Raw genomic sequence first — 230,686 nt, 5'->3', positions numbered from 1 at the left:
ACCGTGCTCGCGCGATCGCCGGAGGCGCCGCTCTCGCTGCTCGACGAGCACCGGGCGGAGTTCCCGCAGGGCCGGCTCGCGGCGGAGCGGGAGCTCATCGCGATCGACGCGCTGCTGCGCCGCGGGGACGCCGATCGCGCGCGCGCCCGCGCCGAGGCGTTCCTCGCGCAGTTCCGGTCGAGCCCCCACGCCGGGCGGGTACGCCGCCTGGCCAGCGCCGCGCCGTGACACGATCGCGACGCCGTCGCGCGGCGCCGCGGGGAGCCTGATGGATATCGAGGAGGGCCCGCAGCGCCAAGGCAGCGGGCCCGGGCAGCCGGGCTCAGGCCTGCGCCGGCGGGCGCCTCAGCTCGCCGGCGTCCGATCCGACTCGGGCGGCGACATCCCGTCGACGACGACCGGATCGCTCTGCTCGACGAGGTGCGGCTTGCCCCAGGTGTCGATGAAATGCCCTGACCGCTTCGCCTTGGTCTCCAGGTAAAATCGATTGTGCTCGTTCGGCGGGATCACGTGCGGAATGCGCCCGGCCACGGACACCCCGTATTGCTTCAGCTGCTGCACCTTGTTCGGGTTGTTCGTGATGAGCTCGACCGATTTCACGTCGAGGCTGTGCAGCATGTGCGCCGCGACCGCGTAATCGCGCTCATCGTCCCGGAAGCCGAGCGCCAGGTTCGCCTCGACCGTGTCGAGCCCCTGGTCCTGCAGGGCATACGCGCGGATCTTGTTGATGAGCCCGATCCCGCGGCCCTCCTGGCGCAGGTAGAGCAGGATCCCCCGATCCATGCTCTTGATCTTCTTCAACCCCTCGAGGAGCTGATCGCGGCAGTCGCAGCGCAGCGAGCCCATGACGTCGCCGGTCAGGCACTCGGAGTGCAGCCTCGTCGGCACGTTCGAGGCGCCGACGACATCGCCGTGCACCATCGCGATGTGCTCCTTGGCGTCGCGGTTGTTCCAGAACGCGACGATGCGGAAGTGGCCGACGCGGGTCGGCAGCTCGGCGACGCCGACCACCCGCACACACACGTTCACCTCGCCGTACCCATCGCAGTCGTGCTCCTTGTCGCGCGCGACGAGCTCCAGCAGCGGGTTCATCGAATCGGTCATGGTCCTGTCTCCAGCGAGCGGGCGCATGCGAGCTCGGCAGCGCCCGCGCCGCCGACGGCGACCAGATCCTCTCTACCGGAGCTCGTCATGGGTTCAGGCGCGCACTTCTTACCAGAACACCACCCGCGGGCAACGTTTCGCCGCCGGGCGCCGCCGCCGAGCCGACCACCCGAGTGCCCTCAGGGCCGCGCGCTCGATGCGAGCTCCAGCTCGGGCCACAAGGCGCCTGTCTCCGCGCGGCGCGCTCTGCAACCGCGCGGCGCGCTCTGCAACGTGGCAGTCGCCGCGGCGGGCGCAGCGCGGGAGTCCCCGCGATGACGAGCCGCGCGGCCGCGCGCTGAGCACCTCGCCGGTCCCTCCTCTGGCCGGGCGAGTCCGCGGCGCTCGGGGAGCGCGGCGAGCGCGCCGAGCGCAGCGCTCGAAGCCTGGTGCTGGCGGTGGGATCGGGCTCGCGCCCTGGTGGCGTCACCCTCCATGCTGGCGAGGGCGCTCGCCGCTACGCGGTGCCGGCGCGGCGGCGGTGCCGACGCGGGCGCGGCGGCGATGGCCGGCCGCTCAGGTGGCCGCGGCCGGCCACCCAGGCGCCGGCGGCCGGCCGCTCAGGCGTCGGCCGGCTGCCGCGTGTAGACCGGGGCGGCCGCGTTCATCTGGGGCAGCGGGGCCGACGACCACCCCGCGCGCAGCACGCGCAGGAGCAGGCGCGGGTTCATGAGCGCCTCGGGCCCGTCGAGCATGTGCATCGCGCGCACGAAGCGCACGTAGACGTCGCGATCGACCTGCGTTGCGCGGTGCAGCATACCGGTGTACCAGCGCATCAACGGCTGGAGGAGCGGCCGCTGGCCCTCGGTCTCGGGGTAGGCGAGGTCCTCCCCCGTGGACATCTGCCACGGCAGGTCGACCGCCTTGGCCGCAGCCGCGTGGTAGCGGCGGGCGAGCCCGTCGATCGCGCCCTGGCCCGCGCGGCGGCGCTGCTCGACGAGCGCGGCGTCGAGCGCGAGCGCCTGGAGGCAGGCCGACGTCATCCCCTGCCCGTAGACGGGGTTGAAGCTCGCCAGCGCGTCCCCCAGCACGGCGAACCCCTCGGGCATCCGCTCCATGCGCTCGTAGTGCCGCCGGAGGTGCGCCGGGAACTTGTAGGTGGCGATCCCCGTCACCGGCTCGGCGTCGAGCAGCGCCCGGTACATCGCGTCGTTCGGCAGGCCCCGGGCGAACTCGAGGAAGCCCTCCGTGTCGGCGGGCGGGTGATCGCCGAAGAGGCCCGCGAGCACCGCCATCCAGCGCCCGCCCTCGATCGGCACGATACAGCCGAACCGCCGGCTGTCGGACGGAGAGCCGAGGACGTACAGCGAGGTCCACGGGACCTGCGCCATGTCGCGCGGCTGGTACTGCCGGCTGGCGTACCCGACGCGCACCTTGATCGCCGACTCGTCGGGCCGCGCGTACCCGAGCTCCTCGAGCCACGCCGGCGCGCGCGAGCCGCGCCCGCTGGCGTCCACCACGAGCTCCGCCTGCAGCTCCTCGACCTGAGCGGGCGCGTCGCGCCGCCGGACCACGACGCCGGTGACCCGGGCGCGATCGGGCGAGGCCGAGAGCTCGACCACGTCGCGCCGGTCCAGGCGCCGCACCTGGCTCAGGGCGAAGGTGCGGCGGCGCACGTGCGCCTCGAGCAGCGGCCGCGTCATGCACACGGTCTGCACCCCCGTCGCGCAGCGCGGCTTCCACGCGCCGAGGTGGTGCCAGGCGAGGCCGAGCCCGAAGTCGTACGCGATCGCCCCGTCCTGGATCAGACCCTCGGTGAAGCCGGGGAAGAGGTCGTTCAGGATGCGCTCGCCCCGGGCGAGCAGCCCGTGGACCTGGCGCGCCTGCGGCACGCCCTGGCGGGCGTCACAGAGGTCGTCGGGGATGCCGTCTCGCTCGACGACGATGACCTCGTCGAAGTGATCGGCGAGCACGCGGGCCGCGACCAGGCCCGCGATGCTCCCGCCGATCACCACGGCCCTGCGGCCGCCGAACCGGTGACTGGAACGGAGGTTCTGCTGGGTGGAACGGTTCATGGTGTCTCGGCGATTGCAATACTCGGGCCGTTCCTGACGAAGGCAAGGCCGATGCATCACGCGCCGTCCTGCCAGGGCGGGACGACGCGCCGCGCCGGTCGCAAGCAGCGCGCGGTTGCGCGCCCTCCCGGTCGCGCAAGCGCGCAATCGCCGGACGCTCTCCGTCGCGATGAAAAGGCCATCGGGGCCGTGCGCTTCGTCGTCATTGAACACGATCGAACAGGGGACTCGGCATCGGCCGGATCCGAGCGGTCCTGCCTGGAAATCCCCGTCTGGCCGCAGGCGGCGACATCGCGGCGCGCGGGAGAGCAGCTCCCATGATGGATTCGGCCGAGCTCCTCCGGGATGGACTGAACGAGCTCGGGCCATCCGGGAACTCACGACCAGGAAGACAGGTCTGCTCCGCTCGCGCTGAGCGTGTGGACGTGCGCGGGCGCAGCCTGTGCGTGCCGCGCGCGTCTCGCGCTGAGCACGACCAGAAAGACAGAAGGAGCCACGTCATGCGCACTCACGCCCTCATCGCTCTGCTCGGCGCCCCGTTGCTCGCCGGGTGCTCCTCCGGAGAATCCGGCGCTCAGACGCCGGACACCGCCCATCTCGAGCCTCCTGCGCCCGGGGCTGGCGTCCAGTACCGCATGGTGTCGACGGTCGCGCCCGGGCAGGAGATCGAGCGGTGCAAGCTCATCGTCGCTCCCCCCGAGGGGCTCACCGTCCGCGCCGACGAGGTCCGGTTCTCGGCCGGGAGCCATCATGTCGTCCTCTACAAGACGGCCTACAAGCAGATCCCGGCCGAGACGCGCGAGGGCGTCCGTGTGGACGCGGCCGAGGTCCACGATTGCAACAGCGGCGCCACGGCGGCGTGGGAGATCACTGGCGTTGTCGCCGGCTCACAGTCGTTCGGCGGCGACTCCTTCCTCGGCGATCTGCCGGACGGGGTGGCCCTCAAGGTGGAACCCGGCACGGTGCTCGTGATGAACACCCACTATCTCAACGCCTCGCCGGAGCCGCTCGTCGCGGACGCGCGCGTGAACCTCTACACCATGCCGCCCGAGCAGGTGGAGCAGGAGGCGGGCATGCTGTTCCACTACAACCCCTTCATCCGGGTGCCCGCGAACGGGGCGGCCTCGGCGCGCATGAGGTGCCGCATCGACGAGGACATCTCGATCGTGCGGGTTCAGTCCCACATGCACCGGCGCGGCGTGGGGTTCGCCGCCCACCGCGTCCGCGGCGACGGCGCGATGGAGGAGATCTACGCCAACGAGGCCTGGGAGGAGGTGCCCGCGAAGGTCTTCCCGTCTCCGCTCGAGGTCAAGGCGGGCGAGGCGCTCGACTTCCGTTGCGATTACGCGAACGCGGAGTCGCGCGACGTCGTGCAGGGCCTGACCACGCGCGACGAGATGTGCATGCTCATCGGCCCCTACTTCCCGCGCAGCCCCGAGATCGACAACTGCACCGACGCGCAGGGGCTCCCCGCCGAGACGTGGATCGGCTCCGGCGCCGCGACGTGCGCGGAGACGCTCGCGTGCGCCTCCGCGGCGGCGAGCGAGGCCGCGCTGTACGGCTGCGTCGTGAACAGCTGCGCGGGCGCGGCGGCGCAGGTCTCAGCTGCCCTGCGCTGCCAGATCTTCACCGCGGGCCAGGGCGCCTGCGCGGACGCTTGCGCCGGGGACGCCGACCGCTGCGCCGCGTGCGTGGACGAGGCTTGCGCCGCGGACGTCACGGCATGCCAGGCGGCCGCTTGCGACTGACACCCGCGCGCGAGCGGAGCCGCTGGTCGAGCCGCGAGCCGCTCTACCAGCGGCGCGGGTGCGGGCGGAAGTCCGCGAAGCCGTCGGTGTAGTAATAGGGCACGAGCGCGCTGCCGGGCGGCGAGATGCTGTCGATGCGCTTGAGATCTTCCGGCGTGAGCTTCACGTCGACGGCGCCGAGCTGCTCGTCGAGCTGCGCCACGCTGCGCGGCCCGAGGACCGGGCTCGTGACGGCGGGCATGTGCAGCAGCCAGGCCAGCGCGAGCTGCGTCATCGAGCAGCCCTTCTCCTTCGCCAGCGCGGCGAGGCCGTCCAGCGCCTCGAAAGCGGCGGGCGTGAAGTGCTTGTCGCCCCAGGCGTTCCCCGGCTGCAGGCGCCCGCCTTCCACGACGTTCCCGCGCGTGTACTTGCCCGTCAGCAGGCCGCCCGCGAGCGGCGACCACGGCATGATCCCGAGGTCGTACGTCTGCGCCAGGGGGATCAGCTCGCGCTCGACGCTGCGCTCCAGCAGGTGATACGGCGGCTGCTCCGCCACGAAGCGGTTCAGGCGCAGGCGATCCGACACCCACAGCGCCTCGAGGACCGACCACGCGGCGAACGTGCTGCACGCGATGTACTGGACCTTGCCCTGGTGGATCAGGTCGTCCAGCGCGCGCAGCGTCTCGTCGATGGGCACGTCCGACTGCGGGCGGTGGATGTAGTAGAGATCGATCGTGTCGGTCTTCAGCCGCCGGAGCGACTCGTGCGCCTGCTCCATGAGGTGGCGCCGGTGATTGCCCGAGGCGTTGGGGTCCCCGTCGCGCATCTTGACGTTGACCTTGGTCGCCAGCACGACGCCCTTTCGCTTGCCGTCGCGGTCGAGGGCGCGCCCGACGATCTCCTCGCTGAGCCCGCGCCCGTAGACGTTGGCGGTATCGATGAAGTTGATGCCTGCGTCCAGCGCGCGATCCACGACGCGCAGCGCGTCGTCCTCCGGCGTCTTGCCGCCGAACTCCATCGAGCCCAGGCAGAGCGCGCTCACCTGCACGCCCGTGCGTCCTAACGTCCTGTAGTTCATGGACAAGTCTCCTCGCGTACTCTCGTGTGTCGTGTGGGGTTTCGCGGAGGCGACCCGGCGGGCGCCCCTCGCGTGGTGCGGGTCTCTAGCTCCCGCGTCGTTCCCTGTCCCGCGACCACCGCGCCTCCAGGCAATGTCTCAAGCGCAGACGCCGTGGTGCGATCGGCCGCGCAGAGCGCTACCGGGGAACAGCCAAAGAGTCAAGGAGAGGTCGCCGTCGAGCGTCTCGCAGCGTCTCGCTGGCTGCGGAGGACCCTTCTCAGGTCGTCGCGTTGTTGAACGCCGGACTTCGGGAGAAGATCCAGGCCAGCCCGACGATCGCTCCGCCCCCGAGGAAGAGACCGGAGAGCGTGTGCTCGGCTGCGAAGCCGCTCGCCGCATACGAGACCGGGCCCAGGCCGTTCGCGGACAGCACCAGGATGGACATCACGCGGCCGAGCATCGCTTCGGGGACGCGCGCCTGGAGCCAGCTGAGCCCTTGTACGTTCAGATAGCCGAGCGCGACGCCAGCGCTGAACACGGTCACGAAGACCAGGGCGAGCAACTGCGGGAACATCGTCGCGACGCCGAGGAGCGCCATGCCGGCCGCGAGCCCCCCCGTGGTCCACCGGGTCACGGGGCCAGGGCGGCCCGGGCGCGGGAGCAGCGCCGCGGCCAGCATGCCCGCGAGCGATCCCGCCGCGAACGTGCCCATGACCGCCCCCAGCATCGTCGAGCCAGCCCCGAGCCCTCCGCGCACGAGCGCGGGCAAGCCTACCGCGATCGGCCCGAGGACCCCGAGGTTGATAGCGGCGACGATCACGAGCACCGTGCGCAGCACCGGGTCGGCGACCACGGCGCGCGCCACGTCCCGGGTGGCCATCGGCGGCTTGGCGGGCTGCGCCGCGCCTGGCGCGGCCTGAGACGCAGAGTGGGACCTGAGCAATCGGCTCATCCAGAACAAGGTCGTAACAACGACCACGAACGACAGCGTGTCGATGGCGAACGCCCCGGCGATCCCGACGGCAGAGACGACGACGCCGGCGACCGCGGGCCCGATGATGCCCGCGAACGCGGAGGTCCCCTGGACCGCCGCGTTCGCGGCCGGCAGGTGCTCCTCCGCGACGAGGCGCGGCGTGATGCTCATGTACGCCGGGAACGCGAGCGCGTCCGCTGACCCGAACGCGACGCCGAGCACGAAAAGGTGCCAGATCTCGGTCTGGTCCGTGATGACGAGCGCGGTCAGGACCGCGACGATGACCGCGCGGGCAACGTTGCTCACCAGCAGCACGGTCTGCGGGCTCCATCGATCCACGACCACGCCGCCGACCGGCATGAGCGCGGCCCGCGGGATGGCCGCCGCCATCAGCACGTTGCCGAGCGCGGACGGCGACCCGGTGAGCTCCAGCGTCATCCAGGGCAAGGCCAGCAGGTAGAACTGGTCGCCGAGCACGGAGATCGCCTCGCCCGCCCAGAAAATACGAAAGATTCGGTTCGCGAGGAGCTGCTTGATACCGTTCATGTCACCGTGGTTCCGTGGAGGGCGGGGCTGGAATGGCGAGCGTTCACGCTCATGTCATCACGACGCGCTGCTGGTCCGCCCGGGTCGGGCCCCGGGCGGCGCCGCCGATGACGCCGTGGATGCGGTCCACGGCCTCCTTCAGCCCGTCTTCCGCCCGGACGCGCCGCCCTAGCTCCGCCGCGCGCGTCCGCATCTCCGCGTCGTGCGCGAGGCGGTCGAACGCTCCGGCGAGGCGCGTGGCGGTGAGGTCGCGGAGGCGGAGCGGCGCCGGGGCCACCCCGAGCTCGGACACGCGCTTGCCCCAGAAGGGCTGATCGAAATTGTACGGGATCACGAGCGAGGGGACGCCAGCCCGGAGCACGGCCCCGGTCGTCCCCGCTCCCCCGTGGTGCACGACGCCTGCGGCCCGCGGGAACAACCAGTCGTGCGGCGCCTGGTCGAGCGCGTAGACGGAGTCAGGCAGCTCGACCCCTTGACCCAGATCGCCCCACCCGCCGAGGAGGACGGCGCGCTGACCTGCCTGGCGCAACCCGCCGAGGAGGAGGGTGAGGAGCCGCCTGGGATCGGCGTTCGTCATGCTGCCGAACCCGATACATAGCGGCGGCGGCCCTGCCTCCAGGAACCGCGACAAGGAGGCCGGAGGCGTCCACGCCGGGGCAGCGTCGAGGAACAGGAAGCCGGTGACGTGGAACTGCGCCGGCCAGTCGTCCGGCTTCGGCACCACCGAGGGGCTGTACGCGTGCAGCGTCGTCGGCTCGCCGGCGGGGCGCACGCCGAGGTAGGGCAGGGGGGCGAGGCCCAGCTCGCGCCGGAGCGCCTGGACCCCCTCGCGCCCGATCGACCAGATCGCGAGCGCCATGGCTTCGCCCAGGGCGCGGTTCACCCACGCGCCCCCGTCGAACGTCGACCCCATGAGCGGCGGAGGGAAAGCCGACGACGGCGCCATGGGCTGGAGCGCCACCGAGACCGCCGGGATTCGGAGCGCCTCGGCCACGGTGCTGCCCGCCGCAAGGCCGCTCTTGTAGACGAGCGCGTCGACTCCTTGGGAGATGCGGAGGGCGTCTCGGCTGATCCTGGCCTGACGCTCGCGAAGCCGCGCGAGCGGCGCCCCCCGGAACGCTGAGAGGATACTGCCTGACTGTACGATCTTCTTGGTCTCGGACTCCTGCATCAACGACCGGCTGTCAGGGCCCATGGCCTGGAACTCCACGCCGTGCTCCGCTGCGAGCGACGAGAAGTTCGGCGGCGCCCCGAGGAACACGGAGTGACCGGCGCGCCGGAGCGCCTGCGCGAGCGCGAGGAAGGGCTGGATGTCTCCACGGGAGCCGATGGTCAGGACGGCGATGCGCATTGGGTCTCGTTTTCGGTGCTGGCGAGGTGGGGCACTGTCCGGTGCATGAGGCTCACGCGCTCTTCGAGAGGGCCCGGCGGACCGCCTGGATCGCGCCTCGCGGCGTCTCGCGGAGGAAGAAATGGTCCCCCAGGAACGTCTGCGTCTGGAAGGCGCCGCGCGTCAGCGCGCGCCAGCCGGCGAGGTCCTCGTCGGGCACGTAGTCCGTGTTACCGCGGAACGCCGAGATGGGGCACGACAGGGCTTCCTCCTCGACATACTCGTACTCCTCGCAGAGCCGGGTGTCGGCCTCCAGCGTGGGCACGAGGAGCTCGAGCAGCTCCCCCTTCATCTCCGCGGGGACAGCCAGGGCGCCGGTGAGCCGCTTCGTCGCCTCGTGCCTCACGGTGCCGGCCCGATCCTCGCGGCGCTGCAGGTGCGGCGCGCAGTAGCTCGCGACGAAGAGGTGCGCCGGCATGGGCAGGCCGCGGCGCCGCAGCTCCCGGGTCAGCTCGAAGCCGATCAGCGCGCCCATGCTGTGGCCGAAGATCGCGTAGCGCCGATCCAAATACACCGTCAGCGCATCGGCGAGGCGGGCGACGAGGGGGCGGATGCTCGGCACGGCCGGCTCGCGAATCCGGCTCTCCCGGCCGGGCAGCTGCACCGGGCACACCTCGGCGAGCGGCGCCAGCTCCGCGCTCCAGGGATGGAACAAGGACGCGCCGCCGCCCGCGTGGGACAGGCAGAAGAGCCGGAACGGCGCCTCCGGACGGGGGACATGAAAGGCGAGCCAGGCCTCCTCCGCCGCCGTCACGACGTCACCTCTGCAGGGCCGGCCGCGCGGCCAGCATTGCTGAGCCCGGTTGCTTTCAACAGAAGATCCCACTGTCTGTTCATCGCCGCCCATCCTCTCGATCCGGGACGCCGGCCGCGCGCGCCGCCTCGCCGGAGATACCCGCCCGCGTGAGGCTCATGGCACGGGACCAGGGGGCCTCTCTCGCACCGGTGCACCTTGAGGGCGTCGCTGTCCAGGCGCGCTACCGCAAGGCCGGTCGCCGAATCTAGCACACTCTCATCGCCCTTCATCTCGCCGATGTCAACCAGAGTCGTGAGCAAGAAGTCGACGGTGGGCATGGAACGCCTTGCGGAACCCTTGTGGAGCCGCGTGACGGCTCGGTGAATGGTCAGGCTCGATGATCCATGGCGCATCTTACCTCTTTGCAAGACTTCTCGTCTCGTGTTAAGGGTACACACTACGCTGGCGGGCGCACATCGCCTGGGTCCAGGATGAACGCCGAGGGGCGGGAATGTACGCGGTATCGCCGGCGTAGGGGTCTTCGGCCTGTTAACAACGATTAACACGCCGGAAACACAAGGCAGTTTATTGTTCGAATAGGTTCTCCTCTTATCCGCGCCAAGCGAAGCGGGGCGGCGTCCCCCGTCTACGGACCGCGTGCGCTCTGAGCGCCGGTGCCGTTGCGGGTGTGCTGCGATATTTCGCTGTGCTCGTTCACCATGGACCTTGAAATGGATCGCGACATCTCGAAGTGCGCAACCCTGCCGGATCTTTTGAGGTTTCAGGCCGAGAGGCGGGGGGATGAGCTGCTCTATCGCTACCTGAGCACCGGAGATCCGGACGGGCCCGCAGAGGAGTGGACCTTCGCGGACTTCGAGCGTCGCTCCCGGGGTGTCGGCGCCCTGCTCCAGGAGGCCGGCGCCGCCGGGGAGCGGGCGTTGCTCGTCTATCCGCCTGGCCTCGAGTTCATCGAGGGATTCATGGGATGCCTGTGCGCGGGGGCGATCGCCGTCCCCACCTATCCGCCGGATCCCACGCGCCTGGAGAGGACGCTGCCCAGGCTGCGCGCGATCGCTCAGGACTCCGGTGCAAAATTCGTCCTCACCACGACATCGATCCTGGCCATGGCCGAGGCGATCCTGCCGTCAGCGCCTGAGCTCGCTGCGCTTCGCTGGGTGGCCACCGACGCCCCATCGCCCGAGCTCGCCGCGGCCTTCCGCGCGCCGCAGCTCGCCGCCGATGCGCTCGCATTTTTACAGTACACCTCCGGATCGACGGGTGATCCGCGGGGCGTGATGATCACGCACGCGAACGTGCTCCACAATGAGCGGGCGATCGCGCGCGCCTTCCGGCACGACACGAGCTCGCGCGGGGTCGGGTGGCTGCCCGTGTTCCATGACATGGGGCTCATCGGCAACGTCCTTCAGCCGCTCTATACGGGCTTCTCCTGCACGCTGATGTCGCCGCTCGCCTTCCTGCAGCAGCCGCTCCGGTGGCTGAAGGCCGTCTCCCGCTTCCGGGCGACGACGAGCGGCGGGCCGAACTTCGCCTACGAGCTGTGCGTGCGCAAGGTGCGCCCGGAGGACCGGGCGGGCCTCGATCTGAGCTCCTGGGACGTGGCGTTCAACGGGGCAGAGCCGATCCGGAGCGCCACCCTCGATCGGTTCGCCGAGGCGTTCGCGCCTTGCGGCTTCCAGCGAGAGTCGTTCTATCCCTGCTACGGTCTCGCCGAGTCCACGCTCATCGTCTCGGGAGCAGAGTCGCGGCGCGCTCCGGTCACTCGCGCCGTCTCGGCGGCTGCGCTCGGCGCCGGCGACGCGCAGGATGCGCGCGAGGGCGGCGATGCGGCGCGCTCTCTGGTCTCCTCGGGCCAGCCAGCGCTCGATCAGCGCATCCTCGTGGTGGACCCTGGCACCGGCGCGCCGCTGCCCGCCGGCAAGGTCGGCGAGATCTGGACCGCCAGCCCCAGCGTGGCGCTCGGCTACTGGGGTCGCGCCGAGGAGACGGCGCGGGCCTTCGGCGCGCGGCTGCCGAGCGGCGAAGGCCCGTTACTGCGCACAGGCGACCTCGGCTTCGTGCTCGATGGAGAGCTGTTCATCACCGGGCGGTCCAAGGACGTCATCATTCTCCGGGGCCGCAACCACTATCCCCAGGACATCGAGCAGACCGTCGAGGCGACGCACCCGGCCGTGCGGCCCGGCTGCGTCGCGGCGTTCGCGCTGGAGGTCGACGGCGCCGAGCGGCTCGGCGTGGCGGCGGAGATCGACCCGGCGCGCGCGGGCGGGGATCCTGGCGCCGTGGGGCGCGCGATCCAGCAGGCGATCGCGGCCGAGCACGGGCTGCCGGTCCACGTCCTGGCGTTGCTCCCTCCCCAGGGGATCCCGAAGACCTCGAGCGGAAAGATCCAGCGCCGCGCGACGCAGCAGGCGCTCTCCTCGGGGGCGCTGCCGGTGCTGCTGCGCCTGGAGGGCGCGGCCGAGCTCGCGGACGGCGAGGGCGCCGAGGCGGGCGGCGGGTTCGCCGTCAAGGACGCGCTCGAGGTCGCGCCCGCGGCCGAGCGCGGCGCGCTGATCCTGACGCTGCTCCGCCACGAGCTCGCGCGGGAGCTCCAGCAGGATCCGGCGCGCATCGACGCCGAGCGCGCCCCGGCGGAGCTCGGGCTCGACTCGCTGGGGATGCTCGCCGCAGAGGGGCGGATCGAGGGAGCGCTGGGCATCGCGCTGCCGCCCATGCTCCTCTGGCGCCACCGGACGCTCGCCGCGGCGGCAGAGGAGCTGCTGGCCGCGTGGGAGGCCCGCGAGGCCGGCGCGGCGCCGGGCGCTCCGGCGGCAGACGCGCCCGCCGCGCCGGGGGTGTCCTCCGGGCAGGCGCGGCTCTGGTTCCTCGACCGGCTGATGCCCGAGAACGCGGCGTACCACGTGCACGCCGGGCTGCGCATGCGCGGCCCCCTCGACACGGCGGCGCTCGAGCGGAGTCTCTCCGCGGTGGTCGAGCGCCACGCCGTCCTGCGGACCTCGTTCGTCGCGGGGGACGACGGGGCTCCGCGCGCCGAGGTGGCGCCGCCGGCGCCTGTCGCGCTGGCGATCGTCGATCTCCGGAGCCAGCCGGCGGAGGCGCTGCGGGCGCTGTCGCACGCCGAGGGGACCCGGCCGTTCGACCTCGCGGCGGGCCCGCTCTTCCGGGCGACGCTGGCGCGCGTCGCGGACGACGAGCACGAGCTGCTCCTCACCGTGCACCACACGGTGACGGACGGCTGGTCGATGGGCATCCTGACCCGGGAGCTCGCGGCCCTCTACGCGCACCACGTGCAGGCGCGCCAGGGCGAGGCCCCGCGGCTGCCGCCGGCGCCGCGGTACGACGACTACGTACGATACACCCGCGCTCGCGGCGGAGAGCTCGACGCGCAGCGCGCGTTCTGGAGGGGCCGGCTCTCGGGCTTGCCGCGGCTCGATCTACCCATCGCCCGCACCCCGTCGGGGCCGCCTTCGTCGCGGGGGGCCACGATCCGCGCGACGCTGCCCGCGGAGCTCGTGGAGGGCGTACGGCGGGTCGCGCGCGAGCGCGGGACCACGCTGTTCGCCGCGATGCTCGGGGCCTTCGGCGCGCTGCTGCACCGCTACAGCGGCCAGAGCGATCTCGGCATCGGCACCGTCGTCGCCAACCGCGGGCGCAGGGAGCACCAGAGCCTGGTCGGCTTCCTGACCAACACCCTCGTGATCCGCCTGGATCTCGCGAGGGATCCCTCCTTCCTGGAGCTCATCGAGCGCAGCCGGCGCACGGTCAGCGACGCGCTCGCCCACGCCGAGCTCCCCTTCGACGAGGTGGTGCGGGCGTCCCGGGCGGCCACCGACGTGGATCACAACCCGCTCTTCCAGGTGGCCTTCATGATGGAGAGCCTGCCGCCGCTCGACCTCAGCGTGCCGGGGATGAGCTGGGAGACCCACCTCGACGTGCCCGACGGCTCGCTCGAGGACACGGCGAAGTTCGACCTCGCCCTCATGATGGTCGAGTCCCAAGGCGGCGCGACGCTGGCCTTCCAGTACAGCGTCGATCGGTTCGACGCGGCGTCGATCCAGCGGCTCGTCGCGCACTTCGAGGTGCTGCTGCGCGGGCTGGTCAGCGAGCCCGCGCGCCGGATCTCGGCGCTCCCGCTGCTCACCGCCGAGGAGCGGCGGCAGATCCTCCGCGAGTGGAACGCGACGGCCCTCGATTTCCCGCGCGACGCCTGCATTCACCGCCTGTTCGAGGCGCAGGTCGAGCGGACGCCGGGCGCGACGGCGGTGACCTTCGGCGACGTCTCGCTGAGCTACGCGGAGCTCGACGCGCGGGCCAGCCGGCTGGCCGCGCGGCTCCTCGCGTCCGGGGTGGGGCGCGAGGCCCGGGTAGGGCTCTACGCGGAGCGCTCCGTGGAGCTCGCGGTGGGCCTGCTGGGCATCCTCAAGGCGGGGGCGGCCTACGTGCCGCTCGATCCGGCCTACCCTGCGGACCGGATCGCCTACGTCCTGACGGACGCCAGCGTCGCCGCGCTGGTCACGCAGGAGCACCTCGCCGCGGACCTGCCGGACCAGGGCTGCCCGGTCCTGTGCCTGGACGGGCCCGACGCGGCCGACGAGGGCGGCGCGGCGGCTGCGGCGCCGTCGATCGAGGTCGACCCGCGCTCGCTCGCGTACGTCATCTACACCTCGGGATCCACCGGGCGCCCCAAGGGCGTCATGCTGAGCCACCTCGGCGTGGTGAGCTTCTTCGCGTCGATGGACGAGCGCGTCGGCGCGCAGCCGGCGGGGGTCTTCCTGGCGCTCACCAGCGTGTCCTTCGACATCTCCGTGCTGGAGCTGCTCTGGACGGTGACGCGCGGGTTCCACGTCGTCATTCACCCCGAGCAGCGGACCGCGGCGCTGCGCGCAGGCGGCCGAACGCGCGCCGCCGACTTCAGCCTCTTCTACTTCGCCGACGACGAGGAGCGCGGCGGCGGGGATCGCTTCCGGCTCCTGCTCGAGGGGGCGCGGTTCGCGGACGAGAACGGCTTCGCCGCTGTCTGGACCCCGGAGCGCCACTTCCACGCCTTCGGCGGCCTCTACCCGAACCCGTCGGTCACCGGCGCGGCCGTCGCGGCGGTCACGCGCCGCGTCGGGATCCGCGCGGGCAGCGTGGTGCTCCCGCTCCATCACCCCGTCCGCGTCGCGGAGGAGTGGTCGCTCGTCGACAACCTCTCCGGCGGCCGCGTGGGCGTCTCCTTCGCGACCGGGTGGCACGCCGACGACTTCGCCCTCGCGCCCGAGCGGTACGAGGGGCGACGCGAGACCATGATGGAGGGCCTGGAGCTCATCCGGCGCTTCTGGCGCGGAGAGCCGGTGAGCCTGAAGAACGGGGCTGGACAGCTCAAGGAGTTCCGGTTGCGGCCGCGCCCGGTGCAGCGCGAGCTGCCCTTCTGGCTCACGGCCGCGGGCAACCCGGAGACGTTCCGGGTGGCCGGCGAGATCGGGGCCAACGTGCTCACCCACCTGCTCGGCCAGAGCCTCGAGGAGCTGCGCGAGAAGATCGCCCTGTACCGGGAAGCCCGCCGCGGCGCCGGACACGAGGGGTCGGGGCACGTGACCCTCATGCTCCACACCTTCGTGGATCGGGACATGGAGGTCGTGCGCGAGAAGGCGGCGGAGCCCTTCCGGCGCTACCTGAAGAGCTCTCTCGACCTCATGCGCGGCTTCGGGCGCGCCGTGGGCATCAACATCGACGCGAGCACGTTCAGCGAGGCCGATCTCGACGCCCTCGTGAGCCGGGCCCACGAGCGCTTCTTCGCGCAGAGCGGCCTCTTCGGGACGCCGCGATCCTGCGAGGAGATGGTCGGTCGCATCGAGGAGCTCGGCGTCGACGAGATCGCTTGCCTCATCGACTTCGGCGTCGATACGGACTCGGCGCTCGCCGGGCTGCGGTACGTCGACGCCCTGCGGCGACGCGCGCAGCGGCGCCCGCCGGCGTCGGTGCAGGTGCCGGCGCAGATCGCGGCGCACGGCGTGACGCACGTGCAGTGCACGCCGTCGTTCGCGCAGGCGCTCCTCCTCGATCCGGACGCCGAGGGGGCCCTGTCCTCCCTCCGCGCGCTGCTCGTCGGGGGCGAGGCGTTGCCCACGCCGCTCGCGGCGCGCCTCACCGCGGCGGCGCCAGGCCGGGTGATCAACATGTACGGTCCGACCGAGACCACCATCTGGTCCGCGACGCGCCGGGTGCAGTCCGAGGAGCAGGGCGCGGTGGTGAGCATCGGCACGCCGATCGGGAACACGTCGCTCTACGTGCTCGACGCCCGGCTGGAGCCGGTCCCGATCGGGGTCCCGGGAGAGCTGTACATCGGCGGCGTCGGCCTGGCCCGCGGCTACCACGCCAGGCCGGAGCTCACGGCCGAGCGCTTCCTCCCCGATCCCTTCGCCGCCGACGGGGCGCGGATGTACCGCACCGGGGATCTGGCGCGCTACCGCCCGGACGGCTCAATCGAGTTCCTGGGCCGGTCCGATCAGCAGATCAAGCTGCGCGGCTTCCGGATCGAGCTCGGCGAGATCGAGGCGAGGCTCGCCGAGCACCCGGACGTCCGTGAGGTCGCCGTCGCCGTGCGCGAGGAGCGGCCCGGAGATCAGCGGCTGGTCGCGTACGTCGTGCCGCGCGGCGCCGCCGCGCCGGACGCGGAGGAACTCCAGCGCTTCGCGCGGCAGCGGCTGCCCGAGTACATGGTCCCCGCGGCCGTGGTCCGCCTCCAGGCGATGCCGATGACCCCGAACGGCAAGCTCGATCGCAAGGCGCTTCCGGCGCTCGGGGCCGAGCCGGCGCGGCCGCGGCAGGCCTTCACGGCCGCGCGCAACGACATGGAGCGCCAGATCGCCGCGATCTGGACGAGCGTGCTCGGCGTGCCGGAGGTGGGCATCCACGACAACTTCTTCGACCTCGGCGGCCACTCGCTGCTGCTCGCGCAGGTGCACGCGCGCGTCCGGGCGAGCCTCCGGTCCGATCTACCGCTGATGAGGCTCATCGAGCACCCGACGGTCGCCTCGCTGGCGCGCCACCTGAGCGAGGAGCCCGCGGCGGCCGCCGCGACGGTGGCCCGGTCGGCGCAGGACCGCGCGCGGCAGCAGGTGGAGGCGCTCCGGCGCCAGCGGGCGCGGGAGCCGAAGCGCTGAGCGACCGCTGGCGCTCTCCTCTCGGGCGCCAGCGCGAAGGGTTCACGCAGAGAGACAACAGCGGACAGCAAAGAGCATCCATCCATGAGCGAGGATCATCTGCACTCCCCCGATACGTCGTCCGATTCCCCCGACGACTCCTTCGACATCGCGGTCGTCGGGATGTCCTGCCGGCTCCCTGGAGCCCAGAGCGTCGAGGACTTCTGGCGCGTCCTGCGCGAAGGGGTGGAGTGCATCCGCCCCTTCAGCGACGACGAGCTCCTGTCCCGCGGCGTCTCGCGGGAGGCGTTGAGCGCCGAGGGCTTCGTCAAGGCGGGCGCCGTGCTCGACGACGTCGACCGATTCGACGCCGCGTTCTTCGGCTACTCGCCCCGCGAGGCCGAGCTCATGGACCCCCAGCACCGGCTGTTCCTGGAGTGCGCCTGGGAGGCCCTGGAGCGCGCGGCCTGCGTGCCGGACGCCGGACGCACGGTGGGCGTGTTCGCGGGGGCCGGGCTGAGCACGTACCTGCTCTACAACCTGGCGTCGCGCCCGGACCTGTTCGACGCGGACGACAGCTTCCAGATCATGATCGGGAACGACAAGGACTTCCTGGCCACCAGGCTGTCCTATCTCCTGGATCTGCGGGGGCCGAGCGTCACGGTGCAGACGGGGTGCTCGACCTCGCTGGTGGCCGTCCACCTCGCCTGCCAGGGCTTGCTCGGCTACCAGTGCGACGTCGCGATCGCCGGCGGCGCCGCGGTGCAGGTGCCGCAGCGCACCGGCTACCGCTACCAGCCCGAGGGCATCGCCTCGCCGGACGGGCACTGCCGGCCCTTCGACGCCGACGCGGGCGGCACGATCTTCGGCAGCGGCGTCGGCGTCGTGGTCCTGAAGCGGCTCTCGGACGCGCTCGCGGACGGCGATCACATCCACGCCGTCATCAAGGGGAGCGCGATCAACAACGACGGTTCGGCCAAGCTCGGCTACACGGCGCCCAGCGTCGAAGGGCAGGTGGAGGTCATCACCCGGGCGCAGTCGATCTCCGGCGTGTCGCCGGAAAGCATCGGGCTCATCGAGGCGCACGGCACCGCGACCGCGCTCGGCGATCCGGTGGAGGTCGAGGCGCTGACGCGCGTGTTCCGGGGGGCGACGGGCGACGCGAAGTTCTGCGCGCTCGGCTCGGTGAAGTCGAACATCGGCCACCTCGACGCCGCCGCCGGCGTGGCCGGCCTGATGAAGGGCGTGCTCGCGATCGAGCACGGGGAGCTGCCGCCCACGCTGCACTTCCAGCGGCCGAACCCGCGGTTCGAATGGCAGGAGAGCCCGTTCTTCGTCAACGCCGCGCTGCAGCCCTGGGCGCGCGCCGGGGGGCGTCGCCGCGCTGGCGTGAGCTCCTTCGGGATCGGCGGCACCAACGCGCACGTGATCCTCGAGGAGGCCCCGCCGCGGTCGCCGTCGGGGCCCTCGCGACCCCACCAGCTGCTCGTGCTGTCGGCGAAGACGACCGCCGCCCTGGACCGGGCGACGGCCGATCTGGCCCGCCACCTGGAGCAGCACCCGGAGCTGCCGATCGCCGACGTGGCCTACACGCTCCAGGTCGGGCGCCGGGCGCTCCCGCACCGGCGAGCGGTCGTTTGCTCGGACGCGGCGGACGCGGCGCGCGCCCTCGCCGAGCTGCCACCGCAGCGCTCGGCCTCGGGCGACGCCCGAAGCCGCCAGGTGGTGTTCATGTTCCCCGGCGGCGGCGCCCAGCACCCGGGTATGGGCGCGTGGCTCTACGAGCACGAGCCGACCTTCCGCCAGCACATCGACGCGTGCGGTGACATCCTGGCGCCCCGCCTCGGCGTCCACCTGCGGGACGTCATCTATTCGACCGCGTCTCGCGCCGCGGGCGGCGCCCAGGAAGCCCGCCTGACGCGCACCGGCGTCGCCCTGCCCGCGCTGTTCGCCGTCGAGTACGCCCTCGCCCGGCTCTGGATGGACTGGGGCGTGGAGCCCACCGCCATGATCGGGCACAGCATGGGCGAGTATGCCGCTGCCTGCCTGGCCGGCGTCTTCTCGCTGGAGGACGCGCTGGCCCTCGTGGCCGAGCGCGGCCGCCTGTTCGAGGGCGTGCCGAAGGGCGCGATGCTGAGCGTGGAGCTGCCGGAGCCCGAGCTGCGGAAGCTCTGCAGCGATCGGCTGTCGATCGCCGCGGTCAACGGGCCGGAGCAGGGCGTGATGTCCGGCGACGAGGCCGCGATCGAGGAGCTCGCGGCGGCGCTCGAGCAGCGCGGCGTCGAGGTCCGGCGCGTCCACATCGACGTCGCCGCCCACTCGCACCTCATCGAGGGCATCATGCCGGCGTTCGCCGCGTTCCTCCGCACGCTGCGGCTCGGAGCGCCCGAGCGCCCGTTCGTGTCCAGCGTGACGGGCACGTGGATCACCGAGAGCGACGCGACGAGCGTCGACTACTGGGTGAGGCACCTGCGCCAGACGGTGCGCTTCGGCGACGGGGTGCGGACGCTCCTCGAGGAGCCCGGTCGCGTCCTGCTCGAGGTGGGCCCGGGCCGGGTCCTGAGCTCGCTGGCGCGGCTCCAGGCCGCGCCCGACAGCGGCGCGGTGATGCTCACGTCGATGCGCTCCCCGGTCGAGGAGCGCCCGGACACCGAGGTGCTGCTGACGACGTTCGGGCGGCTCTGGGCGCTGGGGGTGAAGGTCGATTTCGCCCGCGCGTCGGCGCACGAGCAGCGGCGGCGCGTCCCGCTGCCGACCTACCCGTGGGAGCGCCGCCGCTTCTGGATCGATCCCCGCCCCGCCGGCGCGAGCCGGCCTGAGCTCGCCCCCGCGGAGCGGCGCGAGCTCGCGGACTGGTTCTACCTGCCCTCGTGGCGGCGCGCTCCGTCGCCGGCCCCGGCGACCCCCGCGGGGGCGCGCTGGCTGGTCTTCGTCGATCCCGGCGGGGTGGGGCCTCAGGTCGCGGCCCGGCTCGCCGCGAGGGGCCACGACGTGACGACGGTCGCGCCCGGGACGGCGCTGCGCCAGGTCGACGGCAAAACCTACGAGCTCGACCCCGAGCGGGAGGACGCCTACGCGTCGCTGCTCGCCGAGCTGGAGCGCGCGGGGCGGCGCCCCGACCGGATCGTCTACACCTGGGGCCTGCTGGAACCGCCGGCCGGCGCCGACCCTGTCGAGCACGCGCGGCGGCTCGGGCTGGACGCCCTGATCGCGCTCGGCAAGGCCCTCGGCGCCTCCTCCGAGGCGCGGCCCCTCCACCTCGCGGTGGTCGGGAGCGGTATCGAGGCCGTATCGGAGGGCGAGGTGGTGCGGCCCGAGCGGACGCTGGCCCTCGGCCCCTGCCGGGTGCTGCCGCTGGAGCAGCCGGGCGTCACGTGCGCGCTGATCGACATCGCGGGCACGGCGCTGAGCGAGCTCACGCTGGACCGGCTCGCGGCCGAGGTGGAGGGGCCCGCGCAGAGCGCGGTGGTGGCGCTCCGCGGCGCCCGGCGGCTGGTGCAGGCGTTCGATCCGGCGCGGCTCGACCCGCCGGCGTCGCCGGTGCTGAGGCCCCGCGGGACGTACCTCATCACCGGCGGCCTCGGTGGCATCGGCCTCGTCATGGCCGAGCACCTGGCGCGGCGGGCGCAGGCGCGCCTCGCGCTCGTCGGGCGCGCCGAGCTGCCCGAGCGCGAGGCGTGGCCTGCCTGGCTCGCCGACCACCCGGAGGACGACGTCACCTCGGCCCGGATCCGCCGCGTGCAGGCGATCGAGGCGCTCGGCGCGGAGGTGCTGGTGCTGGGCGCCGACGTGGCGGATCCCGAGCAGGTCGGGCGCGCGCTCGGGCAGGTCCAGGAGCGCTTCGGCGCGCTCCACGGCGTGATCCACGCGGCCGGCGTCCCCGCCGGGGGCCTCATCCAGGCCAAGGACCGCGACGCCGTTGCGCAGGTGCTGAGGCCGAAGGTGCAGGGGACGCTCGTCCTCGATCGGCTCCTCGCCGGCACGCCGCTCGACTTCTTCGTCCTCTGCTCGTCCCGGACCGCGGCCACGGGCGACCTGGGCCAGGTCGACCACGTCGCCGCGAACGCCTTCCAGGAGGCGTTCGCGGAGCGGTGCGCCCAGGAGGGCCGCGCCAACGTGATCGCGCTCGCGTGGGACACGTGGGCCGAGGTCGGGCAGGCCGTCACCACCGCCGTCTCCGGGGCGCTGGAGGGGATGCGCGCGCAGCTGCTCGCGCACGCGATCAGGCCGGCCGAGGGGCCGGAGGTGCTGGAGCGGGCCCTCTCGCGCCCCGCGGCGCGGATCGTGGTGTCCACGCGCTCGATCGAGGCGGCGGCCGAGGAGAGCCGGCGCGTCGCGCGGGAGCTGATGACGGCGCTGGGCGTGACGGACGAGCCCGCGACGGGCGCGGCCCCGCGCCCGCTGCCGGCGCCGGGGGACGCGGAGCACATCATGGCGAGGATCTGGGAGCGCGTGCTCCGCGTCGAGCGGGTGGGCCCGCACGACAGCTTCTTCGATCTGGGCGGCAACTCCGTGCTGGGCTTGCGCCTCATCGCGGAGATCAAGCGCGAGCTCGGCCTGTCCCTGCCGGCGGTCAGCCTCTTCGAGAACCCCACCGTGACCGCGCTCGCGCGGCGCGTCGCCGGAGGGCACGACCCCGACGACGCCCACGACGATCGTCGGAGCCGGGGCGCACGCCGCCGCGAGCGCCACCAACGCAAGCAAGACGCGAAGTAGGAGTCGCCTTCCATGAGCCACGCCAATGGCAACGAGATCGCCATCATCGGGATCGCAGGTCGTTTCCCCGGTGCCGAGAGCCTCGAGGAGCTCTGGCAGAACCTGTGCGATGGCGTCGAATCCATCGAGACGTTCACCGAGGAAGAGCTCGCTGCGCGCGGCGTGGCCGAGCACCAGCGCCGCGATCCGCGCTTCGTGAAGGCGGCGGCGTCGCTGCGCGACCCGGCCACGTTCGACGCCGGCTTCTTCGGCTACACGCCGCGGGAAGCGGAGCTCATCGACCCGCAGCAGCGCGTCTTCCTGGAGTGCGCCTGGGAGGCGCTCGAGGACGCCGGCCACGCCCCCGCCGACCAGGACCTCCTGGTGGGCGTCTTCGGCGGCGCCGCGCTGAGCTCGTACCTCGTCTTCAACATCCTCTCCAACCCAGCGCTGCTCGCCACGCTCGATCCGCTGCAGGTCAACCTCGGCAACGCCAACTCCTTCCTGACCACGCGCGCCTCGTACAAGCTCGACCTCAAGGGCCCGAGCTTCCTCGTGGAGAGCGCCTGCTCGACCTCGCTCGTGGCCATCCACGTCGCCTGCCAGAGCCTGCTCAACCACGAGTGCGATCTGGCGCTCTCGGGCGGCGTCTCCATCAACCTGGGCGTGCAGCACGGCTACCGTTACATCGAGGGGAGCATCCTCTCCCCCGACGGCCGGTGCCGCCCCTTCGACGCGAACGCCAGCGGCATCGTCTTCGGCAGCGGCGCCGGCGTCCTGGCGCTGCGGCGGCTCGAGGACGCGATCGCCGACGGCGACCCCATCTACGCGGTCATCCGCGGCTCCGCGGTCAACAACGACGGGGCGCTCCGGGCGGGATACACCGCGCCGGGCGTGGACGGGCAGGCTCAGGTGATCACCGAGGCGCTGGCCAACGCCGACATCCCCGCCGAGACCATCGGGTACGTGGAGACGCACGGCACGGGCACGGCGCTCGGCGATCCGATCGAGATCCAGGCGCTCACCCGCGCGTACCGCGAGCAGACGCAGGCGAAGGGCTTCTGCGCCATCGGCTCGCTCAAGGCGAACATCGGCCACCTGGACGCGGCCTCGGGCGCGGCGGGCCTCATCAAGGCGACCCTCGCGCTGCATCGCCGCCTGCTCCCGCCCAGCATCAACTGCGAGACCCCGAACCCCACGATCCCGTGGGAGTCCTCGCCGTTCCGTGTCTGCACCTCCCTCACGCCGTGGGAGGCCGGCGCGCAGCCGCGGCGCGCGGGCGTGAGCTCGTTCGGGATGGGCGGCACGAACGCGCACGTGATCCTGGAAGAGCCGCCGGCGCGCCTGTCGGAGCCGCCGGCGCGGGACCGGCAGGTCCTCGTGCTGTCCGCGAAGAGCCCGTCGGCGCTCGACGCCATGACAGCGCGCCTCTCGCGCCACCTCCGGAGGCACCCCGACACGAACGTCGCCGACCTGGCCCACACGCTGCAGGTCGGCAGGCAGCGCTTTCCTCACCGCCGCGCGCTCGTTTGCGACGGCAAGGACGCGGCCAGCGCGGCGGCGGCGCTCGAGGAAGCCGCCGGCCGGGCCTTCACCGGCCACGAGCAGCGCGCCGGCCGCCCCGTGGTGTTCATGTTCCCCGGCCAGGGCGCGCAGCACGTGCAGATGGGGGCGCGGCTCTACGCCAACGAGCCGGTGTTTCGCCGATACGTCGACGAGGGCGCCGCCATCCTCCGGCCCCTGATGAAGCAGGATCCGCGGGAGCTGCTCTACCCCGGGACGGAGCCGACCGAGGTCGCGCGCGCCGCCGTCGATCGCACCGAGCTCGCGCAGCCCCTCCTGTTCCTGATCGAGCACGCGCTCGCCCAGATGTGGATGTCCTGGGGCGTCACGCCCGCGGCGATGATCGGCCACAGCGTGGGCGAGTACGTGGCCGCGTGCCTGGCCGGGGTGCTGTCGCTGAGCGACGCGCTCGCCCTCGTCGTGGCCCGCGGCCGGCTGATGCAGTCGCTGCCGCCGGGCGCGATGCTCTCGGTGAACCTGCCCGAGGCCGAGCTGTCGCGCCTCGTCGAGCACCCGCTCGGGATCGCGGCGGTGAACGCGCCGTCGCTCTGCGTGGCCTCGGGCCCGGTGGAGGCCATCGCCGACCTGGAGCGCCGCCTCGGCGCGATGGGCGTCGGCGCGCGCCGCCTCCGGACCTCGCACGCCTACCACTCGCCGCTGCTCGAGCCCATCGTCGGGCCGTTCGCCGAGCAGTTGAAGCGGGTCCGCCTGAGCGCGCCGCGGCTGCCCTTCATCTCCAACGTGACCGGCACGTGGATCACCGCGCAGGAGGCGCAGGACCCGGCGTACTGGGTGCGCCACCTGTGCAAGACCGTCCGCTTCGCCGCCGGGATCGAGGTGCTCGCCGAGCGGCCGGACCGGGTGCTGCTCGAGGTGGGGCCGGGTCGTTCGCTGGTGACCATCGCGCGCCAGCAGAAGACCTTCGCTGGCGACGGCGGCGCGCTGCACTCGCTCCCGCACCCCACGGACGCGGCCGCGGACGACGTCCACCTGTTCGAGACGCTGGGCCGCGCGTGGATCGCCGGCGTCGACGTCGACTGGCGGGCCCTGCACGCGGGGGCGCGCCGGCTGCGGCTCTCCCTGCCGACGTACCCCTTCGAGCGCCGGCGCTACTGGATCGAGCCGGGGACGCTCGCGCAGGGCGGGCTCATCCCCGCCGCGCCTGCTGACGCCGCGGCGGAGCCGCTCGCCGACGCGACCCCGTCGCCCGCAGGCGCGGCGGTCCAGTCGCACCCCCGCCCGCGGCTCCGCACGGCGCTCGTCCCGCCGCGCACCGACGATGAGCGCACCATCGCGCGCATCTGGCAGGAGGTCCTCGGCATCGACGAGGTCGGCGTGGACGACAACTTCTTCGAGCTGGGGGGCCACTCGCTGCTCGCCACGGCGGTGATCGGCAGGCTGCGCGAGAGCTTCCACCTCGAGGTGCCCCTGCAGATGCTCTTCGAGGCGCAGACGGTGGCCACGATGGCCGCGGTGGTCGTGGCTCTCCAGGGGAGCGCGGGCGGCGATGATCCGCAGGTCAGGGCGCTCCTGGAGAAGCTGGCGGAGCTCGCCGAGGGAGATCCAACGGACGTATGACGCGGCAGCAGGGTGGAGTTTTCGCTCGGCCGTCAGCGCAACGCACGGCCATCCAGAGGGAATCGCATGGATAACGCAAACGGGTTGTTGAGGGTGCTCCTCGTCGCGATGGAGTACACGCCCAAGGTGAGCGGCGGCGTCGGGACCTACGTCTTCGAGCTCGCCAACGGGCTCGCGCGCGCCGGTTGCGCTGTGACGGTGCTCGCCTACACGCCGGGCGAGCCTGCCGTGCTGCACCAGCAGAACCTGGAGGTGCACCTCATCGCGCCCCGCAAGGAGACGTTCAACAGCGCCTCCGGGGCCTCCCTGGTCCAGGGGATCCTGACCTTCAACGACGACCTGGTCCGGTACGCGAAGGAGCACCTCGCCTCGTGGCGCCCGGACATCGTCCACTTCCACCAGTGGCACACCCGCGACGCCGGCCGCCGCATCGCCGCGGAGCTCGGCGTCCCTGTCGTCGGGACCAGCCACCACCTCTCCGAGCCGACGGAGCGCTGGTGGGGTCAGGCCCCCGATCCGGAGATCGTGGAGCAGGAGAAGCGCTTCTACGACGGGAGCACCCACGTGATCACGGTGAGCGAGTCGATGCGATCGCTCATCCGCGAGACGTTCGGCCTGCCGGCGCAGAAGATCGACATGATCCACTGCGCCCTGAACCTGGATCCCTTCTTCACCCCCGCCTATCCCGAGGCGACGTTCGCGGAGCTGCGCCGCACCGTGGCCGAGCCCGACGAGGCGGTGGTGCTCTACACGGGCCGGATCCACCCGCAGAAGGGCATCCCGGCGGTCTTCGCCGCGGCCGAGCGCGTGCTCGCCGAGCGCTCGCGCGTCGTCTACCTGCTGGCGGGCGGCACGGACTCGCGCGAGTCGACCCGGATGATCCAGGAGCTCTCGGCGCGCTACGCGTCGCTCGGATCGCGGGTGAAGCAGCTCGGCAAGCTGCCGCGCAAGCAGCTGCGGTTCCTGCATCGGATCGCAGACATGGCGCTGGTGCCCTCGCTCTACGAGCCCTTCGGCTTCACGGCCATCGAGGCGATGGCGTCGGGGGTGCCGGTGATCGCGGCCAGCGCCGGCGGGCTCTCGGAGATCGTGCAGGACGGCGAGTCCGGTTTGCTCGTTCCCGTGCGGCAGACGGCGACCGACGTGAGGGAGGTCGACGTGGAGCGCCTCGCCGCCGCGCAGCTCAAGCTGCTCGCGGATCCGGCGCTCGCCAGGCGGCTCGGCCAGGCGGGGCAGCGGCGCGTGGCCGAGCTGTTCCAGCTGCCCCGGATGATCCAGGGTAACCTCCAGGTCTTCTGGCGGCTCCTCGGCCGGAGCGCCGCGCCGCTCTCCAGCGGGCGCGCGACGGCCTGACATCGCGGGGGGCGGCGCGGCCGAGGCCACCTCCGCCGGCGCGTGAGATCACGATTGAAAGGACATGCTCGATGAAGTTTCTTGTGTTTCTCAATGAGAAGGCGAGTCGCCCGGAGACGGACTGGGCGGCTCTCAACCGGTCGATCAGGGAGCACGTCTCGCGGATGCTCGAGGATGGGACGCTCGACTGCGCGCACTACGTGCTGCCCAACCGGGGTGTCTGCATCATGAACGCGAGCTCGCATGAGGTGCTGCTGAGCCAGCTTCGCTCCTGGCCCGCGTACTCTCATCACAACTTCGAGATCTACCCGCTCTGCAACATCTTCCAGGCGATCGACGACAACTTCGGTCGTGTCCCGCCGCCCGCGGGAACTGCGGCAGGGCAGCAGGGCGGGTCGACGTGATCCTGGCGCTTCGCCGCGGCGCATGTCCCGGCCGCGTCGACGCCAGATAGAGCTCGACGCCCTACCTACGTACCCGCCGACGCTACCTGGTGCGGCATCCGCAAGCCGCCGGCGCCTGGGGCGCCGGCCGCCTCTGACAGGTCGTGACGAGGGTGGCCAGGACGGCCATGAGGATCGCGACGCGCAACCGCATCGGCGACATCCTTGTTCCCGGAGCCGGGCGGCGTCAATTCCTCTCCTCCTCCGCTCGCGCGCGCTCTCTCTTCTGCTCGCCTCGCCGGGCCTGGCGGCCTCAGCCGAGCGGCAGCTCGAGCGACACCTCGTCGAGCCCGACCCCGAGGAAGCGGCGCGGGCGCACCGTGACGGCCACCTGCGCGCCGCCCTCGCCGCGGCCCGCCTTCACCGAGAGCTCGATGCTGGCCGGCGCCGCGTTCTCGAACAGCGTCCACAGCGCCCCCTCGACGACCGGCTGGACCTCCGCCGGGTCGCTGTCCGGCGGCAGCTTCGCGCAGAGCGCGCGGAGGAACTGAACGACGCGCGCGACGAAGAGCTGATCGACCAGCGAGACCCGCTCGAGGCGCTCCCCCGGCTCGGCGGTGGGGCTGTCGTACGTGAGCTTCTCCGGCGGAACGTAGGCCGTCGGCGCGGTGAGGACGTAGACCGCGTCGCTGTTCGGGGCCGACGCGAGCAGGAGCACGCCGCTCTTCGCGAGATCGCGCTGGGTGTCCGTCGACACGAACGCCTCGGTCGGGATCGCGACGCCCTCGTCGCCCTCATAGGCGCCCTTCACCTCGTGGACCGGCAGGTCCCCGAGCACGCCGCCGCCCTTCGCGCCCGCGATGCGGCAGGGCCACGCCGTCTCGCGGAAGCTCCCCGCGATCAGCGCGCCGACGAGGTACGCCGGCGAGATCCAGACGCGGCCGCCCTCGTCGGCCGGCTGCTCGACGATCGCCGCCTCCCGGATGCGCGAGGTCGACCTGTCGTACGGCATGCGGCCGAGCGCGCGGTTCATGGCGATCGCGACCCAGCGCATGCAATGCCGCGCCGCGGCGGAGCGCCAGGGCGCGCGGTGCGGCGCCCGGAACAGCGCGGACTTGTTGTCGAGCCGCTCGACGCCGCCGAGGTCGTCGACCCCGAGCAGCCCCGCGGCGCCGTTCACCACGGCGGGGAGCGCGTGCGCCTCGGCGACGCGCGCGATCTCCTCGAGCCGCGCGAGCGAGGCGGCGGTGCCGTCGATCGCGACGTCCACGATCGCGACCGACGCCGGCGGCTCGGTGCTCGCCGTCTGCGCGAGCACCCGCGCGAGCGCGCCCGCCGCCTCGTCCGGCCGCGCGCTGACGACCTCGATCCGGACGCCCTCCGCCGCCTTCACGCGGTCCACGAGCAGGCTCAGCCCCCGCCACGCCTCCTCGAGGCGCCGCACCTCCGGGTGCTGCAGGATCGCGCCGAGCTGCGCGCCGATCGCGCGCTCGAGCTGCGCGATCGCCTCGGCGGGGCGGGCGGGCTGCCCCGCGCGCGGGCGAGCGCTCGCCGCCACCGTCGCGATGAGCGCCGAGAACCGCCCGCCCTCCGCGGGCTGCGCGGGCTCCTCGGCGAGGCCGCCCGGCGCCGCCGCGCCGGCGTCCCCGCCGCCGCCCCCGCCGAGGTCGACCATCGAGAGTAGCGCGTCGACGTCGGCGCCCGCCCCGGGCGCCGGCGCAGCGGAGCGCGCTGCCGCGGGCGTCGGCGCGCCGGCGCGCGAGGAGCCTTCGGCGCGTGAGGCGCCCTCGCGCTCCGGGAGCAGCCCGAGGATGTCGCGCACGAGCGAGGCGCCGCCCCACAGCCGATCGAGCTCGGCGCGCGCCTGATCGAGCGTGGACGAGCCGTCGCGCAGCCGGTCGAGCACGCGCCGGCCGTCGAGCAGCGAGCGCAGGAGCGGCACCTCGGCGCAGAGCGCGTCGGGCCGGAAGCTCTTCAGGCTGGTGGGCGACAGGTCGACGCGCGCCGTCCGGCCGCCCGCGAGCACGCTCGGCACGTCGACCGCGATCCGCGGCCGGAGCATCGTGAAGAGGTTATCGAACCGGCTCGGGTCGACCCGGCTCGCGCCCGCCGGCGGGCTGGCCCCGGCGTTGTGCGGATCGCGGGGGACGAGATCGGCGACGACGAGCACGCGCAGCGGGAGCAGCGGCCCTCGCTCCGCGACGCCCCCGTCCTCGCCCACGTGGAAGCCGAACTGCTCGCCCAGAACGCCCTTGATCGTTTCCGCCATGGCCCGCGCAGCATAGGCGTCACCTCTCGGCGCGAGAAGCGCTAAGCTCCGCGCGCATGAAGACGGAAGGCGGTTCGCCCTTGAACTTGAACCCTGAACCCCACGCCGCCAGCGATCGCAGGCGCCTGCGCGGCGGCGCCCCGATCCAGATCGGGCTCCTCGGCTGCGGGACGGTCGGCGGCGGCGTCCTCCGCCTGCTCGCCGAGAACTCCGGCTACCTCGCGGAGCGCGCCGGCGTGCCCCTCGTGGTCAAGCGCGTGGTCGTGCGCGATCTCGAGAAGGAGCGCGTCTCGGCCCTGGATCGCACCCTGCTCACCACGAGCGCGGAGGAGGTGGTCGACGACCCCTCGATCGACCTCGTCGTCGAGGTGATGGGCGGCGAGACGCCCGCGCGCGCCCTGATCGAGCGCGCCATCGACCGCGGCAAGGGCGTGGTCACCGCGAACAAGCTGCTGCTCGCGGCCCACGGCCCCGCGCTCCTCGCGCGGGCCGCGGCGCGCCAGGTCGACCTCGCGTTCGAGGGGGCGGTCGGCGGCGGCATCCCGATCATCCGCACGCTCCGCGACGCGTTCGCGAGCGACTGGGTCGAGCGCGTCACCGCGATCCTGAACGGCACCTGCAACTACATCCTCACGCGCATGCGCGACACGGGCGCGTCGTTCGACGCCGCGCTGCGCGAGGCGCAGGATCTCGGCTACGCCGAGAAGCCCGATCCGTCGCTCGACGTCGACGGCCACGACGCCGCGCACAAGCTCATCGTGCTCGCGATGCTCGCCTTCGGGGCGCAGGTCGACAGCAAGGACGTCCACACGTCCGGCATCCGCACCATCGAGGAGGCCGACCACCGCTACGCCGATCGCTTCGGCTACACCATCAAGCACCTCGCGATCGGCCGCGATCTCGGTGGCTCCATCGAGCTGCGCGTGCACCCCACGCTGATCCCGAAGCAGAGCGTGCTCGCCAACGTCTCCGGCGTCCTCAACGCCGTGCTCCTCGAGGGGCGCGCCGTCGGTCCGTCGCTCGTCTACGGCCGCGGCGCCGGCGACCTGCCGACAGCGGTCAGCGTCGTCTCCGACGTCCTCGACGTCGCGCGCTCGATCGCCTCGGGCGTCGCCGGCATGCAGGGCCGCGGCATGTCGATCAAGCCTCGCCCGGTACGCCCGCTCAGCGAGACCGTCTCCCGGTACTACCTGCGCTTCGCGGTCGAGGACCGCCCGGGCGTCATGGGCCGCCTGGCCGGGGCGCTGGGCGACGCGGGGGTCAGCATCGAGCAGATCGTGCAGCAGGGCCCGACCAAGGGCGCGGCGCCGGCTGGCGGCACGGCGGCCCGCGAGCCCGCGGTCGACGTGGTGCTCATCACGCACGACGCGCCGGAGGGGCTCGTCCGGAGCGCGCTCGACGCGATCGCGCGCGAGCATTTCCTGCGCGAGCCGCCGCACCTGTTCCGCATCGAGGAGCCGTGACGTCCCACGGCGACGCGCCGCTCGGCGTGTTCGACTCGGGGCTCGGCGGCCTCACGGTCGTCCGCGCGCTGCGCAGGCGCTGTCCCGCGGAGGACATTGTCTACCTCGGCGACACGGCGCGCGTCCCGTACGGCACCCGGTCTCCCGAGACGGTGGTCCGCTACGCGCTCGGCTGCGCGCGCGTGCTGATCGAGCGCCGGGTGAAGGCGATCGTCGTCGCGTGCAACACGGTGAGCGCCGTCGCGCTCGACATGCTCCGGGTCGAGCTCGACCTGCCGGTCCTCGGGGTCATTCTTCCCGGCGCGCGAGCCGCCGTGGCCGCCTCGCGCGGCGCGACGATCGGCGTGCTCGGGACGGCCGGGACCATCGCGTCCGGCGCCTATCCCCGGGCCGTCGCTTCGCTCAGCACGCGCACCGAGGTCGCCGGCCAGGCGGCCCCGCTGCTCGTCTCGCTGGCGGAGGAGGGCTGGGTCGACGGCGAGGTCCCGCGCCTCGTCGCGCGGCGGTACCTGGAGCCGCTCATCGGCGCGGGAGCCCGCTCCATCGTGCTCGGTTGCACGCACTTCCCGCTCCTTCGCGCCGCGATCGAGGCCGAGACGGCGGCGCTCGCCGGCGGCCCCCTGCCGATCGTCGACAGCGCGTCGGCGACCGCGGACGAGGTGGCGTCGTTCCTGGCCGAGCGCGGGCTCGCGACGTCGCGGAGCGCGCCGGGCAACCTGGCGCTGCTCGTCACCGATCTGCCGAAGAGCTTCGCCGCGGTGGCGTCCCGGTTCCTGGGCGAGCAGGTCGTCGGAGGGGACGGCGGCAGCCGATCCTCGACCCACGTCGGAGGGGACGGCGGCAGCCGATCCCCGACCCACGTTGAGGACGGTGCGGGGCGGCCCCCGATCCAGGCCGAAGCGGGCGGCGCCGGCCGATCTCTGGCGCAGGGCGTCGACGTGGAGCAGATCGACCTGTAATACGCAGCAAGCTTGGCCCGGAGCTCCGGGCGCAGAGGAGGTTTTGCAGACGATGACGCAGCTCAGGTGGCTTTCGGCCGGCGAGTCGCACGGGCCGGAGCTCGTGGCGACCGTCGAGGGTATTCCGGCGGGCATGCCGCTCCTCGCGGAGGACATCGACGAGGATCTGGCGCGGCGCCAGCGCGGCTACGGGCGCGGCGGGCGGATGAAGATCGAGACCGATCGCGTCCGCCTCGTCGCCGGCGTGCGCGGCGGCGAGACGCTCGGCGGCCCCATCGCCATGGTGATCGAGAACCGCGATCACGCGAGCTGGGCCGGGCGGATGGGCCCCGAGCCGTTCCCCGAGCCGCCCGAGGCGCTGACCCGCCCGCGGCCCGGCCACGCGGATCTCGCCGGCGGCCTCAAGTACGCCCGGCGGGACCTGCGCGACGTGCTCGAGCGGGCGAGCGCGCGCGAGACAGCGGCGCGGGTCGCCGTGGGCGGCGTCTGCCGCAAGCTCCTCCGGTCGGTCGGCGTCGAGGTCTTCGCCCACGTGCTCTCGATCGGGCCGGTGCAGTCGCCGATCTCCGCGGCCTCGGGCGGGGGCGACCTCCCGCTCACCGAGCTCCGCGAGCGCGCCCGCGCCTCCGACCTCGCGTGCGTGGACGCCACGGCCGCGCAGGCGATGCGCGACGCCATCCGCGAGGCCGCGCACCGGGGCGACACGCTCGGCGGCGTCTTCGAGGTGATCGCCACCGGCCTGCCGCCCGGGCTCGGGAGCCACGTGCAGTGGGACCGCAAGCTCGACGGCCGGCTCGCGCAGGCGCTGATGAGCATCCAGGCGATCAAGGGCGTCGAGATCGGCATCGGCTTCGAGGCCGCGCGCATCTCGGGCTCCGAGGTGCACGACCCCATCGGCTATGATCAGGCGTCGAGCGCGTTCACCCGCCCGTCGAACCGCGCCGGCGGCCTCGAGGGCGGCATCACGAACGGCATGCCCCTCATCTGCCGGGCCGCCATGAAGCCGATCGCCACCCTGAAGCGCGCGCTCCCCTCGGTCGACGTGCGCACCAAGGAGCAGTTCGACGCGGCCTTCGAGCGGAGCGACGTCTGCGCCGTCGCGGCCGCCTCGGTCGTCGGCGAGGCCATGGTGTCGATCACGCTCGCCGCGGCCCTGCTCGAGAAGTTCGGCAGCGACAGCCTCACCGAGCTCTCGCGCAACGTCGACACCTACCTCCAGCAGGTCCGCTCGTACTGAACGCCATGGACTTCCCCTCCGACGCACCTCCGCTCCTGCTCACCGGCTTCATGGGGGCCGGAAAGACCACCGCCGGCCGCATCGCGGCCGCGCGCGCAGGCCTCCCGTTCCTCGACCTCGACAGCGTCATCACGGCGGAGGCCGGCGAGAGCGTCCCGTCGCTCTTCGCCTCGCGCGGCGAGGCCGGCTTCCGCGCGCTGGAGGCGGCGACCCTGCGCCGGCTCCTCGCCACGCGCGGCCCGCGCGTCATCGCCCTCGGCGGCGGCGCCCTGGTCGACCCGGCGCTGCGCGGCGAGGCGCTCGAGCGCGGCTGCGTCGTCGCGCTCAGCGCGAGCCCGCGCACGATCGCCGCGCGCACGCCGAGCGGCACGCGCCCGCTCCTCGACGGCGCGCCGGATCGGGAGGCGCGCATCCGCGAGCTCCTGGCCGCGCGCGCGCCCGTGTACGCCGAGGCGCACGCGCGCGTCGTGACGGACGGCGTCGCGCCCGAGGAGGTCGCCGCGCGGGTCCTCCGCGCCTACGCAGATCGCCCGCTCTTCGTGCCGCTCGGCGACAAGAGCTACGCCGTGCGCGTCGCCTTCGACGCGGCGGCGTCCGCGGCGGACGCCGTCGCGGCGCTCGCGCCGTCGTCCGTCTTCGTTGTCACGGACGAGAACGTGAGCCGCCTCTGGGGCGCGCCGCTGCTCGACGCCCTCGCGGCGCAGGGCAAGCCGGCCGCGGCGGTCACGGTCCTCCGGCCCGGCGAGGAGCACAAACGGCTCTCGGCCGTCGAGGCTGCGCTCACGGCGATGCTCGACGCGGGCGCCGACCGCGACGCGGTGGTGCTCGCGCACGGCGGGGGCGTGGTGACCGACATCGGCGGCTTCGCTGCCTCCACGCTCCTCCGCGGCGTCCGCTGGGTCGCCGCGCCGACGACGCTCCTCTCGATGGTCGACGCCTCGGTCGGCGGCAAGACCGGGGTCGACCTCGGCCCCGCGAAGAACGCCGTCGGCACCTTCCACCAGCCGTCCGCAGTCGTCGCGAGCCCGGCGGCGCTCGCGACCGAGACCGACCGCGCCTTCCGCAGCGGGCTCGCCGAGGTGGTGAAGACGGCCTGCATCGGCGAGCCGGAGCTGCACACGCTGCTGGAGCGCGAGGCCGACCGCGTCCTCGCGCGCGACCCCGGCCTGCTCGCCGAGATCATCCGCCGCTCGATCGCGGTGAAGGCGGCCATCGTCGTCCGCGACGAGCGCGAGTCGGGCGACCGCGCCCTCCTCAACTTCGGCCACACGCTCGGGCACGCCCTCGAGGCGGAGGGCGGGTTCGTCCGGCTGGCCCACGGCGAGGCGGTGGCGCTCGGCATGGTGGCGATGCTCCGCGTCGGCTGCTCGCTCGGCGTGACCGACCGCGCGGCGGCCGATCGGGTCATCCGCCTGCTCGCCCGGCTCGGGCTGCCGACCCGCATCGAGGACGAGCCGGTCTCCGCCGCGCTGCGCTTCCTGTCGCTCGACAAGAAGCGCCGCGGCTCCACGGTCCGGACGGTGCTGATGCGCGACATCGGCAGCACGTTCGTGGAGCCGATGCAGCTCGATCGCCTCGCTTCGCTGCTCGAGCGCGCGGCGGCCGGCGCGGCCTGAGCGCTCGGCCTCCTTCAGCAAAGTGAGCTGATTCACGCCCGGCGCTCCCTGGCGCGGCGGGCGTGCTGGGAGCGCCCGTCGCGCCAGGGAGCGCCCGTCGCGCCAGGGAGCGCCCGCCTGGCGGCGTCCGGTCGCGGGCCGAGTCGGTCTCTGCGTCATCCATCCGGGTCACTGGAGCGGCTCGAAGAGATATCGAGTGGCCCGGCGTGGCCGGCTCTCATGACATCGCGCCTGTGCCCGAGACAGCGCTGCTTGGCGAGGAGCCGTGGGTTGCGCGCGCCGAGCGGTCTCGTTGCCGCGGCCTCCACTGAGGGCCCAGGTTGCGGTGACAGTGAAGAAAATTGATGGGGCTCCAATGTTCCTGGAAAAATTGACCCACCAACGGCCCCCGTCGTTCGCTTCGCGCTATCCTTTGCCGGCGCATGGTGACCGCGACAAAAAAGAGAGTTCTGGTGGTGGAGGACGAGGAGGACACGGCGGCGATGATCGCCCGGTTCCTCAGCGACGAGTTCGACACCGTTGTCGCGACGAACGGGGTCGACGGTTTGGCGTTGGCGCAGCAGGAGCCGCGGCCGGATCTCGTGATCGTGGACATCATGATGCCGAAGCTCGACGGGGTGAGCATGACGAAGCGACTCCGCGAGAACGAGCCGACGCGCCGGGTACCGGTCATTTTCCTTACCGCCAAGTCGGATCCGATGGACGTCATCGCCGGCATCCAGGCTGGCGCGCGCCACTACATCACGAAGCCCTTCGTGCTCGACGACCTGAGAAAGAAGGTCCGCAAAGCCGTCTACGGCCGCTGAGCGGGGCTCACCCGCTTCGGATACGGGCCCACCTCGACGTTTTCGGTGCTCGGCGTACTGGAGTACGCCTCCGCGCCGAAAACGCCGATCTGGGCCCGTCTCCTGTGCGGGTGAGCCCCGCTCTGCAGCGCTGGAGGTCAAAGAGAGGAGAGGGGCTCGGGATAGAAAGGCTGCTTGACCGCCGCTTTGGAGCGGGAGACACGAGGCCTGTTTCGGCGAGACCTCGGCCTGAATTCAGCGGCGATCGTGCGCTGAATGGCGGTCAGCCCTGGAAGAGTCGAGGACGCCTGAGAAGGGGAAGAGGCGCTCGCGGTACTCCCCGGCGTCTGTGAGGGGACTCGTTCTGCGCCCGAAGGCTCGATGGGTCGAGTCGAGGCGGGCGGACGCGGCTGATTGGATGCCTGGGGCGCGCCGCGCCGGGGTGGGTCAGCTGCCGCGGCTCGGGACGCTGCAGGCCTTGAGCGCGCGCTCGAACAGCTCGAGCGAACGGCCGACGCTCGAGTGCACCCGGCGGATCTCCTCGGCAGAGGTGGTCGCGAGCTTCACGATCTCGAGCGCCTCGCGCGGGTGAGCGTCATCGTAATTCGCATGCGCGGCCAGCCACGTCAGCGACTTGCTCCCCTCACCGTAGAGCTTGGTGAAGGCCGGCAGCACCACGCGGGACCACTCGCCGGTGATCCCCTCGATCGCGTAGTTGACCGCGCCCACCGCCTCCGCGAGCGAGCCGCGGTAAGACACCGACCAGAGCCACTCGAAGAGCGAGGCGACCTCCGTGCTCGGACGGTGGCTCGTGATCTCCGACGCGCTGATGCCATGCCCCGCCGCCCAGTCGAGGTACCAGCGCACGTGCAGCGCCTCGACCCGGATGTTGCCGATGAGCCAGTCGCGCACCAGAAAGTCGCGCGGCGTCTGGCCATACGTCGTCTTGGCCAGGCTCAGCCCCATGTACTTCGGGAACGCCTCGACGACGCAAAAGAACTCCCGGATGAGCAGGCTCCACGTCTCGTGGTCGACCGGCTCCGTCATCGTCCGCGCGATCGGCGGCGTGTAGACCGCAGCCTTCCACTGGTCGGCCAGGGACTCGATCATGTCCTCGACCCAGACCGGGTGCGGCGTCGCCTTGAGGCTGTCCTTGACTTCCTTGTGCCGCTGCGAGCGAGGTGACAGCATGAATTTACCTGGAAGGTTGCTGAATCAGTCTCCCTCGTGCCTGCCCGCCGGTCTATGCTCCACCGAAACCCCCTCAGGCTGACCGGCCAGCGGCCATCAGGAGACAAGGCGCGGCGTGGGCACGATGCTGACCCTCAGACGCTGAGGACGAAAGAGCCAGCACGATGACCTCGCGATAAGAGGCTTCGTGTACATGTGTCCCGCCTGCACCTAGTTTGGATCAGAGCGCAGGAAAAAGTCAATAGGCAAACGAGGGCGCCGACAGGTCGTCGGGGCGCCTGGTCACGGATGGTTACGGAGCGGCCCGGTGTCGCTCAGGTAGTTCCCGAGTCGTTTACCCGCTTACCAGACGACCTCGGAGAGGCACTCGGTCGCGCCCCGGAACCGGCACCGCTGGTGGGTCACCTTGGGGGTCGACGCGCCGCACAGGAGCAGCGCCTGCTCCACCCAACCGCAGACGCCATCTCCGCAGTTCATCGCCGAGGGCCCCTCGTCGTCCCCGGTCGGCCCCGTGATGGTCAGCACCCACTCCCGCGGCTTCACCATCCGCGGGAAGACCTTTCCGGCGTCGAAATAGCGCGACCAGAACATCCCGGTGCGGGCGACGATCGTGTCGGGCATCGCGATCGACAGCGCGAATTTCAATACCGTATTGAGATCGCGGTCCGCGACGTAGCGGGCAAAACGCTTGATCTCGGCGGCCTGGTCGCTCGCGGTTCGCACGTGGGTTCGCAACGCCCGGTTCCAGACGCCGATCGGATACCAGCTGCTCGCGAGGATCGGCTGATAGAGTACGTCCCGGTCTGACTTGGGCAGCGAGGTCACCAGCCGCTCCCATGCCCCGGCGTCGCGGTTCGTCGTGACGAACGACCGGAGGTTGACCAGCAACGTTCCTTTGCACTTGCCGGCGGGGATCGAGGATTTGAGCTTCGTGTCGTGCGTCTTCATCGCGGCGAACCTACGGCGGGAAGGCCCTGACGAAGCCGGGCCCGATCGCGGGCGCGGCGCGTGCGGTCTCGGACGGGAAGCCCTGCCCGGGAGCACATCGTCGAGGCGACTCCAGGAGTCGTGGTTGTACCTTGCAGGGGAGCGTGAGTTCGCCTCGATGGCAAGAGATGATTACGCCGGAGCAGGCGCGCGACACGGGGCACCGCAGCCTTCGACAAGGCCTCCCTGGGCGGCCAGCGTCGTCCAGCGTTGTCCAGCTCTCGTTCTGACCCGACGGTCACACGCCAGGATGCGGGCATCCGCGCGGACAGACGTGTAGGTGTAACCCGTATCACGCACATCCGCGCCGGAACGGGCGCTCTGCCCGCCCGACCGCGCCGGGTACGGCGCCGGCGGCGCTTGCCGGCGGCCCCGCGCCTCGCCGGCGGCGCTTGCCGGCAGCCCGCGCCTCGCAGTTGCCGCCCTGCGCGAACCTCGGTACCCCTACGCCATGAGCGAACCCACCACGGGCCGGCCCGCCGCCGGCCACGCGGAGCCCGAACTGCCGCACATCGACGTCGCCGAGCGGGGGGCGCCGCGCGACGGGCGGCCGCAGGTCCTCGACCGCCGGCTGTTCATGCAGCTGCTCGTCTTCCGCTGCCCCAGCGCCGGCGACCCGGCCGAGCTGACCCGCGCCGTCGGCCAGGCCCTCGAGGCCCAGCGCGTCGGCGCGGTCGTCTACGAGGACCTCGGCGACCCGCGGGGGATCGCGGTGCTCACCTGGGCGGAGGATCCAGCCGTCTTCGTCCAGACCGTCCGGCCGGCGCTCAACCGCGGCGACCTCCGGGCGCTGGAGCTCCGCCCCGACTTCACGATGCTGGGGCGCACCTACTCGACCGGCTACGAGCAGGACCTGGAGTACTGGATGCTCCGGCGCCCGGCCGAGACCGTCCTCAACCCCGCCTGGCCGTGGGCAGTGTGGTACCCGCTCCGCCGCAGCGGCGCGTTCGCCAAGCTCGAAGGGCGCGAGCAGGGGAGCATCCTGCGCGAGCACGGCACCATCGGCCGGGCGTACGGCGCGCAGGATCTCGCCCACGACATCCGCCTCGCGTGCCACGGGCTCGACGCCCGCGACAACGAGTTCGTGATCGGGCTCGTCGGCAAGGAGCTCCACCCGCTCTCGCACATCGTGCAGTCGATGCGGAAGACCCGCCAGACCTCGGAGTTCATCAGCCAGATGGGCCCGTTCTTCGTCGGCAGGGCCGCCTTCCGCACCTCCGCCGGCTGAACGGGCCCTTCAGCCGATGCCGGCGAGGCCCGAGAACGCCCTGGCGAGCGCGTCGAGGCGCGCCGCCGCGCGAGCCTCGACGCCGCCCAGCGGCTCGTCCGGGGCGACCTCCTCGCGCACGTCGAAGTAGAACTTGATCTTCGGCTCGGTGCCGCTCGGGCGCGCGATGATCCGGCTGCCGCCGTCGAGCTCGTACACGAGCACGTTGCTCGGCGGCAGGACGAGCGACTCGGTCCCGCCGTCGCTCGAGGTGCGCGTGCGCGCCTCGAAGTCGCGCCACGCCGCCACGGGGACGCCGCCGACCTCGGCCGGCGGGCTCTTCCTCAGCGCGGCCATGATGGCCGCGATCCTCCCGACGCCGTCGACCCCGCGCAGGGTGTAGGAGCGCTGCCCGCTCATGTAGAGGCCGTACCTGCGGGTGAGCGCCTCGAGCTCGTCGAGCAGGGTCTTGCCCTCGGCCTTGCGCACCGCCGCGAGCTCGGCGAGCACCGCCGCGGCGCTGATGCCGTCCTTGTCGCGCACGACCGGGCCGATGGTGTAGCCGAGCGCCTCCTCGAAGCCGAACACGAAGCGGGCGCCGGTCGATCGCTCGATGTCCATCGCCCGGTTGGCGATCCACTTGAACCCCGTCAGGGTCTCCTCGTAGTGCACCCCGAGCGCCGCGGCGATCGCGCCGAGCATCGGGGTCGAGACGCACGAGGCGAGCACGAGGCGGCGCTCGTTCGCCCCGCCGCCGCCCTGGCCCTCGGTGAGCAGGTAGTGGCCGAGGAGCACGCCGACCTGGTTGCCCGTGAGCTGCGCGTACTCGCCGTCCGGGCGCCGCACCGCGACGGCGAGCCGGTCGACGTCCGGATCGTTGGCGAGGACGAGGTCGGCGCCCTCCTTCCTCGCGAGGGCGAACGCCAGGTCCATGGCGCCCTTCTCCTCGGGGTTCGGGAACGCGACCGTGGGGAACGCGCCGTCCGGCTCGGCCTGCTCGGGCACGCTCGTCACGCGCGCGAAGCCGGCCTGCGCGAGCGCCGTGCGGACGAGGCGGTTGCCCACGCCGTGCAGCGGCGTGTACACGATGCGCAGGCCGCGATCGCCGTCGCCCCGCACCCCGAGGCCGCGGATCGCGCGGAGGTAGCTCTGCTCGAGCTCCTCGGGGAAATCGCGCACGAGGCCCCGCTGCCTCGCCTCGTCGAAGGGCACGCGGGGGACCTGGTCCGCCGGCGGCGAGGCGTCGATCGCCGTCGCGATCCCCGTGTCGTGCGGTGGGATGATCTGCGCGGCGTTGTCCCAGTAGACCTTGTAACCGTTGTACTCGGGCGGGTTGTGGCTCGCCGTCACCATCACGCCCGCGGCCGCGCCGAGGTGGGCGACCGCGAAGGCGGCGACCGGGGTGGGGCAGGGGGCGGGCGCGAGGTAGCTCGGGATGCCCGCGGCGGCGAGCGCGCAGGCGGCGTCCTCCGCGAACTCGCGGCTCATCCGGCGGCCGTCGTAGCCGACGACGACGCCGGCGCTCCGCGCCTTCTCGCCGAGCGCGGCGAGGAGATAGCGGGCGAGGCCCGCTGTCGTGCGGAGGATGACCGCGCGGTTCATCCGGCTCTCGCCGGCGCCGAGCACGCCGCGGATGCCGGCCGTGCCGAACTCGAGGGGACCGGCGAAGCGCTCGGCGAGCTCGGCGCGGACGCCCTCCTCGCCCGCCCTGGCCGCCTCGATGAGCTGGCGCAGCTCGCTCTGGGTCTCCGGATCGGGGTCGTGGGCAAGCCAGCGTTCGGCGGGCTCGAGGACGAAGTCGTGGCTCACGACATCCTTTTTAGTTCAAGCCGGCCGCCGTGTGCAGCGGGCGCACGCGCGATTCAGCGCGGCGCGGAGGCAGCCTCGCGCGCGGCGTCCGCGCCGTCGGTCAGCGTCCCGCGCGCCCCGCGCGCCGCGCGCCCGCGCTCGGGCTATCCCTGACGCCGCGGGCGGAACTAACTGGCCTTCTTGCCGGCGGCGAGCGCCTCGGCGAAGCGCGTGTCGTACTGCCCGCTCCGGAAGTCGCCGTCCGCCAGGATCTGGCGGAGGAACGCGAGGTTCGTCGCGGCGGGGCCGGCAGGGCCGGTCAGCTCGATGGTCGTCTCGGCGAGCGCCCGGTCGAGGCGGGCGATCGCTTCGTCGCGCGTCGGGCCATGGGCGACGATCTTGGCGAGCAGCGGGTCGTAGAACGGCGTCACCTCGAGCCCCTCGGCGACGCCGGTCTCGATCCGCAGGTCGTCGCCCGCCGCGGGCCAGCGGAGCGCGGTGATGCGGCCCGGCTGCGGGGCGAACTTCTTCGCCGGATCCTCCGCGTAGAGGCGCGCCTCGATGGAGTGGCCGCGGTACGTGTGGTCGCGGACCTCCGGCGCGAGCGGCTCGCCCGACGCGATGCGGATCTGGTGCTCGACAAGGTCGAGCCCGGTGCACATCTCGGTGACGCAGTGCTCGACCTGGAGCCGCGCGTTGACCTCGAGGAAGAAGAGCTCGCCGCTCTCCGCCGCGACGAACTCGACGGTGCCGGCGCCGACGTAGCCGGCGCCGGTCACGACGCGCAGGGCGCTCTCGTGCAGCGTCTTCCGGCGAGCGTCGCCCGCTTCCCCCTGGAAGAACGCGGCGGGCGACGGGCTCTCCTCGATGATCTTCTGGTGCCGGCGCTGCGCGCTGCACTCGCGCTCGCCGATCGCGACGGCGCCGCCCTGGCCGTCGCAGAGCACCTGCACCTCGATGTGGCGCGGGCGCTCGATGTACCGCTCCATGTAGACGCGCGGGTCGCCGAAGGCGGAGCGGCCGCGGTCGGAGCACGCGGTGAGGGCGCGCGCGAGCTTGACCGGGTCGGTGACGACCTGCATGCCGATGCCGCCGCCGCCGCCCGCGGCCTTGACGAGCAGCGGGAAGCCGATGCTCTCGGCGGCGCGCTGGGCGGCCTCCATGTCGGTAGGGTCGACCGGGCCGCCCGTGCCCGGCGGCGGGAAGACGTCGGCCGCGCGCGCGTGGTCGCGCGCGCGGATCTTGTCGCCGAAGGCGTGGAGCACCGCGGGCGGGGGGCCGATGAACGTGATGCCCGCGTCGAGGACGGCCTCGGCGAAGGCCTGGTTCTCGCTCAGCAGCCCGTACCCCGGGTGGATGCCGTCCGCGCCCGTCGCGCGGGCCGCCTCGACGATCGCGTGGATGACGAGGTAGCTGTCCCGGACCGGCGGCGGTCCGATGCGCACGGCCTCGTCGGCCATCGCGACGTGCGGCGCGCTCGCGTCCGCGTCGGAGTACACGGCGACCGTGGCGATCCCGAGCCGTTTGCAGGTCCGGAGGACGCGGCAGGCGATCTCTCCACGGTTGGCGACGAGGATCTTTTTCAACACGGCCGACAGCTACGCCCCCGCGCGGCGAGGCGTCAAGGCGCTCGCGGCGGGCGGCGCGGCCCGCGTGCTCGCCGGGAAGGCGCCGCCGGACGGCCTTGCGCCCGTGCCCGCTCGCCCAGCCCGCTGAGCCTGGTGCCAGCGCCCGCTCGCCCAGCCCGCTGAGCCTGGCGCCGCGCGGTCAGCCCAGCGCGCGCCGCACCTTCGGCTTGGCCCCGAGCAGCACGAGCTGCCCGCACGCCGCCGAGACGTCGTCGCCGCGCCGGCGCCGCACGAAGCACGAGTACCCCGCCTGGGTGAGCACCTCCTGGAACGCCGCCACGCGCTCCAGGCCGGGCGGACCCAGCGACGAGGCCTCGATCGGGTTCATCGGGATGAGGTTGATCTTCACCGGGAGCCCGCGCAGGAGCTTCGCCAGCCGGCGCGCCTCGGTCGGATCGTCGTTCTGCCCGGCGACGAGCGTGTACTCGATGGTGATCCGCCGGCGACGCGGCAGCGGGTAGGCGCGCAGCGCCGCGAGCAGCTCCTCGAGCGGGTACTTGCGGTTGATGGGCATCAGCGCCGAGCGCGTCTCGTCGTCCGCGGCGTGCAGCGAGATCGCCAGCGCGATCTGCCCGCCGAAATCCGCGCCTAGCCGCGCGATCTCCGGGACGAGGCCCGACGTGGACACCGTGACCCGCCGCGTCGAGAGGTTGATCCCCTCCGGGTGCGTGAGCAGCCGCAGGGAGCGCGCGGTCGCCTCGTAGTTGTGGAGCGGCTCGCCCATCCCCATGTAAACGACGTTGCGGAGCTCCTCGCCCTCCTCGAGCATCGCCCGCCCGAGGAGCACCTGGCCCGCGATCTCCTCGGCCCCGAGGTGGCGCTTGAGCCCCGCCACGCCGCTCGCGCAGAAGCCGCACCCCATGGCGCAGCCGACCTGCGTGGAGATGCACTGGGTGACGCGGACGCGCGGCGCCGCGCCCGCGTCGGCGGCGTCGTCCTCGTCCTCGTCGTCGCTCGCCGCCGCGTCGGCGTCGAGCTGCGCCTGCGAGCCGGGGCCCGACACCGACGGCAGCAGGACGGTCTCGATGGTCGCGCCGTCGTGGAGGCGCAGGAGCAGCTTGCGCGTGCCGTCCTCGGAGCGGTGGACCCGCTCGGGCGTCAGCACCTCGCCGAGCCCCTCCGCGGCGAGGTGCTCGCGCAGCCGCGCCGGAAGGTTCGTCATGGCCGCCGGATCGAGGACGCCGCGGCGGTGGATCCAGTGGAACACCTGCTTCGCCGTGAACGACCGCTCTCCGCGGGAAGCCAGCGAGGCCGACCATTCCTCGGGCAGGCGGGCGACAGGGTGAAGCGGGGTGGAGCGCACCCCCGTCGTGGTAATGCGCGCCGACCCGAGCGGCAAGGGAGCAGGAGCGCGGGCGGCCGTGCGCGCTCTCCTGGTCCGAGGCCTGGTCCGAGGCCTGGTCCGAGGCCGAGGCCGAGAGGCGTCAGCCGCTCTGGGTCTCGACGTGCGCCGTCGCGATCTGCCCGTCGCGCTCGCGGCGCGCCCGCGCCCGGCTCGAGGCGTCGAGCACCTCGCGGGTGTAGCGCTCGAACGCTTCGGCCCGGTGCATCGCCGTGTGCTCGGCGAAGACGCGCTGGCGCGCCCGCTGGCCGATCGTGAGGCGCTTGTCCTCCTTCATCTCCCGGAGCTTCCGGAGCACGTCCTCGGGGGAGCGGACGAGGAGGATCTCCTCGTTGGGCTGGAAGAACGTCTCGATCCCGGGCCATGTGTCGCTCAGGACCGGGGTCCCGCACGCGGCCGCCTCGAACAGGCGCGCGCTCGGCGACCACCCGGACTCGACCATCGCCCGGCGGGTCAGGTTCAGCGTGAAGCGCTGGGCGTTGTAGAAGATGCGGTGCTCGTCCGGCGGCAGGTGCTCCGTCCGCGAGACGTTCTCGGGCCAGGCGAGCGACGACGGGTACTGCGCGCCCGCCACCGCGAAGCGCCCGCGGCGCATGCGCCGCGCCGGCTCGAGCAGGAGCCGCTCGACCGACGCCTGCCGGTCGTCGCTGTACGTGCCCAGATAGCCGAGGTCCCAGCGCATCGGCGCCGGCTGGGGATGGTAGACGTCGGTGTCGGCCGCGCAGTAGAGCGCCCGCGCCCGCACGGCGCCGTGACCCCGCTCCAGCCGCTCCAGCGTCGGGCCCCCCGTCGCCGACAGGTAGAGGTCGTACCGCGGGATCAGCGCCGGCGTGAGGTACGCGTGATCCCCGTGCGCCAGCCGCCCCAGCGTGACCGGCGTGTCGAGATCGTAGAACGCGGCCTTGCCGCGGGCCTCCTCCGTGATCCACGCCCCGACGGTCGCCCCTTCAGGGACGAAGGAGCCGACGATCACGAGATCTGCTTCGCGCACCGCGCGTGAGAACCGATCGCGCAGCTCGGCAATGCTCGAGTACTGCTCGGTCTTGCCGTAGGGCGGGTTGGGCAGGTCGCGGTGCTGATCATAGATGGAGAGGCTCCGCTCCAGGAAGAGCACGTGGTGGCCGCGCGACGCGAGCGCCCGGAGGAGCGCTCTGTACGTCGTGGCGTGGCCGTTGCCCCACGAAGACGTGATGGAGAGTCCCAGGAAGACATAGCGGTAGGTAGATGTCGTCATAACGTGGTGGCGGCAAGGGGTGAGAGATCCCGGAAGACGTGCCGGCCCGGAATGAGCCGGTCCCGAGGTACACCGCGGCGTCGCTCGGAGGCCGAGACGGGCCTCGCGTCGCGCGAGAGGCGCGCGGGTAGGCAGGGGAGCAGCACGTCGCTCCGGTTGCCCTGGCGCCGCGCAAGAGGGCGCGACGACGAGCCAACGAACCCCGGATTAACATGCGTGCTCACGCTCTGCAATCCTGTGAGATGCGGTTTCTGGACTGAAGATGCGTGTTCCTCGTCAGGACACCAGTCGATAAGGCCCGGACTGATCTCGTGATGACGACGGACGCAGAATCGTAAGGTGATCTGGGACAGGGCGGCTCGATCGGGCAAAGCACCCCTGGGCGCCCGCCACCGCGCGGCAGAGCAAACGGCCTGTGCTGCGTCGAATGACGGAGCGTGGATGAGAAAAACAGGTTCGCTGTCGTAATGACTCACCGTGGCTGCCGGTAGAACGGAGTCGATACGGGGGAGCCCGCCCCGGAACGCCGGGGCAATGCCCGTGAAACACCGCCGGAGCCGGGCTCGTCCGGCGCGCGGGAGCGGGTGGCGGCACGCAAGCACCGCGCGCGACGCCGCCTCACGCAAGGCCGCGTCGCGCGCGGGACCCGGAGCGACTCCGGCGTTGCTTCAGGCCCGCCGACGGCGCCGCGGCCTCAGGCGGAGCGGCGGTGGCCGGGGTCGAGCAGGAGGACGGGGAAGTGGGGGCAAAAGCCCAGTGATCTCCCCACCTTCACCAGCGGAGCCGCCGGAGAGGGCGGCTCTCGACGGAGCCGTCTCCGGTCTGACGGAGAATCCAGGCGAGCAAAGCGGAAGGCGGTGAGCGAGAGAGCGGGCGGCGGCATCGCGCTGCATTCCTCTTCGCGACTGCCGATTGCCGCGGATCGGGCGCCTCGGGGTGTCCAGCCTTCAGCGGCAGTGCGCCGCGCAAGAGCTGCCGCGGCGTTCAGGAGGCGGAGCGCAGCGCCCGCCAGCCGTCGATCACCTCGGCGATGTTCGCGAAGCGGCGGTCCGGGCTGTGGGCCAGACCCCGGTTCACGAACACCTCGACCTGTCGATCGACCGGCGGGGGCATCAGGTTGCCGAGGCGGCGTGGCGCCGTCCTCGTCTTGAGGTCGGCGAGCATCATCAGGTTGCGGGCGGCGTAGGGGAGCTCACCGGTGAGCGCCTGGAAGACCACCGTCATGGCCGCATAGATGTCGGCCCGGTGATCTACCGCCTTGCCCTTCATGAGCTGCTCCGGGGGCGCGTACCTCGGGTCGCCGAGACAGCGGCCCGCCACGGTCAGCTCCTCGTCGCAGAGCGCGGGCGGGAGCTTGCACGAGCCGAGGTCGAGCAACGTGAGCCGCTCGCCGTCAGGGCCCCGGTCGATGAGCGCGTTGGCGGCGCTGATGTCGCGGTGGATGAGGCCAATCTCGTGGAGCTCCGCGATCGCCAGCCAGAGCTGCTCGACCAGCGGGTGCAGTTCGCCGAACGGGATCGCCCCTTGCCGGGCGATGCGGTCGCCGAGGAGCTCGCCCTCGCGCAGCTCGAACACGATGAAGGGGCCGTGCTTCGGGTCCGCGCCGCCGCCGATCGACGGCAGCGTGTGCGGGCCTTGCAGCCGCTCGCACGCCGCGGCCTCGCGCCGGAAGCGCGCCTCGGCCTCCGCGGTGGTCATGCGCTCGGGCGCGCCGAGCACGCTCCCCGTGTCCACGCGCGCCGGAGGCTCGCCGAGCACCTTCACCGCGACGCGGCGGCCGGTGCTCGCGTCCTCGGCGCTGAACACTTCGCCGAGGCCTTCGCGGCGGAGATGACGCACCACGCGGTAGCGCTGGAGCAGGACGGTTCCGGGCACGATTGACAAGAGCGGCCTCCTTCGCTTGACAAAAAGGGGTCCAGCGCGTTCCTGTCGCCTCCCCCCAGTCCCCAGACAAGCTCATTTATCACGCGGGCGCGACAGCGGAAGCGCCGCGCGCCGGGCGACGCGAAGAAGAGGCTCGCTCCTACACCTGCCACTTCGCATCGCCCGCCTGCTCCACGCTCGAGGTCGTCTGGACGAAATGCGACGCAGCGAACCGCGGCGAGCCGGGTGAGGCGAGCGCTGCCGGCCCGGCGAGGCCCGCCGCGGCAGGCGGCGCCCAGCGTCGCGGAGGCCGCCGCCGCGGTCGCTCGCACAGGCAGCGTGAGGGCCGCTCGAGCCCGCGGAGGAGCCGCCGGCGCGCTCCGAAGGACAGCCGGCGAATGCCGTCGCGGCGTCCGCGGCCGGGGGCGGACGCCGCGACGGGCGCGGAGATCGGGCTGCGGCGAGCCCTTCGACGCTCTGGAGTTGCCCAGGGACGCGCTCTTTGGTGACGATGCAAACTGAAGCGCGGTAATCGGCGGTGATTGCATGAGGGACGCGGAGGCCTCGCCGCGCCCGGTCCGGTGACACGCCTGCTACCCCGAACCGCTGGCCATCCACATGAACTTCGCGTAGCTCCCACACAGGACGGACGGCGGTCTGCGGGGAGCAGCGGCAGGGGCAATGCGCGCGGGAAACGTCATCGACGGCCGGTTCGAGATCGTGGAGCTCGCGGGCGCCGGCGGGATGGGCCACGTCTTCCGCGCCTACGACCTCAAGACCGGCGATACCGTCGCCCTCAAGGTCCTCCAGAACGCCGCCTCCCAGGACTCGAGCCGCCTCGCGCGCGAGGCGCAGGCGCTCGCCAGCCTGCGGGTGCCGGGGGTGGTGCGTTACATCGCGCACGGCTCCACGGACACCGGCCACCCCTACCTCGCCATGGAGTGGCTCACCGGCGAGACCCTCTCCCAGCGCCTCGCCCGGCAGGCGTTCACCCTGGACGAGAGCATCAAGCTCGCCCGGCGCGTCGCGACCACCCTCGGGTCCGTGCACCGGCTCGGCGTCGTCCACCGCGACCTGAAGCCGAGCAACCTGCTGCTCGTCGACGGCACCATCGACCGCATCACGCTCATCGACTTCGGCGTGGTCCGGATGTCCGGCCTCGACCAGCAGCTCACGATGCCGGGCGCCATCCTCGGCACCCCCGGCTACATGGCCCCGGAGCAGGCCCGCGGCGAGGCGCAGGTCGACGCGCGCGCCGACGTCTTCGCGCTCGGCTGCCTGCTCTACAAGTGCGTCTCCGGGCGCGCGCCCTTCCGCGGCGCGCGCGGGCTCGCCGTGCTCGTCAAGGTGCTCATCGAGGAGCCGCCGTCGCTCCGGTGGCTCCGCGACGACGTGTCCGAGGCGCTCGACGATCTGGTCATGCGGATGCTGTCGAAGTCGCCCGAGGGGCGGCCCAGCGACGGCAACGCAGTCGCGGCCGAGCTCGCCGCGCTCATGGACCCCGCGGCGCTCTCCGTCCGCCCGCCGGCCCCGTCCATCCGTCCGCCGGAGCTCACGACCGGCGAGCGCAAGGTGATGTGCCTCGTCCTCGCGCGCAACGGGCTCGCCCTCGCCGCGTCCGAGCCGGCCCTCCCCGAGGTCGACGAGCAGGAGCGCGCGCAGGCGCTCGCGGCCACGGCGGCGCGCTACAGGGGCCAGCTCGAGCTCGTCGAGGCGCGGCTGCCGCTGGTCGTGCTCTCCGGCGCCGGCGCGACGACCGACCTCGCGGCCCGGGCGGCCCGCTGCGCGCTCGCCGTGCAGGCGCTCCTCGGCGGCGCGCCGGTCGCGGTCGTCACCGGCAGGGCGGAGATCGCCTCGCGCATGCCGATCGGCGACCTCATCGACCGCGTGGTCCAGCTGCTGCCCGAGAGCCGATCGCCTTCCCGCGCGGCGGCGATCCGCATCGACGAGGTGACGGCGGGGCTGCTCGGGCCGCGGTTCGAGATCGCCGCCGACGAGGCCGGCCGCTGGCTCCTCGGCGCGCGCGAGGAGCCGGAGTCGGCGCCCCAGCTGCTCGGCAAGGCGACGTCGTGCGTCGGGCGCGAGCGCGAGCTGTCGCTCATCCGCGACGAGCTCGCCCGCTGCGTCGAGGAGTCGACCCCGAGTGTCGTGCTCGTGACGGGCCCGGCGGGCATCGGCAAGTCGCGGCTCCGCCACGAGCTCATCCGCGGCGTCCGGGAGGAGGGCGCGCCGGTCGAGGTGTGGCTCGGGCAAGTGGACCCGATGAGCGCCGGCTCGGCGTTCGGGCTGCTCGCGCACGCGCTCCGGCGGGCGATCGGCCTCTCGGACGCCGACTCGATCGAGGAGCGGCGGCGCAAGGTGCGGGCGCGGGTCGAGCGGCACGCGGCGCTCGACGCGGCGCGGGTGGCGACGTTCCTCGGCGAGCTCGTCGGCGCGCCGTTCCCGGACGACGATGTCCAGCTCCGGGCGGCGCGGCGGAACCCGATGCTCATGGGCGACCAGCTGCGCCTCGCCTGGGAGGACTTCCTCCGCGCCGAGTGCGCGGTGCAGCCGGTCCTGCTCGTGCTGGAGGACCTGCACTGGGGCGACCTGCCCACGGTCACGATGGTCGACGGCGCGCTCCGGAACCTGAAGGACCGGCCGTTCATGGTGATGGCGCTCGGCCGGCCCGAGGTGCACGAGCTCTTCCCGAAGCTGTGGGACGAGCGGCGCGGGCACAAGCTCCGGCTCGCCGGGCTCTCGCGCCGGTCGAGCGAGCGGCTCGTGCGCCAGGTGCTCGGCGACCGCGAGAGCCCGGAGCTCGTGGCGACGCTGGTGGAGCGCGCGGACGGCAACGCCTTCTACCTGGAGGAGCAGATCCGCGCGGCGGCGGCCGGCAAGGGGGCGGACCTGCCCGAGACGGTGCTGGCGATGGTGCAGGCGGAGCTCGACGCGCTCGACGGCGGGGCGCGCCGGGTCCTGCGCGCCGGGGCGATCTTCGGCGAGACCTTCTCGCGGAGCGGGGTCGCCGCGCTGGTCGGCCGGGCGGAGGTCGAGCCGCTGCTCGCCGAGCTCGAGGCGCGGGAGCTCATCGTGCGGCGCGCCGCGGAGGGCGCCTCGGACGCGGTCGAGTACCGGTTCCGGCACGCGCTCGTGCGCGAGGCGGCGTACGGGATGCTGACCGATCACGACCGCCGGCTCGGCCACCGGCTCGCGGGCGAGTGGCTCGAGCGGATGGGCGCGGCGGACCCGATGGCGCTCGCCGAGCACTTCGAGCGCGGCGGCGAGTCGGCGCGGGCGGCGACGTGGACGCTGCGCGCGGCCGAGCAGGCGCTGCTCGGGAGCGACCTCGGCGCGGCGATCGAGCGCGTGGAGCGCGGCATCGCGCGCGGCGCCCCGAAGGCGACGGCGGGGGCGCTGCGGCTCTGCCAGGCGGAGGCGCACCTCTGGCGCGGCGAGTTCGCGCTGGCGGAGCGGCGGGGGATGGAGGCCCTGGAGCGGCTCTCGCCCGGGTCGGCGCCGTGGTTCTCGGCGCTCACGCACATGATCCTCGCGGCCTCGAAGCGCAACAACCACGATCAGGTCGAGCGCCTGCTGCGCGTCGCGCAGAGCACCGAGGCGCGGCGGTCGGCGCGCCCCGCGCGCAGCGTGTGCCTGTGCGCGGGCGCCGGGCGCCTCGTCTTCGGCGGGCGCTACCAGCTCGCGGACGAGCTGCTCGACGCGATCGAGCAGGACGCCGAGGAGACCGAGCAGGAGGTCGAGGTGCTGGCGCGGCTCCACGAGGCGCGCGCGTACCGGGCGCTGGCGGCCGGCGATCCCGGGGCCTGCCTCTCGGGCTTCGAGGCGGCGCTCGCGGCGTTCGAGCAGGCCGGCGACCGGCGCAACGCCTGCTGGACGCGGAACAACCTGGGGTCGTGCTACGCGGAGCTCGGCGACTTCGAGGGCGCGGAGGCGGCGCTGCGCGCGTCGCTCGCGGACGCGGAGCGGATGGGGCTGTCGGACGCGCGGCTCGGGGCGCTGCTCAACCTGGGTCCGGTGCTCGCGCAGCGGGGCCTCGTCGAGGAGGCGCGGCAGACGGAGGAGGAGGCGATCGCGACCTCCCAGGGCCTGGGCGACGCGCGCCGGGAGGGCGCGGCGCGGACGTGCCTCGCGCGGATCCTGCTCCTGTCGGGCGACCTCGGGGGCGCCGAGCGCGAGGCGCGCGAGGCGGTCGCGATCCTGTACGGCGCCCCGCCGCTCCGCGCCTTCGCGTACGCCGTCCTCGGGCGGGCGCTGCTCGACGCGGGGCAGGCGGTGGACGCGCTGGCGGCGACGACCGAGGCGTACTGCCTGCTCGACTCGGTGGGCGCCGAGGCGGGCGAGTCGCTGGTGCGCCTCACGCACGCCGAGGCGCTCTCCGCGTGCGGCCACCGGCGGGAGGCCACGCTGGCGATCGCCTCGGCGCGGGAGAGCCTGCTCGACCGGGCGAGGAGGATCAGCGATCCGGTGTGGCGCGGGAAGTTCCTCGGCAACGTGCCGGACAACGTGGCGACGCTCGAGCTCGAGCGAAGGTGGCTGGCGGGATAGCGATGGGAGGGGCGGGCGCTCGCCTGCGCGATCAGAGGAACTCGCAGAAGTACCCGGCGGGCTGCGCGACCTTGACGTCGAAGCCGCTCTTGCCCGCCACCTCGAACGACGTCCCCGCCGGGTACACGCGCCACTCCGGGGAGCCGTCGAAGCGAATCGCGAGCTCGCCGGCAACGACCGTCATCCGCTCCGGCGCGTCGGTCGAGAAATGGAACTCGCCCGTGTCGATGACACCCATCGTCTGCCGGCGCCCGTGGCGCTCGAAGCCGAGGCTCTGGACGTTGCCGTTGAAGTAGCTGTTGTGCTTGAGCATGGCGCTCTCGTACCGCGTGTCGCTCCGAGAGGCCAGCCCGGATGCGCGGCGCCCGTGCGCTGGCGAGATAGCGGCAGGTCATCGGCGGTCGATGCGCATCAGGCCCTCTGTGGGATCAGGCCTTCTGTGGGATCAGGCCCTCTGTGGGCATCAGGGCATCACTTCGGATTTTCTGGAGCAGCGCTCGAGTGCCGCGGTGTCGCCCTGCAATGGTTCGAGGGCGTCCACGGTCTTCGAGACGCTGCTGCCCGTCACGGCGGCGGTCTCCGGGTGCGGAACGCGGATCGCCGCGGCGACTCAACCCCGAGGCTGTCCGGAGCCTCCGGGCTGAACCGGATCTCGACCCCGAGGCGACCTGCATCCGCCGCGCGGCCCCGTGGTATTCTCGGCCGGATGTCGCACGGCAAGCCGTTGCCGCCCTCGCCCGACGAGACCCGCGCGCTCGTGTCCCGCTCCAGGGAGCTCGTCTTCCGGCGTTTCCGGCTCAAGGTCGTCGAGGGCCCGGAGCGCGGCCTCACGCAGGTCTCGGACGAGCCCGAGCTCGTGATCGGCACCGCGCCGGGCACGCACCTCACGCTCACCGACCCCACCGTCTCGCGCCACCACTGCGCGATCGCCGCGACGGCCGAGGGGTTCCTGCTCCGCGACCTCGACAGCACGAACGGCACGACGATGGCCGGGTACCGCGTCCGCTCCGCGTACCTCAAGGCCGGCACCACCCTCGGCGTCGGCGAGACCACGCTGCGCTTCGACCACCTCGACGAGGAGGTGCGCCAGCCGCTCAGCGACGAGGAGCGCTACGGCCGCGCCCTCGGGCAGAGCCCCCCCATGCGCCGCCTCTTCGCCCTCATGCCGAAGATCGCCGGGAGCGGCTCCACCGTGCTCATCGAGGGCGAGACCGGCACCGGCAAGGGCCTCGTCGCCGAGGCCATCCACCAGGGCAGCCCGCGCGCGGGCGGGCCCTTCGTCGTGGTCGACTGCTCCGCCATCCCGCCGAACCTCATCGAAGCCGAGCTCTTCGGGCACGTGAAGGGCGCGTTCACCGGCGCGGTCGCGTCGCGCCCGGGCGCGTTCGAGGCGGCGCGCGGCGGCACCGTCTTCCTCGACGAGATCGGCGAGCTGCCGCTCGATATGCAGCCCAAGCTGCTCCGCGCGCTCGAGGAGCGCGTCGTCAAGCGTGTCGGCAGCCTCGATCCGGTGGCGCTCGACATGCGCGTCGTCGCCGCGACCCACCGGGACCTCCGCAAGGAGGTCAACCGCGGCCGCTTCCGGGCCGACCTCTTCTACCGCCTCAACGTGGTCCGGGTCCGCATCCCGCCCCTGCGCGAGCGGCTCGAGGACATCCCGCTGCTCGTCGCCCACTTCTACGAGCAGCTCGTCGAGGGCGGCGACCCGACCCCGCCCGCCGAGTTCCTCGAGGCGCTCTCGCAGCAGGACTGGCCCGGCAACGTGCGCGAGCTGCGGGCCGCCGTGGAGCGCGCGGTGCTCCTCGGCGACGCGGCGCCGTGGCGCGACGGCGCCGACGAGGACGAGCGCGCGCCGGACAGCGCCGCGCCGCCCCCGGCGGAGGACGCCTTCGACCCGGCGCTCTCCTTCCGCGCCGCCAAGGAGAAGGCCACGTCGCGCTGGGAGCGCGCGTATCTCCGGGGGCTGCTCCGCGCCCACGGCGGCAACCTCTCGGCCGCCGCGCGCGCCGCGCGCATGGACCGGAGCCACCTCCACGAGCTGCTCCGCCGCCACGACCTGCCGGCGCGCGAGGACTGACGCCGCCCGGCAGCCCTCGTGCGCCGTAGGCGCGCGCCAACACCTGTGGGCCCGCACCTACAGGGCGGCGGCGCGCCGCGCGGCCAGCGCTGCGGATCCGCGAGGCCGGCCGCTCGGCACGGGCGCTGCAAAGGCCAAAGACTGCAAAGAGAGCTGCAAGCAAGCGGCGCGAGAGCGGCGCGAGAGCGGCGCGAGAGCGGCGCGAGAGCGGCGCGAGAGCGGCGCGAGAGCGGCAAAAGAACGCCGCGCAAGGGAATCACCACACCATGGCAAAGCAAGGTATCCACCTGGTCCTCCTGGCCCTCCTCGGACCGAGCCCCGCTGCGCTCGGCTGCGCATCGGCGGCAGACGACGCCCCCGACGCGCTCGCGGAGTCGGCCCAGGCCGTCCTCAGCTACGGCTCGCCTGACGGCTCGACCGGCGCGGAGCCGCTCCCGCCGGCCCTCGATGTCACGAGCGCCGTGGACCGACGTCTGATCTCGACGAACGGGCTCCCGTGGCTCTTCATCGACGAAAACGAGATCCTCGACGCGCTCCGGTCGGCGCCCCTTACCGAGCTCGGCGGGATCTCCGCCGAGGACCTGGAGGCCGCCGATCGCAGAGGCAGCTTGCTCCGCAAGATCCTCACGTACACGGCGTACTGCGCCCTGGATCAAGGCGAGACGGTGACGATGCGCGGGGAGGACGGGAAGGTCAGGGCCGCCTTCGACGGTGGCCTCGGCCTGGCCCGGGACTGGTCTGAACAGCCGCTCAACAAGGAGTCCGACCAGCGCTGGGTGAGCGCGTGCTTGCTCGCCCACGCCAACAGCCGGGGCAAACCGCACCTCGTCTCGCTCCGCGGGGAGGGCCTCCCGGTCAAGCTCGAGGAGGCGACCTACACCGCGCAGGAGGCGGCTTACTTCGGCAACCTGTTCGTCGGTGTCAGGCCGGAGATCTTCGCGTGCGCCGGGTCATCGAGCAGCGCGGAGCTGCAGCGCGGCGGGCGGAGCTGCGGCGTGACCGACGACTGCAACTTCACGCGTCTCGGGTCGTGCAGCGATCGCTGCGACACGGTCGAGGGCGCGAACGACCAGAGCCAGGTCACGTACACCAACTGCCCCGGTGGGTCGCAGCGCTACGCGGAGGTGATCACCGTCTATGACAAGCCCCCCGCCGACGACCAGTTCATCCGCACGACGTTCCGCGACGCGACCGGCGTGCGCGACCCGGCCGACATGGACATGTGCATGGGCAAGGCGGCCTGCGACTTCGGCGACCCCCTGGTCGGCCTCAGCGAGGTGCCCGAAGGGCAGGTCGGCGTCGCGCTGTGCGCGCGCCGCGCGGCAGGCAAGCTCCCGCACAGCTTCGCGGAGACGCTGTCCGCGGAGGGGGGCGTCGATCAGCGCCGCGCGCAGCGCCTCGGCGACTGGGCCCCGGAGTACATCAAGCTCGAGTGTGGAACTGGCCAGTACGTGTCCGCGGTGGTCAACGACGCCGAGCTGTGCGGTGGGCACGACCAAGTGCGGTGGATCGAGTGCGCGCGCGGCGCGGACCGCGGCGGCCAGTGCTCCGTCCGCGTCGTCGACGACGGCGAAGACCGCGGCGCGTCCGGCTCGGGTGAATGGGACTTCGGCAAATACAAGGGCGAGTGCGCCAGCGGCGAGGTCGTGGTCGGCGTGAGCGTCTCCCCGGAGAATGGCGCGCCCCACTCGCTGCTCTGCTGCACGTCGGGCGGGGTGTCCGGCGAGGGGCGCGAGTTCGCCCTCGGTACCCCCGAGGCGCCCGCCCCGTATGCGCCGTCGATCCGACTGATTCCGGGCGACTGATCCCGGGTGACTGATCCCGGGCGACCACTCTTCCCCAGCTAATCTCGGGCGACCGCCGCTCGACAGCTGAGCACTGGCGACCGCCGCTCGACAGCTGATCTCGGGCGACAGCTCCTCGACAGCTGAGCTCCGACAACCGATCTCGGACCCGCGCCGATGCCCGGCGCAGGCCGACCCCCGTTTGCAGCCGGGCGCGCGGCGTCGCGACAGCGATCCGCGCCTCGGTCGATGAGACACACACACACGATTCGAGGATGAAGAACATGTCATCAACGTGGACCCAGACGAATCCGCCGCTCCTCCTGATCGCCGCCGTCGCCGCCGCGGCCGGCTGCGGGGAAGCCCCGCTCGACGACGCCGGCGCGATCGATGCCCCCCTCGGCGAGGCGTCCGGCGCGCTCGCGGCCGGGTGCGAGGCCGGGCCGGCCGAGCCGGCCGGCACGAAGATCGGCGTCGTCACCGGGCAGATCTACCGCGCGTACGGCGACGGCCGGCCCGCGTGGACCCTCGGTCAGACCTCGGTGATCAACGACATCCGCGCCCGGCTCGGCGCCGGCTGGGTGCGCATCGAGATCCGGCCGACCTGCTCGGGCGCCGTGCACGACGGCTGCGAGCCTGCGGGCACGTACGAGGCGCTCATCCCCGCGCTCAAGGGGTGCGGCCTGCGGGTGCTCGGCCTGCTCGACAGGCCGAGCGAGAGCGTCGGGAACCCCGACCCGCGCGCGAGCGAGGAGGCCGTCGACGCGTGGATCCAGGGCGCGTACCTGCCGAGGGTCACCGAGATCGTGAACGCCTACGGCCTCGACGCCCTCGAGGTGATGAACGAGCCCAACAACGACAAGCTCTCGCCGTCGTCGTTCGCGCTCGTGGTCAAGCGGACTTACGAGCACGTGAGGAACGTGATGGGGCGCGCCTCGCCGGCGATCATCAGCGGCGGGATCCTGAACCTCTACACGGGCGAGAATTATTATGCCCCCTTGGCGCGATCCCGGGCATTCACCGATTACCGGAACGCCTACGGCAGGTGGCCGCTCGACGGCTTCGGGATCCACCCCTATCAGAACCATACCTGGACTGGGCACATCGGCGACCTGCGCGGCTTCCTCCTCGGCGAGATGGCCAACGTGCGCAGCGTGCTCGGCGAGCTCCGCGACGTCCCGTTCTGGGTCACGGAGTTCGGCTGGCAGAACACCTGCGATTGCGCAGGAGACGCCCTCGAAGACGGCTACTGCGGCTGCCCGCAGGAGAGCGGGGCGTGCGGCGATCAGGTCGCGCGCTACATGACGTCGGCGTTCAGCGCCTTCCGCGACCCCTCGGCGAACGTCGCCGCCGCGTTCTGGTACGATTACCGCGACGACGAGGCGGATCGCGCTTCTGACGGCGCGTCGTGCCGGTCGCCTGTCGGAGAGCGCTTCGGGCTGCGGAGGCGCCAGCCCGAGGGCTACGAGGCGAAGCCCGCGTGGTCCGCCTTCCAGCGCATCGCCGGCGGCAGCGGCGGCCCGACCGCGCCGCCGGCGGCGGGGGAGCCGACCGGCGTCGGGATCTTCCGCGCGCCGGGCACCTGGGTGCTCGACCGCAACCGCAACGGGTGGGACGGCGACGCCGGGATCCGGTTCTCCGCCGCCGGCGACACGCCGGTCGTGGGTGACTGGAACGGCGACGGCCGCTCCGAGCCCGGCGTGTTCCGCAACGCGGACGGCATGTGGCTCCTCGATGTCGACGGCAACGGGTGGTCACCCGGCGCCGACCGGCAGCTGCAGTTCGGGCTGAGCGGCGACGTGCCCGTCGTCGGCGACTGGACGGGCACGGGGCAGACGCGCGTGGGGATCTTCCGGGCCGGCGCCTGGATCCTCGATCTCGACGGGGACGGGTACGACCCCTCCGACCGCGTCGTTCACTGGGGCGCGCCGGGGGACACGCCGGTCGTGGGGAGCTGGGACGGCAGCGGGCAGACGCGCGAGGGCGTCGTCCGGGTGCTGCCCGACGGCATGATGTACTGGTACCTCGACATGAACGGCAACGGGCAAGACGGCGCCGATCGAGCCCTCCAGTTCGGCTTGCGCGGCGACGTGCCCCTCGTGGGCGACTGGAACGGCACCGGGCAGACGCGCGTCGGCGTCTTCCGGAACGGGGAGTTCTTCCTCGACCTCAACGGCAATGGATACGACGGCGAGCTGCCCCTCCGGCTCGGTCAGGCAGGGGACAAGCCCGTGGTGGGGCGCTGGAGCGGGACCGCCCGGAGCCTCGTCGGCGCGTGGCGGCCGTCGACGGGGATGTGGTTCCTCGACATGAACGGCAACGGGTGGGACGGCGCCGACCGCGCGCTCCAGTTCGGGCTGACCGGCGACGTCCCCGTCACCGGCGCATGGTGATCGCAGGGGAGGCGGGCGCGTCGAGCCGCGCCACCGCCCCGGCGGGCGCCGCCTCGAGCCCGAGCCCGTCGAGCAGCGCGGCTGTCGCGTAGAGGCCGGCCGGGACGCCCTCCGGGAGCCACGCCGCCACGTCGAGCAGCGGGCCTCCCTCCGGCGCGCCCCCGGCGAAGCGCGCCGGGGCCGCGTGCAGGCACAGCGCGACGTGCACGCGGGGATCGCGCGCGGGCCGCGCCTCGAGCGCCTTGATGAGGGCGCGCGCCGCGTCGACCGCGGCCCGCCGCGCGGCGCGCTCGCCGCCGGGGAGCCCGCTCGGGTCGAGGACGTAGAGGGCGGCGTGGCCGGCCTCGACGGCGGCGCGGAAGCCGTGCTCGCCGAGCCGCGCCAGGGCGGCGGGCAGGATCGTCTCCAGGTCGTCGAGCAGCCCCGGGTCCGCGTCCTCCAGCGCCGCCGCGTCGGCGCGCGCCTCGATGTGGAGGGCGACCGCGAGCCGCTCGGCGCCGGGCGGGAGGCCCGCGCGGCCCGCCGCGCCCCGGAGGTCTTCGAGCAGCGCCGCCGCGCTCTGCTGGCGCCGGCCCGGGTCCTTGCTGAGCGCCCGCAGCAGCACCTCGTCGACCGCGGGATCGACCGGCGCGCGCGCGCTCGGGCGCGGCGGGCGGGCGTGGAGGTGCAGCTGCGGGAGCAGCGACGACGTCGCCGGGAAGGGCGGCTCGCCGGTGAGCAGGGCGTAGAGGAGCGCGCCGAGCGCGTACACGTCGGCGCGCTGGTCCGTCGGGAGGCCGCGGATCTGCTCGGGCGCCATGAACGCCGGCGTCCCGATCATCTGCCGCGAGCCGGTGAGCGCCGGCCCCGACTCGTCGAGCAGCTTGGCCACGCCGAAGTCGAGGAGCACGACGCGCCGCGCGCCGCCGCCTCCCGCGAGGAAGACGTTCGAGGGCTTGATGTCGCGGTGCACGATCGCCTGCGCGTGCGCCGCCGAGAGCGCGGCCGCGAGCGGCTCGAGGATCGAGAGCGTCTCGTCGAGCGACAGTCGCCCGGCCGACGCGAGGTGCGCCCGGAGGTCGCTGCCGTCGAGCAGCTCCATCGCGAAGTAAGGGCTCCCGTCCGGGAGCTCGCCGACGTCGTGGACGGCGACGACGTTGGGGTGCCGGATGCGCGCGATGGCGCGCACCTCGCGCTCGAAGCGGAGCGCCGCCTCGCGGCTCGTGGCGAGATCGGCGTGGAGCACCTTGAGCGCGCGCGCGGCGCCGCCCCCGTCCGCGGAGACCACGCGGTACACCGCGCCAGCGCCGCCCTGGCCGAGCAGCGACGCGATGACGTAGCCGCCGACCCGATCCCCCGGCGAGAGCGCGCGCCTGTCGTCGTCGGAGGAGCGCCCCTGCGCCACGACCGTGGTCACCGGCACAGGCACGATGCCTTCACACTTCACAAGAGGCACATCGTAGCATGCAGGCGCCGGCCGGTGGCGCGCCGCGCCGGAGTCGCGCTCCGATTCAGCGTCGCGGATCGCCCCCGCGGCCGCGGCCGCGGTCGCGACCGCGCGACCGTCGAACGAGAGGTCCTTTGCCTCGCTGCCCCCGCTGCCACATCCGGGTCTCCGCCTCGCGCCCGTGTCCCCGCGACGGCTACACGGCGCCCCCCGTGGAGACGGGGAGCGGCGCGCCCCCGGACGTCCATGGCTTCGCCGTGGGCGGTGAGCTCGGCCGCGGCGGGTTCTCCGTGGTCTGGGAGGCCACGCGCCGCGATGACGGCGCCGCGGTGGCCATCAAGGTCGCGCGCGCCAGCACGGAGCTCGCGCGGGCACGCTTCGCGCGGGAAGCGACGGCGATGTCGCGCGCTGGCGCGCCGCCCGCGCCCGCGCTCCACGCGCGCGGGCAGCTCGACGACGGGCGCCCCTACCTCGCGATGGAGCGGGTGCGGGCGCCGACGCTCGCCGCATGGATCGAGGCCCGCGCCGCGCGCGTGGGCGCGGCCGGCGCGGCCGACCCCGAGGGCGCGCTCGCCGTCGCCGGGGCGGTGCTCGAGGCGCTCGGCGCCGTCCACGCGCGCGGCGTCGTGCACCGCGATCTCACGCCCGACAACGTGGCGATCGACGCGAGCGAGCCCGCCGCGCGCGCGACGCTGCTCGACTTCGGCCGGGCCTGCGCGACGGGCGACGGCGCGGTCCGGCCGCCGGGCGAGGTCGTCGATGGCGCGCGCGCGGCGTGGGCCGGCCCCGAGCAGACCCGCGCGGGCGTCGCGCTGGGGACGCCCGAGTACATGGCGCCCGAGCAGATCCGCGGCGAGGCGGCGGACGACGCGCGGACCGACCTCTACGCCTTCGGCGTGATCCTCCACGAGCTCTTCGCGCTGAGGCCGCCCTTCGTCGGCGACCGCAGCGCGATCGAGCACGGCCACCTCCACCTGCGACCGCCGCGCCTGCCGGAGGAGGCGGGCGCTCCCGACGCGGTGCAGGCGCTCGTCCTCGCCTGCATGGCGAAGGACCCCGCCGATCGCCCGCCGAGCGCCGACGCGCTCCGGCGCGCACTGGAAGACGCGCGCCGCCTCGCGCCGGCCGCGATCGGCGCGGCGCCCCCGCTGGCCGCGGCGCCCCCGCCGGCCGCGGCGCTCATCGCGGAGGGCCGCCGGTTGATGGCCCTCGTCGCCGTCGAGACCGCGGCCGACGCCGCGCAGGTGAGCGCCACCGTCGCGCGGCGCGCGGGCTTCGTGGCGCGGCGCCGGGGCCGGCGCTTCGTCGCGGTGTTCTCGGGCGCCGACGTCGAGGCGCCGCTCGCGGCCGCGCTCGCCGCCGCCGAGGACCTTACCCGCGGCGGGGACGCGCGCGCCGCGGTCCACCTCGCCCCGCTCCGCAGCCGCCCGCGCAGCGACGGCCCGCCCGCCGTCTACGGCGCGGCCGTGGAGCAGCCCGAGACCTGGATCCCCGGGGACGCGGGGCCTCTCGTGGCGCTGACCGAGGCGGCCGCCCGCGCGCTCCCGGCGGCGCGCGCCCGCGCGGGCGCCGGCGCCGCGACGGACCTCCTGCGGGCGCGCGCCGGACCGCCGCTCGTCGGCCGCGACGACGTCCTCGACGCGCTCGCCGGCAGCGCGGGCGCCTGCTTCGCGCGCGGCGCGCCGGGGCTGTTCACGCTCCTCGGCGAGCCCGGCCTCGGCAAGTCCCGCCTCGCCGCGGAGGCGGCCGCGCTGGTGCGGCGGCTGCGGCCCGACGCGGCGGTGATCTCCGCCGCGGCGGAGCCGCCGGCGGCCGGGGATCCGGCGCGGCTGCTGCAGGACCTCCTGCGCCAGGCGCTCGCCGGAGCGCCGTCGGGCGACGAGCACGGCGCGCGCGCGCTCGCTTCCGCGCTGCGCGCCCGCGCGCGCGGCTCGCCGGTCGCCGTCGTCCTCGACGACGCGCACTGGGCGCCCGACGGCCTCCTCGACGCGCTCGAGGTCGCGACCCTCGACGGCGAGCGCGGGCCCCTCTGGGTGCTCGTCGCCGCGGATCCGCGGCTCGCCGCGGCGCGCCGGGGGTTCGGCGCGCGCGCCGCCCGGAGCGAGGCGCTCACCCTGGTCCCGCTCGACGCGGACGCCGGCGCCCGCCTGGCCGCGGCGCTCCTCGCGCCCGCCGAGTACCCGCCCGCGGCCGCGCTCGAGCGGCTCCACGGCTGGGCCGGCGGCAACCCCGCGGCGCTCGTGGAGCTCGCCGCCGCGCTCAAGGAGGCGGGCATGGTGCGCCGGCGCGCGCGGACGGGCAGCTTCTATCTCGCCACCGCGGCGCTCGATCGCATCCCGCCTTCCCCCGCGTGGCAGTGGCTCGCCACCCGCCAGCTCGATCTCCTGCCGCGGGAGATCTCGGCCTGCGCCCGGCTGTGCGCGGTCCTCGGCGTCACCTTCAGCGCCGCGGAGGTCGAGCGCGTCCAGCGCGCGCTCGAGCGGAGCGGCGGCGCGACAACGCCCGTCGACGCGCGCGCCGGCCTGCGCGCGCTGCAGGGCCACGGCCTGCTCGAGCAGCGCGCGCCCGACCGGTTCGCCTTCCGGAGCGCCGCGCTCCGCGACGCGCTGTACGGGATGCTCGACCCGTCGCACCGGGACCGGGTCCACCTGGCGGCGCTCGAGGTGTGGCGGAGCGCGGCGGATCCGGGCGCCGACGCGCTGGAGCGCCTCGCCTCGCACGCCGCGGCGGTGGGCGCGCGCGCGGAGGCCGCGGCGGCGTCGATCCGGCTCGCCGAGGCCGCGCTCGCGGCGCACGAGCACGTGGCCGCCGACGCCCACGCAACGCGCGCGATCGAGGTGCTTGGAGAGGTGCTTGGAGAGGTGCTCGGAGAGGTGGCTGGAGAGGCGGCTGGAGAGGGGCTCGCAGGCGCGCCTGGAGAGGCCCCCGGAGCGGTCGACGCCGCGGCCAGGGCGCGCGCGCTCACGCTGCGGGGCGCGGCGCGCTACCGGATCTCGCGCACGCGCGAGGCGCTCGAGGACCTCGCCGCGGCGGTCGCGGTCGCGCGCGCGTCGGGCGCGGACGCGCTGCTCTGCGAGGCCCTGCTCGAGGAGGCCGCGGCGCTCGACTGGGACAACGACTTCGTTGGCTCGGCGGCGCGCGTCGAGGAGGCGGGGCCGATCGTCGCGCGGCTCTGCGATCGCCGGCTCTCGCGCCGCCTCGTCGTGGCCGAGGGGCGCTGCGCGTGGCGCCACGCGCGCGTCGCGGAGGCGGTCGAGAAGCTCGGCCGCGGCGCGGCGCTGGCCGAGGCGGACGGCGACTACGAGGCGCGCGTCGTCGCGCTCCTCCTGCTCGCCTGCGCGCTGGTGGTGGCGGGTCGGCTCGAGGAGGCCGAGTCCCGCTTCGACGAGGTGATCGCGCTCGCGGCCGGGGCGGGGGACGGCGTGCACCTCTGCGCGGCGTACGGCAACCGGCTCTTCCTGTGGACCGTGAGGAAGTCGCTCGACCGCGCGATCGACGACCTCCGGCGCGCGGTCGACCTGGCCCGCGAGGTGGGCAACCCGTGGCCCGAGCGCGCGGCGACCGGCAACCTCGCCGAGCTGCTCTTCTGGAACGGGAGCGACGACGAGGCGCTCGGGCTCGCCCGCCGCGGCCGCGCGCTCGAGGAGCGCTTCATGGAGCGCCCGGTCCACGAGCTCTCGCTCGTGCTCGCCCGGCTCCACGCCGCGCGCGGCGAGGACGCCGAGGCGGCGGCGAGGGTCGCGTGGATCCGCGCGAGCTGCCCGCCCGGCCCGTCGGCGCCGAGCGCGCAGGCCTTGCTCGACGCGGTGGGCCTCGCGATCGACGCGGCCGGCGGCGCGAGCTGGGAGGAGACGCTCGCGCGCTCGCGCGACCTGCTCCCGATCGAGCGGCTGGAGGCGCTCTACTTCCTGGCGCGCGCCGCGCGGCGCGCCGGCCGTGAGGCCGAGGCGCGCGCGGCCTTCGCCGAGGCCCGCCCGCTGCTCCCCGAGGGCCCCTCGTTCGCCCGGCGCTTCGCCGCGCTGGGCTTTGACCGGTGAGCCGGTCAGGCGCGGGCGTGCGCTCAGCGCGCGGGCGCGCGCTCAGTACGGGCCCTGGTTGTTCGAGCTCCAGAGCCCGCAGAGCGCGGCGCTCTTCGCGATGTTGCGGCGGCCGCCCGAGCCCGCGTTCTGCTCGACCACCGCCACGGTGCCGTCGCCGTTGTCCCGATCGATCACGGCGACGTGGCCGAACTGGTTGCCGGGCGTCGCGGGGAGGACGATCAGATCGCCGTGCCACACAGCGGTGGTGTTCAGGTTGAACGTGTGGACGCCGGAAGGGTGGTTATCGCACATCTGGTAGGCGGAGCCGACGCCGCTCCAGATGTTCGGGTGCCCGAAGCGAACGGCGTAGTAGCGCTGCGCGTATTCGACGCACTGGTACCTCTCGCCGTAGGCCCCGGGCGACAGGCACGAGCTTCCCGTGCCCTCGAACGACCCGTTCGAGTACGACGTCGTGTTGCCCGGGAACCAGGGATCGGGGTCGGCCTGCGCCACGCCGCACGCCGCGACCCCTTGCTCCGCGTCGCCGAGCGGCTCGTCGAGGGGCGCGTCGGCGCCGTCGGGGGCCTCGCCCGCGCCAAGGCAGCCTGTCGCCGTGGCGATCGCCACGCAGAGGGCCGCGCCGCGGAGCACGTGGATAGCATCGAAGCTCGAAGGATGGATCATGAGTTCTCCTTGTGGAATTCAGCGGTCGATTGCGTGATTGGCAATCACCGGGCCAGCCCTCGGGCCGCGCTCGCCGCAGCGGCGGCAGGCCGGGATCGGCGCGCTTCGCTTGGAAGATCGGAGGCCGATCCCGGCGAGGCGGCGTCCCCGGGGCGGTCCGCGGGCTGTTGGCCCGCGCCTACGGCTGTTGGCCCGCGCCTACAGCAGCGTCGAGAGGGGCCGTATCCGAAGACCGGGCGAGCTTCTTGGGATGATGGTTGGAGGGCGCGGGGGCCCGGCGCGGCTGCGGTCGCGCCGGGCAGCGGGCAGCGGGAGGGCTATCGGCGCAGCTCGCTCACGGCGCCGTCCTCGCCCCCGCTCGGGTCACCCGGCGCGGCTCCGCTCGGCTCGGTGGCGGGGCTCTCCGGGGCGTCCTCCAGCGGAGCCTGCCCGGGCTTGCCGCTCGCGTAGCGCTTGCCGGCGCGGCCCGAGGCCCTGAGCACGGGCCCGCGGATGATCTCGACGTCGCGCGCCGGGGCGCGGGACACCTCGAGGTTGGAGAGCACGAGCGACACGATCTTGAACCACTGGCTGCGGGCGGCCTGGATCGTGGTCTTGCTGACGGGCGTGGTGATCTCGGTCGCCTCGAGCTCCGTGCGGGCGCGCTCGAGCGCCTGGAGCTCCCGGCCCTTGGCGAGCCAGCGCTTCACGACGTCGAGCAGCGACGCCTTGCCGCGGGCGGGGATGGACTTGAGGAAGTCGGCGAGCGCGGGCTCCTCCTCGAGGAGGCGGGCGACGCGCGTCGTGTTGCCCGCCTCGGCGAGCGGCGAGGCATTGAGGATGGCGAGGCCGTTCGGGAAGAGCTTCTTCTGGACGACATCGCACTGCGCGGCGCCGGCGGTATCGGCCGGGTCCTCGGCGAGGCAGAGCTCGCGGCGCGCGTCGATTCCGTACGACACGGCCCGGGCGAGGTGGTCATGGAACCGGTCGACCTTGTTGCTCTCGTCGATGAGCGCGCGCAGCTTCGACGACGCGCCGCCGACGCTCGGCTGGACCGCGAGCACCGCCTCGTGGGCCTCCAGGACCCGGGGGTGGAGCGCGGCGAGCTCGGGGATCGACAGGAACAGCCTGCGCTGCTTCGGATCCTCGACCCACGGGGAGAGGAGCGCGACCATCTCATCGAGATTCAGATGCTTCAGCATTGAAGAACACCTCCTGAGTGGGGTGATGCAAGCGATGCCTGGAGAGGTATTGCGGGAGAGCGGGTAAGGGAAGTCCTGTTTTGTTTTGCGTCAAGCGCGGTCCTGCGCGGGTTTCGTGCGGTGCCGGCGCATGAGTTGAACTCTTGCAGGTGCATTGGAGCGTCCATGAGCGGCGGAGCGGGCATCGAAGGGGGGAGGGGAGAGGTCGCGACGTGCTCGAACGGTCTTGGAAGGGGGGCGGGTCGATCCGGGATCGAGACGGACGGCCCCGGAAGGCGGCGCGGAGAGGTCGCGACCTGGCGGAGCGGCCTCGAAGGGGGGTCGGGTCGATCCGGGATCGGGACGGACGGCCCCGGGAGGCGGCGCGGAGAGGTCGCGACCTGGCGGAGCGGCCTCGAAAGGGGGTTGGGTCGATCCGAGATCGAGACGGACGGCCTCGGGAGGCGGTGCGGAGAGGTCGTGACCTGGCGGAGCGGCCTCGAAGGGGGGTCGGGTCGATCCGAGATCGAGTCGGACGGCCTCGAAGGGGGGTCGGGTCGATCCGAGATCGAGACGGATGGCGTGAAACTGGGATCAGGAGCGGCTGTGGGCCGTGGTGCTGGCGTCTTCCCCCTCTGGCGCGGGCGGCTGAGACGGGCCGACCTCAGCGCTGGCGTTCTCCTGGAAGGCTGCTTCCGAGAAGACGGGTACGAGGCGATCCTCGAGCTCGCTCAGGAATGCGGCGAGGCCATTGTCCTTTCCTCGCTGGCGCAGATGGCCGAGAGGTGGGTCCGTCCAGCACCGCGCCTCACGCTCGTCCTCGCCTCCGGTGAGGCGCTCGAGAACGCGCTTCGGGCTCTTCTTCGCTTTCTTGTTGGATGCGTCGAGCTCCTGCGATCTGGCCGTGGGGTCAAAGCCGAGCTCCTTCCGGAGATCGCCGAGCGAAGCCGTCTCTTGCTTGGTACCCGGGATGAACCCGGCGAGCACCCAGCACTCTCGCATCGGGTGGGCGACGCCGAGGATCACCTCGAAGGGCCAGGCGGAGTCGCGTCGCGCCTGCTCCAGCCCTTGGCGGCGCTCAGCTTCCTTCCCATCGCTGTCGCGCACCAGAAGGACGGCCCGGGGCTGCGGATCCCGTGCGACAAAACAACGGAGCGCGAGCACGGCCGTACGGGCATCCTCGATCGCCGGCTCCCTTCCGAAGTGCCCGTGTCTGCGCGGAACCGGGTATCGATGGACATCACTCCACATCACGCAGGACGCGCTGGGCTCGACACCACGATAGATTCGAGCCTGCCGGAGCTTGCCCTCGAACGCGGGAAACGCGTCTACCAGGATCCGATCGGCGAGACCAGGCACCGTCCTCGCGTCCCCTGGCCCTTCGACCACCATCCCGAGGAGATGAGGGGCCACGCTCAGCCTTGCCCCTGGGAGGCGAGCGCCTGCTGCGCGACCCAGTCCTCGCCGACGAAGCTCCAGAGCTCACCCGATCGCGTCGTGCTCTTCCAGCGGTCGTAATCGGGGTGGTCGGTGAGCCGGGCGCAGGCGGTGGAGCCGTCGGGCAGGAGCGCTGTGAGGAGCACGTCCTGCGCATCGAAATGGTCCAGCAGGTAGGGCGAATGGCTGGTGGCGACGACCTGGAGCTCGGGCGTCATCTCCAGGATCTTTCGTATCTGCGCGACCAGCTCCTCCTGGGCGCGCGGGTGCAGCGCCTTGTCGATGTCGTCGAGGAGCAGCAGTCGCGGTCTGGGATCCATCCAGAGCGCGGTGAGCAGGCCGATCACGAGCAGCGTGCCCTCGCTCGCGAGCGGCGCCGGGACGTCCGGAGCGCCCTTGAAATCGAGCACGAGCTGCTGGCCCCAGTAGAAGCGATCCACGTAGTGCCGGATCGCTTCGTCGCCGTCGATGCTGATATCTTGGTGTTCCTGCCTCTGGACCTTGGCGCGACGGGTGCGGATACGCTCGAGCGTCGGAATGACCCGGCGCGCAGCCTCCTGGATCGACTGGAACGCCTCGGGAGTGCGCGCTGCGGCGTCTGCCAGCACCGAAGCCAGGCCGCTGCCGTCAGTGTCGAGGCGAGGCGTCTCTTCCTCGCTGTACGACGGCGCCGCGAGCGTCTCGATGTCCAGCCGGAGCTTGCGCGCGGAGCCGAGCTCTCTGGCGAGCTCCGCCATCTCGCGTCGACTGTGCGCCCGCAAGAGATCTCTTTTGGCTAGAGGTGGTGGCGGCTTCGGTCGCCGGTCGGTCGGCCTGACGATCAGCTGCGCTCCCTCCTTGGTCTCGGCGGTCTCCTCGACGGCATCACCCCAGTGCCGAGTGACGGTCCCGGCCCAGCTCGAGTTGCCGTTCGCATCGTCTTTGCAGTCGACGATGATCCCGACCTCCGCGTTCACGTCACGGAAGCTTCCGGTTGCCACGAGCCGTATAGGCCCGGTGGTGCCGCGGCTCTTCAGGTTCTCAGGGGCAAATACCCCGCGCATCAGACCTGCAAGCGGCCACCGCGTCGTCTGCGCGAGGTAGTGCAGACCGTCGACGATGCTGGTCTTCCCGGAGCCGTTCGGCCCGACGATCACCGTAAAACGCCCGAGGTGAGCGTCGACTCTGCGCAGGGATTTGAAGTTGGTGAAGGAGACCTGCTGGATCATGGTGTCGCCGCCCGCCGCGCGCCGCGCGGCCGAGCCCCCGCCGGCTATATAGCCCAGCGCGGGCAGGCGGGACGAGCAAGCGTCCCCCGGCACGCCGAACGCGCCCGCCGGCGCTCCGGATGAAGGCCCGCTCAGCCCCTCGCTGCCGGCAGCCGCAGGGCGACCTCGAGCCCGCCGCCCTCGGCGTTCCTCGCCTCGACCTCGCCGCCGTGGATCAGCACCGCCCGCTGGGTGATCGCCAGCCCGATCCCCGTGCCGCCCGCGCCGCGCGCCCGGTGGTCGTCGACCCGGTAGAACGGCTTCCAGATGTCCACGAGCGCCCCCTCCGGCACGCCCGGCCCGCGGTCGCGGACGCGCACCTCGGCGAGGCCGCCGGCGCACTCGAGATCGACCCGGACCGCGGTGCCAGGCTCGGTGAAGCGCACCGCGTTGCGCACGACGTTCTCGATGGCCCGCCGGAGCAGCTCCCCGTTGCCGTCCAGCGCGCACGCGTCGCGCGCCCCCAGCTCGACCGAGCAGCCCTGCTGCTCGGCCTCGAACGCGGCGTCCTCGACCAGCTGCTCCACCAGCGCCGTCAGATCCACCCGCTCGGTGCGCTCCATGCCCCGGCCCGACTCGAGCCGGCTCAGCGTGAGCAGCTCGCCGATCATCCCGTTGAGCCGCTCCGTCTCGCGCTCGATCCGGTCGAACGCCGGCTCCACGTCCGGCGGCGAGCGGCGGCGGACGAGCTCCAGCGCGATGTTGAGCCGCGCGAGCGGCGACCGGAGCTCGTGCGAGACGTCGCGGAGCAGCCGGCGCTGCGTCTCGAGCAGCTCCGCGATGCGCTCGGCCATCCGGTCCATGTCGCGCCCGAGCGCCAGCGTCTCGCCGTCGGCGCCCGCGAGCTGCCGCGAGACGCGGACCGAGAGGTCGCCCGAGGCCATCCGCTGCGTGGCGCCGCGCAGGATGCGGATCGGACGGGAGAGGTACCGCGCGAGGAGCACCGCGACGAGCCCGGTCACGCCGACGATCGCGAGCAGCCGCTGCGGCAAGGTCTCGGGCATGAGGAAGAACACCCACGGCGACCGCACCGGGCCCGTCGCGACCGCGGCGAAGGAGGGATCGCGGCGCAGGACGACGGCGACGAGCTCCCGCTCGCCTACCTCGACGGCGATGCCGTCGCCCGAGCGCCTCGCCCTCTCCTCGACGCCCGCCGCGCCCTCGATGGGCTCGCCGCTCACGAGCGCGCCGGAGCGGTAGACGGCGACGCGCTGGTCGCGCGGGTCGAGCGGCGCGAGGCTCCGCTCGCAGCCGGCGAGCCCGTCCCGCGCGCAGGCGAGCGCGCTCTCGGCCCGGAGCTCGACGGAGCGCGTGCTCAGGCGGCGGCGCAGCGCGCTCGGCTCCGCGGAGAACGCCCAGCCGTGGATCACCGCGAACAGGCCGACGAGGAGCGCCATCGCGAGCCACAGGGAGACAAGGAGGCGCAGGAAGAGGCTCTTCACGGGCGCTCCCGGGCCAGGATGTAGCCGGCGTTGCGGACCGTCTTGATGCGCTCGCCGCCGTCCGGCCCGGGCCCGAGCTTGCGGCGGAGGTTCGAGACGTGCATGTCGATGCCGCGGTCGTACGCCGCGAGCCGGCGGCCGAGGACGCGCCGCGCGAGGTCCTCGCGCGAGACGACCGTCCCCGCCTGCCGGACCAGGACCTCGAGCAGGTCGTACTCGGCCGTCGTGAGCTTGACGTCCTCGCCGCCGACGCGGACGCGCCGCGCCGCCGGCGCCACCTCGAGGTCGTCGACCGTGAGCACCTGCGGCGCCTCCGCGGCGCGCGCCGTCAGCGCCGCGTCCACGTCGCCCGCGTGCGACGCGCGCCGGTGGAGCGCGCGCACGCGGGCGACGAGCTCGCGCGGGTTGAACGGCTTCGGCAGGTAGTCGTCGGCCCCCATCTCGAGGCCGACGATGCGGTCGACGTCCTCGCCCCGCGCGGTGAGCATCAGGACAGGGACCCGCGAGCTCTGCCGGAGCCGCGTGAGGACCTCGAAGCCGTTGAGCCCGGGCAACATCACGTCGAGCACAACGAGCGTGAACTGCTTCTCCCGAGCGCGCGCGAGGCCAGAGATCGCGTCGCGCGCGCTCTCGACCGCATAGCCCTCCTGACCGAGCAGCTCGGCCAGGAGCTCGCAGAGCTCGGCGTCGTCGTCGATGACCAGGATCTGGGGCGGATCGGCCATGAAGGGGACTGTAGCGCCGCCGGCGCGGCGCCGTGTAAGGCCTGGTCAAAAGGCTCTTGACGAATCTTTACACGAACCGGACACCTCTTGAGACACTGCCCTCTAGCTTGCGGTGCATGACGCTCACTCGCTCCGTTCCCTTGCCGTGGCTGTCGGCCCTCGCGGTCATCGCCACGTGCACGCTGAGCAGCGCGGCGCGCGCCGAGACGCTCACCGCCGAGGAGGCGGTCGGCCGCGCAGCCTCCCAGAACCCGACCCTCCGCGCGGCCCTGCTCGAGGCCACCGCCGCGCGGCAGGCCGTGGCCGCCGAGCAAGGCGCCCGCAGGCCCACGCTCTCGGCCTCGGTGACCGGACAGTACACGGAGGCCTTCGCCCGCGGAGACGCAGGGCTCTCCCGCTCGGGCAGCACGACCGTCGCGTCGAACGTGGCGCTGCGGTACACGACCGATATCGGGACGGGCCTCGAGGTGGGCGCGTCGGCGGACACGTCGTGGCGCTCGCTCGCGGGCCGGACCACCGGGCCGAGCTACAGCGCCGAGGCGTACGTCTCCGCGCGGCAGCCGCTGCTCCGCGGGGCCGGGACCGACGCGGTCCTCGCGCCGATCGCGCAGGCCCAGGCGTCGGCGGTCGCCGCCGAGCTGGACCGGGAGCTCGCGGCCAGCCAGACAGCGCTCGACGTGCTCGGGGCGTACTGGGAGCTCTGGTACGCGGAGCAGGCGATCGGCGTGCAGGAGCAGGCGCTCGCGGCCGCGCAGCGGCTGCTCGCCGACGCGAGGGCGCGCGCCGAGACCCTCGGCACCGGCACGCGGGTGGACGTGCTGCAGTTCTCGACCGCGGCCGCGTCGATCGCGGACGCGCTCTCGCAGGCCCGCGCGACGCGCGCGTCCCGCGCCATCGCGCTCGGGCGCGCGCTCGGCATGGACCCCGCGCGGGCGGAGTCGATCGCCGCGACCGGCGCGCCGCCGTCGCTCGGGGCCCTGCCGCCGTCCGCCGCGCTCGTGCGCGCGGCCAGCGAGCGGTCGCGGGAGCTCGCGGCCCTGCGCGCCGACCTCGACGCGACGCGCGCGCGGGTGGGCGCCGCCGAGGACGCGGACCAGGTCCGGCTCGACGTGTTCGCGACCGCCTCCGTGGGCACGCTGTGGGAGAACGACGCGCTGGCGGGGCTCGCGCTGCCGGGCGGGCGGCCCGCGTTCAGCGTGCTGGGCGGGCTCGACGTCGAGCTGCCGTTCGGCGGCGGCCGGGCGTCCGCCGACGCGGCCCGCTCGCGCACCCAGCTCGCGGCCGCGGAGGCCCGGTACCAGGCGCGCGCCGAGGCGATCGCGGCCGAGATCAGCGCGCTGCGGGTGAGCCTCGAGGCCGCCGCCGATCAGGTCGCGCTCGCCGCGGAGACGGCGCGCACGGCCGGCGAGCTCGCGGAGGCGGAGCGGCAGCGGCTCCAGCTCGGGATCGCGACGTCCTCGGACGTGGTGCAGGCGGAGCAGACGCTGCGGGAGGCGGAGCTCCGCAGGCTGCGCGCCGCGGTGACCGAGCTCACGTCGCGCTTCCAGCTCGAGCACGCCACGGGCGCGCTCCTCGATCGCTTCGCTTCGGTGCTCTCCAGGAGGTCGTCATGAACAGGAACAAGAAGCGCTACCTGATGTCCGGCGTGGCCGCGGCGGCCGTGGCGAGCTTCGCGATCGGCGGGTACGCCTGGTACAAGGAGCCCGCGAAGACCCCGGCCGGCCCCACCGTCGAGATCCGGCGCGGGAGCCTGACCGAGACCGCCGCGGCGTCCGGCAAGATCGAGCCCGACGTCCAGGTCGAGGTGAAGTCGCGCGCCCCGGGGCAGGTCATCGAGGTGCTCGTGAAGGAGGGCGACACGGTCGAGGCCGGGCAGCTGCTCGTCCGCCTCGACCCGACGGACGCGGAGCGCGACCTCGCCGAGGCGCGCGTGGCGCGCGACCGGGTGAAGGCCGAGCTCGCCGCGGCGCAGGCGTCGGTCGCGGTCGCCGAGCTCGAGCGCAAGAACAGCCAGACGACCCAGGAGGTCGCCGAGAAGAGCGCCGAGATGGGCCTCGGGTCGACCGACGCCGCCCGCACGGCGGCGCACTCGACGAAGGTCGCGGGCGCGAACATCACGCTGCGGCGGGCGCAGCTGAGCTCGTCCCAGGCGCAGCTCAAGGCGGCCGAGCTCGCGGTGCAGGACGCGGAGACGCGCCTCAAGGAGACGCAGATCTACGCGCCGATCGCCGGCACGGTGCTCGACGTGGCGGTGGAGAAGGGGACGCTCGTCTCGTCGGCGCTCACCAACGTGAGCGGCGGGAGCGCCGTGATGACGCTCGCCGACCTGTCGAACCTGCGCATCGTCGGCGCGATCGACGAGGCCCAGATCGGCCGCGTCGCCCCGGGGCAGCGGGTCGAGATCCGCGTCGATGCCTACGGGGACCGGGTGTTCCAGGGCGTCGTCGACCGCGTGAGCCCGCTCGGCAAGGAGGTGTCGAGCGTCGTGACCTTCGACGTCGAGATCGTCGTCAACGACAAGGAGGCGTCGCTGCTCCGGTCGGGGATGAGCGCGGACGTGGAGATCGTGACCGCGGAGCAGAAGGACGTGCTGCTCGTGCCGCTCCTCGCCGTGCAGTCGGCGGGCAAGCGGCGGTTCGTGCGGCTCGCGAGCGGCGAGGAGCGGCCGATCCAGACCGGGGCCACGGACGGCTCGCAGATGGTCGTGACCGAGGGCCTGAGCGAGGGCGACGACGTCCTCGCGAGCGCGCCCGTCGCGAGCGCGCCGGGCGGCCCGCAGGGGCAGGGGCAGGGGCAGCGCCAGGGCGGCGGCCAGAACCCGATGCGCGGGATGGGCATGGGCATGGGCGCTCGCCCGGGGGGAGGCCGCTGAGATGGACGTCCCCGTCTTCGTCAGCGGCCTGTCCAAGGTCTACCACGCCGATCGCGAGGACCTCGCGGTGCGGGCGGTCGACCGGATCGGCTTCGAGGTGCGCCGCGGCGAGTCGGTCGCGATCATCGGGCCGTCGGGGTGCGGGAAGTCGAGCCTGCTGAACATCCTCGGGTGCCTCGACCGGCCGACGGAGGGCACGTACCGGCTCGGGGGGCGCGACGTGGCGGAGCTCGACGACGACGAGCTCGCGGCGCTCAGGAACCGCCACATCGGGTTCGTGTTCCAGAGCTTCAACCTGCTGCCGCGGATGACGGCGGCGGAGAACGTCGAGCTCCCGCTGCTCTACGGGGCGGTCAAGGACAGCCGCGCCCTCGCGGAGAGCGCGCTCGCGCGCGTGGGGCTCGCCGCGCGGGCGAAGCACCTGCCGTCCGAGCTCTCCGGCGGGCAGCGGCAGCGCGTCGCGATCGCGCGGGCGATCGTGACGCGGCCGTCGATGCTGCTGTGCGACGAGCCGACGGGCGCGCTCGACAGCCGGACGGGGCGCGACGTGCTGGAGCTCCTGCTGTCGCTGAACGCGGACGGGACGACGCTCGTCATGGTGACCCACGACCTCGGCGTGGCGCGGTCGCTCGCGCGCGCCATCCACATGAAGGACGGCCGCATCGTGGCCGACGGCCCGGCGAGCGCCGTGGTGGCGGCGTTCCACGCGAGCGAGATGGAGGCGACATGCTGATCAAGGAGACCGCGAAGAGCGCGTGGCGCTCGCTCGCCTCGAACCGCCTGCGCACGCTCCTCACGATGCTGGGCATGATCATCGGGACGGCCGCGGTGGTCGCGGTGCTCGGGATCGGGGAGGGCGCGCGCAGCAGCGTCGAGGGGCGGATCCGGTCGCTCGGCGCCAACCTGCTCATGGTGCGCCCGGGGTCGGCGTCGACGAGCGGGGTCCGCTCCGGCACGGTCAAGACGCTGACCGAGGACGACGCGGAGGCGCTGAAGGGGCTCGACGGGGTGGCCGCTGTCGCGCCGGAGCGGAGCGGCAGCGCGCAGCTCCGGTACATGGCGAGCAACCTGAACGCGTCCGTGACCGGGATCACGCCGGCGTATCTGGAGGTCCGCTCGCTCTCGATGGGGAGCGGCGTCCCGTTCTCGGACCTCGACCAGCAGCAGCGCGCGCGCGTGGTGATCCTCGGGGCGAACGTCGCGCGGCAGCTCTATCCGGGGGGATCGCCGCTCGGCACGCGGCTCCAGATCAACGGGAGCGCGTTCCGGGTGGTCGGGGTGCTCGCGGAGAAGGGCTCTGGGATGGGCTCGCCGGACGACGGGGTGTTCGTGCCGCTGTCGACGCACCGGTCGGTGCTCTTCGGGCAGGACCACCTGTCGACGATCTCGCTGCAGCTCGCGAGCGAGGACCGGTCGGACACGGTGATCGCGCAGCTCGAGCAGCTGCTCCGCCTGCGCCACCGGCTGCGCGCGGATCAGCCGAGCGATTTCGAGGTGCGGTCGCAGGCGGAGATGCTGGCGACGATGGGGCAGATCACGGGCACCTTCACGACGCTGCTCGGCAGCGTGGCGGCGGTGTCGCTGATCGTCGGCGGCATCGGGATCATGAACATCATGCTGGTCTCCGTCCGGGAGCGCACCCGCGAGATCGGCGTGCGCATGGCGGTGGGGGCGCGCCGCCGGGACATCATGCGGCAGTTCCTCGTGGAGGCGGTGGTGGTGTCGCTCGCGGGCGGCGTGGCCGGCGTGGGCCTCGGGTACGGGGCGGCGGTGCTGCTGTCGCGCTTCGGGGAGTGGGCGACCATCGTGCCGCCGTACGCCGTCGGGCTGGCGCTCGGGGTGTCGATCCTCATCGGGATCACGTTCGGCGTGGGGCCGGCGCGTCGCGCGGCGCGGCTCGACCCGGTGGAGGCGCTGCGGTTCGAGTGAGCCGCTGCGTGGGGGGGCGGCCGGGTCAGGCTGGCCGGGTGGCGGCGAGGGCGGCGAGCAGCGAGGGGTTGTGGTGGAGCGTCTCCACGGCGTGGTGGAGGGACTTCTCGGCGTAGTAAACCGTTTCCACGTCGAGGCTTTCGGCCAGCTGGCGATTGTGTTGGCCCTTGAAGCAGACCTCACTCTTGGGCTTCAGGACCTCATCCAGCGCGCCGCGGTCGTTGGTCCAATGCTGGAACAGGGAGACATGCTTTCCCCGGCACGCCGGGTTTTCCTCGCAGAACCGAGCCCCGGCGCGCGTGTTCTGGAAGAGCCATGCCTCGATGCTGTAGTACGGTACGAGGAGAAGGAGCTGCGATAGGGCCAGGTTGCCGGCCATAGGGTACCGCGCTGGGGGCGCCGATGCTCGACGAACTGGCGCACGTCGGTCTCGATGAAGCTGCGGAATTTCGCGACGTTCTCGCTCGCCTCGCGCTCCGACCAGGGGCGGTCTCCGTCGATGTGGTAGAGCACGAAGGCGCGGTCGCTCTCGAGGAGCTTCGTGGCGATGTACCCGATCAGGTCGAGGCGAGCACGGTAGTCCCTCGGCTCCCGGCTCTTCCAGAGATTGCCGCGGAGCGCCTTGCGCACGCCCTCTCCCTCCGGCGGCTCGAAGCGGACACGTTGCCAGTCGTAGCTGCCGTCGACGAGGCGGAGGACATTCTTCGCGAGCGCGACGAGCGTGTCGTGCGCGCTTTCGGCTGAATCCTCGCTGAGCACCAGGATCGAGCAGCTGGCGACGCTCACCAGAGCCCCCGCGTCCGCAGGATCTCGCCGACGTGCTCGATGCCGACCTGGTAGGCGCGGTAGAACATGTCGGCCTCGTCGTCGGTCATGTTGCGCCAGATCATCCGCTCGCGGTCGCCGTCGGCCTGGTTGCGGCAGAGGATGAAGCTCTCCTTGACCTGTTCGGCGGACTCGAAGGACAGGTAATCGAGCAGGAGCGGGTTCTGGCTGGTGAGGAACGCCTGCCGGTCGCCGATGGCCGTCATGCACTCCTCGATCCACGCGTGGTGGAGCCCGTTCACCAGCTCGTCGGCGATCACGAAGCTGGGGTTCGCGTCGAGGTAGTAGAGGAAGGCGAGCAGGCGCTTCTGACCGTAGCTCAGGTGCTGGTCCTGGAAGATCGAGCCGTCGCGGCGGGTGAACCAGAACTTGAGGTTGCCGAACTCGAAGTGTTCTATTAGCTTGCGCCTTACATCGTTTTCGAGCGCTTCGAATTCTGTACTCTTATCGACTAAATCAATCTTTATGGTGGCCGAGCGCAGCCCTAGCAGTTGCACCAATCCGGAGAGGAAGGCGAGTTGCTCATCGTTCATGGAGTAGTCGGTGGCTCCATCGATCAACCCGAGCTTCATGGCGTCTAGGATTCCCTTTGATACGACTCCCTGGCCAGAGCTAACAATGGATGGTGAACCGGGTCGTGCTCTGTCTTTGATGAATCGATCGAGGTGTATGCGTGGTCGCAGATCGTCCTTGGAGACGTCGACTTCGTCTTCTCTTGCTGTGAGCGCACGGAACATGTCCAGCGATTCGTCGAATCGGTAGGCGTTCCGGAGATCTGTGACGATATTAACCGGAGTGCTCTCCTCGCGTATCGCGGTTCCGAGGAGGATGATCCCGTTCAGGAGTCCTCGTCCGCCTTTGACAAAGCGCAGCGACAATTCATGGTCAAGGTCCGCGTCGTGGATGATAAGCTGATCGTCCGAGCGGCGGATCGACGCTGTCGTCTGACGATCCGATATGCTCAGAGTAAATTCAAAGTTCGGCACCTCGGGGATGGCATAGGCACCCTCAAGACCCGCGCCGGCCATTGGTGGCAGACGAAAGAGCTCGGCCGGCTCGGTTTCGGGCTCCCGGCTCGAGATCGTCCCGGTCAGCGACCCCTGAGGGAATGTCAGATCGAGCTCGATCGAGAACGGATCGCCCGGGTCCGTCAGGTTCGTCCTGAGGACCTTCGAGATCAGCGAGAGGAGCGTCGTCTTGCCGGCGCCGTTCGGACCGAGCAAGACGTTGCGGCGGTCGCTAAAGATGAGCTCGCATGGCTCCACGTTGCGGTAGCGGTGGATCTTGAGGCGCTTCAGCTTGACCACGGTGTGGCAGCCTAGTTCCGCCCGCCTGAAGTTCTGCCGCGGTTCGTGGACCAGGACGCCGGCCGGTAGGTCCAGTGAAAGGGCTGGTCGGTCTGGTTATGCCAGAGCATGTAGGCGTAGAGCGCCTCACGAAGCTCGTCCTTGGAAACGAAGGAACCACGAGCAAGAACGCGCGCGTGCAGGATCGAGAAGGCGCACTCGATCTGGTTCAGCCACGAGGCGTGCTTGGGCGTGAAGTGGCGCTTCCACCGAGGGTGTTCGTCGAACCAGTCGAGCACGTCGTCCGTGTCATGCGCGGACAGGTTGTCGCAGATAATGTGGCCGTCGCCTTCGGGGTAGCAGGCATCGACGACGTTGAGCAGGTCCACGAACGTCAGGCTGTTGTGGTCTTCGGAGACGAAGCCGAACAGCTTGCCCCGACGGACGTCGAACGCGCCCATCAAGGTCAGCGTGCCGTGGCGGATGTACTCGAACTCCCGACGCACCGGCTGCCCTGGTCGCATCGGCAGATCGGCGTAACGGCGTTCGAGGGCTTGCATGCCGGTCTTTTCATCGAGGCAGATGATGTGCTCATCGGTCGGCGTGTCGTAGTAGACGTGCAGCACGTCGTCGCGCTTGTCGCGGAACTCGTCGTCCTGCGACGTTAGCCACATTTTTTGCCGGTGGGGCTGCAGGGCCGCCCGGCGCAAGATGCGCCGGACCGACGACTCGCTCGCCTCGATCCCGTTGCGCAGCACCTGCGCGCTCAGCAGAGCGCAGGACCATTGCGTGACGGGAACCCCCGCGTCCTTTGGTGGACGACAGGCCTCGGCTTCTACCCGCGCACAGTCGGCGGCCGAGAGAGAGAGGGCGGACGCCCTGACCGCGGGGCATCCGCAAGCTTGCTCTCCGGAGCCGGACCGCGAAACCGCGCACGCCAGCGCTGAACGGTCCGGGGATGGACGCCGAGAATCTTGGCGACATCGCCCGGCGTTACGCCGTCGGCCATCAGCAGCAACGCCTCGCCCCGCCGCACGATGCGCTTTTCCGTCTTGTCCGGACGCAGGGCCGCCTCCACCGTCGTGCGCTGGTCTTCCGACAGCGCGAGCGGCACGGTGCGCGGCCCCGGGTGCGATCGGCCTGCCCAGGGTGCGGGATTGATCATGCTCCCGGGCTAGCGGAGCCCGGCATCTACGGCCAAATTTCTGGCGGCCGGAACTAGTCCCCGGCACCGCCGGCGGGCAACGAGAACGCCTCCTTCTCGGTTCACTCGGCACGCCACGGGGGCGGCGCGCCTGCTCGTTCTGGACTGCTCGTTCCAGAATGCGCGCCGGAGCACCATCCCGCAGCGGCGCTCCGGTTCTTCCCTACCGACGCTGGGACACGGCCGTAGGCCCTGCGATCGCCGAGCTTTTCAGTGCGAGGTCGCCGCGGGCTCGCTATCCTGTCCTGGGCATGGCGGTCTTGCTGCAGAACGAGCACCTGACGGTCACCTACGAGCAGGAGCTCTCGACCGTCCGGAGCACCCGCTCTGAGCTCCCGTATCCGTCGCCCGACGAGTTCATCCGGGTCCACACCGAGGCGCTCCAGGTCTACGAGTCGCTCGATCGCGGGCGGCTCGGCCACCTCATCGACCTCCGCCGGCCCCCCATGAACAACGACCCGACGTTCGAGGCCGCGACGATGCGCACCCGCAGCATGCTCGTCCAGGAGTTCGCCGCCGTCGCCATCGTGGTGCGCACCGCCGTCGGCGCCTTGCAGGTGAACCGGCTCCTGCGTGAGGAGAACAACGACAACGTCCTGGTGTTCCACGACGAGGATGTCGCGGTGGGATATCTCCACGAGGAGCTCGGGAAGCGGTTGAGCCGCCCCAGCCCGGTGCCGGACCTCGGCTCCAGGAGCTCCCGTCCCTCGATCCGACACGCCAGGCTGCGCTGAGCCGGCATACCGTGACGACCGCAGGACCACGTCGCCTCCCCGCGCGGGGGCGACTGCCACGCAGCTTCTCGTGGGGGTGCGCTTCCTCTAGATTCAGGGGATGCGCGACGGTGGCACCCCGTGCCCGCTCTGTGGCCTCGCTATCGACGCGGAGGGGCGCTGTTACCCTGGCTGCCCGGGGCCGCTCGCCGCCGTGCGCTGCGGCGGCTGCTATCAGCTGAACCCGCACGACGCGGAGCGGTGCGCCGGCTGCGAGCACGAGCTCGGCCTGGAGCCGATCGCGGAGCCCGACGCGCTCCGCTGCCTGGAGTGCGACGAGCCCATGTCCGCGTTCCGCGCCCCGACAGGCCTGCTGCGCGACTGCGGCCGATGCGGCGGCCAGCTCGTCGAGCACGCGCTGCTGCGCGACCTGCTCGAGCGCCGCGAGAGCTACGGCAAGAGCGCGCCGAGGCCGCCGCGGCGCCCCGAGCACGTCGACGTCCGCGTGCGCTACGTCCGCTGTCCGGCCTGCGGCCAGCGGATGAACCGCAAGAACTTCGCCGGAAAGAGCGGAATCATCGTCGACATCTGCAGAGAGCACGGCACCTGGCTCGACCGGGGCGAGCTCCCGCAGCTCCTCCTGTTCGCCGAGTCCGGGGGCGCCGCGAGCGCGCGGCTGCGGCAGGCCGAGGACGCGGAGCGCGCGCGGCGGCAGGCGGAGCTCGCCAGGGACGCGGCGAGGCGGAAGAGCGCCGTCGTGGTCGCCTCGCCCTGGGAAGCCCGGCGGGCCGCGGTGGAAGACCTGCTCGAGCTGCTGTGGGAGATCACCCGCTGAGCTAGTGCCCGCTGAGCTGGTGCCCGCTGAGCTGGTGCCCGCTGAGCTGGTGCCCGCTGAGCTGGTGATCGCGCGCCCGGCGATGGGCGACAGGCAACGGGCGACAGGCGACAGACAGCAGATGAGATGACCGCGGGCGCGGAGCGCCGCCGCCGGATTACAACTCTTCGCCGGTTCATAACACTACTTCACAAGCGAGGTCTCACAAGACACCATGTTGCGGTCAATGCGTGCAGCGTGGCTGCAGAAGGCGCGAAATTCGATGAAAGTCTTGCCCTTCGATTCATGTGTGCTTTCTCTACTCCCATGATGACTTCTCGGACCCGCTTTGCCTTGTTCAGTAAACGACTCCTCCTGTCCGCCGCGCCCGTCCTCGTCGCCGCGTGCGGCTCGGAAGATCTCGCCGGCTCCGAACGGCCGGATCAGCAAGCGTCCGCCGTCGCGGCGGCGGTGAGCCTCTCGCCGACGAGCGACGTCGCGCTGAGCCAGATCTGGGGCGGCGGCGGCACGGCGCCCATCTACGCGCTGGTCGACGACGGCACCTCGTTCGCCGCGAGCGACGGCGGCAGCACGTTCGCGCGGAGCGCGCCCGGGGCCGCGACAGCGTCGCTGACGCTCGGCTACCCGAGCGCCCCGGCGGGCGGCGCGAGCCAGGTCGTCGTCAACTACCAGGCCTGGGCCATCAACAGCGGCGCCGGGACCGTCCGTGTCGCGCTCTACGACGGCGATACCCTGATCGGCACCGGCCCGGCGCGCGCCCTCTCCGCGAGCCGACAGAACCTGAGCGACACGTTCAGCGGCCTGTCGGTGGTCAATGGCGACCGGCTCCGGACCGAGCTCGTCTTCCAGAACACCGCAGGGCAAGGCTCGCTCGTCGCCTCGGTCGTCTGGATCGACGTCGCGCCCGCGGACGACGGCGCGCCCACCGGAGGCGAGCCCGTCGTGTCGGACAAGCTCGTTCCAAGGGACGGCGCCTGGTGGGGCGCTTACACCCCGGCGGGGGCCGCGGGCTGGAACTGGAAGCTCGCGATGGAGAGATTCGAGGAGAAGGTCGGCCGCAAGGTCGACATCGTGTACCGCTACCACGACTGGGGCACCACCGATAACGGTGTCTTCCCCGACGTGCACGAGACAGCGCAGATGAACGAAGGGCGCATCCTCCACCTGTCGTGGGAGACGCGCCGTTACTCCGCGGGCCAGGACGTCACGTGGACGGCGATCGCGAACGGCTCGCAGGACGCCGTCATCGACGCCGCTGCGCAGCGCGCGAAGAACGCGCCAGGCAAGTTCATGATCTCCTTCGACCACGAGATGGACAACACCGCGGTTCACGGCTCGGACGGCCCGGACGCCGACTACGTCGCTGCGTACCGGCGCATCATCGACCGGTTCCGCGCGGCGGGCGTGACCAACGTCGTGTGGGTCTGGACGCCGATGGGCTGGAGCGGCACGCGCAGCCGGCTCCCGGGCCTCTACCCGGGAGACAGCTACATCGACTGGCTCGGGTACGATCCGTACAATTTCTACGTGTGCAACAACGGGGGGTGGAAGGACCCGGCGACGACGTTCGCGAGCCACTACGACTGGATGCACGAGCCGGCGCAGATGGCCTGGCACGGCTCGAAGCCGTACATCCTGAGCGAGTTCTCCAGCCACGAGGACCCGGCTGACCCGAACCGCAAGGGCGCGTGGATGCGCGGCGTCGTCGACGCCCTGAAGCGGTTCCCCGACATCAAGGCGGTGCAGGTGTTCAACTCGAACGCGACCCTCAAGAGCCCCTGCAACCTCGTCGTCGACTCGAGCAGCCAGTCCGTGGCGGGCTACGCGGCGGCCGGGAGCGACCCGTACGTGAACCAGCCGCACGACTGAAGCCGCGTGCAGGGGGGCCCGGGCCGTCGTATGACGTGCCGCCACGAATGACGTCCCTCGACCAGCGCCTGTCGGCCCTCGAGCTCTCCATCCTGCCGACGTGGGTCTACGACCACGATCTCTACCGCTTCCCGTGGGCCAACGCGAAGGCCCTCCAGTTCTGGCGCGCGACGGATCGCGCCGAGCTGCTCTCCCGCGACCTCTCGGACCTGTCGCCGGCCGTCCGGGCGCGGCTCGACGGCTACGTCCGCGTCCTCGCGGAGGGCGGCACGGTCGTGGAGGACTGGACGCTCTACCCGCGCGGGAAGCCCGCCACCGTGACGCTCCACGGCCAGGCGATCCGCCTCGACGACGGGCGGCTCGCCATCCTGTTCCAGGCGCTCCCGAAGGGGGCCGGCGTCGACGCCTCCATGGTCCGCGGCGTGGAGGCGGTCCGCCACTCGTCGGTGCTGGTCAGCCTCGTCGACCGGGAGGGAACGGTGCTCTTCCACAACCCCGCGGCCCTGCGCGCCTTCGGCGACGCGCCGCGGATCGACGCGGCCTTCCCGGACGAGGGCGCGGGCGCGGCGGTCCGCGGCGCGATCGACGCCGACGCGCCCTGGTCAGGGGAGGTGCAGGTCCTCACGGCGGACGGCGAGCGGTGGCACCAGGTCGAGGCGCGCCGCACGACCGATCCAGTGACCGGCGCGCCCGCGGTGCTCGTCCAGCAGCTCGACGTCACGGCGCAGCGGCGCGCCGAGGGGCAGATCGAGGAGCAGGGCCGGCTCATCGACGAGCTGAACCGCTCGCTCGCCCTCGTCGAGGAGCAGAGGCGGCAGATCCTCAAGCTCTCGGCGCCGATCCTCGACGTCGGCCGGGGCACGCTCGCCGTGCCGCTGATCGGGCGCCTCGACGCGGAGCGCGGCGGCGAGCTCGGCGAGCGGCTCCTGCCCGCGATCGTCGCGCAGCGGGCGTCGCACGTGGTGCTCGACGTGACCGGCGCGGACGCGCTCGATCCGGACGGCGCCGCCGCCCTGGAGCAGCTCGCGCGCGCGATCCAGCTCCTCGGCTCCCGGCCCATCCTCACCGGCGTCCGCCCGGAGGTCGCCCGCGCGCTCGTCGACGTCGACCTCGGCGAGGACCTGGTCGTCCTGCGCAGCCTGGGCCGCGGCCTGGAGGTCAGCCGGAGGCGGGCCGCAGGGCGGCGGCGCGCCTGAGGCGCGCGAGGCTGCCGGCTGCTCAGCGCTGGCGCATCCAATCGTTCATGGGGGCTCGACCGCGCGCCGCCGCGTCCTGCTGCACACCCCGCAGGGATCCATTCCGAAACATCCGTCCGTCATGACGGATGAATGTTTCGGGAAGCAATCGGGGAATATCTTGAAAATTCCCCTTGATAGGTCCGTCTCTGTAATGCAGTATCCGTTATGGCGGACGGATGGTGTGGTCTGCCTTTCGTTTTCGTCGCTCAGGACGGAAGACGGAGTACCCACTCCGGCTGAAGACCGCTCTAGATCTCGCGCCTTCCGCGCGATCGAGCGCTGCGCAGCGATCTGAATCGACATCGTCTCCCCCGCGCGCGCAGCGGTCGCGCGGGGCGATGGCATCGGTCGAACGCGGGCCCCGCAGGCGGCCTGCGCCTGTCGACGACTCCCGGGCGCGCGTGCCCCCGGAGCTTCGTTCCGACGACCGGCCAGCGCTTTCCCTGTTCCCTGCGAGGGCCCGCGCCCGCGCAGGAAGGCACCGCCGACATCCTCACGTTGGAGTCCGAGCCATGCGACGTCTGCTTCGTCGAAAAGTCACGACGGCTGTGGTTGCGTTGCTGGCGTTCTTCGGAACGCTGGTTGTATGGGACCAGTATTTCAACTTCCTCAAGGCGGACGAGCTCCCTGACTCGGCGTCCGTGACCAGCCTCGAGGTGATGGCGCAGCGCTACAGGGAGCAGATCCAGCCCATCGTGAAGGCCAAGTGCTTCGCCTGCCACAGCGCGACCGAGGAGCGGCCCTTCTTCTATCACATCCCCCTCGTGAGCCACGTCGCGCAGCCCTACGTCGACGAGAAGATCCAGCGGGCGCGGGTGAACTTCGACGTGGCGAACGACTTCCCTCACCGCCGCCGCAGCTCGGCGCTGGAGTTCATCTTCAAGATCCAGCACGCGGTCGAGGCCAACGCCATGCCGCCGCTCCCCTACAAGACGCTTCACCTCGGCCACGCGCTCAGCGGCGCCGAGCGGGAGCTCATCCTGCGCTGGGCGGCCGAGAGCTCGGTCGCCCTCGAGCGCTCGGGGACACAGGAGGTCCGCCCCACCATCGCCAACATCCCGTCGGAGGAGCTGCCGCACGTCATCGCCAAGGGGATCATCGCCGCCTGCCCGACGGCGGCGCCGGACGACGAGAAGGCGCGCGACCTCTGCGCCGAGCGGCTGAAGGGCTTCGACGTCCTGCGGGACGCGATGAAGGAGCCCTTCCTCTGGTCCCGGCAGAAATACGAGGGAGACTTCGGCTTCGAGCACACGAGCGCGACCTTCATGAACCCGCTCGTCTGGCGCACGGTCTACCTGTCGATCTTCTCGTTCGAGAGCGATTACCGCGTCGAGAAGATCGGCGGGCTCACGGTCATCCACCTCCCTTACCACTTCCGCAACAAGCTCGACCCCGGCGCGTTCCCCTATCCGTTCTGGCACCAGCCGAAGAAGTGGGACGCGTACCAGACGACGGTGGAGCTCTTGCTGGTCATGAAGCAAGACCGGGTGATCGGCGCGCTGCGATCGGCCGAGAGCGACGAGAGCCGGCCGCGGGTCCACAGGGAATGGGACCACCAGTTCATGTGGCGCGGCGAGGACGGCCGGGAGGAGCCGCGCTACACGCTCTACGAGAACCTCTTCTCGAAGGAGAACCCGCACGTGAAGGACCTCGACCGGTCCTACAGGAAGATGTCGGAGGCGTTCCGGAAGCACAACTGCCTCGCCTGCCATGATCCCGAGAACTCCGCCGGCATGCGCATCCTCGAGCTCTTCAGCTTCCCGAACCAGGCGCTCGCGGGGCGCAACCGGATCCTGCGGATCTTGCAGGCGAGCGAGATGCCGCCGCTCGGCGGCATCAAGGACGAGGCCCACCGGGCGGAGCTCCTCGCCCTGGCGAAGGACTTTCAGCAGCACGCGAACGACGCGCTGCGCTTCGAGAACGAGAACTACGTCATCCAGGACGAGGTCGAGGTGAAATAGGCGGGCTGCTGTGACTCCTTGGTGATCGTGGACCGTGCTCCTGGCTCGCCCTCACTCGGCGCCGGCGCCGGCCAGGAGCGGTGACGTCACGGGCGGAGGGAAGGTCGCGCGCGGAGGGGGGCGCGTCGACGGGCCGTCGCCGGAAGCGAAGATCGCCTCGAGCAGCGCGCCGGTGAGGCGACCGACCTCCGGGACCTCCCTCGCGCGCGGCCGCGGCAGGTCCACCGCGACGCTCTCCACGATGCGCCCCTCGTCGAAGACGAGCACGCGGTCCCCGAGCAGGACCGCCTCCTGGACGTCGTGCGTCACCAGGATGGCCGTGAAGCCGTGCTGGGTCCACAGCGACTCGACGAGGCGCTGCGCGCCGATCCGGGTGAGGGCGTCGAGCGCGCCGAACGGCTCGTCGAGGAGCAGGACCTTGGGGTCGTGCACGAGCGCGCGCGCGAGGGCGACCCGCTGGCGCTGGCCGCCCGAGAGCACGCCGGGGTAGTCGTCCTGCCGGTCGAGGAGGCCGACCCGGGCGAGGACGTCGCGCGCGCGCTCGCGGCGGTCCTTCGGCAGGCCGATGCAGACGTTCTGGAGGACGGTGCGCCACGGCATCAGCCGGGGCTCCTGGAAGACGACGCGCACCGCCGAGCCGCCCGCGATGCCCTCCGGCGTCAGGATGCGCGCCGCGCCGCCCGTGGGCTGCTCGAGGCCGCAGAGGATGCGGAGCAGGGTGCTCTTGCCGGACCCGCTCCGCCCGACGACGGTCAGGAGCTCGCCAGGGCGGACGTCGAGCTCGATGCCCGAGAGGACGAGCTTCTCGTCGAAGCGCTTCTCGAGCCCCTGGAGCTGGACCCGTGCGCCTCTGCGATGAGTGTGCGGCACGCTCATGTTCACCTCGCATCCATTCGCTGCAGTCGAGGTTGCCAGGGCAGCAGCTGGCGCTCCGCCCACCGCGCCAGGGAGTCGGCCAGCTTGCCGAGGATCGCCCAGAGCACGATCGTGAGCACGAGGAGGTCCATCTGCATGAACTCCCGCGCGTTCATCGCGACGTAGCCGAGGCCCTGGGACGCGCCGATCGTCTCGGCGACGATCAGCACGAGCCACGCGAGCCCGAGCGCGAAGCGGAGGCCCACAAGGATGGACGGGAGCGCGCCGGGGAGGATGACCTCGCGGTAGAGCGCGAGCCCCCGGACGTCGTAGACGCGCGCCATCTCGATGATGTGCGGGTCGACGCTGCGCACGCCGTGGAAGGTGTTCAGGTAGACGGGGAAGAGCACCGTCACCGCCACGATGAAGAGCTTGGCCGTCTCGCCCAGCCCGAACCACAGGATGACGAGCGGCACGAGCGCCAGCGCGGGGATGGCGCGGAGCATCTGGATGGGCCCGTCGACGACGAGCTGGAGCGCGCGCGAGAGCCCTGTCGCCAGGCCCAGCACGAGTCCAATCGCGGCGCCGATCACGAGGCCGCCGAGCGCGCGCAGCGCGCTGACGCCGAGGTGCGCCGGCAGGTCGCCGCTCCTCGTGGCGTGGACCGCGGCCAGCACCACCTCCGAGGGCGACGGGAGCAGGCTCTTCGGGATGACGTGCAGCCGGGACAGGGCCTCCCAGATCACGACGAGCGCGATCGGGGCGACCCAGGGGGCGAGGCTCCGGCCGACCGCGCGCCGGTCGACCACGCCGCCGCCGGTCGCGCCGGTCGCGCCCGGCGCGCCGCTGGCCGTCATCGGACGCCCCCGTACACGGCCGCCGACAGGAACGCGTCCTCCACGCGGACGTCACGCGGGATGATCGCGAGGCGGTGGAGCGTGTCGGCGATGTCCTGCTGCTTCTTCAGGATCTCGGGGGTGATCGGCAGCAGGCCGAAGGAGCGCCGGCGCTCGGAGGTGAGGAACGCCTCGTAGGCGACGCCCGACGACCTCGCGAGGATCTGCGAGGTCTCCTCCGTGTGCTCGCGCTCCCACTGGCTCAGGGTCTGGTACTCCTCGAGCACCGTCCGCAGGAGCTCCGGCTGCTCCTCGGCGAACTCCCGCCGGACGACGTAGAAGAGGTGGTTGTCGACGAGCCCCTCGCCGCTCTGGAGGACGCGCGCGCCGGCGAGCTCCGCCGCGGCGAGGAACGGGTCCCAGATCACCCAGGCGTCGACCTTGCCGCTCTCGAAAGCGCTCCGCGCGTCCGCGGGCGCGAGGAACGAGACCTGGATATCGTCCAGCGTCAGCCTGGCGGCCTCGAGGGCCCGGATCAGCAGGTAATGCACGTTGGAGCCGCGGTTGACGGCGACGCGCTTGCCCTTCAGGCCCGCGACGCTGGTGAGCGGCGAGTCCTTCGGCACGAGGATCGCCTCGGCCTTCGGGGCCGGAGGGTCGGTGGCGACGTAGACGAACGGCACGCCGCCCGCCTGCGCGAAGACCGGGGGCGTCTCGCCGACATGGCCGATGTCCACGGCGCCGGCCCGCATGGCCTCCAGCAGCGGAGGCCCGGCGTGGAACTCGATCCACTCGGCGCTGGCGCCCCTGGCCTCGAGCGCCTTCTTCAGGTTGTCGGCGCGGTCCTTGAGGAGATAGGGGGTGCCGATCTTCTGGTAGCCGAGCCGGACGACCACCGCCTCGCGCCTGTCCGGCGCCTGCGCCTGCGCCGGAGCGCCCGCGTCGCCCGCGGTCGCGGCGCCTGGCTCACCGCCGGGGCGATCGCAGCCGAACAGGACGCACGCCAGCGCGGCGCATCCCAGCAGCCCGGAGCGGATCGTCGTGAAGGGGGTGTGCCTGATCATGGGGGGTTCTTCCGAGGCCTTCCGGCTCGCCAGGGGCGGGTTGGGTCGATTCCAGGTACACAGGATCCGGCGAGGAAATCGGACCTGGATGTAATTGCAACTTCAAAGCAGCCGCCGTGCCAGGCAGGAGCCCTGACTTTTCGCGCTGTTGCAGCGATCTTTCGCTGATCGAGCCCGGGGAGCGGTGCTGCTCCAGCAGCACGCGATCAGCAAGGAGTGCTGATGGGGCAGCAGTATTGCGCTCTGGGTGAATTTGTTGACCCACGGAGCACGCCGCCTCGACACCGCGCGGCGTCGCATCGGCGAGGCCATGGGGGCGGTGGGCGGTGGGCGCCGCGCGGCGGCGCTGCGGGCCCTGCCGGCGCGCTCCGGCGCGCTCCGGGGCCGCTCGCTTTTCTGGTGCCAGGCAGGACAGCCTCTGCGATAAGGCGCCGCCATGACGGTGGAAATTCGAGGAAAGTGGGCGCTGGTCACCGGCGCGAGCCGGGGGATCGGGAAGCAGGTCGCGCGCGGCCTCGCGGGGCTCGGCTGCAACATCGTCCTGCACAGCCGCGACGCGGCGCACACGCGGGAGCTCGAAGGGGAGCTCGCCGGCAAGGGCGTCCGGGTGAGCGCCGTCTCGGGCGAGCTGTCGGATCAGGCGGCGGTCGATCGCATCCTGGACGCCGCCCTCGCCGCGTCGGGCGGGATCGACATCCTGTACAACAACGCCGCGATCATGACCCCGTTCCGCGCTTCGTACATCGAGACGCCGGCGGAGGACTTCCGGCTGAGCTTCGAGGTGAACGTGATCAGCCCGATCCGGATCACCTACCGGCTGCTCCCGATCATGCTGAAGCGCGGCTGGGGGCGCATCGTCCAGGTGACCTCCGGGATCCAGGACCAGCCCGAGCTGATGGCGTACGCCGCGTCGAAGGCCGCGCTCGACAAGTTCGTGCGCGACACGGTCCCGTCGCTGCGCGGCACCGGCGTGCTGATGAACCTCCTCGACCCGGGCTGGCTGCGGACCGATCTCGGCGGGCCGAAGGCGCCGAACGACGTCGAGTCCGTCCTGCCGGGCGCGCTCGTGCCGGCCCTCGTCGACGGCGAGGTCCACGGGGTGTTCTTCCGCGCGCAGGACCACGCGCGCCCCGCCGCGCGCTGAAGCGCTCCCGCGTCGCGCGCCGTCGGACGTCGGCCTTCGGACGGCGCGCGGTCGGTGATCAGGCCCGCGCGGACCCGAACGACTTCGACCGATCCAACCTCATCGTCTACCTGCCTGTGGCGGGCCCTGGCGGATCGATGCCTGTTCGCTCGGGGGGGCCCGCAGCATGGCTGTGCCTGTACCGGGGGATGCTGGCGTATTGTATCGCGCCGGCGGTGTGTGTGTTGCTAAGGTACCGGGAGGTGAACGAGAGCTCGAACGTGGGGACGGCGACGAGACGGCGCGCGGTGGGGGGTGCAGGGCGAGCTTCCCCGGCGCGCGCGGCGGTGGCCGGCGCGCGTCCAGCGCGGTGGGCGGCGCTGCTCTCCGTGCTGGCCTGCGCCTGCTCGCTGCAGGGGTTGTCCCCTGGGTGGGACGCGTCGTCCTCCGGGGGAGAAGCGGGCGTGTCGAGCGGGGCTGGCGCGACGGGCGGGGAAGGCGGGAGCATCCGCGAGAGCATCGAGATCGAGGCCGAGAACGAGGAGCTGTGCATCCTCTACGGCGGGTTCATCCGGGTGGAGGACGCGAACGCGAGGGGCGGTTACTATGTGGCCGTCCCCGAGGAGCTGGATTGCAACACGGACCAGGTCGACTGCCTGTTCCAGATCACGAAGGCCGGCACCTACCAGATCACGGCCAGGGTGGCCGAGGGGCCCCTGGAGGGCGAGGACAACTCGTGGTGGATCCGCGTGGATTACGAGCCGGAGGAGGGATACCGGTACGACATGGCCGGCTCCGAGTTCCACGTCGATATCGTCAGCGACACGTCGGACTCGAAGCCGAAGCCGCTCACCTTCGATCTCGCTCCCGGGGAGCACAGCGTCTCGTTCGGCTGCCGCGAGGACGGGGCCAAGCTCGACTGGGTCGGGCTCGTGCGACTCGGTCCTTGAGCGTCGCCGCCAGCGGCGTCGGTGAGCCGTGTGACACCGCGCGCTCGGCGTCACAGGGGTCGAGTGACCGACGGCCGACGGCGCCGCGACCGTTCGTGTCCACAGTGTCAACCCGAGGTTGACGGCCTCGTCCACGGCGCCCGCGCGCGGCCCGGCGGAGAGCGCGCGCAGCGGGCATCTCCGCGGGGAAATGCCGTGAGAGCGCGCGAACACGGCGGCCTCGCTCCGCCGTGATCTGGTGGCATGTGCGTTGCTGTGAAGCTTCGCTGACGGCCCGTGCGCAGTCCGGCTTCTCCATCCGCGCCGCGCGAGCTGCTTGGCTCATCACGGAAAGGTAACTTGCTCATGAAGTGCGAATCTCGAGTCGCTCTGGCCGCGCTGATCGCGGTCAGCATCTCGTCGGTCGGCTGCGGGTCGGAAGGGTCGGATCCGGGCGAAGACGACGGGGGTCAGCCGACGAGCAGCGCCAGCGTCAGCTCCAGCAGCGGCGCCGGCTCCAGCGGCAGCGGCGCGACCAGCGGCAGCTCCAGCAGCAGCACCGGCGGTATCGGCAGCGGCAGCGGCAGCGGCGCCGGCGGCAGCGGCGAGGGCGGCGCCGCCAGCGGCACCGGCGGCAGCGGCGAGGGCGGCGCCGCCAGCGGCACCGGCGGCAGCGGTGAGGGTGGCGGCGCCACCGGCACCGGCGGCGGCAGCTCCGGCCCCGTCGACTTCAGGCTCTACGGCTATGCCACGACCGGCGACGGCACCACCGGCGGCAAGGGCGGAGAGGTCGTCTCCGTGAGCTCGCTCGACGCCCTGAAGACGGAGGCGGCGAGGTCCGGCGCCCTGATCATCCAGGTCACCGGCAAGATCCGCGGCAGCGGCGACGACGTGGACGTCGCCTCCGACAAGACCATCGTGGGCGTCGGGTCGAGCGGGGAGATCGAGGGCGTCGGGCTCAACCTGCGGAGGTCGTCCAACATCATCCTCCGCAACCTGAAGATCCACCACGTGCTGGCCAGCAGCGGCAACGGCGACGGCATCCACATGGACGAGAGCCACAACATCTGGATCGACCACTGCGAGCTCTGGGCCGACTCTCCCGCCGTGAACTCCGACAAGGACAAGTACGACGGCCTCATCGACGCGACCCACGAGTCCTCGGACATCACGATCTCGTGGACCTACCTGCACGATCACTGGAAGGGCATGCTGGTCGGCTCGTCGGACAGCGACGACAGCGATCGCCGCATCACCTTCCATCACAACCACATCAACAACGTGAACTCTCGCCTGCCGAGCTACCGCGGCGGCAATGGCCACGTGTTCAACAACTACTTCGAGAACGTCGCCACGTCGGGGGTGAACTCGCGGGTCGGCGCCTGCCTGCGGGTCGAGGGCAACCACTTCTTCAAGGTCAAGAACCCCATCACCACGCTGGACAGCGCGGCCGGCGGCACGGACCGCAAGGACAACGTGTTCGAGGAGACCACCGGGACGCAGGCCTCCGGCGCGGACTGCGCCTGGAGCGCGCCGTACGAGTATCCGCTCGACAGCTCGGCCGCGGTCAAGGCCGTCGTCCTGGAGCACGCCGGCGTCGGCAAGACCGATCCTCTCGAGAACCTGCCCTGAGCGCGCGCCGGCGCGCCCGCTGCGCGCCGGCGCGAACGCCCGGAGCACGTCGCTGACGGACACCTCGGACAACCCTCACCTGGCGGGATCCCGTGCTGATATCGAACGCGTACAGCCTGTCGCTCCTCTTCGTGGAAGAGCTGCGCGCCGAGAGCGCACGGGTCACGGGAGAGCCCCGCCGCCGCCCGCACGAAGGGGCGGCGGCAGAGATCAGGACTCGGGCTCGTTCCCCCAGGTATTGAAGTCGTGCACCTGCCCGGGGGCGGGCTTCTCGCCCTTCGTGAACGCGTCGAGCAGGACGTCCTGAAGGGGCTCTTCCGCCGCGCGCCGGTAGGCCCCGGCGCGCTCCGACCAGGCGATCTGGCGGCGGAAGGTCTCGACCAGCGGGACGGTGGTCCGGAAGCCGAGGTCGCGCGCGGCCTTGCTGTTGTCGAAGGTCGACCCGTATTGGTAGATGAACTTGACGCCGACCATGCGGCGAGGGGCGACGTCATAGAGCCAGTCGGTCGGGATCGAGACGACGGGGGACTTGCCGCCGGCGGCCTCCTGCAGCGCGGCGAAGATGCCGCCCCACGTGGTGTGCTCGTCGCTCGTGAGGTGATAGGCTTGCCCGTAGGCCTTCTCGTTGCCGAGGGCGTTGACGAACCCCCGGGCCACGTCGGAGACGTGCGCGATGGCCCACGGCGTCGCGCCGTCGTCGTGGACGACGAGCGGGAGGCCGCGGCGGGCCCGGTCGGCCATCGAGTCGTCGAAGTAGAGCGAGCCGAGCGCCGTGTGCCCCTCGCCCGTCGTGAACGACGGCCGCAGGATCGTCGTCTTCAGCCCGTTCTGTCCGTTCGCCGCGAGCAGCGCCGACTCGATGCGCGACTTGTTCTGGCCGTACTTCGTCACGGGGCGGTGCGGCTCGTCGTCGCGCGCCGGCGAGCGCGTGAGGGGACCGCCGTAGACGCACACCGTCGAGCAGACGACGAGGTGGTCCGCGCGGCCCGAGAACGCCCTGAGCAGCGATCCGGCGTTCTCCGGGGCGAAGGCGACCATGTCGATCACGGCGTCGAACGTGCGCTGCTGCATCTCGCGCTCGAACTCGTCGTACTTCCAGCGATCACCGACGATGACGTCGACGTCCCCCTCGAACCGCCGCGCCGTCACCCCCCGGTTGAAGAGCGTGACGCGATCGCCCCGCGCGAGGAGCTGCTCCACGATGGCAGTCGAGATGAGCCCGGTCCCGCCGATGATCAGAACTCTCATGAAAGCACCTCGGTCGATGGCCCTTGTCCAGGGCAGGCCCACGCAGGGAAGAGCGGACGGCTTCATGTCCGGAGGGGCTCCGGGATGTCAAGTTGGAACGGGCGCGCGCCGCCGGCCGCGAGCGCCGCGAGCGCCGCAGACGGGGCGCCGCGAGCGCCGCAGACGGGGCGCCGCGAGCGCCGCAGACGGGGCGCCGCGAGCGCCGCAGACGGGGCGCCGCGAGCGCCGCAGACGGGGCGCCGCGGCGGCGCGCGGCAGGCGCGCCCCGATCGGGGCGCGCGGCGGGCGTGGCAGGGGGCAGGTGGACGAGGCGCGGCGGCGGGCGCGCCCGGAAGGACGCTGTCGCGCGTTAGCGGCTCGACGACCTCTGCCTCGCGGGGGCCTCGTCGAGCCAGAGGATGGCGGTCACGCCGCGGGGGTAATAGCGGCTGCCGACGGGCACGCCGCGCTGCATCTGGTCGGAGTAGGCCCAGTAGCCGGACCCCTCGATCTGCCAGCGGACGTGGGCCTCCTCGTGGCGATCGGGGTCGGGGAGATCGACCCTCAGGATCGCGCGCGCGACGTGCTGGCAGAGCGCGATCTTGCTCGCCCAGGAGTTGTCGCTGCTGCTCGAGAGCTTCCAGCCCCCCTCGGGGAAGAGGCACAGGCCGGGCTTGAGCACCGCGTTGAAGTGGCGGCGGAGCACCCGGACGAGCTCGCCGTGCTCGCCCTCCGCGGCGTTGCCGTCGAGCAAGCCCATCACGTGCGGGTACAGGAGCCCCTCGATCGCGGGGACGATCGCGCTCTTCGAGCCGCTGCCGTCGAGCAGGGCGGGGATGTAGCCCAGCTGCTCGTCGAAGCCCGCCGCGATGGCGCGCGCGCTCTTCTGGCTCGCTGCCCTGGACTCCGCGGCGCGCGGGGCGTCGCCGCTGCGCTCGAGGAGGTGGGCGAGAATCACGTACGACGCCCACGTCTTGCCGGCCAGGTAGAGGTTGCCGCGCGCGCGCCCGAGGGAGTGGTCGAGCGAGTCGTAGGTCGTGATCTCGGCGCCGGTCCCGCAGCGGCTGCTGTCGAGCGCCATCACGCCGGTGCGCGCGCCGGGCTCGGGCGCGTCGCGGCGGAGCAGGCTGTCGAGCAGCTCGGGGAACAGGGCCCGGTGGCGCTCGAGGAAGGCCTTGTCGCCGGTGCGCGCGACGTACACGCCGGCGCAGCAGATCCAGTTCGTGAGCTGCTCGTACGTCATGTGGCTGAAGCAGCTGGCGTCGAGGTTCGGGCGCTCGTAGCTGGAGACGCCGGCGGGCGAGAAGTGGTTGCCGACGCCCATGTCGTGGGTGAACGCCACGCCGCCGGGCAGGAGCTCGCCGGGCGCGCCGGGGCGCTTCACCTTGTCGCGGTAGCTGTAGCGGGCGACGTAGAGGTCGAGGACGTCGCGCACGGCCCAGGCCGCGTACCGCAGCTCGAAGAAGAGGTGATCGATCGTGAGATCGAAGGTGTTCATCATCTCGTACTCGCCCTCGTTCACGACCCACAGCGGCGCGGGCGGCGAGGCGTCGTCGAGCGCGGTGTCCAGCCACTCGGTCGACCCGAAATAGCCGTGCGTCGCCTGGGCGAGCAGCCACTTCTGGTCGCGGGTGAGCGCGGAGCGCGAGAGCTCCTCGTCCCGCTGCGCCGCCTCGCGGACGAGCGCTTCGCGGTGCTCGAGGGCGTAGGCGAGGACGTCCTCGAGCTTCTTGAAGTGGCGGGTGTAGCCGTAGCGCGCCTCGATGCCGGTCGTGATCGCGCCGGCGTCGTGGAAGCCGAGCGCGATCCAGAGCTCGCGCTTCTCGCCGGCGGGGACCTCGACGACGAGGCCGCCGGTCTTGCCGAGGCGGTTCAGCCGGTCGGCGCTGCCGTCGAACGCGTTCTCGGGCGCGAAGGCCTGGAAGGCGCGGACGCCGGGCTCGGGGAGGGCGGCGAAGCCCCACTGCCGGGCGTGGGCGACGCCGGCGAGGCGGCCGTCGGTCGTCGACTCGAGGTCGCGCAGGCTCGACGCGTCGAGCGCGAAGAGGCCCTTGATGGGCTCGGCGCCGCCGGTGTTGTCGAGCTCGAGGCGCGCGATGAGCGCCGGACAGGACCGCCGGGCGACCTCGGCGGGCGCCGCCGTGCGCGGGTCGGGGATCGGGCCGAACGGCGAGAAGATGGCGAGCGTGAGCTTGCCGGCGCGGATCGTGTCGCTGGCCCAGCCGAGCTCGCGGCGGATGTCCTGCTCGCCGAAGACGCGGCGCATGCTCGTGTCGCGCACCAGGGTGACGCCGAACGGGACCTCCGGGCCGATCTCTGACGAGAAGTAGGGGAGGAGGCTGAGCACCCCGTCGCCCTCGCGGTAGCCGATGTAGAGGTTCGAGTTCCCCGGGCGGCCCACCTGCGAGGCGAAGCCGCCCCGGCGGTCGAAGCTGCCGAGCGTGAAGGAGGCAAAGGCGCCCACCGGCGCGTGCTGGACATTGTAGTTGGAGGAGGAGCTCACGGCGGCAACATACCGTAATCGCGGCGCGAAGCGCTCCCGAGGACGGCATGGGGCGCCAACAAAAATGGGCGTCTGCGCGAAGAGGCTCCCCGGGGCCGGCGCGACCCGGCGGCGGCGGTGGCGGGCGGTGACGGCGGGAGAGGGGGCCCAGCGGCAGCGGCTGCCGGGGCGAGGGCGCGCGGGGCCGCCGGGGAGGGGGGCACCAGGGTAGCGGCCGCCGGGCCGAGAGCAGACCGGCGAGCGGCGCGAGGCCTTCCTTGCCGCGGCCGAACATGCTTCCTCCTGGGGTCTTGTCCCGTGGAAAAGACCTCATCCGGAAAGCTCACGACCCCGAGCCCAGCTTGAGAATCCCCGAGTGTAACCAGAACATGCGGTTGTGCTCCGGGACGGCGTCAACACGAAGGGCCGCGGGTCACCGTTCATCGGGTGTGCGCGATCTCGATCACCCTTTCCGTGTCTCGCTCCGGCGTCGCGCGCAGCTCGGCGCGGCGCGCCCGAGCGCGTCGCCGCGGCCCGGGCCTTTGCCGGAGCGCCGCGCGCTGTGGCTGCGCCGTGGGTACACCGCGCATGTGCCGCGCGTGAGTCGCATGTGAGTCGCGCGTGAGCCGGGTATGTCGAGCGCCGACGGTGTGGTCCGCGCGGCGCCGCTGCGCTCTCTCCCAGCGCACACCATGGCGCCCAGCGATCCCGTCGTGGAGTGATGTATAAGGTCTTAACAGGCCCTGCCGGGCCGGCGATGTCCCTCCCGGCTGGGCGCTGCTCGCTCGGACAGCACGAAACCCGGGGAAGAACTTGTCATGTTGACCTTCGCGACCCTTTGTGCTCAGAGCCGCGCGCTCTCACGGATGGCCTTCGATCGAAGGTTCCCTCACGCCTGGCTGCTCCGGGAGCTAGGCCCCGACGACCAGCCCCCGCCGTCGTTCAAGACCGTCTTCGCCGGCACCTCGCCCGGAGCGAGCAACCAACCGGCGCTGTGCCGTCATCGGATCTCGTCGGGGATGACCGTCGCTTCCCACGGCTGCGAGCTCCTGGCGGTGACGAAGCGCCCGGAGAGCCCCTGGCAGGATCGCATCCTCATCGGGCGCGCGCTGAACAGCGATATCGTGCTGCGCGATCAGTCCGTCTCGAAGGTCCACGCGCACATCTCGGTCCTTGTCGCGGACACCCCGATGCTCCACGCGAGGAAGAGCACCAACGGCACGTTCCTGAACGACCGGCTCCTCTCGCCGGCAGGGGACGGCGTGCCCCTCCGCAGCGGCGACATCCTCCAGTTCGGCAACGTCGTCTGCGAGTTCATCCACAACGCCGATCTGTACCGGCTCGTCACCCGCTGACACGGGCGCTCCCCGCGGGATAGCTCGCCACCCGCGCGAGCTCGCCCGCCGCGCCCGGCCGCCGGCCGCCGCGATCAGCTCCGCGCCGGGTGGGGCGCGCGGAACAGCACCTCCACCGGGCCCGCGTGCGTCTCCACCACGTAGCTCGCCTCGACCGGCGCGCCGCCGCGGAACGCCCTCGCGATCTCCTTGCGCCGCTTCATCAGCTCGACGAGGCCGAGCGCGAGCGCCTCGGAGGCGGTGAGCTCCTTGGGCGTCGGCTTGCGGCCGATGAGGTCCTCATCGACCATCGCGAGCATGGGATACGCGTCCGGCCCGGCCAGCTCCCAGCGCTGCTCGTCGACCTCGGCGCGCAGCGCGGGGTGCAGGTCGCCCGCGCGGTCGAAGCTCAGCGAGAAGAAGCTCGCCGGCAGCGAGGCGGGCGGCGCGTCCGGGAGCTTGGCTGTCTCGGCGAGGTAGAGCTCGAACCCCTGCGCGCTCTCGAAGAGGAGCACGCCGTGGCTCTGGCCGGCCTGCCCGACGACGCACAGCGCGAGGTCGCGCGCGCCGAGCGACGGGATCGACAGCGCCATGATGTCCGCGTCGCTGGGCACCGCCTTCCAGGGCGTCGCGCGGTAGAGCGCGGCCGCCGCGCGGAAGAACGACGCCATCGCCGGCGCCTCGATGCCGCCCCCGAGGAAGCTCGGCGTCAGCCGGCCGTCCCGCGCGCCGAGGTGCTCCTCCAGGTCCTCGGCCACGACGTCGATCTCCGGCGTCGGCGCGACGCGGACGTCGATCTCCGGGCCGAGCCGCGCGCGCAGGGCGTCCGCGAGCGCGGGCGAGGCCACGCGCACGCGCTGGGGCAGGCGCGGCTCGCCCTCGAGCGGATCGCTGGCGGCCGCCTCGAAGCTGTCGACGGCGCCCGGCACGACATCGCCGGGGCGCAGCGCGGCGCAGCTCAGGACGAAGCCGCGCTCGGTCATCCAGACGACCGCCTCGGGGCGGTACGCCTCGTCGCCCTCGTGAACGAACGCGCGCAGGGAGAAGAAGCCGCCGATCCACGCCTCGTCCCGGCGGGGCAGGGAGGGCGCGCCCTTCTTCGCGCTCTTCTTGGCGCTCTTCTTCGCGCTGACCTTGGAACGCTTCTTCTTCGGGGCTGGTACGGAGGACATCAGGGCACCTGTTCGCGGGAGCGCTCCAGCCGGTACGCTCGATGGCCCGGGAGCGAGGGGGCGAGACCGGAAGCGGGAAGCGGACGCGCAACGCTAGCGCAAAGGCCGCGTGCGTCGAAGCGGAACGCCGGTGCGATGGCGACGCGCGCCGCGCGCCGCGCGCGTGGCCGCCGCGGAGGGGCGATGTCCCTGGCAGCCGGGCGTGTCAGGCGGGCCGGGCGTGCTCCGCGGGGCCCGGCTGCGGGGCGGTGAGCGTGTCCGCGGGCGGCTCGTCGGACGCCTTCACGAAGGGCAGGGGCGGCGGGGCGGCGCTCGGCGTGCGGGCGCTCCGCTCGCGCCGCTGGAGCGACGGCGCGATGAGCTCGGCGTCGCCCTCGTCCCAGCGCAGGTAGGTCACCGCGCGCCGCGTCTGCTCGTACGCGCGCACGAACAGCGCGACGGCGCGCGCGCGGCGGTCGGCCGCGTCGGAGACCGCCGCGTCCGGGCCGTGCTCGCGCACGCCGAGCGCCGCGAGGAGCTTCGGCCCGAGCTCGCCGGCGCGCCTCACCTCGTCCTCGGTGGCCTCCGTCCTGCCCGCGATCTCCGGCCAGTTGTGGTTGAACAGCGCCGACAGCGCGACGAGGTCGTTCGCGCTGTCGACGTGGCCCTCGCCGGCGCGGATGTCGTCGACCGCGTCGCGGTCGAGCAGCCCGCGCCGGGCGAGATCGTCGGCGTCCACGAGGAGCTTCGCGCGCAGCGCGAGCGCCTCGTCGAGCAGGGGCTTCACCGCGTGCCCCGCGCCCGACTCGGGCAGGGCGATGAGGTGCGCGTACCACGCCGCGAGCGCGTACAGCTCCAGCTTGTCGAGCAGCGCGATCTTGTGCTCGGGCAGCTGCTTGACGATGGCCGGGCGCAGCGCCGCGAGGCCCGGGAGCGCGCCGAGCACGAGCGCGACGGCGCGCGGGAGGTCGATGTTGATCGGCGCGAGGGCGGCCGCGCTCAGCTCGCTCAGCTCCGGCGCGATCCGGTTGAACGCGGCGGCCGCCCGGGGGGGCGCCGCGGGCTTCCTGGGCGAAGTCTTCCTGGGTGGGGCGATGGACTTGAGCATGAGGGCACGACCTCTCTTCCCGGTTCCCCCGTGGCCGCGGCGAGCGACGCGCGCCGAGGATAAATGGGAGTCGCCGGACAGCAAACGGTCCTCGCGCGCTACATTGAGGTGCTGATGTGGGTGGTGGCCCAATTTGCCCCGGAGTGATTCACATGAAGGCGGGAAGGCAGGAAGATCATTGATCTTTTCTTCCCGCCTTCCCGCCTTCATGTTCAAATCCGGCCACCACCCTGATGTGGGTGCGCGCGGCGCGCGCTCCGCCGCCGTCGGCCCGCTCGCACGGCGCGGGGAGCCCGGAGCGCCTTTCGCCTGGCGCTCGTCACGGTGCCCTGTTAATCGGTCGTCGCGGTCCAGCGCAGGGACCTCGATCAGGTGCTGCTCGCCGACCGTCCAGGGGACTCGATGCCTGAAGAGATCAGCAGAAGGTCCCGCCGCTCATCGGGCAGCGCGGGGCTCGCGGCGTGGAGGGGCCTCGGCCGCGCCGCGTTCGGGCTCGTCCTGGCGCTGGTCGCGTCGGCGCCGGCGACGACGGCCTGGGCCGAGCCGACGATCGCGGAGCGCGCGCGGGCCGACGCGCTGCGCCGCGAGGCGCAGGAGCTCCTGGCGGCCGGCCGTCCCGAGGCGGCCTGTCCGAAGCTCGAGGAGAGCGACCGGCTGAGCCCGTCGGCCGCGACGAAGCTCGAGCTCGCGAGGTGCCGCGAGGGCACCGGGCGCCTCGCGAGCGCGTGGGCGCTCTACGCCGAGGTCGGCGCCGCGGGAGAGGCGGGCGTCGACGCGAAGCAGGGGGCGGAGGCGCGCGAGCGCGCGGCGGCGCTGGAGCAGCGGCTCCCGCGGCTCGCGATCGTCCTGTCCGGCGAGGTGAAGGCGCTGCCGGGGCTCGAGGTGAGGCTCGACGGCGTGGAGGCGCGGGCCGTCGGCGAGGCCCGCCCCATCGAGCCGGGGAAGCACAAGGTGACCGCGACCGCGCCCGGCAGGGAGGCGTTCACGCGCGAGGTGGAGGTGAGCCAGCCACGGCAGCTCGCCGAGGTCCACGTCACGGCGCTCGAGCCCACCGCGGCGGCGCCCAACCCCGCGCCTGCCGCCGGCGACATCGCGTGGCGCAGGCCGGACCCTCCTGGCGTGAGGCCCGATCCGATCCACCGGAAATTGATGTGGGTGACGGGCGGGCTCACGCTGGCGGGCATCGCGCTCGGCAGCACGTTCGGGGGCCTCGCGCTCTCCACGTGGAGCAAGGTCGACGACGCCGCCAGGACGGCGTGCAGCGATCCGGCGCGTTACCGGGACTGCGCTCAGCCGGTGCCCGACCTTTCCCGCAGGGCGGCGTCGTACGCGACAGTGTCCGATTTCTGCTTCATCGCCGCGGGCGCGGCGCTCGCCGGCACGGCGGTGCTGTGGTGGACGCTGCCCCCGGACGGCCCGCGCGCGGGCGCTCGCGTGCAGATCGTTCCCGGCGTCCTCGGCGGCGCCGTCGTCGGGGTGTTCTGATGACGATGAGCCTCCAACGGCGCGGCCAGCGCTGGCTGGCGAGCGCGCTTGTCGTGGCGAGCGCGGCGAGCGCCGCGGGCTGCGCGGAGATCGCGGGCATCCAGCTCATCAACGAGGAGGATGGCGCCGGCGGCGGCACGACGACCAGCGCGCCCGGCTACACGTGCCAGTGGGCGATGCCCTTCGGCGACGCCGACACGACGCTCGGCGGGATCGCGGCTGACCGGGACGGCACCTTGTGGCTCGCGGGCGGCTTCAAGGGGGACCTCTCCGTCGCGGGCGGCGCGGTGCTCCGGGCGGGGGGCACGGGCCAGGACGTGTTCGTGGCGCACCTCGAGCACGACGGGAACCACCTCTGGAGCGAGCGCTTCGGGAACGCGGAGAACGACGCCGCGACGCACGCCCATCAGGCGACCTCGATCGCCCTCGGCGACGACAGCGTCTACGTGGCGGGCGACTTCACTGGCACGCTGGCGTTCGGCGCGGACTGCGGGCTGCCCGAGGGCGGGGGGGACCGCGAAGCGTTCGTGGCGCGGCTCGACAAGGCCGATCCTGGCGGGGTCGCGGCGTGCGTGACGCACGGGTCGAGCGGCCCTGACGAGGCGGAGGCGGTCGCCGTCATGGGCGACCGCGTCGTCCTCCTGACGTCGCTCAAGGACGGGGCGGACATGGGGTTCTCCAGCTACGAAGGACAGACCCTCTCGGACCCGTGCAGCGGCGTCTTCTCGGGCCTCGCGGGGGCGCGCTACCGCCCCCGCGCGCTCCGCATCTCGTCCGGCGACGTCTTCGTGGCCTCCGAGTTCGAGGGCCGGGTGAACCTCGGCTTTCCCGGCGCCGAGCGCGCGCTGCCGCCCGGCGGCGAGGCCGCGGAGGGCGTCGACGCCTTCCTCGCCTCGTTCCCGGCTGACTGGATCTGCGATCCATCGAGCCCCGGGGGCGCGGGCCTCTGGTTCCGGCACTACTCCGCTCTCCCGGGGGATCAGCGCACCAGCGCCGTCGCGGTGCACGAGGCCGGCGTCGTGCTGGCCGGCTCGTTCACGGGAGAGATCGACCTCGCCGGCGAGCCCGACGCCGGGCTCGTCTCCACCGAGGAGGACGGCTTCGTCGCGTACCTCGACCGGCGCGGCGTCTCCAGCTGGGCCAAGCAGCTCGGGGGCAGCATGGCCCAGTCAGCGCAGCTGGTCGGGATCGACGAGTCCGAGAAGATCGTCCTGGCCGGGCAATTCCAGCGGCAGATGAAGACCGATGACGCCGAGGTCAGCGGCGATGCCGGCGAGGGCGACATCTTCCTCGCGCGGCTCAGCGCCACGAACGGCGACGTCGAGTGGGTCGGCGCGAGCGGTGGCCCTGAGCTCCAGCAGATCCAGGCGCTCGCCGTCTCCGGGACGGACGTCTTCCTCGCGGGCACCTCGGCCGCCGACTTCACGCTCCTGAACTGCGACGTCGAGGCCGCGGGCGGTCAGCTGTTCGTGGCGAAGCTCTCGGCCTCCTCGCGCTGAGGGCCGGCCGGCGCGGGCGGGCAGCGGCGCTCGCCGCCGCGCGGCGTGCGCGAGAGGAGCGCCCGCGCGCAGGGCGCGATGACCTGCGCGAGCGCGCGCTCCCGGATCTCGCGCCGCTGCTGCGCCGAGAGCACGCCGAAGCCGAGCAGCGGGCCGCCGGGGCCTTCCTCGCCCGGGGCGGCGGGCTCCCGGCGCGCGGCGGCGAGCTCCTCGATCACGGCGCTCCCGAGGGAGGGGTCGCGCTCGACGGCCCAGGCGGCGAACCGGAAGGCGAGCTCGGCGTGCCGCGTCTCGTCCTCGGCGATCTTCTCGAGCGCGCGCCGGATCGCTGGATCGGCCGCGTGGAGGGCGGCTTCTGCCGCCTCGATCGCGGCGACTGTCTCGCCGATGCACCCCTCGCGGAGGGTCGTCACCAGGATCTCCCGGGCGCCTTCGCCGCGGAGGGCGCCGTCGATGGCGAGGGGCCCTGGGCCGACGCCGCGCCCGGCGAAGGCGCTCGCCAGCTCGAAGCACATGCGCGCGTGCTCGGCCTCGTCGCCCATGGCCGCCTGCGCCGCGAAGACGAGCTCCGGCGGCGCGCCGAGCGAGAGCAGCTGCAGCGCGAAGCGCGCGAACGCGGCGATCGACGCGTGCTCGAGGAGGGCGGCGCGGGTCCAGTGCGCGGCGAGCGCCGCCTGCTGCTCGGCCGAGAGCTCCTCGCGGCGGGGCGGCGCCCCCGGCGCGGCGGCGCGCCAGTCGTCGCGTGCGGCGGGCTCGGCGGTGCGCGCGGCGCCGTCCACGAGGAACGGCCGGCCGAGCACGCAGATCTGCTCCGTGCAGGTGTGGCGCCCGGCCGCGAGCGAGCACTGCCAGTTCCCGGTGCAGTCAGCGTCGCTGGCGCACTCGTCCTCCGGCGTCTGGCAGGCGAAGCCGGTCCCGCCGCAACCGGGGTTGAGGACGTAGCTGGAGCAGAGCAGCGGGCCGCAGTCGTCGTCGCTGGTGCACTGCGCGAGCACGCACTCCCCGACCGGGTCGCCGCAGAGGCAGATCTGCCCTGCGCCGCAGTCGGCGTCGGTGGTGCACCCGTAATGGCAGAAGCACCCTGGCAGGATCTCTCCTCCCGAGGCGGGGTTGCAGTAGCCGTGCGGGTGCTCGGTGCAGTCGGCGTCGGTGGTGCAGCTCCCGGCGGCGCCGCTCGGCTCCGAGCACGCCTTCTCGCGCGGGAGCGCGCTGGGACAGTCGACGACCGCCGTGCGGTGCATCCAGCCGCCGGCGCAGCGCACGTACCCGGTGTCGCGGCCCGCGACGACGATGCGCTCGGGATCCTCGCATTCGAAAGGAAACCCATCCGGCGGCGCGCTTCCGGTGCTCCCGCCGGAGCCTTCGGCCGCGCTTCCGCCCGGGCCTGCCGTCGAGCTCCCGCCCGGGCCGTCGGCCGCGCCTCCGCCGGAGCCTTCGGCCGCGCTTCCGCCGGAGCCGCCGCCGGTGACGCCGCCATCGCAGCCCAGGGCCGGCGCGAGCGCCAGCACCGAGAGCAACCTTGCACCCCAGGAGTCGATCGAGACGAGCAAGCGCATGGCGTTTCCCTCTTGCGAGGATCGTACCCGGGTTCGGCGCCGCCGTCGCCGAAGTTGCGAGCACGCCGGGCACGCGGGGCGCATGTTCGGGGCGAGGCCGGTCCATCGCTGCGCCGACCGCCGGCGGCGGCGAGGGCGGCAGTGGCGGCGAAGGCGGCAGTGGCGGCGAAGGCGGCAGTGGCGGCGAAGGCGGCAGTGGCGGCGAAGGCGGCAGTGGCGGCGAAGGCGGCAGTGGCGGCGAAGGCGGCAGTGGCGGCGGCGCTGGCGAAGGCGGCGCTGGCGGCGGGAGCGTGGAGCTGACCTGGGCGCGGGGGTACGGTGGCCCCGGCGATGAGCGAGGGGCGGCCATCGCCAGCGACGCCGCGGGGGATCTCGACGTCACGGGCGCCTTCGAGGGGACCGTCGACTTCCGGTTCATCGGCCCCGAGTCCGCGACCTTGGCCGACAGCGGAGCCACGGTGCTCGCGGTCGCGGTCGACGCGGCGGACGAGATCCTCGTGGGGCCGGACCGCTCGCCCACGCAGGTGGGTTCGACGCCTTCGTGGCGACGTTCAACCCCTGGATCGGCCGACACGGCGGGCTGAGCCGAGGATCACGGCGTCCGAGCGCCAGCCGCCGAGGAGGACGGGCCGAGACGCCGGCGCCGGCGGAGCTCGCCGCCCAGCGGCGCGCCGCGCCGGCCGCCGCGGACGTGCAAGGTCGCGCGCGTGGCTATGGAACTACACAGAAAAATGCCGTAAAAGGGCCTGAGTAGGCTGGCCCTTCGATTTTCTGTTTACGTCCATAGCGGATAGAGTATCGAGGCGCCTCGCTGCTCGTATCTCCCTGCAACCCGCCGGGGGCAGGCACGACGCCGCGGCAACACTGGAGCGCACTGAATGAGGTTCCGTTCCTCGCTCTCTGCGAGCGAGCCCGAATCGAGTCACCCCGTTCTCATCGACTCCCCGGAGGGGCAGGCAGGCGAGCGCGCTCCGGCGCGCCGCGCGCGGGCCACGGCGGGGCATGCTGCGCCCGGCGCGACCGAGCTCTACTTCCGTGCGCTCGCCGGCAGCCAGCCGTTGACGCGCGAGGGCGAGGTCGCGCTCGGTCGCCGCATCGAGGCCGGCGCGCTCGCGTGCTTTGAAGCCTGGGTCCGCTCGCCCATCGCCCTGCGCGAGCTCGCCTGGACGGCGGAGGACGTCGAGCTCGGGGCGCTCAGCATCCGGGACCTCCTGTGCGAGACCGACGCGGCCGACGTCGAGGCGGACGTCTGCTTGAAGCGGCTCGCTGGGCTGCTCGAGCTCGCGCGCTCGCTCTTCGCCCGGCAGGGCGCCGATGACGGCGCGGAGATCGCCCTGGCGGGCCTCGCCGCGGGCCTCGCCGAGCTGCGGCTCGATCCGGCCTTCGAGGAGCGCATCGAGCGGAGCCTGCGCACGGCGGCGGCCGAAGCGAAGGGCGCGGAGCGCGCGCCGATCGAGGCGACGCTCGCGGCGATCGCCCGGGGGCGGCGCGCCGTCGCCCGGGCCAAGTCGGAGCTCGTCCAGGCGAACCTCCGCCTCGCGGTCGCCATCGCGCGGGAGCACCAGCGCTTCGGCGTCCCGCTGCTCGACCTCGTGCAGGAGGGGAACCTCGGCCTGATCCGCGCGGCCGACAAGTTCGAGTACCGCCGCGGCCACCGCTTCGGCACCTACGCCGCGTGGTGGATCAAGCAGGCCATCAAGCGGGCGATCCTCAACCAGGGCAAGGCCGTCCGCATGCCGGTCCACCTCACCGCGATCCGGAGCCAGGTGGTGCGCGCCCGGCGGGACCTGGTGCAGGAGCGCGGGCGCGAGCCCTCGGTCGAGGACATCGCGGAGCGCAGCGGCCTCACCGTGGAGAAGGTGCGCATGATCGGCGAGCTCGCGCTCGATCCGCTCAGCCTCGACGCCCCCATCGGCGAGGAAGGCGACACGCGGTACGGCGATCTGCTGGCCGGCGACGAGCCCACGCCTGCCGACATGCTGGCCCGGCGCCGCCTGATCGAGCAGACGCGCGAGCTCCTCGACTCGCTCCAGCCGCGCGAGCGCGAGCTCCTGCGGCGCCGCTTCGGCCTCGACGGCAACGAGGACGAGACGCTCGAGGAGATCGGCCAGTCCTTCTCGCTGACGCGCGAGCGCATCCGCCAGATCGAGGCGAAGCTGCTCGAGAAGCTCCGGACGCGGTCGCGGCAGCGCGAGCTCGGGTCGTACCTCGAAGGGTGACGGCGCGCCCCGGGGGCCGCGAGGCCCTCGCGCCCGCTGCGGGCCGGGAGGCCCTCGTGCCCGCTGCGGGCCGCGTGGCCCTGGAGCCCGCTGCGCACCGCGCGGCCCAGGCTCGAGCGGGTATGACGCGGCGCGTTGATGCCGTTCAGTAAACCGCCCACCCCGCGACGGCGCTCGCGCGCAGCGCGTCGTCGCCCGCGCACCACACGTCGCCGCGGGGGGTGAGCGCCACGGCGCGAGGCGTGGCGGCGACGATCGCCGCGGCAGCGAGGCCAGCAGGGTGACGGGCGAGGGGACGGGCGTGCACCGAGAGCAGGTGGCGCACCGTGGCCCCTCGCTTGACAGCCCTGGAAGGCGCGCTACGTTGACCAGGTGACGTTTGACCAATTTAGAATTTCGGTCAAACGTCTTGGACGACAAGCGACGGAGCGTGGTCTTGACGGACGGAGAGATCTCGAAGCAGCGGCAGCGGGCCGAGCGGATCCTGGATGCGGCGGCGGAGCTGGTGCTCCGCTGGGGGTACAAGCGCGTGACCATCGATGAGGTCGCCAAGCGGGCCGGCATCGGCAAGGGCACCATCTACCTGCACTGGAAGACGCGCGAGGCGCTCTTCCTCGCGGTGCTCGCGCGCGACTCCGTGAAGATGTTCGACAGGTTCATCGAGGCGATGCGCGAGGATCCGGCGGAGCTCCTGCTGCACCGCGTGCTGCGGAGGACGCTCCTCGTGCAGAAGGATCTCCCGCTGCTTCAAGCGATGTTAACGCGGGACACGGAGGTGCTCGGCAGCCTCGTGGCCGACAGCACGGCGCGGCCGCTCCAGGGCCAGAAGCTCGCTTCCTTCCGCGAGTACATCGCGCTCCTGCGGTCGCACGGCCTGCTGCGCACCGACATGGCAGCAGACGATCAGCTGTATGCGATCAACACCCTCATGTTCGGGTTCCACCTGCTCGATCCGCTGCTGGTGGCCGAGGAGCGGCGGTCCCTGGACGCGCGGGTCGAGATCCTCGCCGCGATGGCGCGCAGCGCCTTCGAGCCTGCCGAGACCCCCGATCCCGGGGCCCTGCGCGCGCTCGCGCCCCGGATCATCGACGAGTTCGCGCGGCTACGCGCTTATTACGTGCAGTTCACACAAGGAAATTCCACCTCAACGCGGGAGAGCCCCGAGGAGTGATCCGATATGAGCACGACCGACGTCATCGCGCATCCGAACCAGCCCACGCTGGACCCCTTCCTGGCCTGGCTACGCCAGGCGCGGGAGTCCTGTCCTGTCGTGTATGACGAGGCGCAGCGCACCTGGCAGCTCTTCGGCCACGCGGACGTCCTCCGCGTCCTGTCCGATCCGGCGACGTTCTCCTCGGACATGTCGAAGTTCATCCCGCCGCAGGCCGACTTCGAGCTGTTCTCCAGGGGCAACTTCGTCCGGATGGACCCGCCGAAGCACCGGAAGCTCCGCGATCTCGTCAGCCAGGTGTTCACGCCGCGCGTCGTCTCCGGGCTCGCGCCGCGGATCGCGGCGATCACGAGCGAGCTGCTCGACAGCGTCGGCGACGCCGGGCGCTTCGATCTGGTCGGCGACCTGGCCTATCCGCTGCCGGTGATCGTCATCGCCGAGCTGCTCGGCATCCCGGTCGCGGACAGGGAGTCCTTCCGGAGGTGGGCCGACGCGCTGCTGTCGAGGAACGGTGAGGAGGCGCGCACCCTGCCGGACCAGGCCGCCATGGACCGCATGGGCTCGATCCTGCGCGAGATGAACGAGTACCTGCTCGCGCACATCAAGCAGCGCCGCGCCCGGCCCACCGACGATCTGATCAGCAAGCTCACGCGCGCGGAGGTCGACGGGCACACCCTCGACGACGAGGAGATCGTCGGGTTCGTCGGCCTGCTGCTGATCGCCGGACACATCACGACGACAGCGCTGCTCGGCAACGCGACCCTCTGCCTCGACGAGCACCCCGACGCCGCGGCCGAGCTCCGGGCCGACCCGGCGCAGATCCCCGCGGCGATCGAGGAGGTGCTCCGCTACCGCCCGCCGTTCCCCCGGCTCGTCCGGCGGACCACGGCCGAGGTGGAGCTCGGCGGCAAGCAGATCCCCGCGGATCAGGTGCTCATCCTCTGGCTCCTCTCGGCCAACCGGGACGCCGCGCACTTCGAGGATCCGGACCGGTTCGATATCCACCGCAAGCCCAACCAGCACCTGAGCTTCGGGTACAGCATCCATTTCTGCCTCGGCGCCCCGCTGGCCAGGCTCGAGGCGAAGATCGCGCTGGAGATCCTGCTCGAGCGGTACCGGACGATCGCGGTGGCCCGCGACGCAGCGAGCGAGTTCTTCAGCCCATGGTCCATGATCAGCGCCAAGCGGCTCCCCGTGGACGTCCAGATCGCCGGGCGCAGGGCGCCCTCCATCACGGCAGCATGAACCTCTCCCGCGTGGATTGACCATCTCACGTCCCTCGTCGCGCGCCCGCGCAGGACTCCCTCTCTGGCGGGGCGCGCTGGAGGAGGTCGACGAGCCGAGACCACAGGTCGCACGTATCCCTTACATACGTCCTGTGCGGCGCTCGCGTGGATGGCGGCGCGGGGCGATCGAGGGCGGTGTTAGGCTCGAGCTCCGCGTTTCCGTCCGGAAACGATGGATGGAGGAGGGCCAGAGATGAAGATTTCGGACTACGCCGAGTGCGACGCGACGGGTCTGGCGCAGCTGATCGCGGCGCGCGAGGTGTCGGCGGCGGAGGTGCAGCGGGCGGCGCGCGCGGCCATCGAGCAGGTCAACCCCGCGCTGAACGCCCTGGTCGGCGACCTCTTCGACGAGCCGCTCGCCTGCGACGCCGACGGCCCTTTCCGGGGCGTGCCGTTCGCGATCAAGGACCTGGCCATCCACGCCGAGGGCGTGCCCACGCGCCTCGGGAGCCGTCTCACCGGGCGAGGGATCCCCTTTCCGCACGACACGGAGCTGATGGCCCGCTTCAGGCGGGCGGGGCTCGCGGTGCTGGGGCGCACGGCGACCCCGGAGTTCGGCTTCAACGCCTCGACGGAATCGGTCGCCAACGGCCCGACCCGCAACCCGTGGGACGTGACCCGGACGCCGGGCGGATCGAGCGGCGGCTCGGCGGCGCTCGTCGCGGCGCGCGCGCTGCCGGCGGCCCACGCGAGCGACGGGGGAGGCTCGATCCGCATCCCAGCGGGCTGGTGCGGGCTTGTCGGGCTCAAGCCGACGCGAGGCCGCACCGCGCCCGGGCCGGACTTCGACGAGATGCTCGGCGGCCTGGCGATCGAGTTCGCCGTGACGCGCACGGTGCGCGACGCCGCGGCGCTGCTCGACGCGGTGCACGGCGCGGGCGTGGGGGACAAATACGAGATCAGGCCCCCGGGCCGGCCCTATGTCGAGGAGGTCGGCGCGCCGCCAGGCCGCCTGCGCGTCGCCGTCACGGCGCGGTCCTGGTCGGGATCCGCCGTGGATCCCGAGCACGCGCAGGCGGTCCTGGCCGTGGGCCGGGAGCTCGCGTCGCTGGGCCACGTCGTCGAGGAGGCCAGCCCCTCGGTGGACTGGGAGCCGTTCGTGAAGGCCCAGCTCGCGATCTGGACGTGCTTCTTGGCCAGCGGCGCGCTGGGGCTCTCGGCGGCGCTCGGCGTCCCGCTGGGCCCGGAGGTGCTCGAAGCGACGACGCTGGCCTGCGTCGAGTACAGCCAGCGGCTGACAGCGCTCGATCTCCACGCCGCCCACCACGTCTGCAACACGATCCGCCGCGCGGTCGCCGGCTTCTTCCAGCGTCACGACGTGCTGATCACGCCGACCGTCGCTGCGCCCCCTCCGCCGCTCGGAACCCTCGACGCGAACGACGCGAGCCTCGGCGCGGAGGGCTGGATCGACAAGCTCTTCGACACCATCCCTTTCACGCCCCTCTTCAACCTCACCGGACAACCGGCGATCAGCCTCCCGCTCGCCGAGACGAGCGCGGGCCTGCCGATCGGCGTCCAGCTCGTCGGTCGCTACGGCGCCGAGGACACGCTGTTCCGGCTGGCGGCGCAGCTCGAGCAGGCATTACCGTGGCGGGCGCGCCGCCCGGAGGCGGTGATCGCCAGGCACGCGGGCGACTGACCAGGAGGGGAGGCGCGCATGCCGAGCAAGACGAAGGAACAGCCAGAGTCCGCGCTGCCGAAGGGGATCGGGAAGCCAGCGACACGGGCGCTCGCGTCGGTCGGGATCTCGCGCCTGGACCAGGTCGCGCGGCTGAGCGAGGCCCAGCTCCTGGCCCTCCATGGCGTGGGTCCGAAGGCTGTCGGCGTCATCAAAGCTGCCCTGGAAGCGCAGGGGAAATCCCTCGCCAGGGACAGGTAGCCCTCGCCGCGCAGGCGCTCGTCAGGGCTCCGCGGCGAGGGCGAGAGGAGGCGCTCGTGCAGGGCGGGGGAGCGGCTGAGGAGCAGCCGCCCGCCGGCACCAGGCCCCTGGCGGGCGGCTCGCGCGGCCCGCGCGCCCGCCTCCGCGTGTCTGCGCGAGCGCCCGCGCGCCGCCCTCGCTACCTGCGCGCGTCGCGGAGCCGCGCCGCCTGCGTCGTCAGGTAGTTCTGCTCCGGGATGCTCGTCGTGCGGCTGGCCGCTCTTCTGTAGTGCTCGATCGCGGCCTCGTGATCGCCGGCGCGCTCCAGGAGGTGCGCGCGGACCGCGTCGAGGCGGTAGTGGCCCGCGAGCCGCGCGTCGGCGTCGAGCGCCGTCAGCAGCGCGAGCCCCGCGCGCGGGCCGTGCACCATGGCCGTCGCGATCGCGTGGCTGAGCGCGACCATCGGGTTGTCGGACATCCGCATCAGCACGCCGTAGAGCGCCAGGATCTGCGGCCAGTCCGTGTCGTCGGCGCGCGCCGCCTCGTCGTGCACCGCCGCGATCGCGGCCTGCAGCTGGTACGGGCCGACGGAGCCCCGCGACAGCGCCGCGGAGACGAGCGCGACGCCCTCGGCGATGGCGCCTTGATCCCACCGGCCCCGATCCTGCTCGTCGAGCGGGATGAGCTCGCCCGCAGGCCCGGTGCGCGCCGCGCGCCGCGCGTCGGTCAGCAGCATCAACGCCAGCAGGCCCGCGACCTCGCCGTCGTCCGGGAGGAGCGCGCGCACCGTCCGCGTCAGGCGGATCGCCTCGCTCGACAGGTCGCTGCGGTGCAGCTCCGGGCCGGAGCTCGTCGTGTAGCCCTCGTTGAAGATCAGGTAGAGCACGTGCAGCACGGCGCCGAGCCGCTGCGCCTGCTCCTCGGGCGTGGGCACCTGGAACGGCACGCCGGAGGCCTTGATGCTCTGCTTGGCGCGGCTGATCCGCTGCGCCATGGTCGCCTCCGGGACCATGAACGCCCGGGCGATCTCGGCCGTGGTCAGGCCCCCGACGGCGCGCAGCGTGAGCGCGATCGCGGACGACGGCGAGAGGGCGGGGTGGCAGCACATGAAGAGCAGGGCGAGCGTGTCGTCCTGCTCGGGGGTCTCGTCGCTGTCGGGGGCGAGCGCGAGCTGCTGCTCGGGCGGCACGAGGCTGACGACGAACGCCTCGCGGCGGCGGCGGGCCGCCTCGCTCCGGACGTTGTCGGTGATGCGCCGCGACGCCACCTGGATGAGCCACGCGCGCGGCTCGTCCGGCACGCCGTCGCGCGGCCACTGCGTGGCCGCGGCGAGCAGCGCTTCCTGGACCGCGTCCTCCGAGGCGGTGAAGTCGCGGAACCGCCGGAGGACGGCGCCGAGCACCTGCGGCGCGAGGTCGCGCAGCAGGCGCTCGGTCCGGGCGTCGCGCGGCGGCGAGGTCACGGCAGGTCTTTGGGCGGCCCGCTCATCACCTCTCGCACCTCGATCCCCAGGTGGAGCGGCGCGCCGCCGGGGCCGGGCGCGGCGGACGCCTCCGCGGCGATCTCGTAGGCGCGCGCGGGGCTGTCGACCTCCACGATCCAGTACCCGGCGAGGAACTCCTTGGTCTCCGGGAACACGCCGTCGGTGATCGGCTTGCCGTCGTGGCCGGCGCGCACGAGCCTGGCCTGGTCCGGCCCCGCGAGGCCCTCGGCTCCCACCAGCTCGCCCGAGTCGCTGAGCTTCTTGTGGAAGCTCTTCATGAAGGCGATATGGGCGTGGAGGTCCTTCTGCGGCCAACTGGCGACCTGGTACGGCCCCCCGTGCGGGGTGTTCATCATCAGCATGTACTTCATGGTCGGCTCCCTCTCATCCATCGGACGGCGCGCCCCGGGCGCGGGGCGCTTTCATGGGCAGGTCGGAGCCGCGGGCGGGGTCTCGACATCCCGGGCGACGATAGCGAAAAAAATCGACGGCCGGCACCCAGGGCGCGGTGGGGGAACGTGGGGCTGTGGTCGAGCCGGCGGGAGACGGGGACGAGAGACGGAGTATCCGTCCCAGCTGAGGACCGCTCTAGAACGAGACGAAGTCCTGATCGCCCGCGGCGTGCGGCGCGCGCCCGTTGCTCGGTGCGCCGCCGCTCGGGCGGCCCCGCTGCGGCGGCTTCCATAGCCCCTTACCGCCGTGGCGGTCCGGTAGACGCCCCGCCCCCGGAGGCCTGTGGCCGAGGTCGCCGTCGCCCTCCTGCGAGAGCCGGAACGACGCCATGACCTCCTGGAGCTGCTCCGCCTGCGCCGAGAGCTCGGCTGCCGTGCTGGCGAGCTCCTCGGCGATCGCCGCGTTGCGCTGCGTGGACTGCTCGATCAGCTCCACCGCCCCGCTGATCTGGGCGACGCCGTTCGACTGCTCCTTGGACGCCGCGGCGACGCCCTGCACCAGCTCCGCGGTCTCCCGGATCGACGGGACGAGCTCCGCGATGAGCTGTCCCGAGCGCTCCGCGACCGTGATGCTCGACGCGGCGAACGAGCCGATCTCCTTCGCCGCGTCCCGGCTCCGCTCGGCCAGCCGCCGCACCTCCGTGGCGACCACGGCGAAGCCCTTGCCGTGCTCGCCCGCGCGAGCCGCCTCGATCGCGGCGTTCAAGGCGAGCAGGTTCGTCTGGTACGCGATCTCCTCGATGATCACGATCCGCTGGGTGATCGCCTTCATCGCCTCGACCGTCTCCCGGACCGCCTGACCGCTGTGCTCCGCGTCCCTCGTCCTCCGGTGCGCCGTCTCCTCGACCTGCTTGCAGTTGGCGGCGTTCTTCGCGATCGTGCCGCTCAGCTGCTGCAGGCTGGCCGTCGTCTCCTCCACGGACGCCGCCTGCTCGCTGGTGCCCTGCGACAGGCTCTGCGCCGTCGCCGAGAGCTGCACCGAAACCGAGGAGACCGAGACCGCGCCGCTCCGGACCTCGCCGATGAGGCCGGCCAGGCGCTCCGACATGGCCTTCACGGCGCCGAGCATCTGGCCGAACTCGTCGGCGCTCTTCACCGTGACGTCGCCCGTGAAGTCGCCCCCGGCGATGCGCTGGTGGATCGACACAGCCTGGGTGAGCGGCACCAGGACCATCCTGCTGAAGACGAAGGCGAGCACGAGGGCGACGACGAGCGCGAGCAGACCTCCTATCTGCAGCGTCGCGTACATCGTCGTGACGAGCGCGTTCGTCGCCGCCTGCCGCTGGTCGAGGAGGGCGAGCTCCTCGTCGTCGATCTCCTTGAGCGACGCGCGCATCTGGTCCATGAGGATCTTCCCGCGCCCCCGCCTGACCTCGTCGAAGGCGCGATCCACCGGCGTCTTCGCGTCGTCCGCGATGCGGCGGAGCTGGATGATCGGCTCCAGCACGGAGGAGACCCACTCGTTGTAGTCCTTCGCGATCGTCTCGAGGCGCACCTGCTGGCGTGGGTTGTCCCTGGTGAGCTCCCGGGCACGACTCAGGCTCTTCTCGAACCGGTCGCGCCCGCTGCGGTACGGCTCCAGGAACGACTCCACCCCGGTGATGACGAAGCCACGCTCCCCTGTCTCGGCGTTGAGCAGCGATTTCATGATCTCGCTCGTCGCGAGCATCACGTCGTACGTGTGCTGGTCCCATGAGCGGGCCTCGTCGAGCTCCGCGAACCTCTTGTAGGCCGTGCCCGCCAGTCCGAGGACGATGACGACCATGGCGGCGAAGCCGAGGTAGAGCTTCCGGCCTACTCCGATATGCGCAAGCATGATGCATGCTCCGGGCTAGATGTGTTGCGGCTTCCTTCGAGCCCCCCCGGGGGCTGGAGCCGATAAACGGACGGCGCGACGCATCGCACGCGGTGGTCCGTCCCGTGGAGGCCCTCGGCGTGTCCGAGGAACAGGTACCCTGAAGGCGCGAGGCTGGCGATGAGCCTCGCCACGATCGACGCCCTCGTCGCGGCGTCGAAGTAGATAAGGACGTTCCGGCAGAAGATGAGATCGAACAGACCGAATCGCCTGGGCGCCGCGTCGAGCAGGTTGAAGCGCCGGAAGGTGATGAGCCTGCGCAGCTCCGGCCGGGCCTTCATGAGGCCCTCGCTCGCGCCCGTCCCGCGGAGCATGTAGGTGCGCAGGCGCTCCTCCGGGATCTCCGAGGCCCGCTCGATCGGCCACACCGCGCGTTGCGCCTGGTCGAGCGCGCGGACGGACAGGTCCGTCGCGAGGATGCAGATCCCCGTAGCGCCCACAGGCGCATCGCCTGCCCATGACGGCGCCTGTCCCGCCGCGGCGCCGCGATCTGTGGAGGGCAGGCTGTCGAGCAACGTCATCGCGATCGAGTACGGCTCTTCCCCGGTCGAGCAGGCTGCGCTCCAGGCGCGCAGCGGGCGGCGGCCGCGCGCGAAGGGCGCTCCTCCATGGCCCGCGCTCGCGTGCCACGCCGGGAGGATCTCGCGCTCGAGGAGCTCGAACTGCTCGCGTTCCCGGAAGAAATGGGTCTCGTTCGTGCAGATGCAGTCGAGCATGTGCACGAGCTCTCCCTCGCCGCCCGCCGCCGTCACACGGCGGTAGTACTCGCCGAAGCTGCGGAGCCCGAGCGCGCGGAGCCGAGGCCCGAGGCGGCAGAGCAGGAGCGGCTTTTTCTGCGGGCCCAGCGCGATGCCCGAGAGGCGCTTGACGAGCCGCTGGAACAGCGCGAACTCCTCGTCGCTCAGCGTGCGCGGGCTCAGCTCGGCGGTCGAGATCATGGCCTGTCCCCTTCGCCGGCCGGCGCCCCGTGGCTGCCCGGGAGCGCCGGCGGGGCGCCGGGCGCGGAGGGGCCGAGCGTCGTCGAGGCCAGGAGCTCCGCCGGCGAGAGCATGCGGTCGATGTCGAGCAGCAGCACGAGCTTCTGGTCCACCTTCGCCAGCCCGAGCAGCCGATCCGCGCGCACCTGCGTGCCGAAGGCCGGCGCGGGCTCGATCTCGTCCTCGGCGAGCGTGAGCACATCGCCCACGCCGTCGATGAGCAGGCCGAGGCGGGTGTTCTCGCCGTCGAGCTCGATCTCGACGATGAGGATGCAGGTCCACCGGCTCACCCTCGTCGGCGGCAGCCCGAGCTGGACCGCGAGATCGATGACCGGCACGACGCGGCCCCGGAGGTTCATGACGCCGACGATGCACGCCGGCATCGTCGGCACCCGCGAGGTGCGGCTGTGCTCGACGATCTCCCGCGCCCGGAGGATGTTCACCGCGTACTCGTCCCCCGCGATGACGAAGGAGACGTATTGCGACACGGGGATCGACGCGTCGGAGATCATGAATCCTCCATGGAGAGAGGGGAAACGGGCGCCTGCGTGCCGGGGCGCCAGATCATCCCGGGACGCCTCCGGCCGATGGCGCTGCCTCGCGCTCGTCGAGGGCGTCGACCGGGACCACGTCGCCGAGGACGCCGCCGAGCAGCGCGTCGACGTCGAGGATCATCGCCACGCCGCCGTCGCCGAGGATGGTCGAGCCGGAGATGCCCGGAACGCGTCGAAAGAGCTGGCCGAGCGGCTTGACCACCGTGCGCCCCTCGCCCTCGAGGAGGTCGACCACGAGGCCGGCCTCGGCGCCGTCGTGCGTGACGATGACGACGCGCTCCTCCGGCGGGGGAGATCCGCCGAGCCCGAAGAGCGCCCGGAGGCGGACGCACGGCAGCGCGCGTCCGCGCCGGACCATGAGCCCCTGGGCGCCATCGTGCGCGAGCGTGCCGCGGGGCAGATCGCAGCACGCGACGACCGCGCGGAGCGGGATCACGTACCGCTCGTCGTCGATCCCGACGGAGAGCCCTTCGATGGTGGCCAGGGTGAGCGGGAGCTGGATCAGCAGCGACGTGCCGTGCCCTTCGCGGCTCCGGATCCGGATCGTGCCCTGGATCGACTCCACGCAGCGCCGCACGACGTCCATGCCCATGCCGCGCCCCGCCAGGTGGGACGACTCCGCCTCCGTGGAGAACCCGGGCTCGAACACGAGGCTGAAGAGCTCGTGATCCGTGAGCGTGTCGGGCGCAGCGTGCCTCCCCAGCGCGCGGACCCGGGCGGCGATGCGCCCGCGGTTCATGCCGGCGCCGTCGTCGGAGATCCGGAGCGCGATGCCGCCCCGCTCGTGCGCGGCGTGCAGGGTGATCGTGCCGCAGGGGTCCTTGCCCGCGGCGCGCCGCGCCTCGGGCGCCTCGATGCCGTGACAGATGGCGTTGCGCAGGAGGTGCGTGAGGGCGTCCCGGAACCGCTCGACCACGGCCGTGTCCACCTCGACGTCGCCGTGCACGACGACCAGGCGCGCCTGCCTGCCGTGCGCGTGGGCGAGATCGCGCACCGTGCGCTCGTAGTACCGGAACCAGGGGCCGACCGGCACCATGCGCGCGGCGCGCACCGCCTCCTCCAGCTCCTTGCAGAGCCGGTCTTGCTCCTCCATCTCGTCGCGCAGCGCAGCGCCGGCCTCTCCGCGCACCCCGCGGAGCGTCCGCACGATCCTGTTCCGCCCGAGGGTGAGCTCTCCGATGAGATCCGCCATCCGATCCAGCTTCTCGGTGGTGACACGGATGCTCTTGATGCTGGCCGCTCCCTCGGCGTCGTCATCGGTCGCGCGGCGCGCGCTCGTCGCCCACGCGCCCTGCGGCGGCTCTGGACCTCCGCGCCGCGCCTCCTGGAGACGCGCGATGACCGCCTTATGGGAGGAGCTGCGCTCGACCTGTCCGCGCTCGACCTCGGCGACGAGCCGGCGGGCTGCGTCTACCATCTCGAGCAGCAGCGAGACCACGGGCGTCGTCAGGGGGAGATCGCCGCCGCAGAGCGCCTCGATGACGTCCTCCGCGGCGTGCCCGAGATCGCTCAGGCCACCGAGCCCTACCGAGCCGGCGCTTCCCTTGAGCGTATGGGTGGCGCGGAAGACGCGCAGGAGGACCTCGTGAGCGTTGCGGCCGGTCTCGAGCTGCAACAGCGCGCGCTCGATCTCGTCGAGGATCTCGTGCGCCTCTGGCAGGAACGTCTGGAGTAGCTCGTCGCGATCGCTGTCCATGCGGCTCACAGAAACTGGATCGAGATGCCGCCGTCGCTCGTCCGGAAGACGATCTTGCGCCCCCGGTTTCCTCCCGTGTCCAGCTGGGCGATCCGTATTCCCTCCGCGCGCAGGAACGCAAGCCCGGCATTGACGTTCTGCGCGCCGAGGTGGGTGCCGCGCTCCCGGAACGCGGAGATGAGGCAGGCGCCCCCGACCACGCGCGCTTGCAGCGCCCGGCTGGAGGCCCCGAGCTCCACGAGCCGCTCGACCAGGCGCTGGCACGCGATATCGGCGAAGCGGACTGAGGCCATCGCCGGGCCGGGGCACGTCGGAAGCACGTAATGGTTCATCCCGCCGACGCCGGTGGTGGCGTCCCAGAGGCAGATCGCCACGCAGGATCCAACGATGGTGGTCACAGAGGTCGGCTCGGACGAGACGAACAGCTGGCCCGGCATGACGTGATGGGCCAGCTCCGGCAGCGAGCGCCAGCTGGGCGGTGCGATAGACAAAGACGGTGTCGTGGGTTCGGACGGCCTGGCCGTGTCCTCGCGCTCGGCGTCGCCGGGAGGCGCGCGATGTGCGTCCTCGGATGCCCTGACCGCGGAGTCAGTCGCCAAGGCAGTTCCTGACCTTCTCCAGGAGCTCCATCGTGTCGATGGGCTTCGTGACGAAATCGGAGCAGCCGCACCGGAACCCCTGCTCCATGTGCGCCACATCGCTCCGGCTGGTGACGAGCAGGATCGGCGTGGTGCGCGTCGCGTCCTTCGCGCGCAGCTCCCGGCACGCGTCGAACCCGTTCATGTGCGGCATGACCACATCGAGGAGAATGAGATCGGGCCGCTGCTCCACGGCCACGGCGACGCCCTCGCTGCCGTCGTTCGCCGTGATGAGGTCGTAGTGCTCGCGCAGCGCCATCTGCTCGATGCGCAGGATGGTCTGAGAATCGTCGACCAGCAGTATCTTCTTCCGAGACACCGTTGCACCCCCCGATCCGTTCAGCGGACATGGTCGAGCCCATGCCAGCGCGCGTGGCCGGCGAGACTCCCCCGCATCCACCTACCTACAGCGCGTCTCCCCCTGGACAGAACCACCCTACCACGAGAGTCGGCCGCATCTTCAATAGAAATTTGCGACACGCACACATCTGGTCCGTGCCGGGCGCGATGATTCGCCGGAGCTCCTGGAGGTGGAAGGCAGGTGGACGGGAGGCAAGGTAGTGGAGAGGCAGACAGCAGGGGAGCACGTCAGCAGAGAAGCAACGGATGTGCGCCGCAACACACGACAAGCCTGAAGGAGGACGCTCTGTGTTCTCTGTGCCTCTTGGCTCAGATGCCGATTCGCTATTTGACGCTGTCAATCTACTGCGTAGCCTCTCTGGCGGCTTCGTGCCTCGGGGCGGGGTGGCCCGGCGAGAAAGCCCGCGCGGATCGCGCCCACGTGAACCTCAGGGAGAGCGCACGCTCGCGGGAGCCGCGTTCGCCTCGGCGCCCTGTGGAGGATCCGCGCGCCAGGGGCGCTCCGTCGCCGCGACATCGCGGCGCAGCGGCTGACCACCCTTCGAGAAGACCATGGCGCCGTCGTCCACCGGGCCGAGCTTCATGGCGAGCAGATCGAGCACGTAGTTCTGGCGGAAGTACCACGGCGCCTTCGAGCCCTGCTTGGGCAGGTGGTCCACCGAGCGCTGCACGTAGCCCGACGTCAGGCCGAGCAGCGGCCGGGCCTCGAGGAGGGGCTCGTCAGGGCGCGGCACGCACTGCCGGTAGCCGTGGCGATCCATGTGGCTCAGCAGCCGGCAGACGTACGTCGACGCCAGCTCCGCGCGGAGCGTCCACGAGGCGTTGGTGTAGCCGAGGCAGAGCGCGAAGTTGGGGACGCCGCCCAGCATGAGCCCCTTGTAGATGAACGTCCGGCCGGCATCGACGGCGTCGCCGTCGACGGAGATGCGGATACCGCCGCAGAGCAGGAGCTGGAGGCCCGTCGCCGTCACGATGATGTCCGCCTGGAGCTCCTCGCCCGACTCGAGCAGGATACCGTCCTTCGTGAAGGTCCGGATCCTGTCGGTGACGACCGAGGCGCGCCCCTCCTTCACCGCGCGGAAGAGATCGGCGTCGGGCACGAGGCAGAGGCGCTGATCCCAGGGGTCGTAGCGCGGGTTGAAGTGCGTATCGATGTCGAACTCCGGCGGCAGGTGCCGGGCGACGCCGCTGCGGAGCATCCGCCTCGCCAGCCCCGGCGCGCGCTGACAGAGCTGGTACATGAGCAGGCTGAGCCCGACGTTCTTCCAGCGGGCGACGCGGTGGGCGATCCGCTCCGGCAGGCGCTCGCGGATCGCGTTCGCGATCGGGTCCTCGGCAGGGAGCGAGGCGATGTACGACGGGGAGCGCTGGAGCATCGTCACGTGCGCCGCGTCGGCGGCGAGCGCGGGCACCAGCGTCACGGCCGTGGCGCCGCTGCCGATGATGACGACGCGCTTGCCGCGGTAATCGAGATCCTGCGGCCATGCCTGAGGGTGAATCACCTGTCCCTGGAAGCCCTCGCGGCCCGGGAAGCTGGGTGTGTAGCCGCTCTCGTAGCTGTAGTAGCCGCTGCAGACATAGAGGAAGCTGCATGAGAAGCGGACGCGCTCCTCGCCCGCGCCGACGTCCACCTCGACGGTCCAGCGCGCGTGCTCGGAGGACCACGCCACGGATCGGACCCGGTGATTGAACCGGATATGGCGATCGATGCCGTATTCCCGGGCGGTGTCGCGCACGTACTCGCGGATCGACGTCCCGTCGGCGATCGCCTTGGCCTCCTTCCAGGGGCGGAAGGAGTAGCCGAGCGTGAACATGTCGGAGTCGGAGCGGATGCCGGGGTAGCGGAACAGGTCCCATGTCCCGCCGATGGCGCCGCGCGCCTCGAGGATCGCGTAGCGCTTGCCGGGACAGCGCGCCTGGAGGTGGTAGCCGGCCGCGATGCCGGAGAGGCCGGCGCCGATGATCAGGACGTCGAAGTGCTCGATGGACATGCTGGGCTCCTCGGGGCGAGCGGCGTGGCGCTCCACGGGCGGAGGATAGCGTGGCCGGCCTCCCGCGCCCGGCGATCCGGACGCCCTGGGAGCGGCGGCCGCCGGCGCCGGGGCCGTCGGGAGCCGCTGGAGGCGGCGCGCTGTGGCGTCGCCTGTTCGGTCCGGCCGGCGCAGCTTCGATCAGGTAACCTCCGCGCGTGGCGAGCAGCGACAGGAGCCGGGCCGAGTACCAGAAGCGGGTCAACCGCGTGATCGACCACATCCAGGCCCACCGCGCGGAGGAGCTGTCCCTCGAGACGCTGGCGGCGGTGGCGGCTTTCTCGCCGTTCCACTTCCATCGCGTGTTCAAGTCGATGACCGGCGAGAACCTCCGCGAGTTCATCCAGCGGACGCGCCTCGAGAACGCCGCCAGCCACCTGACGCTGCGGCCGCGCGCCGACATCCTCGAGATCGCGCTCGAGAACGGCTTCAGCTCGGCGAGCGCCTTCGCGCGCGCGTTCAAGGAGCGCTTCGGCATGAGCGCGTCGGCCTGGCGCGGCGGCGGGGCCGCGGAGGCGCGCAAGGCGCGGAAAGCGGAGAGCAAGCCGGGTGAAGTCGTGCGCAAGCCGGGCAAAGCAGCGGCGCGCGCGGAAGATCATGATGGCTCCTCGTCGGGCGCTGACGCCCGGAACAACGAGGAGATGATCATGAACGTGACAGTGAAGACGCTGCCGAGCTACCACGTGGCCTATATCCGGAATGTCGGCCCCTACGGCGCGGGAGGGGGCGTCCGCGAGAGCTGGCAGCGCCTCGCGCGCTGGGCGGCCGCGCGCGATCTGTGGACCGCGGACCGCCTCTGCCTCGGCATCGCGCACGACAACCCCCACGTGACCGAGCCGGCGAAGTGCCGCCACGACGCAGCCATCGTGATCCCGGACGGCTTCAAGACCGACGGCGACGTCAACGTGACCGACGTCGCCGGCGGCAAGTACGCCGCGGGCGTGTTCGTCGGCCGCGCGAGCGAGATCGGCGCCGCCTGGGACCAGCTCTTCGGGCGGTGGCTCCCGGAGAGCGGTTATCAGCCCGACCACCGGCCCTGCTTCGAGCTTTACCGCGGCGAGTTCCAAGATCCCGAGAGCAACACCTTCCGGTGCGAGATCTACTTGCCGGTGCGGCCGCTCTAGCCCAGCAGGCCCGACCGCCAGGGTTCCGGCGCTCAGACCTCCAGCGCGCTCTCGATCACCCGGTGCACGAGGCCGTATTCCTTGGCCTCGCGCGCGGTCATCCACAGGTTGCGCTCGGTCTCCTGCGCGATCTTCGCGGGATCCTGGCCGGTCGCCTCGGCGAAGATGCGGTTGAGCCGCGCGCGCACGGCCATGATCTGGGCCGCCTCGATCTCGATCTCCGACGCGGGGCCGCGCACGCCGCCGAGCGGCTGGTGCAGGAGGAAGCGCGTGTTCGGGAGCGCGAACCGGTTCTCCCTCCGCGCGGCCACGTAGATGAGGGCGCCCGCGCTGGCGACCCAGCCGGAGCCGATCATCTTGACCTCGGGCCGGATGAAGCGAATCACGTCGTGGATCGTGTCCCCCGACTCGACGTGCCCTCCCGGCGAGTGGATGAGGACCCGGATCGGCTCCTCGCTCTCGCTCGCGAGCGCGAGGAGCTGCGCCGTCGTCGTCTGCGCCAGCTCGCTCGTGATCTCCCCGAAGATCAGGACCGTCCGGCTCCGGAGGAGCCTGGCGCGGATCTCCTCGGGCAACGCGCGGGGGAGCGGCTGCTCCTCGCTGGGGGGCGCCTCGAAACGCATCATGTGCCCGAGATTGCGGCCGCTCCCGCCCGCGCGCCATGACCGGGAAGCGCGGAGTCATGCCCGCGCGTCTCGACCGGCGAACGAGCGCTGGACGAACGGCCTCGGCCCGGGCAACCATTCGCCATGGCGGACGAGATGGAGCGGCAGCTTCCTCGCGGAACGGCGGTGTCGCGGCGTCATGGGGCGCCGCCCTGGGGCGTGGACGCGGGCGAGCCGCCGAGCCTCCACGTGGTCGTGCAAGGCTCGTTTCACCTCGCGCAGGACGGGACGCGGTTCCTGGAGCTCGAGCCCGGCGACGTCGTGCTCCTCGGGGCCGGCCCGCGCGGCGCCGCGCCCCGCGAGCACAGCCTCCGCTGCGTCGCGCCGCCGCCCGGCGCCGCCTCCGCGCCGGGGGAGCTGCTCTCGGCCACCTACGCCGCCGCGCCCGACGGCGCGCTCGCCGCCCTCGCGCCGGTGGTGCACCTGCCCGCCGGCGAGGTGCGGCGCGCGCAGGGGCTCTCGGCCGTCGTGAGCCTGCTGCGCGCCGCGCTCGCGGAGCCGTCCGCGGAGCAGGAGCGGCTGGCGCGCTCGCTCCTCGAGCCGCTGCTCGCCTACACGCTGCACTGCCACGGGGGCGCGGGCGATCGCCGCGCCGGGCGCGCCGCGCGCGCGCCCGTAGCGTCGATCGATCGGCGCGTCGGGCGCGCCCTTCAGCTCATCCAGGAGAAGCCGGCGGCGCGGTGGACCATCGAGGCGCTCGCCAGGGCGGCGGGCCTGTCCCGCGCGGCGTTCGCGCGGCGCTTCCTCGCCGAGCTCGGCGTCCCGCCGCTCCGCTACGTCGCGGAGCTCCGCATGCAGCGCGCGGCCGAGCTGCTCGCCGAGGGCGACCGCTCGCTGGCCTCGATCGCGGCCGAGGTCGGGTACGACTCGGAGTTCGCCTTCAGCCGCGCGTTCAAGCGACACACCGGGGAGGCGCCGGGCGCGTTCCGCCGGCGCAGCCGCTCCGAGGGCGCCCCGCTCCGCGTGCCGCCCATCCGCGCCGCGGCGTGAGCGCCTCCCGCGGCTGCTCGGGCGGCTCAGGCGCTCGAGTTGTCCCAGGTCCGATACGGCGCCTCGCGGCGCTCACGATCACTGGACGGCTCCGAGCTGGCGCATCAGCCCGAGCTCGTCGGTCACGCGCCAGTGCTCGACGATCTTTCCTCCCCGGAACAGCTCGATGTTGACCTGCTCCACGCTCACGTGGCGATGGGTCGCGGCGACGCCGAAGAGCGGCCCGTCCTGCGTCCCCTCCATCCTGACACGCACCGCGACGCGATCGCCTTCCGCGATGAGGTCCTCGACCGTGAAGCGGAGGTCCGGGAACGCGACGCGGAAGGCCGCCACGATGGGCTTCAGGCCGCCGGGCCCCGGGGGCGGGTCCGGCGTGCTCGGTGTGTGGTTGACGTAGCCAGGGGCGAGCAGCTCGTCGAGGACATCGAGGTGCCCGCGGCTCCATGCCTCGTCGAAGTAGCGGCGCACGACCGTCGCGTTGTGCTGCTCGTCCGTCGAACGACCGTTTGACGACGGGCTGCGCGGCTCGGGCGGCGCACAGCCAGCGACGGTCGCGAGGGCCAAGGCGAGGATTCGCCGCGATGAGCGAGAGAGTCGATGTGCGGGTCGAGCCATGTCCGGGACTCTGGCCCGCAGTGGATCCGCCAACAAGCGCGCTCGCGTGAACGAATCGTTCATCATGGCGAACAGGCGATCCGCGTCTACACAGAGATCGCCAGGTCGCGGAGCAGCACTGGCAGCCTGCGAAGCAGCGGCCGCCCGCGCGGCGCCGTGATGGCCTGCGTCCCGGAGCGCTCCGCGCTCGGCCTCGCCGAGGGGGACGCCGCCCGGCTCTGGGGCCGCGGCCAGCGCGGCGAGGCGCTCCCTCGCGAGATCGTCGCGCTGTACTCGTGGCGCTCGGTGATGCTGTCCGGGGCGATCTCTCCTCGGGGTGCGACGCCCTCGGACGTCAGCATGGGACCGGCGCCGCGCAAGCTCGCAGTGGCAGCCGCGCGGGCGTGGATCTGCTTGGCGAACGGCCGGAGCTCCGCGGAGCGGCCGCTCCGCGGAGGAGGAACAGGAAGAACCGTTGGTCCGCCAGGGCATTGTACAGACAATGAAAAATCATGGCGGAAGAGGAACGGAGCGCCGCTTCGACAGCGCCCTCGCTCGTGAAAGCCGGCGGTGGACCTCGCAGAAGCGGGCGCGGTTCGCCTTGTTTCCGTCATTAACGAGACGTTTCTGGACGTCTGCGCGCGTTGACGCGCGCGGCGACGCCGGGCTACGACCCCGGTATGGGATTGACCAAGGACGCCGTCTTCTTCGATGCCCTCTCCGAGCACGCGCAGAAGAGCGTCGCCGCGAGCAAGCTCCTCCTGGACATCCTCGATCGGCCCGAGGAAGCCCCGGCCATCGCGAAGCGGATCAAGGACATCGAGCACGAGGGGGACCGGATCACGCACCGCTGCCTGGCCGCGCTGCACAAGACCTGGATCACCCCCCTCGATCGGGAGGAGATCCACGCGCTGATCACGCGGCTCGACGACGTGCTCGACTGCATCGAGGCCGCCAGCGAGCGCATCGTCCTCTTCGAGATCCAGAGCGTGATGCCGGAGGCGCGCCCCCTCGCGGAGGCGGTGGTGGCCGCTTGCGACACCATGAGCTCGGCGACGAGCTCGCTCCGCGACGTGAAGGACGGCGCCCGGCTGCTCGAGCTCTGCGTCGAGATCAACCGCCACGAGAACGCCGCGGACGCGCACTACCGCGCGGCCCTGGCGGCGCTCTTCAAGCAGGGCAGCGATCCGCTGCTGGTGCTGAAATGGCGCGACATCTACGACCAGCTCGAGAACGCCACCGACCGCTGCGAGGACGTCGCCAACATCATCGAGGGCGTGGTGCTCGAGCACGCATGACGACCTACGTCATCGCCATCATCGTCGTGGCGCTGGTGTTCGACTTCATCAACGGCTTCCACGACGCCGCCAACTCCATCGCGACCGTCGTCTCGACGCGGGTGCTCTCCCCGCGCAGCGCGGTGGCGTGGGCCGCGCTCTTCAACTTCATCGCGTTCGCCCTGTTCGAGCCGACGGTGGCCCGCAACATCGCCAAGGGCGTCGAGCCGGCCTTCATCACGCCCAACGTGATCCTCGGCGGCCTCGCCGGCGCGATCCTCTGGAACCTGCTCACCTGGTGGTGGGGGCTGCCCTCGTCGTCCTCGCACGCGCTGATGGGCGGCTTCGCGGGCGCGGCCGTGCTCAGCGCCGGCCGCGTCTCGGTGCTCGACGCGAAGATCTACGGGATGACCGCGGCGTTCATCGTCGTCTCGCCGCTCGTGGGCTCCGTGATCGGGTTCGCGCTGATGAGCGCCATCCGGCGGCTCGGGCGGGCCTGGACGCCCGGGAAGGTGGACGTCGGGTTCCGGCGGCTGCAGCTGCTCTCGGCGGCGGCCTACTCGCTCGGGCACGGCGGCAACGACGCGCAGAAGACCATTGGCATCATCACCGCGCTGCTCGTCTCGGCCGGCGTCCAGCCGGGCGGCGCGAAGTTGAAGCCCATGCTCTGGGTGGTATTGATGTGCCACGCCGCCATGGGGCTGGGCACGCTGTCGGGCGGGTGGCGGATCGTGCGGACGATGGGGATGAAGATCACCAAGCTGAAGCCCGTGGGCGGCTTCGCCGCGGAGTCCGCGGGCGCGGCCACGCTCTTCGGCGCGACCGCGCTGGGCGTCCCGGTGAGCACCACGCACACCATCACGGGCGCGATCGTGGGCGTCGGCGCGGTGGGCGGCCGGCTGTCGGCCGTGCGCTGGGGCGTGGCCGGCCGCATCGTCTGGGCGTGGATCTTCACGATCCCGGCCTCGGCGCTGCTCTCCGCCCTCGCCTACGCTGCAGCCCGCGCGGTGACCGGAGCGCCCTGAGCGAGGCCGCGGGAGCGGGCCGCAGCAGGGGTACCGTCGCTACGATCAGCGCCGCGCCGCGCCGCCGCCAGCGGCCGCCTGGTCTTTCCCCGCTGCGATCCCCGCGAAGGCGGCCGCGAAGCGGCGCCGGAGATCGGCGTCGTCGATCAGCTTGTCGCGCAGCGCTCGCGACAGCTCGACATGGTAGAACGGCGCGCCGAGCTGGCGAGACCAGCGCGCCTGCACGTTCGTGGCGCCGCCGAGCTTGCTGATATCGGCGGGGTAGGCGAGGACCTTCCCGTCGCTGACGACCGCCCGCAGCGGCGCGAGCAGCCGCTCCAGGTCGGCGCCGGCCCCCACGGCGCTGGCGATGGCGGCGGCGTCCGCCGCGGAGCTGTCCTGGAAGCCGTGCAGCTGGACGGTCGGGATGCCGGGGAAGCTCTGGAGCAGCGCGCGGTGCGCCGACAGGAAGAACGACCGCTCGGCGTGCGCCACGTCCGCGAAGGCGAGCGACGCCGCCAGCCGCTCGCGGGCGACGCGCTCGTCTCGCCGAGCGCCGCCGCCAGCGCCGTGGCCGCCGCCGCCAGCGCCGTGGCCGCCGCCGCCAGCGCCGTGGCCGCCGCCGCCAGCGCCGTGGCCGCCGCCGCCAGCCTCCTGGGATCGCCTGCCCGCCGCCCGAGCGCCGCCGTCATCGCCCTGGGCGTTGCCGCCCGTGATCTTCCCCTCCGTGGCCTTACCGCCCGCGCCCTCGCCCCCGCCGCCCCCGCCGCCCCCGCCTTCCGACCCCTCGTCGTCCCCGACGGCGTCGCCCGGTTTGGGGAGCCCGCCGTACCGGTGCGACGTGTTGACGATCAGCGCCCGCGCCCGCTGCGCCTGGAAGACGGCCAGCGCGATCGGCAGCGTCCCCCGATCGAAGAAGGTGTGCGGCGCCTCGACGACCAGCGGCGCCGCCGGCCCCGCGCGCAGCACGACCACGGCGGCGCCGCGCCGGCGCGGCCCGTCGTCGGACAGCACCCACAGGTCGCGCCCGGGGACCGGCCGCAGGGCGAACCCCGGCGGCGCGGCCGGCGGCGGCTGTCCGTTCTGCGCGGCGAGCCCCGCCGCCGCGACCCACGCGACGTACGGCACGTCCTCCGCGTCGTCCGGCGGCTCCGCGATGAGGTGCCGCCCGCCCTTCCGCAGCGGGGCGATCTGCTCGTCGAGCGCTCCCTGCTCGCCGTCGTCTTCGTCGCGCTGCGCCTCGATCACGGGCCCCGCCGCGGAGTGCCCCGCGCCTGACGCCGCGCCCGGCGTGCTGCCGACGATGCTCCGACACACCCCCTGGGAGCACCCGGCGATCGTGAACAGCACCACATAGCCTGCGCTCTTCATGGGGCGCCCTCGCCGCCGGACTCCGACCACCCCTTCACTTTTCGCACGCCACGGCCCCTGGATCCAGGGCGACGCTCCGCCACCGGACCCGGCCCTCGCGCGGCGACCCCGCTCCTCAGCCGGGACGGTTTGCGCTAGTAGCTCTGCATGCCTCGTCCCTTCGAGCCCGTGGAGGCGCCGCCGCTCGCAGAGCAGGCGGGCCGCACGTTCCCGCGCCTTGTCGAGCTGATGCAGCGGCTCCTCGCGCCCGACGGGTGCCCGTGGGACCGCGAGCAGAGCTTCGCGACGCTCCGGCGCTACGTGCTCGAGGAGGCCTGCGAGGTCATCGACGCGATCGACGGCGGCGATCGCAAGGAGCTGTGCGCCGAGCTCGGCGACCTCCTGCTCCAGGTCGTCTTCCAGGCCGAGCTCGCCCGGGCCGAGGGGGCGTTCGGCCCCGACGACGTCGTCGCGGCGATCTGCGAGAAGCTCGTGCGGCGCCACCCCCACGTGTTCGCGGACGAGAGCGCCGAGAACGCCGACGAGGTGCTCCAGAACTGGGAGCGCATCAAGGCGGCGGAGCGGGCCCGGCAGGGCAAGGACCGCGGGGTGCTCGGCGGCGTTCCCCGCAGCCTGCCGGCGCTGACGCGGGCGCAGCGGGTGGGCGAGAAGGTCGCGCGCGTGGGCTTCGACTGGCCGGACGCGCGGGGCTCGCGCGCGAAGGTGGAGGAGGAGCTCGGCGAGCTCGATCGGGCCTTCGAGAGCGGCGACGCCGCCGCGATCGAGGAGGAGCTCGGCGACGTGCTCTTCGCGCTCGGGAACCTGGCGCGCCACGCCAACGTCGACGCGGAGGGCGCGCTGCGCCGGACGATCGACAAGTTCACCCGGCGCTTCGAGCACGTCGAGCGGCGGGTCGTCGAGCGGCACGGGGGCTGGCCGGCCAGGGCGTCGGACGACACGCTGACCCTGGAGGAGCTCGACGGCTACTGGGACGAGGCCAAGCGCGGCGAGCAGCGGACCTGAGGCGGCGCGGCGGGCGGGGGCGCTCCGTCGAGCGGCGCCCCGGCGCGCGGCGCTCGCGCGGCGGGAGCGGACGCGCGCCGCGCGTAGCTCAGAGCAGGTAGCGCTCCCCCGAATCGGGCAGCACCGTCACGACCGTCCCGTGCACCTTGCGCGCGACCTCCACGGCCGCGTGGACGTTGGCGCCGGAGCTCGGCCCGACGAGGAGCCCCTCCTCGCGGGCGAGCCGCCGCACCATGCGGGACGCGCCCGCCTCGGTCACCGTGAGGATCTCGTCGATGAGCGAGCGCTCGAGGATGGCCGGCACGAACCCGGGGCCGAGGCCCTGGATGCCGTGGGACCCGGGTCCTCGCCCCGAGAGCACGGCGCTCTTCGTCGGCTCGACGGCGCAGATGCGGACCGCGCTGCCCAGCTGCTCCCGGAGCACGCGCCCGCAGCCGGTCAGCGTGCCGCCGGTGCCCACGCCGGCGACGAAGGCCGCGATGTCGCCGCCGGTCTGCGCGAGGATCTCGAGGCCGGTGGCGCGCGCATGGGCGCCGGGGTTCGCCGGGTTCTTGAATTGCTGGCTCATCCAGGCGCCGGGCGTCGCCTCGCAGATCTCGATCGCGCGGTCGACGGCGCCGGCCATGCCCTGGCCCTCGGGGGTGAGGACGATCTCGGCGCCGTACGCGCGGAGGATGTGCCGGCGCTCGACGCTCATGTCCTCGGGCATGACCACGACGCAGCGGTAACCGCGCACGGCGGCGATCATCGCGAGGCTGATCCCGGTGTTGCCGCTCGTCGCCTCGACGATGGTCGACCCCTTCCTGAGCGTCCCTTCGCGCTCGGCGCAGAGCACCATGCCGAGCGCCGCCCGGTCCTTGACGCTGCCGCCCGGGTTCATCGACTCGAGCTTCCCGTACACGACGCCGCCCCCCTCGGGCGAGAGCCGGGCGAGGCGGACGAGCGGCGTCCCGCCGATGAGCGACAGCGCGTCGGGCACGACCGGGCCGACGCGCACGGGGGCGGCGGGCGAGGGAGCCGAGCACGGGTCTGACGAGTCGCACGAGTCGCGCGACTCGCGCGAGCCGCGCGAACCGGACGCGTCGGGCGGGCTCGGCGGGCCGCCCGGAGCTCGAAGGGACGACATCCTGCCAGTGTACACGCGAACAGGGCGTCCTCTAGGGCGCCAGGGTCTAGATCGAGATCTCCGACAGCACCCCGTAATGATCCGAGGCGACGACGCCGTCCTCGATGTCCTGGAGGACGACCCTCGACGAGAGCGGCTTGCCCCGCCCCTGCTTGTCCGGGCCGCGGACGAAGATGTAGTCGATGCGGCGAGGGTACTCGTTCGTGACGGCCGCGAACGGGTTGCGCACGGGATCGAACGTGAACCCGGGGCCCTCACCGGTCTGATCGAACGTGTCGGCGAAGTACACGCTCTTCTGGTTCAGGGCGTGCAGCCCCTTCATGAACCGGATCTCCGTGGCCTCGGGCTGCGCGTTGAAGTCGCCGACGACGATGGGCGGGAGGCCGTCCATGGGCGCCTCGCGCATCACGATCTCGGCCACGGCCGCGACCTGCGCCTCGCGCACGGCGCCGTGGTGGAACTTCCAGTTCAGGTGCGTGACGAAGAAAGGGATCACGCCGCGCGGCGACGCGAGCTCGGCGAACAGGATCGCGCGCTCCTCGTCGGTCTCGCCCGTGGGCAAGGGAAACGCCTGGCTGCGCGCGATCGGCCAGCGCGACAGCACGGCGTTGCCGAAGAGCACGCCGCCGCCGAGGTCGTGCGCCGAGCCGAAGGCGACCTCGTAGCCGAGCCCCTCGGCGATGCCGTCGGCCAGCGACCGGCCTTCGTACGACATCACCTCCTGGAGCCCGACCACGTCGGGCGCGAGCTCGCGGACGCCCTTGCGGATGAGGTCGAGGCGCGCCTCCCACGGGTCGTGGCGGTTCCATATGTTCAGGGTGAGCACCCGCAGGGAATTGCGGGCAGCGATGCCAGAACCTTCATGCGCGGAGCCGCCGGCCCCGGAGCCTGCTCGAGGACGTTCCATGCCGACGGGCTACGCCAGCTGCGCGTCCGAATCCAGCCGTGATACGAAGGTCCCGGCGCAAGCCGCCACCCTTCCGGCGCGGAAGGGCGACCTTGACCGGGAGAACCCTGAATGATCGCGTGTGCTCCTCGAGGGGGGCGGCCTGGATCGGCCTCCTCCCGACCCCGAACATCCCTCCGTCTGGCGAAGGGCCTCCTGCTGCTCGCGCTGCTCGCCGGCTGCGAGAGCAAGATGGAGCCCAAGGAGTGCGACAAGCTCCGCGGCGACGCCTTCGAGATGGTGAACAAGGCGCAGCACTGCAACACGGACACCGACTGCCGCCAGAGCGAGTGGCCGGGCTGCGCGAAGCCCGTCAGCAACGCGACCTTCGACCAGATCAAGCCCATCGCGGAGAGCTACAAGACGGGCAAGTGCGAGGAGCCCAAGGTCGACTGCAAGAGCCCGCCGCAGTCCTACTGCAAGCAGGGGCTCTGCGTGCACCGCGAGCTCGGCACCACGGAGGGGTCGGGCAACACGCCCACCGATCAGATCCAGATCCAGTGACCCGGCGCGCCGCGGCCGCGCCGAGCGCCGCGCCGCGCCGCCCGGCCGGCGCGGCGCGCGCCGCGCTGCCCGGCCGCGCGCCGCGCGCCGCGCTGCCCGGCCGCGGGTAGTGGTCTCATTTGCCCAGAGAGAGTTCACATGAAGGCGGGAAGGCGGGAAGATCATTGAGCTTTTCTTCCCGCCCTCCCGCCTTCATGTTCAAATCCGACCACCACCCGGCCGCGCGGGCCTGAGGCGCGCGCCGCCGAGCGCAAACCGGCGCGCCGCCGCGGTACGCGCTTGACGCGCGAACCCGCAGAGGCCACGCACGCCGCCGTGAGCGAAGGCTTCTATCGCGGCAAGCGCGTCGTGGTGACCGGCGCCGGCGGGTTCATCGGCAGCCACCTCGTCGAGGCGCTGGTCCGGGAAGGCGCGCGCGTGCGGGCGCTCGTCCGGTACACCTCGGGCTCGCGGCGCGGGCACCTCGACCGGCTCCCCGAGGACGTCCTCGCGGACGTGGAGGTCGTCCCCGGCAACGTGGAGGACGCGGGCGCGGTCCGGTCGCTCGTGCGCGGCGCCGACGTCGTCTTCCACCTCGCGGCCCTCATCGGCATCCCGTACTCGTACGTGGCCCCGCAGCAGTACGTGGCGACGAACGTGCAGGGCACGCTGAACGTCCTCGAGGCGGCGCGCGAGCACGGCGCGCGCGTGGTCCACACCTCGACGAGCGAGACCTACGGCACCGCGCGCTACACGCCCATCGACGAGGCCCACCCCCTCACCGGCCAGTCCCCGTACTCGGCCACGAAGATCGGCGCCGACAAGCTCGCCGAGAGCTACCACCTCTCTTTCGGGCTCGAGGTCGCGACGATCAGGCCGTTCAACACCTACGGCCCGCGGCAGTCGTCGCGCGCGATCATCCCGAGCGTGATGCAGCAGCTCGCCGCTGGCGGCGCCGCGCTCCGCATCGGGAGCACCGCGCCGGTGCGGGATCTCAACTTCGTGACCGACACCGTCGCGGGGTTCCTCCTCGTCGGCTCGAGCGCGCGGGCCGTGGGGCAGACGCTCAACGTGGGGAGCGGGCGCGCCATCTCGATCGGCGACCTCGTCCGGCTCATCTTCGAGGTGACGGGCAAGCGCGCGGAGCTCGTGACGGACGAGGCCCGGGTGCGGCCCGACGCGAGCGAGGTCATGGTGCTGCTCGCCGACTTCCGCCGCGCCGCCGAGCTCGTCGGCTACGCGCCGCGCGTGTCGCTCGAGGAGGGGCTCGCGCGCACGTACGCCTATGTCGAGCGCCACCTCGCCGACTACCGGCCGCGCGAGTACGCGATCTGAACACGACGCGGCGCGCGCGGGCGCCCCGCCCGCCGCCGCCGGCTGGATGGAAGGCCATGTGGAAGATACCTCTCAGCGATCTCTCGTTCGGGCCTGAAGAAGCGGAGGCCGCGCGGCAGGTCGTCGCGTCGGGCTGGCTGACCATGGGGGAGCGCACGGCGCAGTTCGAGCAGAAGCTCGGCGAGGCGCTCGGCACCCCGCGGGTGCTCGCCGTGACGAACTGCACCGCCGCGCTGCACCTCGCGTACACGGCGCTCTCCGTGGGCCCCGGCGACGAGGTCATCTGCCCGAGCCTCACCTTCGTGGCGACCGCCAACGCCGCGCTCCTCTGCGGGGCCGACGTGGTGCTCGCCGACGTCGTGGGCGAGGGCGACCTCGGGGTCGACCCGGCCGACATCGCCCGCAAGATCACGCCGAGGACGAGGGCGATCGCGGTCGTCCACTACGCCGGCTACCCCTGCGACATGGACGCGATCTCCGCGATCGCGGCCGAGCGGGGGATCGCGGTGGTCGAGGACGCGGCGCACGCGCCGCTCGCGACCTACCGGGGCAAGGCGCTCGGGACGCTCGGGGACGTCGGCTGCCTGAGCTTCTTCTCGAACAAGAACCTCGCCGTGGGCGAGGGGGGCGCCGTGATCGCGAGGGACGACGCGCTCCACGCGCGCATGCGGCTCCTCCGCGCGCACGGGATGACGACGCTCACCCTCGACCGGCACAAGGGGCACGCGTTCACGTACGACGTCGTGGACGCGGGCATGAACTACCGCATCGACGAGATCCGCAGCGCCATCGGGCTCGTGCAGCTCGGCCGGCTCGCGGCGGGCAACGCGCGGCGGCGGGCGCTCGCGGCGCGCTACCACGAGCGCCTCGCCGCGGTGCGCGGCGTCGGGCTCCCGTACCGCGACTTCTACGCGCGCGGGGTGGGGGAGAGCTCGCACCACATCATGCCGGTGCTCCTGCCCGAGGGCGCCTCGCGCGAGGCCGTGATGGAGGCCATGAAGGCGCGCGGCGTCCAGACGAGCGTGCACTACATCCCGATCCACCGCTTCTCGCACCACGGCGCCTCGAACCGGGTGCGCAAGGAGGGGCTCGCGCGGACGGACGCGATCGCGGGGCGCGAGCTCACGCTCCCGCTCCACCCGCGCATGCAGGACGCCGACGTCGACGCCGTCTGCGAGGCGCTCGCCGCGTCAGTCCGGTAGGTACCGCTGCCGGTTCTTCTCGAACTCGTCCTGCGCCTCGGCGAAGTCGTCGCTCCTGCCGATGTCGAGCCAGTGGCCCCGGAAGGGGAAGGTGGCCACCTGCTCGCCGGCGTCGAGCAGCGCGTGCATGAGGTTGTCGAACCCGAACGGCCTGCCCTCCGGGATGAAGCGCAGCACGCTGCGGCTCATCGCGTAGATGCCCATGCTCACCCAGAACGTGTACGTCGGCTTCTCGCGGAAGCCGACGACGCGCCCCTCGGGGCCGAGGTCGAGCACGCCCAGGTCGATCTTCGAGGCGCGCTCGCACACGGCGACGGTGAGCGGCGCGCCGGCCGACTCGCCCGTGCGGTGGAGCGCCGCGAAGTCGAGGTCGCTGAGGATGTCGCCGTTCATCACGAGGAAGCGCTCCGGCAGGTCGCGCTCGATGACCCGGAGCGGGCCCACGGTCCCGAGCGGCGTCTCCTCGCGCTGGTAGGAGATGCGCAGCCCGTACCGGCCCCCGTCGCCGACGACGGCCTCGATGAGGGCGGCCTGGTGGCCCACGCACATCACCACGTCGGTGACCCCGGCGCGCGCCAGCTGCCGGAGCAGGATCTCGACGATCGTGTGATCGCCGATCGGCATCAGCGGCTTCGGGATAAGGGCGGTGTAGGGGCGGAGCCGGGAGCCTTTGCCGCCGGCGAGGACGACTGCCTTCATGCGGTGACGTATACCCACGCGCCGCTCGATCGGGGGACCATTCCGCAGAATTTCTCGCGCATCCGGCCCGGCCCGCCCTCTCCGATTGACTCTCTTCCGGCTGCTCTTTAGTACTCGGAGAGCGTCCCGCGGCAGGCCAGCCCCTGCGCGGAGCAATTCACCCTTCAGGCGACTTGGGCAGCAATCATGACGATGGTACCCCCGACCCGTACCCCCGCCAGGAAGCGCCGGAAGCTCGGTTATCGAGGCAGCGGCACCTTTGCCATGTGCAGCCCCGGCCCGCTCCCGGGCGGTCCGCTCTTCCGGCAGCTCTGCACGCTCGCCGATCGCTTCGCCGCGTGCCAGGACGACCCGGCCGCGGCGCAGATCGGGAGCGTGCTCTCGCTGCTCGCGCTCTACGCGACGAAGACGAACGACCGGGATTTCCGGTTGCCGCTGGGCTCCTTCCTCATGGACCTCGCCCTCGACGACGAGGCGCGCGCGCGGGCTCGAGCGCCCGGCGCCGCGCCCATCCCGTACGGGCGCCCGCTCCTCGCTCGCTGACCGGGGCTGCGATGAGCGCGCGAGAACTACCGACGCGCCCCGCGGGGCGCAGCAAGCTGACGGCATCGGCCTCGGTCGTGCTGATCGTGAGCGCGAGCGAGCAGCTCGCCGAGCGCTGCCGCCGGCTGGTCTTCGTCGAGGGCGCCGACCTGCTCGCCTGCGACCTCGTGTCCCTGCGCGGGAGCGCCGCCTGGCTCAACCCGCTGGCCATCGTGATGACCCAGGACGTGCGGGCGTTCGACCCGGAGGGGTTCATGGAGCTGTCGCGGCGCATCGGCGCCGAGCTCGTGGTGCTCCCGTCCGAGAGCGTCTCGGACACGCAGCTCACCGCGATGATCACGGCGGCGCTGGACATCGCGCAGCGCCGCCGGACCGACTGAGGGCGCCGGCGCCGGCCTCGTGACGGGGCCGCGCGCGGCGAGGCGGCGCACGGGCGGGACGGCGCCGTCAGTCGCGCGGCGGGAGGACGTCGCCGGACTGGCTCGCCAGCAGGCATCCCTCGTCGAGGCCGAGCTTGCACGCCTTTGTGAACAGCTCGACCGCCTTGCGGCCGTCGCGCTCCACGCCCTCGCCCTGCGCGTGCAGGTGCCCGAGCTCGACGCAGGCGGGGGCGTTGCCGCGCTCGCAGACGCGCCGGAACAGCGCGGCCGCGCGCCCGGGATCGGCGCTCGCGCCCTGGCCGTGGAGGTAAGCCCTGCCAGCCGCGAGGCAGCCGAGGTTCGCGCCCCCGTGGCACGCGCGCGCGTGAAAGTAGAGCGCCGCCTCGTCCGCCCCGCCCGCGCCCTCCGCCGCGTCCGCGCGCGCGAGCCGGTCGTGGTACGCGTCGCCGAGCCGCAGGCAGCCGCGCGCGCTCCCCTCGGCGCACGCGTCCTTGAACAGCCCCGTCGCCCGGTCCACGTCCCTCGAGACGATCGTGCCGCCCAGGTACATCGATCCCAGCGTCACGCAGTCCTCCGTCTGGTGCTCGGCGCAGCCGTTCGTGCAGCCGACGAGGTCGCTCCCCTCGCAAGGCAGCCGCAGCGGCGGCGGGGCTGCTTCGGCCGTGGGCGCGGCGCGCGGCGCCGCCGCGGGGGCAGGCTGGACAGGCGCCGCGGCGTGGCGCGGCGTTGTCGCGGCCGCGCCGCCGCAGCCACAGAGGAAGAGCGCGGCGAGGAGCGCCTGGGCGAGTTCGCGCACGTGCATGCCCGAACTCATGACACACCGGCCGCGCTCTCCCAATGCCGCCCCCGGAGGCGTCTGCCCTGGGCGCCCGGCGGCGCTCCGGGGCTGGTCCCGCGTCGGGCGTCGGTGTAGACGCATCCGATGCCCCTCATGAGCCCTCCTCCGCTGAAGACGCTTGATGAGCCGAACCTCGAGGCGCTCGTCGAGCTGATGTTCCTCGCGGCCTTCGCTGACGGCGAGTTCAGCCAGGAGGAGAAGGTCCATTTCGCCCGGAGCGTCGAGTCGCTCACGGACCGCCGGATCCCCCAGAGCACCATGGACGAGCTCATCCATACGGTCGTGACGCAGCTCCAGCAGGAGGGCCGCGCCGCCCGGCTCGCGTCGCTCAAGGAGCGGCTGCCGAGCCCGCAGGCCCGGAAGGTCGCCTTCTCCCTGGCCGCCCAGGTCGTCGTCGCCGACGGTATCGTCAGGACCAGCGAGCGCGAGCTCTTGCTCGACGTCGCGGCGGCGCTCGAGATCGAGCAGACCGAGGCCGCGGACGTGGTGCGGAGGCTCGCCGCCACGTGAGCGTCCGTCCGCCCTCGGCGCGCCGCGCCCGGCGCGCGCCGGGGGGCCTCCCCGCGGGGGACGCGCGCCGCGGGCGTCGGCGAGCGGCGCGAGCGCCGCGGGGTGAACGGGCGCTGTCGTTTTCGGTTACGATGGCGTCGCCGTGACCTGGTCCTCCACTGGCACGTTCCTGATCCCGTTTCCGGTTCCGGGCTCAGCGCTGACCTCCACCCGGGGCACCTACGTCATCGGAGCGCTCATCGGCGACGGCCAGTACGGCTCGGTCTACGAGTGCAGCGGGCCGTTCGACCAGGTGTACGCCCTGAAGATGCTGCGGCCGGCGAACAAGCCCTACCAGGTCGTCAAGGAGGAGTGGTCGCGCGAGATGCTCCGCCTGGAGAGCTTCCGCCACCCGAACATCGTCTACATCCACGACGCCTTCGAGGTGAACTACCTCTTCTACCTCGCGCTCGAGCGGTGCGACACGAGCCTCCGGGCGCTGCTCGGCACCCCGTTCCAGCCGCCGCTGCTCGTCGAGCTCGCGCGCCAGCTGCTGATGACGCTGCAGTACCTGCACGACAACGGCGTCGTGCACGCCGACCTGCACGCGGGCAACGTGCTCATCTCGCAGCTCGACCACAAGCCGATCGTCAAGCTCACCGACTTCGGCGTGGCCCACCAGCTCGACGGCGTGACCCGCTGGTTCCGCCCGCAGGTCGCGAACCCGAAGATCCTCGTGCCGGAGCTCGTGACCGCGGGCTACACGACGACGCAGAGCGACCTCTACCAGCTCGGGCTGCTCATGTACCAGATGCACACGGGCCAGCCGGCGATCGACGTGAACGCCTCGTACGAGGAGATCACGCGGCAGATCGCCGAGGGCACGCCGCGGCAGAAGGCCGAGGCGCTCGGCACGCCGCTGAGCCAGGTGATCGCCAAGCTGCTGCGCCGCCGCGATGCCTACCGGTACTTCTCCGCGCGCGACGTCTGGGACGACCTGCGGCAGCTCCGCTGGGCGTAGCGCGATCTCCGCATTCTCTGCTGCATCCGGCGCGCCTTCCGGGCTACACCTCGCGCATGGTCGCCTCCGCTACGCCGCGCGTCGTCTCGCTCACGCCGGCGGTCTTCCACCTGCCGGACGCGGTGAACCAGGTCTCGCGCACCTACGGGGAGAGCCCGATCGTCCCGCGCGGGCCCCGGCTCCGGCCGCTGCTCGACCGGGCCCGGCACGGCATCGTCGAGGCCCTCGGCGCGCCCGGCTACGAGGCCATCCTGCTCACCGGCTCGGGCTCGACGTCCATGGCCGCCGTGCTCGGCTCCTGCCTGCGGCGCGACGAGCGGCTCCTCGTCGTCCGCAACGGCGCCTATGGCGACCGGATCTTCGAGTACGCCGGGACGCTCGGCCAGCCGGTGGTCGACATGTGCCTGCCCTACGGCGAGCGCCCGGACCTCGCGAGGATCGAGGCCATCCTCGCCGCGGACGAGGCCGACGCCGTGGCCATCGTCCACGGGGGCACGTCGACGTGCACGCTGAACCCCGTGCCCGAGGTCGGCGCGCTCGCCCGCAAGTACGGCAAGAAGCTCCTCGTCGACGGCATCAGCGCGCTCTTCGTGGAGCCGATGGCGCTCGAGGGCTCCGGCATCGCCGCGGTGATGGGCTCCTGCAACAAGGGCCTCCACAGCCACCCGAACCTGACCGTCGCCCTGGTCCGCAAGGACCTGCTCGCCGAGATGGAGCGGATCCCCGCCCGCGTCCCCAGCCTGGAGCTCTACAAGACCTGGCGCGCGCAGCAGGGCGGCGCGCACCCCTACACGATCGATCCGATGAGCCTGTGCCAGGTGATCGCGGCGCTCGACCACCTCGCCGCCACGGGCGGCGTCGCCGGGCGCCACGCCGTGTACCAGGCGCGCTGCGCGATCCTGCGGCCGGGCTACGAGCGGCTCGGGTTCGCGATCGCGCGCTGGGAGAACATGCCGCTCCAGTCGATCGGGACGGCGCTGCACATCCCCGCCGGCAGGACGTACGACGAGATGGCGAGCCGGCTCGCCAGCGAGCCGGTCGACGGCCACGTGTTCGAGATCTACGCGGCCCAGGGGAAGCTCTCGAGCCAGCTGTTCCGGATCTTCCACATGGGCGAGTACCCGCTCGAGGTCTACGAGATCTTCCTCAGGGCGCTCGCGCGCGTCGTCTGAGCGCGGCGCCTGCGGCTCACCCGCTGCGTTCGGCGCTCGCGCGGGTCGTCTGAGCGCGGGACCTGCGGCTCACTTCGCCTCCTTGGGCGCTTCCTTCTTCTCGGCCGGCGCGGCGGCAGGCTTGTCGCCCTTGGCCTCGGCCGGCTTGGCCGCCGGCTTCGCCGCCTTGTCGGACGCGGGCGCGGTCTTTCCGGCCTTGTCGTCCGCGCCCTTGGCCGCGTCCTTCGTCTCGTCGCCGACGCCGAGCAGCTCGATGTCGAAGACGAGCGTCGCCTTGCCCGGGATCTTCGGCGGGCTGCCCGCCTCGCCATAGGCGAGGCGCGACGGGATCGTGAGCTTGCGCTTGCCGCCCACCTTCATCCCGACCACGCCCTCGTCCCAGCCCTTGATGACCTCCGTGTTGCCGAGGGTGAAAACGAACGGCTCCCGGCCGACGGACGAGTCGAACTCGGCGTTGTTCTTGAGCAGGCGCCCCGTGTAGTGGACGCGGACCTTGTCGCCGTCCTTCGCCTCCGGGCCGGTGCCCACGACGAGGTCTTCCTTGACGAGGTCGGCCGGCTCCGGCTCGGCGGGCTTCACCGCCGGGATGGCGCTGCCCGGCGGCAGGTCGGGCTCGGGGACCTTGTCCTCACAGCCCGCGACCGGGCCGAGGACGACAGCAGCGCAGGAGAGGGCGAGGACGATCTGGAGAGGCTTCATGGCGCCACGTCTTACGCACCCGGCGCGGAGCGATCAACGGTCACCCGCCGCTCCCCGGCCCCCCTCCGTCCCCCTCCGGCCCCGCCGGGTCCCCCCGGCCGGGTTTCCGTTGCAGCGCTCCGGCCCGCGCGGTTAGGGTGCCGCCACCTTGGCTCGCGCGTTCTCCGTCGCCGCCCTGGCGATCGCCGAGGGCGGCGCCAATGCCGTCGGCGCGGTGCGCTTCACCTGCGCCGAGACGGAGCTCGAGGTCGAGCTGGTGCGCGTCGCCGGCTACGCCGAGGGGTTCGCCCTGGGCGCCGTGGCGGCGCCGGTCCGCTTCGGGGTGCCCTACACCGCGATCCGCGGCCTCTTCCGGCGCGGCAAGGCGCTGTGCGTCGCCCTCGATCCATCCGCGTGCTCGCCGCACAACTGCTTCGTCCTGGCGCGCTTCGAGGGCGACCTCCCCGGCGTCCCCGGCGTCACCTCGCCGGCGGCGATGGAGGCGATGGAGAGCGCATACCGCGCGCGCCTCCGCGCCCGCATGGCGAGCTGGATCGCGCCGGCGCCGCTCGGCGTGCTCGCGGCCGCCTTGTCGCCCGACTACCTCGCGAGCGGCCCCCTCGGGACCGCGTCGCTCGCGGTCCTCGTCGCGCTCGCGACCTGGCTCGCGCTGCGCTTCACCGCGCGGCTCGCGACCTGGGGCGGGCCGCCCTCGGACCGCCTGCGCGACGCGCTCGTGGCCGAGATGTCGCGCCACATGGGCTTCGCTTCCGAACGGCTCGCGGCCCCGGCCCCCGGCCAGGCGGCGGCGCCCGTCTTCGCGCCCCGGCCGACGCCGCTCGCCGCGCCGCCGGGGCGCGGGCGCGAGCGCGGCGGCGAGGAGGGGTTCGAGGCGCTCCCGCTGCGGGCCCGCGTCGTCGTGCCCGCGGCGCTCGCCGTGGTCGGCATCGTGGCGACGATGGCGTTCGTGCAGCGGTTCGCGGCGCCCCGCGAGCTGCCTCCGGGCGAGCGGCAGGCGGCGCGCGGCGTCGGGCAGGCGGCGCGCGGCGCCGCCGCCGCGCTCCTCGCGGGCGAGGCGCAGGAGCGCGCCGAGCCGTCGTTCCCGCACTGCCTGTGCGACCGCGCCGACTCGCCGCTCTGGCGGGGCGGGGTGCCGATCCTCAGCGTGCTCGGGTCGACCGGGCCGGACGACGGCGCGGGGGTGATCGCGCCGATCCTGAAGCGGGAGAGGGCGGACGACGAGGACGGCGAGGCCCGCGACGAGCGAGAGGAGGCCGGCGAGGCGGGCGACGAGGCGGGCGACGCCGGCGCGGCGCCGGGCGACGCCGGCCCGGACGGGGGCGGGCGGCCGCCGCGGCCGGCGCGCGGGCGCTACGATTTCGAGCTCGCGGTCGTCAACAACAGCGGCGCTCCGGTCAGCGATTTCCGCGTGCTGCTCACGTTCGCGCGGCGCGATCGCCAGGGCGAGCGCGCCGGGATCACCGAGCGCGGCCTGTTCTGGGAGGGCGCGCTCGGCCCGGGGCGCGCGGTGAAGTGGCACGTCGAGGCGCCCGGCACGGAGGTGAAGATCGAGCCGGGCGTGACGGGCATGCTCGACGGCGAGACCGGAGTGGCGTCTCCCGACGCGTTCTTCGAGCTGACGCGCGCGCGCTACCGCGTCGTGCGCATCCACGCGGCGATGATGCTCGCGTGGCTGCGCGACCCGCGCGCCCGCGACGCGCTCGTCGCCCTCCTGCCCGCCGCGTCCGCCGAGGAGGCGAAGCTCGAGCGGATCCGGCGCGCGACGGCGGACGTCATCCCGTGCTCGGTCGCGGTGGAGGACGGGCAGCTGCGCGCGTGCCTCTTCAACGGCGGCGTGGCCCCTGTGCGCGGCGTCACGCTGCGCGAGGTCGCGGCGGGGGAGGGCCAGACGCCGCGCGCCTGGCCCGTCGCGGCGCCCCTGCCGATCCACGAGGGGGTGGAGGTGCGGCTGCCCCTGGAGGGGGGCGCGGCCCCCGAGGAGCTCGAGGTGGTGCCGCAGGGCCGATGAGACGATGATGAGGGGATGAAGAGGGGCTCCCGGGCCGCGCTCGCGCTGGTCACCACGCCCGCCGCCGCGCTGGCGCTGCTCGCCGGGGTCCCCGAGGCCGCCGCGTGGGCGCCGCTCGACCTCGAGGTCGTCCCCCGCTGGCCCGAGCTGCCGGTCCGCTACCACATCAGCCGGGGCTCGATCCCGGCGCCGCTCGCGGGGTTCGCGGCTGCCGGCATCGAGGCGGGGTTCGCGGCCTGGTCGAGCCCCGCGTGCACGGCGTGGGAGACCGAGCTCCTCGGCGACACGGACGCCAGCTACGACGCCGGCGACGGCAGGAACGTGTTCCTCTGGATCAGCGACGGCTGGCCCGACGCGCTCGGCGCCGTCGACTCGGTCATCGCGATCACGATGCCCGTCTGGGATCGCGACGGCGTCATCGCGGACGCCGACATGGTGTTCAACAACGTGGGCTTTTGCTGGAACGACAGCGGCGAGGGCGACTGCATCGACGTGGCGTCGATCGCCACCCATGAGGAAGGGCACTTCCTTGGCCTCGGCCACACGAACGTGCGCGGCGCGACGATGCTGGGGTTCTATCCGGGCGGCACGTCGGCGCGCACGCTCGAGGAAGACGATATCGAAGGGGTCTGCGCGCTTTACCCGATCGGCGGGACGGCTGTCGCGAGCTCGGGCGCGACGGCCGGCGCGGGCGGTGCGGCCGGCGCGGGCGGGGTGGGCGGCGCGGCCGGCGCGGGCGGGGTGGGCGGTGCGGCCGGCGCGGGCGGCGGCGCGCCGGGGATCGGGGACAAGCCGACGCGCGGTGGCGTGGATGATGCCGAGGGCGACGCCGGCTGCTCCTGCTCGACCGGCGGCGGGCGGCCGGGCGCGCGGGGGGCGCTGCTGCTCGCCGCGCTCGGCGCGCTGCTGTCGCGCCGGTGCCAGCGCCAGCGTGCGGGCCAGAGCGTGCGCGAGCGGCAGCGGGCCGTTCAGGCCAGGTGCGCGCGGTCCCGGCTCGTCGTGGACGGTGGGGTGGTGGCCCAATTTGCCCCGGAGTGATTCACATGAAGGCGGGAAGATCATTGATCTTTTCTTCCCGCCTTCCCGCCTTCATGTTCAAATCCGGCCACCACCGACGGTGGAGCCGCTCCAGCCCGGGACAGAGCGGTCCCCGCGTGGCCGTGCGGACGGGGCCGCTTTACAACCCAGCGCAGCCGGGGCAAACGTGCCGCCATGCCCGAGCCGAGCACCGCAGCGTTCGACGCGGGGGTCGCGAGCGCCCTCCGCTCTCTTGGGGCCGACGGCTCCGCTCCCGCCCTCGATCCGCTCGGCGACCCGGCCGGGGCGGCGCGCGCTCTCTCGGCGGCGGGCGGCGCGCCGCTGCTCCTCCGCGTCGCGCCGGAGCTCGGCGCGCCGCAGCGCGACAAGGAAGCGGCCTTCGGCCCGGCGCCGCGCGACCCCGTCTGGCTCCGCGTCGAGCGCGGCGCGAGCGCCGTCCAGCTCGCGCCCCTGCGGCTCGCGGGCGCCGGTCCGGCGCGCGGCGCGGGCGGGGCAGGGGAGGCGGCGCCCGAGGCGCGCGACGCCGTGCGCGTCGAGGTGATCGCGGCGCAGCGCCCGTGCTGCGGCGCCGCCTCGTGCACGCGCGAGCGCACCTACGTCGCCGCCTGGCTCGCGCTCGCGGCGCCCGCATCCTCGGCCGGGCGCAGCGCGGCGGAGCAGCGCCTGCTCGTCGCCGAGGCGCAGGATCTCGAGGCCGCGCGGGCGGAGGCGCTCGTCGAGGCGGTGGCGGCGCCGCTCGCTGTGGCGCTGCGCGTGCCGCTCGAGACGGCGCGGGGTACCGAGCCGCCGGACGCCATCGCGCCGCGGCCCCTCCCGGAGCCCGCGCCGGAGCCGGCGCCCGCGCTCTCGGCCGTCGCGCTCTCGCGGTTCGCGATCCGGAGCGAGGGCGAGCTCCTCGTCGTGCGGGACCACGCGAGCCAGGGCCCGCGCGGGTCCGCGACCCGCAACGCGCTCATCGGCGGCTTGCTGCTGCTCGCCGCGCTCGCCCTGTGGATCCAGGTCATGCGCAGCGTCGCCGCCGGCGACAGCGGCATCGCGATCGGCGTCGGCAGCGGCGCCGCGCTGCTCTCGCTCGCGGGCTACGCGTTCCTCGGCGTCGCCCGGTTCTCGTCGCGGTACGCGGCGCGCTCCGCCCCTGTCGCGTCGTTCGGGCCGGGCCGCTTCGTCGTCGCCCCCTGGGTGAGCCGCACCGGCGCGATCGATCTGCGCCCCGAGGGCAGGCTCGGGGCCGCCATCTCCGCCGGGGAGGTCCACGGCGTCCAGGTGCAGCCCCGCGGCGACCGCTTCGCCGTCGAGATCGACACCGACCACGGCCCCATCGACGCCCTCCTCACCGGCCGCGAGGACGTCGCGCGCTACTGGCGCGACGCCATGGACCGCGCCGTCGCCTCGGTGCGCCACCCCGGCGGCCCCTCGGCCCGGCAGCGCCTCCGGGCGCGCTCCCAGACGCAGCAGGCCGCCGCGGCGGGCTGAGCCATCCGCCGCGAAGGCTCCTGCCGGCGCGCCTGCGGCGCACCCGGGCCCGCCGGCGCAACCTCATCCCGACGTCGCTCCAGGCCAGCGCGGGCGGGCGCCCCCGCTACTCCTGTCGGCCCACCGCCGCCCGCGCGCTCCGGCGAGATCGCCCCCGGGGCGAAAAAAGATGTCCGCCGCGGCGCCCCTCGAACGTCGCAGGGGCGAAGTTCCTGGCAAGGAGACGTCGACGCTTCCGGGAACCTGAGCTCCCTCGTCTACCAGGACAGGTCGCGGTGGGACCAGCAGCTCCTCGCCGAGGGCGGGCGGCTCCTCGACCTCTCGGCCACGGGGCCGGAGCTGACCGAATACCACGTCGAGGCCGCGATCGCGTCCGTTCATGCGAGCGCGCCCCGCGCGGAGGACACGCGCTGGGGGACGATCGTGTCGCTCTACGACACCCTGATGACGATCCGTCCTTCCCCGGTCGTCGCCCTGAACCGCGCCATCGCCGTCGCGCAGCACGAGGGCCCCGAGCGCGGCCTCGAGGAGATCGCCGCCATCGAGGGGCGCGATCGCCTCGCCGCCTACCCTTTCTATTTCGCCGCGCTCGGCGAGCTCGAGCTCCGCCGCGGGCAGCGCGATGCCGCGGCCCAGCACTTCCGGGCGGCCCTGGCGCTCGCGCGCAACGCGATGGAGCGCCGGTTCTTCGAGCAGCGCCTCGAGGCGTGCGGCGAGGCGGCTCCTTGACCCGGTCCGCGGTGTAGAGAAGGTGCCGAGAGCGCGCGTCGACGCGCTCGTCGCGCCGGGAGCAGCAGCCCACTTTTCGAGCCAGGCCCGGGAAAGGTGATGAAGGAATGGGTCGCGGTGCAAGGCGCCGAGGAGGACTGGCTCGCTCTCGCCCGAGAGGAGCTTGCCTTCGTCAAGGCGACCGCCCGGTGACGACGCCCCTCTGCTAGCGCCGCGTGGCCGAGGGAGCCGGTGGAGGAGGCCCCCCTGCCCGCGGCATCAGCCCCTCCATGAGCAGCCCGCTGATGAGCCCCGCGAGCTTCGCTGCCTCCACCGGCTTGTCGAACCGTCCGAGCTGTCCCTGCGTCAGGAGCACGGCGAGCCCGTGCATGCTCGACCACAGCACGAGGGCCAGCTGCATCGGATCGCCCCCGCGCAGGATCCCCGCGGCCTGCGCTTCCGCGAGGGAGTCCATCGTCGCGCGATGGCCCTCGGCGCGCGCCCGCAGGAGTTCCGGGGCGCTCTCCTTCACCGTGTCATAAGGCGCGTACATCACGCGGAAGGCCGCCGGGCGCTCGACCGCGAAGACGACGTACGCCTCCGCGATCGCGCGGAGCCGCGCGATCGGGTCCGCCCCGGCTGCCGCCACGCGCGGCGCCAGGAGCTCCCCGAAGGCGCGGAAGCCCTCGACCGCGACGGCCGCCAGGAGCTCTTCCTTCGTCTCGAAGTGACGGTACGGAGCGCGGGGGCTGACCCCGAGCTCGCGGCCCAGCGCGCGTAAAGAGAGGTCCTCCGCCCGCTGGTGCTCGAGCGCGCGCAGCGCAGCATCGATGAGCGCCTGCCGGAGGTCGCCATGATGGTAGGTGCCAGATTTCTTCCTCCTCACGCTGGACATTTCGCTCCTCGAGTATACAGTGAATACATGTCGAATCTGGACATGCCCCCAAACCCGCCGACGAACACGGCCGCGCCCCCGAAAACGCCCCCAGATAAGCCGACAAACACCCCCCCAGACACGTCGACGAACACGGTGCCTTTTCACCTGGCCGGCGCCTTCGCGCCCGTGCGCGAGGAGCGGACCCACGTCGATCTCGACGTCGCCGGCGAGATCCCGGCGGATCTCCGCGGCACGTACGTACGCAACGGGCCGAATCCCCGGACCGGCTGGTCGCCCGCGTGGTTCGCCGCGGAGGGGATGCTCCACGGCGTGCGCCTGGAGGACGGCCGCGCGCGCTGGTACCGGAACCGCTGGATCGCTGGCGCCTACGCCAACACGAGCGTTGTCCGGCACGCCGGGCGCATCCTCGCGCTCGTCGAGGTGCAGCGGCCGGTCGAGGTGACCGCCGAGCTCGAGACCGTGGGGCCCCACGACTTCGGCGGAGCGCTCGGCAACGCGATGACGGCTCACCCGAAGATCTGCCCCCGCACCGGCGAGCTCCTCTTCTTCTCCCAGGCGCCCTCGCGTCCGCATCTCACGTACTATCGCGCAGACGCCGCCGGCCGCGTCGTCCATCGCGCGGCGCTCGACGTCCCCGCGATGACCTTCATGCACGATTTCGCGATCACCGCGCGGTACGTCGTCTTCCTCGTCCTCCCGGTGCTGCTCGGGGACGTGCGCTCCGCGGTGCCGCTCCGGTGGGACGACGGCTTCCCCGCCCGCATCGGCGTCCTGCCCCGCGACGGCGGCGGCGACGACATGCGATGGTTCGACGTGGCGCCGTGCACGATCAGCCACACAGTAAACGCCTTCGAGGAGGGCGGCACCGTCGTGCTCGACGCGGTGCGCGCGCCGCGGATCATGGCGCCGCACGCCCTCCACCGGTTCACGCTCGACCTCCGCAGCGGCCGCGCCGCGGAGACGGAGCTGGATCCGCGGTTCCTCGACTTCCCGCGCGTGCACCCGGCGGTCGTCGGCGCCCGCCATCGCCGCGCGTACACGACCGAGCTCTGCGACTTCGGCCCCGACGGCAGCTTCTCGCGGACCGTCGCGCGCCAGCACGATCTCGAGACGGGCGCCGCCGTCGCGCACGATTTCGGGGACGACGCGATGCCCGGCGAGTGCGTCGTCGCGCCGCGGCCGGGGAGCGACGCCGAGGACGACGCCTGGGTGATCCTGTTCGTCCACCGCCGCGACGGCTCCGCGACAGAGCTCGTCATCCTCGACGCGTCCAGGTTCGCGTCGCCGCCCGTCGCCCGCGTCCGCCTGCCGTGCCGCGTCCCGTTCGGCCTCCACGGCGAGTGGCTCCCCGACGCGGCGGCCTGACGCGACGCGGGGGCGGCGCGACGCCTCCGCCTGAGCGGCGCCGGGAGCCCCGTCACGGCCCTTGTTCTGGTCGTCTCAGGAGGGCTGCGTGCGCGACGTGCCGCGGTAGGTGATCTGGCCGCCTGTCTTCGACAGCGCGTAGGCGAACCCGAGCTCCAGGGTCGAGCGGGTGACGACGCCCCCGACGTCCGCGCCCTGCTCCACCATCAGCCGCGCCGCCGCCGGCGTGACGCCGACGAGCACGACCTCGGCGCCGAGCAGCCGCGCCGCCCGCGCCGCCCGCAGGAGGTGCTCCGTCGAGGCGGCGTCGACGACCGCCATCCCCGTGACATCGACCAGCACCACGCGGGCGTGACGCTCGGTGATGTCCTGCAGCATCGACTCGATGAACCGGCCGGCCCGCTGCGCATCCATCGTCCCGATGACCGGCATCACCAGGATGCTCCGCGCGATGGGCACGACCGGGCTGGAGAGCTCGCGGATCGTGTCGAGCAGCGACTCCTGGTGCCGGTTCGCCTGCTCGAGCTCGTGGGTCCGCTCCGTGATCCGGTGGACGAGCTGCGCGTTCTCGAGCGCCACGGCCATCGTGTCGGCGACGCGCTCGAGCAGCGCGAGCTCCTCGAGCGAGCACGCCTCGCGGCGCCCGCTCTCCAGGACGAGGACGCCCAGGGGGATCCCGCTCGCGAGGAGCGGGACGCCGACCAGGGTGCTCACCCCCCTCCTGCGCGCCTCGGCGACGTCGGGCGCGCCATCGAGCTCGCTCGAGCGCGCGTCGACGATGATCGATCCGGCGTTGCTCAGCACCTGTCCGACCAGCGACCCCGGGTCGAGGGGGGCGCGCTCGTCGCGGAAGCCCTCCTCCCCCGCGTTCAGGCCGGCGACGAGGATCTCGATCGGGCGGCTGGCCTGGGTGAGCCGGCGCCTCCGCTTCGTCGCCTTGCGGCTCGCGTCCAGGGTCAGGTAATCGGAGAGCGCGATGGACCAGGGCGTGCGCTCGAGGGTCACCGTATCGACGCCGGTGTCGATGAAGCGCAGCGCGGACGCTCCCCCGGGCCCCGCCCGCGTGGGCAGCCCGGCCAGGGCCGCCTCGACGCCCTGGAGCGCCATGTCGCAGAGCACCTGCACCGCGCGATATCCCCACTCGTGCTCGCGCTGGACGATGGCCGCGTGAATGGTGCCCTCCCGGAGCATCGCGACCGTGTCCGTGAGGAGGTCGAACGTGACGATCTTGAGCCTCCCCGCCTGCCCCAGCTCCCTCGCGGCCGCTGCCCACAGCGGGCCGTTCGCCGCGCACACGCCGAGGGCGCCGGCGATACCTTCTCTCTCGACGGCCTCCCGGACGAGCCGCAGGCCGGCCGCCTCGTCGTAGTGATCCTCGGTCGGCGGCAGCACGTCGAGGGACGTGCCGGAGAGCGCCGCGCGGAACGCCGCGATGCGTTCCATGGCATTGACGCTGCGGAGCGAGAACGTCTGCACACCGACCTTGCCCCCCTCCGGGAGCAGCCGCGCCATCAGCTGCCCGGCGAGCCGCCCGGCCGCCGCGTTGTCGATGCCGATGTAGGCCGTCGCGCTGCTGCCGTCGACGGGCGGCGTGTCGAGCGCGATGACCGGAATCCCGGCCGCCGTCGCGCGCCGGATCGCCGGCTCGATGACCTCGGGGTTGATCGGCGAAACGGCGATGCCGTGCACGCCCCGGTCGATGGCCTCCTCGAGGAACTCGCGCTGGGCGATGTCGCCGCTGCTGTCGCTGGCGATGGTGGCGATGCGGACGTCCACGTGGACGCCGAGGTTGCGCCCCGCGACGAGGGCCCCGTCGCGGATGTTGTTCCAGAACGCCACCGGCGGCCGCTGCGGGGCGCGGTAGATGCGCGTCTCGCGGCCGGCGGCGCCGCCGTGCGAGGAGGAGCCGCCGCCGGGAGCGTCGCCCAGCAGGACGAGGTGCACGGAGCTCCACTGCGGCCGGATCTGCACGCTCTTGATGCCCTTCGAGATCAGCTCCACGAGCTCGTGCGGGCTGGTCCGCGCGGACACGGCGTTCAGCACCGCCTCGAGCACGCGCGTCTCCTGGGCCGCCTCGGCCTTCTCGTTGTAGAGGTCACGCCGCTCCAGCGCCGCCCCGGCGCTGTCCGCCAGCGAGACCAGCCGCGCCCAGCGCTCGTCCAGAGGCGCCTTCCCGTCCGGCTGCTCGACGGCGAGCACGCCGACCACCTGTCCCTGCACGCGCACCGGCGCGAGGACCATGACCGCTCCGGCGGGCGCGAGGTGCAGCGCCGGCGCGTCCGGCAGGTGCGCTCGGTACCACCCGGCGGCCGCCGTGACGACCGCGCCGTCCGCGGAGTCCAGCATCGAGAGCGCGCTGGCCGGCCCCGCGTCGACGAGGACCTGCGGCGCGCTCGGCAGCTCGCCGTCGAAGCCGACGGAGACCCTGTGGACCAGCCGCTCTCGATCTCGGGTCAGCAGGCTACCGCGCCGCGCGGAGGGCAGGGTGCCCACGGCCTCGTTCACGAGGCGATGGAGCGTTGCAAACAGATCTAGGCCAATGCTCATTCGCGTGTCGCCCACAACCGACCCCGAGGACGGCGAGGCGCCCACCAGCAGGCGCGAGGAGCGGCGTCGCGTCAAGGGGCGACCCAGCCGCGTCGGACGCCGCTCGCCTCACCCTCGTGCGCCCGGGGGCGCGCTTCGTCTCGCCGAAGATCCGCGCCTTCCGCGATCACCTGCTCGACGCGTCCGGCGTCCGCGGCCGGCGCGAGGCCTCCGCCTGAGCGGCGCGCGCGCCCGCGGCCGGCGCGATCCCGGGGAGGCAGCCTCCGGGCCCAACGCACCGCATCGCGGTGGGCCGACCCTTCCTTATCTCCCTCCCGGACGGGCATGGGCCGTGCTCGTGCCGGAGCACCGGAGCACCACCGGCTGATTCTTGGAAGCGACGCGGGCCGCAGCGCCCCCGTTCGGGTACTTCGTAAATACTCTTGCCTAAGCCTCTGCTTCGATGTAAAACATACGAGCTTCGAAATCCCACCTCGGGTGTGGAGGTGATGACTCCACCCTGGTCTCGAGGCGGGCCGCAGCACGTCCCGTTGATGGGACGGCCGAAGACTTGGGTTCACGCGGGGGGCGTCCGCGCGACCAGGCTGAGAAAGGCTTGGGGCGAGGCGCTTCGAGTGCGCGGGCTTGGAGCATTTTTCGGGAGGACGACAATGAGCCGGAAACCGATGATCTTGGGATTCATGGGCAACCGCGGCAGCTTTCCCACGGAGTTCGCCGTGGAGGGCGCCCAGGCCACGGCCTCCGTGGTGCGGGAGCTGCTCGGCGATGCAGTGGAGTACGTCGACCTGGGCAATGTAGAGACTTATGCAGACGCCAAGCGTGCCGCCGCGGAGGCGCAGGAGCACCGCGCCGGGGTGGACGGCGGCGGGGCCATCGGGGTCGTCTGCTCGATGTACAATTTCTCGGACGAGAACGGCATTCGGGATTTCCTGCGCCTGGCGGATCTGAACGTACCCGTCTTGATTCACACCGAGCCCGACGTGCGCGGTAAGGGCAAGATGGGCCAGCGAGGGCGTCGGGACGGAGCTTGTGGTCGCTTCTCCGCGACCAATGCCCTGCGCCACATCGGCTATCCCTACACCCTCACCTCGAAGCACTGCGAAGCGGTCGACTCGGTCGCCTTCGCCGACGACCTACGGGCGTTTCACGCCACCTGCGTGCTGGTCTCCAAGTTTCGTCGGCGAGGGCGAGGCGTGCGCCTCGGCCTGGTCGGCTCCGGGCCGGACGATTTCCAGACCGTGACCACCGTGTCCACCGAGCTGCTGGGGCACCTGGGCTTGAACACCGTGGGGCTGGAGCTGATTGCCCTCGATCGCCAGATGCGCAACGTGTCACCTTCGCGCCTGTCCTCGAAGAAAGACGAGATCCGCGAGCACTTCGGAGCCGAGGAGGTGCCCTCGGCTTCGCTGGACGCCATCGGGCGAATGGGCGTCGTCTTCGACCGCTTCGTCGAGGAGAACGACCTCGACGGCATCGCCGTGCGCTGCTGGACGGAGATGCAGAAGTACCAGGTGGGAGGCGAGGTGGGGGTCATGCCTTGCACTTGCATGAGCATGCTCTCCGAGCGCCTGCTGCCCGCCGCCTGCGAGACCGACATTGCTGGTTGGATGGGCATGTACATGCTGCAGAGCGCCTCGGGGCTGGTCCCGGTCCTGGGGGACTGGAACAACATGTTCGACGACGAGAGGCAGGAGGTGGATCTCTTCCACTGTGGTGTCTGGGCCAAGAGCGTGATGCACCCAGGCTCCAGGATCACCGAGCACCAGATCCTGGCGGACGTGGTGGGGCGGGAGAACAGCTGGGGAGCCATCGACGGAGACCTCAAGCCCGGCACCTGCGCGTTTCTGCGCCCCTGTACCAACGCGCGTGAGGGCAAGATCTTCATGTACGGCGGCGTGGGCCAGGTGAAGGAAGAGCGCATTCAGACCTTCGGAACGCGCGGGCGCGTGTACATCCCGGAGATCCAGGGGCTCTTCCGCTACATCACTGATCCGCGACGGGCGGTGGAGCACCACGCCGCGTTGGTCGTGGGGACTCGTCGCGCCATCGCCACGACGATGAAGGCCGTCCGAGACGCGTTGCCTTACATCAATGCCCAGGCGGGGCTCAACGGTTCCGGCCTGGAGCTCGTCGAGTATTACGAGCACAATACGGTCGAGCAGCTGTGACGGGAGTCCGGCGCCCGGGGCCGCTGCCGCTCCCCAGGGCACCTGGTTCACCGCCAGCTCTGGAGGTGGGCAGTGACGGACGAGAAGGTCAGCGCGCCGCGCGCCGAGGCGCGTGCGGCGCGGTCAAGAGCGGCGCGGTGACCGTCGTGTGTAGACGGCCATCGCGAGCACTCCGCGCCAGCACGCAAGCTGCCGTCGGGCCGGGGCAGGCTCCGCCTCGTGACCGAGCCGGCGTCCGGGTTGAAGCGTCCCCACCGGGCGCCGGAGCCGTCTCCGGCATCGCCCCCGGTCCAGGCCGCGCCGCCCCCGCTTCCCGATCCGCCCCGCGGTCCGGTCCAGCTCGATCTGTTCTCCTGGAAGCCCGACCCGTCCGACACGCCGGAGGGGTAGGACCCAGATCCAGCCAGTCCCCCCAGTGGCCGGATCCGGCCGCCAGCGTTTTTTCTGACCCGGGAGGCTGTGGACAGGCTCCGGGTCAGTTTTTTCTGAAGCCGGAGGCTGTGAACAGGCTCCGGCGTCAATTTTTCTGAAACCGGCGGCTGTCACGAGCCGATGGCGTCGAGGTAGGACAATTCGATCGGGTTGCGGCCGATTTTCGTCACCCGTTCGGGGTGCGCGTAGGAAGAAGAAGCCGGATCGCAGCGCGAGGAGGTGTGGCGCGGCCGATCGAACCAGCGCACCAACTTGATTTATTCCGTTCCTGTGCTGTACAATACGTCCCTGCTCTTCCGTGGGACACGGCGTCCTGCTTTCAGAACGGCAGAGGGAGAAAAATGGATTCCGTAAATCTGCCTTATTTCGACAGGATCCTGAGCGCTGTCCAGCAGGAGCCCGATTCGGAAGCAGTGCAGGCGTTCGGCACACGCCATGTTCACTGGGGTTACTTCTCCTCGCCTGATCTCGCTGACCCTTCGACACCGGAGATGCTCGCTGCCGCGGAAGCCATGTCCCAACGCATGTCCGCCATCGCAGGGGTTGCGGACGGCGCGCGTGTCCTCGACGTGGGTTGCGGGTTCGGCGGCACGATCGCCAGCATCAGCGAGCGTTTCAACAACGTCGAACTCGTGGGGCTCAATATCGATGGCCGGCAACTCGCCCGTGCGCGAGAGCTCGTCCGGCCGAGGCCCGGAAACAAGATCGAGTTCGTCGAAGGTGACGCGTGTCGCTTGCCCTTCCCCGACGCGTCGTTCGACGCGGTGCTTGCCGTGGAGTGCATCTTCCACTTTTCGAGCAGGCGCAGGTTCTTTCAAGAAGCGCGGCGCGTCTTGAAGCCCGGCGGAAAGCTCGCCGTCTCCGACTTCGTTTCGCTCACGCGCATGCTTCCCTTCACCATTCCTCTGCACGTCGCCAATCTGGTGAACAAGAAGCATTTCTATGGCGCCCTGAACCCGCTGATGTTCACCCCCTGGGCTTACCGCTTGCTGGCACAGAGGTCTGGTTTCCATCAGATTTTGGATGAGGACGTCACGCCGAACACGGTTCCAACCTATCGCTTCATGGCGCGTATGGCGAACAACGAGGCGGGAAGAGCAATGACCCGCGTGCAAGAAGCGATAGCCAAGTGGGGCATCATTCGGTACCGGCTGATGAGTTTCGTTGCTGCATGACCTTGGTCGCGCAGCGCGTGCGCTGCCCCCGCCGAGATTTCCGCTACTGCGTTTCGCGGGGGGGCTCGCGCCAGATTCGCGGTGGCGCGCCGCCGTCGTCCCCGGCGATGCCCGTGCGGACGCAGACGGCACGCGCGTGAGCTCGAGTGTGGCAGGCCGCAAGGTCCACGTCACGCCGGACTGGGCCGTCGCGTCGCTCCGGAACGAGCCGTCTCGTCCGTCGGAATACGCACCGAGGCAGCGTTGCGGCAGGCTTCAGGACGATCGCGCCGTCGTACCAAGCGTGACGAGAAGCTCATCGAGCTGCTCGAACGTCTCGCCCATCCCGCTGTACGCGCCCGAGGCCAGGGCGGCGTCGCGCGCTTGCTTCGATCGATAGAGCTCGTGCAGCACCTGCAGCGTCTTGCCGCCTTTTTCCTCGAGGGTCACGGTCGTGACGGCGCCATCGTCGCCCGCTTCGTCGTTCGTCCACACGATGCGCGAATGCGGTGTCACTTCGAGGTACGTGCCGAAGAACGCCATCGGCTGCGCGGCGTCGTGACCAAAGACCAGGCGGTAGCTGCCGCCGGTGCGAATGTCCGCTTCGTAGGAAAGTAGAGGCACGGGCATCGACTTCGGTATCCACCACCGCCTGAACAGCTCCGGCGTGGTCCACGCCTGGAAGACGATGCGCGCCGGGGCATCGAAGGTCCGTGTGACGACGATCTCGCGATCGGACTTCGGTTCCACCGTCGTGTGATTACTCGTCAATTTGGGCTCACTCTCTTTACTTGCGTCCATCGACGTTCTCCTTTCGTTTCAGCTCCTCGATGACCTTGTCCAGCTCGTCGAAGCGTGCGGCCCAGAGCTGGCGGTACCTCTCGATCCACGCCGTCTCTTCGTCGAGCCGGCGCGGGCCGAGCTTGCAGGTACGCACGCGGCCGACCTTCTCGGTGGTGACGAGCCCGGCCCGCTCGAGGACGCCGACGTGCTTCTTCATGCCCGTGAGGGTCATGTGAAACTCCTCGGCGAGGTCCGTGATCGAAGCGTCGGCTCGTCCGAGCTGCTCCAGCACGCCGCGCCGGGTCGCGTCGGAAAGCGCGGCGAAGGAAGCGTCGAGGCGGGCACTCGAATACTGAACCATGTGGTTCAGTATCTAACGCGCGAGTCGGCGTCGTGCAAGAGGAGATCGAGCGGGTGCTCCGTCGCGAGCCGACTTTGGTTCAGAAACTTGCGACCATTTGCAGTGACAGCGGAATGCGGCTCGGTGCCGCCACCCCGCCTCGCCGGGCCAACGCGCCCCCCGCCGCGGGGGTACGGGGCCAGCAGGCGGTTGGACTATCTGATCCCCGACGACGGCGCGGGCGGCTATCGCGATGACGACGAGGTCTCGTACGCGTTCACGCTGCCCTCGGCCTTCACCGACGGCGCGGGAAAGGTCTTCGTGCGGCTCGTCTACCAGCCCACCACCAAGCGCTACGTCGGGATCCGCGAGCAGACGAACGCGGGCAAGAACGACCGCGGCGCCAAGCTGCGCGCCACCTGGGAGGCGACCGGCAAGGCGGCGCCGTTGGCTTGGTGTCGACCCACGGAGAAAAGTCACTCAGTCGCTGGCCGCGATCAAGGTGAAGTCGTCCACCTTCACGGTCTGTCCGCCGCTCGTCACGCCGAGTTCGGCGCGGCCGTCGCTGACGGCGATGTCGCCGATCGTCACTCGGCTCCAGCTCGTGCTCTCGGGAATCGGAGCGATCTTGTCGGGGCCGCCGTAGTTCTGGATGTAGAGCTCCGCTCCCGCACCATCGCTCTTGGCCCAAACCTCGAGCGTATAGGTGCCGTTCGGCAGGTCCGCGACGCTCTGGCTCAAGCTCGCCGTACCGTTCAGCTGCCAGGACCATCTGCCCGTGTGTCCGTCCTGGGAGTTCGAGCCGTTGCTGGCGGACCAGCCAACGGGCGTCGAGACCGTGATCCGATCCGCCTCGAACGTTGGATTGAGAGCCCAGTTATTTTCGGGCGCGACGGCCCAGCGCCCCGTCGTCGCATTCAGCGTCCACGCGCTGAGCGAGTGAAAGTACGGCTCTCCTCCCCGGAAGCTGAGCGGCACCCACTGGTTGAAGCCAATCCCATTGCCAGCAAAATCCGCCCAGCGATCTCCCGCGTAGATGATCGTGGTCTGCTCCGTGCCGTGAACGTGGATGAAGAAGCCGGTTTGTGTCACATGGCTGTAGTCCAGCTCGGTGTTCTTCATGACGAACTCTTCGCTCCATGGCCCGCGAATGTTCGTGGCAGACACACAATACGTTGCCGACGTGTTCCAGCCGTGCAAATCCGAGGAGCAGAAGTAGTAAGTTCCCTCGTGCTTGAACATGCAATTCCCCTCGCGGCCGCCGCCCCTGTAGACAGGAATGGCTTGCTCCACTTGCAGGAAGTCGGACGCTCGTAGCGGCGAGACGTAGCGGTTCGATCGACCTTCTTGGCTCGAGCTGACCATGTAGGCCTGGCCGTCGTCGTCCTGAAAAATGGTTTGGTCGCCGGTTCCACCGTTGGCGATCCCGGGCGGGTTCGCCTGAACGTGCTCGTAGACGAAGCCACCCGCCGGGGAGTCGCTGGTCGCGAAATACACCGAACTGGCATCACCACCGACCCATGCCTGGGCGACCAAGACGTACTTGCGCGTGTTCTCGTTGTACGCGACACCCAGCCGCCCGAACCAACCCCCCACGCCGGCGGGTTTGTCCGTAGCTTCGTGCTTCCAGTTCACGAGATCCTTCGAGGAGTAGGTGGTGATCCCCTCGAATGTCGTGTCGCCGTTCTTGACCGGATCATCGACGTACGAGCGCGCACCACGGTACTGCACCCCGTACCAGTAATACGTGTCGCCGACCTGAAGCACGCCTCCACCCTGCGAGTAGATGGGAGTGCCGGACGTGTCTTTCCAGAAGGTATCGTTGAAGATGGTCGCGCCGCCCAGACCGCCGGAACCGCCTCCCGATCCGGAAGCGCCTCCGCTCGCCGAGGTACCGCCGGTTCCTGCCGTGCCTCCTCCTGCTCCGGAGCCCGAATCACCGCCGGTGTTCGTCCCGCCGCTCCCGGTCGCGCCCGTGCCACCGGCGGTCGCGCCCGTGCCGCCGGCGGTCGCGCCCGTGCCGCCGGCGGGCGAGCCCGTGCTCTCCGGTCCGTCGGAGCCGCAGGCTAGAGTGGAGCCACAGGCTAGAGCAAGGAGCGCGAGCGCGGCCGCGGGCGGTCGCAATCCACGGAGTTTCCTTCGCAAGGCTTGATTGAAACCAGAGTATTCCAGCATATCGGTAAGTCTCCGAACGGGCTCGACGTGAGAACCCCGTCACGAGTCACTCGTTGCGTCGGGCGTTCGAAACCGGTCACCGGTTCCAAGGATGGCTGGTCGGGCTCGAGGCGCTGCTCTGGCAAAAACCGGCTGACACGAGCGTGCCGGTGCCGGCGAGCTGGCTCACGCTGCGTTCATCTTGACGTGTAGGTGCCGGGGCCAGGCACCTCGATGGTACCGCTGCGCAAAAACGCGTATTGAAATCCTCTTCATAGGGGTACTCCCCCGGAGCGCGACGGCGGAGGGCGCCCAGCACACCCCGGCACGAGCACCGCCGCCCCGGAGAAACGGCCGTGCCGCAGGTCGTCGAGCGCCTCGTTGGCCGCCTCCAGCGGGTAGACGTTCACCTCGGTCCGGACTGGCACCCTCGGCGCGAGCGCGAGGAACTCCTCTCCATCCCTGCGCGTCAGGTTCGCCACCGAGCGCAGCGCCCGCTCGCCCCACAGGAGCGAATAGGGGAACGAGGGGATATCGCTCATGTGGATTCCCCCGCAGACGACGGCGCCGCCCTTGCGCACGGCGCGCAGCGCGGCCGGCACGAGCTCGCCGGCCGGGGCGAAGATCAGCGCCGCGTCGAGCTCCTCGGGCGGCGCGTCCGAGGAAGCGCCCGCCCACTCGGCCCCCATCGACAGCGCGAACGCCCGCGCCGCCTCGTCGCCCGGCCGGACGAACCCGAAGATGCGCCGCCCCTCGAAGCGGGCCACCTGCGCCACGATGTGCGCGGCGGCGCCGAACCCGTAGATCCCGATCCGCTCCGCGTCGCCCGCCATGCGCAGCGTCCGGTACCCGATGAGCCCGGCGCAGAGCAGCGGCGCGGCCGAGAGATCCGGGAAGCCCGCCGGGACAGGGAAGCAGAAGCGCGCGTCCGCGACCGTGAGCTCCGCGTACCCGCCGTCGATCTGGTACCCGGTGAACCGCGCCCTGTCGCAGAGGTTCTCCCGCCCCGCGCGGCAGTGCGCGCACGCGCCGCAGGTCCACCCGAGCCAGGGCACGCCCACGCGCGCGCCCGGCGCGAACCGCGGCCCCGCGCCGGGCGCGGGCACCTCGTCGAGGACCTCGCCGACGATCTGGTGCCCCGGCACGAGCGGCAGCCGGGCGTCCGGCAGCTCGCCGTCGACCACGTGCAGATCGGTGCGGCACACGGCGCAGGCGCGCACGCGCAGCAGCACCTCGCCGGGGCCCGGCCGCGGGTCGGGCCGATCCTCCAGGACGAGCGGGCTCTTCGCGGCTCTCAGGACGGCGGCGCGCATCGGAGCAACGATGATGGCACCGGGATGGGCGCCGCAAGGTGACCTCCGGTGATGCCGGTCGCGATCCGTCAGCGGGGACGGGCTCGACATCCTCGTCGGCTTGCTTCGCCGTCCCTTGCGCGCCGCCGCCGCCCGTGGCATGAACACGTTCAGTGAACGCGTTCACTCAGAAACCCGGCCGGCGCGACGCGCAGAAGGACGCGACGCGCGCCCGGATCCTCGAGACGGCGCGCGACCACTTCGAGCGCCACGGGTTCGAGGCGGCGAGCGTCCGCGCCATCGCCGCGGACGCGGGCGTGGCGGCGGGCACGGTGCTGCTCCACTTCGAGGACAAGCGCGCCCTGCTCCACGCCGCGCTGTTCGACGACCTCGCCGCCACGGCGGCCGAGGCCGTCCGCGACGAGGAGCCAGGGACGCTCGAGGAGCGGCTCCACCGGCTCGCGGCCGCCTTCTTCGGGTACTACGCCCGCAGGCCGGCGCTGTCGAAGACGCTGCTGCGCGAGTCGCTGTTCGCCGACCCGCCCTGGCAGGCGCGCTTCGCCGAGCAGGTCGCCGTCGCGCACGGCCGCGTCGCCGCGCTGTTCGAGGCCGCGCGCGCGCGGGGGGAGGTGGCCGAAGGCGCCGACGCCGCGCTCTTCGGGGTCGCGTTCTTCTCCTTCTACTACTTCGCGCTGATCGCGTGGGTCCAGGGCGCGCACCCGGCGCCCGTCGCCCTGCTCGATCGGCTCGTCGCTCAGCACCTGTGCGGCCTTCGCCCCGCAGATCACCCCGGGAGGTCCCGATGACGTCATCGATCATGTTCGAGAGCCCCGAGGCGCGCGCGCGCATCGCGGCGTGGTACGAGAGGTTCCGCGACAGGCTCACGTTCCCGACCGAGTCGCGCGAGGTGGCGACGCGCTTCGGCGCGACGCACCTCCTCGTCGCCGGGCCCGAGCACGCGCCGCCGCTCGTCTGCCTGCACGGCGCGCTCGCGAGCTCGGCGCACCTGATGGGCGAGCTCGGCGCGCTCGCCCAGCGCTTCCGCGTCCACGCGGTCGACGTGATCGGCCAGTCGGTCAAGAGCGCCGACGTCCGCCTGCGGCCCGACGGCCCGTCCTACGCCGAGTGGCTCACCGACGTCCTCGACGCGCTCGGGCTCGAGCGCGCGCACCTGCTCGGCGTGAGCTGGGGAGGCCTCGTGGCCCTGCGCACGGCCCAGTTCGCGCCCGCACGGATCGATCGGCTCGTCCTGATCGTGCCGGGCGGGCTCGTGATGGGCTCGGTCTGGCAAGGCATGGTGCGCGTGGGGATCCCGATGGCGCTCTACCGCGCCTTCCCGTCCGAGAAGCGCCTCGCCCGCGTCGCCGCCGGGATGTTCTCCACCCACGACGACGTGTGGATCCCGTACATCGGCGATGCGCTGCGGAGCTACCGGCTCGACTTCCGGCTGCCGCCGCTCGCGACGCCCGAGACCCTCGCCGGCTTCACGCGCCCGGCGCTCGTGTTCGGCGCCGACGAGGACGTCCAGTTCCCCGGCGCGAAGCTGATCGCGCGCGCGAAGGCGCTGATGCCCCGCGCCGAGACCGAGCTGCTCGAGGGGTGCCGCCACTCGCCCCCCACCGACGACGCCTTCCGCGCGCGGCTCGGCGCGCGCATCGCCCGCTTCCTCGGGCCCGACGCCGCGTCGCCCCTCGCGTCGCCCGGCGTCGCCCCTCCGGTCGCGTGACCCGCTCGCCGGGCGCCGGCGTGGCTGGCCCGCTCGCCGCGCTCCGGCCGGCGAGCGCCCCTCAGTGACCCGAGACGTCGTCGACCTGCGCGAACGCCTCGACGAGGCGCTCGCGGGCCCGCGGCGACAGCGGGGGCGCCTCGATCGATCGCACGTTCTCGAGCAGGTGCGCGACGCTGCTCGTCCCCGACAGGATCACGTGGGCGCCTGGCTCGTCCCGGCAGAAGCGGTATGCCGCGTCCGGGAGCGACGCGACGTCCTCGCCCTCGAGGAGCGCGTCCAGCCCGCCTTCGGCGAGCTCGCGCGACACCTTGCCCCGCGCCGCCAGATCGCCGAGCAGCTCCCTCAGCCGGTCGGGGCGGCTCAGCGCGCGCCGGACCGCGAACATGATCAGCGTGCCGATGTTCTGCGCCTGCGTCAGCGGGAACACCCTCGCCCGCGCCGACTGGTTCAGGAGGTTGAACCCGACCATCACGACGTCCCAGAGGTCGTCGCGGAGCGCCCGCTCGAGCATGGCGTGCGTCGGATCGGCGGCGAACGCCTCCGTGATGCCGAGGAAGCGGATCTTGCCCTGCTCCCGCAGCCGCAGGAGGACGGGGACGATCCGCTCGCGCAGATCGGCGTAGTGGTCCGGGAGCACGCCGTGCAGGTGATAGACGTCGACGTGGTCGGTGCCGAGCCGCTCCAGGCTCGCGTGCAGCGACGTCACGACGTCCTCGGCCCGGAGGGGCGCCTCGAGGCGCGTCGTCTTCTTCGTCGAGAGCACCACGCTGTCGCGCGGCACCTCGCGGAGCGCCTTCCCGAGGAGCCCCTCGGTGCCGTACGCCTCCGCCGTGTCGAAGAAGTTCACGCCGCTCTCGATGGCCGCACGGACGAGCCGGAGCGACTCGGCCTCGGCGATGCGCCCGGAGCCGAGCCGGCTGTCGCCGCCCGCGCCCAGGCCGAGCACGCTGACCGTGAGGCCGGTCCGACCCAGGATGATTCGATTCACGTGGTCCTCTCCCTCTGTCGATGAACGGTGGGCGCGCGACGTACAAAGCGCGTCGCGCGCGCCGTGGGGTCACGTCACTCCTTCGGAGCGACCTTCCACGAGGTGAAGCGCCGCTCGACGCGCATGAGCAGGTGATTGAACGTCAGCCCGAGCGTCGTGATCGTGAGAATCCCGACATACATGCTCGGGATCTGGAAGTTGTATTGCGCGTAGATGATGAGGTATCCGAGCCCCGCCTTGGCGCCGATCATCTCCGCCGCGACGAGGACGAGCAGCGAGTACGCGCCCGCGAGGCGGATGCCCACGAAGATCGTCGGGACGGCCGCCGGGAGGATGACCTTGCGGAACAGCTGGAGCGGCGACAGCCCCATCGTCCGCGCCGACTTGATGAGCAGCGGATCGACCCCGCGCACCCCGCTGATCGTGTTGAGCAGGATCGGCCAGGTGCACGAGTAGATCACGAGCGCGATCTTCGAGGCCTCCCCGATCCCGAGCAGCAGGAGGAACACGGGCAAGAGCGCGAGCGCCGCGGTGTTGCGCAGCACCTCGAGCAGCGGGTTGATGGCGTCCGCCACGCCCTTGTACCAGCCGATCGCGAGCCCGAGCGGCACGCCCACCAGGATCGCCAGCGAGAAGCCGAGCAGCGAGCGGGAGAGGCTCGCCTTGATGTGGCTCAGGAGCTGCCCGTTCTGGAGCAGCTGCCACCCGGTCGCGAGCACCTCGGAGAGCGGCGGCAGGAACGCCGCCTCGACGAGACCCACCCGCGGCGCCGTCTCCCAGAGCGCGGCCACGAGGAGCAGGATCCCGGAGCGCGCGGCGGCGCGGCCGAGCCACCGGCCCACCTCGCCGAGGAGCTGCGGCTGCTGCGCCTCCTCGTGCAGCTCGATCGAGTGCTCGATGCTAGCCATTGACCGCCACCACGCCTGCCACGGGGCGGCTCTCCGCCGCGCGCCTCTGCTTCTTGCTCCGCTCCAGCTCCTCCGCCTTGAGCACCTCCTCGCGCAGGAGCGACCAGATCTCGTGCCGCAGCCTGCCGAACTCCGGCGTCGACCGCGGGTCCTCGTCGCCCCGGATCTCCGGCGGGATCTCGATGACGTGCTTCACGCGGCCCGGCCGGGACGTCATGATCGCGACCCGCTGCCCGAGGTACACCGCCTCGTCGATGCTGTGCGTGATGAAGAGGATCGTCTTGCGCGACTTCTCCCAGATCCGGAGCAGCTCGTCCTGCAGCGACTCGCGCGTCTGCGCGTCGAGCGCCGCGAACGGCTCGTCCATCATCAGCACCTCCGGGTCGTAGGCGAGGCTCCTGGCGATGGCGACGCGCTGCTTCATGCCGCCCGACAGCTCGTGCGGATACCGGTCCTCGAAGCCGGAGAGGCTGACCAGCTCGAGGTAGCTCTGGGCGATCTCCTTGCGCTGGCTCTCCGGGACGCCCTTGGCCTCCAGCCCGAACTCGACGTTCTCGCGCGCCGTCCGCCACGGGAACAGCGCGTATTGCTGGAACACGATCCCCCGGTCGAGGGCAGGTCCGGTGATCGGCTTGCCGTCGAGCAGGAGCCGCCCTGTCGACGGCTTCGACAGCCCGCCGAGCAGATCGATGAGCGTCGACTTGCCGCAACCGCTCGGCCCGACGAGGACCATCAGCTCGCTCGCCCTCACGTCGAGGCAGAGGTTCTCGATGGCCGTGAACCGCGCGTCCTCCTTCGCCCCCGCCGGCCCCTTGATGGCGAACGTCTTGCTCACGTTTTGGAACTGGATCTTGTTGCTCATGGCTACTCCTGCTGCCCATCCTCGACGAGGGCCCGACCCTTTCACGGACCGCCCTTCCAAAACGGGTTGAACTCGTTCGTGTACAGCTCGCTCAGCTGGACCCTCCCTCGTAGCGGAGCTCGAGCTTCTCGTACCCCTCGGCGTCGCCGCCGCCCAGAGGCGCGGAGGAGGCTTTGGAGCAACCGATCATCAGAGCGGCGGCGGCGAGCAGCGCCGCCAGGCCCCGCCAGGCGATCTCGGAGAGGTGTCGATGGCTGAGCGGGACGGGACCGAGAGGTCCAGAGGCGTTCGCGAAGTCAAGGCCATCCTGCATAAAACGACCGCAATCCCGCAACCTGGCGCGCCGTTGCCCTCTGATGAGCTCGACCACGCGTGGCCGCGGGGGCGCTCTCCTCCGAGCACGCTCGAGGTGTGGAGCACCGGGGGATGGTGCTGGTGCGGGACGTAGAGCACGCGCCGTACCAACCGCGCGCCGGCTGACAAGACGTAAATCCGCTATAGCAGACGACGGGCTGCTGCTGGCGCAGCAGGCGCTGCGCGGTGGGTGTTGCTGCAGCAGCAAGGGATCCGCGCGGCCGGAGAGCGCGACCGGCGCGGCCGGAGAGCGAGGGCGCTGGCGGCGGCGCGCGGGAGCGAGCCTCTCGACGGCCGGGGAACGCTCGGGTTAAATTTTGCAATCATGAACGTGTCCAGTACCCCGCAGGGGGGGAGCGAGGCAGAACCGCGCGCTGGCAGGCGCGCGCGCCTCTTTCAGCGGGCGCCGCTCGCGATCGTCGAGGTTGGCGGCGATCTCACCATTCAGGACTGGAACGACGCGGCGGAGCGCCTGCTCGGTCACGCGTCGCGCGAGGCGATCGGCCGCCGCGTGGACGAGCTGCTGCCGGTCTCAGGCGACCCCGATGCGTGGCGGCGGCTCCTCGCGGAGGACGACCCGACACCCCGGGTGTGGGCCCATGCGAGGAAGGATGGTGGCGAGGTGTGCTTCGAGTGGCTCCACGAGCGCCTCCTCGACGAGCAGGGGAAGGTCATCGGCGTCGGGGTGTTCGGGCAGGACGTGACGGCGCGCATGGAGCAGCTCCGCCGCTACCAGCAGAAGCAGGTGGTCCTGCGGACCATCACGCAGACGCTGCCGATCGTCGTCTGGGCGATCGATCGCGAAGGGATCTTCACGTTCCACGAGGGCAAGGGGGTCGTGAGCGCGGGGATCGAGGAAGGCGCGCACATCGGCAAGAACGTGTTCGAGCTCTACGCGGAGAGCGACGGCAACAACGAGCTGCGGCGGGCGCTCGAGGGCGAGTCGTCTCACTCGCTGTCCGAGTCGCACGGGGTGTTCTGGGAGAACTGGGAGATCCCGATCCGCGACGAGCAGGGGAAGGTCTACGCGGTCGTCGGCTTCACCCTCGATATCAGCGACACCAAGCGGACCGAGCAGGAGCTCCGGACCAAGCTGGACGTCATCGAGCGGCAACAGCAGGTGATCCGCGACCTGTCGACTCCCATCATCCAGGTCTGGGACGGCGTGCTGACGTTGCCGATGATCGGGGTGGTCGACAGCCAGCGGACCGCGGAGGTGATGGATACGCTGCTCGACACGATCGTCCGCACGGGCGCCCGCTACGCCATCCTCGACCTCACCGGCGTCGAGATGGTGGACACGAAGACGGCGAGCTACCTCCTCGACCTCGTCCGCGCGATCCGGCTCCTCGGCGCCGAGGGCATCGTCACGGGCATCCGGTCGAACGTCGCTCAGACCATCGTGAGCCTCGGGATCGATCTGGCCAACATAACGACCCTGTCGAACCTCCGCGCGGCGCTCCAGCACTGCATTCGCCAGATGACCAAGGAGCGCGCGGCGCCCGCCGCGCTGCAGGCGGCGCCCGGGCGGGGGTGAGGGCTATCGCGTCCTTGGCGCCTTCGCGGTCCTGAGATCAGGAGTCTTCTCTTCCTGGCGTCCCTGACGATTCGAGCTCTCCTCGTCGTCCGATCGCGCCGCCCCCGCCGCCCCGGGCGCCTTCATCACCCTGGCCAGCTCCTCGACGAACACGCGCACCGCGGCGCGCGCGGGCGCCGCGTAGACCGCGAAGCTCGCGCGCCTCGACGCGCCGTAGGCCGGCAGCACGCGCCGCAGCGCGCCGCTCTCCAGGTGCTCCTGAACGACGTAGTCCGGGAGGTTGGCCAGGCCGAGGCCGGCGACCGCGGCGTCGCGCAGCGTCATCGTGTCGCTGGAGCGGAACGTGCCGCTCACCGGGATGACGCGCTCCCCCTCGGGGCCCACGAGCGTCCACCGGGCGACAGGCTCCATGTTGAGCGTGATGCAGTCGTGGTCGGCCAGGTCCTCGAGGCGGCGCGGCGTCCCGTGGCGGCGCAGGTACCGCGGGCTCGCGCAGAGCACGCGCAGGTCGCCCGCGAGCCGCCGCGCGACGAGCGAGGCAGGGGAGATCGCGTCCGCCAGGCGCACCGCCACGTCGACGCGCTCGGCCACCAGATCGACGAGGCGGTCGGTGAGGTCGAGATCGATGCGGAGCTCCGGGTAGCGCGCGCGGCAGGCCAGCACCGCCGGGGCGACGCGGATCGTGCCGAGGACCGTGGGCGCCGAGATGCGCAGCGCCCCGCGCGGCGTCCCGTCGAGCTCCGCGACCGCCCGCTCCGCCTCCTCGACGTCCGACAGGATCCGGTCGGCGCGCTCGGCGTAGAGGTGCCCCGCCTCGGTGAGGCTCACGCGGCGCGTGGTGCGCTTCAGGAGCTTCGCGCGGAGGCGCTCCTCGAGCCGCGCGACCTGCTTGCTGACCGACGACGACGTGAGCCCGAGCGCCTTCGCCGCCGCCGAGAAGCTCTGCCGCCGCGCTACCTCCATGAACGCCCTCATCTCGCCCAGGTGCCCGCTCGCTGGATCCATGTCATTCGTTCCTTCCGCGACGCAATCTTCGTCGGCGGACCAGGATTATCACGCGCGCCGTCCAGAGCTAGCTTCCTGGAGAGCGAGGCGAACGCCCCGCGATGGGAAGCGAGGCGACCGCCTCGCCGTGAAGGAGGGATCCATGCTCACGCAGGCTCGCGGCCACACCGGCGCCGCTCTACTGCTCTTCATCCTGATCACCGCGCTCGCCGCAGATCAGCTCGTGGCGCTTCCCCCGGCGCAGGGCGCGCCGACGGCGCTGCGCAGGCCGTAGGCGTCGCTCGCGGCGCTGGCCGACCGCCTCGCGGACGTGACGCCGACCGAGGCCGTGCTCGCGCTGCCGCGCCGGCAACCCGCGACGTGAGCGCGCCGCCTCGCCCGCGCGGGCTCGGCGGTCGCCGGATCACGCCACGCGATCGATCGCGCCCTGGACGCCCTTCTGCTTGGAGCAGTGCGCACAGCAGTAGAACGCCCCGCCGGCCTCGATGCCGTGGCCCACGATCCGGCAGGCGCAGTGGGCGCACACGGGCGCGAGCTTGTGAATCGCGCACTCGAAGCAGTCGAATGTGTAGGTCGTGCCGCCCACCATGATCTGGAAGGCCTTGTCATAGGTGTTGCCGCAGCAATCGCAGGTGTTCATGGGACCTCTCGACAGTCAGGGACATCGTCACGCCGCAAGGCCAACACGGCCAGCCCTTGCGATCACGCCGGGCTCCTTCGGCGGTTGCCCCGGCGCCGGAGGGTCCTCGATGATGTCGGGAGAGGGCTCTCCGGGCTCGGGCGGCGACGGCGGGGGATCCCGACGCGCTGGCTCGCCCGGATCAGGGTCGCGCCGCGGGGGCTCATTCGGGGCGGGATCCCGCATCGGCGGATCCTGCTCGGGATCGCCCACAGGCGCGGGGCTGGGCGTTCCTCGGGACGGGGGCGCGTTCGTTGACATCAAGGGTCCTTTCCCCGCGCGTCCTCTCGCGGGCTCGTGTTGACGCGGTGTGAGCAAGACTGCACGAAGCGCGCCACGAGCGCTCCCGAGCGGCGCGGCTCAGCCGGGCGACGCGCTGCGCCCACGCGCTGCGCCCACCACGCTTCGCCGCGGCCGCGGGGAGCGGGCATTCCTGTCACACTGGGGCGCTGCTGCGTTGTCGTGACTGACCGGCAGCGAGCGGGCCGGAGGGGCCCGCGCATCCAGCGGGACCCGCCCGGCGGCGCCTCACCTGGGCACGATGCCGAGGAGCTGCCCGAGCGCCTTGCCGAAGCTCGCGGCTTCGAGGACGTCGGGCAGCACGAGCACGCCGAGCACGGTCAGGCCGATGCCCATCAGCGAGCCCCCGGCGATCACGCCCGCGCAGATCGCCTCGGTGTTCTCCACGGCCATGGCATACCAGGGCCGCCTGACCGGCGACGCGGGCGGGGCCCCCTCGAGCGCGCCGGGCGACGTCGCGCTCATCCGCTCTTCCTGCTCGCGCGTCCGCTGCCACCGCGCGGTGCGCCGCTCGAGCAGCCAGAAGAAGAGCGCGCCGAGGAACATCGACCAGATGTCGGTGAAGTTCAGGATGAACGCGAGCCCCAGCGCGACCGCGGAGAGGGGGAATCGGTTCCTCGTGACCTGCTTCGTGACCTCGACGACGATCCCGATGATCGCCCCGACGAGCACCGCGGCCTTGGCCGTCGGGTGGAGGAAGTCGAGCCCCTTCATGAGCACCTCGGCGACCGCCTTCCACGTGAGCGCGCTCGGGACCGGCAGCTGCTCCGTGCCGTAGCGGCCGACGTCCCCCTGGATGAGCACGAGGTACCAGACCGGCACCGCGAGCCCGAGCCCGGCGATCGTTCCGAGCACGTGCCCGAGCGCCTGGTGGCGCGGCTTGCCGCCGAGCATGTAGCCCGGCTTGATGTCCATGAGCAGGTTCGCGGTGTTGCTCGAGACCTCGGCCGTGATCCCGGCCGTCATCAGGTTCGTCGTGATGTTCTTCGGCGCGAGGGCCCCGTACGTGAGCTGCGTCAGCTTCCCGAGCGCCCCGACCGGCGTGATCGCCGTGATCCCCGTCGCGTTCACGGCGATGAGCGAGAAGATGAAGACGAGCGGGATCGCGATCACCCCGAGCCACCAGGCGATGCCGAACCAGAGGTGGCCGAGCACGACGACGATGAGGCCGATGACGGGCACGCCGATGATCGACAGCTTCACCGGCAGCTCGATGTCCGCGAGCACGTCCCTGGCGCTCTTCCGGGAGAGGCCCTTGAACGCGTCGAGGATCACCTTGGGCTTGGAGAAGAAGGCGTAGAGCGAGGAGGTCGTCATGCACGCGACGCCGCCCCACAGCGCCCAGACGGTGATCTGCCCGAAGCCGAAGTGCCCGTTCCTGGGCACGATGATCCCCCGCTCGATGAGGGCGGGGGCCAGGATCCAGTAGTTGAGGATGCCGCCGAGGAGGAGCGACACGGCGGTCCGGATGCCCATCAGGCCGCCCGTGGCGACGAAGATGATGCTCGTGTCGAAGCGGATGGTGAGCTCGTTCAGGGGGACGCCCCGGAGGGCCGGAGCGAGGCCCCACCGCTTGAGCAGCTCGGCGAGGCCGCCGCGATAGACGAGCTCGTCGTAATAATGGGGGACGCTCTTCAGCGCGAAGAGGGCGCGCATCACCTTGTCGTCGCGCAGGAGCTCGATGGCGGCGCTCAAGAGGCCCCCGCCGAGGAGGAGCTTCGCCTTGAAGAGGCCCTCCCGCTCGTCGCTCTCGTGCAGCGCGTCCATGACGACGCCGGCGGCCATGCCCTCGGGGAAGGGGAGCTGCTCGTCGTTGATGAAGCGCTTCTTCATCGGGAAGGCGAAGAGCACGCCGAGCAGGGCGAGGACGAACATCCAGACGATCGCCTGACCCATCGGGATGATCGAGGTCGTGACCATCGAGTAGGCCGCGAGGCTCGTGAAGAGCGGCGAGATGATGTATCCGGCCGACGTCGCGATGGACTGCATCGCGTTGTTCTCGAGCACGGTCATGTCCTTGCCGAGCCCCAGCCGGGAGAGCACCTTGAAGAGCGCGAAGGCCAGGATCACGCTCGTGAGGCCGACCCCGAGCGCCCAGCCGGTGCGCGCGCCGATGTAGAGGTTCGTGAGCGACAGGAAGGCGCCGAGGAGCATGCCCGTGATCCCCGAACGCCACGTCAGCTGGGGCATGTCGCCGCGGTAGACGTTCTGCAGCCACCATGCGTCCTTCTCCTCGAGCGACATGGTGTGGATCTGCTCTGGCGTGAGCTGCTTGATGGCCATTGCCCGGCGACCTCCGCGCACCTTGTACCATGGTGGCCGACGCCCCGTGCAGCTCTTCGGCGGGCGCCCGCGGCGCCGCGCAGCTCCTTTTTCGCGGTGGCGCCGGCGCGCCGGCCGGCGTGACGTGGAATTCAGGGCGGCGACGGAATTGTTGAGCTCGTGTCGTGGGGCTCGCGCCCGGCGCCGGCCCGCGTCGTTCGCGCCGCGGACTCGCATGCTCGTACGGAGGCGGAATCGCCTCCTCCGAGCATGCCTGTCGCCCCCGGCGGCGCCTCAGTCGTCCCGGCCGCTGCCGCTGAAGCCGTCCTCACGGCGGGCGAAGAGGACGTTGAACGTGGTGAGGGTCCCGTAACAACCGGTGATGTACGCCTGGAGCTGGACCTTGTCCGCGTCGCTCAGCCCCTCATGCGCGTTGAGCTTCTGCTCCAGCACGCGGAGCTTGTCGCGGATCATGACGATCTTGTGGAAGAACACGTCGAGCGGGATGCGCTTCTCGGCCGTCCCTTCCTTGCCGGGCCGGAGGACGAGCTCCCCGCCTTCCCAGCGGCCACCCATCTCCGCGCGGCCGACGCCGAGCTCATCGGACAGCACCTCGCGCAGCACACGGCGGAACTCGTCGATATCCATGTCGATGTCGATCTCCCTTGGAAGCGATGGACGAGCGGGCTGCGGCGGAGCTCCGGGCCGGCGCTCCGGCGACGGCGCCCGCTCGGGCGGACGCGACCGCGCGCCGGACCCGCGCGGCTGGCCAGCCGCCCGGGGCGGCGGCGGCGGCGGCGGCGCGCCCTTGGCGCGGTAGCGGGCGCACGTCGCGGTCGCCTTGACGGGAGGCGGGTAGACCTCGAGGGCGCACTCGCCGACGCGGCCGCGCGCTGGATCCTCGTGCACCCGGGTAAATGCCGCGCAGCTTCCGCACCGGCCCGCGTAATCGTTCACCGCGGCGGGACTGTACCAGCTTTGCGCGCGACCGGCAGCGCCTTCTCGGCCCGGTCGAGCCGCGGGCCCGGCGGCGGCGGCGCGCGCGCCCCGGCCAGGGCCAGGGGGCCCGCGCGCGGCGCCCGGACCCGGAGCTCCCACCTCGCCGCCGTCCGGCGCCGGCCGGCGCGCCGGTGGTGGTCGGATTTGAACATGAAGGCGGGAGGGCGGGAAGAAAAGCTCAATGATCTTCCCGCCTTCCCGCCTTCATGTGAACTCTCTCTGGGCAAATGAGACCACTACCGGCGCGCCGGGGGACGCCGCGCGCGGGGGCGCCGCCGCCCCGGCCCCGTCTGTGCCGCGGCGCCGCGCTCATTCCGGCTCGGCTCCGAAGTCGATCACGGTCGAGATGTACATCCCGGCGACGAAGACGTCCGTGTGGACCGACGGCTTCACGGCCGGTGTCAGGAACGTGGGCCACGAGAAGAAGGGGGCCAGGAAGACGCCGTATTTCTTCGTGATGTCGATGGAGCTCACGGCGGAGAAGCCCAGCGGGACGGCGGCCGTCTCGGCATCGCTGAAGTCGGCGAACGTGAAGCCCGTGTCCACGGCGAGGGCGATCGGCCGCGCGATCTGGACCGACGGCGAGACGGGCACAGACAGCCCCAGCGTAGTTTTTTCGTCGACCTTCTTGCCGAGACCCAGGTTGAGGAACGCCCCGGCGTCGACCCGCAGCACCCCGGCCGCGCGGGCCGCCAGGGGCACACCGACGCTGAGGGGAGCGATCACGTTCCCCGTCTTGCCCGTGTTGAGCGTCGCCGAGATCTTCGCGCCGACGTCGATGGGCGGCGTCTTCACGACGCTGTAGACGAAGCCGAGCCGCGGGCTACCGTACCGCGCCTCCGGCGAGAGGTAGATGGGGGCGAAGACGGCCTCGACGTGCAGGCGGGGTACGAGCCCGTAGGCGGCGCCGAGCTCCAGCAGGTACGATGTAGGCTTCTCCGGGATCCTGAGGAGGCTCCCGGTGACATTGAGGGTGAGTATCAGCGGGGGGATGACGACGGGCTGTCCATAATAAGGAGAGAACAGCTCCTGCCCCTGGGGGTCCGGCGGCGCGGCCCGGGACGCAACTTTCGGCGGCTCCTGTACCGCGCGCACCTTCGACGTCTCGTCTTGAGCTCGCGCGGCCCCGGCGCTGCACAGGAGCACGCTCAGCGCGAGAGCGGCCCCAGGGAGAGTTCGAACGTGCACGCGACCTTCCTCCTTCACTTGTCCTGTTGCGCCCGAGCCGGAGCTCACTGCCCTGCCCGGAGCCGATATCTGAACGGCGATGCTTCCGCGGCGCCTCGAGGTGTCCATGGCTGCCGCACCCGCGATCGCGACGGCAGCGCGGGCGGGGCCCGCGCGAGCCGCTCACCGGAGCGCCCGTGGATCATCATGCAAGGGCGAGTCCGGCGAGCTCCCGGGCGTCATCCTGCGCGGCCCGGGCGGCCCAGCTGTCGTCGTGGACCGTCTCCGGAGCTCTCAATCGAGGAGACTCAGAAGTGCTTCCCGATCTGGCGCCCCACTATGTGTCTTCGCTCTCTCCGCGCCTGCGAATAGCACGTTTCTGACATCTCGAGTCCTGGCATGGAGGCTCGAATGGCCGATTCGATGGGTTCATCTCTCCATGAGGCGGGCAGTATCCGACCGGCTGCTGGCTGGTTGCTGGCCGGCGCTGGCCGGCACTGGCCGGCGCTGGCCGGCCCGATTGGATAGATCGAGCCGCAGTGGCCGGTAGGCCATGATCGTCTGTTAAGGCTCCTTGAAGGCAGGCCGTGCCAAGTTAAGAAATCGGGGCGCGCGATGTCGAAATCCTGCCTTTTTCGCGGGGGCGCGCCGGCGCGTAAGCCCATGGAATCGCGTCTCTTTTAGGCGCGGCGGAGGCGCCTGGAGGGGCCATGGCCCGATCGAGTCATGTCAGATTTGGAATGCGCGGATCTAATATATCGTTCAGAACCGCGCGGCCGCATCGGGGCGACGTCCTGGATAGGATGTCGGCGGACTTGCGGCCTGATCGTACGGCGCCGTTCTCGCAGCGTGCGCTCGCGCCATAGACCAGCGGACGGGCGGGGACGCGGCCGTACATACAAGGAGACATCGCACGTGACGCAGACGACTCCCGTCAGTTCTCGCAAGCAACGCAACGTCCTCGTGAAGGCGGCGGCGGATTTCGTCACCAAGGCCATGGTGGACGGCAGCTACCGGACGTTCCTGCCGCTCCGCCGGCTCGCCGATGACTACCCCAACGCCTGTTTCGAGAAGCGCGGCGCGCAGCACAAGATGAGCGTGTTCTGCAGCAACGACTACCTCGGCATGAGCAATCACGAGCGCGTCGTGGCCGCCGCCCGCAGGGTGCTCGACGAGCAGGGCCTCGGCTCCGGCGGATCGCGCAACATCTCCGGCACGTCGCTCCACCACGTGGAGCTGGAGGCGGAGCTGGCCGCCCTGCACGGCAAGGAATCGGCCCTGGTGTTCAACAGCGGATACGTCGCGAACGACGAGACGCTGGGGGTCATCGGCAAGCTGATGCCCGAGCTCATCGTGCTATCGGACGGCAAGAACCACCGGTCGCTCATCGAGGGCATCCGCAAGAGCGGGCTCAAGAAGGTCATCTTCGAGCACAACTCGGTCTCGGATCTCGAGGCCAAGCTCAAGGCGTTGCCGGCGGACGCGCCGAAGCTGATCGTCCTCGAGTCGATCTACTCGATGGACGGGCACTTCGGGCCGCTCGAGGAGGTGTGCCGCCTCAAGCACCGCCACAACGCCATGATCTTCCTCGACGAGACCCACGGCGTCGGGGTCTACGGCCGCACCGGGGCCGGCGTGGCGGACCACATGGGCCTCGGGCACGAGATCGACATCGTCCAGGGGGGCTTCGGCAAGGCGCACGGGGCGACGGGCGGCTACGTGGCCGGGGACGCGTTCCTCGTCGACGCGGTCCGGCTCATGGCGCCGGGGTTCATCTTCACGACCTCGCTACCGCCCCTCGTCCTCGCCGCCGCGCTGGAGTCGGTGCGGCACCTCAAGCAGAGCAACGTCGAGCGGGAGCGGCTCTTCGCCAACGTGAGCCTGCTCAAGGACGAGCTCCGGCGCCACGGCCTGCCGGTCATGGACAGCCCGAGCCACATCGTGCCGGTGCTGATCGGCGACTCGTTCCGTTGCAAGAGCATCTCGGATGCCCTGCTGAAAGAGCACGGCTTCTACGTGCAACCCATCAATTTCCCGAGCGTGCAGCGCGGTCAGGAGCGGCTCCGCGTGATCGTGTCCTCCGCGCACTCGGAGCGCGACATCCGCGCGTTCGTCCTCGCGCTCTCGCGCATCGTGGCCGCTGTCAGCTGAATTCAACAACCATCGTCACTGGAGAGATTCACATGAGCTACAAGCTGAGGCCTCTTTCGAAGTACTTTGGTGTCGAGCTCGTCGGCTTCAACGCGCGGCGCGACGCCGGCGGGACGGAGCTGCTCGACCTCCTGCTCAAGCACCAGCTGCTCCTGCTGCGCGATCAGGACCTGACGGCCGCCGAGCTCGTCGAGGTGGGCCGGGGCATGGGACCGATCCTGCCCTTCTTGCTCTCGAACTACCGGCACCCGGAGTTCAACGAGATCCTCGTCACGTCGAACGAGAAGGTGAACGGCAAGCCCATCGGCGTCGCGCGCGTGGGCAACTTCTGGCACTCGGACTCGTCGTACATCGCGAGCCCCGCGAACACGACGCTACTCCACTCCATCAAGGTGCCGCCGACGGGGGGGGACACGCTGTTCGCCTCGATGTATCTAGCGCTCGACGAGCTCTCGCCGGAGCTGCGCGAGACCCTCGAGGGGCGGACCGCCGTCCACACGATCCGCAAGCGCTACAAGGTGACGGCGCAGGACGTGGGCCAGTCGCTACGGGAGATTGACGATCGGCTGAAGCTCACCATCCCGGACGTCACGCACCCCGTCGTCCGCAAGCACCCGCTCACCGGGCGGCCCGCGCTCTACATCAGCGAGGGGTACACGCTGAGCTTCGAGGGGATGAGCTGGGAAGAGAGCCAGGAGATGCTCGAGAAGCTGCACGCCCACGCGACGCGCGAGCACGCCATCTACCGCCACCACTGGCGCGTCGGCGACATCCTGATCTGGGACAACCCGTCGCTGATCCACGCGGCCATGGCCTCCGACCCGGAGATCCCGCGCACGATGCACCGCCTGTCCATCGAGTCCGGCGTGACGCGCTGATCGCACAGAGGAAAGCATGTTCGGCATCGTTGACATAGGGCTGGGCATCCCGACGACGCGCATGAGCGCCTTCGCGATCAGCGCGGCGTCGGGGGTCCCGATCGAGTTCTTCACGGACAAGATGCAGCTCGCCTCCAAGCCGGTGGCGAAGGGGCGACGATGCGTGGATCTGGCGCTGGAGGCGATCGAGGATCTGAAGGCGCGCCACCCCTTCGCACCGGACAGCATCGATCTCCTGGTCTACGCGTCGACCGGCCTGAACGACCACGCGTTCTGGTCGCCGGCGTGCAAGATCCAGGAGAGCATCGGCGCGAGGGGGGCCTTCTGCTTCGAGCTGAGCAACGGCTGCAACTCGCTGAGCGCGGCGCTCCACGTGATCAAGGGGCTGATGCTGGCGACCCCTTCCTACCGGCGAGCGCTGCTCGTGTGCGCCGACACGCTGTCGGCGTACGTCGATCACGCCGATCCCGGGTCGAAGAGCCTCTTCAACTTCGCCGACGGCGCCTCGGCGCTCCTGTGCGACCGGTACTCGCCCTCGCTCCACGTGCTGTCGAGCGCGTTCGCGTCCGACGGCACGTACGTGGACCTGTACAAGCTCCCCCGGGGCGCACAGGCGATCGTCACGGAGCCGATCACGGCCAGGGTGGGCCTCCACGAGCAGTACCTGCACTACATCACGAGGCTCGTGGGGCAGGTCATCGACGAGGCCAACCTGAAGGCGCGGGACATCGACTATCTGTTCATGAACCAGGGCGACCAGCGCGTGCTGCGCGAGGTCCTCGCGCACTTCGGCCTCAATGACGCGCAGTCGTTCCTGAGCTTCCGCGACCACGGGCACCTCGGCTCCACGGACACGGCCCTCGCGCTCGCCGACGGCATCCGGACCAGCAGGCTCCGCCCGGGCCAGCGGATCGTCGTCGTGTCGAGCGGCGTGGGCTTCTCGTGGGGCGCGAGCCTCATCCAGGTTTGAAAGGTCCTTTTATGAAGATTCTCATCATGCACACCGTGCCGTACAAGAAGATCGAGTACCACCGCGCGCTCGATCACCGGGCGCACGACGTCACGTACGTGGGCACCGAGGCGCGCGTCGCGGATCTACCGGCCGACCTTCCCTGCAAGAGGCTCGTCATCCCGGGCGCCGCGGACCGTCACGTGGAGATCAACGCGATCGTCTCGCCGGCGGACGGCTACGAGATGGTCATGGCGCTGTCGGAGTTCGACCTGCACGAGGCGGGCAAGGTGCGAGAGCACCTCGGGATCCCGGGGCCTCGCTACGATGAGCTCTTGAGGTTCAAGGACAAGATCCTCATGAAGCGGCTCGTCGCGGCGGCCGGCCTGAGGAGCCCGCGGAACCTCGACCTGAGGACGCTCGAGAAGGGCGCCACGGTGGCGTCCGTGCCGTGGGAGGGGCGCACCATCCTGAAGCCGACGCTGGGCGCGAGCAGCGTCGGGGTGCACGTCTTCGGCTCGCCGCGCGAGGCGCTCGACTTCGTCACGCGGCCGGAGAACCACGAGTATTACGCGGACGGCGAGCTAGAGGAGTTCGTCGACGGGCCCATCCTGCACGTCGACGGCGTGATGGATGGAGGCCACCCGCGCCTCATCGTGGCGAGCCGCTACGTCAACACGCCGCTCGAGTACGCCTGGGGCACGAAGCCGCTCGGCTCGGCGCAGTTCAAGATGTCGGACGAATACCGGGCGTTCTTCCTCGATTGCCTGCGCGCGGTCGGCATCGTCGACGGCGCCTTCCACCTGGAGGTGATCGAGGGGCCGGGAGAGCTCGTGTTCCTGGAGGTCGCCAACCGCGCGGGCGGCGCCGACGTCATCCCGACCACGGAGGCGTCGACCGGCGTGCACATCCCGACCGAGGAGATCGACGTCCTCCTCCGGGCGCAGGCGCGGCGGCTCGGTCGCCCGTTGCCCCCGCGCCCCGTCCGCGAGGTCACGAAGACGGAGGGGCCGTGGTTCGGCTGGCTGGTCGTGCCGGGCCATCACTTCCCCGAGGACTCGTGCCGCGTGTCGACGCCCGACTGGCTCCCGAGCTCGGGCGCGGTCGTGAAGCTCCGCGTCGCGCAGCCCCCGGACCGGCTGAAGAAGTCGGTGACGCACCAGTACTGGGAGGTCCCCGCGGCGGCCATCCTGCGCGGCGGGGACGACGCGGAGCTGGCCGAGGTCGTGAGGCGGCTCGGCGAGGAGATCCGGGTCGTGCCGCACGCGGCGGAGGTGGTCGCTTGAAACGGCGCCTCCTGACCGCGACGCTCCTCACCAACGTTGCCGATGGGATGCACACGCTGGCGCTGGGCAAGTTCCTGTTCGACCGCACAGCGGCGGTGTCGTCCTTCGCCTTCGTGCTCGGCTTCGACTACCTGATCGGCGTCCTGAGCCAGATCTACGCGGGGCCCATCGTCGACCGGCTCAACCCGAAGATCGTCGCGTCGGCCGCCGGGATCAACCGCGCGCTCATCATGGTGGCCCTCGCCGCGCTGGCGATCTATCCCGGGCACGAGGCCACCCTCGCCGTCGTGGCGCTCTCGGCGCTGCTCAAGGTGGGCTCTCACTTCTACAAGACGGCGGCGTTCGCGCTGGTGCCGGGCGTGGTGCCGCCGGAGGAGCAAGGCCGGTACTCGTCGCTCGCGATGCTCTTGCTCCAGCTCGGCCAGCTGCTCGGCGTCGGGGCGGTCGGCGTGCTGCTCTCGCACCTCAGCTACTCGGTGGTGTTCCTGATCGACGCCGCGCTGTTCCTGGCCACGAGCCTGATCCTCTGGAAGATCGAGGCCTCTGGCGGCGCGCCGCGGCGCGCGGCGTTCGTCTCGATCGCGCAGGTCATCAAGGACTGGAAGGAGCTCGCGCAGGGCATGCGGCGCACGCCGTCGCTGCTCGTCCACGTGGCGATATCGACCGGGGATCTCGCCGTGATGGCGTGCCTGAACCTCATCCTCGTGCCGCTCGTCAACAGCCGGTTCGGCGGCGACACGGTGTGGCTGTCGGTGCTGGACGGCGCCTTCGCGGCCGGGGCGGTCATCACGTTCCTGCTCGCGAAGAAGCAGTTCAATCCGCGGCACCTCGTCGCCTTCCAGCTGCTCCAGATCGTGTTCCTCGCGGTCATCACCCTCGCGTCGAGCAGGGCGGCGATCACCGCGTCGTTCCTGGGGCTCGGGGCCGCGATCGGCTTCACCAACGCGCTGCTCACCTCGAAGCTCTACCAGCGGATGCCGCCGGAGCAGAAGGGCCGCATATCGAGCTTCCGCTTTCTCCTGGTGTCCATCGTCACCGTCCTCGGCATCGGCGGCACGACCAAGCTGCTCAGCTGGAGCGCGCCGTGGGGCGTCGGCTTCATCGCGGGCATGGCCGCCCTGTTCTGCCTCGTCACCGTCACAGTCGGCCGTCAGGCCTTTTCGGAGGGAATGTCATGAGCATGAGAAACGAGATCGCACCGGCGGCGCACGCGGCCCGGGAGCTCAAGACGGAGATCGCGGGACGGCTCGACCGGGTGCTCGCCGCGGCGCGGCGCGCCGAGTACTACGCGGGGATCCTGCCGCGGGACGCGACCGGCTTCGACGCTCTGGCGCTCGCCCCCATCACCTCGCAGAAGGCCTACAGCGACGCGATGATGACGTCGCCCGGGAGCCTGAAGAGCGGCGAGGAGCACGGCGGCGTGGTCCTCCAGACGGGCGGGACCTCCGGAGAGCCGAAGTTCTCGATCTACTCGGGCGCCGAGATCAAGGAGATGATCCGCTCGGGCGCCAGGATGCTGGGCCTGATGGGGGTCCGCGAGGAGCACAACGTGGCCAATTGCCTCGGCATCGGCGAGCTCTACGGCGGGCTGATCACGGTCGAGCACGAGCTGCTGGAGCTCGGGGCGCGCAGCCTGCCCTTCGGTCCCCACGTCGAGCCGGCCTTCTTCCTGAACGCCGCCCGCCGGGTGGGGGTCGACGTGATCTTCACGAACCCGCTCTTCTTCATGCACAAGCTGCGCAAGATCAACGAGGTCGACCCGACCTTCGGGTTCGAGCTGCTCCTCTACGGCGGCGCTGGCCTGTCGCCGGTGGACGCCGAGTGGCTGAGGACGAACATGGGCGTCAAGCGCATCTCCTCCGTGATTGCGTCGGTCGACGCCCTGCAGTTCGGCTTCCAGTGCTCGCATTGCACGGGGAACGAGCACCACACCCTCGACGACTTCAACCACGTCGAGATCGTCGACGAGGACGGCAATCCGGTGGAGGAGGGCGAGGAGGGGCGGATCGTGCTCACGTCGCTCTACCGGACGCTCTACCCGCTGGTCCGCTACGACATCGGCGATCGGGGCCGGTTCATCGACGAGCCGTGCGCGTGCGGCTCGCCCTACCGGAAGATCGAGTTTCTGGGCCGTGGGGGCGAGTTCCTGAAGCTCTCCGGCGACGCCGAGATCTGGGTGCACCAGCTCGTCAAGGCGCTCTCCGACGCGGCCCCCTCGGCCATGCAGTTCGTGCTCGAGCCCTACAAGCACAACGCCCACCTGGTGGTCCGCCTCGAGGGGAGTCACCTCGACGCCGCCGAGGTCCGCCGGAAGATCCTGGACCGCCTGCCGGTCCTGGGGAAGTCCGTGGAGCGGGGGTCGATCCTGGTGTCGGTCGAGGCGCTCGGGCCCGGCGCGCTGCCGCGGAGCTACCGCACCGGGAAGGTCCGGCTCGTGGTCGACCAGCGCTTCAAGGGCGCGCGGGAGGCCTCCCCGGCCCGGGAGGCTGGCAAGCGGCCCCCCGCGGTCGAGGACGGCGCGGCGGCGCTCTCGGGCGCGGAGTAGGCGGGGCAAAGGTCATGGCATCCGAGATCCTTGCCCGTCCCGGCGCTCTCCGACGCCTCGCGCGCCTCGCGCGCGCCGCGCTGGTCGCCGCGCTGCTGCCCGGCTGCGGGCCGGCGGCGCAGGCCAGCGCGCCGCGCGACCCCCAGGCGGCCCCGCCCGCGGAGGCGAGGCCGCTAGGGGAGGCCTCGCTGGCGCAGAAGGCCAAGCAGTTCGCGCCGGCCACGCTCACCGCGGACACGAGCCGACTCGCCCCCTCGGAGAAGGCGGCGCTCGCCAAGCTCGTCGAGGCGGCCAGGCTGATGGAGCCGATCTACGAGCGCCAGGTCTACGCCGACAACCCCGCTGTCCGCGAGCGGCTCACCGCGGACAGGACCCCGGAGGGGAGGCTCAAGCTCGATTACTTCAACATCATGCGCGGCCCCTGGGACAGGCAGGATCAGTTCCGCCCCTTCGCCGTCGATCGGCCCCACCCGGCGGGCGCGGGCTTCTACCCCGAGGACCTCACCGCCGACGCGTTCCACGACTGGAACAGGCGAAACCCGGCCGACAAGGCGCGCTTCGAGAGCCTGTACACGATCATCCGGCGCGAGGGCGACAGGCTGGTCGCGATCCCGTACAGCGAGGCGTACGCCGAGTGGCTCGGCCCCGCGGCGGAGCGGCTGCGCGAGGCCGCGGCGCTCACGAAGAACGAGAGCCTGAGGCGATTCTTGCTCTCCCGGGCGGCGGCCTTCGGCTCCGACGAGTACTACGCGTCCGAGAAGGACTGGATGGACGTGGACAGCGAGCTGGAGGTGACCATCGGGCCTTACGAGACCTACGAGGACAAGCTGCTCGTCCTCAAGGCGTCGTTCGAGGCCTTCGTCACGGTGAGCGACCCCGGCGCGTCCAGCAAGCTCGCCCGGTACAAGCAGCTCCTGCCTGAGATGGAGAGGAACCTGCCGATCCCGGCCGAGATCAGGGCCACGCGCGGCGCGGAGAGCCCGATCCGGGTGGCCGACCTGGTCTTCAGCTCGGGAGACGCCCGCAAGTCGGTCCAGACGGTGGCCTTCAGCCTGCCGAACGACGCGCGCGTGCTCGCCGAGAAGGGCGCGAAGAAGGTGCTGTTGCGCAACGTGATCGAGACCAAGTTCGACCGGATCCTGCGGCCGATCGCCGAGCGCACGCTCGACCCGGCGCAGCGCGCGCACCTGTCGGCCGAGGCGTTCTTCAACCAGACGCTCCTCCACGAGCTCTCGCACAACCTGGGGCCGGCGTTCGCGACGAAGGAGGGTGACAAGGTCGAGGTGCGGATCGCGCTCGGGGCGAGCCACTCCGCCCTGGAGGAGGCCAAGGCCGACGTCATGGGCGCTCACAACAACCTGTTCTTGATCCGGCGCGGCGACATGCCGCCGGATTTCCGGGACAGGCTGCTCGTGTCCTATTTCGCCGGCCTGTTCCGGAGCGTGCGGTTCGGCGTCGCGGACGCGTTCGGCAAGGGGGCGGCGCTGCAGATCAACCGCTTCCTGGAGGAGCGGGCCGCCGTCTTCGACCCGGCGACCCGGCGCTTCACGGTCAACCTCGACCGGCTGGAAGCGGCGATCCCCCGCCTCGTCCGCGACATCTGCGTGATCCAGCACCGCGGGGACGCGAAGGGCGCCGAGGCGCTGCTCGCGCGCTACGGCGTGGTCTCCGAGCCGATCCGGCTTTCGCTCGGCAACCTGGACGGGATACCGGTCGACATCCGGCCCGTCTATCCGCTCGCGGGCGAGTGAGGCCCGCCGCGGGGCCGGCGGCGCGAGGGCCCGGATGAACATCTGTCGTGGCCGCCGCGGCCGAGCTACCCTTGCCCGCGTGCGTCCCCCGGCCGCTCCGAGCCCGTCCCCCGCGTGGGCACGGCGGGCCGCGGGCTCACCCGGCGCCGGGCCTCGCCGCGATCTGCCCCCGCCGCGTCACGAGCCACGCCCGTGCGTCTGCCTCGTCCCTGGCGAAGTGGACGGCGATATCGGTGCCCGTGGCGAGCGCATAGGCCCGGATCACCAGCTCATTGATGACCCTCGCCGCGAAGCTCGCGCGGTAATAGGCGACGCCGCGGATGGGCGGCACCCTCGTCGCTTCCTCGAAGATGACTCTCCGGGACTCCGCCGGGATCCGGCCCAGCCCGGACATGTCGCCCGTGACCAGCGCGTAGCTCCGGCCCGCGAACCGCGCCGCGATGAAGTCGAAGAGCTCCTTCGCCTCGTCCGGCGCGAGGTCGCCCCGCAGCGTCAGCTCCAGGGTGTCCTCGTGTTCACCGACGCGGGCCGTGTGCTTTCCTATCCTCTGCACGCGCTCGATCATGTGATTCCACCCCCGATGTGTTCAGCGTGGCTTATCCGGCGTGCTCACGTGGGCTGCGCCGCGCCCGCGAGCTGCGCCCGGCGCCTCGCGAGCCACGCGCACGCCTCCGCCTCGTCCTTGACGAAGTGGACCGGAAGGTCGGCTCCCGTGGCGAGCGCATAGCCACGGACCACGAGCTCGGTGAGGACCCTCGCCTTGAAGCTCGCGCGGTGATAGACAAGCCCGCGGATGGGCGGGATCCTGCTCGCATCCGTGACGAGCAGCCTCCGCACCTCCGCCAGGACGTGGCCGAGCTCGGACATGTCGCCGGTGACCAGCATGTAGCTGCGCCCCGCGAACCGCGTCGCCATGAAGTCGAAGATCTGCTTCGCGTCGTCCAGCGTGACGTCGCCCCGCAGCGTCAGATCGAGGGTGTCCTGGTGTTCACCGACGCGGACGGTGTGCTTTCCTATCCTCTGCACGTGCTCGATCATGCGACTCCGCCCCTGATGTGTTCGTCCTGGCGGGCCCGGCGGCGCGAGCACCTGCCGGTAGAGAGAGACCATCTACGCGGAGCGATGACGGCGCGTCAACGTGGCATTCTCTTTCTACGCGGGCGAGCAGGGCGGCAGGCAGCTGACCTGCGAGGCGGCCTGCTCGCCCGCGCGCGGGCAGGCAGACGACACCGCCTGATCCGCAGCGCGCGGCGTCGCGCGCCGGCGGCTGGAGCGCCGGACCCGGGAGCGGCGCCAGGGCGCCGCCAGCGCCCGTGTCGCAGGGAGGGCGAGGCGGCCGCGACTGAGCTACCATGCCGGCGTGCGTCACCCCGCCTCGCTCGCCGCGCTGGTCTCTGCCCTCGCCTCCGCCCTCGCCCTGGCCGCCTGCGCGGCCGAGCCGCCGCCGCGCGCGCCCGCGCGCGCGACGCCGGCCGCCGCCGCGGCGCCGCCGCCCGCCGCCGTCGCCCCGGCGCCCGCCGCCAAGTCGGAGCCGGCGCGGCCGCCGCTCGCGTTCATCCACGACGACCTGCCGAGGGCGCGCGAGAAGGCCCGGGCCGAGGGCAAGGCGCTGTTCGTCGATGCGTGGGCGCCGTGGTGCCACACGTGCCTGAGCATGAAGCATCATGTGCTGACCGATCCGTCGCTGCGCCCGTTCGCCGATCGGGTGGTGTTCGCCGACATCGACACGGATCGGCCTGAGAACGCGCCGTTCCTGGAGCGACACGAGGTGACCGTGTGGCCGACGTTCTTCCTCCTCGAGCCGGCGAACGGCGATGTTGTCGGGCTCTGGCGGGGCGCGGCCTCGGTGGAGGAGCTGCGCGAGCTGGTCCGCGAGGCGCTGCTCACCATGGACTCCGAGGCTGCCGCGAAGCTGCCGGCGGACGACCCGAACCGCCTGCTCGTCGAGGCGAAGCGGGCCCACAGCGCCGGCGATCACGCCGCCGCCGCGTCCGCGTACCAGCGCGCCCTGGCGAGGGCCGGGAAGGACTGGCCGCGGCGCAGCGAGGCGCTGCTCGGCCTGCTGTCGTCGCTCCGCAAGAAGGACGCCGCGGCGTGCGCGGACGTCGGCAGGGCGCACGTCGGCGAGGTGAAGGGCGCGGCGCTCCCCGCCGATTTCGCGAGCGTCCTGCTCTCCTGCGCGGCCGCCCTCCCGGACCGCAATGCGCAGCGGGCCGCGCGCGAGGCGGCGGTCGCCCGGCTCCGGTCGATCGTCGAGAGCCCGCCCGCTGACGCGAGCGCGGACGACCGCGCGGACGCGTGGGGCCTGCTCGCCGAGGGGCTGGAGGCGCTCGGGGAGCCCGACAAGGCCCGCGCGGCGAACGAGTCGAAGCTCGCGGTGCTGGAGCAGGCCGCGAAGGAGGCGAGGGAGCCCGAGGCGGCGGCGGCCTACGATTACGGGCGGGCGATGGCGTACCTCGCGCTCTCGCGCGGCGACGAGGCGGTGGCGATGCTGAAGCAGCGCGAGGCGCAGATGCCCGCGTCGTACGAGCCGCCCGCGCGGCTCGCGCAGGTGCTCCACGCGATGGGCCGCGAGCCGGAGGCGCTCGCCGCGGTGGAGCGCGCGATCGGCCGCGCCTATGGCCCGCGCCGGCTGCGCTACCTGAAGCTCCGCGCCGAGATCCAGCAGAAGCTCGGCCAGCGCGCGGAGCAGGTGGCGACGCTGCGCGAGGAGGTGGCCGGGTACGAGGCGCTCCCGAAGGGCCTCGCGAGCCAGGCGGCCCTCGACGACGCGCGGCGGCGGCTCGCCGAGGCCGAGAAGGCGCAGCGCGGCGGCGGGGTGAAGAAGCGCTGACGGAGGCCGGGAGGCCGCGTCGAGGCCCGCGGCGCGGCTACCTGCAGCCGCCTTCCACCTCCAGGTCGGTGGCCCTGAGGACGACGGTCGCGGGCTCGTCCGGAAACGTGACCGTGACGTTGAGTCCGAGCGAGCACGGGAGGGTCGCCGCCGTCTCGATCTCCCACGTCAGCACCCCGCTGGCGCCCATGGCGTTCACGACCTTGCCGGTGGGGCTGAGGGTCCCCGGCGTGCAGTCGGCCGCCCGATCGGTCCTCTCGACGCGCGACACGCCCCAGGGCGTCGGGAGCGCGACGTTGAAGCCCTCCGGCGCCCCCTCGACCGGCGCGTCGGCGAACAGCATCACGCACCGGTCCGCCTCCGGGTCGGCCTTGTAAACGATGATGTGATCGAGCCCGCCGGGCCAGTAGGATGCAGCGTAGTCGACGGCCACGGGCTTCATGCAGGAGGTGCTCTCCGAGACATCCACCCCGGCTCCCTGTGCGGCGCACGCATTGCAGTAGAACTGGCCATCGCACCCGCAGGCGCCCGGGCAATCCGCGGGGCAGACCTCGGGCCGGGCGGAGCACTCGCCGATGGTGTCGAACGTTCCGCACGAGTCGTCAGGGAAGTCGCAGAACTCCTCCGCGCTGCAGGTGCCGCCGCTGCGCGCGCCGCAGGCGACCGGCGCCTCGCCGCCGCCGCCCGAGGTCGAGCTCGTGGCGCCGCCAGCGCCGTCCGAGGTCGAGCTCGTGGCGCCGCCAGCGCCGCCGGCTCCGCCGCTGCCAGGCGGGGTGTCGACGGAGCCGCCGCAGGCGGCGAGGAGGAGCCCGAGGAGCGCCGAGCCGAGGAATGGTTGTCTCATGGGCTGAGCATGCCACGACCGGCCGGCCAGAGCCGCATCAGAGCGTCGGCAGCACGCCGCGGTCGCGGCCGAGCGGGAACGCCGTGTCGAGACGGGCGAGGTCCTCGCTGGTGAGGCGCAGGTCCCCCGCGGCCGCGTTGTCGAGCGCGTGCGCGGCGCTCGCGGCCTTGGGGATCACGAAGACCGGCTGGCGCCGGAGCAGGAAGCGCAGCGCGACCTGCCGCGGCGTCGCGCCGCGGGCGGCGGCGATCGACGCGAGCACCTTGCCCGCCGTGCTGTTCGGCTCCGGGAACCGGCCCGAGCCGAACGGGCTGTAGGCCACGACCGCGATGCCGTGGCGCTCGCAGAGCGGCACGACCCGGTGCTCGATCGCCCGCTCGAGCAGGTGGTAAAGCACCTGGTTGCAGGCGATCTCGTTCGGTCCGGCGATGGCGATCGCCTTCGAGAGCTCCGCCTGGTCGAAGTTGCTGACGCCGAAATAACGGATCTTGCCTTGGTCCCTCAGGGCCTTGAAGGCGCGGAGGGTCTCCTCGAGCGGGTGCGCGCCGGGCCAGTGAAGGAGGTAGAGGTCGAGCCGGTCGGTGCGGAGCCGCTTCAGGCTGCGCTCGCACGCGGCGATCGTGCCGGAGTAGCTCGCGTTGTTGGGCAGCACCTTGGAGGCGAGGAACACCTCGTCACGGCGCCCCTCGATGGCCTTGCCGACGAGCGACTCGACCGCGCCCGAGCCGTACATCTCCGCCGTGTCGAGGTGCGTCATCCCCGCGTCGATGCCCCGCCGGATGGCGTCGAGGCAGGCCGCCTCGTCGTCGCCCTCCATCTGCCAGGTGCCCTGTCCGACCACCGGGAGCTTGATGCCCGTGAACCCGAATGCGCGCTGCTCCATTGACGATGACCTCCGCTCCATCCCGAAAGGACAGCATGCGGCTCCCTCCCTCGTCCGAGGCGAGCCTCCGCCCCGGGTGGGATCGCCGAGATCCCCGCGAAAAGCAAGCCCGAGCGCGCTCCGCCCGGGTCGAGGCCGGCTGTTTGGGGCGCCGGCCGCCCGCGCCCTCAACGTGGAAAATTCCTCTCGCGAGGACGGCTCACAAGGGCGATGAGCGGCTGTGTGGATTGCCCGCCGCGAGGCCTGGAAGAGATCGGCCGTGGGGGCGGTCGCGCGCTCAGGAGCGGCGGATAGAGGCTTCAGAAAACTTCGCGATCTCGACGACCTGTGGAGCGCTGTCGCCAGCCGGCGGGGCGAGCCACGGGCCGTCGAACCGCGCGACGACGACGGTCACGTTGTCGTGGCCTCCAGCGGCGAGCGCGGCCTCGATGAGCGCGCTCGACGCCGCCGCCGGGTCGGGGTGGGCGTCGAGCGTCGCGGCGATGTGCTGATCGTGGATGAGGTCGCTCAGCCCGTCGGTGCAGAGCAGCAGCGTGTCCTCGCGGCGGAGCTCCACGGCGGAGAGCGCGATCCTGAGCCGCTCGCGGAGCCCGAGCGCCTGGAGCATCACGCCCCGGTGCTCGAACGTGGCCGCCTCCTCGGGCTGCAGCTTGCCGCTCTCGAGCAGCGACTGGAGGAGGGTCTGGTCGCGGCTGATCTGCGTGAGGGCGCCGCCCCGGAGGAGGTAGGCGCGGCTGTCGCCGACCTGCGCGATCAGCAGGCGCTCGTCGCAGAGCGCGGCCACGGTGGCGGTGGTGCCGCTGCTGCGGTGCTCCGGGCTGCGGCGGGCGTTGTCGAGGACGGCGCGCCCGGCCGCGGCGATCGCGTCGAGCAGGCTGCGCTCGAGCGCGTCGCTCGACCGCGGCGCGGCCCGCGTGAGGGCGGCGTGGACGGTGCGCGCGGCGAGCCGGCTCGCGGCGTCCGGGGACGACGCGCCGCCGGAGCCGTCGTAGACGCCGAGCGAGAGGGCGAGCGGCGGCTCCGCCAGCGACTGGGCGGCGGCCGCCGGCCCGTGGGCGAGCCCGCGCGCGAGATCGCTGATCAGGAACGCATCCTCGTTGTGATCGCGGCTGAGCCCCACGTCGGTCCGGGCCGCCATGGCGACCGACGCGGCGCGCTCGGCGGCGGACGAGCGGTACACGGGCATGCGTGCATCGTACCCCGAGGTAGCCGTCCGAGGGAGGGCGCCGGGCGGCGCCGCGCCCTGGACGTGCCGCGCGTCTCGTGTGAAGAGGCCGCATGAGACCGCTGCCCAACCCCGAGCGCGCGTGGGAGCGCGCCGCGCCCGCCGAGACCCTGGCGCGCGCCGGGATCGACCTGGCCCGCGCCGACATCGACCTGGTTCGCGCCGAGGTCGAGCGGCGGATCGGGCCCTGCTCCGGCGAGATAGAGGTGCTCTCCGGCGGGCTCGCCAACCTGAACGTGCGCGTCGGATCCGGGCGCGTCGTGCGGGTGTACCTGCGGGACCCGGGCACGGCGTCGAAGGAGGCCAGCCTGCTCGCGCGCGGCTGGAGATCGTTCCGCGTCCCGGCGGTCCTGTCGGCGGGTGACGACTTCCTCGTCCTCGAGCACGTCCCTCACGGGCCCCTCCAGGACACCGCGGCGTGCGGCGCCGCGGCCGGGCGCGCGCTGGCGGAGATCCACGGCGTCGGCTTCGACAGGGCGGGCTTCCTGGGGCCGGATCTCGCCATCACCTGGCCGTTCGACGACTGCATCGGCGCGTTCCGGGCCCACGTCGACGCGGTCCTCGACAGGCTTGCTCCTGCGCTCCGCGACGCGCTGAGCGAGCCCGTCGGCGCGTTCCTCGACGCGAGCGCTGGCGCGCTCCGCGGGCTCGCGTCGGCGCCGGTGCTGCTGCACGGGGACTTCAAGGCGTCGAACCTGCACTGGCTCGCGTCCGGCGAGCTCCTCGTGCTCGACTGGGAGTTCGCGTACGCCGGACCGAGCCTGATGGATGTCGGGCAGATCCTTCGCTGGAGCCCTGGGCCCGAGTTCGTCGCGGCGTTCGCGGACGCCTATCGAGAGCGCACGCCGCTCCCGGAAGGGTTCGAGCGCTGGGCCGCGGCCTTCGACCTGTTCAACCTGGTGGGGCTGCTCGACGGGGTGGAGCCAGGCTCGCGCCGGGCCGTCGATGTCTGCGGACGGATTCTGAAGACGGTCGAGAGGGTCGAAGAGGAGAGCTGAGCTGATCGAACGAGGCGAGGGAGCACGCAGGATGGGCGACTCCTCGCGCGGTGTGTGCAGGGCGGGATCCACGAGGACGGCGCTGGAAGATCGCGTCGCCTGGCAATGCCGCTGCCGCCCCTGGATCACCCCTTCTGTTGGCCAGACCGCTGCGGTAACTATGGATCGTGCAGCTCCACCCCGGCGTCCGCGTCGACCGCTACACCCTGATCGAGCCCCTCGGCCGGGGAGGCCAGGGCGCCGTCTGGAAGGTCCGCGATCCGCTCGACGGGAGCCTGCGTGCCCTCAAGCTGTTCTTCCTCGGCGGCCTCGAGGCAGGGGCCGCGGAGCGCGCCCGGCGCGAGGCAAGGGCCGTCGCTGGCGCCGTGCATCCGGCCCTGATCCCCTGTCGCGCCCTCTTCGAAGCTCCTGCTGAGGGGGTGGTCGGGCTCGTCTTCGACTTCGTGCAAGGCCAGTCGCTCACGGACGTGGCGGCGCGGATGTCGCTCGCGCAACGCGGCGCCGTGCTGGCCCAGATCGCGGCCGCGCTGGCCCATGTACACGGTCTGGGCCTCGTGCACCGGGATCTCAAGCCGGCCAACGTGCTCGTCACGGATGCGTTCTGGGGCGCTGCGGATGCGCCCGGCAGCGTGCGGCTCATCGACTTCGGGATCGCCGCGCCTGCCGGAAACCCGAGGCCGCTGACGGCCACGGGCGCGGTCATCGGCACCGTCACGTACATGTCGCCAGAGCTGCTCGCGCCCGGGCTCTGGCTGCCGCCACGCGAAGGGTTCACGCGCGACGTGTTCGCTTTCGGCGTGCTCGCGTGCGAGCTGCTCTGCGGAGCCCATCCGACGGGCCTCTCTCCGGACGCGCCGGTGGAGGCGTTCGTCGATGCCTATGTCGCGGCGGAGCAGGGACATCGCCCCTGGCCTCCCCAGGCGCCGGACGCCCTCTGGGCCGACGTGATCCGCGGGTGCCTCGAGATCCAGCCGAGGCGGCGGCCAGCCGATGGCGCGGCGCTCCTGGAGAGACTCCGGACAGCGGCGGCGAGCCCGGAGCGGCTGCGCGTCGCGTGGCCGCGCGCGAACGAGACGGATCCGCACCTTGGCCCGACCGAGCTCCAGGTGCCGCCCGGGCGCGCCTCGTGGTCCGGACAGGTGCCGCCCGGGCGCGCCTCCTGGCCCGGACCGCAATCGAGCGACCCGCCCCGGACCACGCCGATGCCGTCGCCGCCGTCCGCGGCGCTGCGGCCCTCCGCCCCGAGGCTCTCGCCGGCGCCTTCCACGGCCAGGCCGCGGTGGTCTGCGGCGACGCCCGTCCCTGCGCCGAGCCTGCGCGCGATGGGCGCGGAGCCGCCCTCCACGCCCCGGTCGTCCGGCAGGGCGGGGCAGCCGGCGCTCCTCCTCGCCGTGGGGCTGGCGCTCGGGGTCGCTGCCTCCGCAGGCGCAGCGATGCTCGCAGGGCGCTCGGAGCCGGAGGCCGACGAGGTGGTGGCCATGGGTCAGCCGGCCGCGCCAGCCGTCGTCCCCGTGCGGCCCGAGCCGGTCCAGGTCGCGCCGCCGAAGCCGCCTGAGCCTGAGGTCACGCCGTGCTGCAGAAGGCAGGGCGACTGTCTTTCCAGGGGGATGACCTGTGTGTCCGTGCCGTGCGAGGACGTCGCCTTGCCGGATCGTTCCTGGTGGCTGCGGCTCGTGGGGGTAGCCCGGCGGCCGGAGGGGGACGGCGGGTTCAGCGAGGACATGGCCAGGACCCATCCGGCCGCAGAAGCATGCGTGCATCGCACGTCGACGGGCGAGGAGATCTGCGTCCCGTTCACGCAGGATCCGGCCGCGCGGGGCGAGATCGCGCGACTGCAGGTCACGACGGCCGAGCTCGTGCGCGGCGAGGTTACGGTCCGGGTGACGGAGGCAGGCGTGTCGCTCTCGGAGGGGCGCGTCGCGGCCAACCACGACTGGCTCAAGAGCGGCGTGCTGTGTCAGGGCCTGCTGCTGTACGTGGGGGAGAAGGCCAGCGCGTCAGTGCGCATCTCCGTTGCGCTGGACGCAGAGTGAGGGGCGCACGGCAGGCTCGCCGGGGAGCGGCCGCGCCGGTACCATGCAGGGCGGCGCGATGATCACCCTCCCGCCGCGCGATGTGCCCACGGACGAGCACCGGCCCCCGACCGGCACGAGCGGGGATCGGGGCTCTCCGGTGCTGCTCGCCGCGTTTCCTGTCAACGTCGTCGTGCCTCTGCCGTCCCCTGGCGTCGCCGTCGGGCGGACGTGGCTCGCAGCGGCGGGCGTCAACGACACCAAGATCTCGTCGAGCCACCTCCGCCTGACGCGTGCGGGAGGGCGGCTTCAGGTCGAGGACGTTGGCTCGCGCAACGGAACATGGCTCGATGGCCACCGGCTCCCTCCGCGCGAGCCGGTGCCGTTCGAGGATGGATCCGTCCTGCGCGTGGGCGAGACGCTGCTCGTCTATCGCGAGACGTACGCCGGGCGAGCGGCCCCGGAGCCGGCGATCTGCGGCCTCGCGGGCCCCTTCGGGCTCGGCGCTGCGCGCGCGGAGCTCGACCGGCTCGCCAGGCGGCCCGTGCTCAACGTGCTCATCACCGGGGAGAGCGGTACGGGCAAGGAGATGCTCGCCGAGGCGGTCGCGCGGGCCCTGGGGCGCGCGAAGGTGCCTGTGATGCGCGTCAACGTGATTGGCCCGAGAACGTGCGGGGCATGGGCCGGCTGGTCGCGGCGGCCGAGCCGGCGACGGGGCTGAAGCTCTCGCTCGTGGAGCAGGTGCTCGGCGTGCGCGCGGCGGTCGCCGCGGCGCCGCCGCCGACGCGGGAGGCGATACTGGAGGCGCTCGACGCTTGCGGCAACAACCAGGTACAAGCGGCGAGGCGGCTCGGGCTCTCCCGAGGTCAGCTGCTCCGGCGGCTGAAGGCCATCAAGCTCGAGGCCGGCGAGCGGCGCTCGCCCAGGCGGTGAACGCCGGACCTCCTGTCGCGTGCCGCGCCTTCGCGCCCGGCATGCCGGCGGCTGGCCGCGCGTTTCGAGGGTCGTAGCCAGCAGCCGAGGTGCCGGCGTACCGTGCTTCGAGCTGCCTCGCGGCTGATCGCGATCACCCGCACGGCCGCATGTACTGACCGCGATCACCCCGCGGCGCCGGTGCGTCGCTCGGGACTCCTGCCCTCTGCTCGCGTCGTCCTGCGTCGGTCCAGGGGCCGCGCGTACCGAGCTCCACCGCGAGACGCTGGCCGGCGGCTTGCAAATCTGGCCGAGAGCACATGACAACTCCCTCCTCGGCTGCTCCGGCGTCATCTCCTTCCGTGTCGAGCTCCGTGTCGAACGACTGGCAGGCCGTGCTTGCCGCGATCGCCCTCGCGATCCTGTCGTTCCTGATCGCGGCGCCGGCAGCGCTGCTCCTCCTGATCCTCTGGGCCGCTGTCCTGGCCATCGCCAGCGCAGGCCTCCTCGACGCGACCGGGGGCATCGATCGGGGTGCCCTCGACGCCGCCGTCGACCTCACGGGGACGGCGATCGCCTTCACGTCAGGGATGGCCTTCGCAGGCAAGCTCGTCGAGATCGGGCAACGCCGGTCGAGCGCTGTGGCGAGAGCTCTGGCGCCGCGCCCACCGTGGCTCTTCCGGCGCCCCTTCCTCGGCTTTGGCTGCGCGCTGCTGGTCGTCGATCTCGTCCTCATGCCGCTCGCGTACGCGGGCGTCGTCGAGGTGCCGAGCGCAATTCGCTGCGCCTGCGTCCTCGGAGGGGCAGCGGTGTTCCTGATCCTCGTCGCCTGTGCGCTCGCCAGGTTATGGTGGAGGGCGACGCGCGCGCTCTGGGCTGGCGCACGACGCTCCTCGTTCTTCGCGGGCGTCGTGACGGCGTGCGGCCTCGTCGTCGCCTTGACCGCTTGCTCCCTCGCGTGCGCTGCTGTCGGCGTCTCCTCCGCTCTCCGGCATGGAGGCTCGTCGCTGGGATCTGCGCCTCTGGCAGGCTTGCGGCTCAGCAGCGATGTCGTGGCGCCCTGGTGAGTTCCTCGTCGCTCGAGGAGGACATTCGAGGCGCAACGCGCCACCACCGATCCAACGAGAGCGACGGTTTGCGCTGTATACGAATTGACAGCAACACTCCATCGTGTTTGTCGCTGGCGACGAGCTCGGTGCGGAGCGGGCCGCGGCCTTCGATCTGTTCAACCTGGTGGGGCTGCTCGACGGGGTGGAGCCAGGCTCGCGCCGGGCCGTCGATGTCTGCGGACGGATCCTGAAGACGGTCGAGAGGGTCGAAGAGGAGGGGGCTTCGTCGGGGGCGACCAGACGCACGCTTCGACAGTAAAAATTCACCTTCGCGATATCTTCGTACGTGGTGAACCGGTTCGAGGGCCAGCTGCTACTGCTTGAGTACGACGTCCTTCTCTTCGCACCTGGATGGGTCGTCAGGCGCACCGAGGCCTTCGCCATGCGATCGAGCTCGGCACCGATTCCGTTCGCACGGTCCACGCGGACTCGAGCCACGGTGAAACGGCCCGACATGTCCTGTCCAGCGACAAGCCCCTCCGGGGACGCTTTCCACCCTCTGGCACCAGAACAGGATTGATGGCCATGTCGAAATTCCGCTTGAGCCGACGTGCCGTGCTGCGAGGCGCTGGCGCCATCGCCATCGCGCTCCCCTGGCTGGAGATCATGGGCCCCGAGCGCACGGCGCGCGCTGCCCCGGCCCCCGCCAAGCGTTTCCTCGCCGTCTATACGCCCGGCGGAACCTTGATTGACCGCTGGCGGCCGACCGGCACCGAGACGAGCTTCACCCTGGGCCCCATCCTGTCGCCGCTCGCGCCGGTGCAGGACCGGCTGCTCGTCGTCGACGGCCTCGACATGGACAGCGCGCGCGGTGAGCAGCACCAGGCCGGGATCCTCGCCTGGCTCACGGGCACGCCGCAACAGCTCGTGCCGGGCGGCTACGCGAGCGGGCCGTCCGTCGATCAGGTGATCGCCTCCCGGATCTCCGCCGGTATCAAGGCGAAGGCGAGCATCCAGCTCGCGGTGCGCTGGGCGACGGGCAAGTCCCACGGCCTGATGACGCCGATGAACATCGCCAATTTCGAGGACACCGCGTCGTACAGCCCCATCCCGCCGCGCCTCGATCCCGTGGAGATCTTCACCGAGCTCTTCGGCACGCTGGACCCCGGCGCCGGCGACGATGCCGCCCGTCGCCTCGCGCGCAAGAAGTCGATCCTCGACTTCCTCGACGGGCGCTACTCCGCCCTCGCCGCGCGGCTCGGCGCCGCCGACAGGCGGAAGATCGACCAGCACTTGACGAAGATCCGCGAGATCGAGCTGCGCCTCAGCACCACGCCGGCCGCTTGCCGGGCCCCGACGATGGTCGACACGTCCGACTACAACCCGCGCTCGGGGCTCAACTCCTCCGATACCGGCTCGATCAAGGACATCGCGACCGACGCGGCGATCCCCAAGGTGGGCAAGCTGATGACGGACATGCTGGTGATGGCGCTCGCCTGCGACATCACCGCGGTCGGCACCCTGCAGTGGAGCGACACCGAGGCGAAGTACACGTTGCCGTGGCTGAACCTGACCGAGCACCACCACTTCTACCAGGAAATGGGCGGCTTCAGGCCGGCCGAGTGCGAGCTCATCTACACCTGGTACTCGGAGCAGCACCTCTATCTCTTGCAGGAGATGGAGAAGGTCGACATGGGCGGGCACTCGCTGCTCGACGAGAGCGTCGTCTTCTTCGGCTCCGAGATCTCGGATCCGCCGACCCACATGAAGAAGAACATGCCGTTCCTGTTGGCCGGCGGCGGCGGGGGCCTGCGCGCCGGGCGCTGGCTCCGTTACCCCAACCGCCCGCACAACGACCTGCTCGTCTCGATCTTGAACCTGTTCGGCGACCCCCGGACGAAGTTCGGCGACCAGCGGTACTGCACCGGGCCGCTCACGAACCTGACGTAGCCATGCCGGCGGCGGGGCACCGGCTGGCTCGATCTCGACGGGAGGTCGCCGGTGCAGCAGGGGATATGGACACGAGATCATGCGCCGGGACGCGCGCGCGTCCCGGCGCCTCGGGCTACCTCGCTCGCCGGCGCTCGCGGCCGCCGGCTCGAGTCAGGGCGAGGACGTTCAGGAAGACACCTTCACCCAGGCCGGGCGCGCGCTGAGGCGCTTCCACCAGGTCGCGACGTTCTGCCGGTCGGTGATGAGCTCCCCGACCTTCGACACGACGAGACACTGGAGGTACGGCATGAACGAGATGTCGGCCAGCGAGTAGATCGAGCCCGCGAGGTACTCCTGGTTGCCGAGCGCCTTGTCGACCACGTCGAGCGCCCGCGCGACCTCGCCCTTCGCCGCCTCGACGATCGACTCGTCGCCCTGCTGGCCGAGCATCGGCATGATCACCCGCTGGTAGAGGATCTTGATGGCGGGCGTGGAGAAGTACGACTGCTCCACGCTGAGCCACTGATCCATGAGCGCCCTGGCCCTGAGCTCGGTCGGCGTCAGCGGCGCGCCGGGGAGCTTCTGGTCGAGGTAGCGGATGATCGCCCTCGACTCGTACAGCGAGAAGTCCCCGTCCTCGAGCACCGGGATCACGCCGAAGGGGTGGCGCGCGAGGTGGTCGGGCTGCTTGTGCTCGCCCTTCATCAGGTCGACGACCACGACCTGCGCCTCGTGACCCTTCTCGGCGAGCACCGTCAACACCTTGCGCGTACACGTGCTCATGGGATGTCCGTAGAGCTTCATGGAGCCTCCTTGTCCTGTGTCGTGGCGTGAGGCGCCGACCGGCGGCGCCCTCCGCGGCGCGCTAGACTAAACGGATTTCCCGGCCTGCCAACGCCCTCATGGGCCCGGGGCGGCCGCGGCGCGCGATCACGCCTCGCGCCGCCGGTCCTCCTGCCACTCGGCGTCGCGGGCCGCGGCGAAGACGGGGAGGCGCGCGAGCCAGCGCTCGCCGGCGTTCGGGCGCTCGAGCGCGATGCGCAGCGCGGCGATGAGCTCGAGCGGGGCGGCGTCGAGGCCCTGCTCCTTCGCGGCCCAGCCGAGGCCGGCGAGGACGGCGTTCGCGACCTCGTAGCTCGGGCGGTGCATCGGCGCCGTGGGGACGGCCGCGGGCGTGGCGAAGTGGCGCTCGCACGCCGCGGCGTCGAGGGAGTTCCAGCCCGCGCAGACCAGGGGGCGGACGGCGTGGATCGAGCAGGCGCCGCGCTCGTCGAGGAGCGGGCAGGGGACCCGCGCCTCGGCGCGCTCGAGGCGCGTGAGGCCGCGCGTCGCGGCGTCGGCGGCCCGGACGCGCTCCGCCAGCGCGGCGAGCTCCGCCGCGCTCCGCGTGGCGCGCAGGTGGGCGGCGATGCGGAGCACCTCCGGCGCCATCACGAGCACCTTGCTCACGCAGCAGGTCGAGCAGCCGGCCCTGCACGCGATCGGCCGAGCGGGCGGCTCGGCCGCCGCCGCGGCCTCCTCCAGCGCCTCGGCGCGCGCGAGCGCCGAGGCCGCCGCCGACACGGCGCCCGGCTCTGTGCGCGCGGCGAGCGAGAGCCCGAGCGCGGCGCGCTCGCCGTCGGCGATGCCCTCGAGGACGGCGGGCGTGTACCGGGTCGGCGGGGCGAGCGGCAGCGAGCGATTCTGCCGGCCCACCGCGCGCTACCCGAGCTCCGGGAGCCGCCAGTCGATCTCCGCCGCGCCGCGCGCGCGGAGCGCGGCGTTGATCGACGAGAACGGCTTGCTGCCGAAGAAGCCGCTCCGCGCCGACAGCGGCGAGGGGTGCGCCGCCTTGATGACCGTGTGGCGGCGCGCGTCGATGAGCTTCGCCTTCTTCTGGGCGTGGCCGCCCCACAGCACGAACACCACCCCGTCGGGCCTGTCGTTCACCTTCCTGATCACGGCGTCGGTGAACGTCTCCCAGCCCTGGTTCTTGTGCGAGTTCGGCGTGTGCGCCCGGACGGTGAGCACCGTGTTCAGCAGCAGCACGCCCTGGCGCGCCCAGGGGGTGAGGCAGCCGTGGCTCGGGATCGTGAAATCCGGGACGTCGGAGAGCGCCTCCTTGTACATGTTGGCGAGCGACGGCGGCGGCGGGACGCCCGGGCGCACGGAGAAGCACAGGCCGTGAGCCTGCCCCTCGTCGTGGTACGGGTCCTGGCCGAGGAGCAGCACGCGGACGCTCTCGTAGGGCGTGAGCCGGAACGCCGCGAAGACGTCCTCCTCGGCCGGGAAGACCCGGTGCGCCTTGCGCTCGGCCTCGAGGAAGCTCAGGAGCCGCTGGAAATAGGGCTGATCGAGCTCTCCGGCGAGCTCGCTTTGCCACGAGTCGGGCAGATCGATCTTCATCGCGCGCTCAGACTCCTTCCTTCGGGCAGAGCGCGCTCATGCGGCACTCGGCGCACTTGGGCTTGCGGGCGACGCAGGTGTAGCGGCCGTGCAGCACCATCGCGGGGCCGAAGAAGGTCCACTGGTCCTTCGGGACGAGCCGCATGAGGTCCTCCTCGATCTGCTCGGGCTTCTCGCGCTTCGAGAGGCCGATGCGCCCGCTGAGCCGGGCGACGTGCGTGTCGACGATGATCCCCGAGGGGAGGTTGAACGCGGTGTTGAGCACGACGTTCGCCGTCTTCCTGGCCACGCCCGGCAGCGAGGTGAGCTCGGCCATGGTCCCGGGCACCTCGCCGCCGAAGCGCGCGACGAGCTCCTGGCAGGCGGCCTTCACCGTCTTCGTCTTCTGCTTGTAGAAGCCGGTCGGCTTGAGCTCCTCCTCGAGCTGCTCGGTGGGCGCGTCGGCGTACGCCTGCGCGGTCGGGTACTTCTTGAAGAGGGTGGCGGTCACCCGGTTGACGCGCTCGTCCGTGCACTGCGCGGCCAGGATGGTCGCGACGAGCAGATCGAGCGGCGTCTCCCAGTCGAGCTCGTAGCGCGCGTCGGGGTAGGCCTCGCGCAGGTGCTGGAGGAGGAGCGGTACGCGGTCTCGGGCGTTCATGCAGCTCGCCAGCGTAGCCCAGCCCGGCGCCGGCTGTCAGCGCCGCCGGGCGACGGGGCCGGGGCGCTTCCTGCCGAAGTAGGTCTCGAGCAGCTCGCGGCCGACGAGGTTCGCCTTGGTGCGCCATGAGATGTCGTTGGCCAGCATCACCGAGACGGCGATCTCGGGGCGATCGGACGGCGCGAACGAGGCGAACCACGAGAACATCCGCGACGGGCTGCCGCCGACCAGCGTGCCGGTCTTGGCGGCGACGGGCATGGTGCCGAGGGCGCGGGTGCCGTCGGGCTTGCGGAACGCCTTGGCGCAGGTGCCCCGCCGCGTCGTGAGCTCGAGCATCGACCGGAGGGTGCGCGCGACGTCGGGCCGGAGGCCGCGGCCGTCGGCGCTGCGCGGCGCGGCGGCGTCCCCGCGGGCCGGCGCGCCCGGCGGCGCGAGCAGCGAGAAGCGGACGCGCTCGCCGTCGTTGGCGATGGTCTGCATCGCGAAGAGGGCGCCGAGCGGGCTGAGCTTGCCGCTCCAGAAGCCCGCGGCGGCGCGCGCGAGGCCGAGCGAGTCGGCCGGCACGTTCGCGGTGCTCGGCGCGACAGGGATGTCGATGGGGACCTCGCCTTCGAAGCCGAGGTCGCGGGCCTTGTCGTGCAGGTCGGCGGCCGTGAGGTGCTGGCCCGCGAGGCGGGCGAACACGCCGTTGATGCTGCGGCCGAGCGCCTCGCCGAACACCGTGCAGGTGGCGCCGCGCCCCTCGAGATCCCGCGCGGTGATCGCGCTCATGCCGCCCGTGTAGCAGACGGGCGTCGCGACATTCACCTTGCCTGCCTCGAGGAGCGCGGCCGCGGTGACGATCTTGAAGAGGCTCGCGCTCGGGGCGAGCGGGGTCGCGACGTAGTCCCTGCTGCCGCGGCTCGCCCACACGAGGATGCGGCCGGTGCGGACGTCGGAGGCGACGATGGCGCCCTCGGGGGCGCCGGAGCGGGCGAGGAGGCGCTCGGCGGCGCGCTGGAGCTCGGGGTCGAGCGTGAGGCGCACCTGCTTGCCCGCGGCGCCGACCGTGGCGTGGAACGCGCCGCCCTCGACGTGGAGCTTTCGGACGCCCGGCGGGGCCGGAGATGCCACCGCCGGCGCGAGCCACACGGCGGCCGCGGCGGCGAGCGCGAGGTGAAGACGCGAGCGCACCCGGGGCAGATGCCAGAGGGGGGGCGCGGGGGCCAAGTTTCGCGCAGCCGCGCCGCCGCCCTCGAGGATGAGGAGGGGCCCGGGTCGACCACGGAGCGCTCCGGTTGGCTCCTCGGGCCGCCGGTGGTTTGCCGAGCGAGGCGATACGCGCCGGGATTGCGGCGCTCACGCGCTCTCCACACACGCCTGCGCGAGGGAGCACCATGAGCAGCTCAGGGGGCAGGACGCGCTGGATCTCCGATTTGTCGTCAACCGTGGGTTGCACCGGTTGACGGCAGTGGTTGGCACCGGCGGTCCGCCGCCTCCCGGTGCCGAGCCCGTCCTCGAAGTCGTCACGCCGTTCGTTCGAGGAACGGAAAGTGCTGTGCCGGACAACGACACCGGTTACCACGACGAAGAACCACGTTCAGGGATAGGAAGTCGGCCTCCCGCCACCCCCAGGGACCACGCCGACCAGATTGCCCTTCCATGTCCATACGTCAGGACAGGAACCCCAGCCACAGACCCCAGCGGCCGCCCTCGGACCGGCATTCGTAGTCGTCCGCGCCTCCCGGGTTGTTGGGCCAGATGTACAGCTGAGCGGCGTCCTCGCACGCGGCCCGGCTGTCGTACGTGCTGTGCAGGTACCAGAAGTCCGCCGCCGCGAAGCTGGCCTGGCTACCGGTGCTCACGCTGGCTGATGCCGCTCCGGTCACGCCCATCGCGAGGCCCAGACCGACCCCCATCGCGACACCTACCGAAAGCAAGCGCTTCCCTCTGCTCAATGGAACCTCCTTTGGCTGGAACCGGCTGGAATCGTAGCAACAGGTGTACCAGTCGACTCCTCCCGGACCGTCGGCTCGTGAAGGATCCGGCTGCCCGGAGGGCCGCTCAGAATCTCCGTGTCGAGCAGGCTCGGCATCGCCAGTACGAGGCCCTGCGCGCCTACTTCGTCGAGGATCGAGCGAGCGCCGAGGTTGCGCGAGCCTTCGGGTAGGACTTGCCGAGACGCACCGTCTCGTCGAGCACTTTGGGCAAGCGAAAGGTACGGTGTGGGCGGCGCGCCGAGGCGCAGAGCGCGAGCACGCGTCGAGCGCGCTCCCGCCCTTCACTCGATGAGGGAGGGCGCAGCCGGCGTGTCGTCGCCGGCCTCACGCCGGTCATGCACGGGCGCCCTGCTTGCGGAACGCGCCGGGCGGCATCCCGTGCTCGCGGTGGAAGGCGCGGTTGAAGGCGGACACCGAGGTGTAGCCCACCGCCTCGGTGATCTCGGTGAGCGGTCGATCGGTCTCGCGCACCAACCTCGCGGCCTCGTGCATGCGTGCCTGGGTCAGGTACGCGAGCGGGGAGAGACCCACCTCGGCCACGAAGCGGCGCGCCAGCGTGGGCCGCGAGGTCCCGAGCTTCGCCGCCAGCGTCGCGACGTCCCAGGGCGCGGCGAGGTCCTCGTGGAGGAGCGAGAGCGCAGCGGCGACGAGCGAATCGCGCAGCGCGCCCAGCCAGCCGGCGCCGCCGGCGGGCTGATCGTCGACCCAGGCGCGGAGGAGCTGCACGAAGAGCACGTCGAGGAGCCGCGACACCACCAGGGATTGGCCGAGATCGACGCGATCGTGCTCGCGCGTCAGGCCGGCGATGGTCTCGGCGAGATCGGGCCTTCCGCGCGTCTTCTTCGCTGGGATGTGGACCAGCTCGGGCAGCACGCGCAGCGCCGGGTGGCGGGCGCCGGGGACGTCGGACGAGTACACCCCGCAGAGCACCTGCGTCTCCGCGCCCTGGCCGTCGCCGAGGCGCATGCGGCGGTCGATCGTCCCGCGCGCCGCGAGCCACGCGGCGAGCGGTATCCGCCGGCTCCGCGCGTGATCGGCGAGCGCGTGCGCGCTGCCGCGCGGCAGCAGCACCACGTCGCCCGGCCCGAGCGCGACCCGCTGCTCGCCGAGGAAGAGCCAGCACGTGCCGGCCGTGACCAGGTGGAAGGCCGCTTCCGCGGACGCGTCGACGCAGAGCCCCCACGGCGCCCGCGCCGACGAGTGGCAGTAGACCCGGCCGCGCAGGCGCGTCAGCTCCAGCACCCTTCCCAGCACATCGTGCACCGCGCCCTCGTTCATGGCAGCGCCACGGTAGCAGCCTTCTCCCGGACGATCGCGCCGTGAGCGCTTCAGACAAAACATCGAGAGCCGGAGCGATGGCACGTGGCGGCGACAATCCCCAACTTCTCTCGCATCGAACGGCTCGCGCACCGCAAGGGTGGTGATGCCGTATCGGAGGAGGCGGATCGTGAAGCGTGAACCTTTGGAGCAATCGTCGTCCTGGAAGCCCACCTCGCCGTCGTTCATCCTCGGCGCGCTGGGCGCCGCGTTCATGCTGTACCTCGCGGTGCAGGGCTTCGCCCAGCCGGTGGCGGCGGCTCGGGGCTTCGGCCTCCCGCTCCTCGACGTCGGAGACGCCGTCTTTCTCCACATCAAGGCGGGCCGCGATCTCGGGATCGGCCTCATGTTCGTGGGTCTGCTCGCGCTGCGGATGCGCACGGCGCTCGGCGTCGTCACCCTCGCCTCCAGCGTGATGCCGCTCGTCGACTGCCTGGTGACGAGCACGAGCGGTCGTTGCAGCATCTCCTACGCGCTGATGGTCCACGGCTCCGCGGTCGTCTACTGCGTCGTCGCCGCCGTGGTCATGCTGCGGACGCCGCGCCCCGTGCTGGAGGCGCGCGCGGCGCTGGAGCGTTGAGCGGCGCGGCGGGCAGCTGCCGCGCCGCGCTCACAAACCCCTGAAGGGCGTCGGCTTGGCGCCGGTCGTCGCCATGACGCCGCTCTTGCCGCCGAACGAGTCCCCGCAGAGCTCATGCCTCCGGTTGCCCCATGGCCTGGACAGCATCTGGGCCTTGCGGCGCAGGGCCGATCCATGCGACTCCTCGTCGGGGAGGTCACAGAAGGCAACGACCTGGACAGGCCTGGTTCGGCGGCTTCGATTGACCGATCGACGGATAGCTGGGCAGAGCGAGAGCTGAGCGAAGGGGGTATCTGTCCGATGATTGCAGCTTGGTACGAGAGACAGGGCCCCGCTCGTGAGGTCCTCCTCATCGGGGAGGTGCCGGATCCCGAGCCTGGCCCGGGTGAGGTACGTCTCCGCGTCGCAGCCTCGGGAATCAACCCCGGCGACCTGAAGAAGCGACAAGACGCGTTCGGCATCGGGATGCCCTATCCCCGCGTGATCCCACACAGCGATGGCGCGGGAACCATCGACAGCGTTGGTGAGCATGTCTCCTCGTCGCGGATCGGGGAGCGGGTGTGGTGCTACGGCGCGCAGAGCTATCGCCCCTTTGGCACGGCCGCCGAGTACGTCGTCGTCCCGTCGGCTCAGGCCGTGCCGCTCGCCGACGGCGTCTCGTTCGAGCAGGGGGCGTGCCTCGGCATCCCTGGCATCACCGCCCACCGGGCCGTGCACGTCGCAGGCCCCGTCGCGGGGCGTCAGGTGCTGGTGCAGGGCGGGGCCGGCGCAGTCGGTTGCTGCGCCGTGGGCCTGGCACGGCAGGCGGGCGCGCGCGTCATCGCGACCGTCCGCTCCGAAGCCGATGTGGCGGCGGCGGCGCGAGCGGGCGCCCACGAGGTCGTGCGGATGGACGGCCTTTCGACGGAGGAGGTCGTCGACCAGATTCGCGCGCTGGCTCCTGATGGCGTAGATCATGTCGTGGAGGTCGCGTTCGATGCAAACATCGGCGTCGATGAGCGACTCCTGAAGGTCGGCGGTTCCCTCGCCACCTACGCGACGGGAAGCGCGACGCCCGCGATCCCCTTCTGGCAGCTCCTGTTCAAGAACATCGGGGTCTTCTTTCTGGGCAGCGATGACTTCCAGCCGGAAGCGAAGGCGGCGGCGGCTGACGCCCTGAACGCGATGCTTCGCACCGGATGGCCGGGTTTCAGCGTCGACAGGCGCTTTCCGCTGGCGGAGATCGCCGACGCACACGAGCACCTGGAAGCACGACGCGGTTCGGGCCGGGTCGTCGTGATGATTCCAGACCGCTCACGTTGAAGCACCGAATGAAGATCCAGCTTGTTCCGCCAGCGGAGAAATATCGAGACACCTTCTTGCGTGGGCTTCGCGAATTCCGACGCGAAGGCCTTCCCTGGTGGGTCGGAGGCGATCTCGAGACGGTCGAACAGGACTTCGACGCGTTCGTGGCGAAGAAGCTGGCAGACTCGAATCGGAGAACCGAAGCCCTCGTTCCCAAGACGCAACTATGGGCCGTGGCGGAAGAACAGTTCGTGGGGCGGATCTCGATTCACCACGAGCTGAACGAAGCGCTTCGCATCGAAGGCGGCCACATCGGCTACGACACAGTGCCGTCCTTCCGAGGCCGCGGAGTCGCCACGGAGATGCTGAGTCAGGCCTTGCCAGTGGCTCGCGCGCTCGGATTGACTGCAGTGCTCCTCACGTGTGACGACACGAACGCGGCGTCCATCCGCGTCATCGAGAGAAATGGAGGCTCGTTGCGGGAGACGAGGGCCCTCGATGCGAACAGACCTCTGAAGCGCTACTACTGGATCTCCCTGTCATGAAAGCCGCGCCCGCTCGGCCCGCGTCAAGGACCGTCGCGGCCGTATGTTCGAAGCGCAGGACGAAGGCTGGTCGCGCTGCTGTGCCGCACAAGGAGCGCCTCGAGAAGGAGCGCTGAGCCGTCGCTGCCCAGCAGGCGAGTGGAGCCGACGAGGCCCACCGTGTGGACGACCGAAGCCTTGCGTCGGAATGGAACATCGTGGCATGCTGCAGCGCCGACCTTGGCGGGCTTCGCAGCTCACCCGCAGGTCGTCAGACCGCAGGAGGAGCCGATGAAACGCACGTGGACAATCATTGGGGTCGCCGACGTGGCTCGCAGCCTCAACTGGTACCAATCGCTCTTCGGTCAACCAGAGTCGGCGCCTGCTCACGACTATTTCGGCCAAGTCCTCGACACGGACGGGACGGTCCTGCTCTGTCTTCACAAGTGGGGAGACCATGAGCACCCAACGCTGAATAGCCCCGAACGAGCGGAGCCTGGCAATGGGCTATTGCTGTTCTTCCGGGTGGATGATTTCGACGAGGCGCTGTCACGCGCCAGGGCGCTCGTCAGTCGACTCGCGGAGGAGCCCGGGACGAATCCGGCCACCGGAACCCGAGAGTTCGCTCTCCGCGATCCGGACGGTTACTACGTCATGGTCAGCGCGCTCTCTTGAACGTGCATACGTTCCTTCGCGCGGCGGAACATGGCTTCCGGACGGCAGCCGGCCGCAGCGGGGCGAGCTCCGTTTCGATCGGCCGCTCGAGGATCCGGAGCTCGTGTGGGTCACGTGGCGCGACGCCCGGTTCGAGCGCTTCGCCCCGCCGGTGGGGGGGCGAGCGGGTCCTCGACGCGATCGGCCTTCAAAGGGCGTTCGCGGGGACGTGAGCCGGCGCGCCCGGGCGAACGCCGGCGCCGAGGTGCTCCCGGAGAAACGCGGTGGTCCGATCCCAGGCGAGCCTGGCCGCTTCCGGGTGGTGGACCTCGGGCCGCGTGTCGTTCATGAACGCGTGGTCCGCGTCGTAGACGTGGAGCTCCATGGGCTGGCCGCGCGCCGCGAGCTCCCGCTGGAGCGCCTCGGCGAGGGCGGGCTTCGCCCAGGTGTCGCGCGCCGCGAAGTGGGCGAGGATCGGCGCCTTCACCTTGCTGTAGTCGGTGGCCTTGCTCGGGATGCCGTAAAACGGCACCGCCGCCCCGAGCCGTGGAATGGTGGCGGCCGCGGAGAAGCAGAGCGCGCCGCCCATGCAGAAGCCGACGGCGCCGACGTGGCCGTTGACGCGCGGGTGATCGACCAGGAAATAGACGGCGCCGGAGATCTCGAGGAGGGCGCGCTCCCAGTCGAGCGCGTTCATCAGCTGGCTCGCCTCGGCCGGGTCGCGCGTGGTCTTCCCGTGGTAGAGATCGGGCGCGAGCGCGACGAAGCCGGCGCCGGCGAGGCGATCGAGCAGCGAGCGGAGGTGATCGCTGATCCCCCACCACTCGTGGATGAGGACGACGGCGGGCGCCCTGTCCTCCTGCGCCGGCAGCGCGATCTCTCCGCTGGCCGGCGCGCCGTCGATCGCAGGAAACGAGATCTTGTGCGCCATGGTTCTCCTCGGGTGCGAATGAGCTGAACGCCAGGAGATATAACGCCCTCGCCGTCCTGGCAATCTGCTCGCCCGCCCACGCGGCCCGCGAGTCGCGTCGCCTCTCTAGGTCCGGATGGCCTCGACGTACAGGGTCTCGTCGCGGTGGATGACGAGATCGATGTCGGCGACCTGCTGGTTCCTCCCCTTCCGGAAGGAGCGCCGCTCGATCGACCCCTCGTCGAACCCCGCCTCCCGCAGGACGTACGCCATCTCCTCGAAGTCGTAGATCCACTGGTGGCCCCAGTGCTTGAAGATCTGGTTGACCATCCAGGCCGGCCGGTCCTGCACCTCCGGGAACGGCTCGTCCACGTCGGGGAACATGCTGCCGAGCTGCTCGATGATCTTCGCGTGCTTGTTGAAGAACTTCCGCGACGGGTCGCGGTAGCCGTCGATGTAGATCGCGAGGTCCGGCGTGGAGATGCGGAGCAGGCCGCCGGGCTTCAGCACGCGGTGCGCCTCCTTCAGGAACCTGATCCCCCCGGCCTGCGACACGTGCTCGATGAGGTGCTCGGTGTGGAGCCAGTCGAAGGACGCGTCGGGCAGGGGCAACGGCGTCGTGACGTCGTACTCGAGGTAGTGGAACCGGCCGTCGAGGATCGCCAGCCGGCCGTACTCGGTGGCCTGCCCGCCGGGGTTCTCCAGCTTCGAGAGATCGATGTTCAGGCTGTCGGGCCTCATGTTCCAGAAGGAACACCCGACGTTGAGGCCGGTGAGGCCCGCCTCCGCGAAGAAGGCCGCCGGGAACGGCGGCTCACGACGCAGCACCTCGATCGATTGGATGCGTTCAGCGAGCATGGATGTCGACCTCGTGGATTGTCCGGGGCAACGCGCCGTTTCTAGCGGTGCAACCCCGTGTGTCGAGCGCGTTGCCTGGCGCCGCCTGGCCAGCGGCGGTCAATTGTCCCCTGGCATACCGCCGCGCCGGCGCTCTGCGAAGGGTCGCCGCGGATTCTTTACGTTTCTTCATACGATTGCCGCTCGTTCAACAAGACGCGCCGCCTTCACGTTTCTTCACCGGCCTGGTGCACGGCGGAAGCGCGTGATGATCAATGGACTTGGAGGTGGCCAGGCGCGCAGGGCGGGCTAGAGTTGCCCGCGCAGCAGGGCCCCGCGCCGCGTGAAGCCGGGCGCCTGGCCCGGCCGCGCGGCGGAGCTGCCGCACTCGTTATCTCGCACTCTCGCTATCCGTCGCCTGTCAGCCGCCTGGCCGTCGCCACCGGTCGCCACAGGTCGCCGATAGCCGTTGGTGGACGCCGCATGACCGATTTCCATTGCGTGTCGCTGTCGCCGATCCATTGGCCCCACCCCGGCGTCGCGGTCGCCACGGCGCGCGCCGGCGGCGTCGCGGTGCTGGACCGGGAGCTGTGCGGCGAGCCGGATCTCCCGCTCGCGCGCGAGAACCTCCGCCGCCTCCTCGACCTCGCGCCGGCGGGCTGCCCCGTCGGGCTCCGCCTCCGCGCGGACCAGCTCGCCGCGAGCGCCGAGCTCCTCGCGGCGCTGGCGCCGCGCCCGCACTGGCTCGTCGTCTGCGACTGGGAGGCGCCGCCCGCGCGCGCGGCGCTCGCAGCCCTCTCGCCTTCCCGCCACCGCAAGCTCTGGCTCGAGGTGCGCGACGGCGAGGGGCTCGCCGCCGCGGACGGCGCGCTCTCGTTCGAAGGCTGGCTCGCGAAGGGGCGCGAGAGCGGCGGGTTCGTCGGCAAGGAGTCGGCCTTCCTGCTCGCGCAGCGGCTGGCGCTACAGCCGCGCCCGTTCCTGGTCCAGGGCGGCATCGGCCTGCACAGCGCCGCCGCCTGCCGCGCCGCGGGCGCGGCGGGCGTCGTCGTCGACGACCAGCTCCTCCTCCTGCGCGAGGCGCCGCTGCCGGAGCACGCCCGCGCGGCGCTGTCCCGCCTGGAGAGCACCGACACGGTCGTCGTGGGCGAGCGCCTCGGCGCGCCGCTGCGCATCGCGGCGCGCCCGGATCTGCCGGGCAGCCAGGAGGTCGCGCGGCTCGCGGAGGAGCTCGAGCGAGCGGAGCTCGACGCGGTCGACGCGGTCGACGCCGCCGACGCGGTCGACGCCGCCGACGCTCGCCCACGGCGCGAGGACTGGGTCGCCCGGGCGAGCGCGCTCCTCGGCTGGGATCGGCAGGGCCGCGGCGCCTTGCCGCTCGGGCAGGCCGCCGGCCGGGCGGCCGAGTACGCCCGCAAGTACTCGACAACAGGGCGTTTTCTCCGCGCGCTGCGGGACGCCGCGTCCGGCCACGTCGAGCTCGCGCGAAAGCACGACGTGCTCGCGGCCGGCAGCCCGCTCGCCCGCTCGCACGGCACGCAGTACCCGATCGTGCAGGGCCCGATGACGCGGGTCAGCGACAGGGCCGAGTTCGCGGCCGCGGTCGCGGAAGGCGGCGCGCTGCCGCTCCTCGCCCTGGCGCTGATGCGCCGCCCGCAGGTGGACGAGCTGCTCCGGGCGGTCGAGGAGCGCCTCGGTGACCGGCCGTGGGGCATCGGGATCCTCGGCTTCGTGCCGCCGGAGATCCGGCAGGAGCAGCTCGCGGCGTGCGCGTCGGTCCGGCCCCGCTACGCGCTCATCGCCGGGGGCAGGCCGGACCAGGCCGCCGAGCTCGAAGCCCAGGGCATCCCCACCTACCTCCACGTCCCGACGCCCGCGCTCCTGCGCGCCTTCCTCGAGGGCGGGGCGCGGCGGTTCGTCTTCGAGGGCTCCGAGTGCGGCGGCCACGTCGGCCCGCTCACCAGCTTCTCCCTGTGGGACGCGATGGTCGACGCGCTGCTCGACGAGAAGGTGCCCGACGCGGCCGCCGTCCACGCGCTCTTCGCGGGCGGCGTCCACGACGCGCGCTCGGCCGCGATGGTGTCCGCGCTGGCCGCGCCGCTCGCGGCCGCCGGGCTCCGCGTCGGCGTGCTCATGGGCACCGCGTACCTGTTCACCGCGCAGGCGGTCGCGAGCGGCGCGATCGCGCCGGCGTTCCAGCGCCAGGCGCTCGCTGCCGGCGCCACCGTCACGATCGAGACGGGGCCGGGGCACGTCATCCGTTGCGCGGCCACGCCGTTCGTGGGCGAGTTCGAGGCGGCCCGCGGCCGGATGCGGCGCGAGGGCCAGCCCGCGGCCGCGATCAGCGCCGCGCTCGAGCAGATGACGCTCGGCCGGCTGCGGATCGCGTCCAAGGGCCTCGACCGCGGCGAGGAGGGGCAGCTCGCCGCGGTCGACGACGCGCGGCAGGCGGCGCGCGGCCTGTACATGATGGGCGACGTCGCGGCCCTGCGCGCGGGCGTCGTCGAGATCGCGGCGCTGCACGAGGAGGTGTCCGCGGGCAGCGGGCGCGCGCTCGACGGCCTGGTCCAGGCCTCGGTGGAGTACGTGCCCCGCCGCGCGCCGGCGCCCGCGCGCATCGCCGTGATCGGCGCGGCGTGCCTGCTGCCCAGGGCGCAGGCGCCGGACGAGCTCTGGAGGAACGTCCTCGGCAAGGTCGAGGCGATCCGCGAGATCCCCCGGGAGCGCTGGGACCACCGCCTGTACTACGACCCCGATCCGCGGGCCGAGGACCGGATCTACTCGAAGTGGGGCGGCTTCATCGACGAGCTCCCCTTCGATCCGCTGCGCTACGGGATCCCGCCCGCGTCGCTGCGCTCGATCAGCGTGTCGCAGCTCCTGGCGCTCGAGGTCACCCGGCGCGCGCTCGCGGACGCGGGGTACGCCGCGGGGGGCTTCGACCGCGAGAACACCGCCGTGATCTTCGCGTCCAGCGGCACGGCCGACCTGGAGCAGGCGTACGTGGCGCGCGGCCTGCTCCCGCTGAGCGTGGGCGGCCCGCTGAAGTCGAGCCTGGAGCGGCTGCCGAAGTGGTCGGAGGAGAGCTACGCCGGCATCCTCGTGAACGTCATCGCCGGGCGGGTCGCCAACCAGTTCGACCTGCGGGGCCCCAACCTGATCGTCGACGCGGCGTGCGGCTCCTCGCTCGCGGCGCTCGACCTCGCCGTCCAGGAGCTCGTCTCCGGCCGGTCGAACGCCGCGGTCGTCGGCGCCGTCGAGCTCGAGCAGACCCCGCACGGGTACCTGGCGTTCAGCAAGACGCGGGCCTTCTCGCCGCGAGGCCGCGCGAGCGTCTTCGATCAGAAGGCCGACGGCATCGTGATCAGCGAGGGCGTCGGCGTGCTGGTCCTGAAGCGGCTCGCGGACGCGGAGCGCGACGGCGACCGCATCGATGCGGTCATCCAGGCCGTCGCCGGATCGAGCGACGGCAAGGGGATGGGGCTCACCGCGCCCAAGCCCGCCGGCCAGCGGCTCGCGCTCGAGCGGGCGTACGAGCGGTCGGGCATCGACCCGGCCTCGCTCGGCATGTACGAGGCGCACGGCACCGGCACGGCCGTCGGCGATCGCGCCGAGCTCGAGACGATCGCGGGCTTCCTCAGCGCCGCGGGCGTGCCGCCGCAGCGCTGCGCGATCGGATCGGTGAAGTCGCTGCTGGGCCACACCCGGAGCGCCGCCGGGCTGGTCGGGGTGCTCAAGGCGGTCCTCGCGCTGAAGCACCGCGTCCTGCCGCCCCACGCGGGCGTGGACACGCCGCTGGAGGCGCTCGCTGCCGACGACTCCCCGGTGGCCCTGCTCGACGAGGCGCAGCCGTGGCTCGCGGGGCCCGAGCCGAGGCGCGCGGGCGTGAGCGCGTTCGGCTTCGGCGGCACGAACTTCCACGCGGTCGTGGAGGAGTACCAGGGCGACTTCGCCGCGCCCGCGCTCGGCGCCGCCGGCTGGCCCCACGAGCTCGTCGTCGTCGAGGCGCCCGACGCGCCGGCGCTCGTCGCCGAGCTCGAGCGGCTGGCGCGCGCGCTGCGCCGCGAGCGCGCGCGCGACAGCGTCCGCCTCCGCGACGTCGCCTTCACGTGCGCGCTCGCGGCGCAGCAGGGCCGCGAGCGGCGGGCCGCGGGCCCCGCGGGGGCCGCCGCGTGCATCGTCGCGGACGACGGCGAGCACCTCCTCGGCGCGCTCGAGCACGCGCTCGCGCACCTCGGGGGCGCCTCGCCGGGCCCGCTGCCCGCGCACGTCCACCTCCGGACCGGGCCCGGCCCGGCGCCGGGCAAGGTCGCGTTTCTCTTCCCCGGGCAGGGCTCGCAGTACCCCTCGATGGGCCGCGAGGTCGCCCTGTACTTCGCCGAGCTGCGGGACGCCCTGGAGGTCGCCGACCGGGAGCTCGCAGGCGCCCTGCGCGGTCGGCTGAGCCGCTTCATCCTGCCGCCGGCCGCCTTCTCCGACGCCGCGCGGGAGCGGCAGCGGCGCGAGCTCACGGCCACGCGGATCGCGCAGCCGGCCATCGGGGTGATCAGCGACGGGATGCTCCAGCTCGCGCTGCGCCTCGGCCTGCGCCCGGAGGTGCTCGCCGGCCACAGCTACGGCGAGCTGACCGCCCTGCGCGCGGCGGGCGCCCTGTCGCGCGAGGGCTGGCTCGCGCTCTCCGAGACGCGCGGGCGGCTCATGGAGGAGGTCCCCTCGGAGCCGGGCGCGATGGCCGCGGTGATGCTCCCGCGGGACGAGCTCGCGCCGCTGCTCGAGGCGTTCCCGGCGGTCTGCATCGCGAACCACAACGCGCCCGATCAGTGCGTCGTCTCCGGCGAGCTGGGCGCGATGACCGCCGCGCTCGACGCGCTGAGCGCGAGGGGGATCCGCGCGCACCGGCTCCCGGTCTCGACCGCATTCCACTCGCCGCTGATGCGCCCGGTCCGGGCCCCGTTCGCCGACGCGCTCGAGCGCGCGGCGATCGCGCCGCCGGAGATCGAGGTTTACGCGAACGCGATCGGCCGCCCCTATCCCCGTGATCCCGCGGGCGTCCGCGCGCTCCTCGCGGCGCAGCTCGAGGCTCCCGTCGACTTCGTCGCGCAGATCCGGCGGATGTACGAGGACGGCGCGAGGACCTTCGTCGAGCTCGGGCCGAAGGCGACGCTGACCGGCCTCGTCCGGCGGATCCTCGGCGACGAGCCGCACCTGGCCGTCGGCTTCGACGGCGCCGGGGGCGGCGTGAAGGGCCTCTTGCAGGCGCTCGCGGCGCTGTTCGCCGCCGGCGTCCGGCTCGACCTGCCGGCGCTGTTCGCCGATCGCCCCTGCCAGCGGCTCGACCTGCGCGCCCTCGCGGAGGGCCGCGCCGAGGCCGCGCTGCCCGGGTGGCGCATCGACGGCGGCCGCGTGCGGCGCAGCGACGACCCCGTCGGCCTGCTCGGCGAGCGCCAGCTCCTCGAGCACGGCGCCGCCCCCGAGCTCGAGGAGGCGCTCGCTGGCCCTGGCGCCGTCGCGCTGGACGGCCCGATCGCCGCCTACCGCGAACACCAGGAGACGATGCGCCGGTTCCTGTCGATGCAGGAGCGGGTCACCACGGAGTTCCTCCTCCGGCTCGGCGGCGGCGCCGATGCGGCCGCGCTCGCAGCGCCCGCGGCCTCGTCGGCGCCTGCGGCCCTAGCGGCGCCTGCGGCCTCGCCGACGCCTGCGGCGCTCGAGGCGGCGAGCGCGCCGGCGCGGGACGCGGATCCCGCGGCGCTCGAGCCCGCGGCGCTGCGGCGGACGCTCGCCACCCTTGTCAGCCGCCGGACCGGCTACCCGGAGGACATGCTCGGCCTCGACCAGGACATGGAGGGGGAGCTCGGGATCGACTCCATCAAGCGGATCGAGATCCTCGAGACCCTATTGCGCCAGCTCCCGCCGCCCGTGGCCGCTCGGCTCCGGTCGTCGATGGACCGGCTGTCCCGGATCCGCTCGATGAACGGCCTCGTCGACGTCGTGTCGGGCGAGGCGCTGGCGCTGGGCGCCGGGGCTGCGAGCGAGGGCGCGCCGGCCGCGCCGCCCGCCGCCTCGTCCGACGGCACGCCGGCGGGCGTGTGCCCCCGCTTCGTCCTGCGCGCCGAGCGCAAGGAGCTCCACGGCGCGCCGCAGGTCCGCCTGGACGGGCTCGTCCTCGTGACCGAGGACGCGCTGGGCCTCGCCGCGCGCGCGTGCGCCCTGCTCGCGCAGCGCGGGGCCAGGCCGGTCGTGATCCCGCGCGAGGCGCTCGAGTCGCCCGAGGAGATCGCGCGCCACGTCGCCGCCGCGCGCCTCGAGCACGGCGCCGCGCGCGGGATCGTGCACCTCGCGTCCTTCCACCGCGGCGCCGTCGACGGGCTCGGCGCGTTCCGGCGCGGCAACCGGGTGCAGGCCAGGAGCCTCTTCTTCACGGCGCAGGCCTGCGCGGGCGAGCTGGCCGCGGGCGAGCCGCTGCGGATCGTGGCCGCCACGCTGCTCGCGGGCGGCCGCGGGCAGGACGGCCTCGACGGGTCGGCGTCCGGCGCCGGCTGTCACGGCATCCTGCGGAGCGTGGCGCAAGAGCATCCCCGCGCGGTCGCCAAGGCGCTCGGGTTCGACGAGGCGCTGCCGCACGACGCCGTGGCGAGCCGCATCCTCGACGAGCTGCTCCACGCCCCGGACGACGTCGAGGTGCGTTACGCGGAGGGCGGGCAGCGGACGGTCGTGTCCGTCGCCCCCGCGCCGCTCGATGATGCGGCGGAGCGCCGCGACTGGGAGCCGGGCCCCGGCTGGGTCGTCCTGGTGACCGGGGGCGCGCGCGGCATCACCGCCGAGGTAGCGCAGCGGCTCGCGCGCCCGGGCGTGCAGCTCGTCCTCGTCGGGCGCGCGGAGATCGCCGAGGGGGACGCCGCGGATGACGGCGGCGACGTCGAGGCGCTGCGCCGGGGCGCCATCGCCGCGGTGCGGAGCGCGGGGCGGGAGCCGCTGCCCGCCGCGATCGAGGCCGAGATCAGGGGCAAGCTGCAGGCGAGGCAGCGCCGCGCCACGCTCGACGCCCTGCGCCGGCGCGGCGCCGCCGTGGAGTACCACGCGATCGACGTGCGCGACGGCGAGCGCCTCGGCGAGCTGATCGCCGGCGTTTACCGCCGCTTCGGCAGGATCGACGCGGTCGTGCACGGCGCGGGCGTCATCGAGGATCAGCTCCTCGCCGACAAGCGCGCCGACTCCTTCGATCGCGTCTTCGACACCAAGGCCGACAGCACGTTCGTCCTCGGGCAGGCGCTGCGCCCGGACGGCCTGAGGTGGTGTGTCCTGTTCAGCTCGATCTCCGGGCGGTTCGGCAACCGCGGGCAGTCCGACTACGCGGCGGCGAACGAGGTCATGAGCCGCCTCGCGGCGCAGCTCGACGCGCGCTGGCCCGGGACGCGCGTCGTGTCGATCGGGTGGGGGCCCTGGCGCGAGGTAGGGATGGCCGGCGAGGGCGTGCTCCGGCGGCTCGCGGCGCAGGGGATCGTCCCCGTCGACGTGGAGGCGGGCTGCCGCTTCCTCTTCGAGGAGCTCTCGCGGGGGTCCAAGGGCGACGTCGTGGTCGTCGCCGGCGAGGGGCCGTGGCGCCGCGGCGACGGCGCCGCGGACGCCGCGCCGGCGGCGGGCCAGGGCGCTGCGCCGGCGGCGGGGGAGAGGGCCGCGCCGGCGGCGGGCCAGGGCGCCGCGCCGGCGGCGGGGGAGGGCGCCGCGCCGGCGGCGGGCCAGGGCGCCGCGCAGGCGGCCGAGTGAGGGGAGGGCAGGGCGACGCCGGCTCCGCCTCGCCGCGGGCTGGCGCCCGGCCCGCGCGGACGTCTTCGGCATCCTTGCTGCTCCAGCGCGCGCTATGGTGTGGTCTCCCGGCCGGGGCCGGGGATTCCCGCCCATGCCGCCGACCCGCCTGCTGCGCAGCACCGAGATCCCTCAGGCCGACAACCTCGCGAACGTGCGGCGCGTGCTCGAGGCGCTCTCGGCGGGGGTGACCGCGAAGGAGCAGATCGTGGAGCAGACGGGCATCTCCTTGCGCCACGTCGGCTACGCGATCGCCGCCGCGCGCGTCCTCGGCTGGCTCGACGACGACGACGCGTCGCTCACGCCCGGCGGGCGCGCGCTGCTCGCCGCGCCGGCCGGCACGCCTGACGAGCGGTCGCACATGCGGCGCGCGATCTTCGCGTGCGACGTCGTGAAGGAGGTCGCGCCCGATCTCTTCGAGCCGACGCCGCCCACCGCGGTGGCGCTCGCGCGGCGGCTCTTCCGCTTCACCGCCGGCATCGGCAAGGGGACGGCGCGCCGGCGCGCGCAGACGCTGCTCGCCTGGCGGGGTCAGGTGCTGGAGCAGCAGCTGCCGCTGTTCCCCCGGCGTCCGAGGAAGCGCGGCGCCGCGGCTCCAGCGGGCGCTGCTTCCTCGGCAGCGCCGGGCGGCGGGGAGGGCGCAGCGCCGGGCGCTGCTGCTTCCTCGGCACCGCCGGGCGGCGGGGAGGGCGCAGCACCGGGCGGCGGGGAGGGCGCAGCGCCGGGCGGCGGGGAGGGCGCTGGCGAGCAGCCGCGATCGCCCGGCGCACGTCAGGCGACCGACTGACCGCGGCGGCCCGCGTCGCGCGTCCCCCGCGCCACCGCCGCTCGTCTCGTTACCGCGCTGCCGGCTGCTTGCGCCCGAGGCGCGCCGCGCGCAGCTCGTCGGCGGTCAGCTTGTTGTCGCGGTTCGCGTCCGCCGCCTTCACCCGCTCCCAGCGCTTGTCGCCCACCTCGTCCCTGGTGAGGAAGCCGTCGCCGTTCTTGTCGCTCCGGGCGAAGCGCTCCTTCTGCTTCGCCGCGCGCGCCTTCGCGTGCTGCTCGGCGTGCGCCTTGAGCTCCTCGGCCGACAGCGCGCCGTCCTTGTTCGTGTCCGCCCCGGCCAGCCGCTTCTGCGCCTTCTCCGGGAGCTCGGAGACGGCCAGCTTGCCGTCGCCGTTCTTGTCCAGGCGCTTGATGAGGCGGGCCGGGTCCTTCGGGCGGTGCTGGCGGCGGGCTTCCTTGTCCTGCCGCGGCGCCGGCGCCGCCTGCGTGCCGCCCGCGCCGTTCGCCGCGTAGGCCGCTCCGCCGCCGGCGAGCACGGCCGCCGAGAGGAAGGTGCCGAGGACGAAGCGACGGATCGTGCTGTTGGCCAGGTTCGAGAAGAGGGGGCGGTTCATCTTGGTCGTGCTCCTTGGTGCAAGGGCCAGCCTGTTCTTGCCGGCTTCTGTTCCTCGGACGCGCCCCGGCCGGCCCTCCCTACGCGCCCTTCGATCTTTTTTCTTCTGTCGATCGAGCGCGGCCGTGACCTGTGCGTCACTCAGGCCAGCAAACCTGATCACCCCTCGAGCTCCTCTCGCCCCGTGCGCGGCGCTCTCCCGGCGGCGCTGACAGTCACCTTCCTTCGGTGTTCGGCTCCACAACGGCGCACGCGCGGCTTCCCCTGGCTGCCGAGCCGCGCAACACGAGCGGCGTGGACTCGTAACGCCCCCCACCGGGCCGGAACTGTCGAGCCCGCTCTGCGCCACTGTGAAGTCGACTCCCAGGCTCAATTACAGTCATGGCTGTTTATTTTCATGTTGCTTGACGTCCATCCCTGGTGCCGTATTTTATGATTGCCTATGTACCTTGCGATGCCTGCCACTTCGCACTGGTACCACCGAGCCGGCAGGTGGTTCTCTCATCGCAGACAGCGCATCCGCGGTATGGAGGCCGGGCTGCTCGTGGGGCTCGCGTCGGTGCTCTCGGCGTCATGCGCATCGGAGGCGCCCGGCCACCCGGAGAGTGCAGTCGTCATCGGGGCTCTCCTGCCCTTCTCCGGCAGCGAGTCGGCCATCGGGCGCAACCTCGAGCAAGCCATGTTGCTCGCCGTCGACGACCTGAACGCTGCGGGCGGGCTCGACGGGAAGCCGTTCGACATCCTGAGCCGAGACAGCCACTCGAGCTCGGAGCGTGGGTTCGAACAGCTGGTCGAGCTGCTCTACACGGATCATGTGGCCTACCTGGTAGGGCCCGAGGAGAACAACCTCGCCCGCGGCATCGCGCCGGACGTGAAGGTGCTCGATACATTTCACATGTTGCCGGGTTACGCCGCGCCCTCCGTCGCGCGCAGCGAGACGAGGGGCGGCTGGATGCGGCTCGCTCCCTCCCCGCTCGCCGTCGGCTGCGCGCTGGCGAAGGTCGCCGTCCGCGCGGGCGTCCGCACCGTGAACAGCCTCGCCGCGCGGGATGACCACAGCTCCAGGGTGAGCAGCGAGTTCACGACCAAGTTCGCCGTGCTCGGGGGCAGAGCGCTCCCCTCCGAGACATTCGCGCCGGGCGAGCAGACGTATGTGAACAGGATCGAGTCCGCCTTCGCGTGGCACGCCGACCGCACGCTGCTGTCCGCGTATCCCGCCGCCGCCTCGACCATCGTGACCGAATGGACCCTCTCCGGACGCCCGGGCACGTGGCTGCTCGGCCCTGCGCTGCGCACCGAGGTGTTCCTCGCCAACATCCCGACAGGCTCTCTCGACGGATACGTGGGCGTCTCGCCTTCGCTCAGCCTGCGGAGCGAGTGCCACACAGCGGACGACGCCCGGGAGACGGTCGACTGCGCGGACGGGAACGCCGCCGCCTTCAGCGGGTACTTCGCCCGCCGGTGGGGCGGCGAGGTGCCGTTCCCCGCGGCTCACTTCTATTACGACGGTGTCGTCCTCATCGCGATGGGCCTCGTGTTCGCCCGGGCGACGAGCGGGGCGACCCCCTCGTCCGGGCATGAGCTGCAGAGGATCATCCGCGAGCTCAACAGCCCCGAAAACGAGGTGGCCTCCTGGCGGGATCTGAGAGCGGCGCTGACCAGGCTCCGCGCGGGGATCCCGCTCCGGTACGTCGGGGCGGCCGCCGAATACGAGTTCGACAGCTACGGGGCAGCCAGGCATCACTTCATGCAACAGTGGACCATCGACGGTGACGCCTTCGTCGATCTCGCCCCGGTCCCTGTCGGGTGTTACGTGGCCAACTGATCTCGCGGACGGCTCGGCGCCGCGCGGGCGCGCCGCGCGCGACCGAGCGGACCGCGGAAGGGGAGGAGCATCATGACGACGGTTCGACGGTGGTGGTTGGGGACCTTCGGGCTCGCGCTGCTGACGGCCGCCTGCGGATCGAGCGACGCAGGCAGCCCGGGCGAGAGGGCCGCGCCCATCCAGCGGACGCCGACGCCGGAGAACGAGTTCACGCCGGTCGAGCTCGAGGCGACGGTCGATCACCTCGTCGCCGCGCTCAACGAGAGCTCGCTCGACCCGGTGCAGATGGCGGTCCTCCTGAAGGACGCGACCGGCTTCTGGGCGCCGGTCGTCACGGCGGCGAACCGGGCCATGGGCGAGCTCGGGGTCCCGGGGAACGTCCTCGGGTCCGTCGCGCAGTCGGGCGATATCCCCGAATCGGAGGAGCTCCAGACTCAGCAGATCAGACAGGCGGTCGCGGACGGCGTGAAAGGGATCGGCATCGCGCCCTACGGCGACGCCCAGGCAGCCGCCCTCGACGAGGCGATGGCGAAGGGCGTCAAGGTGGTGACGCTCGACACCGATCTGGCGAGCTCGAAGCGCTCGATCTACGTCGGCACGCTCAACAAGTCTGCCGGAGCCACGGCAGGGGAAACCCTGCTCGCGATGCTGCCCCCGCCGCCAGGTACGGTGATGATCCACGGCAACGACAACCCGGGCTGGGTCGACGGGCTGGATCGAACGCAGGGAGCCCGGGACGTGTTCGAGGCAGCCGGTTACGAGGTCCTGGTGCGCAGCGCCACCTGGGACGCCACGGGCGAAGCCCAGGACGTCGAATGGATAAAGACCCGGCTAGAGACCTCCGACCCGCCCGTCGTGGGGCTGATCGGCCTGTTCAACGTCTCGTACCGGTGCGCGATGGCCGCAGAGGCAGCGCGCAAGGCGGACCTCCCCATCGTCGCCTTCGATTTCGACCCGAAGACCGTCGACTACATGCGCGCGGGGCGCATCAAGGCCACGCACACGCAGCGGCAGTACTACGAGGGGTACCTCGTGCCCTATATCCTCTACGGCATCGAGGCCATCGGCCTCGACGCAACCAGGGAGATCCTCGCCCCCCAGCTGATCGGCGAGAGCCGGGTCAACACCGGGCTCGACGTGGTCCCGGGGGACAAGATCGACGCCTATTACGACTTCCTCAGCTCGATCGGCGCAAACTAGGCTCGACCTGGAGCGAGAGCGGCCCCTTCGGTGCCAGCCGCTCACCCCGGCGCCCGCTCCCTGACGAGCGCCGCGACCACCCCCACGAGCTCCGCCGGGTCCAGCGGCTTGGCGACGTGCGCCTGGTAGCCTGCGCCGAGCGCGCGCGCCCGGTCCTCGGCCCGCGCCAGCGCGCTCAGCGCGACGGCCGGCGTCGCGCCCCCGCGCGCCGGGCCGAGGCCCCGCACCCTCTGGATGAGCTGAAAGCCGTCCTCGCACGGCATCCCCAGATCGCTGACGAGCACGTCGGGCCGCTCCCGCTCCAGCGCGGCCATCGCCTCGGCGGCCGACCCCACCGTCGTGACGCTCGCCGCGCACTCCTCGAGCACCCGCTGGGCGACCTCGCGCGCGTCCGGCTGGTCGTCGACCACGAGCACCCGCACGCCGGTGAGCTCGGCCGCCGGGTAGTCGACCAGCGCCTCGGCGCGCGCCGACGTGGGTCGCTGCGTCGCGCCGGGCGCCTGCGGCGAGACGCCGGCGAGCGGCAGCTTCACGGTGAACGTCGCGCCCATGCCCTCGCCCGGGCTCGCGACCTCCACCGTGCCGCCGTGCAGCTCGACCAGGTGCTTCACGATCGAGAGCCCGATGCCGAGCCCGCCGTGCTTCCTCGTCGAGGAAGCGTCCGCCTGCCGGAAGCGCTCGAACAGGTGCGGGAGGAACTGCGGCGCGACGCCGGGGCCGGTGTCGGTCACCGACAGCTCGGCGCACGCGCCCGCGCGCCGCAGCGCCACGTCGATCCGCCCGCCCGCCGGCGTGAACTTCGCCGCGTTCGACAGGAGGTTCCAGGCGACCTGCTGGAGCCGGGCCGGATCCCCTCGGAGCGAGCCCGTCTCGGGCTCGACGCTCGAGACGACCGTGAGCCCCTTGGCCTCGGCCGCGAGCTTGACCGCCTCGAGCGCGCCCTGGATGACCGCCGGCAGATCGACCGGCTGGACGTCGAGCCGCAGCTTTCCCGACACGACCCGGCTCATGTCGAGCAGCTCGGATACCATGTCCGACTGGAGCCGCGCGTTGCGCTCGATGACCTCGAGCCCTCGCGCGAGCGCCTGCGGCTCCTGCGCGCGGCTCCGCAGGATGCGCGCCCAGCCGAGGATCGCGTTGATGGGCGAGCGCAGCTCGTGCGAGAGCGTCGCGACGAAGTCGTCCTTGACCCGGCTCACGCGCTCCGCCTCGTCGCGGGCGGCGCGCTCGCTCTCGAGCAGCTTCTGGCGCTCCTCCTCGGCCAGCCGCTCCGCGGTGACGTCCTCGGTGATCCCCAGGAACGACTCCACCGCGCCGTCGGGCCCGAGCTCGGGGATGTACCGGGCGCGGAACCTCCGCGCTCCGAGGCTGAACTCCATCCGCTGCGGCTTGCCCGTCCTCTGCGCCTCGCGACACGCCGCCTCGCCTGCCTCGCACACCTCGAGCGGGAGCCCGTTATCGCGGGGCGTCCTGCCGACGTAGTGCTCCGGCGGGAGCCCCGTGACCGCCAGCGACGTCGGCGACATGAACGTGCAGCGCAGATCCAGATCCATGCGGTAGATCGCGTCGGGCGAGTTCGCCATCAGCGAGGCGAGCTGGCGCTCGCGCCGGCGGAGCTCGTCCTCCAGGCGCTCGCGCTCGGCGAGGACCCGCCTCGCCTCGTCGAGCGCGGCGCGCAACTGGCGCTCGCTCTCGCGCAGCGCCTCCTCGGTGCGCTTGAGACGGCCGATGTCCAGGTAGAGGCCGGCCCCGGGGGTGATCTCGCCCCTCTCGTCGCGGATCGGGGCGGCCCGGAGGAGGGCGGGGTGGACGGCGCCCCCCGTCATGCGCAGGAGAGCCTCGCTCTCGGCGTGCGCCTGCTCCGCCGCGAGCGCCCGCTCCTCGGCGCGCCGCTGCTCGGTGATGTCCTCGATGAACAACACCACGCGCTGAGGCCTGTCGCGCGCGTCACCGACGACGGCGCCTGTCACCTGGAGCGAGCGGATGCCGCCGTCCTTGCGGCGGCAGCGCACCCCGAACGTGAGCTCGTCCCCGCCGCCTTCGAGCAGCGTGCGCCACGCGGCCAGCGACCCTGCCCGGTCCTCCGCGAGCGCCAGATCGAGCAGCTTCGTCCCGAGCAGCTCCCGCTCCGTGTACCCTAGCAGCCGGCAGAGCGAGCTGCTGACGCGCAGGATCTGCCCGCCCGGCGCGTCGAGCTGCGCGCACCCGCTGCCGGTAGAGGGTATTGCCCAGGCTGGCTGTCCGGCGGTCTCCACCATCGCTGTCTGTCCAATCTCCCGGACACCGGCCCGCTCCACGTGCTCCCCGCGTGCGTGCGCGGCGTTCCCCCGCTTCGTCCGGCCAGGCTATCACGGACACGCCCTGTCGTGGCAGCATGGCGACCAGAGCGAGTGAACATCAGCGGCTCACCCGGGCTGTCCTCGGTCTCCTTTCCGTCCGGGTCTCGCGCGGAGCCCGGCGGTCCGACCGGGACACGCGATGATGAGTTTGCTCGCACGCGGGCATGTTGACCGGCGACGCTTCGGTGAACCGGGGGGCGCACGCAGCTGGCCATGCGCGCCTCGTCCGGGGAGCGCGCTGACAGCAGACGCCTTGTTCGGGGGCTGTCGCGGGATCAACATCATGTGGAGTCTGTCGAACCCGACCACGGCGGACTGCCGTGGACTGCGCGCGTCGCGCCGGGCGGCGGCGTCGATGCCTGCTTGAACGAGCTTTGAGGGCGGTTCTGGCACCTCTCGAGAGCCCTGGCTGAAAATTCCTCTTGGAGCTCAAACTTCGTGTAATTTCCTTGTGCCTCGCCGCGCTGCGAGACCTGATTCACGTTTCCCGAGGTCGAGGCGCCCCCGGAGTCCGGATGGTCCGGGTTGCCGTCTGAAGCGATGAAAAGGAGCCCCGTATGTCCTTGAAGTTGTTCGAACCCAGGCCGATGAAGCTGAGCGTCTTGACGGCCGCTCTCCAGGAGCTCACCCCGCGCGCCAGGCGCGATGCCGATCCGGATCTCGCCATCGAGGACTGGCTGCAGTTTTCCAGGGACATCGGCTCTCCGAACATCCAGCTCTCGGCCGCCCTCCACCCGACCGAGTCGGACGTGCCGGCGGAGGCCATGCTGGACCCGGTGGCGAACACCCTCGACCTGCGCCAGCCCTTCACGAAGGAGCGCGCCGCGCGCGTGCACGCGGCGATGAAGGCCACCGGCGTCGGCCTGTCCGACATCGCCTACTTCGATAACTTCCTGCACCCCGACAAGGCGGTTCGCAAGAAGAAGATCGACTTCATGCTACGCGTGTTCGACGCGGCAGCGCTGCTGGGCACCGACGCCGTGTGCGGCTTCGTGGGCCGCAACCACGAGCTCGACATGGACCAGAACCTGGGGATGTTCAACGAGGTGTTCGTGCCGCTGCTCAAGGAAGCGAAGGCGCGAGGGCTGACCTATCGCGTGGAACAGTGCCCGATGCCCGGCTGGAACATCACCGACAGGTGGCACAACAACATCGCCTACGCGCCCGGCCCGTGGATCGCGCTGCACCGCATCTGCGAGAAGTACGGGGTGGGGGACCAGCTCCGCATCCACTACGATCCATCGCACGCGATCCTGATGGGCCAGGACACCCGCTCCGTCTTCCAGTACCTGAAGGACGAGGGCTATAACTTCCTCATCGCGGGCTTCCACGTGAAGGGCCAGGTGGTCGACTCGAAGGGCGTCGCCGCCTGGGGATACGGCGGACAGACCCTGGAACGCGGCGACTGGATCGACGGGAAGCCGAGCGGGAACCCGGCGGATCATGTGAACGCCTGGAAGAAGCAGGTGGTGCTGGCCGAGCACGAGCTGCCCGGCACGGCCAGGCACGATCCCCTCGCGTACCTCCAGAACCGCACGGTGGACTGGCTCGACCACCAGCTCGCCGCGCGCGAGCTGCTCGCGATCGACCCGGCCGAGACCTACCTGGTCGTGGAGCACGAGTACCCGCGCGCGCGCATCCAAGACAAGGAGAAGCTGGCGCCGATCCTGAAGGGGTCGCTCGCGTTCACCAGGGCCATCGACGAGGCCGCGGCCGCCATGTACGCGCTGCAGCACGAGGTGCTGGCCGCGCAGGGCATCCCCGTCCAGGGCCGGGGCCGCGAGGCGTACCGCTCGTGACAGTCAGACATGGCAAGCTCGCGACGCACGGTCGTGCGTCCTTCCTTTTCTCGAGAGGTTCAACATGATCCACGGCACCCATCTTCCCGAGGCGAGCAAGCGCAGGCTGCGCGCCGGCATCATCGGCGGCGGCGAAGGCGCCTTCATCGGCAGCGTGCACCGCATCGCCTCCGAGCTCGACGGGCAGGCCCAGGTCGTCGCCGGCGCGATGTCAGCCGATCCTGCCAGGGCCCAGCGAAGCGCCGACGCCTGGTTCCTCGACCGCTCCTACGGCTCGTTCGAGCGGATGGCCGAGGAGGAGGCGCGCCGCGCCGACGGCATCGACTTCGTCATCATCGCCACGCCCAATCACATGCACTTTCCGGTCGCCACGGCCTTCCTGGAGGCGGGCATTCACGTGGTGTGCGACAAGCCCATGACCTTCACGCTGGAGGAGTCCGAGCGCCTCGTGGAGATGGTGGAGTCGAAGCGCCTGGTGTTCGCTCTCACGCACAACTACACCGGCTATCCCGCCGTGCGCCACGCGCGGGCGATGGTGCAGCGCGGCCTGATCGGCAGCGTGCGCAAGGTGCTCGTGGAGTACAACCAGGACTGGCTGATGGAGCCGCTGGAGCGGCAGGGCCACAAGCAGGCCATGTGGCGCACCGATCCGGCCAGGGCGGGCCTCTCCAACTGCGTGGGGGACATCGGCACGCACGGCGAGAACTTGCTGGAGTTCATCACCGGCCTGAAGATCAAGTCGCTCTGCGCTGACTTCACCTCCTTCGTGGAGGGCCGGCAGCTCGAGGACGACGCCAACATCCTGCTCCGCCTGGAGAACGGCGGCAAGGGCACGCTGGTCTGCTCGCAGATCGCCTGCGGCGAGGAGAACAACCTCAACATCCGCGTGTACGGCGGCAAGGGCGGCCTGGAGTGGCACCAGCAGGAGCCGAACACCCTGATCTTCAAGCCCGCGGGCAAGCCCTGGGAGCGCATGCGCGTGGGGCTCGACTACATGTCGGACGAGGCCAAGCTGTCGACGCGCACCCCTTCGGGCCATCCGGAGGGTTACCTGGAGGCTTTCGCCAATATCTACAGGCGGGCCATCAGCGACATCCGTCGCGTCAAGGGGGGGCTGCCCATGGAGGGCGGCTATCCCTCGGTGCACGACGGCCTGCGCGGCGTCCGCTTCGTGGCCAAGACCGTCGAATCGGCCAGGGCTGGCGCGGTCTGGGTGGATCTCTAGAGCGACAAACGGGTTGAAACCACGAGAAAAAGCAGAAATTTCACAGGGAGGCGGGAAGGCGGGGAGCGAGAGACGGCAAGAGGGAGAAATTCATTTTTTCTTCCTCCCCGCCTCCCCGCCTCCCTGTGAAATTTCTCCGGGTTTCAACGCGATCGATGTTTTAGGCTCGACCTGCTCGGTCCTACGCAGCGCTTGCCGTCGCGCCCTTGCGGGCCCTCGCGACCGTCTGCTCGAGCGCCTCCACCGCGCGCCCGACGCCGTCCTCGGCGCGGAGCTTCTCTCCGAGCCGCTGTGCCCGCTCGCGCATCGCGCCGTCGCGCGCGAGGCGCGAGATGGCCCTGGCGAGGCTGTCCGCGGTGAGCTTCTTGATGGGCAGCGGATCGACGCCGACGCCGAGGTCGGAGATGCGCTGTCCCCAGAGCGGCTGATCGTAGCCGAACGGCACCGCCATCGACGGGATCCCCGCGCGCATCGCCGCGGCCGACGAGCCCGAGCCGCCGTGGTGCACCATCGCCGCCACCCGCGGGAGGATCCAGTCGTAGGGCACCGTCTTCACCTTGAAGATCGTCTTCGGGAGCTCGATGTCCTTGAGCCCTCCCCACCCCGCGATCAGCAGGCCGCGCTGCCCGGCGCGCTCCAGGGCGGCGACGACCTCCCGGGTCAGCTGCTTCGGATTGCGCCCGACGATGCTGCCGAAGCCGATCGCCACCGGCGGATCCCCCGCCGCGAGGAACTCCTTCAGATCCTCGGGCGGCTCGTAGTCCTTCGCCTCGTCGAAGATCCAGTAGCCGGTGACGTGCATCCAGTCCGCCCAGTCCCGCGGCTTGGGGAGCACGGTGGGGCTGTAGCCGAACAGGTGGGATGTGCGCCGGATGATCCGCAGCTCGTCGCGCCAGTGCCGCGGGGGCAGGTCGAGCTCCTCGCGCCGCCATCGGTTGATCTGGTCGGAGCCCGTGCGCGACACGGGCTCGGCGAGCAGCCATGTCAGGCGGTTGTAGAGCGGTCCCAGCTTCCATACCGGCGCGTGGAAGGGATTGGGGAAGCCCCACGTCGGGATGTGCGGGACCGGGTTCGGGCTGACGACGACATAGGGGATGCCCAGCTTCTCGGCGATCGACGGGCCGACCTGCAGCCACGGCCAGCATAGGAACACGTCGGTGCCCCGCACCGCGTTCCAGCAATCGCGCAGGTGGTTGACGACGTAGGTGTGCAGGTTGTCGCTCAGGAATTTGCTGAACTCACCCGCGTGGCCGGAGCGCTCGCGCAGGGCGACGGCGAGGCGGCTCGCGTAGAACTGCTCCGCGCTGCCGCCGAGCGGGAAATAGTCCAGCCCGCACTTGCGGACGAACGGCTCGAAGTCCGACTGCGTCGCGAACCGCACGTCATGTCCAGCAGCCTTGATGCCGGCCGCGAGCGCGACGAGCGGCTGGACGTCTCCCCGTGAGCCGCTCGCGACTACCGTGTAATGCATCGCATTTCTCCTCGACCTCCCTCACCGGGCGGTCCCTCTCGCGACGTGCCCCGGCGGAGCGAGGTGGCTTGACGCTCCGCCCTCCCCGGCGGGGCAGGGGGCGCGAGAGGGAACGCCGGATCGGTCCGGCACACTACGCTGTGATCCGCAGTCCCTTGCACACCAGGTCCGAGAGCTGCGCGAGCGACAGGTCGCCCGGGGGCTGCTGCTCGTCCCCGAATACCTCCTTGTAGGTGAGCGACCTGCCGATCCGATCCTTGAGCAGGAGCACGAGGTGGATCACGTCCATCGACTTGATGCCCAGATCGCCCATCAACATGATCTCGGGGGTCAGGTCCCCGGGATCCTGGTCGAGGTCCTCCATGAGCTCCTCGACCGTCTCGACGACGCAACGCCACACGTCCGCCTTCGTACGTACCTTCATCCTGGCTCCTTGTGCTGAACGCCCGCGGTCGGGCTGTTCGTGTTCCAACGTCCGGCGGAGGGGTGCGCCCGCGGAGCGCGGGCGTCCCTCGCCGCCATGCAGGAAAGCAATCGGGCGACGCGGCGGTCGCCGTCGCTGTCCTCTCGATACCAGTCGTCGAGCTCGCGCTCGGAGAGCGCCACGTGCGCGAGCGCCCGCGCCCAGATGCCCCAGCTCGCCGTCAGGAAGGACCGGTCGAGCGCGTCGATCGCGTCGACGCCGGCACCCGCCACGAGCGGCGCGCCGTCATCCAACACGCCGCCGGCCCCGCGCGCCCCGCCGCCGAACAGCAGGCGATGGATCGCCTCGGGGAAGCGCACGAACCGCTGCTGGAAGCCCTCGACGACGGCGGCTGTCGCCCCGCGCTCGTCGACCATCTCGAACGTGGCCTCCGTGGTGCCCGGGCGATCGAGGCGGACGCGGCCGCGGCAGCGCACGCGACCGCCCGGCGCCGAGGGCCCCCTGTACCAGACGACGCGCCGGGCCTCGAAGGGGAATATCCCGAACTGGCGCTCACCCCGCTCGAGGAGCCAGAAGGCGACGAGCTGACCCGTGCAATCGAGGAGCGCCGGGTGCATCCGGAGATCTCCGGCGTCGAGCCCCGGCAGATCGGTGATCGCCAGATCGGCCTCGATGCTGTCCTCGCCGACCGCGAGGACCCGCTCGATCCCGCGGTAGGAGGGCCCGTGGAAGGCGAAGCTCGAATAGAAGCGCGCCGCCGACCACGCGCGGGGCGGCGCCGCGCCCGCGTCTGCCGGGAGCGCCGGGGGCGGCGCCGGCGGGGGCGCGCCGGTCGCGTGCGCCGTGCCCTCGAAGGCGAGGTGTCGCCGCGGGCCGTCGACCTCGTGGAGCCGCACGCGCACCCTGGCCTCGCGCCCGTCCCCGGACAGGCGCTCTGCGTGGATGGCGAGGGTGAGCCGGCCCCGGTCGAGCGCGAGCCACCGCCCCGCGCGGAGGTCCGAGAGCGCGACGGGGTGGAGGCCGGTGAGGCGCCAGGCTGCCTGGGCCACGATCTCCAGGCTGAGCGTGAACGGGAGGACCGGCAGGTGAGGCCCGCCCGCCCGGCGCTGCGGCGAGGGCGGCCCGAGGCTGTGGTCGAGCACGAACGGGTCGCGCCGCCAGTCGAAGCGCCGCTCGGCGTGGAGCTCGCGGCCGTCGAGCCGCACGACCTCGCCGAGCAGGGGGCAGCCCCCGGGCGCCGCTGCCGCGGGCGGCAGCGCGGCGGACGGCACGGCCGCGACGGCGCCAGGGAACCGCGTCAGGCGCTGGACCAGCGAGAGGACGCGCGCCTCGGCCTCCTCGGCCTCCACCAGCAGCGCCGCGTGCAGCGCGCGGACCGAGCGCTCCCGCCGCGCCGCCGGCTCCCCGGTCTCCCCGGTCTCCCCGGCGCCCCGACCGCGCGGCGCCGCGTGGTCGCCGGCGGCCAGCGCCGTTTCCCGGTCCTCGTCCTGCGCGAGGCCGCCCCGCTGCGCGGCGTCGCACAGCCGGTCGAGCGGCTCGACCCGGACGGCGAGGCCGTGGGCGTACAGCTCGCCGACGAGGTGCTTCAGCTGCAGGGTATCGCTCCGGTGCTGGGAGGAGGCGGCGACGGCCAGGTGCGGCCGCCCGCGCAGCGTGTCCTCCACGAACGCGGTGAGCCGGTTGTTCGGGCCCGCCTCGATGAACGTCCGCGCCCCGCCCTCGTACAGGGCCTCGATCATCTGGCGGAACCGCACCGGCGAGGACCACTGCGCGGCCAGGAGATCCCAGGCGCGGGACGGCTCCTCCGGCACCGGGCCCAGGGTCGCGCAGCAGCGCACCTGCGTGCGCGCCGCGCCCGGCACGAAGCGATCGTAATGCGCGCGCAGCGTGCGCTGCCAGGCGCCGAACAGCGGGGTGTGGTAGGCGCGCTCGAACGGCAGCCGCAGGCAGACGGCGCCCTCGCGGCCCAGCGCCTCGACCGCCGCCTCGACCGCCGGCTCGGTCCCGGCGAGCACGACCTGGCTCGGGCAGTTGTCCATCGCGATGAACAGCTGGCCCTCGTGGCGCTCGAGCAGCGCGTCGAGCAGCCCCCGGTCGAAGGCGTTGACCGCGATCATGCGCTCGGGGACCTCGGGCGCCGGCAAGGCCCGCCCGCTCAGGCCGATGTGCGCGATGACGTCGCAGAGCTCGCGCCGGCCTGGCACCGCGATGACGCCCGCGGCGATGAGCGCGGCGTGCTCGCCGTTGCTGTTGCCCACCATGATGTCGGCGCGCACGCCGAGCGCGCAGAGCATCTCATACGACGCCAGGCTGGCGATGAGGCCCACCTGCGCCCCGCGCTCCGTGTCGACGAGGCGGCGCTCCCGGGCGAGCCGCTCTTCCTCGGTCGCCGCCGGCTCGCGCGGAAACACCGTCTCGCTGGGCGGCGCCTCGCGCGCGCTCGCGTACGACGCGTCGAGGGCGTCGAACCACGCGCGCGAGGCCGGCCAGTGGCGGTGGAGCTGCTCCAGCATCCCCTCGTGCTGGGAACCCTGCCCCGGGAAGAGGAGCGCCGTGTCGCCGGCCGGCGCGCCGCTGCCGTAATAGATGCCGCTCCGCACGTGCATCCGCCGCTGCTCCGCGCGCGCGAGCGCGGCCTTCGCGCGCCGGAGCTTGCCCGCGAGATCGCGGCCGTCGAGCGCGATCACCGCGAGGCGGTGATCGCCGCGCGGGTGGCGGCCGCGCTCGCGCGCGAGCCGCCGCAGCGGGAGCGAGGGGTCCGCCTCCGCGACGGCGAGGAGCTCGTCGATCGCGCGCGCCATGCCCGCGCGATCGGGCGAGGAGAGGAGGAAGAGCTCCGTCCTGTCGCGCTCGCGCGCGCCTCCGGCCGGCGCCGCCGGAGCTCCACTGGCCTCCTCGGCGCGCGCCTCCCTCGGCGCCTCGCCCGCCCGGAGCTGCGGCTTCTCTACGATGGACGCCATTCGAGTCGACAGGCTCCCTTGCCTCGCTGCGCCTGGGCCGTGAAAAGACCGCCCGGCTCAATGCGCGCGGAGTCTCCCCGAAAAAGATCTCCATAGCAAGGTGAGAAGCGTCCCCGCGCGATCGGTCGCGCGGGCCGGGGCGTGATGACTGGATTTGTGCATATGTAAGTACACGTTATTATTGATGATTGTGAACTGTGGCGCCCGTGTTTCGCGATGGATCTTTGCAATACTTTACATCGCGTGGTCCGGCTCTTTAACCGGTTCGGCGTTTGCAATACTTTACAGTCGATGAACTGAAAGTTCATGGTCCGGCGCGACTTCATTCCTAAGTGCAGAGGTCCATCGTCGTCTTCTTCTTCGCGGTCGTTGCGGTTGTTGATTCGTGAAGGTGTGGCGAGTGTTTCTTACTGTCGCGCGCCTGCCGCGCGGCGCTCGACCCGGCGAATGGCGTGATCTCGATGCGATCGAGGTTGACAGTCTCTGTGTTCGGATCAGAATCCGTGCGCCTGACCGGAAGGCCGACACCGCTCGTCAACGGCCGGGCGGCGCGGGTCCTTGGTGGACGTCAGGCGTCGTGAAGGGCGCTCGCGCGGGTCAGGTGCAACCATGAAGAGGATCCTTGTGACGGGCGGGGCGGGCTTCATCGGCTCGAACTTCGTCAGGTACGTGCTGACGGAGAGGCCCGGGGTGCAGGTCGTCAACCTCGACGCGTTGACCTACGCCGGGAGCCTCGAGAGCCTGAGCGGGCTGCCGGGCGAGGGCCGGCACGCCTTCGTGCAGGGGGATATCCGCGACAGGGCGCTCGTCGAGCGCCTCCTGTCCGAGCGGCAGATCGACACCATCGTCCATTTCGCCGCCGAGTCGCACGTCGACCGGTCGATCGCCGGGCCGGAGGCGTTCGTCGACACCAACGTGGTCGGCACGCTGCGCCTGCTCGAGGCCGCCCGCGCGGTGTGGCTCGGCCGCGGCGGCTCGGCGGAGGGCAAGCGCTTCCACCACATCTCGACCGACGAGGTGTTCGGCTCCCTCGGGCCCTCGGACGCCGCCTTTCACGAGGGCACGCCCTACGCGCCGAGCTCGCCGTACGCCGCCTCGAAGGCCGCCGCCGATCACCTGGTCCGCGCCTACGCCCACACCTACGGCCTGCCGGCGTCGATCACGAACTGCTCGAACAACTACGGCCCGCGGCAGTTCCCCGAGAAGCTCATCCCGCTGATGATCCTGAACGCGCTCACGGGCAAGCCGCTGCCCGTCTACGGCGACGGCGCCCAGGTCCGCGACTGGATCTACGTGGTCGACAGCTGCGAGGCCGTCCTGCGCGTCGTCGAGCGGGGGCGCGCCGGGGAGAGCTACAACGTGGGAGGCGGCAATCAGCCCACCAACCTCGAGATCGTCCAGCAGATCTGCGCGGTCCTCGACGCGCGCTTCCCCGACTCTCCCTATCGGCCGTACAGCCGGCTCCTCCGGTTCGTGCCGGACCGGCCCGGGCACGACCGTCGGTACGCCGTCGATTTCCGGAAGATCGAGCAAGAGCTCGGCTGGCGGCCGCGCTTCTCGCTTGACGAGGGGCTACGCGAGACCATCGCCTGGTACCTCGCCAACCCGGCGTGGCTCTCCGCGATCGGGCGGCGCGACGACTATCACGGCTGGATCGAGCGCAACTACACGAAACGAGGAGCGGACCAGTGAAAGGCATCATTCTCGCCGGGGGCCGCGGCACGCGCCTCCACCCGGTCACCCGGGGCGTGAGCAAGCAGCTCCTGCCGGTCTACAACAAGCCGATGGTCTATTACCCGCTCTCGATCCTGATGTTCGCGGGTATCCGGGAGATCCTCGTGATCAGCACCCCGGAGGATCTGCCGCTCTACCAGCGGCTCCTCGGCGACGGCCAGCAGTGGGGCCTCCGCCTCACCTATGCCGCGCAGGACGAGCCGCGCGGGCTCGCCGACGCGTTCCGCATCGGCCGCAAGTTCGTGGGCGGCGAGCCCGTCGCGCTCGTGCTCGGGGACAACATCTTCTATGGCACCGGCCTGCCGGAGACGCTCCGCCGCGCGTCGAAGCTCGAGGTAGGCGCGGTCGCCTTCGCGTATCCGGTGAGCGATCCGCACCGGCACGGGATCGTCGAGCTCGACGCGTCCGGGCGCGTGATCAGCCTGGTGGAGAAGCCGAGCGAGCCCCGCAGCCACTACGCCGTGCCGGGGATGTACTTCTATGACGGCAAGGTCTGCGACATCGCGGCTTCGCTGAAGCCGTCGGCCCGCGGCGAGTACGAGATCACCGATCTCAACTGCGTTTATCTCGCGCGGGGGGAGCTCAGGATCGAGATGCTCGGGCGGGGCGTCGCGTGGCTCGACGCGGGGACGCACGAGTCGCTGCTCCAGGCGTCGAATTTCGTGCAGACCGTCGAGCTGCGCCAGGGGCTGATGATCGCCTGCCCCGAGGAGGTCGCCTACCGCATGGGCTTCATCGACGGGGACGCGCTGGCCGCGCTCGCCGACGAGCTGCCGAGCGAGTACACGGATTACCTGCGCAACATCCTGAGGGACCACCCCGTGCGTCGCTAGCGGCGCTGGCCGGAGGGCAGGGAGCGCCCGGCGCGGTCCGCCGCGCGCCTCCTCCGGACCGGCGATGACACTGGAGGTTCTCTATGAGTCGGCTCCACAACGTTCGCTGGATCGAGTTCCCCTCCGTGGTGGACGAGCGCGGGGCGCTGACCTTCGTCGAGGGGGCGCAGGACGTCCCGTTCGAGATCAAGCGCGCTTATTACCTGTACGACGTCCGCCTGGACCGGGGAGGGCACGCCCACCGCGACACGCAGCAGGTCATCGTCGCCCTCCGCGGCCGCTTCGTCCTCGAGCTCTCGGACGGCGTCGAGAGCCGCCGGTTCGCGCTCGATTCCCCCACGCGGGGGGTCCACATCCTGCCCATGCTCTTCATCCGGCTGCTCGACTTCGCGCCCGATACGGTCGTCCTCGTCCTGGCGAGCACCCATTACGACAAGTCCCGATCGATCCGCTCCTGGGAGGACTATCTGCAGGAGGCGAGGGGAGCGTGACCGCAGGAGGCGAGGGGAGCGTGACCGCGCGCGCGACGCGGCCGGGTAGTGGTCTCATTTGCCCAGAGAGAGTTCACATGAAGGCGGGAAAGCGGGAAGATCATTGAGCTTTTCTTCCCGCCCTCCCGCCTTCATGTTCAAATCCGACCACCACCCGCGGCCGCGGCGCGCCGCCCCCGGCGTCCCCTGGCGCGGCCGGTCCGGGCGTCGCTCCGGCGAGCCCGGCGGGCGGAGCCGCGGGTGAAGGTCCTGCTCCTCGGCTATTCCAGCCTCGCGCGGCGGCGCGTGCTGCCGGCGCTCGCCAGCCTGGGCGTGCGCGACATCGATGTAGCCTCGGTCTCCCGGGGCGCCGACGTCGCGCTGCCGCCCGGCGTGACGGGGCGCTGCTACGACGATTACCGGGTGGCGCTCGCCCGCACCGACGCGGCCCTCGCGTACGTGTCGACGGTCAACTCGACGCACGAGGAGCTGGCCGAGCGCGCCCTCGAGCGGGGCCTTCACGTGGCGGTCGACAAGCCAGCTTGCCTCTCGCTCGAGGCGTCCCGGCGCCTCGTCCAGCTCGCCCGGAAGCGGGGGTGTTGCCTCGCCGAGGCCACCGTCTACGCGTATCACCCCCTCTACCGCGAGGTACGCCGGATCTTCGGCGACGCTGGGCGCGCGCCCACGCGCCTCACGGCGGCGTTCAGCTTTCCGCCTCTCCCCGCGGACAACTACCGCTACCGCGCCGCGCTCGGCGGCGGGTCGCTGCTCGATCTCGGGCCGTACGCGGTCACCCTCGGCCGCGTCCTCCTCGACGGCGCGGCGCCGGAGTCGATCGCTTGCCGCGTCGTCGAGCGCGCCGGCGAGGTCGAGTCGTCGTTCAGCGTGCTCATGACCTTCCCGGGCGGCCGCTCGCTGGTCGGGCACTATGGAATGACCACCGGCTACCAGAACCGCCTGGACGTCCTTGGCCCGGACGTGAGTGTGACCATCGACCGCGCTTTCTCGCCCCCCGCGGATCTCCCGATCCAGCTCGGCGTCGCCGAGCGCGACCGGCGCCGGACGGTCGAGGTTCCCGCGGCCGACAGCTTCGCGGAGTTTTTCCGGAGCGTCTTCGGCGCCATCGCGCGCGGCGAGCACGATGAGCTCGCCGCGACGTTGCTCGCCGACGCGACCGCCCTGGACGAGCTGCGCCGCGCCGCTGCGACGCCCGCCCCTTGACTTCGAGCGCGCTCTAACTCTTACGGTGGCCTGCGTCGAAGCGCCGCGGCCGCTCGCCGCGGCAGAAGGAGCCCACCATGCACACGCGCAAGCTCGGTCCTCTCCAGGTCTCTGCCCTCGGTCTCGGCTGCATGGGCATGAGCGATTTCTACGGCCCCCGCGACGAGGCCGAGTCGATCGCGACCATCCACCGCGCGCTCGAGCTCGGCGTCACGCTGCTCGACACGGCGGACATGTACGGTCCCTTCACGAACGAGGAGCTCGTCGGCCGGGCCATCGAGGGCCGGCGCGACAGCGTCGTCCTCGCGACCAAGTGCGGCATCGTCCGCGATCCCAGCGAGCGCACGATCCGCGGCATCAACGGCGCGCCGGACTACATCCGCGCGGCCTGCGACGCGAGCCTGAAGCGCCTCCGCGTCGACGTCATCGATCTGTACCAGCTGCACCGCGTCGACCCGAAGACGCCGATCGAGGAGAGCGTCGGCGCCATGGCGGATCTCGTGAAGGCGGGCAAGGTGCGCGCGATCGGCCTCTCGGAGGCGAGCTCGGCGACGCTCCGGCGCGGCCACGCGGTGTACCCGCTCGCGTCGGTGCAGACCGAGTACTCGCTCTGGACGCGCGATCCCGAGGACGACGTGCTCGCCACGTGCCGCGAGCTCGGCATCGGCTTCCTCGCCTACAGCCCGCTCGGCCGCGGCTTCCTCACGGGGCAGATCAAGCGCTTCGAGGACCTCGATCCGGACGACTTCCGCCGCCACTCGCCGCGCTTCCAGGGCGAGAACTTCCAGCGCAACCTCGATCTCGTCGCGAAGGTGGAGGACGTCGCGCGGGAGAAGGGCGTCAAGGCGTCGCAGCTCGCGCTCGCCTGGGTGCTCGCGCAGGGCGACTTCATCGTCCCGATCCCCGGCACGAAGCGCCGCAGCTACCTCGAGGAGAACATCGCCGCGGAGGCGGTCAAGCTCACCGCGGACGACCTGCGGCGCCTCGACGCGGTGATGCCGAAGGGCGCGGCCTCCGGCCTCCGGTATCCCGAGAACAGCATGAGGTTCGTGAACCAGTGAGCGCCGCGCGTCGAGCATCGCGCGCCGCCGCGCCGCGCTCCGGTACGGCCGGCGGGCTCACGATCGCGGAGGTCGCCGCCGCGACGGGGACGAGCGCGCACACGCTCCGCTACTACGAGCGGATCGGGCTCATCCGGTCCGTGTCGCGGGCGCGGAGCGGCCACCGCCGCTACGGGCCCGACGACGTGCGGTGGGTCGAGTTCCTCCGCAAGCTGCACGCGACCGGCATGCCGATCCGCCGCATGCTCGCGTACGCGGCGCTCGTGCGGCGCGGCGACGAGACGATCTCCGAGCGGCGCGCGCTGCTCGAGGCGCACCGGGACGACGTGGCCGCGAAGCTGGCGGAGCAGCAGGCGCACCTCGCGATCATCGAGAAGAAGGTGAGCCTCTACCTGGACCTGGAGCAGCAGAGCGCGCGCAAGCGCGCGTCGTGAGCGCTGCGCTCCTGCGCCCGCCGCAGGCGTACCGCGAGGGGCGCTGGCGCCTGCTGCGGACAGGCCGAGCGCGGGGGCCACGGGGGGCTCACGCCGCTTCCGGCACCCCCGGCTGCCGGAGGACGCGCAGCGGGCCCTCGGACGACACGAGGCCGGCGAGCTCCGGGTCGGTCATGACGTCCAGGAGCTCGCGCTCGACGTCGTCCACCGTGCACCGCCGCCGCACGAGCCGGACGACCTGCGAGTAGTCCACGTGATCCAGGTCGTGCGCGAGCCCGAGCGGCTGCCAGAGGGCGTGCTGGCCGTGCCGGTGGGCGGCGCTCGCGTCGTACCAGCCGTAGTTCGCGGCGCGATCGCGGCTCCCGGCGAGGCGGTTCGTGAGGACCCAGTGCTTGCCGACGTTCTCGATGAGCCCGGCGCGCCCCGCGACCCGCTCCTCGACGCGGCGGTGGTGCTCCAGCATGCGCGAGGTGTTCGCCATCGTGGGATCCGGGGCGCCGATGCACGGCCGGATCCGCACGCTGGCCTGCTCCCAGACGAGGTCGCAGAGGCGGGTCGTCAGCATCGCGCACTCGAGCAGATCGGCGATGCGCTGCGTCGTGCGCGCCGAGGCGTTGATCCGGACGGAGTCCTCCGCGTC

General features: G+C 72.2%; 185 protein-coding genes (2 of these 185 only partly in view). 96 read left to right on the top strand and 89 right to left on the bottom strand.

Annotation, left to right across the window (positions count from 1 at the left end):
• Window positions 1-228: the 3' portion of a hypothetical protein gene (locus tag WME85_RS30195; protein WP_437826222.1), read on the top strand. The gene continues 273 nt to the left of window position 1, outside the view; 228 of the gene's 501 nt are visible here — the last part of the coding sequence; the start codon falls outside the window, past its left edge; it ends in the stop codon at window positions 226-228.
• A 117-nt stretch (window positions 229-345) separates the two neighbouring features.
• On the opposite strand, the gene ribA is transcribed toward WME85_RS30195, so the two are convergent.
• The gene (ribA, locus tag WME85_RS30190) at window positions 346-1,104 is read right to left on the bottom strand and encodes a GTP cyclohydrolase II (protein WP_437826220.1); all 759 of its coding nucleotides are present in this window, start codon (window positions 1,102-1,104) and stop codon (window positions 346-348) included.
• A gap of 599 nt (window positions 1,105-1,703) precedes the next feature.
• Window positions 1,704-3,158 (bottom strand): FAD-dependent oxidoreductase, encoded by a 1,455-nt coding sequence (locus tag WME85_RS30185; RefSeq protein ID WP_437826218.1) that lies wholly within the window; start codon window positions 3,156-3,158, stop codon window positions 1,704-1,706.
• A gap of 500 nt (window positions 3,159-3,658) precedes the next feature.
• On the opposite strand from WME85_RS30185, the gene WME85_RS30180 reads away from it, so the two are divergent.
• The gene (locus tag WME85_RS30180; protein ID WP_437826217.1) at window positions 3,659-4,906 is read left to right on the top strand and encodes a hypothetical protein; all 1,248 of its coding nucleotides are present in this window, start codon (window positions 3,659-3,661) and stop codon (window positions 4,904-4,906) included.
• Between the two features lie 43 nt (window positions 4,907-4,949).
• Here WME85_RS30180 and WME85_RS30175 read toward each other — a convergent pair whose 3' ends face one another.
• From WME85_RS30175 to WME85_RS30160, 4 genes are all read right to left on the bottom strand, one after another.
• The gene (locus WME85_RS30175; protein WP_437826215.1) at window positions 4,950-5,963 is read right to left on the bottom strand and encodes an aldo/keto reductase; all 1,014 of its coding nucleotides are present in this window, start codon (window positions 5,961-5,963) and stop codon (window positions 4,950-4,952) included.
• A 259-nt stretch (window positions 5,964-6,222) separates the two neighbouring features.
• Window positions 6,223-7,464: an MFS transporter gene (locus WME85_RS30170; RefSeq protein ID WP_437826213.1), complete on the bottom strand. Its 1,242-nt coding sequence runs from the start codon at window positions 7,462-7,464 to the stop codon at window positions 6,223-6,225.
• Between the two features lie 49 nt (window positions 7,465-7,513).
• Entirely contained in the window at window positions 7,514-8,815 is a 1,302-nt protein-coding gene (locus tag WME85_RS30165) for a glycosyltransferase (protein WP_437826212.1), read from the bottom strand.
• A gap of 52 nt (window positions 8,816-8,867) precedes the next feature.
• Window positions 8,868-9,608 carry a thioesterase II family protein gene (locus WME85_RS30160; protein WP_437826210.1) on the bottom strand — a complete coding sequence of 247 codons (741 nt, stop codon included), beginning with the start codon at window positions 9,606-9,608 and terminating at the stop codon, window positions 8,868-8,870.
• A 713-nt stretch (window positions 9,609-10,321) separates the two neighbouring features.
• On the opposite strand from WME85_RS30160, the gene WME85_RS30155 reads away from it, so the two are divergent.
• The 5 genes from WME85_RS30155 to WME85_RS30135 all read left to right on the top strand — a co-directional run bounded on the left by WME85_RS30155 (window position 10,322) and on the right by WME85_RS30135 (window position 26,325).
• Entirely contained in the window at window positions 10,322-16,753 is a 6,432-nt protein-coding gene (locus tag WME85_RS30155) for a MupA/Atu3671 family FMN-dependent luciferase-like monooxygenase (RefSeq protein ID WP_437826207.1), read from the top strand.
• An 84-nt stretch (window positions 16,754-16,837) separates the two neighbouring features.
• Window positions 16,838-21,448: an SDR family NAD(P)-dependent oxidoreductase gene (locus WME85_RS30150; RefSeq protein WP_437826206.1), complete on the top strand. Its 4,611-nt coding sequence runs from the start codon at window positions 16,838-16,840 to the stop codon at window positions 21,446-21,448.
• Between the two features lie 12 nt (window positions 21,449-21,460).
• Window positions 21,461-24,568 carry a type I polyketide synthase gene (locus tag WME85_RS30145; protein WP_437826204.1) on the top strand — a complete coding sequence of 1,036 codons (3,108 nt, stop codon included), beginning with the start codon at window positions 21,461-21,463 and terminating at the stop codon, window positions 24,566-24,568.
• A gap of 66 nt (window positions 24,569-24,634) precedes the next feature.
• On the top strand, window positions 24,635-25,921 hold the full coding sequence (locus tag WME85_RS30140) for a glycosyltransferase family 4 protein (protein ID WP_437826201.1): 1,287 nt from the start codon (window positions 24,635-24,637) through the stop codon (window positions 25,919-25,921).
• A 71-nt stretch (window positions 25,922-25,992) separates the two neighbouring features.
• Entirely contained in the window at window positions 25,993-26,325 is a 333-nt protein-coding gene (locus WME85_RS30135; protein ID WP_437826200.1) for a hypothetical protein, read from the top strand.
• A 292-nt stretch (window positions 26,326-26,617) separates the two neighbouring features.
• Here WME85_RS30135 and WME85_RS30130 read toward each other — a convergent pair whose 3' ends face one another.
• On the bottom strand, window positions 26,618-28,573 hold the full coding sequence (locus WME85_RS30130; protein WP_437826198.1) for a type VI secretion system contractile sheath domain-containing protein: 1,956 nt from the start codon (window positions 28,571-28,573) through the stop codon (window positions 26,618-26,620).
• An 80-nt stretch (window positions 28,574-28,653) separates the two neighbouring features.
• On the opposite strand from WME85_RS30130, the gene WME85_RS30125 reads away from it, so the two are divergent.
• The 5 genes from WME85_RS30125 to WME85_RS30105 all read left to right on the top strand — a co-directional run bounded on the left by WME85_RS30125 (window position 28,654) and on the right by WME85_RS30105 (window position 34,654).
• Window positions 28,654-30,036: a homoserine dehydrogenase gene (locus WME85_RS30125; protein ID WP_437826196.1), complete on the top strand. Its 1,383-nt coding sequence runs from the start codon at window positions 28,654-28,656 to the stop codon at window positions 30,034-30,036.
• Window positions 30,033-30,995, top strand: coding sequence for a glutamate racemase (gene murI / locus WME85_RS30120; protein ID WP_437826194.1), 963 nt, complete (start codon window positions 30,033-30,035; stop codon window positions 30,993-30,995). Before WME85_RS30125 ends, murI begins: the two co-directional genes overlap by 4 nt.
• A 52-nt stretch (window positions 30,996-31,047) precedes the next feature.
• Complete coding sequence (gene aroC, locus WME85_RS30115) at window positions 31,048-32,232, top strand: chorismate synthase (RefSeq protein WP_437302471.1); 1,185 nt, start codon at window positions 31,048-31,050, stop codon at window positions 32,230-32,232.
• Window positions 32,233-32,237: 5 nt separating this feature from the next.
• Window positions 32,238-33,848, top strand: a complete 1,611-nt coding sequence (aroB, locus tag WME85_RS30110) for a 3-dehydroquinate synthase (protein WP_437826192.1) — start codon at window positions 32,238-32,240, stop codon at window positions 33,846-33,848.
• A gap of 452 nt (window positions 33,849-34,300) precedes the next feature.
• On the top strand, window positions 34,301-34,654 hold the full coding sequence (locus WME85_RS30105) for a response regulator transcription factor (RefSeq protein ID WP_437662103.1): 354 nt from the start codon (window positions 34,301-34,303) through the stop codon (window positions 34,652-34,654).
• A 426-nt stretch (window positions 34,655-35,080) separates the two neighbouring features.
• On the opposite strand, the gene WME85_RS30100 is transcribed toward WME85_RS30105, so the two are convergent.
• On the bottom strand, window positions 35,081-35,824 hold the full coding sequence (locus WME85_RS30100; protein ID WP_436623099.1) for a TenA family transcriptional regulator: 744 nt from the start codon (window positions 35,822-35,824) through the stop codon (window positions 35,081-35,083).
• Window positions 35,825-36,166: 342 nt separating this feature from the next.
• Complete coding sequence (locus WME85_RS30095) at window positions 36,167-36,772, bottom strand: hypothetical protein (RefSeq protein ID WP_437826189.1); 606 nt, start codon at window positions 36,770-36,772, stop codon at window positions 36,167-36,169.
• Window positions 36,773-37,262: 490 nt separating this feature from the next.
• On the opposite strand from WME85_RS30095, the gene WME85_RS30090 reads away from it, so the two are divergent.
• The gene (locus tag WME85_RS30090; protein ID WP_437302468.1) at window positions 37,263-38,039 is read left to right on the top strand and encodes a chlorite dismutase family protein; all 777 of its coding nucleotides are present in this window, start codon (window positions 37,263-37,265) and stop codon (window positions 38,037-38,039) included.
• Window positions 38,040-38,048: 9 nt separating this feature from the next.
• Here the strand turns inward: WME85_RS30090 and WME85_RS30085 are convergent, their stop codons facing one another.
• From WME85_RS30085 to WME85_RS30065, 5 genes are all read right to left on the bottom strand, one after another.
• Window positions 38,049-39,827 (bottom strand): phospho-sugar mutase, encoded by a 1,779-nt coding sequence (locus tag WME85_RS30085; RefSeq protein WP_437826186.1) that lies wholly within the window; start codon window positions 39,825-39,827, stop codon window positions 38,049-38,051.
• 167 nt (window positions 39,828-39,994) lie between these two features.
• Complete coding sequence (locus WME85_RS30080) at window positions 39,995-41,395, bottom strand: acetyl-CoA carboxylase biotin carboxylase subunit (protein WP_437826184.1); 1,401 nt, start codon at window positions 41,393-41,395, stop codon at window positions 39,995-39,997.
• Window positions 41,396-41,573: 178 nt separating this feature from the next.
• On the bottom strand, window positions 41,574-42,737 hold the full coding sequence (rlmN, locus tag WME85_RS30075; protein WP_437826182.1) for a 23S rRNA (adenine(2503)-C(2))-methyltransferase RlmN: 1,164 nt from the start codon (window positions 42,735-42,737) through the stop codon (window positions 41,574-41,576).
• Window positions 42,738-42,858: 121 nt separating this feature from the next.
• Window positions 42,859-44,010, bottom strand: a complete 1,152-nt coding sequence (locus tag WME85_RS30070; protein ID WP_437826180.1) for a CgeB family protein — start codon at window positions 44,008-44,010, stop codon at window positions 42,859-42,861.
• 984 nt (window positions 44,011-44,994) lie between these two features.
• On the bottom strand, window positions 44,995-45,885 hold the full coding sequence (locus WME85_RS30065; RefSeq protein ID WP_437842385.1) for a serine/threonine-protein kinase: 891 nt from the start codon (window positions 45,883-45,885) through the stop codon (window positions 44,995-44,997).
• A gap of 669 nt (window positions 45,886-46,554) precedes the next feature.
• Here WME85_RS30065 and WME85_RS30060 point away from each other — a divergent pair.
• Window positions 46,555-50,418, top strand: coding sequence for a serine/threonine-protein kinase (locus WME85_RS30060; RefSeq protein WP_437826178.1), 3,864 nt, complete (start codon window positions 46,555-46,557; stop codon window positions 50,416-50,418).
• 31 nt (window positions 50,419-50,449) lie between these two features.
• Here the strand turns inward: WME85_RS30060 and WME85_RS30055 are convergent, their stop codons facing one another.
• Entirely contained in the window at window positions 50,450-50,731 is a 282-nt protein-coding gene (locus tag WME85_RS30055; protein ID WP_437826176.1) for a pyrimidine/purine nucleoside phosphorylase, read from the bottom strand.
• Window positions 50,732-51,124: 393 nt separating this feature from the next.
• On the opposite strand from WME85_RS30055, the gene WME85_RS30050 reads away from it, so the two are divergent.
• The 3 genes from WME85_RS30050 (at window position 51,125) to WME85_RS30040 (ending at window position 56,672) form a co-directional block, all read left to right on the top strand.
• Window positions 51,125-52,495, top strand: a complete 1,371-nt coding sequence (locus WME85_RS30050) for a sigma 54-interacting transcriptional regulator (protein ID WP_437826174.1) — start codon at window positions 51,125-51,127, stop codon at window positions 52,493-52,495.
• Between the two features lie 266 nt (window positions 52,496-52,761).
• The gene (locus tag WME85_RS30045; RefSeq protein WP_437826172.1) at window positions 52,762-54,300 is read left to right on the top strand and encodes a hypothetical protein; all 1,539 of its coding nucleotides are present in this window, start codon (window positions 52,762-52,764) and stop codon (window positions 54,298-54,300) included.
• Window positions 54,301-54,563: 263 nt separating this feature from the next.
• Window positions 54,564-56,672 carry a hypothetical protein gene (locus tag WME85_RS30040; protein ID WP_437826170.1) on the top strand — a complete coding sequence of 703 codons (2,109 nt, stop codon included), beginning with the start codon at window positions 54,564-54,566 and terminating at the stop codon, window positions 56,670-56,672.
• Here the strand turns inward: WME85_RS30040 and WME85_RS30035 are convergent.
• A complete protein-coding gene (locus tag WME85_RS30035) occupies window positions 56,656-58,098 on the bottom strand; it encodes a serine/threonine-protein kinase (protein WP_437826169.1) in 1,443 nt (480 codons plus the stop codon). The genes WME85_RS30040 and WME85_RS30035 overlap by 17 nt on opposite strands.
• Before the next feature lie 134 nt (window positions 58,099-58,232).
• On the opposite strand from WME85_RS30035, the gene WME85_RS30030 reads away from it, so the two are divergent.
• On the top strand, window positions 58,233-62,135 hold the full coding sequence (locus WME85_RS30030; protein ID WP_437826167.1) for a protein kinase domain-containing protein: 3,903 nt from the start codon (window positions 58,233-58,235) through the stop codon (window positions 62,133-62,135).
• A 42-nt stretch (window positions 62,136-62,177) separates the two neighbouring features.
• Here WME85_RS30030 and WME85_RS30025 read toward each other — a convergent pair whose 3' ends face one another.
• From WME85_RS30025 to WME85_RS30000, 6 genes are all read right to left on the bottom strand, one after another.
• Complete coding sequence (locus WME85_RS30025) at window positions 62,178-62,801, bottom strand: CHAP domain-containing protein (protein ID WP_437826164.1); 624 nt, start codon at window positions 62,799-62,801, stop codon at window positions 62,178-62,180.
• 317 nt (window positions 62,802-63,118) lie between these two features.
• Window positions 63,119-63,982, bottom strand: coding sequence for a hypothetical protein (locus WME85_RS30020; RefSeq protein ID WP_437826162.1), 864 nt, complete (start codon window positions 63,980-63,982; stop codon window positions 63,119-63,121).
• Window positions 63,983-64,555: 573 nt separating this feature from the next.
• A complete protein-coding gene (locus tag WME85_RS30015; protein ID WP_437826160.1) occupies window positions 64,556-65,125 on the bottom strand; it encodes a hypothetical protein in 570 nt (189 codons plus the stop codon).
• 251 nt (window positions 65,126-65,376) lie between these two features.
• A complete protein-coding gene (locus WME85_RS30010; protein WP_437826158.1) occupies window positions 65,377-66,699 on the bottom strand; it encodes an AAA family ATPase in 1,323 nt (440 codons plus the stop codon).
• A gap of 38 nt (window positions 66,700-66,737) precedes the next feature.
• Complete coding sequence (locus WME85_RS30005) at window positions 66,738-68,087, bottom strand: ATP-binding protein (protein ID WP_437826155.1); 1,350 nt, start codon at window positions 68,085-68,087, stop codon at window positions 66,738-66,740.
• Window positions 68,084-68,812, bottom strand: coding sequence for a response regulator transcription factor (locus tag WME85_RS30000; protein WP_437826153.1), 729 nt, complete (start codon window positions 68,810-68,812; stop codon window positions 68,084-68,086). Before WME85_RS30000 ends, WME85_RS30005 begins: the two co-directional genes overlap by 4 nt.
• A 116-nt stretch (window positions 68,813-68,928) precedes the next feature.
• Between WME85_RS30000 and WME85_RS29995 the strand changes: the two genes are divergently transcribed.
• Genes WME85_RS29995 through WME85_RS29980 form a run of 4 tightly spaced genes read left to right on the top strand, consistent with a single transcriptional unit; the run spans window position 68,929 to window position 73,613 of the window.
• Window positions 68,929-70,425 carry a TolC family protein gene (locus tag WME85_RS29995; protein ID WP_437826151.1) on the top strand — a complete coding sequence of 499 codons (1,497 nt, stop codon included), beginning with the start codon at window positions 68,929-68,931 and terminating at the stop codon, window positions 70,423-70,425.
• Window positions 70,422-71,684: an efflux RND transporter periplasmic adaptor subunit gene (locus WME85_RS29990; protein ID WP_437826150.1), complete on the top strand. Its 1,263-nt coding sequence runs from the start codon at window positions 70,422-70,424 to the stop codon at window positions 71,682-71,684. Before WME85_RS29995 ends, WME85_RS29990 begins: the two co-directional genes overlap by 4 nt.
• A gap of 1 nt (window position 71,685) precedes the next feature.
• Window positions 71,686-72,417, top strand: coding sequence for an ABC transporter ATP-binding protein (locus WME85_RS29985; protein ID WP_437302453.1), 732 nt, complete (start codon window positions 71,686-71,688; stop codon window positions 72,415-72,417).
• Window positions 72,411-73,613, top strand: a complete 1,203-nt coding sequence (locus WME85_RS29980; protein WP_437826149.1) for an ABC transporter permease — start codon at window positions 72,411-72,413, stop codon at window positions 73,611-73,613. Before WME85_RS29985 ends, WME85_RS29980 begins: the two co-directional genes overlap by 7 nt.
• Window positions 73,614-73,638: 25 nt before the next feature.
• Here WME85_RS29980 and WME85_RS29975 read toward each other — a convergent pair whose 3' ends face one another.
• Window positions 73,639-73,992, bottom strand: coding sequence for a hypothetical protein (locus WME85_RS29975; protein WP_437826147.1), 354 nt, complete (start codon window positions 73,990-73,992; stop codon window positions 73,639-73,641).
• A 23-nt stretch (window positions 73,993-74,015) separates the two neighbouring features.
• Between WME85_RS29975 and WME85_RS29970 the strand changes: the two genes are divergently transcribed.
• Window positions 74,016-74,357, top strand: a complete 342-nt coding sequence (locus tag WME85_RS29970) for a hypothetical protein (RefSeq protein ID WP_437826145.1) — start codon at window positions 74,016-74,018, stop codon at window positions 74,355-74,357.
• Between the two features lie 38 nt (window positions 74,358-74,395).
• On the opposite strand, the gene WME85_RS29965 is transcribed toward WME85_RS29970, so the two are convergent.
• From WME85_RS29965 to WME85_RS29955, 3 genes are read right to left on the bottom strand one after another with little or no spacing between them, the layout of a single operon-like run.
• Window positions 74,396-75,745, bottom strand: coding sequence for an AAA family ATPase (locus WME85_RS29965; RefSeq protein WP_437826143.1), 1,350 nt, complete (start codon window positions 75,743-75,745; stop codon window positions 74,396-74,398).
• An 11-nt stretch (window positions 75,746-75,756) separates the two neighbouring features.
• The gene (locus WME85_RS29960; RefSeq protein ID WP_437842383.1) at window positions 75,757-76,665 is read right to left on the bottom strand and encodes an IS630 family transposase; all 909 of its coding nucleotides are present in this window, start codon (window positions 76,663-76,665) and stop codon (window positions 75,757-75,759) included.
• On the bottom strand, window positions 76,560-76,889 hold the full coding sequence (locus tag WME85_RS29955; RefSeq protein ID WP_437826894.1) for a helix-turn-helix domain-containing protein: 330 nt from the start codon (window positions 76,887-76,889) through the stop codon (window positions 76,560-76,562). The genes WME85_RS29960 and WME85_RS29955 overlap by 106 nt, the downstream gene beginning before the upstream one ends.
• A gap of 290 nt (window positions 76,890-77,179) precedes the next feature.
• Between WME85_RS29955 and WME85_RS29950 the strand changes: the two genes are divergently transcribed.
• The 5 genes from WME85_RS29950 (at window position 77,180) to WME85_RS29930 (ending at window position 83,544) form a co-directional block, all read left to right on the top strand.
• A complete protein-coding gene (locus tag WME85_RS29950; RefSeq protein WP_437826141.1) occupies window positions 77,180-77,662 on the top strand; it encodes a hypothetical protein in 483 nt (160 codons plus the stop codon).
• Window positions 77,663-77,762: 100 nt separating this feature from the next.
• Window positions 77,763-78,476 (top strand): zf-TFIIB domain-containing protein, encoded by a 714-nt coding sequence (locus tag WME85_RS29945; protein ID WP_437826139.1) that lies wholly within the window; start codon window positions 77,763-77,765, stop codon window positions 78,474-78,476.
• 333 nt (window positions 78,477-78,809) lie between these two features.
• On the top strand, window positions 78,810-80,345 hold the full coding sequence (locus tag WME85_RS29940) for a glycoside hydrolase family 26 protein (protein WP_437826137.1): 1,536 nt from the start codon (window positions 78,810-78,812) through the stop codon (window positions 80,343-80,345).
• 47 nt (window positions 80,346-80,392) lie between these two features.
• Entirely contained in the window at window positions 80,393-81,541 is a 1,149-nt protein-coding gene (locus tag WME85_RS29935) for a PAS domain-containing protein (RefSeq protein ID WP_437826135.1), read from the top strand.
• 590 nt (window positions 81,542-82,131) lie between these two features.
• Window positions 82,132-83,544, top strand: coding sequence for a heme-binding domain-containing protein (locus WME85_RS29930; protein WP_437826133.1), 1,413 nt, complete (start codon window positions 82,132-82,134; stop codon window positions 83,542-83,544).
• Window positions 83,545-83,595: 51 nt separating this feature from the next.
• Here the strand turns inward: WME85_RS29930 and WME85_RS29925 are convergent, their stop codons facing one another.
• Genes WME85_RS29925 through WME85_RS29915 form a run of 3 tightly spaced genes read right to left on the bottom strand, consistent with a single transcriptional unit; the run spans window position 83,596 to window position 86,299 of the window.
• The gene (locus WME85_RS29925; RefSeq protein WP_437826131.1) at window positions 83,596-84,420 is read right to left on the bottom strand and encodes an ABC transporter ATP-binding protein; all 825 of its coding nucleotides are present in this window, start codon (window positions 84,418-84,420) and stop codon (window positions 83,596-83,598) included.
• A gap of 2 nt (window positions 84,421-84,422) precedes the next feature.
• Window positions 84,423-85,256 carry an ABC transporter permease subunit gene (locus tag WME85_RS29920; RefSeq protein WP_437826129.1) on the bottom strand — a complete coding sequence of 278 codons (834 nt, stop codon included), beginning with the start codon at window positions 85,254-85,256 and terminating at the stop codon, window positions 84,423-84,425.
• The gene (locus WME85_RS29915) at window positions 85,253-86,299 is read right to left on the bottom strand and encodes a sulfonate ABC transporter substrate-binding protein (RefSeq protein WP_437826127.1); all 1,047 of its coding nucleotides are present in this window, start codon (window positions 86,297-86,299) and stop codon (window positions 85,253-85,255) included. Before WME85_RS29915 ends, WME85_RS29920 begins: the two co-directional genes overlap by 4 nt.
• 436 nt (window positions 86,300-86,735) lie before the next feature.
• Between WME85_RS29915 and WME85_RS29910 the strand changes: the two genes are divergently transcribed.
• From WME85_RS29910 to WME85_RS29900, 3 genes are all read left to right on the top strand, one after another.
• A complete protein-coding gene (locus WME85_RS29910) occupies window positions 86,736-87,443 on the top strand; it encodes an SDR family NAD(P)-dependent oxidoreductase (protein WP_437826126.1) in 708 nt (235 codons plus the stop codon).
• Between the two features lie 242 nt (window positions 87,444-87,685).
• On the top strand, window positions 87,686-88,372 hold the full coding sequence (locus tag WME85_RS29905) for a hypothetical protein (RefSeq protein ID WP_437826125.1): 687 nt from the start codon (window positions 87,686-87,688) through the stop codon (window positions 88,370-88,372).
• A gap of 345 nt (window positions 88,373-88,717) precedes the next feature.
• A complete protein-coding gene (locus tag WME85_RS29900; RefSeq protein WP_437826123.1) occupies window positions 88,718-89,983 on the top strand; it encodes a pectate lyase family protein in 1,266 nt (421 codons plus the stop codon).
• A 210-nt stretch (window positions 89,984-90,193) separates the two neighbouring features.
• On the opposite strand, the gene WME85_RS29895 is transcribed toward WME85_RS29900, so the two are convergent.
• Window positions 90,194-91,231 (bottom strand): NAD-dependent epimerase/dehydratase family protein, encoded by a 1,038-nt coding sequence (locus WME85_RS29895; protein ID WP_437826120.1) that lies wholly within the window; start codon window positions 91,229-91,231, stop codon window positions 90,194-90,196.
• A 349-nt stretch (window positions 91,232-91,580) separates the two neighbouring features.
• Complete coding sequence (locus WME85_RS29890; RefSeq protein WP_437826118.1) at window positions 91,581-93,713, bottom strand: glycoside hydrolase family 52 protein; 2,133 nt, start codon at window positions 93,711-93,713, stop codon at window positions 91,581-91,583.
• Between the two features lie 845 nt (window positions 93,714-94,558).
• Between WME85_RS29890 and WME85_RS29885 the strand changes: the two genes are divergently transcribed.
• Complete coding sequence (locus WME85_RS29885; RefSeq protein ID WP_437826116.1) at window positions 94,559-95,047, top strand: FHA domain-containing protein; 489 nt, start codon at window positions 94,559-94,561, stop codon at window positions 95,045-95,047.
• A gap of 74 nt (window positions 95,048-95,121) precedes the next feature.
• Here the strand turns inward: WME85_RS29885 and WME85_RS29880 are convergent, their stop codons facing one another.
• Both WME85_RS29880 and WME85_RS29875 read right to left on the bottom strand, forming a co-directional pair.
• On the bottom strand, window positions 95,122-96,198 hold the full coding sequence (locus WME85_RS29880; protein WP_437826114.1) for a hypothetical protein: 1,077 nt from the start codon (window positions 96,196-96,198) through the stop codon (window positions 95,122-95,124).
• A gap of 205 nt (window positions 96,199-96,403) precedes the next feature.
• The gene (locus WME85_RS29875) at window positions 96,404-97,285 is read right to left on the bottom strand and encodes a hypothetical protein (RefSeq protein ID WP_437826112.1); all 882 of its coding nucleotides are present in this window, start codon (window positions 97,283-97,285) and stop codon (window positions 96,404-96,406) included.
• A gap of 402 nt (window positions 97,286-97,687) precedes the next feature.
• On the opposite strand from WME85_RS29875, the gene WME85_RS29870 reads away from it, so the two are divergent.
• The gene (locus WME85_RS29870; RefSeq protein WP_437826108.1) at window positions 97,688-98,770 is read left to right on the top strand and encodes a hypothetical protein; all 1,083 of its coding nucleotides are present in this window, start codon (window positions 97,688-97,690) and stop codon (window positions 98,768-98,770) included.
• 5 nt (window positions 98,771-98,775) lie between these two features.
• Window positions 98,776-100,269 carry a hypothetical protein gene (locus WME85_RS29865; RefSeq protein WP_437826106.1) on the top strand — a complete coding sequence of 498 codons (1,494 nt, stop codon included), beginning with the start codon at window positions 98,776-98,778 and terminating at the stop codon, window positions 100,267-100,269.
• Here WME85_RS29865 and WME85_RS29860 read toward each other — a convergent pair.
• Window positions 100,230-101,825: a ferritin-like domain-containing protein gene (locus tag WME85_RS29860; RefSeq protein ID WP_437826104.1), complete on the bottom strand. Its 1,596-nt coding sequence runs from the start codon at window positions 101,823-101,825 to the stop codon at window positions 100,230-100,232. The two genes, WME85_RS29865 and WME85_RS29860, sit on opposite strands and share 40 nt — an antisense overlap.
• A 141-nt stretch (window positions 101,826-101,966) precedes the next feature.
• Between WME85_RS29860 and WME85_RS29855 the strand changes: the two genes are divergently transcribed.
• The 3 genes from WME85_RS29855 (at window position 101,967) to WME85_RS29845 (ending at window position 104,044) form a co-directional block, all read left to right on the top strand.
• Window positions 101,967-102,125, top strand: coding sequence for a hypothetical protein (locus WME85_RS29855; RefSeq protein WP_437826102.1), 159 nt, complete (start codon window positions 101,967-101,969; stop codon window positions 102,123-102,125).
• The gene (locus WME85_RS29850; RefSeq protein ID WP_437826101.1) at window positions 102,116-102,409 is read left to right on the top strand and encodes a hypothetical protein; all 294 of its coding nucleotides are present in this window, start codon (window positions 102,116-102,118) and stop codon (window positions 102,407-102,409) included. The genes WME85_RS29855 and WME85_RS29850 overlap by 10 nt, the downstream gene beginning before the upstream one ends.
• Before the next feature lie 294 nt (window positions 102,410-102,703).
• On the top strand, window positions 102,704-104,044 hold the full coding sequence (locus WME85_RS29845) for a sigma-70 family RNA polymerase sigma factor (RefSeq protein ID WP_437826099.1): 1,341 nt from the start codon (window positions 102,704-102,706) through the stop codon (window positions 104,042-104,044).
• Window positions 104,045-104,189: 145 nt separating this feature from the next.
• On the opposite strand, the gene WME85_RS29840 is transcribed toward WME85_RS29845, so the two are convergent.
• Window positions 104,190-104,369, bottom strand: a complete 180-nt coding sequence (locus WME85_RS29840) for a hypothetical protein (RefSeq protein ID WP_437826097.1) — start codon at window positions 104,367-104,369, stop codon at window positions 104,190-104,192.
• 84 nt (window positions 104,370-104,453) lie between these two features.
• Here WME85_RS29840 and WME85_RS29835 point away from each other — a divergent pair, with 84 nt between their 5' ends.
• From WME85_RS29835 to WME85_RS29820, 4 genes are all read left to right on the top strand, one after another.
• The gene (locus WME85_RS29835; protein ID WP_437826095.1) at window positions 104,454-105,215 is read left to right on the top strand and encodes a TetR/AcrR family transcriptional regulator; all 762 of its coding nucleotides are present in this window, start codon (window positions 104,454-104,456) and stop codon (window positions 105,213-105,215) included.
• A 6-nt stretch (window positions 105,216-105,221) separates the two neighbouring features.
• Window positions 105,222-106,460 (top strand): cytochrome P450, encoded by a 1,239-nt coding sequence (locus WME85_RS29830; RefSeq protein ID WP_437826093.1) that lies wholly within the window; start codon window positions 105,222-105,224, stop codon window positions 106,458-106,460.
• A 234-nt stretch (window positions 106,461-106,694) separates the two neighbouring features.
• The gene (locus tag WME85_RS29825; RefSeq protein ID WP_437826091.1) at window positions 106,695-108,140 is read left to right on the top strand and encodes an amidase; all 1,446 of its coding nucleotides are present in this window, start codon (window positions 106,695-106,697) and stop codon (window positions 108,138-108,140) included.
• Between the two features lie 18 nt (window positions 108,141-108,158).
• On the top strand, window positions 108,159-108,380 hold the full coding sequence (locus WME85_RS29820; RefSeq protein WP_437826089.1) for a DNA-binding protein: 222 nt from the start codon (window positions 108,159-108,161) through the stop codon (window positions 108,378-108,380).
• A gap of 178 nt (window positions 108,381-108,558) precedes the next feature.
• Here the strand turns inward: WME85_RS29820 and WME85_RS29815 are convergent, their stop codons facing one another.
• The 9 genes from WME85_RS29815 to WME85_RS29775 form a co-directional block, all read right to left on the bottom strand.
• On the bottom strand, window positions 108,559-109,821 hold the full coding sequence (locus tag WME85_RS29815) for an RNA polymerase sigma factor (RefSeq protein WP_437826087.1): 1,263 nt from the start codon (window positions 109,819-109,821) through the stop codon (window positions 108,559-108,561).
• Entirely contained in the window at window positions 109,818-110,213 is a 396-nt protein-coding gene (locus tag WME85_RS29810) for a YciI family protein (protein WP_437826084.1), read from the bottom strand. The genes WME85_RS29815 and WME85_RS29810 overlap by 4 nt, the downstream gene beginning before the upstream one ends.
• Before the next feature lie 217 nt (window positions 110,214-110,430).
• Complete coding sequence (locus tag WME85_RS29805; protein ID WP_437826083.1) at window positions 110,431-112,110, bottom strand: methyl-accepting chemotaxis protein; 1,680 nt, start codon at window positions 112,108-112,110, stop codon at window positions 110,431-110,433.
• Complete coding sequence (locus WME85_RS29800; protein ID WP_437826081.1) at window positions 112,089-113,087, bottom strand: CheR family methyltransferase; 999 nt, start codon at window positions 113,085-113,087, stop codon at window positions 112,089-112,091. The genes WME85_RS29805 and WME85_RS29800 overlap by 22 nt, the downstream gene beginning before the upstream one ends.
• The gene (locus WME85_RS29795) at window positions 113,084-113,638 is read right to left on the bottom strand and encodes a chemotaxis protein CheW (RefSeq protein WP_437826080.1); all 555 of its coding nucleotides are present in this window, start codon (window positions 113,636-113,638) and stop codon (window positions 113,084-113,086) included. The genes WME85_RS29800 and WME85_RS29795 overlap by 4 nt, the downstream gene beginning before the upstream one ends.
• Window positions 113,639-113,690: 52 nt before the next feature.
• Window positions 113,691-115,376, bottom strand: a complete 1,686-nt coding sequence (locus tag WME85_RS29790) for a chemotaxis protein CheA (protein ID WP_437826078.1) — start codon at window positions 115,374-115,376, stop codon at window positions 113,691-113,693.
• A 5-nt stretch (window positions 115,377-115,381) separates the two neighbouring features.
• Window positions 115,382-115,774: a chemotaxis protein CheD gene (locus WME85_RS29785; RefSeq protein ID WP_437826076.1), complete on the bottom strand. Its 393-nt coding sequence runs from the start codon at window positions 115,772-115,774 to the stop codon at window positions 115,382-115,384.
• A 190-nt stretch (window positions 115,775-115,964) separates the two neighbouring features.
• Window positions 115,965-116,333, bottom strand: a complete 369-nt coding sequence (locus WME85_RS29780) for a response regulator (RefSeq protein ID WP_437826074.1) — start codon at window positions 116,331-116,333, stop codon at window positions 115,965-115,967.
• Window positions 116,334-116,802: 469 nt separating this feature from the next.
• A complete protein-coding gene (locus tag WME85_RS29775; protein ID WP_437826072.1) occupies window positions 116,803-118,365 on the bottom strand; it encodes a flavin-containing monooxygenase in 1,563 nt (520 codons plus the stop codon).
• A gap of 197 nt (window positions 118,366-118,562) precedes the next feature.
• Here WME85_RS29775 and WME85_RS29770 point away from each other — a divergent pair, with 197 nt between their 5' ends.
• Entirely contained in the window at window positions 118,563-119,528 is a 966-nt protein-coding gene (locus WME85_RS29770) for an AraC family transcriptional regulator (protein WP_437826070.1), read from the top strand.
• Window positions 119,529-119,560: 32 nt separating this feature from the next.
• On the opposite strand, the gene WME85_RS29765 is transcribed toward WME85_RS29770, so the two are convergent.
• Entirely contained in the window at window positions 119,561-120,151 is a 591-nt protein-coding gene (locus tag WME85_RS29765) for an ATP-dependent Clp protease proteolytic subunit (RefSeq protein ID WP_437842382.1), read from the bottom strand.
• 126 nt (window positions 120,152-120,277) lie between these two features.
• Between WME85_RS29765 and WME85_RS29760 the strand changes: the two genes are divergently transcribed.
• A complete protein-coding gene (locus WME85_RS29760) occupies window positions 120,278-121,183 on the top strand; it encodes an AraC family transcriptional regulator (protein ID WP_437826069.1) in 906 nt (301 codons plus the stop codon).
• Window positions 121,184-121,261: 78 nt separating this feature from the next.
• Here the strand turns inward: WME85_RS29760 and WME85_RS29755 are convergent, their stop codons facing one another.
• Window positions 121,262-121,747: an ester cyclase gene (locus WME85_RS29755; RefSeq protein ID WP_437826067.1), complete on the bottom strand. Its 486-nt coding sequence runs from the start codon at window positions 121,745-121,747 to the stop codon at window positions 121,262-121,264.
• A gap of 710 nt (window positions 121,748-122,457) precedes the next feature.
• Between WME85_RS29755 and WME85_RS29750 the strand changes: the two genes are divergently transcribed.
• Together WME85_RS29750 and WME85_RS29745 are read left to right on the top strand one after the other, a co-directional pair.
• Window positions 122,458-123,075, top strand: coding sequence for a DUF47 domain-containing protein (locus tag WME85_RS29750; protein ID WP_437826065.1), 618 nt, complete (start codon window positions 122,458-122,460; stop codon window positions 123,073-123,075).
• Complete coding sequence (locus WME85_RS29745) at window positions 123,072-124,079, top strand: anion permease (protein WP_437826063.1); 1,008 nt, start codon at window positions 123,072-123,074, stop codon at window positions 124,077-124,079. The genes WME85_RS29750 and WME85_RS29745 overlap by 4 nt, the downstream gene beginning before the upstream one ends.
• A gap of 45 nt (window positions 124,080-124,124) precedes the next feature.
• Here WME85_RS29745 and WME85_RS29740 read toward each other — a convergent pair whose 3' ends face one another.
• On the bottom strand, window positions 124,125-125,429 hold the full coding sequence (locus WME85_RS29740) for a hypothetical protein (RefSeq protein ID WP_437826061.1): 1,305 nt from the start codon (window positions 125,427-125,429) through the stop codon (window positions 124,125-124,127).
• A gap of 147 nt (window positions 125,430-125,576) precedes the next feature.
• Here WME85_RS29740 and mazG point away from each other — a divergent pair, with 147 nt between their 5' ends.
• A complete protein-coding gene (mazG, locus tag WME85_RS29735; RefSeq protein WP_437826059.1) occupies window positions 125,577-126,431 on the top strand; it encodes a nucleoside triphosphate pyrophosphohydrolase in 855 nt (284 codons plus the stop codon).
• A gap of 88 nt (window positions 126,432-126,519) precedes the next feature.
• Here mazG and cysK read toward each other — a convergent pair whose 3' ends face one another.
• Together cysK and WME85_RS29725 are read right to left on the bottom strand one after the other, a co-directional pair.
• Window positions 126,520-127,410 carry a cysteine synthase A gene (gene cysK / locus WME85_RS29730; RefSeq protein ID WP_437842380.1) on the bottom strand — a complete coding sequence of 297 codons (891 nt, stop codon included), beginning with the start codon at window positions 127,408-127,410 and terminating at the stop codon, window positions 126,520-126,522.
• A gap of 193 nt (window positions 127,411-127,603) precedes the next feature.
• A complete protein-coding gene (locus tag WME85_RS29725) occupies window positions 127,604-128,464 on the bottom strand; it encodes an endonuclease/exonuclease/phosphatase family protein (protein WP_437826057.1) in 861 nt (286 codons plus the stop codon).
• 231 nt (window positions 128,465-128,695) lie between these two features.
• Between WME85_RS29725 and WME85_RS29720 the strand changes: the two genes are divergently transcribed.
• The 3 genes from WME85_RS29720 to WME85_RS29710 all read left to right on the top strand — a co-directional run bounded on the left by WME85_RS29720 (window position 128,696) and on the right by WME85_RS29710 (window position 131,523).
• Window positions 128,696-129,007 (top strand): hypothetical protein, encoded by a 312-nt coding sequence (locus tag WME85_RS29720; protein ID WP_437826055.1) that lies wholly within the window; start codon window positions 128,696-128,698, stop codon window positions 129,005-129,007.
• 315 nt (window positions 129,008-129,322) lie between these two features.
• The gene (locus tag WME85_RS29715; RefSeq protein ID WP_437497805.1) at window positions 129,323-130,321 is read left to right on the top strand and encodes an SDR family NAD(P)-dependent oxidoreductase; all 999 of its coding nucleotides are present in this window, start codon (window positions 129,323-129,325) and stop codon (window positions 130,319-130,321) included.
• Window positions 130,322-130,377: 56 nt separating this feature from the next.
• Window positions 130,378-131,523 carry a DegT/DnrJ/EryC1/StrS family aminotransferase gene (locus tag WME85_RS29710; protein WP_437302403.1) on the top strand — a complete coding sequence of 382 codons (1,146 nt, stop codon included), beginning with the start codon at window positions 130,378-130,380 and terminating at the stop codon, window positions 131,521-131,523.
• Here the strand turns inward: WME85_RS29710 and WME85_RS29705 are convergent.
• Entirely contained in the window at window positions 131,512-132,222 is a 711-nt protein-coding gene (locus tag WME85_RS29705; RefSeq protein ID WP_437826053.1) for a nucleotidyltransferase family protein, read from the bottom strand. The genes WME85_RS29710 and WME85_RS29705 overlap by 12 nt on opposite strands.
• Before the next feature lie 186 nt (window positions 132,223-132,408).
• On the opposite strand from WME85_RS29705, the gene WME85_RS29700 reads away from it, so the two are divergent.
• Together WME85_RS29700 and WME85_RS29695 are read left to right on the top strand one after the other, a co-directional pair.
• The gene (locus WME85_RS29700) at window positions 132,409-132,765 is read left to right on the top strand and encodes a hypothetical protein (protein WP_437302401.1); all 357 of its coding nucleotides are present in this window, start codon (window positions 132,409-132,411) and stop codon (window positions 132,763-132,765) included.
• A gap of 11 nt (window positions 132,766-132,776) precedes the next feature.
• Entirely contained in the window at window positions 132,777-133,145 is a 369-nt protein-coding gene (locus WME85_RS29695; protein WP_436623171.1) for a hypothetical protein, read from the top strand.
• 67 nt (window positions 133,146-133,212) lie between these two features.
• On the opposite strand, the gene WME85_RS29690 is transcribed toward WME85_RS29695, so the two are convergent.
• On the bottom strand, window positions 133,213-133,947 hold the full coding sequence (locus WME85_RS29690; protein WP_437826051.1) for a tetratricopeptide repeat protein: 735 nt from the start codon (window positions 133,945-133,947) through the stop codon (window positions 133,213-133,215).
• Window positions 133,948-134,076: 129 nt separating this feature from the next.
• Here WME85_RS29690 and WME85_RS29685 point away from each other — a divergent pair, with 129 nt between their 5' ends.
• From WME85_RS29685 to WME85_RS29675, 3 genes are all read left to right on the top strand, one after another.
• Window positions 134,077-134,493 (top strand): tellurite resistance TerB family protein, encoded by a 417-nt coding sequence (locus tag WME85_RS29685; protein ID WP_437302399.1) that lies wholly within the window; start codon window positions 134,077-134,079, stop codon window positions 134,491-134,493.
• 142 nt (window positions 134,494-134,635) lie between these two features.
• The gene (locus WME85_RS29680; RefSeq protein WP_436623174.1) at window positions 134,636-135,493 is read left to right on the top strand and encodes a serine/threonine protein kinase; all 858 of its coding nucleotides are present in this window, start codon (window positions 134,636-134,638) and stop codon (window positions 135,491-135,493) included.
• Window positions 135,494-135,549: 56 nt separating this feature from the next.
• Window positions 135,550-136,665 carry a pyridoxal-phosphate-dependent aminotransferase family protein gene (locus WME85_RS29675; protein WP_437826049.1) on the top strand — a complete coding sequence of 372 codons (1,116 nt, stop codon included), beginning with the start codon at window positions 135,550-135,552 and terminating at the stop codon, window positions 136,663-136,665.
• Between the two features lie 69 nt (window positions 136,666-136,734).
• On the opposite strand, the gene WME85_RS29670 is transcribed toward WME85_RS29675, so the two are convergent.
• Complete coding sequence (locus WME85_RS29670) at window positions 136,735-137,364, bottom strand: FKBP-type peptidyl-prolyl cis-trans isomerase (RefSeq protein ID WP_437826047.1); 630 nt, start codon at window positions 137,362-137,364, stop codon at window positions 136,735-136,737.
• Between the two features lie 148 nt (window positions 137,365-137,512).
• Between WME85_RS29670 and WME85_RS29665 the strand changes: the two genes are divergently transcribed.
• The 4 genes from WME85_RS29665 to WME85_RS29650 all read left to right on the top strand — a co-directional run bounded on the left by WME85_RS29665 (window position 137,513) and on the right by WME85_RS29650 (window position 142,612).
• Window positions 137,513-139,372, top strand: coding sequence for a hypothetical protein (locus WME85_RS29665; RefSeq protein ID WP_437826045.1), 1,860 nt, complete (start codon window positions 137,513-137,515; stop codon window positions 139,370-139,372).
• 15 nt (window positions 139,373-139,387) lie between these two features.
• On the top strand, window positions 139,388-140,410 hold the full coding sequence (locus WME85_RS29660) for a matrixin family metalloprotease (RefSeq protein WP_437826043.1): 1,023 nt from the start codon (window positions 139,388-139,390) through the stop codon (window positions 140,408-140,410).
• 174 nt (window positions 140,411-140,584) lie between these two features.
• The gene (locus tag WME85_RS29655) at window positions 140,585-141,883 is read left to right on the top strand and encodes a hypothetical protein (protein WP_437826041.1); all 1,299 of its coding nucleotides are present in this window, start codon (window positions 140,585-140,587) and stop codon (window positions 141,881-141,883) included.
• 444 nt (window positions 141,884-142,327) lie between these two features.
• Window positions 142,328-142,612, top strand: a complete 285-nt coding sequence (locus tag WME85_RS29650; protein ID WP_437826040.1) for a hypothetical protein — start codon at window positions 142,328-142,330, stop codon at window positions 142,610-142,612.
• Between the two features lie 205 nt (window positions 142,613-142,817).
• Here WME85_RS29650 and WME85_RS29645 read toward each other — a convergent pair whose 3' ends face one another.
• Window positions 142,818-143,486, bottom strand: coding sequence for a TetR/AcrR family transcriptional regulator (locus WME85_RS29645; RefSeq protein WP_437826038.1), 669 nt, complete (start codon window positions 143,484-143,486; stop codon window positions 142,818-142,820).
• 135 nt (window positions 143,487-143,621) lie between these two features.
• Between WME85_RS29645 and WME85_RS29640 the strand changes: the two genes are divergently transcribed.
• Window positions 143,622-144,854 (top strand): carotenoid oxygenase family protein, encoded by a 1,233-nt coding sequence (locus WME85_RS29640; RefSeq protein WP_437826036.1) that lies wholly within the window; start codon window positions 143,622-143,624, stop codon window positions 144,852-144,854.
• A gap of 75 nt (window positions 144,855-144,929) precedes the next feature.
• On the opposite strand, the gene WME85_RS29635 is transcribed toward WME85_RS29640, so the two are convergent.
• A complete protein-coding gene (locus tag WME85_RS29635; protein ID WP_437826034.1) occupies window positions 144,930-147,401 on the bottom strand; it encodes a substrate-binding domain-containing protein in 2,472 nt (823 codons plus the stop codon).
• A 665-nt stretch (window positions 147,402-148,066) separates the two neighbouring features.
• On the opposite strand from WME85_RS29635, the gene WME85_RS29630 reads away from it, so the two are divergent.
• Window positions 148,067-149,569 carry an L-fucose/L-arabinose isomerase family protein gene (locus WME85_RS29630; protein ID WP_437826033.1) on the top strand — a complete coding sequence of 501 codons (1,503 nt, stop codon included), beginning with the start codon at window positions 148,067-148,069 and terminating at the stop codon, window positions 149,567-149,569.
• A gap of 542 nt (window positions 149,570-150,111) precedes the next feature.
• Here WME85_RS29630 and WME85_RS29625 read toward each other — a convergent pair.
• Window positions 150,112-150,249, bottom strand: a complete 138-nt coding sequence (locus tag WME85_RS29625) for a hypothetical protein (RefSeq protein ID WP_437826031.1) — start codon at window positions 150,247-150,249, stop codon at window positions 150,112-150,114.
• Window positions 150,250-150,342: 93 nt separating this feature from the next.
• On the opposite strand from WME85_RS29625, the gene WME85_RS29620 reads away from it, so the two are divergent.
• Entirely contained in the window at window positions 150,343-151,176 is an 834-nt protein-coding gene (locus tag WME85_RS29620) for a class I SAM-dependent methyltransferase (RefSeq protein WP_437826028.1), read from the top strand.
• A 255-nt stretch (window positions 151,177-151,431) separates the two neighbouring features.
• Here the strand turns inward: WME85_RS29620 and WME85_RS29615 are convergent, their stop codons facing one another.
• The 4 genes from WME85_RS29615 to WME85_RS29600 all read right to left on the bottom strand — a co-directional run bounded on the left by WME85_RS29615 (window position 151,432) and on the right by WME85_RS29600 (window position 155,745).
• Complete coding sequence (locus WME85_RS29615) at window positions 151,432-151,956, bottom strand: SRPBCC family protein (RefSeq protein ID WP_437826026.1); 525 nt, start codon at window positions 151,954-151,956, stop codon at window positions 151,432-151,434.
• Entirely contained in the window at window positions 151,943-152,299 is a 357-nt protein-coding gene (locus tag WME85_RS29610) for an ArsR/SmtB family transcription factor (RefSeq protein ID WP_437826024.1), read from the bottom strand. Before WME85_RS29610 ends, WME85_RS29615 begins: the two co-directional genes overlap by 14 nt.
• A 459-nt stretch (window positions 152,300-152,758) precedes the next feature.
• Window positions 152,759-154,453 carry a family 43 glycosylhydrolase gene (locus WME85_RS29605; protein ID WP_437826021.1) on the bottom strand — a complete coding sequence of 565 codons (1,695 nt, stop codon included), beginning with the start codon at window positions 154,451-154,453 and terminating at the stop codon, window positions 152,759-152,761.
• Window positions 154,454-154,704: 251 nt separating this feature from the next.
• On the bottom strand, window positions 154,705-155,745 hold the full coding sequence (locus tag WME85_RS29600) for a zinc-dependent alcohol dehydrogenase family protein (protein ID WP_437826019.1): 1,041 nt from the start codon (window positions 155,743-155,745) through the stop codon (window positions 154,705-154,707).
• 152 nt (window positions 155,746-155,897) lie between these two features.
• Between WME85_RS29600 and WME85_RS29595 the strand changes: the two genes are divergently transcribed.
• Together WME85_RS29595 and WME85_RS29590 are read left to right on the top strand one after the other, a co-directional pair.
• Window positions 155,898-156,530, top strand: a complete 633-nt coding sequence (locus WME85_RS29595; RefSeq protein ID WP_437826017.1) for a TetR/AcrR family transcriptional regulator — start codon at window positions 155,898-155,900, stop codon at window positions 156,528-156,530.
• Window positions 156,527-157,450 (top strand): alpha/beta fold hydrolase, encoded by a 924-nt coding sequence (locus WME85_RS29590; protein ID WP_437826015.1) that lies wholly within the window; start codon window positions 156,527-156,529, stop codon window positions 157,448-157,450. The genes WME85_RS29595 and WME85_RS29590 overlap by 4 nt, the downstream gene beginning before the upstream one ends.
• A 61-nt stretch (window positions 157,451-157,511) precedes the next feature.
• Here WME85_RS29590 and WME85_RS29585 read toward each other — a convergent pair whose 3' ends face one another.
• From WME85_RS29585 to WME85_RS29570, 4 genes are all read right to left on the bottom strand, one after another.
• Complete coding sequence (locus WME85_RS29585) at window positions 157,512-158,441, bottom strand: aldo/keto reductase (protein WP_437826013.1); 930 nt, start codon at window positions 158,439-158,441, stop codon at window positions 157,512-157,514.
• A 74-nt stretch (window positions 158,442-158,515) separates the two neighbouring features.
• Window positions 158,516-159,349, bottom strand: a complete 834-nt coding sequence (locus WME85_RS29580; RefSeq protein WP_437826011.1) for an ABC transporter permease — start codon at window positions 159,347-159,349, stop codon at window positions 158,516-158,518.
• Entirely contained in the window at window positions 159,342-160,211 is an 870-nt protein-coding gene (locus WME85_RS29575; protein WP_437826010.1) for an ABC transporter ATP-binding protein, read from the bottom strand. The genes WME85_RS29580 and WME85_RS29575 overlap by 8 nt, the downstream gene beginning before the upstream one ends.
• A gap of 91 nt (window positions 160,212-160,302) precedes the next feature.
• Entirely contained in the window at window positions 160,303-160,524 is a 222-nt protein-coding gene (locus WME85_RS29570; RefSeq protein ID WP_437826008.1) for a hypothetical protein, read from the bottom strand.
• 366 nt (window positions 160,525-160,890) lie between these two features.
• Between WME85_RS29570 and WME85_RS29565 the strand changes: the two genes are divergently transcribed.
• A complete protein-coding gene (locus WME85_RS29565) occupies window positions 160,891-162,102 on the top strand; it encodes a PAS domain-containing protein (protein WP_437826006.1) in 1,212 nt (403 codons plus the stop codon).
• Between the two features lie 3 nt (window positions 162,103-162,105).
• On the opposite strand, the gene WME85_RS29560 is transcribed toward WME85_RS29565, so the two are convergent.
• The gene (locus WME85_RS29560) at window positions 162,106-163,107 is read right to left on the bottom strand and encodes a LysR substrate-binding domain-containing protein (protein ID WP_437826005.1); all 1,002 of its coding nucleotides are present in this window, start codon (window positions 163,105-163,107) and stop codon (window positions 162,106-162,108) included.
• Between the two features lie 142 nt (window positions 163,108-163,249).
• Here WME85_RS29560 and WME85_RS29555 point away from each other — a divergent pair, with 142 nt between their 5' ends.
• Window positions 163,250-163,381, top strand: a complete 132-nt coding sequence (locus tag WME85_RS29555) for a hypothetical protein (RefSeq protein ID WP_437826003.1) — start codon at window positions 163,250-163,252, stop codon at window positions 163,379-163,381.
• Between the two features lie 129 nt (window positions 163,382-163,510).
• On the opposite strand, the gene WME85_RS29550 is transcribed toward WME85_RS29555, so the two are convergent.
• From WME85_RS29550 to WME85_RS29530, 5 genes are all read right to left on the bottom strand, one after another.
• Window positions 163,511-163,747, bottom strand: a complete 237-nt coding sequence (locus tag WME85_RS29550) for a hypothetical protein (RefSeq protein ID WP_436623200.1) — start codon at window positions 163,745-163,747, stop codon at window positions 163,511-163,513.
• A gap of 567 nt (window positions 163,748-164,314) precedes the next feature.
• Window positions 164,315-166,369, bottom strand: a complete 2,055-nt coding sequence (locus WME85_RS29545) for an OPT family oligopeptide transporter (protein ID WP_437826000.1) — start codon at window positions 166,367-166,369, stop codon at window positions 164,315-164,317.
• A gap of 273 nt (window positions 166,370-166,642) precedes the next feature.
• Entirely contained in the window at window positions 166,643-167,305 is a 663-nt protein-coding gene (locus WME85_RS29540; RefSeq protein ID WP_437825998.1) for a hypothetical protein, read from the bottom strand.
• Window positions 167,302-167,529, bottom strand: a complete 228-nt coding sequence (locus WME85_RS29535) for a hypothetical protein (protein WP_437825996.1) — start codon at window positions 167,527-167,529, stop codon at window positions 167,302-167,304. The genes WME85_RS29540 and WME85_RS29535 overlap by 4 nt, the downstream gene beginning before the upstream one ends.
• Window positions 167,530-167,656: 127 nt before the next feature.
• Window positions 167,657-168,535, bottom strand: coding sequence for a hypothetical protein (locus tag WME85_RS29530; protein ID WP_437825994.1), 879 nt, complete (start codon window positions 168,533-168,535; stop codon window positions 167,657-167,659).
• A gap of 894 nt (window positions 168,536-169,429) precedes the next feature.
• Between WME85_RS29530 and hemA the strand changes: the two genes are divergently transcribed.
• From hemA to WME85_RS29495, 7 genes are read left to right on the top strand one after another with little or no spacing between them, the layout of a single operon-like run.
• Window positions 169,430-170,665: a 5-aminolevulinate synthase gene (gene hemA / locus WME85_RS29525; protein ID WP_437825992.1), complete on the top strand. Its 1,236-nt coding sequence runs from the start codon at window positions 169,430-169,432 to the stop codon at window positions 170,663-170,665.
• A gap of 32 nt (window positions 170,666-170,697) precedes the next feature.
• Entirely contained in the window at window positions 170,698-171,543 is an 846-nt protein-coding gene (locus WME85_RS29520; RefSeq protein WP_437825990.1) for a TauD/TfdA dioxygenase family protein, read from the top strand.
• Window positions 171,544-171,559: 16 nt separating this feature from the next.
• Window positions 171,560-172,513: a 3-oxoacyl-ACP synthase III family protein gene (locus WME85_RS29515; protein ID WP_437825987.1), complete on the top strand. Its 954-nt coding sequence runs from the start codon at window positions 171,560-171,562 to the stop codon at window positions 172,511-172,513.
• 11 nt (window positions 172,514-172,524) lie between these two features.
• The gene (locus tag WME85_RS29510; protein WP_437825985.1) at window positions 172,525-173,778 is read left to right on the top strand and encodes an ATP-grasp domain-containing protein; all 1,254 of its coding nucleotides are present in this window, start codon (window positions 172,525-172,527) and stop codon (window positions 173,776-173,778) included.
• On the top strand, window positions 173,775-174,956 hold the full coding sequence (locus WME85_RS29505) for an MFS transporter (protein WP_437825984.1): 1,182 nt from the start codon (window positions 173,775-173,777) through the stop codon (window positions 174,954-174,956). Before WME85_RS29510 ends, WME85_RS29505 begins: the two co-directional genes overlap by 4 nt.
• Entirely contained in the window at window positions 174,953-176,323 is a 1,371-nt protein-coding gene (locus WME85_RS29500; protein WP_437825982.1) for a phenylacetate--CoA ligase family protein, read from the top strand. The genes WME85_RS29505 and WME85_RS29500 overlap by 4 nt, the downstream gene beginning before the upstream one ends.
• Window positions 176,324-176,337: 14 nt before the next feature.
• Window positions 176,338-178,074, top strand: a complete 1,737-nt coding sequence (locus tag WME85_RS29495) for a dipeptidyl-peptidase 3 family protein (RefSeq protein ID WP_437825980.1) — start codon at window positions 176,338-176,340, stop codon at window positions 178,072-178,074.
• 136 nt (window positions 178,075-178,210) lie between these two features.
• On the opposite strand, the gene WME85_RS29490 is transcribed toward WME85_RS29495, so the two are convergent.
• Window positions 178,211-178,639 carry an STAS/SEC14 domain-containing protein gene (locus WME85_RS29490; RefSeq protein WP_437825979.1) on the bottom strand — a complete coding sequence of 143 codons (429 nt, stop codon included), beginning with the start codon at window positions 178,637-178,639 and terminating at the stop codon, window positions 178,211-178,213.
• A 44-nt stretch (window positions 178,640-178,683) separates the two neighbouring features.
• Window positions 178,684-179,112: a hypothetical protein gene (locus WME85_RS29485; RefSeq protein ID WP_437825978.1), complete on the bottom strand. Its 429-nt coding sequence runs from the start codon at window positions 179,110-179,112 to the stop codon at window positions 178,684-178,686.
• Between the two features lie 322 nt (window positions 179,113-179,434).
• Here WME85_RS29485 and WME85_RS29480 point away from each other — a divergent pair, with 322 nt between their 5' ends.
• Entirely contained in the window at window positions 179,435-180,907 is a 1,473-nt protein-coding gene (locus WME85_RS29480) for a thioredoxin family protein (protein WP_437825976.1), read from the top strand.
• Window positions 180,908-180,944: 37 nt separating this feature from the next.
• On the opposite strand, the gene WME85_RS29475 is transcribed toward WME85_RS29480, so the two are convergent.
• From WME85_RS29475 to WME85_RS29465, 3 genes are all read right to left on the bottom strand, one after another.
• Window positions 180,945-181,751 (bottom strand): hypothetical protein, encoded by an 807-nt coding sequence (locus tag WME85_RS29475; RefSeq protein WP_437825975.1) that lies wholly within the window; start codon window positions 181,749-181,751, stop codon window positions 180,945-180,947.
• 37 nt (window positions 181,752-181,788) lie between these two features.
• Complete coding sequence (locus WME85_RS29470) at window positions 181,789-182,634, bottom strand: aldo/keto reductase (RefSeq protein WP_437825973.1); 846 nt, start codon at window positions 182,632-182,634, stop codon at window positions 181,789-181,791.
• A gap of 277 nt (window positions 182,635-182,911) precedes the next feature.
• Window positions 182,912-183,820, bottom strand: coding sequence for a PP2C family protein-serine/threonine phosphatase (locus WME85_RS29465; protein ID WP_437825971.1), 909 nt, complete (start codon window positions 183,818-183,820; stop codon window positions 182,912-182,914).
• A gap of 92 nt (window positions 183,821-183,912) precedes the next feature.
• Between WME85_RS29465 and WME85_RS29460 the strand changes: the two genes are divergently transcribed.
• From WME85_RS29460 to WME85_RS29430, 7 genes are all read left to right on the top strand, one after another.
• Complete coding sequence (locus WME85_RS29460; protein ID WP_437825970.1) at window positions 183,913-184,857, top strand: phosphotransferase family protein; 945 nt, start codon at window positions 183,913-183,915, stop codon at window positions 184,855-184,857.
• 167 nt (window positions 184,858-185,024) lie between these two features.
• A complete protein-coding gene (locus WME85_RS29455) occupies window positions 185,025-186,890 on the top strand; it encodes a protein kinase domain-containing protein (protein WP_437825968.1) in 1,866 nt (621 codons plus the stop codon).
• Window positions 186,891-186,948: 58 nt separating this feature from the next.
• On the top strand, window positions 186,949-187,590 hold the full coding sequence (locus WME85_RS29450; RefSeq protein ID WP_437825966.1) for an FHA domain-containing protein: 642 nt from the start codon (window positions 186,949-186,951) through the stop codon (window positions 187,588-187,590).
• Entirely contained in the window at window positions 187,548-187,802 is a 255-nt protein-coding gene (locus WME85_RS29445) for a helix-turn-helix domain-containing protein (protein ID WP_437825964.1), read from the top strand. The genes WME85_RS29450 and WME85_RS29445 overlap by 43 nt, the downstream gene beginning before the upstream one ends.
• A gap of 299 nt (window positions 187,803-188,101) precedes the next feature.
• Complete coding sequence (locus tag WME85_RS29440) at window positions 188,102-188,848, top strand: hypothetical protein (protein ID WP_437825962.1); 747 nt, start codon at window positions 188,102-188,104, stop codon at window positions 188,846-188,848.
• 103 nt (window positions 188,849-188,951) lie between these two features.
• Complete coding sequence (locus tag WME85_RS29435) at window positions 188,952-189,149, top strand: hypothetical protein (RefSeq protein WP_437825960.1); 198 nt, start codon at window positions 188,952-188,954, stop codon at window positions 189,147-189,149.
• A 296-nt stretch (window positions 189,150-189,445) separates the two neighbouring features.
• Entirely contained in the window at window positions 189,446-190,780 is a 1,335-nt protein-coding gene (locus WME85_RS29430) for a DUF1552 domain-containing protein (protein ID WP_437842378.1), read from the top strand.
• A gap of 168 nt (window positions 190,781-190,948) precedes the next feature.
• Here WME85_RS29430 and WME85_RS29425 read toward each other — a convergent pair whose 3' ends face one another.
• From WME85_RS29425 to WME85_RS29395, 7 genes are all read right to left on the bottom strand, one after another.
• Window positions 190,949-191,566 (bottom strand): glutathione S-transferase family protein, encoded by a 618-nt coding sequence (locus tag WME85_RS29425; RefSeq protein WP_437825958.1) that lies wholly within the window; start codon window positions 191,564-191,566, stop codon window positions 190,949-190,951.
• A 126-nt stretch (window positions 191,567-191,692) separates the two neighbouring features.
• The gene (locus tag WME85_RS29420; RefSeq protein WP_437825956.1) at window positions 191,693-192,457 is read right to left on the bottom strand and encodes a YkgJ family cysteine cluster protein; all 765 of its coding nucleotides are present in this window, start codon (window positions 192,455-192,457) and stop codon (window positions 191,693-191,695) included.
• 6 nt (window positions 192,458-192,463) lie between these two features.
• The gene (ung, locus tag WME85_RS29415) at window positions 192,464-193,147 is read right to left on the bottom strand and encodes a uracil-DNA glycosylase (protein ID WP_437825954.1); all 684 of its coding nucleotides are present in this window, start codon (window positions 193,145-193,147) and stop codon (window positions 192,464-192,466) included.
• Window positions 193,148-193,154: 7 nt separating this feature from the next.
• A complete protein-coding gene (nth, locus tag WME85_RS29410) occupies window positions 193,155-193,787 on the bottom strand; it encodes an endonuclease III domain-containing protein (RefSeq protein ID WP_437302349.1) in 633 nt (210 codons plus the stop codon).
• A 36-nt stretch (window positions 193,788-193,823) separates the two neighbouring features.
• Window positions 193,824-194,960: a penicillin-binding transpeptidase domain-containing protein gene (locus WME85_RS29405; RefSeq protein WP_437825953.1), complete on the bottom strand. Its 1,137-nt coding sequence runs from the start codon at window positions 194,958-194,960 to the stop codon at window positions 193,824-193,826.
• 479 nt (window positions 194,961-195,439) lie between these two features.
• On the bottom strand, window positions 195,440-195,685 hold the full coding sequence (locus WME85_RS29400) for a hypothetical protein (protein WP_437825951.1): 246 nt from the start codon (window positions 195,683-195,685) through the stop codon (window positions 195,440-195,442).
• A gap of 414 nt (window positions 195,686-196,099) precedes the next feature.
• On the bottom strand, window positions 196,100-197,044 hold the full coding sequence (locus WME85_RS29395; RefSeq protein ID WP_437825949.1) for a cupin domain-containing protein: 945 nt from the start codon (window positions 197,042-197,044) through the stop codon (window positions 196,100-196,102).
• Window positions 197,045-197,213: 169 nt separating this feature from the next.
• Here WME85_RS29395 and WME85_RS29390 point away from each other — a divergent pair, with 169 nt between their 5' ends.
• From WME85_RS29390 to WME85_RS29375, 4 genes are all read left to right on the top strand, one after another.
• Window positions 197,214-197,663, top strand: a complete 450-nt coding sequence (locus WME85_RS29390) for a DUF4267 domain-containing protein (RefSeq protein ID WP_437825947.1) — start codon at window positions 197,214-197,216, stop codon at window positions 197,661-197,663.
• A 300-nt stretch (window positions 197,664-197,963) separates the two neighbouring features.
• On the top strand, window positions 197,964-198,965 hold the full coding sequence (locus tag WME85_RS29385) for an NADPH:quinone reductase (protein ID WP_437825945.1): 1,002 nt from the start codon (window positions 197,964-197,966) through the stop codon (window positions 198,963-198,965).
• A gap of 8 nt (window positions 198,966-198,973) precedes the next feature.
• Window positions 198,974-199,492, top strand: a complete 519-nt coding sequence (locus WME85_RS29380; RefSeq protein ID WP_437825943.1) for a GNAT family N-acetyltransferase — start codon at window positions 198,974-198,976, stop codon at window positions 199,490-199,492.
• Window positions 199,493-199,762: 270 nt separating this feature from the next.
• Window positions 199,763-200,146: a VOC family protein gene (locus WME85_RS29375; protein WP_437825941.1), complete on the top strand. Its 384-nt coding sequence runs from the start codon at window positions 199,763-199,765 to the stop codon at window positions 200,144-200,146.
• A gap of 187 nt (window positions 200,147-200,333) precedes the next feature.
• On the opposite strand, the gene WME85_RS29370 is transcribed toward WME85_RS29375, so the two are convergent.
• Window positions 200,334-201,056, bottom strand: coding sequence for a dienelactone hydrolase family protein (locus WME85_RS29370; protein ID WP_437825939.1), 723 nt, complete (start codon window positions 201,054-201,056; stop codon window positions 200,334-200,336).
• A 105-nt stretch (window positions 201,057-201,161) separates the two neighbouring features.
• Complete coding sequence (locus tag WME85_RS29365) at window positions 201,162-201,893, bottom strand: class I SAM-dependent methyltransferase (protein ID WP_437825938.1); 732 nt, start codon at window positions 201,891-201,893, stop codon at window positions 201,162-201,164.
• Window positions 201,894-202,355: 462 nt separating this feature from the next.
• Here WME85_RS29365 and WME85_RS29360 point away from each other — a divergent pair, with 462 nt between their 5' ends.
• Window positions 202,356-209,633: an SDR family NAD(P)-dependent oxidoreductase gene (locus WME85_RS29360; RefSeq protein ID WP_437825936.1), complete on the top strand. Its 7,278-nt coding sequence runs from the start codon at window positions 202,356-202,358 to the stop codon at window positions 209,631-209,633.
• A 133-nt stretch (window positions 209,634-209,766) separates the two neighbouring features.
• On the top strand, window positions 209,767-210,459 hold the full coding sequence (locus WME85_RS29355) for a hypothetical protein (protein WP_437825934.1): 693 nt from the start codon (window positions 209,767-209,769) through the stop codon (window positions 210,457-210,459).
• 49 nt (window positions 210,460-210,508) lie between these two features.
• Here WME85_RS29355 and WME85_RS29350 read toward each other — a convergent pair whose 3' ends face one another.
• Window positions 210,509-211,051, bottom strand: a complete 543-nt coding sequence (locus tag WME85_RS29350; protein ID WP_437825932.1) for an EF-hand domain-containing protein — start codon at window positions 211,049-211,051, stop codon at window positions 210,509-210,511.
• 525 nt (window positions 211,052-211,576) lie between these two features.
• Here WME85_RS29350 and WME85_RS29345 point away from each other — a divergent pair.
• Entirely contained in the window at window positions 211,577-212,875 is a 1,299-nt protein-coding gene (locus WME85_RS29345; RefSeq protein WP_437825931.1) for an ABC transporter substrate-binding protein, read from the top strand.
• 72 nt (window positions 212,876-212,947) lie between these two features.
• Entirely contained in the window at window positions 212,948-214,075 is a 1,128-nt protein-coding gene (locus tag WME85_RS29340; RefSeq protein ID WP_437825929.1) for a substrate-binding domain-containing protein, read from the top strand.
• Window positions 214,076-214,116: 41 nt separating this feature from the next.
• Here the strand turns inward: WME85_RS29340 and WME85_RS29335 are convergent, their stop codons facing one another.
• Entirely contained in the window at window positions 214,117-216,333 is a 2,217-nt protein-coding gene (locus WME85_RS29335; protein ID WP_437825927.1) for an ATP-binding protein, read from the bottom strand.
• Between the two features lie 638 nt (window positions 216,334-216,971).
• On the opposite strand from WME85_RS29335, the gene WME85_RS29330 reads away from it, so the two are divergent.
• Entirely contained in the window at window positions 216,972-218,213 is a 1,242-nt protein-coding gene (locus tag WME85_RS29330; protein WP_437825925.1) for a sugar phosphate isomerase/epimerase family protein, read from the top strand.
• A 64-nt stretch (window positions 218,214-218,277) separates the two neighbouring features.
• Window positions 218,278-219,438, top strand: coding sequence for a Gfo/Idh/MocA family protein (locus tag WME85_RS29325; protein ID WP_437825923.1), 1,161 nt, complete (start codon window positions 218,278-218,280; stop codon window positions 219,436-219,438).
• Window positions 219,439-219,619: 181 nt separating this feature from the next.
• On the opposite strand, the gene WME85_RS29320 is transcribed toward WME85_RS29325, so the two are convergent.
• The 3 genes from WME85_RS29320 to WME85_RS29310 all read right to left on the bottom strand — a co-directional run bounded on the left by WME85_RS29320 (window position 219,620) and on the right by WME85_RS29310 (window position 224,293).
• Window positions 219,620-220,909: a glycosyltransferase gene (locus tag WME85_RS29320; protein WP_437825921.1), complete on the bottom strand. Its 1,290-nt coding sequence runs from the start codon at window positions 220,907-220,909 to the stop codon at window positions 219,620-219,622.
• Between the two features lie 133 nt (window positions 220,910-221,042).
• Window positions 221,043-221,333, bottom strand: a complete 291-nt coding sequence (locus WME85_RS29315) for a hypothetical protein (RefSeq protein ID WP_437302333.1) — start codon at window positions 221,331-221,333, stop codon at window positions 221,043-221,045.
• Window positions 221,330-224,293, bottom strand: a complete 2,964-nt coding sequence (locus tag WME85_RS29310) for an acyltransferase domain-containing protein (protein ID WP_437825919.1) — start codon at window positions 224,291-224,293, stop codon at window positions 221,330-221,332. Before WME85_RS29310 ends, WME85_RS29315 begins: the two co-directional genes overlap by 4 nt.
• 609 nt (window positions 224,294-224,902) lie before the next feature.
• On the opposite strand from WME85_RS29310, the gene rfbB reads away from it, so the two are divergent.
• The 6 genes from rfbB to WME85_RS29280 all read left to right on the top strand — a co-directional run bounded on the left by rfbB (window position 224,903) and on the right by WME85_RS29280 (window position 230,046).
• Window positions 224,903-225,985, top strand: a complete 1,083-nt coding sequence (gene rfbB / locus WME85_RS29305; protein WP_437825917.1) for a dTDP-glucose 4,6-dehydratase — start codon at window positions 224,903-224,905, stop codon at window positions 225,983-225,985.
• Complete coding sequence (gene rfbA / locus WME85_RS29300; RefSeq protein ID WP_437825915.1) at window positions 225,982-226,860, top strand: glucose-1-phosphate thymidylyltransferase RfbA; 879 nt, start codon at window positions 225,982-225,984, stop codon at window positions 226,858-226,860. The genes rfbB and rfbA overlap by 4 nt, the downstream gene beginning before the upstream one ends.
• A gap of 83 nt (window positions 226,861-226,943) precedes the next feature.
• Window positions 226,944-227,351: a sugar 3,4-ketoisomerase gene (locus WME85_RS29295; protein ID WP_437825913.1), complete on the top strand. Its 408-nt coding sequence runs from the start codon at window positions 226,944-226,946 to the stop codon at window positions 227,349-227,351.
• A 240-nt stretch (window positions 227,352-227,591) separates the two neighbouring features.
• A complete protein-coding gene (locus WME85_RS29290) occupies window positions 227,592-228,551 on the top strand; it encodes a Gfo/Idh/MocA family protein (protein WP_437825911.1) in 960 nt (319 codons plus the stop codon).
• 77 nt (window positions 228,552-228,628) lie between these two features.
• Window positions 228,629-229,612 (top strand): aldo/keto reductase, encoded by a 984-nt coding sequence (locus WME85_RS29285; protein ID WP_437825909.1) that lies wholly within the window; start codon window positions 228,629-228,631, stop codon window positions 229,610-229,612.
• A complete protein-coding gene (locus WME85_RS29280) occupies window positions 229,609-230,046 on the top strand; it encodes a MerR family transcriptional regulator (protein ID WP_437825908.1) in 438 nt (145 codons plus the stop codon). The genes WME85_RS29285 and WME85_RS29280 overlap by 4 nt, the downstream gene beginning before the upstream one ends.
• 88 nt (window positions 230,047-230,134) lie before the next feature.
• Here the strand turns inward: WME85_RS29280 and WME85_RS29275 are convergent, their stop codons facing one another.
• Window positions 230,135-230,686 carry the 3' portion of a hypothetical protein gene (locus WME85_RS29275; protein ID WP_437825906.1) on the bottom strand. Its footprint extends 192 nt past the window's final position, so only the last 552 of its 744 coding nucleotides appear in the window; the start codon falls outside the window, past its right edge; the stop codon is at window positions 230,135-230,137.

The organism is Sorangium sp. So ce1153, from assembly GCF_051521595.1.
Lineage (GTDB): Bacteria > Myxococcota_A > Polyangia > Polyangiales > Polyangiaceae > Sorangium.
This window is presented reverse-complemented; position numbering and strand designations above follow the sequence as displayed.

What these genes read in the sequence shown, in the direction of transcription:
- ribA (WP_437826220.1), bottom strand. Translation starts at nt 1,104, where the DNA reads ATGACCGATTCGATGAACCCGCTGCTGGAGCTCGTCGCGCGCGACAAG.
- WME85_RS30185 (WP_437826218.1), bottom strand. Translation starts at nt 3,158, where the DNA reads ATGAACCGTTCCACCCAGCAGAACCTCCGTTCCAGTCACCGGTTCGGC.
- WME85_RS30180 (WP_437826217.1), top strand. Translation starts at nt 3,659, where the DNA reads ATGCGCACTCACGCCCTCATCGCTCTGCTCGGCGCCCCGTTGCTCGCC.
- WME85_RS30175 (WP_437826215.1), bottom strand. Translation starts at nt 5,963, where the DNA reads ATGAACTACAGGACGTTAGGACGCACGGGCGTGCAGGTGAGCGCGCTC.
- WME85_RS30170 (WP_437826213.1), bottom strand. Translation starts at nt 7,464, where the DNA reads ATGAACGGTATCAAGCAGCTCCTCGCGAACCGAATCTTTCGTATTTTC.
- WME85_RS30165 (WP_437826212.1), bottom strand. Translation starts at nt 8,815, where the DNA reads ATGCGCATCGCCGTCCTGACCATCGGCTCCCGTGGAGACATCCAGCCC.
- WME85_RS30155 (WP_437826207.1), top strand. Translation starts at nt 10,322, where the DNA reads ATGGATCGCGACATCTCGAAGTGCGCAACCCTGCCGGATCTTTTGAGG.
- WME85_RS30150 (WP_437826206.1), top strand. Translation starts at nt 16,838, where the DNA reads ATGAGCGAGGATCATCTGCACTCCCCCGATACGTCGTCCGATTCCCCC.
- WME85_RS30145 (WP_437826204.1), top strand. Translation starts at nt 21,461, where the DNA reads ATGAGCCACGCCAATGGCAACGAGATCGCCATCATCGGGATCGCAGGT.
- WME85_RS30140 (WP_437826201.1), top strand. Translation starts at nt 24,635, where the DNA reads ATGGATAACGCAAACGGGTTGTTGAGGGTGCTCCTCGTCGCGATGGAG.
- WME85_RS30135 (WP_437826200.1), top strand. Translation starts at nt 25,993, where the DNA reads ATGAAGTTTCTTGTGTTTCTCAATGAGAAGGCGAGTCGCCCGGAGACG.
- WME85_RS30130 (WP_437826198.1), bottom strand. Translation starts at nt 28,573, where the DNA reads ATGGCGGAAACGATCAAGGGCGTTCTGGGCGAGCAGTTCGGCTTCCAC.
- aroC (WP_437302471.1), top strand. Translation starts at nt 31,048, where the DNA reads ATGACGCAGCTCAGGTGGCTTTCGGCCGGCGAGTCGCACGGGCCGGAG.
- aroB (WP_437826192.1), top strand. Translation starts at nt 32,238, where the DNA reads ATGGACTTCCCCTCCGACGCACCTCCGCTCCTGCTCACCGGCTTCATG.
- WME85_RS30100 (WP_436623099.1), bottom strand. Translation starts at nt 35,824, where the DNA reads ATGCTGTCACCTCGCTCGCAGCGGCACAAGGAAGTCAAGGACAGCCTC.
- WME85_RS30095 (WP_437826189.1), bottom strand. Translation starts at nt 36,772, where the DNA reads ATGAAGACGCACGACACGAAGCTCAAATCCTCGATCCCCGCCGGCAAG.
- WME85_RS30090 (WP_437302468.1), top strand. Translation starts at nt 37,263, where the DNA reads ATGAGCGAACCCACCACGGGCCGGCCCGCCGCCGGCCACGCGGAGCCC.
- WME85_RS30070 (WP_437826180.1), bottom strand. Translation starts at nt 44,010, where the DNA reads ATGACGACATCTACCTACCGCTATGTCTTCCTGGGACTCTCCATCACG.
- WME85_RS30060 (WP_437826178.1), top strand. Translation starts at nt 46,555, where the DNA reads ATGCGCGCGGGAAACGTCATCGACGGCCGGTTCGAGATCGTGGAGCTC.
- WME85_RS30055 (WP_437826176.1), bottom strand. Translation starts at nt 50,731, where the DNA reads ATGCTCAAGCACAACAGCTACTTCAACGGCAACGTCCAGAGCCTCGGC.
- WME85_RS30050 (WP_437826174.1), top strand. Translation starts at nt 51,125, where the DNA reads ATGTCGCACGGCAAGCCGTTGCCGCCCTCGCCCGACGAGACCCGCGCG.
- WME85_RS30045 (WP_437826172.1), top strand. Translation starts at nt 52,762, where the DNA reads ATGGCAAAGCAAGGTATCCACCTGGTCCTCCTGGCCCTCCTCGGACCG.
- WME85_RS30040 (WP_437826170.1), top strand. Translation starts at nt 54,564, where the DNA reads ATGTCATCAACGTGGACCCAGACGAATCCGCCGCTCCTCCTGATCGCC.
- WME85_RS30025 (WP_437826164.1), bottom strand. Translation starts at nt 62,801, where the DNA reads ATGATCCATCCTTCGAGCTTCGATGCTATCCACGTGCTCCGCGGCGCG.
- WME85_RS30020 (WP_437826162.1), bottom strand. Translation starts at nt 63,982, where the DNA reads ATGCTGAAGCATCTGAATCTCGATGAGATGGTCGCGCTCCTCTCCCCG.
- WME85_RS30000 (WP_437826153.1), bottom strand. Translation starts at nt 68,812, where the DNA reads ATGGCCGATCCGCCCCAGATCCTGGTCATCGACGACGACGCCGAGCTC.
- WME85_RS29995 (WP_437826151.1), top strand. Translation starts at nt 68,929, where the DNA reads ATGACGCTCACTCGCTCCGTTCCCTTGCCGTGGCTGTCGGCCCTCGCG.
- WME85_RS29990 (WP_437826150.1), top strand. Translation starts at nt 70,422, where the DNA reads ATGAACAGGAACAAGAAGCGCTACCTGATGTCCGGCGTGGCCGCGGCG.
- WME85_RS29985 (WP_437302453.1), top strand. Translation starts at nt 71,686, where the DNA reads ATGGACGTCCCCGTCTTCGTCAGCGGCCTGTCCAAGGTCTACCACGCC.
- WME85_RS29980 (WP_437826149.1), top strand. Translation starts at nt 72,411, where the DNA reads ATGCTGATCAAGGAGACCGCGAAGAGCGCGTGGCGCTCGCTCGCCTCG.
- WME85_RS29975 (WP_437826147.1), bottom strand. Translation starts at nt 73,992, where the DNA reads ATGGCCGGCAACCTGGCCCTATCGCAGCTCCTTCTCCTCGTACCGTAC.
- WME85_RS29970 (WP_437826145.1), top strand. Translation starts at nt 74,016, where the DNA reads ATGCTCGACGAACTGGCGCACGTCGGTCTCGATGAAGCTGCGGAATTT.
- WME85_RS29955 (WP_437826894.1), bottom strand. Translation starts at nt 76,889, where the DNA reads ATGATCAATCCCGCACCCTGGGCAGGCCGATCGCACCCGGGGCCGCGC.
- WME85_RS29950 (WP_437826141.1), top strand. Translation starts at nt 77,180, where the DNA reads ATGGCGGTCTTGCTGCAGAACGAGCACCTGACGGTCACCTACGAGCAG.
- WME85_RS29945 (WP_437826139.1), top strand. Translation starts at nt 77,763, where the DNA reads ATGCGCGACGGTGGCACCCCGTGCCCGCTCTGTGGCCTCGCTATCGAC.
- WME85_RS29935 (WP_437826135.1), top strand. Translation starts at nt 80,393, where the DNA reads ATGACGTCCCTCGACCAGCGCCTGTCGGCCCTCGAGCTCTCCATCCTG.
- WME85_RS29925 (WP_437826131.1), bottom strand. Translation starts at nt 84,420, where the DNA reads ATGAGCGTGCCGCACACTCATCGCAGAGGCGCACGGGTCCAGCTCCAG.
- WME85_RS29920 (WP_437826129.1), bottom strand. Translation starts at nt 85,256, where the DNA reads ATGACGGCCAGCGGCGCGCCGGGCGCGACCGGCGCGACCGGCGGCGGC.
- WME85_RS29915 (WP_437826127.1), bottom strand. Translation starts at nt 86,299, where the DNA reads ATGATCAGGCACACCCCCTTCACGACGATCCGCTCCGGGCTGCTGGGA.
- WME85_RS29910 (WP_437826126.1), top strand. Translation starts at nt 86,736, where the DNA reads ATGACGGTGGAAATTCGAGGAAAGTGGGCGCTGGTCACCGGCGCGAGC.
- WME85_RS29900 (WP_437826123.1), top strand. Translation starts at nt 88,718, where the DNA reads ATGAAGTGCGAATCTCGAGTCGCTCTGGCCGCGCTGATCGCGGTCAGC.
- WME85_RS29895 (WP_437826120.1), bottom strand. Translation starts at nt 91,231, where the DNA reads ATGAGAGTTCTGATCATCGGCGGGACCGGGCTCATCTCGACTGCCATC.
- WME85_RS29885 (WP_437826116.1), top strand. Translation starts at nt 94,559, where the DNA reads ATGGCCTTCGATCGAAGGTTCCCTCACGCCTGGCTGCTCCGGGAGCTA.
- WME85_RS29880 (WP_437826114.1), bottom strand. Translation starts at nt 96,198, where the DNA reads ATGTCCTCCGTACCAGCCCCGAAGAAGAAGCGTTCCAAGGTCAGCGCG.
- WME85_RS29875 (WP_437826112.1), bottom strand. Translation starts at nt 97,285, where the DNA reads ATGCTCAAGTCCATCGCCCCACCCAGGAAGACTTCGCCCAGGAAGCCC.
- WME85_RS29870 (WP_437826108.1), top strand. Translation starts at nt 97,688, where the DNA reads ATGCCTGAAGAGATCAGCAGAAGGTCCCGCCGCTCATCGGGCAGCGCG.
- WME85_RS29865 (WP_437826106.1), top strand. Translation starts at nt 98,776, where the DNA reads ATGAGCCTCCAACGGCGCGGCCAGCGCTGGCTGGCGAGCGCGCTTGTC.
- WME85_RS29860 (WP_437826104.1), bottom strand. Translation starts at nt 101,825, where the DNA reads ATGCGCTTGCTCGTCTCGATCGACTCCTGGGGTGCAAGGTTGCTCTCG.
- WME85_RS29845 (WP_437826099.1), top strand. Translation starts at nt 102,704, where the DNA reads ATGAGGTTCCGTTCCTCGCTCTCTGCGAGCGAGCCCGAATCGAGTCAC.
- WME85_RS29830 (WP_437826093.1), top strand. Translation starts at nt 105,222, where the DNA reads ATGAGCACGACCGACGTCATCGCGCATCCGAACCAGCCCACGCTGGAC.
- WME85_RS29825 (WP_437826091.1), top strand. Translation starts at nt 106,695, where the DNA reads ATGAAGATTTCGGACTACGCCGAGTGCGACGCGACGGGTCTGGCGCAG.
- WME85_RS29820 (WP_437826089.1), top strand. Translation starts at nt 108,159, where the DNA reads ATGCCGAGCAAGACGAAGGAACAGCCAGAGTCCGCGCTGCCGAAGGGG.
- WME85_RS29810 (WP_437826084.1), bottom strand. Translation starts at nt 110,213, where the DNA reads ATGAAGTACATGCTGATGATGAACACCCCGCACGGGGGGCCGTACCAG.
- WME85_RS29805 (WP_437826083.1), bottom strand. Translation starts at nt 112,110, where the DNA reads ATGCTTGCGCATATCGGAGTAGGCCGGAAGCTCTACCTCGGCTTCGCC.
- WME85_RS29800 (WP_437826081.1), bottom strand. Translation starts at nt 113,087, where the DNA reads ATGATCTCGACCGCCGAGCTGAGCCCGCGCACGCTGAGCGACGAGGAG.
- WME85_RS29795 (WP_437826080.1), bottom strand. Translation starts at nt 113,638, where the DNA reads ATGATCTCCGACGCGTCGATCCCCGTGTCGCAATACGTCTCCTTCGTC.
- WME85_RS29790 (WP_437826078.1), bottom strand. Translation starts at nt 115,376, where the DNA reads ATGGACAGCGATCGCGACGAGCTACTCCAGACGTTCCTGCCAGAGGCG.
- WME85_RS29775 (WP_437826072.1), bottom strand. Translation starts at nt 118,365, where the DNA reads ATGTCCATCGAGCACTTCGACGTCCTGATCATCGGCGCCGGCCTCTCC.
- WME85_RS29765 (WP_437842382.1), bottom strand. Translation starts at nt 120,151, where the DNA reads ATGCGTTTCGAGGCGCCCCCCAGCGAGGAGCAGCCGCTCCCCCGCGCG.
- WME85_RS29760 (WP_437826069.1), top strand. Translation starts at nt 120,278, where the DNA reads ATGGCGGACGAGATGGAGCGGCAGCTTCCTCGCGGAACGGCGGTGTCG.
- WME85_RS29750 (WP_437826065.1), top strand. Translation starts at nt 122,458, where the DNA reads ATGGGATTGACCAAGGACGCCGTCTTCTTCGATGCCCTCTCCGAGCAC.
- WME85_RS29745 (WP_437826063.1), top strand. Translation starts at nt 123,072, where the DNA reads ATGACGACCTACGTCATCGCCATCATCGTCGTGGCGCTGGTGTTCGAC.
- WME85_RS29740 (WP_437826061.1), bottom strand. Translation starts at nt 125,429, where the DNA reads ATGAAGAGCGCAGGCTATGTGGTGCTGTTCACGATCGCCGGGTGCTCC.
- mazG (WP_437826059.1), top strand. Translation starts at nt 125,577, where the DNA reads ATGCCTCGTCCCTTCGAGCCCGTGGAGGCGCCGCCGCTCGCAGAGCAG.
- WME85_RS29725 (WP_437826057.1), bottom strand. Translation starts at nt 128,464, where the DNA reads ATGGAACGTCCTCGAGCAGGCTCCGGGGCCGGCGGCTCCGCGCATGAA.
- WME85_RS29720 (WP_437826055.1), top strand. Translation starts at nt 128,696, where the DNA reads ATGGAGCCCAAGGAGTGCGACAAGCTCCGCGGCGACGCCTTCGAGATG.
- WME85_RS29710 (WP_437302403.1), top strand. Translation starts at nt 130,378, where the DNA reads ATGTGGAAGATACCTCTCAGCGATCTCTCGTTCGGGCCTGAAGAAGCG.
- WME85_RS29705 (WP_437826053.1), bottom strand. Translation starts at nt 132,222, where the DNA reads ATGAAGGCAGTCGTCCTCGCCGGCGGCAAAGGCTCCCGGCTCCGCCCC.
- WME85_RS29700 (WP_437302401.1), top strand. Translation starts at nt 132,409, where the DNA reads ATGACGATGGTACCCCCGACCCGTACCCCCGCCAGGAAGCGCCGGAAG.
- WME85_RS29695 (WP_436623171.1), top strand. Translation starts at nt 132,777, where the DNA reads ATGAGCGCGCGAGAACTACCGACGCGCCCCGCGGGGCGCAGCAAGCTG.
- WME85_RS29690 (WP_437826051.1), bottom strand. Translation starts at nt 133,947, where the DNA reads ATGCACGTGCGCGAACTCGCCCAGGCGCTCCTCGCCGCGCTCTTCCTC.
- WME85_RS29685 (WP_437302399.1), top strand. Translation starts at nt 134,077, where the DNA reads ATGAGCCCTCCTCCGCTGAAGACGCTTGATGAGCCGAACCTCGAGGCG.
- WME85_RS29675 (WP_437826049.1), top strand. Translation starts at nt 135,550, where the DNA reads ATGGTCGCCTCCGCTACGCCGCGCGTCGTCTCGCTCACGCCGGCGGTC.
- WME85_RS29670 (WP_437826047.1), bottom strand. Translation starts at nt 137,364, where the DNA reads ATGAAGCCTCTCCAGATCGTCCTCGCCCTCTCCTGCGCTGCTGTCGTC.
- WME85_RS29660 (WP_437826043.1), top strand. Translation starts at nt 139,388, where the DNA reads ATGAAGAGGGGCTCCCGGGCCGCGCTCGCGCTGGTCACCACGCCCGCC.
- WME85_RS29655 (WP_437826041.1), top strand. Translation starts at nt 140,585, where the DNA reads ATGCCCGAGCCGAGCACCGCAGCGTTCGACGCGGGGGTCGCGAGCGCC.
- WME85_RS29650 (WP_437826040.1), top strand. Translation starts at nt 142,328, where the DNA reads ATGACGATCCGTCCTTCCCCGGTCGTCGCCCTGAACCGCGCCATCGCC.
- WME85_RS29645 (WP_437826038.1), bottom strand. Translation starts at nt 143,486, where the DNA reads ATGTCCAGCGTGAGGAGGAAGAAATCTGGCACCTACCATCATGGCGAC.
- WME85_RS29635 (WP_437826034.1), bottom strand. Translation starts at nt 147,401, where the DNA reads ATGAGCATTGGCCTAGATCTGTTTGCAACGCTCCATCGCCTCGTGAAC.
- WME85_RS29630 (WP_437826033.1), top strand. Translation starts at nt 148,067, where the DNA reads ATGATCTTGGGATTCATGGGCAACCGCGGCAGCTTTCCCACGGAGTTC.
- WME85_RS29620 (WP_437826028.1), top strand. Translation starts at nt 150,343, where the DNA reads ATGGATTCCGTAAATCTGCCTTATTTCGACAGGATCCTGAGCGCTGTC.
- WME85_RS29615 (WP_437826026.1), bottom strand. Translation starts at nt 151,956, where the DNA reads ATGGACGCAAGTAAAGAGAGTGAGCCCAAATTGACGAGTAATCACACG.
- WME85_RS29610 (WP_437826024.1), bottom strand. Translation starts at nt 152,299, where the DNA reads ATGGTTCAGTATTCGAGTGCCCGCCTCGACGCTTCCTTCGCCGCGCTT.
- WME85_RS29605 (WP_437826021.1), bottom strand. Translation starts at nt 154,453, where the DNA reads ATGCTGGAATACTCTGGTTTCAATCAAGCCTTGCGAAGGAAACTCCGT.
- WME85_RS29600 (WP_437826019.1), bottom strand. Translation starts at nt 155,745, where the DNA reads ATGCGCGCCGCCGTCCTGAGAGCCGCGAAGAGCCCGCTCGTCCTGGAG.
- WME85_RS29590 (WP_437826015.1), top strand. Translation starts at nt 156,527, where the DNA reads ATGACGTCATCGATCATGTTCGAGAGCCCCGAGGCGCGCGCGCGCATC.
- WME85_RS29580 (WP_437826011.1), bottom strand. Translation starts at nt 159,349, where the DNA reads ATGGCTAGCATCGAGCACTCGATCGAGCTGCACGAGGAGGCGCAGCAG.
- WME85_RS29575 (WP_437826010.1), bottom strand. Translation starts at nt 160,211, where the DNA reads ATGAGCAACAAGATCCAGTTCCAAAACGTGAGCAAGACGTTCGCCATC.
- WME85_RS29570 (WP_437826008.1), bottom strand. Translation starts at nt 160,524, where the DNA reads ATGCAGGATGGCCTTGACTTCGCGAACGCCTCTGGACCTCTCGGTCCC.
- WME85_RS29565 (WP_437826006.1), top strand. Translation starts at nt 160,891, where the DNA reads ATGAACGTGTCCAGTACCCCGCAGGGGGGGAGCGAGGCAGAACCGCGC.
- WME85_RS29560 (WP_437826005.1), bottom strand. Translation starts at nt 163,107, where the DNA reads ATGGATCCAGCGAGCGGGCACCTGGGCGAGATGAGGGCGTTCATGGAG.
- WME85_RS29555 (WP_437826003.1), top strand. Translation starts at nt 163,250, where the DNA reads ATGCTCACGCAGGCTCGCGGCCACACCGGCGCCGCTCTACTGCTCTTC.
- WME85_RS29550 (WP_436623200.1), bottom strand. Translation starts at nt 163,747, where the DNA reads ATGAACACCTGCGATTGCTGCGGCAACACCTATGACAAGGCCTTCCAG.
- WME85_RS29545 (WP_437826000.1), bottom strand. Translation starts at nt 166,369, where the DNA reads ATGGCCATCAAGCAGCTCACGCCAGAGCAGATCCACACCATGTCGCTC.
- WME85_RS29520 (WP_437825990.1), top strand. Translation starts at nt 170,698, where the DNA reads ATGAGCTACAAGCTGAGGCCTCTTTCGAAGTACTTTGGTGTCGAGCTC.
- WME85_RS29515 (WP_437825987.1), top strand. Translation starts at nt 171,560, where the DNA reads ATGTTCGGCATCGTTGACATAGGGCTGGGCATCCCGACGACGCGCATG.
- WME85_RS29510 (WP_437825985.1), top strand. Translation starts at nt 172,525, where the DNA reads ATGAAGATTCTCATCATGCACACCGTGCCGTACAAGAAGATCGAGTAC.
- WME85_RS29500 (WP_437825982.1), top strand. Translation starts at nt 174,953, where the DNA reads ATGAGCATGAGAAACGAGATCGCACCGGCGGCGCACGCGGCCCGGGAG.
- WME85_RS29495 (WP_437825980.1), top strand. Translation starts at nt 176,338, where the DNA reads ATGGCATCCGAGATCCTTGCCCGTCCCGGCGCTCTCCGACGCCTCGCG.
- WME85_RS29490 (WP_437825979.1), bottom strand. Translation starts at nt 178,639, where the DNA reads ATGATCGAGCGCGTGCAGAGGATAGGAAAGCACACGGCCCGCGTCGGT.
- WME85_RS29485 (WP_437825978.1), bottom strand. Translation starts at nt 179,112, where the DNA reads ATGATCGAGCACGTGCAGAGGATAGGAAAGCACACCGTCCGCGTCGGT.
- WME85_RS29475 (WP_437825975.1), bottom strand. Translation starts at nt 181,751, where the DNA reads ATGAGACAACCATTCCTCGGCTCGGCGCTCCTCGGGCTCCTCCTCGCC.
- WME85_RS29470 (WP_437825973.1), bottom strand. Translation starts at nt 182,634, where the DNA reads ATGGAGCAGCGCGCATTCGGGTTCACGGGCATCAAGCTCCCGGTGGTC.
- WME85_RS29465 (WP_437825971.1), bottom strand. Translation starts at nt 183,820, where the DNA reads ATGCCCGTGTACCGCTCGTCCGCCGCCGAGCGCGCCGCGTCGGTCGCC.
- WME85_RS29460 (WP_437825970.1), top strand. Translation starts at nt 183,913, where the DNA reads ATGAGACCGCTGCCCAACCCCGAGCGCGCGTGGGAGCGCGCCGCGCCC.
- WME85_RS29450 (WP_437825966.1), top strand. Translation starts at nt 186,949, where the DNA reads ATGATCACCCTCCCGCCGCGCGATGTGCCCACGGACGAGCACCGGCCC.
- WME85_RS29445 (WP_437825964.1), top strand. Translation starts at nt 187,548, where the DNA reads ATGGGCCGGCTGGTCGCGGCGGCCGAGCCGGCGACGGGGCTGAAGCTC.
- WME85_RS29440 (WP_437825962.1), top strand. Translation starts at nt 188,102, where the DNA reads ATGACAACTCCCTCCTCGGCTGCTCCGGCGTCATCTCCTTCCGTGTCG.
- WME85_RS29425 (WP_437825958.1), bottom strand. Translation starts at nt 191,566, where the DNA reads ATGAAGCTCTACGGACATCCCATGAGCACGTGTACGCGCAAGGTGTTG.
- ung (WP_437825954.1), bottom strand. Translation starts at nt 193,147, where the DNA reads ATGAAGATCGATCTGCCCGACTCGTGGCAAAGCGAGCTCGCCGGAGAG.
- nth (WP_437302349.1), bottom strand. Translation starts at nt 193,787, where the DNA reads ATGAACGCCCGAGACCGCGTACCGCTCCTCCTCCAGCACCTGCGCGAG.
- WME85_RS29400 (WP_437825951.1), bottom strand. Translation starts at nt 195,685, where the DNA reads ATGGGGGTCGGTCTGGGCCTCGCGATGGGCGTGACCGGAGCGGCATCA.
- WME85_RS29395 (WP_437825949.1), bottom strand. Translation starts at nt 197,044, where the DNA reads ATGAACGAGGGCGCGGTGCACGATGTGCTGGGAAGGGTGCTGGAGCTG.
- WME85_RS29385 (WP_437825945.1), top strand. Translation starts at nt 197,964, where the DNA reads ATGATTGCAGCTTGGTACGAGAGACAGGGCCCCGCTCGTGAGGTCCTC.
- WME85_RS29380 (WP_437825943.1), top strand. Translation starts at nt 198,974, where the DNA reads ATGAAGATCCAGCTTGTTCCGCCAGCGGAGAAATATCGAGACACCTTC.
- WME85_RS29375 (WP_437825941.1), top strand. Translation starts at nt 199,763, where the DNA reads ATGAAACGCACGTGGACAATCATTGGGGTCGCCGACGTGGCTCGCAGC.
- WME85_RS29370 (WP_437825939.1), bottom strand. Translation starts at nt 201,056, where the DNA reads ATGGCGCACAAGATCTCGTTTCCTGCGATCGACGGCGCGCCGGCCAGC.
- WME85_RS29365 (WP_437825938.1), bottom strand. Translation starts at nt 201,893, where the DNA reads ATGCTCGCTGAACGCATCCAATCGATCGAGGTGCTGCGTCGTGAGCCG.
- WME85_RS29360 (WP_437825936.1), top strand. Translation starts at nt 202,356, where the DNA reads ATGACCGATTTCCATTGCGTGTCGCTGTCGCCGATCCATTGGCCCCAC.
- WME85_RS29355 (WP_437825934.1), top strand. Translation starts at nt 209,767, where the DNA reads ATGCCGCCGACCCGCCTGCTGCGCAGCACCGAGATCCCTCAGGCCGAC.
- WME85_RS29350 (WP_437825932.1), bottom strand. Translation starts at nt 211,051, where the DNA reads ATGAACCGCCCCCTCTTCTCGAACCTGGCCAACAGCACGATCCGTCGC.
- WME85_RS29345 (WP_437825931.1), top strand. Translation starts at nt 211,577, where the DNA reads ATGGAGGCCGGGCTGCTCGTGGGGCTCGCGTCGGTGCTCTCGGCGTCA.
- WME85_RS29340 (WP_437825929.1), top strand. Translation starts at nt 212,948, where the DNA reads ATGACGACGGTTCGACGGTGGTGGTTGGGGACCTTCGGGCTCGCGCTG.
- WME85_RS29335 (WP_437825927.1), bottom strand. Translation starts at nt 216,333, where the DNA reads ATGGTGGAGACCGCCGGACAGCCAGCCTGGGCAATACCCTCTACCGGC.
- WME85_RS29330 (WP_437825925.1), top strand. Translation starts at nt 216,972, where the DNA reads ATGTCCTTGAAGTTGTTCGAACCCAGGCCGATGAAGCTGAGCGTCTTG.
- WME85_RS29325 (WP_437825923.1), top strand. Translation starts at nt 218,278, where the DNA reads ATGATCCACGGCACCCATCTTCCCGAGGCGAGCAAGCGCAGGCTGCGC.
- WME85_RS29320 (WP_437825921.1), bottom strand. Translation starts at nt 220,909, where the DNA reads ATGCATTACACGGTAGTCGCGAGCGGCTCACGGGGAGACGTCCAGCCG.
- WME85_RS29315 (WP_437302333.1), bottom strand. Translation starts at nt 221,333, where the DNA reads ATGAAGGTACGTACGAAGGCGGACGTGTGGCGTTGCGTCGTCGAGACG.
- WME85_RS29310 (WP_437825919.1), bottom strand. Translation starts at nt 224,293, where the DNA reads ATGGCGTCCATCGTAGAGAAGCCGCAGCTCCGGGCGGGCGAGGCGCCG.
- rfbB (WP_437825917.1), top strand. Translation starts at nt 224,903, where the DNA reads ATGAAGAGGATCCTTGTGACGGGCGGGGCGGGCTTCATCGGCTCGAAC.
- WME85_RS29295 (WP_437825913.1), top strand. Translation starts at nt 226,944, where the DNA reads ATGAGTCGGCTCCACAACGTTCGCTGGATCGAGTTCCCCTCCGTGGTG.
- WME85_RS29285 (WP_437825909.1), top strand. Translation starts at nt 228,629, where the DNA reads ATGCACACGCGCAAGCTCGGTCCTCTCCAGGTCTCTGCCCTCGGTCTC.